Origin of the sequence: Polaribacter gangjinensis, assembly GCF_038024125.1 — a bacterium.
GTDB lineage: Bacteria > Bacteroidota > Bacteroidia > Flavobacteriales > Flavobacteriaceae > Polaribacter > Polaribacter gangjinensis.
Genome location: NZ_CP150662.1, coordinates 363,529 through 594,214, shown reverse-complemented (window position 1 = coordinate 594,214; position 230,686 = coordinate 363,529). Strand labels below are relative to the sequence as shown.

General features: G+C 31.7%; 218 protein-coding genes, 1 other RNA gene, 1 pseudogene and 1 riboswitch (1 of these 221 cut by a window edge). Of the genes and pseudogenes, 124 read left to right on the top strand and 96 right to left on the bottom strand.

Annotation, left to right across the window (positions count from 1 at the left end; translation table 11 throughout):
• The 6 genes from WHA43_RS02635 to WHA43_RS02610 all read left to right on the top strand — a co-directional run.
• Positions 1-699, top strand: the 3' portion of a protein-coding gene (locus WHA43_RS02635) for an arginine decarboxylase (RefSeq protein ID WP_105045607.1). The gene continues 693 nt to the left of window position 1, outside the view; only the last 699 of its 1,392 coding nucleotides appear in the window; the start codon falls outside the window, past its left edge; its stop codon occupies positions 697-699.
• Between the two features lie 48 nt (positions 700-747).
• Positions 748-1,683 carry an agmatinase gene (gene speB / locus WHA43_RS02630; RefSeq protein ID WP_105045606.1) on the top strand — a complete coding sequence of 312 codons (936 nt, stop codon included), beginning with the start codon at positions 748-750 and terminating at the stop codon, positions 1,681-1,683.
• 9 nt (positions 1,684-1,692) lie between these two features.
• Positions 1,693-3,219, top strand: a complete 1,527-nt coding sequence (locus WHA43_RS02625; protein WP_105045605.1) for a carbon-nitrogen hydrolase family protein — start codon at positions 1,693-1,695, stop codon at positions 3,217-3,219.
• A gap of 15 nt (positions 3,220-3,234) precedes the next feature.
• Complete coding sequence (locus tag WHA43_RS02620; protein ID WP_105045604.1) at positions 3,235-4,203, top strand: deoxyhypusine synthase family protein; 969 nt, start codon at positions 3,235-3,237, stop codon at positions 4,201-4,203.
• A 77-nt stretch (positions 4,204-4,280) separates the two neighbouring features.
• Positions 4,281-4,571, top strand: coding sequence for a hypothetical protein (locus WHA43_RS02615; RefSeq protein ID WP_105045603.1), 291 nt, complete (start codon positions 4,281-4,283; stop codon positions 4,569-4,571).
• Positions 4,572-4,752: 181 nt separating this feature from the next.
• Complete coding sequence (locus tag WHA43_RS02610) at positions 4,753-6,153, top strand: DUF4403 family protein (RefSeq protein WP_105045602.1); 1,401 nt, start codon at positions 4,753-4,755, stop codon at positions 6,151-6,153.
• A 137-nt stretch (positions 6,154-6,290) separates the two neighbouring features.
• On the opposite strand, the gene fahA is transcribed toward WHA43_RS02610, so the two are convergent.
• Positions 6,291-7,568, bottom strand: coding sequence for a fumarylacetoacetase (gene fahA / locus WHA43_RS02605; RefSeq protein ID WP_105047261.1), 1,278 nt, complete (start codon positions 7,566-7,568; stop codon positions 6,291-6,293).
• Positions 7,569-7,765: 197 nt separating this feature from the next.
• Between fahA and glyA the strand changes: the two genes are divergently transcribed.
• The gene (gene glyA, locus WHA43_RS02600) at positions 7,766-9,040 is read left to right on the top strand and encodes a serine hydroxymethyltransferase (RefSeq protein WP_105045601.1); all 1,275 of its coding nucleotides are present in this window, start codon (positions 7,766-7,768) and stop codon (positions 9,038-9,040) included.
• A gap of 104 nt (positions 9,041-9,144) precedes the next feature.
• Here the strand turns inward: glyA and rmuC are convergent, their stop codons facing one another.
• Complete coding sequence (gene rmuC / locus WHA43_RS02595) at positions 9,145-10,488, bottom strand: DNA recombination protein RmuC (protein WP_317197466.1); 1,344 nt, start codon at positions 10,486-10,488, stop codon at positions 9,145-9,147.
• 41 nt (positions 10,489-10,529) lie between these two features.
• Here rmuC and WHA43_RS02590 point away from each other — a divergent pair, with 41 nt between their 5' ends.
• Entirely contained in the window at positions 10,530-11,069 is a 540-nt protein-coding gene (locus WHA43_RS02590; protein WP_105045599.1) for a 1-acyl-sn-glycerol-3-phosphate acyltransferase, read from the top strand.
• A gap of 146 nt (positions 11,070-11,215) precedes the next feature.
• On the opposite strand, the gene pepT is transcribed toward WHA43_RS02590, so the two are convergent.
• Both pepT and WHA43_RS02580 read right to left on the bottom strand, forming a co-directional pair.
• Positions 11,216-12,457 (bottom strand): peptidase T, encoded by a 1,242-nt coding sequence (gene pepT, locus WHA43_RS02585; protein WP_105045598.1) that lies wholly within the window; start codon positions 12,455-12,457, stop codon positions 11,216-11,218.
• A gap of 22 nt (positions 12,458-12,479) precedes the next feature.
• Positions 12,480-13,523, bottom strand: a complete 1,044-nt coding sequence (locus WHA43_RS02580) for a WD40/YVTN/BNR-like repeat-containing protein (protein ID WP_105045597.1) — start codon at positions 13,521-13,523, stop codon at positions 12,480-12,482.
• A 47-nt stretch (positions 13,524-13,570) separates the two neighbouring features.
• Here WHA43_RS02580 and WHA43_RS02575 point away from each other — a divergent pair, with 47 nt between their 5' ends.
• The gene (locus WHA43_RS02575; RefSeq protein ID WP_105045596.1) at positions 13,571-14,512 is read left to right on the top strand and encodes a patatin-like phospholipase family protein; all 942 of its coding nucleotides are present in this window, start codon (positions 13,571-13,573) and stop codon (positions 14,510-14,512) included.
• A 104-nt stretch (positions 14,513-14,616) separates the two neighbouring features.
• Here WHA43_RS02575 and WHA43_RS02570 read toward each other — a convergent pair whose 3' ends face one another.
• On the bottom strand, positions 14,617-16,086 hold the full coding sequence (locus tag WHA43_RS02570) for a S41 family peptidase (protein WP_105045595.1): 1,470 nt from the start codon (positions 16,084-16,086) through the stop codon (positions 14,617-14,619).
• A gap of 183 nt (positions 16,087-16,269) precedes the next feature.
• Here WHA43_RS02570 and WHA43_RS02565 point away from each other — a divergent pair, with 183 nt between their 5' ends.
• Positions 16,270-17,028, top strand: a complete 759-nt coding sequence (locus tag WHA43_RS02565) for a DUF481 domain-containing protein (protein WP_105047260.1) — start codon at positions 16,270-16,272, stop codon at positions 17,026-17,028.
• Positions 17,029-17,034: 6 nt separating this feature from the next.
• On the opposite strand, the gene rlmD is transcribed toward WHA43_RS02565, so the two are convergent.
• Entirely contained in the window at positions 17,035-18,489 is a 1,455-nt protein-coding gene (gene rlmD / locus WHA43_RS02560; RefSeq protein WP_105045594.1) for a 23S rRNA (uracil(1939)-C(5))-methyltransferase RlmD, read from the bottom strand.
• 220 nt (positions 18,490-18,709) lie between these two features.
• Between rlmD and rocD the strand changes: the two genes are divergently transcribed.
• Both rocD and WHA43_RS02550 read left to right on the top strand, forming a co-directional pair.
• Entirely contained in the window at positions 18,710-19,990 is a 1,281-nt protein-coding gene (gene rocD / locus WHA43_RS02555) for an ornithine--oxo-acid transaminase (RefSeq protein ID WP_105045593.1), read from the top strand.
• Between the two features lie 36 nt (positions 19,991-20,026).
• Positions 20,027-20,467 (top strand): DUF5362 family protein, encoded by a 441-nt coding sequence (locus WHA43_RS02550; protein WP_105045592.1) that lies wholly within the window; start codon positions 20,027-20,029, stop codon positions 20,465-20,467.
• 82 nt (positions 20,468-20,549) lie between these two features.
• Here WHA43_RS02550 and WHA43_RS02545 read toward each other — a convergent pair whose 3' ends face one another.
• Both WHA43_RS02545 and WHA43_RS02540 read right to left on the bottom strand, forming a co-directional pair.
• On the bottom strand, positions 20,550-23,159 hold the full coding sequence (locus tag WHA43_RS02545) for an AsmA-like C-terminal region-containing protein (RefSeq protein WP_105045591.1): 2,610 nt from the start codon (positions 23,157-23,159) through the stop codon (positions 20,550-20,552).
• A gap of 136 nt (positions 23,160-23,295) precedes the next feature.
• Positions 23,296-23,613, bottom strand: a complete 318-nt coding sequence (locus WHA43_RS02540) for a YbaB/EbfC family nucleoid-associated protein (protein ID WP_105045590.1) — start codon at positions 23,611-23,613, stop codon at positions 23,296-23,298.
• A 69-nt stretch (positions 23,614-23,682) separates the two neighbouring features.
• On the opposite strand from WHA43_RS02540, the gene WHA43_RS02535 reads away from it, so the two are divergent.
• The 5 genes from WHA43_RS02535 (at position 23,683) to WHA43_RS02515 (ending at position 29,999) form a co-directional block, all read left to right on the top strand.
• Positions 23,683-25,872, top strand: a complete 2,190-nt coding sequence (locus tag WHA43_RS02535) for a S9 family peptidase (protein ID WP_394372825.1) — start codon at positions 23,683-23,685, stop codon at positions 25,870-25,872.
• Between the two features lie 163 nt (positions 25,873-26,035).
• A complete protein-coding gene (locus WHA43_RS02530; protein WP_105045589.1) occupies positions 26,036-27,034 on the top strand; it encodes a PLP-dependent cysteine synthase family protein in 999 nt (332 codons plus the stop codon).
• A gap of 77 nt (positions 27,035-27,111) precedes the next feature.
• Positions 27,112-28,353 carry an aminotransferase class I/II-fold pyridoxal phosphate-dependent enzyme gene (locus tag WHA43_RS02525; RefSeq protein WP_105045588.1) on the top strand — a complete coding sequence of 414 codons (1,242 nt, stop codon included), beginning with the start codon at positions 27,112-27,114 and terminating at the stop codon, positions 28,351-28,353.
• Positions 28,354-28,487: 134 nt separating this feature from the next.
• A complete protein-coding gene (locus WHA43_RS02520; RefSeq protein ID WP_105045587.1) occupies positions 28,488-28,805 on the top strand; it encodes a hypothetical protein in 318 nt (105 codons plus the stop codon).
• A gap of 120 nt (positions 28,806-28,925) precedes the next feature.
• A complete protein-coding gene (locus tag WHA43_RS02515) occupies positions 28,926-29,999 on the top strand; it encodes a serine hydrolase domain-containing protein (RefSeq protein WP_105045586.1) in 1,074 nt (357 codons plus the stop codon).
• 73 nt (positions 30,000-30,072) lie between these two features.
• Here the strand turns inward: WHA43_RS02515 and WHA43_RS02510 are convergent, their stop codons facing one another.
• The 9 genes and pseudogenes from WHA43_RS02510 to WHA43_RS02470 all read right to left on the bottom strand — a co-directional run bounded on the left by WHA43_RS02510 (position 30,073) and on the right by WHA43_RS02470 (position 37,126).
• Positions 30,073-30,555 (bottom strand): YciI family protein, encoded by a 483-nt coding sequence (locus WHA43_RS02510; protein WP_105045585.1) that lies wholly within the window; start codon positions 30,553-30,555, stop codon positions 30,073-30,075.
• A 955-nt stretch (positions 30,556-31,510) separates the two neighbouring features.
• Positions 31,511-31,843, bottom strand: coding sequence for an HNH endonuclease (locus WHA43_RS02505; protein WP_105045584.1), 333 nt, complete (start codon positions 31,841-31,843; stop codon positions 31,511-31,513).
• A 51-nt stretch (positions 31,844-31,894) separates the two neighbouring features.
• Complete coding sequence (locus tag WHA43_RS02500) at positions 31,895-32,404, bottom strand: hypothetical protein (RefSeq protein ID WP_146104888.1); 510 nt, start codon at positions 32,402-32,404, stop codon at positions 31,895-31,897.
• A 355-nt stretch (positions 32,405-32,759) separates the two neighbouring features.
• Entirely contained in the window at positions 32,760-33,380 is a 621-nt protein-coding gene (locus tag WHA43_RS02495; protein ID WP_105045582.1) for a tetratricopeptide repeat protein, read from the bottom strand.
• A gap of 42 nt (positions 33,381-33,422) precedes the next feature.
• Positions 33,423-34,253 (bottom strand): annotated as a pseudogene (locus WHA43_RS02490) (IS3 family transposase); the annotation flags it as partial.
• Between the two features lie 26 nt (positions 34,254-34,279).
• Positions 34,280-34,645, bottom strand: coding sequence for a transposase (locus tag WHA43_RS02485; protein WP_226742937.1), 366 nt, complete (start codon positions 34,643-34,645; stop codon positions 34,280-34,282).
• A gap of 186 nt (positions 34,646-34,831) precedes the next feature.
• Positions 34,832-35,515 (bottom strand): hypothetical protein, encoded by a 684-nt coding sequence (locus WHA43_RS02480; RefSeq protein WP_105045581.1) that lies wholly within the window; start codon positions 35,513-35,515, stop codon positions 34,832-34,834.
• Positions 35,469-36,545 (bottom strand): hypothetical protein, encoded by a 1,077-nt coding sequence (locus WHA43_RS02475; protein WP_105045580.1) that lies wholly within the window; start codon positions 36,543-36,545, stop codon positions 35,469-35,471. The genes WHA43_RS02480 and WHA43_RS02475 overlap by 47 nt, the downstream gene beginning before the upstream one ends.
• A gap of 329 nt (positions 36,546-36,874) precedes the next feature.
• Positions 36,875-37,126 (bottom strand): hypothetical protein, encoded by a 252-nt coding sequence (locus WHA43_RS02470; RefSeq protein ID WP_105045579.1) that lies wholly within the window; start codon positions 37,124-37,126, stop codon positions 36,875-36,877.
• Between the two features lie 473 nt (positions 37,127-37,599).
• Between WHA43_RS02470 and hisG the strand changes: the two genes are divergently transcribed.
• The 10 genes from hisG (at position 37,600) to hisIE (ending at position 45,779) form a co-directional block, all read left to right on the top strand.
• Positions 37,600-38,457, top strand: a complete 858-nt coding sequence (gene hisG, locus WHA43_RS02465; RefSeq protein WP_105045578.1) for an ATP phosphoribosyltransferase — start codon at positions 37,600-37,602, stop codon at positions 38,455-38,457.
• Between the two features lie 148 nt (positions 38,458-38,605).
• Positions 38,606-39,889, top strand: a complete 1,284-nt coding sequence (gene hisD / locus WHA43_RS02460) for a histidinol dehydrogenase (RefSeq protein WP_105045577.1) — start codon at positions 38,606-38,608, stop codon at positions 39,887-39,889.
• A complete protein-coding gene (gene hisC, locus WHA43_RS02455; RefSeq protein WP_105045576.1) occupies positions 39,886-40,935 on the top strand; it encodes a histidinol-phosphate transaminase in 1,050 nt (349 codons plus the stop codon). Before hisD ends, hisC begins: the two co-directional genes overlap by 4 nt.
• Before the next feature lie 34 nt (positions 40,936-40,969).
• Positions 40,970-41,185, top strand: a complete 216-nt coding sequence (locus WHA43_RS02450; protein WP_226742910.1) for a GIY-YIG nuclease family protein — start codon at positions 40,970-40,972, stop codon at positions 41,183-41,185.
• A 109-nt stretch (positions 41,186-41,294) separates the two neighbouring features.
• Entirely contained in the window at positions 41,295-42,431 is a 1,137-nt protein-coding gene (hisB, locus tag WHA43_RS02445) for a bifunctional histidinol-phosphatase/imidazoleglycerol-phosphate dehydratase HisB (protein ID WP_105045575.1), read from the top strand.
• Between the two features lie 51 nt (positions 42,432-42,482).
• Positions 42,483-43,136, top strand: a complete 654-nt coding sequence (hisH, locus tag WHA43_RS02440; RefSeq protein ID WP_105045574.1) for an imidazole glycerol phosphate synthase subunit HisH — start codon at positions 42,483-42,485, stop codon at positions 43,134-43,136.
• Positions 43,137-43,158: 22 nt separating this feature from the next.
• Positions 43,159-43,524 (top strand): four helix bundle protein, encoded by a 366-nt coding sequence (locus WHA43_RS02435; RefSeq protein WP_105045573.1) that lies wholly within the window; start codon positions 43,159-43,161, stop codon positions 43,522-43,524.
• Between the two features lie 81 nt (positions 43,525-43,605).
• The gene (gene hisA / locus WHA43_RS02430) at positions 43,606-44,343 is read left to right on the top strand and encodes a 1-(5-phosphoribosyl)-5-[(5-phosphoribosylamino)methylideneamino]imidazole-4-carboxamide isomerase (protein WP_105045572.1); all 738 of its coding nucleotides are present in this window, start codon (positions 43,606-43,608) and stop codon (positions 44,341-44,343) included.
• 77 nt (positions 44,344-44,420) lie between these two features.
• Positions 44,421-45,176, top strand: coding sequence for an imidazole glycerol phosphate synthase subunit HisF (gene hisF, locus WHA43_RS02425; protein ID WP_105045571.1), 756 nt, complete (start codon positions 44,421-44,423; stop codon positions 45,174-45,176).
• Between the two features lie 3 nt (positions 45,177-45,179).
• The gene (gene hisIE / locus WHA43_RS02420) at positions 45,180-45,779 is read left to right on the top strand and encodes a bifunctional phosphoribosyl-AMP cyclohydrolase/phosphoribosyl-ATP diphosphatase HisIE (RefSeq protein WP_105045570.1); all 600 of its coding nucleotides are present in this window, start codon (positions 45,180-45,182) and stop codon (positions 45,777-45,779) included.
• Between the two features lie 9 nt (positions 45,780-45,788).
• On the opposite strand, the gene WHA43_RS02415 is transcribed toward hisIE, so the two are convergent.
• Positions 45,789-46,292 carry a hypothetical protein gene (locus tag WHA43_RS02415; RefSeq protein ID WP_146104887.1) on the bottom strand — a complete coding sequence of 168 codons (504 nt, stop codon included), beginning with the start codon at positions 46,290-46,292 and terminating at the stop codon, positions 45,789-45,791.
• A gap of 251 nt (positions 46,293-46,543) precedes the next feature.
• On the opposite strand from WHA43_RS02415, the gene WHA43_RS02410 reads away from it, so the two are divergent.
• The 3 genes from WHA43_RS02410 to WHA43_RS02400 all read left to right on the top strand — a co-directional run bounded on the left by WHA43_RS02410 (position 46,544) and on the right by WHA43_RS02400 (position 48,105).
• Positions 46,544-47,431, top strand: coding sequence for an EamA family transporter (locus WHA43_RS02410; protein ID WP_105045568.1), 888 nt, complete (start codon positions 46,544-46,546; stop codon positions 47,429-47,431).
• Positions 47,432-47,526: 95 nt separating this feature from the next.
• Positions 47,527-47,730: a hypothetical protein gene (locus WHA43_RS02405; RefSeq protein ID WP_105045567.1), complete on the top strand. Its 204-nt coding sequence runs from the start codon at positions 47,527-47,529 to the stop codon at positions 47,728-47,730.
• A 171-nt stretch (positions 47,731-47,901) separates the two neighbouring features.
• Positions 47,902-48,105: a hypothetical protein gene (locus WHA43_RS02400; protein WP_105045566.1), complete on the top strand. Its 204-nt coding sequence runs from the start codon at positions 47,902-47,904 to the stop codon at positions 48,103-48,105.
• A 123-nt stretch (positions 48,106-48,228) separates the two neighbouring features.
• Here the strand turns inward: WHA43_RS02400 and WHA43_RS02395 are convergent, their stop codons facing one another.
• A complete protein-coding gene (locus tag WHA43_RS02395) occupies positions 48,229-48,765 on the bottom strand; it encodes a DUF4251 domain-containing protein (protein ID WP_105045565.1) in 537 nt (178 codons plus the stop codon).
• A gap of 97 nt (positions 48,766-48,862) precedes the next feature.
• Here WHA43_RS02395 and WHA43_RS02390 point away from each other — a divergent pair, with 97 nt between their 5' ends.
• A complete protein-coding gene (locus WHA43_RS02390) occupies positions 48,863-49,567 on the top strand; it encodes a pseudouridine synthase (RefSeq protein WP_105045564.1) in 705 nt (234 codons plus the stop codon).
• A gap of 14 nt (positions 49,568-49,581) precedes the next feature.
• Here WHA43_RS02390 and WHA43_RS02385 read toward each other — a convergent pair whose 3' ends face one another.
• From WHA43_RS02385 to WHA43_RS02370, 4 genes are all read right to left on the bottom strand, one after another.
• On the bottom strand, positions 49,582-49,761 hold the full coding sequence (locus tag WHA43_RS02385; protein WP_105045563.1) for a CPXCG motif-containing cysteine-rich protein: 180 nt from the start codon (positions 49,759-49,761) through the stop codon (positions 49,582-49,584).
• Between the two features lie 68 nt (positions 49,762-49,829).
• On the bottom strand, positions 49,830-51,821 hold the full coding sequence (locus tag WHA43_RS02380) for an alpha-ketoacid dehydrogenase subunit alpha/beta (RefSeq protein WP_105045562.1): 1,992 nt from the start codon (positions 51,819-51,821) through the stop codon (positions 49,830-49,832).
• A 110-nt stretch (positions 51,822-51,931) separates the two neighbouring features.
• A complete protein-coding gene (locus tag WHA43_RS02375; RefSeq protein WP_105045561.1) occupies positions 51,932-52,411 on the bottom strand; it encodes an Lrp/AsnC family transcriptional regulator in 480 nt (159 codons plus the stop codon).
• A gap of 75 nt (positions 52,412-52,486) precedes the next feature.
• Positions 52,487-53,539, bottom strand: coding sequence for a M14 family zinc carboxypeptidase (locus WHA43_RS02370; protein WP_105045560.1), 1,053 nt, complete (start codon positions 53,537-53,539; stop codon positions 52,487-52,489).
• Positions 53,540-53,883: 344 nt separating this feature from the next.
• Between WHA43_RS02370 and WHA43_RS02365 the strand changes: the two genes are divergently transcribed.
• Positions 53,884-54,237: a helix-turn-helix domain-containing protein gene (locus tag WHA43_RS02365; RefSeq protein WP_105045559.1), complete on the top strand. Its 354-nt coding sequence runs from the start codon at positions 53,884-53,886 to the stop codon at positions 54,235-54,237.
• A gap of 18 nt (positions 54,238-54,255) precedes the next feature.
• On the opposite strand, the gene WHA43_RS02360 is transcribed toward WHA43_RS02365, so the two are convergent.
• The 5 genes from WHA43_RS02360 to WHA43_RS02340 form a co-directional block, all read right to left on the bottom strand.
• Positions 54,256-55,272, bottom strand: coding sequence for a DUF481 domain-containing protein (locus tag WHA43_RS02360; protein WP_105045558.1), 1,017 nt, complete (start codon positions 55,270-55,272; stop codon positions 54,256-54,258).
• Between the two features lie 256 nt (positions 55,273-55,528).
• On the bottom strand, positions 55,529-56,644 hold the full coding sequence (locus tag WHA43_RS02355; RefSeq protein ID WP_105045557.1) for an efflux RND transporter periplasmic adaptor subunit: 1,116 nt from the start codon (positions 56,642-56,644) through the stop codon (positions 55,529-55,531).
• A gap of 14 nt (positions 56,645-56,658) precedes the next feature.
• The gene (locus WHA43_RS02350) at positions 56,659-57,903 is read right to left on the bottom strand and encodes an ABC transporter permease (protein ID WP_105045556.1); all 1,245 of its coding nucleotides are present in this window, start codon (positions 57,901-57,903) and stop codon (positions 56,659-56,661) included.
• Between the two features lie 4 nt (positions 57,904-57,907).
• On the bottom strand, positions 57,908-59,140 hold the full coding sequence (locus WHA43_RS02345; protein ID WP_105045555.1) for an ABC transporter permease: 1,233 nt from the start codon (positions 59,138-59,140) through the stop codon (positions 57,908-57,910).
• Entirely contained in the window at positions 59,133-59,834 is a 702-nt protein-coding gene (locus WHA43_RS02340) for an ABC transporter ATP-binding protein (protein WP_105045554.1), read from the bottom strand. Before WHA43_RS02340 ends, WHA43_RS02345 begins: the two co-directional genes overlap by 8 nt.
• A gap of 175 nt (positions 59,835-60,009) precedes the next feature.
• On the opposite strand from WHA43_RS02340, the gene WHA43_RS02335 reads away from it, so the two are divergent.
• From WHA43_RS02335 to WHA43_RS02325, 3 genes are read left to right on the top strand one after another with little or no spacing between them, the layout of a single operon-like run.
• Positions 60,010-60,426: a thiol-disulfide oxidoreductase DCC family protein gene (locus WHA43_RS02335; protein WP_105045553.1), complete on the top strand. Its 417-nt coding sequence runs from the start codon at positions 60,010-60,012 to the stop codon at positions 60,424-60,426.
• Entirely contained in the window at positions 60,427-61,083 is a 657-nt protein-coding gene (locus WHA43_RS02330; protein WP_105045552.1) for an HAD family hydrolase, read from the top strand.
• Positions 61,080-62,024 carry an aldo/keto reductase gene (locus WHA43_RS02325; RefSeq protein WP_226742909.1) on the top strand — a complete coding sequence of 315 codons (945 nt, stop codon included), beginning with the start codon at positions 61,080-61,082 and terminating at the stop codon, positions 62,022-62,024. Before WHA43_RS02330 ends, WHA43_RS02325 begins: the two co-directional genes overlap by 4 nt.
• Positions 62,025-62,052: 28 nt before the next feature.
• Here the strand turns inward: WHA43_RS02325 and WHA43_RS02320 are convergent, their stop codons facing one another.
• The 7 genes from WHA43_RS02320 to dnaB all read right to left on the bottom strand — a co-directional run bounded on the left by WHA43_RS02320 (position 62,053) and on the right by dnaB (position 69,834).
• On the bottom strand, positions 62,053-62,382 hold the full coding sequence (locus tag WHA43_RS02320; protein WP_105045551.1) for a hypothetical protein: 330 nt from the start codon (positions 62,380-62,382) through the stop codon (positions 62,053-62,055).
• 2 nt (positions 62,383-62,384) lie between these two features.
• A complete protein-coding gene (locus tag WHA43_RS02315) occupies positions 62,385-63,224 on the bottom strand; it encodes a sulfurtransferase (protein ID WP_105045550.1) in 840 nt (279 codons plus the stop codon).
• A 7-nt stretch (positions 63,225-63,231) separates the two neighbouring features.
• Complete coding sequence (locus WHA43_RS02310; RefSeq protein ID WP_105045549.1) at positions 63,232-64,557, bottom strand: dicarboxylate/amino acid:cation symporter; 1,326 nt, start codon at positions 64,555-64,557, stop codon at positions 63,232-63,234.
• A 181-nt stretch (positions 64,558-64,738) separates the two neighbouring features.
• Positions 64,739-65,872, bottom strand: coding sequence for an N-acetyl-alpha-D-glucosaminyl L-malate synthase BshA (bshA, locus tag WHA43_RS02305; protein WP_105045548.1), 1,134 nt, complete (start codon positions 65,870-65,872; stop codon positions 64,739-64,741).
• A 167-nt stretch (positions 65,873-66,039) separates the two neighbouring features.
• A complete protein-coding gene (locus WHA43_RS02300) occupies positions 66,040-66,885 on the bottom strand; it encodes a transketolase (protein WP_105045547.1) in 846 nt (281 codons plus the stop codon).
• 89 nt (positions 66,886-66,974) lie between these two features.
• Positions 66,975-68,159: an asparagine synthetase B gene (locus WHA43_RS02295; RefSeq protein WP_105047257.1), complete on the bottom strand. Its 1,185-nt coding sequence runs from the start codon at positions 68,157-68,159 to the stop codon at positions 66,975-66,977.
• 142 nt (positions 68,160-68,301) lie between these two features.
• Complete coding sequence (gene dnaB / locus WHA43_RS02290; protein WP_105045546.1) at positions 68,302-69,834, bottom strand: replicative DNA helicase; 1,533 nt, start codon at positions 69,832-69,834, stop codon at positions 68,302-68,304.
• A 134-nt stretch (positions 69,835-69,968) separates the two neighbouring features.
• On the opposite strand from dnaB, the gene WHA43_RS02285 reads away from it, so the two are divergent.
• The 5 genes from WHA43_RS02285 to WHA43_RS02265 all read left to right on the top strand — a co-directional run bounded on the left by WHA43_RS02285 (position 69,969) and on the right by WHA43_RS02265 (position 76,274).
• On the top strand, positions 69,969-71,042 hold the full coding sequence (locus WHA43_RS02285; RefSeq protein WP_105045545.1) for a DUF3810 domain-containing protein: 1,074 nt from the start codon (positions 69,969-69,971) through the stop codon (positions 71,040-71,042).
• 76 nt (positions 71,043-71,118) lie between these two features.
• Entirely contained in the window at positions 71,119-71,367 is a 249-nt protein-coding gene (locus WHA43_RS02280) for a DUF6364 family protein (protein WP_105045544.1), read from the top strand.
• Entirely contained in the window at positions 71,364-71,786 is a 423-nt protein-coding gene (locus WHA43_RS02275; protein WP_105045543.1) for a type II toxin-antitoxin system VapC family toxin, read from the top strand. The genes WHA43_RS02280 and WHA43_RS02275 overlap by 4 nt, the downstream gene beginning before the upstream one ends.
• A 229-nt stretch (positions 71,787-72,015) precedes the next feature.
• Positions 72,016-74,973, top strand: coding sequence for an amidohydrolase family protein (locus WHA43_RS02270; RefSeq protein ID WP_211290298.1), 2,958 nt, complete (start codon positions 72,016-72,018; stop codon positions 74,971-74,973).
• A gap of 5 nt (positions 74,974-74,978) precedes the next feature.
• Complete coding sequence (locus WHA43_RS02265; RefSeq protein WP_105045541.1) at positions 74,979-76,274, top strand: amidohydrolase family protein; 1,296 nt, start codon at positions 74,979-74,981, stop codon at positions 76,272-76,274.
• Between the two features lie 198 nt (positions 76,275-76,472).
• On the opposite strand, the gene WHA43_RS02260 is transcribed toward WHA43_RS02265, so the two are convergent.
• Positions 76,473-76,904, bottom strand: coding sequence for a hypothetical protein (locus WHA43_RS02260; protein ID WP_105045540.1), 432 nt, complete (start codon positions 76,902-76,904; stop codon positions 76,473-76,475).
• A 135-nt stretch (positions 76,905-77,039) separates the two neighbouring features.
• Between WHA43_RS02260 and WHA43_RS02255 the strand changes: the two genes are divergently transcribed.
• From WHA43_RS02255 to WHA43_RS02235, 5 genes are all read left to right on the top strand, one after another.
• Positions 77,040-77,825: a TrmH family RNA methyltransferase gene (locus WHA43_RS02255; protein WP_105045539.1), complete on the top strand. Its 786-nt coding sequence runs from the start codon at positions 77,040-77,042 to the stop codon at positions 77,823-77,825.
• Positions 77,826-77,829: 4 nt separating this feature from the next.
• Positions 77,830-79,062 (top strand): M48 family metallopeptidase, encoded by a 1,233-nt coding sequence (locus WHA43_RS02250; protein ID WP_105047256.1) that lies wholly within the window; start codon positions 77,830-77,832, stop codon positions 79,060-79,062.
• A 58-nt stretch (positions 79,063-79,120) separates the two neighbouring features.
• Positions 79,121-81,358 carry a RelA/SpoT family protein gene (locus WHA43_RS02245; protein ID WP_226742908.1) on the top strand — a complete coding sequence of 746 codons (2,238 nt, stop codon included), beginning with the start codon at positions 79,121-79,123 and terminating at the stop codon, positions 81,356-81,358.
• A 70-nt stretch (positions 81,359-81,428) separates the two neighbouring features.
• Positions 81,429-81,872, top strand: a complete 444-nt coding sequence (locus tag WHA43_RS02240) for a Fur family transcriptional regulator (RefSeq protein ID WP_105045538.1) — start codon at positions 81,429-81,431, stop codon at positions 81,870-81,872.
• Positions 81,873-81,933: 61 nt separating this feature from the next.
• On the top strand, positions 81,934-83,205 hold the full coding sequence (locus WHA43_RS02235) for an adenylosuccinate synthase (protein WP_105045537.1): 1,272 nt from the start codon (positions 81,934-81,936) through the stop codon (positions 83,203-83,205).
• Positions 83,206-83,253: 48 nt separating this feature from the next.
• Here the strand turns inward: WHA43_RS02235 and WHA43_RS02230 are convergent, their stop codons facing one another.
• From WHA43_RS02230 to nirK, 5 genes are all read right to left on the bottom strand, one after another.
• Positions 83,254-84,510 (bottom strand): alginate export family protein, encoded by a 1,257-nt coding sequence (locus WHA43_RS02230; protein WP_226742907.1) that lies wholly within the window; start codon positions 84,508-84,510, stop codon positions 83,254-83,256.
• Positions 84,511-84,517: 7 nt separating this feature from the next.
• Positions 84,518-85,243, bottom strand: a complete 726-nt coding sequence (ric, locus tag WHA43_RS02225) for an iron-sulfur cluster repair di-iron protein (protein ID WP_105045536.1) — start codon at positions 85,241-85,243, stop codon at positions 84,518-84,520.
• A 4-nt stretch (positions 85,244-85,247) separates the two neighbouring features.
• Positions 85,248-85,853, bottom strand: coding sequence for an SCO family protein (locus WHA43_RS02220; protein ID WP_105047253.1), 606 nt, complete (start codon positions 85,851-85,853; stop codon positions 85,248-85,250).
• A gap of 121 nt (positions 85,854-85,974) precedes the next feature.
• Positions 85,975-86,736 (bottom strand): formylglycine-generating enzyme family protein, encoded by a 762-nt coding sequence (locus tag WHA43_RS02215; protein WP_105045535.1) that lies wholly within the window; start codon positions 86,734-86,736, stop codon positions 85,975-85,977.
• A 6-nt stretch (positions 86,737-86,742) separates the two neighbouring features.
• Positions 86,743-88,197: a copper-containing nitrite reductase gene (gene nirK, locus WHA43_RS02210; RefSeq protein ID WP_105045534.1), complete on the bottom strand. Its 1,455-nt coding sequence runs from the start codon at positions 88,195-88,197 to the stop codon at positions 86,743-86,745.
• Between the two features lie 151 nt (positions 88,198-88,348).
• Between nirK and WHA43_RS02205 the strand changes: the two genes are divergently transcribed.
• Entirely contained in the window at positions 88,349-88,789 is a 441-nt protein-coding gene (locus WHA43_RS02205; RefSeq protein WP_170039499.1) for an RrF2 family transcriptional regulator, read from the top strand.
• On the opposite strand, the gene WHA43_RS02200 is transcribed toward WHA43_RS02205, so the two are convergent.
• Positions 88,784-90,217 carry a pyridoxal phosphate-dependent decarboxylase family protein gene (locus tag WHA43_RS02200; RefSeq protein WP_105045532.1) on the bottom strand — a complete coding sequence of 478 codons (1,434 nt, stop codon included), beginning with the start codon at positions 90,215-90,217 and terminating at the stop codon, positions 88,784-88,786. The genes WHA43_RS02205 and WHA43_RS02200 overlap by 6 nt on opposite strands.
• Positions 90,218-90,328: 111 nt before the next feature.
• On the opposite strand from WHA43_RS02200, the gene WHA43_RS02195 reads away from it, so the two are divergent.
• The 3 genes from WHA43_RS02195 to WHA43_RS02185 all read left to right on the top strand — a co-directional run bounded on the left by WHA43_RS02195 (position 90,329) and on the right by WHA43_RS02185 (position 93,936).
• Positions 90,329-91,057 carry a hemerythrin domain-containing protein gene (locus WHA43_RS02195; RefSeq protein ID WP_105045531.1) on the top strand — a complete coding sequence of 243 codons (729 nt, stop codon included), beginning with the start codon at positions 90,329-90,331 and terminating at the stop codon, positions 91,055-91,057.
• A 74-nt stretch (positions 91,058-91,131) separates the two neighbouring features.
• Positions 91,132-92,754: an OstA-like protein gene (locus WHA43_RS02190; RefSeq protein WP_105045530.1), complete on the top strand. Its 1,623-nt coding sequence runs from the start codon at positions 91,132-91,134 to the stop codon at positions 92,752-92,754.
• Positions 92,755-92,757: 3 nt separating this feature from the next.
• Positions 92,758-93,936: an aspartate aminotransferase family protein gene (locus WHA43_RS02185; protein ID WP_105045529.1), complete on the top strand. Its 1,179-nt coding sequence runs from the start codon at positions 92,758-92,760 to the stop codon at positions 93,934-93,936.
• Positions 93,937-94,012: 76 nt separating this feature from the next.
• Here WHA43_RS02185 and guaB read toward each other — a convergent pair whose 3' ends face one another.
• Positions 94,013-95,488, bottom strand: coding sequence for an IMP dehydrogenase (gene guaB, locus WHA43_RS02180; RefSeq protein WP_105045528.1), 1,476 nt, complete (start codon positions 95,486-95,488; stop codon positions 94,013-94,015).
• A 450-nt stretch (positions 95,489-95,938) separates the two neighbouring features.
• On the opposite strand from guaB, the gene WHA43_RS02175 reads away from it, so the two are divergent.
• The 11 genes from WHA43_RS02175 to WHA43_RS02125 all read left to right on the top strand — a co-directional run bounded on the left by WHA43_RS02175 (position 95,939) and on the right by WHA43_RS02125 (position 102,531).
• A complete protein-coding gene (locus WHA43_RS02175; protein ID WP_146104886.1) occupies positions 95,939-96,469 on the top strand; it encodes a hypothetical protein in 531 nt (176 codons plus the stop codon).
• Between the two features lie 28 nt (positions 96,470-96,497).
• Positions 96,498-96,755 carry an FUSC family protein gene (locus WHA43_RS02170; protein WP_105045526.1) on the top strand — a complete coding sequence of 86 codons (258 nt, stop codon included), beginning with the start codon at positions 96,498-96,500 and terminating at the stop codon, positions 96,753-96,755.
• A gap of 136 nt (positions 96,756-96,891) precedes the next feature.
• Positions 96,892-97,197 carry a 4a-hydroxytetrahydrobiopterin dehydratase gene (locus tag WHA43_RS02165; RefSeq protein ID WP_105045525.1) on the top strand — a complete coding sequence of 102 codons (306 nt, stop codon included), beginning with the start codon at positions 96,892-96,894 and terminating at the stop codon, positions 97,195-97,197.
• The gene (locus tag WHA43_RS02160; protein WP_105045524.1) at positions 97,184-97,648 is read left to right on the top strand and encodes a DUF6452 family protein; all 465 of its coding nucleotides are present in this window, start codon (positions 97,184-97,186) and stop codon (positions 97,646-97,648) included. The genes WHA43_RS02165 and WHA43_RS02160 overlap by 14 nt, the downstream gene beginning before the upstream one ends.
• Positions 97,629-98,330: a DUF6048 family protein gene (locus tag WHA43_RS02155; RefSeq protein WP_170039497.1), complete on the top strand. Its 702-nt coding sequence runs from the start codon at positions 97,629-97,631 to the stop codon at positions 98,328-98,330. Before WHA43_RS02160 ends, WHA43_RS02155 begins: the two co-directional genes overlap by 20 nt.
• Positions 98,331-98,381: 51 nt before the next feature.
• Entirely contained in the window at positions 98,382-99,329 is a 948-nt protein-coding gene (locus WHA43_RS02150) for an isopenicillin N synthase family dioxygenase (RefSeq protein WP_105045522.1), read from the top strand.
• Positions 99,329-99,652 (top strand): translation initiation factor, encoded by a 324-nt coding sequence (locus tag WHA43_RS02145; protein ID WP_105045521.1) that lies wholly within the window; start codon positions 99,329-99,331, stop codon positions 99,650-99,652. Before WHA43_RS02150 ends, WHA43_RS02145 begins: the two co-directional genes overlap by 1 nt.
• Positions 99,653-99,696: 44 nt before the next feature.
• Complete coding sequence (locus WHA43_RS02140) at positions 99,697-100,641, top strand: DUF1835 domain-containing protein (RefSeq protein ID WP_105045520.1); 945 nt, start codon at positions 99,697-99,699, stop codon at positions 100,639-100,641.
• Positions 100,642-101,511 carry a nucleoside phosphorylase gene (locus WHA43_RS02135; RefSeq protein WP_105045519.1) on the top strand — a complete coding sequence of 290 codons (870 nt, stop codon included), beginning with the start codon at positions 100,642-100,644 and terminating at the stop codon, positions 101,509-101,511.
• Positions 101,512-102,372, top strand: a complete 861-nt coding sequence (locus WHA43_RS02130; RefSeq protein WP_105045518.1) for a substrate-binding domain-containing protein — start codon at positions 101,512-101,514, stop codon at positions 102,370-102,372. It begins immediately after the preceding gene.
• 18 nt (positions 102,373-102,390) lie between these two features.
• The gene (locus WHA43_RS02125; RefSeq protein WP_170039494.1) at positions 102,391-102,531 is read left to right on the top strand and encodes a hypothetical protein; all 141 of its coding nucleotides are present in this window, start codon (positions 102,391-102,393) and stop codon (positions 102,529-102,531) included.
• A gap of 56 nt (positions 102,532-102,587) precedes the next feature.
• Here the strand turns inward: WHA43_RS02125 and WHA43_RS02120 are convergent, their stop codons facing one another.
• Positions 102,588-103,253 (bottom strand): uracil-DNA glycosylase, encoded by a 666-nt coding sequence (locus tag WHA43_RS02120; protein ID WP_105045517.1) that lies wholly within the window; start codon positions 103,251-103,253, stop codon positions 102,588-102,590.
• Positions 103,254-103,290: 37 nt separating this feature from the next.
• Between WHA43_RS02120 and WHA43_RS02115 the strand changes: the two genes are divergently transcribed.
• Positions 103,291-105,495, top strand: coding sequence for an endonuclease MutS2 (locus tag WHA43_RS02115; protein ID WP_105045516.1), 2,205 nt, complete (start codon positions 103,291-103,293; stop codon positions 105,493-105,495).
• 151 nt (positions 105,496-105,646) lie between these two features.
• Entirely contained in the window at positions 105,647-105,994 is a 348-nt protein-coding gene (locus tag WHA43_RS02110; RefSeq protein ID WP_105045515.1) for a hypothetical protein, read from the top strand.
• A 71-nt stretch (positions 105,995-106,065) separates the two neighbouring features.
• Here the strand turns inward: WHA43_RS02110 and WHA43_RS02105 are convergent, their stop codons facing one another.
• The 7 genes from WHA43_RS02105 to WHA43_RS02075 form a co-directional block, all read right to left on the bottom strand.
• A complete protein-coding gene (locus WHA43_RS02105; RefSeq protein WP_105045514.1) occupies positions 106,066-108,336 on the bottom strand; it encodes an aconitate hydratase in 2,271 nt (756 codons plus the stop codon).
• 176 nt (positions 108,337-108,512) lie between these two features.
• Positions 108,513-108,828: RNase P RNA component class A (rnpB, locus tag WHA43_RS02100), an RNA gene on the bottom strand.
• Positions 108,829-109,016: 188 nt separating this feature from the next.
• Entirely contained in the window at positions 109,017-110,132 is a 1,116-nt protein-coding gene (dnaJ, locus tag WHA43_RS02095) for a molecular chaperone DnaJ (RefSeq protein ID WP_105045513.1), read from the bottom strand.
• Positions 110,133-110,210: 78 nt separating this feature from the next.
• Positions 110,211-110,759, bottom strand: coding sequence for a nucleotide exchange factor GrpE (locus WHA43_RS02090; protein ID WP_105047252.1), 549 nt, complete (start codon positions 110,757-110,759; stop codon positions 110,211-110,213).
• Positions 110,760-110,860: 101 nt separating this feature from the next.
• Positions 110,861-112,171, bottom strand: a complete 1,311-nt coding sequence (gene murA / locus WHA43_RS02085) for a UDP-N-acetylglucosamine 1-carboxyvinyltransferase (protein ID WP_105045512.1) — start codon at positions 112,169-112,171, stop codon at positions 110,861-110,863.
• 3 nt (positions 112,172-112,174) lie between these two features.
• Entirely contained in the window at positions 112,175-112,816 is a 642-nt protein-coding gene (locus tag WHA43_RS02080; RefSeq protein ID WP_105045511.1) for a DUF4290 domain-containing protein, read from the bottom strand.
• 132 nt (positions 112,817-112,948) lie between these two features.
• Complete coding sequence (locus WHA43_RS02075) at positions 112,949-115,273, bottom strand: ATP-dependent helicase (RefSeq protein WP_105045510.1); 2,325 nt, start codon at positions 115,271-115,273, stop codon at positions 112,949-112,951.
• 235 nt (positions 115,274-115,508) lie between these two features.
• Here WHA43_RS02075 and WHA43_RS02070 point away from each other — a divergent pair, with 235 nt between their 5' ends.
• Genes WHA43_RS02070 through WHA43_RS02060 form a run of 3 tightly spaced genes read left to right on the top strand, consistent with a single transcriptional unit; the run spans position 115,509 to position 117,364 of the window.
• Positions 115,509-116,123, top strand: coding sequence for a SatD family protein (locus WHA43_RS02070; RefSeq protein ID WP_105045509.1), 615 nt, complete (start codon positions 115,509-115,511; stop codon positions 116,121-116,123).
• Between the two features lie 2 nt (positions 116,124-116,125).
• Positions 116,126-116,845, top strand: coding sequence for a DUF3307 domain-containing protein (locus tag WHA43_RS02065; protein ID WP_105045508.1), 720 nt, complete (start codon positions 116,126-116,128; stop codon positions 116,843-116,845).
• Between the two features lie 3 nt (positions 116,846-116,848).
• Positions 116,849-117,364, top strand: a complete 516-nt coding sequence (locus tag WHA43_RS02060) for a hypothetical protein (RefSeq protein WP_105045507.1) — start codon at positions 116,849-116,851, stop codon at positions 117,362-117,364.
• A 69-nt stretch (positions 117,365-117,433) separates the two neighbouring features.
• Here the strand turns inward: WHA43_RS02060 and WHA43_RS02055 are convergent, their stop codons facing one another.
• Positions 117,434-119,344, bottom strand: coding sequence for a TonB-dependent receptor plug domain-containing protein (locus tag WHA43_RS02055; RefSeq protein ID WP_105045506.1), 1,911 nt, complete (start codon positions 119,342-119,344; stop codon positions 117,434-117,436).
• Positions 119,345-119,431: 87 nt separating this feature from the next.
• A riboswitch (cobalamin riboswitch) is annotated at positions 119,432-119,647 on the bottom strand.
• Between the two features lie 74 nt (positions 119,648-119,721).
• Between WHA43_RS02055 and WHA43_RS02050 the strand changes: the two genes are divergently transcribed.
• A complete protein-coding gene (locus WHA43_RS02050; protein WP_226742905.1) occupies positions 119,722-120,864 on the top strand; it encodes an ABC transporter substrate-binding protein in 1,143 nt (380 codons plus the stop codon).
• On the opposite strand, the gene WHA43_RS02045 is transcribed toward WHA43_RS02050, so the two are convergent.
• The 5 genes from WHA43_RS02045 to WHA43_RS02025 all read right to left on the bottom strand — a co-directional run bounded on the left by WHA43_RS02045 (position 120,865) and on the right by WHA43_RS02025 (position 126,701).
• Entirely contained in the window at positions 120,865-121,200 is a 336-nt protein-coding gene (locus WHA43_RS02045; protein ID WP_105045505.1) for a DUF2834 domain-containing protein, read from the bottom strand.
• A 3-nt stretch (positions 121,201-121,203) separates the two neighbouring features.
• Positions 121,204-123,903 carry a DNA gyrase/topoisomerase IV subunit A gene (locus tag WHA43_RS02040; protein ID WP_105045504.1) on the bottom strand — a complete coding sequence of 900 codons (2,700 nt, stop codon included), beginning with the start codon at positions 123,901-123,903 and terminating at the stop codon, positions 121,204-121,206.
• Positions 123,904-123,923: 20 nt separating this feature from the next.
• On the bottom strand, positions 123,924-125,780 hold the full coding sequence (locus tag WHA43_RS02035; protein ID WP_105045503.1) for a DNA topoisomerase IV subunit B: 1,857 nt from the start codon (positions 125,778-125,780) through the stop codon (positions 123,924-123,926).
• Between the two features lie 171 nt (positions 125,781-125,951).
• Positions 125,952-126,161 (bottom strand): helix-turn-helix domain-containing protein, encoded by a 210-nt coding sequence (locus tag WHA43_RS02030; RefSeq protein WP_105045502.1) that lies wholly within the window; start codon positions 126,159-126,161, stop codon positions 125,952-125,954.
• Positions 126,162-126,164: 3 nt separating this feature from the next.
• Complete coding sequence (locus WHA43_RS02025; protein WP_105045501.1) at positions 126,165-126,701, bottom strand: DUF2975 domain-containing protein; 537 nt, start codon at positions 126,699-126,701, stop codon at positions 126,165-126,167.
• Positions 126,702-126,995: 294 nt separating this feature from the next.
• Here WHA43_RS02025 and lysA point away from each other — a divergent pair, with 294 nt between their 5' ends.
• The 4 genes from lysA to WHA43_RS02005 all read left to right on the top strand — a co-directional run bounded on the left by lysA (position 126,996) and on the right by WHA43_RS02005 (position 133,440).
• Positions 126,996-128,234, top strand: coding sequence for a diaminopimelate decarboxylase (lysA, locus tag WHA43_RS02020; RefSeq protein WP_105045500.1), 1,239 nt, complete (start codon positions 126,996-126,998; stop codon positions 128,232-128,234).
• A gap of 73 nt (positions 128,235-128,307) precedes the next feature.
• Positions 128,308-128,823 carry a GNAT family N-acetyltransferase gene (locus WHA43_RS02015; RefSeq protein ID WP_105045499.1) on the top strand — a complete coding sequence of 172 codons (516 nt, stop codon included), beginning with the start codon at positions 128,308-128,310 and terminating at the stop codon, positions 128,821-128,823.
• A 75-nt stretch (positions 128,824-128,898) separates the two neighbouring features.
• Positions 128,899-131,022 (top strand): Tex family protein, encoded by a 2,124-nt coding sequence (locus WHA43_RS02010; RefSeq protein ID WP_105045498.1) that lies wholly within the window; start codon positions 128,899-128,901, stop codon positions 131,020-131,022.
• Positions 131,023-131,055: 33 nt separating this feature from the next.
• Entirely contained in the window at positions 131,056-133,440 is a 2,385-nt protein-coding gene (locus tag WHA43_RS02005) for a type IA DNA topoisomerase (protein WP_105045497.1), read from the top strand.
• Here WHA43_RS02005 and WHA43_RS02000 read toward each other — a convergent pair.
• Genes WHA43_RS02000 through WHA43_RS01990 form a run of 3 tightly spaced genes read right to left on the bottom strand, consistent with a single transcriptional unit; the run spans position 133,427 to position 135,957 of the window.
• Entirely contained in the window at positions 133,427-133,666 is a 240-nt protein-coding gene (locus tag WHA43_RS02000) for a VF530 family DNA-binding protein (protein WP_105045496.1), read from the bottom strand. The genes WHA43_RS02005 and WHA43_RS02000 overlap by 14 nt on opposite strands.
• A 6-nt stretch (positions 133,667-133,672) precedes the next feature.
• On the bottom strand, positions 133,673-134,332 hold the full coding sequence (locus tag WHA43_RS01995; protein ID WP_105045495.1) for an NAD(P)H-binding protein: 660 nt from the start codon (positions 134,330-134,332) through the stop codon (positions 133,673-133,675).
• Entirely contained in the window at positions 134,332-135,957 is a 1,626-nt protein-coding gene (locus WHA43_RS01990; RefSeq protein ID WP_105045494.1) for an aminopeptidase P N-terminal domain-containing protein, read from the bottom strand. Before WHA43_RS01990 ends, WHA43_RS01995 begins: the two co-directional genes overlap by 1 nt.
• A 132-nt stretch (positions 135,958-136,089) precedes the next feature.
• Between WHA43_RS01990 and gcvT the strand changes: the two genes are divergently transcribed.
• From gcvT to WHA43_RS01975, 3 genes are all read left to right on the top strand, one after another.
• Positions 136,090-137,175 carry a glycine cleavage system aminomethyltransferase GcvT gene (gcvT, locus tag WHA43_RS01985; protein WP_105045493.1) on the top strand — a complete coding sequence of 362 codons (1,086 nt, stop codon included), beginning with the start codon at positions 136,090-136,092 and terminating at the stop codon, positions 137,173-137,175.
• 24 nt (positions 137,176-137,199) lie between these two features.
• On the top strand, positions 137,200-138,015 hold the full coding sequence (locus tag WHA43_RS01980; RefSeq protein ID WP_105045492.1) for an AraC family transcriptional regulator: 816 nt from the start codon (positions 137,200-137,202) through the stop codon (positions 138,013-138,015).
• 81 nt (positions 138,016-138,096) lie between these two features.
• Positions 138,097-140,568, top strand: a complete 2,472-nt coding sequence (locus tag WHA43_RS01975) for a TonB-dependent receptor domain-containing protein (RefSeq protein ID WP_105045491.1) — start codon at positions 138,097-138,099, stop codon at positions 140,566-140,568.
• An 89-nt stretch (positions 140,569-140,657) separates the two neighbouring features.
• Here the strand turns inward: WHA43_RS01975 and ychF are convergent, their stop codons facing one another.
• Both ychF and WHA43_RS01965 read right to left on the bottom strand, forming a co-directional pair.
• Entirely contained in the window at positions 140,658-141,749 is a 1,092-nt protein-coding gene (ychF, locus tag WHA43_RS01970; protein WP_105045490.1) for a redox-regulated ATPase YchF, read from the bottom strand.
• 103 nt (positions 141,750-141,852) lie between these two features.
• A complete protein-coding gene (locus WHA43_RS01965; RefSeq protein WP_105045489.1) occupies positions 141,853-142,203 on the bottom strand; it encodes a 4Fe-4S dicluster domain-containing protein in 351 nt (116 codons plus the stop codon).
• A 72-nt stretch (positions 142,204-142,275) separates the two neighbouring features.
• On the opposite strand from WHA43_RS01965, the gene WHA43_RS01960 reads away from it, so the two are divergent.
• From WHA43_RS01960 to WHA43_RS01915, 10 genes are all read left to right on the top strand, one after another.
• Positions 142,276-143,337: an acyl-CoA reductase gene (locus tag WHA43_RS01960; protein WP_105045488.1), complete on the top strand. Its 1,062-nt coding sequence runs from the start codon at positions 142,276-142,278 to the stop codon at positions 143,335-143,337.
• A gap of 71 nt (positions 143,338-143,408) precedes the next feature.
• Positions 143,409-144,473, top strand: a complete 1,065-nt coding sequence (gene serC / locus WHA43_RS01955) for a 3-phosphoserine/phosphohydroxythreonine transaminase (protein WP_105045487.1) — start codon at positions 143,409-143,411, stop codon at positions 144,471-144,473.
• A 23-nt stretch (positions 144,474-144,496) separates the two neighbouring features.
• Positions 144,497-145,450: a D-2-hydroxyacid dehydrogenase gene (locus WHA43_RS01950; RefSeq protein ID WP_105045486.1), complete on the top strand. Its 954-nt coding sequence runs from the start codon at positions 144,497-144,499 to the stop codon at positions 145,448-145,450.
• A 29-nt stretch (positions 145,451-145,479) separates the two neighbouring features.
• Positions 145,480-146,139 (top strand): YggS family pyridoxal phosphate-dependent enzyme, encoded by a 660-nt coding sequence (locus WHA43_RS01945; RefSeq protein WP_105045485.1) that lies wholly within the window; start codon positions 145,480-145,482, stop codon positions 146,137-146,139.
• Positions 146,140-146,164: 25 nt separating this feature from the next.
• Positions 146,165-147,244 (top strand): exonuclease domain-containing protein, encoded by a 1,080-nt coding sequence (locus tag WHA43_RS01940; protein ID WP_105047250.1) that lies wholly within the window; start codon positions 146,165-146,167, stop codon positions 147,242-147,244.
• Positions 147,245-149,200, top strand: a complete 1,956-nt coding sequence (locus WHA43_RS01935; protein ID WP_105045484.1) for a DUF3858 domain-containing protein — start codon at positions 147,245-147,247, stop codon at positions 149,198-149,200. It abuts the gene before it with no gap.
• A gap of 106 nt (positions 149,201-149,306) precedes the next feature.
• Entirely contained in the window at positions 149,307-150,779 is a 1,473-nt protein-coding gene (locus WHA43_RS01930; protein ID WP_170039491.1) for a C1 family peptidase, read from the top strand.
• Positions 150,780-150,790: 11 nt separating this feature from the next.
• Complete coding sequence (locus WHA43_RS01925; RefSeq protein ID WP_105045482.1) at positions 150,791-154,198, top strand: caspase family protein; 3,408 nt, start codon at positions 150,791-150,793, stop codon at positions 154,196-154,198.
• Positions 154,199-154,250: 52 nt separating this feature from the next.
• Positions 154,251-154,781 carry an RNA polymerase sigma factor gene (locus WHA43_RS01920; RefSeq protein WP_105045481.1) on the top strand — a complete coding sequence of 177 codons (531 nt, stop codon included), beginning with the start codon at positions 154,251-154,253 and terminating at the stop codon, positions 154,779-154,781.
• A 1-nt stretch (position 154,782) separates the two neighbouring features.
• Positions 154,783-155,562 carry an anti-sigma factor gene (locus tag WHA43_RS01915; protein WP_105045480.1) on the top strand — a complete coding sequence of 260 codons (780 nt, stop codon included), beginning with the start codon at positions 154,783-154,785 and terminating at the stop codon, positions 155,560-155,562.
• Between the two features lie 48 nt (positions 155,563-155,610).
• Here WHA43_RS01915 and WHA43_RS01910 read toward each other — a convergent pair whose 3' ends face one another.
• From WHA43_RS01910 to WHA43_RS01880, 7 genes are all read right to left on the bottom strand, one after another.
• Positions 155,611-155,979 carry a DMT family protein gene (locus tag WHA43_RS01910; protein ID WP_105045479.1) on the bottom strand — a complete coding sequence of 123 codons (369 nt, stop codon included), beginning with the start codon at positions 155,977-155,979 and terminating at the stop codon, positions 155,611-155,613.
• Complete coding sequence (locus WHA43_RS01905) at positions 155,980-157,938, bottom strand: monovalent cation:proton antiporter family protein (protein WP_226742904.1); 1,959 nt, start codon at positions 157,936-157,938, stop codon at positions 155,980-155,982.
• A gap of 189 nt (positions 157,939-158,127) precedes the next feature.
• On the bottom strand, positions 158,128-160,032 hold the full coding sequence (locus WHA43_RS01900) for a PQQ-binding-like beta-propeller repeat protein (RefSeq protein WP_105045477.1): 1,905 nt from the start codon (positions 160,030-160,032) through the stop codon (positions 158,128-158,130).
• Positions 160,033-160,143: 111 nt separating this feature from the next.
• Positions 160,144-160,521, bottom strand: coding sequence for a DoxX family protein (locus WHA43_RS01895; protein ID WP_105045476.1), 378 nt, complete (start codon positions 160,519-160,521; stop codon positions 160,144-160,146).
• A 208-nt stretch (positions 160,522-160,729) separates the two neighbouring features.
• The gene (gene typA, locus WHA43_RS01890; protein ID WP_105045475.1) at positions 160,730-162,499 is read right to left on the bottom strand and encodes a translational GTPase TypA; all 1,770 of its coding nucleotides are present in this window, start codon (positions 162,497-162,499) and stop codon (positions 160,730-160,732) included.
• A 145-nt stretch (positions 162,500-162,644) separates the two neighbouring features.
• On the bottom strand, positions 162,645-162,947 hold the full coding sequence (locus WHA43_RS01885; protein WP_105045474.1) for an LETM1 domain-containing protein: 303 nt from the start codon (positions 162,945-162,947) through the stop codon (positions 162,645-162,647).
• Positions 162,948-164,111 (bottom strand): proline dehydrogenase family protein, encoded by a 1,164-nt coding sequence (locus tag WHA43_RS01880; protein WP_105045473.1) that lies wholly within the window; start codon positions 164,109-164,111, stop codon positions 162,948-162,950.
• A gap of 95 nt (positions 164,112-164,206) precedes the next feature.
• Here WHA43_RS01880 and aroB point away from each other — a divergent pair, with 95 nt between their 5' ends.
• Positions 164,207-165,265, top strand: a complete 1,059-nt coding sequence (aroB, locus tag WHA43_RS01875) for a 3-dehydroquinate synthase (protein ID WP_105045472.1) — start codon at positions 164,207-164,209, stop codon at positions 165,263-165,265.
• Between the two features lie 53 nt (positions 165,266-165,318).
• Here the strand turns inward: aroB and WHA43_RS01870 are convergent, their stop codons facing one another.
• From WHA43_RS01870 to WHA43_RS01850, 5 genes are read right to left on the bottom strand one after another with little or no spacing between them, the layout of a single operon-like run.
• Positions 165,319-166,074 carry a LytR/AlgR family response regulator transcription factor gene (locus WHA43_RS01870; protein ID WP_105045471.1) on the bottom strand — a complete coding sequence of 252 codons (756 nt, stop codon included), beginning with the start codon at positions 166,072-166,074 and terminating at the stop codon, positions 165,319-165,321.
• 2 nt (positions 166,075-166,076) lie between these two features.
• Positions 166,077-166,415 carry a 2TM domain-containing protein gene (locus WHA43_RS01865; RefSeq protein ID WP_105045470.1) on the bottom strand — a complete coding sequence of 113 codons (339 nt, stop codon included), beginning with the start codon at positions 166,413-166,415 and terminating at the stop codon, positions 166,077-166,079.
• Between the two features lies 1 nt (position 166,416).
• Positions 166,417-166,707, bottom strand: a complete 291-nt coding sequence (locus tag WHA43_RS01860) for a 2TM domain-containing protein (protein WP_105045469.1) — start codon at positions 166,705-166,707, stop codon at positions 166,417-166,419.
• Between the two features lie 5 nt (positions 166,708-166,712).
• On the bottom strand, positions 166,713-168,056 hold the full coding sequence (locus WHA43_RS01855; protein ID WP_105045468.1) for a histidine kinase: 1,344 nt from the start codon (positions 168,054-168,056) through the stop codon (positions 166,713-166,715).
• Positions 168,057-168,086: 30 nt separating this feature from the next.
• Positions 168,087-168,503 (bottom strand): DUF2141 domain-containing protein, encoded by a 417-nt coding sequence (locus tag WHA43_RS01850; protein WP_105045467.1) that lies wholly within the window; start codon positions 168,501-168,503, stop codon positions 168,087-168,089.
• A 597-nt stretch (positions 168,504-169,100) separates the two neighbouring features.
• Between WHA43_RS01850 and WHA43_RS01845 the strand changes: the two genes are divergently transcribed.
• From WHA43_RS01845 to argH, 11 genes are all read left to right on the top strand, one after another.
• Complete coding sequence (locus WHA43_RS01845) at positions 169,101-169,718, top strand: GNAT family N-acetyltransferase (protein WP_105045466.1); 618 nt, start codon at positions 169,101-169,103, stop codon at positions 169,716-169,718.
• Positions 169,715-170,899, top strand: coding sequence for an argininosuccinate synthase (locus tag WHA43_RS01840; RefSeq protein WP_105045465.1), 1,185 nt, complete (start codon positions 169,715-169,717; stop codon positions 170,897-170,899). The genes WHA43_RS01845 and WHA43_RS01840 overlap by 4 nt, the downstream gene beginning before the upstream one ends.
• Complete coding sequence (gene argC, locus WHA43_RS01835; RefSeq protein WP_105045464.1) at positions 170,896-171,873, top strand: N-acetyl-gamma-glutamyl-phosphate reductase; 978 nt, start codon at positions 170,896-170,898, stop codon at positions 171,871-171,873. The genes WHA43_RS01840 and argC overlap by 4 nt, the downstream gene beginning before the upstream one ends.
• Positions 171,874-171,884: 11 nt before the next feature.
• The gene (gene proC, locus WHA43_RS01830; RefSeq protein ID WP_105045463.1) at positions 171,885-172,685 is read left to right on the top strand and encodes a pyrroline-5-carboxylate reductase; all 801 of its coding nucleotides are present in this window, start codon (positions 171,885-171,887) and stop codon (positions 172,683-172,685) included.
• A complete protein-coding gene (locus WHA43_RS01825) occupies positions 172,682-173,806 on the top strand; it encodes an aspartate aminotransferase family protein (protein ID WP_105045462.1) in 1,125 nt (374 codons plus the stop codon). Before proC ends, WHA43_RS01825 begins: the two co-directional genes overlap by 4 nt.
• On the top strand, positions 173,806-174,744 hold the full coding sequence (locus WHA43_RS01820) for an N-acetylornithine carbamoyltransferase (RefSeq protein ID WP_105045461.1): 939 nt from the start codon (positions 173,806-173,808) through the stop codon (positions 174,742-174,744). Before WHA43_RS01825 ends, WHA43_RS01820 begins: the two co-directional genes overlap by 1 nt.
• A gap of 72 nt (positions 174,745-174,816) precedes the next feature.
• Positions 174,817-175,593, top strand: a complete 777-nt coding sequence (argB, locus tag WHA43_RS01815; protein ID WP_211290296.1) for an acetylglutamate kinase — start codon at positions 174,817-174,819, stop codon at positions 175,591-175,593.
• The gene (locus WHA43_RS01810; RefSeq protein ID WP_211290295.1) at positions 175,594-176,676 is read left to right on the top strand and encodes a M20 family metallo-hydrolase; all 1,083 of its coding nucleotides are present in this window, start codon (positions 175,594-175,596) and stop codon (positions 176,674-176,676) included.
• Between the two features lie 113 nt (positions 176,677-176,789).
• Positions 176,790-177,032: a hypothetical protein gene (locus WHA43_RS01805; RefSeq protein ID WP_105045460.1), complete on the top strand. Its 243-nt coding sequence runs from the start codon at positions 176,790-176,792 to the stop codon at positions 177,030-177,032.
• Positions 177,016-177,303: a type II toxin-antitoxin system RelE/ParE family toxin gene (locus WHA43_RS01800; RefSeq protein WP_226742903.1), complete on the top strand. Its 288-nt coding sequence runs from the start codon at positions 177,016-177,018 to the stop codon at positions 177,301-177,303. The genes WHA43_RS01805 and WHA43_RS01800 overlap by 17 nt, the downstream gene beginning before the upstream one ends.
• A gap of 31 nt (positions 177,304-177,334) precedes the next feature.
• The gene (gene argH, locus WHA43_RS01795) at positions 177,335-178,612 is read left to right on the top strand and encodes an argininosuccinate lyase (RefSeq protein WP_105045458.1); all 1,278 of its coding nucleotides are present in this window, start codon (positions 177,335-177,337) and stop codon (positions 178,610-178,612) included.
• Here argH and WHA43_RS01790 read toward each other — a convergent pair.
• The 7 genes from WHA43_RS01790 to WHA43_RS01760 all read right to left on the bottom strand — a co-directional run bounded on the left by WHA43_RS01790 (position 178,609) and on the right by WHA43_RS01760 (position 184,273).
• A complete protein-coding gene (locus WHA43_RS01790) occupies positions 178,609-179,748 on the bottom strand; it encodes a lycopene cyclase family protein (RefSeq protein ID WP_105045457.1) in 1,140 nt (379 codons plus the stop codon). The genes argH and WHA43_RS01790 overlap by 4 nt on opposite strands.
• Before the next feature lie 103 nt (positions 179,749-179,851).
• Positions 179,852-180,187: a DUF86 domain-containing protein gene (locus tag WHA43_RS01785; RefSeq protein ID WP_105045456.1), complete on the bottom strand. Its 336-nt coding sequence runs from the start codon at positions 180,185-180,187 to the stop codon at positions 179,852-179,854.
• On the bottom strand, positions 180,177-180,479 hold the full coding sequence (locus tag WHA43_RS01780; protein WP_105045455.1) for a nucleotidyltransferase family protein: 303 nt from the start codon (positions 180,477-180,479) through the stop codon (positions 180,177-180,179). Before WHA43_RS01780 ends, WHA43_RS01785 begins: the two co-directional genes overlap by 11 nt.
• Before the next feature lie 34 nt (positions 180,480-180,513).
• On the bottom strand, positions 180,514-180,960 hold the full coding sequence (locus WHA43_RS01775) for a sterol desaturase family protein (RefSeq protein ID WP_105045454.1): 447 nt from the start codon (positions 180,958-180,960) through the stop codon (positions 180,514-180,516).
• Positions 180,960-181,802 carry a phytoene/squalene synthase family protein gene (locus tag WHA43_RS01770; protein WP_105045453.1) on the bottom strand — a complete coding sequence of 281 codons (843 nt, stop codon included), beginning with the start codon at positions 181,800-181,802 and terminating at the stop codon, positions 180,960-180,962. Before WHA43_RS01770 ends, WHA43_RS01775 begins: the two co-directional genes overlap by 1 nt.
• 52 nt (positions 181,803-181,854) lie before the next feature.
• Positions 181,855-183,318, bottom strand: a complete 1,464-nt coding sequence (locus tag WHA43_RS01765; RefSeq protein ID WP_226742902.1) for a phytoene desaturase family protein — start codon at positions 183,316-183,318, stop codon at positions 181,855-181,857.
• Positions 183,319-183,379: 61 nt separating this feature from the next.
• Positions 183,380-184,273 carry a MerR family transcriptional regulator gene (locus tag WHA43_RS01760; protein ID WP_105047249.1) on the bottom strand — a complete coding sequence of 298 codons (894 nt, stop codon included), beginning with the start codon at positions 184,271-184,273 and terminating at the stop codon, positions 183,380-183,382.
• Between the two features lie 118 nt (positions 184,274-184,391).
• Here WHA43_RS01760 and WHA43_RS01755 point away from each other — a divergent pair, with 118 nt between their 5' ends.
• The 4 genes from WHA43_RS01755 (at position 184,392) to WHA43_RS01740 (ending at position 186,384) form a co-directional block, all read left to right on the top strand.
• A complete protein-coding gene (locus WHA43_RS01755) occupies positions 184,392-184,886 on the top strand; it encodes an RNA polymerase sigma factor (RefSeq protein WP_105045451.1) in 495 nt (164 codons plus the stop codon).
• 1 nt (position 184,887) lies between these two features.
• Entirely contained in the window at positions 184,888-185,502 is a 615-nt protein-coding gene (locus tag WHA43_RS01750) for a hypothetical protein (RefSeq protein WP_105045450.1), read from the top strand.
• 206 nt (positions 185,503-185,708) lie between these two features.
• Positions 185,709-186,041, top strand: coding sequence for a type II toxin-antitoxin system RelE/ParE family toxin (locus tag WHA43_RS01745; protein ID WP_105045449.1), 333 nt, complete (start codon positions 185,709-185,711; stop codon positions 186,039-186,041).
• Positions 186,042-186,051: 10 nt separating this feature from the next.
• Positions 186,052-186,384, top strand: a complete 333-nt coding sequence (locus WHA43_RS01740; protein WP_105047248.1) for a helix-turn-helix domain-containing protein — start codon at positions 186,052-186,054, stop codon at positions 186,382-186,384.
• Between the two features lie 136 nt (positions 186,385-186,520).
• Here the strand turns inward: WHA43_RS01740 and WHA43_RS01735 are convergent, their stop codons facing one another.
• Together WHA43_RS01735 and WHA43_RS01730 are read right to left on the bottom strand one after the other, a co-directional pair.
• Positions 186,521-187,540, bottom strand: coding sequence for a threonine aldolase family protein (locus WHA43_RS01735; RefSeq protein WP_105045448.1), 1,020 nt, complete (start codon positions 187,538-187,540; stop codon positions 186,521-186,523).
• Positions 187,541-187,552: 12 nt separating this feature from the next.
• Entirely contained in the window at positions 187,553-189,973 is a 2,421-nt protein-coding gene (locus WHA43_RS01730) for a zinc-dependent metalloprotease (RefSeq protein WP_105045447.1), read from the bottom strand.
• Positions 189,974-190,058: 85 nt separating this feature from the next.
• On the opposite strand from WHA43_RS01730, the gene prfB reads away from it, so the two are divergent.
• From prfB to WHA43_RS01645, 17 genes are all read left to right on the top strand, one after another.
• On the top strand, positions 190,059-191,150 hold the full coding sequence (prfB, locus tag WHA43_RS01725; RefSeq protein ID WP_105045446.1) for a peptide chain release factor 2: 1,092 nt from the start codon (positions 190,059-190,061) through the stop codon (positions 191,148-191,150).
• 922 nt (positions 191,151-192,072) lie between these two features.
• A complete protein-coding gene (locus WHA43_RS01720) occupies positions 192,073-192,465 on the top strand; it encodes an HU family DNA-binding protein (RefSeq protein ID WP_105045445.1) in 393 nt (130 codons plus the stop codon).
• A 538-nt stretch (positions 192,466-193,003) separates the two neighbouring features.
• Positions 193,004-193,543 carry a DUF6252 family protein gene (locus tag WHA43_RS01715; RefSeq protein ID WP_146104885.1) on the top strand — a complete coding sequence of 180 codons (540 nt, stop codon included), beginning with the start codon at positions 193,004-193,006 and terminating at the stop codon, positions 193,541-193,543.
• Between the two features lie 329 nt (positions 193,544-193,872).
• On the top strand, positions 193,873-194,385 hold the full coding sequence (locus WHA43_RS01710) for a GNAT family N-acetyltransferase (RefSeq protein WP_105045443.1): 513 nt from the start codon (positions 193,873-193,875) through the stop codon (positions 194,383-194,385).
• Positions 194,386-194,542: 157 nt separating this feature from the next.
• Positions 194,543-195,235, top strand: a complete 693-nt coding sequence (locus WHA43_RS01705; protein WP_105045442.1) for a hypothetical protein — start codon at positions 194,543-194,545, stop codon at positions 195,233-195,235.
• 11 nt (positions 195,236-195,246) lie between these two features.
• Positions 195,247-195,630: a hypothetical protein gene (locus WHA43_RS01700; RefSeq protein WP_105045441.1), complete on the top strand. Its 384-nt coding sequence runs from the start codon at positions 195,247-195,249 to the stop codon at positions 195,628-195,630.
• A 17-nt stretch (positions 195,631-195,647) separates the two neighbouring features.
• Positions 195,648-196,121: an HAD domain-containing protein gene (locus WHA43_RS01695; RefSeq protein ID WP_105045440.1), complete on the top strand. Its 474-nt coding sequence runs from the start codon at positions 195,648-195,650 to the stop codon at positions 196,119-196,121.
• Between the two features lie 161 nt (positions 196,122-196,282).
• A complete protein-coding gene (locus WHA43_RS01690) occupies positions 196,283-196,915 on the top strand; it encodes a hypothetical protein (protein ID WP_146104884.1) in 633 nt (210 codons plus the stop codon).
• A 599-nt stretch (positions 196,916-197,514) separates the two neighbouring features.
• Positions 197,515-197,712 (top strand): helix-turn-helix domain-containing protein, encoded by a 198-nt coding sequence (locus WHA43_RS01685; RefSeq protein ID WP_105045438.1) that lies wholly within the window; start codon positions 197,515-197,517, stop codon positions 197,710-197,712.
• Complete coding sequence (locus WHA43_RS01680; protein ID WP_105045437.1) at positions 197,713-198,681, top strand: 5'-nucleotidase; 969 nt, start codon at positions 197,713-197,715, stop codon at positions 198,679-198,681.
• A gap of 1 nt (position 198,682) precedes the next feature.
• Positions 198,683-200,296 carry a site-specific DNA-methyltransferase gene (locus WHA43_RS01675; protein WP_105045436.1) on the top strand — a complete coding sequence of 538 codons (1,614 nt, stop codon included), beginning with the start codon at positions 198,683-198,685 and terminating at the stop codon, positions 200,294-200,296.
• Positions 200,297-200,319: 23 nt separating this feature from the next.
• Positions 200,320-200,685 (top strand): four helix bundle protein, encoded by a 366-nt coding sequence (locus WHA43_RS01670; protein WP_105045435.1) that lies wholly within the window; start codon positions 200,320-200,322, stop codon positions 200,683-200,685.
• On the top strand, positions 200,682-201,767 hold the full coding sequence (locus tag WHA43_RS01665; RefSeq protein ID WP_105045434.1) for a Fic family protein: 1,086 nt from the start codon (positions 200,682-200,684) through the stop codon (positions 201,765-201,767). The genes WHA43_RS01670 and WHA43_RS01665 overlap by 4 nt, the downstream gene beginning before the upstream one ends.
• 211 nt (positions 201,768-201,978) lie before the next feature.
• Positions 201,979-204,615, top strand: a complete 2,637-nt coding sequence (locus WHA43_RS01660; protein ID WP_105045433.1) for a DEAD/DEAH box helicase — start codon at positions 201,979-201,981, stop codon at positions 204,613-204,615.
• Between the two features lie 275 nt (positions 204,616-204,890).
• Positions 204,891-205,433 carry a hypothetical protein gene (locus tag WHA43_RS01655; protein WP_226742901.1) on the top strand — a complete coding sequence of 181 codons (543 nt, stop codon included), beginning with the start codon at positions 204,891-204,893 and terminating at the stop codon, positions 205,431-205,433.
• A gap of 28 nt (positions 205,434-205,461) precedes the next feature.
• Positions 205,462-206,540 (top strand): IS3 family transposase gene (locus tag WHA43_RS01650; protein ID WP_226742795.1). Its coding sequence is split into 2 segments (ribosomal slippage): positions 205,462-205,723 and positions 205,723-206,540, totalling 1,080 coding nucleotides; the frame shifts between segments, so codons are not numbered across the junction.
• A gap of 6 nt (positions 206,541-206,546) precedes the next feature.
• Positions 206,547-207,215 carry an SOS response-associated peptidase gene (locus WHA43_RS01645; RefSeq protein WP_340828664.1) on the top strand — a complete coding sequence of 223 codons (669 nt, stop codon included), beginning with the start codon at positions 206,547-206,549 and terminating at the stop codon, positions 207,213-207,215.
• Here WHA43_RS01645 and WHA43_RS01640 read toward each other — a convergent pair whose 3' ends face one another.
• From WHA43_RS01640 to WHA43_RS01620, 5 genes are all read right to left on the bottom strand, one after another.
• Positions 207,216-209,657 carry a M1 family metallopeptidase gene (locus WHA43_RS01640; protein WP_105045431.1) on the bottom strand — a complete coding sequence of 814 codons (2,442 nt, stop codon included), beginning with the start codon at positions 209,655-209,657 and terminating at the stop codon, positions 207,216-207,218.
• Between the two features lie 183 nt (positions 209,658-209,840).
• Positions 209,841-210,374: a DUF4252 domain-containing protein gene (locus WHA43_RS01635; RefSeq protein WP_105045430.1), complete on the bottom strand. Its 534-nt coding sequence runs from the start codon at positions 210,372-210,374 to the stop codon at positions 209,841-209,843.
• Between the two features lie 70 nt (positions 210,375-210,444).
• A complete protein-coding gene (locus tag WHA43_RS01630) occupies positions 210,445-210,960 on the bottom strand; it encodes a DUF4252 domain-containing protein (RefSeq protein WP_105045429.1) in 516 nt (171 codons plus the stop codon).
• A gap of 60 nt (positions 210,961-211,020) precedes the next feature.
• A complete protein-coding gene (locus WHA43_RS01625) occupies positions 211,021-211,455 on the bottom strand; it encodes a hypothetical protein (protein WP_105045428.1) in 435 nt (144 codons plus the stop codon).
• On the bottom strand, positions 211,442-211,951 hold the full coding sequence (locus WHA43_RS01620) for an RNA polymerase sigma factor (protein ID WP_105045427.1): 510 nt from the start codon (positions 211,949-211,951) through the stop codon (positions 211,442-211,444). The genes WHA43_RS01625 and WHA43_RS01620 overlap by 14 nt, the downstream gene beginning before the upstream one ends.
• 430 nt (positions 211,952-212,381) lie before the next feature.
• Here WHA43_RS01620 and WHA43_RS01615 point away from each other — a divergent pair, with 430 nt between their 5' ends.
• Positions 212,382-213,959, top strand: coding sequence for a DUF1036 domain-containing protein (locus WHA43_RS01615; protein ID WP_105045426.1), 1,578 nt, complete (start codon positions 212,382-212,384; stop codon positions 213,957-213,959).
• Positions 213,960-214,146: 187 nt separating this feature from the next.
• Here WHA43_RS01615 and WHA43_RS01610 read toward each other — a convergent pair whose 3' ends face one another.
• The 7 genes from WHA43_RS01610 to nadC all read right to left on the bottom strand — a co-directional run bounded on the left by WHA43_RS01610 (position 214,147) and on the right by nadC (position 223,682).
• A complete protein-coding gene (locus WHA43_RS01610; RefSeq protein ID WP_105045425.1) occupies positions 214,147-218,277 on the bottom strand; it encodes a glycosyl hydrolase in 4,131 nt (1,376 codons plus the stop codon).
• 154 nt (positions 218,278-218,431) lie between these two features.
• Positions 218,432-219,121, bottom strand: coding sequence for a GTP cyclohydrolase I FolE (gene folE, locus WHA43_RS01605; RefSeq protein ID WP_105045424.1), 690 nt, complete (start codon positions 219,119-219,121; stop codon positions 218,432-218,434).
• Positions 219,122-219,151: 30 nt separating this feature from the next.
• A complete protein-coding gene (gene hisS, locus WHA43_RS01600; protein WP_105045423.1) occupies positions 219,152-220,522 on the bottom strand; it encodes a histidine--tRNA ligase in 1,371 nt (456 codons plus the stop codon).
• A gap of 147 nt (positions 220,523-220,669) precedes the next feature.
• The gene (locus WHA43_RS01595; RefSeq protein ID WP_105045422.1) at positions 220,670-221,614 is read right to left on the bottom strand and encodes a YihY/virulence factor BrkB family protein; all 945 of its coding nucleotides are present in this window, start codon (positions 221,612-221,614) and stop codon (positions 220,670-220,672) included.
• 133 nt (positions 221,615-221,747) lie between these two features.
• A complete protein-coding gene (locus WHA43_RS01590; RefSeq protein ID WP_105047247.1) occupies positions 221,748-222,113 on the bottom strand; it encodes a four helix bundle protein in 366 nt (121 codons plus the stop codon).
• 46 nt (positions 222,114-222,159) lie between these two features.
• Positions 222,160-222,732, bottom strand: a complete 573-nt coding sequence (locus WHA43_RS01585) for a pentapeptide repeat-containing protein (RefSeq protein WP_105045421.1) — start codon at positions 222,730-222,732, stop codon at positions 222,160-222,162.
• Between the two features lie 92 nt (positions 222,733-222,824).
• Positions 222,825-223,682: a carboxylating nicotinate-nucleotide diphosphorylase gene (gene nadC, locus WHA43_RS01580; RefSeq protein ID WP_105045420.1), complete on the bottom strand. Its 858-nt coding sequence runs from the start codon at positions 223,680-223,682 to the stop codon at positions 222,825-222,827.
• A 61-nt stretch (positions 223,683-223,743) separates the two neighbouring features.
• Here nadC and rlmH point away from each other — a divergent pair, with 61 nt between their 5' ends.
• From rlmH to WHA43_RS01550, 6 genes are all read left to right on the top strand, one after another.
• Positions 223,744-224,217, top strand: a complete 474-nt coding sequence (gene rlmH / locus WHA43_RS01575) for a 23S rRNA (pseudouridine(1915)-N(3))-methyltransferase RlmH (RefSeq protein WP_105045419.1) — start codon at positions 223,744-223,746, stop codon at positions 224,215-224,217.
• Between the two features lie 134 nt (positions 224,218-224,351).
• Positions 224,352-224,933: a non-canonical purine NTP diphosphatase gene (locus tag WHA43_RS01570; RefSeq protein WP_105045418.1), complete on the top strand. Its 582-nt coding sequence runs from the start codon at positions 224,352-224,354 to the stop codon at positions 224,931-224,933.
• Between the two features lie 42 nt (positions 224,934-224,975).
• Positions 224,976-226,004 (top strand): FecCD family ABC transporter permease, encoded by a 1,029-nt coding sequence (locus tag WHA43_RS01565; RefSeq protein WP_105045417.1) that lies wholly within the window; start codon positions 224,976-224,978, stop codon positions 226,002-226,004.
• 1 nt (position 226,005) lies between these two features.
• Entirely contained in the window at positions 226,006-226,797 is a 792-nt protein-coding gene (locus WHA43_RS01560; RefSeq protein WP_105045416.1) for an ABC transporter ATP-binding protein, read from the top strand.
• A gap of 367 nt (positions 226,798-227,164) precedes the next feature.
• Positions 227,165-227,455: a hypothetical protein gene (locus tag WHA43_RS01555; RefSeq protein WP_105045415.1), complete on the top strand. Its 291-nt coding sequence runs from the start codon at positions 227,165-227,167 to the stop codon at positions 227,453-227,455.
• A gap of 194 nt (positions 227,456-227,649) precedes the next feature.
• Entirely contained in the window at positions 227,650-228,681 is a 1,032-nt protein-coding gene (locus WHA43_RS01550; protein ID WP_105045414.1) for a M28 family metallopeptidase, read from the top strand.
• Between the two features lie 93 nt (positions 228,682-228,774).
• Here WHA43_RS01550 and WHA43_RS01545 read toward each other — a convergent pair whose 3' ends face one another.
• Positions 228,775-229,875: a heparan-alpha-glucosaminide N-acetyltransferase domain-containing protein gene (locus tag WHA43_RS01545; RefSeq protein WP_105045413.1), complete on the bottom strand. Its 1,101-nt coding sequence runs from the start codon at positions 229,873-229,875 to the stop codon at positions 228,775-228,777.
• 178 nt (positions 229,876-230,053) lie between these two features.
• Between WHA43_RS01545 and WHA43_RS01540 the strand changes: the two genes are divergently transcribed.
• Entirely contained in the window at positions 230,054-230,671 is a 618-nt protein-coding gene (locus tag WHA43_RS01540; RefSeq protein WP_146104883.1) for a hypothetical protein, read from the top strand.
• Positions 230,672-230,686: the final 15 nt, after the last annotated feature.

The following is a 230,686-nucleotide window of genomic DNA, read 5'->3' as shown; positions in this document are numbered from 1 at the left end:
AATGCGTATTATTGGAACGAGTTGTTGAAATGTATTTCTGTCTATATCAGCTTAAAAAAAGTGTGCCCAACATTGGATAGTTTGAATATTGGAGGTGGCTTTCCAATCAAAAATTCGTTGGCATTTGAATTTGATTACCAATATATGATTGATGAAATTATATATCAAATCAACGAATCATGTAAAGATGCAGAAGTTGATGTGCCGCATATTTTTACAGAATTTGGTAGTTTTACTGTAGGTGAAGCTAGTGGCGCCATTTATGAAGTATTGTATCAGAAAAAACAAAACGATCGTGAACGTTGGAATATGATCAACTCATCATTCATCACTACATTACCAGATTCTTGGGCAATTAACAAACGTTTTATCATGTTGCCCATCAATAAATGGAATTACAAATACGAACGTGTTTTATTGGGTGGATTGACTTGTGATAGCGATGACTATTACAATTCAGAACAACATATCAATGCCATATATTTGCCCATTTATGAAAAAGACAGACCTTTATATATCGGATTTTTTAACACAGGTGCATACCAAGAAACCATAGGTGGATTTGGAGGTTTACAACACTGTTTGGTGCCACATCCAAAAATGATTTTGATAGATAAAGATGCAGAAGGTAATATTGTTACCAAAGTATTTAAAGAACAACAAAAAAGTAGTGAGCTTTTATCTATTTTGGGATATTAATTTTACTATTTTTGAAACATAAAAAAATTAAACTGATTAAAAAATAAAATGAAAACGTACGCAGGAATTCCAGAAAATCATGCAACATTAAGCAATTCAAAAATTGTATTGATTCCTGTTCCTTATGAAGGAACAAACAGATGGCAAAAAGGCGCAAGTAAAGGTCCTCAGGCTTTTTTAGAAGCCTCAGAAAACATGGAGTTGTATGATATTGAAACCGATTCTGAAGTATACAAAGAAGGCGTTTTTTTAGCTGATGCAATTACCGAGAATTCCTCACCTCAAGCCATGGTTAATGCGGTGCATCAAACCGTAAAAAAATTCATCAATAGAAACAAATTTGTAACCATTTTTGGTGGCGAACATTCCGTTTCTATTGGAACTGTAAAAGCGTTCAACGATTGTTTTCAAAGTTTAACTGTATTGCATCTTGATGCGCATGCCAATTTAAGAAAAGAATTTGAAGGCTCTCCATACCACCACAAGTGTGCGATGTATGAAGCAAACCAAAATACCAATTTAGTGCAAGTTGGTATCAGAAGTATGGATATTTCTGAAAAAAGAACCATGAATCCAGACAAAGTATTTTTTGCTCATGATATGGCTGTTAACGAATATTGGATGGATGATGTTATCGATCAATTAACCACTAATGTTTTTATCAGTTTTGATTTTTCTGCATTGGATGCATCTCTATTTTCAGCTACAGGAAATCCTGTTTCAGGAGGATTGTTTTATTACGAAACCTTAGAATTCTTAAAAAGAGTTTTTGCTGAGAAAAATGTAGTTGGATTTGATATGGCTGAATTTTGTCCAAATCCAAATCAAAAAACGTCTGATTCGTTGGCCGCAAAATTGTACTACAAAATGTTAAGTTATAAATTTTCATCAAAAGATGATACTTATGACACAGACGATTCAAACCCAAATAATAATCCTTTTAGTAAACTGTCTAAATTTAAAAACGACGAAGAGGAATTCTAAAACCATTGAATGATTAAAAGTATCGAGAATATCGAATTAAAGTATCTGACTATCAATGATTATCAGGAGTTAAAACAAGCCATGATTGAGGTGTATGCAAATATGCAAAACATCTATTGGGAAGAATCTCAAATACAATCATTGATTACTAAATTTCCTGAAGGTCAAATTGTTATCAAAATAAATAATCAAATTGCAGGTTGTGCGCTATCTATAATTTTAGATTATGACAAGTTTGATGGTCATCATACTTTTAAAGAAATTACGGGTAATTATACTTTTAAAACTCACAATAGCAAAGGAAATGTATTGTATGGTATTGAAATTTTTATCAAACCAGAATACAGAGGTTTACGATTAGGAAGACGTTTGTACGATTATCGAAAAGAATTGTGCGAACAACTGAATCTAAAAGGTATTGCTTTTGGAGGTAGAATTCCGAATTACCATAAATTCTCTGCTGAAATTTCACCAAAAGAGTATATTGAAAAAGTAAAGCGCAAAGAAATTCACGATCCTGTTTTAAATTTTCAGATTTCTAATGATTTTCATCCATCAAAAGTGATGAAAGGATATTTAGAAGGCGATAAAGAATCTAATGAATATGCAGTTTTATTAGAGTGGGATAACGTATATTATGAAAAAGAAAAAACACAAGCGGCTACTAAAAAAAGGGTAGTTCGTTTGGGATTGATTCAATGGCAAATGCGTTTGTATAAAGGTTTAGAAGGATTGATGGAGCAAGCAGAGTTTTTCATAGATTCCGTTTCTGCTTACAGATGTGATTTTGCCTTATTTCCTGAATTTTTCAATGCGCCTTTAATGGCAGAAAACAATCATTTACCAGAATCTCAAGCAATTAGAGAATTGGCAAAACATACACCAGGAATTGTAAAAAAGTTTTCAGAATTAGCGATTTCTTACAACATCAATATCATTACTGGGAGTATGCCCGAAGTAAAAAATGAATTATTGTACAATGTTGGCTATTTGTGTAAGCGTGATGGAAGTGTAGAACGTTATGAAAAATTACACGTAACACCAGATGAAGCAAAAGTTTGGGGTATGCAAGGTGGAAGTGAATTAAAAACCTTTGATACGGATTGTGGAAAAATAGGGATTTTAATTTGTTATGATTCAGAATTTCCTGAATTAAGTAGACTTTTAGCAGATGAAGGTATGGATATTTTATTCATTCCTTTTTTAACAGATACTCAAAATGGCTACTCAAGAGTGCGTCATTGTGCACAAGCAAGAGCCATTGAAAACGAGTGCTATGTTGCCATTGCAGGAAGTGTTGGTAATTTACCAAAAGTAAATAATATGGATATTCAGTACGCACAATCTATGGTATTTACGCCTTGTGATTTTTCATTTCCAGCAAACGGAATCAAAGCAGAATCAACTACCAATACCGAAATGATTTTAATTGCAGATGTTGATTTAGATTTACTGAAAGATTTGAATCAATTTGGAAGCGTACGAAATTTAAAAGATAGAAGAAAAGACATTTTTGAAGTGCGAAAACTTCAATAACAAACCAATAAAAAAATGAATAAACCAATCACCAATTTTATAGAAAAATACTTTTTACATTTCAATGCAGCTGCTTTAGTAGATGCTGCAAAAGGATATGAAAAACAATTGAATGATGGCTCTAAAATGCTAGTTTCATTAGCAGGAGCTATGAGTACTGCTGAATTAGGAAAAATATTCGCAGAGATAATCAGAAAAGATAAAGTGCAAATTATTTCTTGTACAGGAGCGAATTTAGAGGAAGATGTAATGAATTTAGTAGCACATTCTCACTACAAACGTGTACCAAATTACCGTGATTTAACACCACAAGACGAATGGGATTTGTTAGAAAAAGGCTTGAACAGAGTAACAGATACCTGTATACCTGAAGAAGAAGCTTTTAGACGTCTACAAAAACACATCGTAAAAATCTGGAAAGATGCTGAAGCCAAAGGCGAACGTTATTTTCCACATGAATTCATGTACAAATTATTACTTTCAGGAGTTTTAGAACAGTATTATGAAATAGATATTAAAAACTCTTGGATGTATGCTGCTGCTGAGAAAAACCTACCAATGGTAGTTCCAGGTTGGGAAGATTCAACGATGGGAAATATTTTTGCATCCTATGTTTTAAAAGGAGAAATCAAAGCTAGTACCATGAAATCAGGAATTGAATACATGACCTTTTTGGCAGACTGGTACACGCAAAATTCTGAAAACGGAATCGGATTTTTTCAAATAGGAGGTGGTATTGCAGGTGATTTTCCAATCTGTGTTGTGCCTATGCTTTACCAAGATATGGAAAGAACTGACACGCCATTTTGGAGTTATTTCTGTCAAATTTCCGATTCAACAACCAGTTATGGTTCGTATTCAGGAGCTGTTCCTAACGAAAAAATTACGTGGGGTAAATTGGATATTGATACGCCAAAATTCATCATTGAAAGTGATGCCACCATTGTTGCACCTTTGATTTTTGCGTATTTATTAGAGATGTAAAAATTTTAAAAAAAATACATCAAAAACACCTTTAAAAAGAAAAAAGATTTTAATTTCGTAATAGTAAAAACGAACGTATGAAAAGAGTAATTGTAGATTACGCTAAACTGACAAAAGATATATTAAATATGCTAATCGAAAAATATCCTGATGGATACGATTATAGCGATATCATTTCTTTTAAAAATGCAAAAGGAGAAACCATTAAAGCTGTAGAAGTAAGAACAGAGGACACTATTTATCTAGTGAAAATCAGTTCTAAATTAGAGCAAACTATGGAAGATTTTGCTGATGATGAAGATTCATTTGATGATAATGAAGACTTTGATGTAAACATTGATGAAGAAGATGTTGCTGAAGAAGATTAATTTCTTTTTTTATGCATCTTTACTGATATTTAAAACCTCACAATTTTGTGAGGTTTTTTTGTGAGTTTAACATTTAATTGTTTTACAAAATTTTGTAACAAAAGGCTTTAAAATATCATGTTAGTAACTGAAAATTTCATGTTATTTTTTGCTACTTTCGCCCAAAAATTTCGAGAGTTTTATGAAGATTGTAAAGAACCTTTTTTTATCATCAATTACCTTATTTTTGGTTTTGATGTTATACAATTGTGGTAGTACCAATAAAATTGAAGCTTTAAAGCCATATCCCTCAAATAACGATCCAATTGCTTATAAATCAACTACTTCAACGATAAGTATGCCCATGGAAATTACGTTGAAAGAAATTGAAAATCAACTCAATAAATCTTTAAATGGGTTGATTTATGAAGATACCAATGCAAAGGATGATCAGACCGAAATGAAAATCTGGAAAACAGGCGTCATTCAATTAACTGAAAAAAACGGTAAAATTCAGTCGGTAATCCCTTTAAAAATTTCTGTAAAATATACTTACGGAGCGGAATTTATGGGTTTGACAGATACTAGAGAAATATTGCTTAGTGGAAAAATCACGTTGAGTAGTTCCGTAAAATTATCAAATTGGATGATGAAAACGAATTCTAAAATCGAAGGAATCCAATGGAATGAGACTCCATCAGTACTTGTTGCAGGAAAAAAAGTTCCTATTACCTATATCATAAACCCAACATTGACTATTTTTAAAGGAACGATAGCTCAAAAAATTGATGAGGCAATTTCGCAATCTTGCAATTTTAAACCTTATGTTTTAGATGTTTTAGAAACCATGAGTTTGCCAATTAAAACCAGTCCTGAATATGAAACTTGGTTTAAAATTGTCCCTATTGAAGTATATGTAACGGATGCTGTTTTACAAAAAAACAAAGTCGTAATGGATCTAGGTTTAAAATGTAACATGGTAACGCATGTTGGTCAAGAACCTGAAAAATCCATTGACAAAGCAGCAATTTCTTTCAAACCTGTTGCCAAAATACCCACACAAACAAATGCATCCATTGCAGCAATTTCTACCTATGAAAATGCTTCAAGAATCATCACTAAAAATTTTCAGGGAAAAGAATTCTCTTCAGGAAGTAGAAAAATTACCGTCCAAAAAGTTGATTTATGGCTCAAAGACGGAAAAATGATTTTCGCTCTAAACATGGCAGGAAGTGTCAATGGAACTTTGTATTTATCAGGAATTCCGAATTACAACACGATTACAAAAGAAATTTATTTTGACCAATTAGATTATGTGCTCAACAGCAAAGGTATTCTTACAAAAACTGCAAATTGGTTGCTACAAGGGACTATTTTAAAGAAAATTCAAGAAAATTGTCGCTATTCTGTGCAAGATAATTTAGACGAAGCTAAGAAAAGCATGTTGCCTTATTTGAATAATTTTTCACCAATGAAAGGCGTTTTTATAAATGGCAGTTTAGACGATTTTTATTTTGAAAAAGTTGAACTTACAGACAAAGCCATCATTGCATTTATAAAAGGCAGTGGAAAAATGAAGATTTTTATTGATGGGATGGAATAGTTGAGGTTGATACTTTGAAAACATATTATAACCTACTTTAAGTCCTACAAAAAAAAATTCAGGATTTTAAAACCAAAAAACCTCACAATTGTGAGGTTTTTTTAAGAATATTAAATTTTAAACGTTGAACTAACAGCCTATTTCGCAGGCAATATTTTCCCAGAACATTCTCCAAAACCAATACGAACTTTGCTGTTTTTGCAATGTGCACGCATAATTACAGTATCATGATCATTGATGAATTTTCGGGTTGTTCCGTCTTTTAGCGTAATTGGATTTTGACCTTTCCAAGTCAATTCGAGCATAGAACCAAAACTATCTTTTGTAGGACCTGAAATTGTTCCTGAACCCATCATATCTCCAGATTCTACAGGACAACCATTTACAGTATGATGTGCCAATTGTTGTGCCATTGTCCAATACATATACTTGAAGTTTGAGTTGCTTACAACAGTTTCTTCACCATTTTCAGGTTTAATAGCTACTTGCAAATGAATATCAAAACTGCCTTTACCTTTTTGTTTTAAATAGGGAAGAGGCTCAATTTCTTGTTTTGGATTGTCCACTCTAAATGGCTCTAAAGCATCTAAAGTTACAATCCAAGGTGAAATGGTTGATGCAAAATTCTTTCCTAAAAATGGGCCTAAGGGCACATATTCCCAAGCCTGAATATCTCTGGCAGACCAATCATTAAACTGCACCAATCCAAAAATATATTCTTCTGCTTCGTCAATATCAATTCGTTCTCCTAAAACATTAGCATCAGTAGTGATAAACGCCATTTCCAATTCAAAATCCAACAATTTTGTAGGACCAAATCCAGGTGTGTTACTACCTTCTGCAGGTTTTGTTTGTCCGTAAGGTCTTCTGATGGGAGTTCCTGAAGGAACAATTGATGAACTTCTTCCATGATATCCAATAGGAATGTGCAACCAATTTGGCAACAATGCATTTTCAGGATCTCTAAACAGCGAACCTACATTGGTTGCGTGTTCTTTGCTAGCATAAAAATCGGTATAATCGCCAATGGCAACTGGCAATAACATTTCAATTTCATCCATCCTAAAGATGATTTTGTCTTTATGATCAGCATTGTCTCTTAAAATTCCGTTTTTTACATCAAAAACTTCGGCAATTCTATTCCTTACCAAACGCCAAGTTTTACGACCATCTGCTATAAAATCATTCAAATTATCTTGTAAAAACATATCGTCTGTTAACGGAATACCATCAAAATAGCCTAATTGATGAAAAGCCCCCAAATCAATTGCATAATCACCAATTCTACTTCCAATAGTGATGATATCATCTCTAGTGATAAAAACACCAAAAGGAATGTTTTGAATAGGGAAATCAGAATCTGGTTCAACTTTCAACCAAGATTTTCTATTGGGGTTATTTGCGGTTATAATCATTTTATTGAAATAATATTTTTTCAAACCTACATAATTTTTTGACATTTTAAAACAAAAAAATCATGAAAAATTTAAATTTAACAAGACTTTAGTTGGATTCAAATAATTATTGATAAAATGTTAAAAACATCCATAAAACATATTTCTCAACGAATTCCTTTTTCTTATTTTTGTAACTTCTTTTTAAAAACAAACAAATGCAATTAGATCATCAAATTTTCGACCTTATAGAGCAAGAAAATGAAAGACAACTACATGGATTAGAATTAATCGCTTCTGAAAATTTTGTAAGCGACCAAGTAATGAGAGCTCAAGGGTCTGTATTGACCAATAAATATGCTGAAGGATATCCTGAAAAAAGATATTATGGAGGTTGTGAAATTGTGGATATTGTAGAACAAATTGCTATTGACAGAGCCAAAGAATTATTTGGAGCTTCGTATGTAAATGTACAGCCACACTCTGGATCGCAAGCAAATACGGCTGTTTTTGCAGCTTGTTTAAATCCTGGTGATAAAATTTTAGGATTTGATTTGTCTCATGGAGGACATTTAACACACGGTTCGCCTGTAAACTTTTCTGGAAAATTATACAAACCATCTTTTTATGGTGTTGAGAGAGAAACAGGAGTTTTGAATTATGATAAAATTCAAGAAATCGCAGCAATCGAAAAACCAAAATTAATCATAGCTGGTGCCTCTGCATATTCAAGAGACATGGATTTTAAACGTTTTAGGGAAATTGCAGACAGTGTTGGTGCTATTTTGATGGCAGATATTTCACATCCTGCAGGATTGATTGCAAAGGGAATTTTGAATGATCCAATTCCGCATTGCCATATTGTTACAACAACAACGCACAAAACATTGAGAGGTCCAAGAGGAGGAATGATAATGGTTGGTGAAGATTTTGAAAATACCTTTGGTGATTTATTGAAAAACGGAACACCTAAAAAAATATCAACCTTGTTAAATTCGGCTGTTTTCCCAGGAAATCAAGGAGGACCTTTAGAGCATGTAATAGCTGCAAAAGCAGTGGCTTTTGGGGAGGCTTTGACAGATGAATTTTTAGAATATCAGATTCAAGTGAAGAAAAATGCGGCTAAAATGGCAGCAGAATTTGTTTCAAGAGGCTATCATTTAATTTCTGGAGGAACAGACAACCACTGTATGTTGATTGATTTGCACAACAAAAATATTTCAGGAAAAGATGCAGAAATTGCTCTTGGTAAGGCAGATATTACCGTAAATAAAAATATGGTTCCTTTTGATGATAAGAGTCCTTTTATTACTTCAGGAATTCGTGTTGGTACTCCTGCTGTTACCACTCGTGGGTTGAAAGAAGATGACATGGTAAAAATTGTTGATTTTATTGACGAATCAATTCAAAATGCTGATAATGAGGCTGCATTGCATGATATTGGAGAACGTGTTTCTGATATGATGAGTGCACGAAGATTATTTGTAATGTAATTTTTACAACATAAAATTAAAAAGGCATCAAATTTTTGATGCCTTTTTTTATACGAAAAGAATCCAAAAAGGTATTGAAAACCTAGCAGGATTTTAATTTTTTATTATTGATTTTCTAAAGCTCTGTCTAATAAATTTTGAGGCAAACTTTTTGAAGCAGTTGCGCCTAATTGTTTGATATTCTCCACTTTACTAATTAAGTTACCTCTTCCTGTAAGTTTTTTCATAGAAACATCGTAAGTTCCTTGAACTGTTTTTAATTGATTACCAACTTTAATCAAATCTTCGGTTAAGTTTACAAATTGATCATACAAAGCACCAGCTTGTCTGGCAATTTCAATGACATTTCGTTTTTGGTTTTCTTGTCTCCACATAGAAGAAATCGTACTCAAAGTAGCTAATAAAGTAGAAGTTGAAACCAAGACAATATTTTTATCTAATGCCTCTAAATACAAACTATCACTTTTACTTAAAGCCAATAAATAAGCAGGTTCAATCGGAACAAACATCAACACATAATCTGGTGAATTGATGTCATATAATTTTTCGTATTTCTTTTCGCTCAAATCTTTAAAATGTTTGCGAATACTTTCTACATGATTTTTTAAATATAGTGATTTATCCTCTTCGTTTTCAGCACTATAATACCTTTCGTAAGCTGTTAATGACACTTTAGAGTCTATAATTAAATGTCGTTCATTGGGCAAATTGATGATAAAATCGGGCTTTTTTAATTTCCCATCTTCATCTCTATATCCTCCTTGTGTGGTAAAGTGAATGTCTTTGGTAAGGTTTGCTTTTTCTAACAAAATTTCCAATTGAGTTTCACCCCAATCACCTTGAACTTTACTATCGCCTTTTAGGGCTTTTGTCAAATTCAATGTTTCTTTACTCATTTGCTGATTCAATTCTTTCAAACCTACGATTTGTTGACGCAAAGCTGCATGATAATCAATACTTTCTTTGTGTGTTTTTTCTACTTTATCTTCAAAGCCTTTGATTTTTTCTTGCAAAGGATGTAAAATAGTTTCTAAGTTTTCTTTATTTTGAAGTGTGAATTTGCTGGATTTTTCATCCAATATTTTGTTGGCTAAGTTTTCAAATTCTTTGGTGAATTTTTCCTGAAGCTTTTCTATTTCAACTTTTTGCTCATTGAGTTTAGTTTGTAAATTATCCAAATCTGATTCCTGACGAGTTTTTACAGTCAGTAAAAATTCCTTTTCTTCTTGTAATTTTTTATACGCATCTGCCAAAACGTTTTTCTCTTGCTCTTTTGCATTTGCATTTTTTTGTTCTGAAATGATGCGTTCTTCTAAAGAGGATTTCTCTTTTTCTAGTAACGTTTTAGAAGTTTCGAAATGAAGTTTTCCTATTAATTTTCCGATAAAAAAACCTATTACACCAAAAATCAGGGCTGTAAGAGTATAAGTAAAAAATGCGTTCATCATGTCAATTTAAGTTCATAAATTTATCACTTTTATCAGACATCATGAAACGATTTGCAGGTTTTATCTTTTTTAACATTTTAGGTTGGAAAATGGATACCAATTTTCCAACTCATTTAAAAAAATATGTTGTAATTGCTGCACCTCACACAAGCTGGGTTGACTTTCCTATTGCAATTTTAGCTAGGATGAGCTCGGGAATTATGATAAATTATATTGGTAAAGATTCTCTTTTTAAAGGACCTTTTGGATTTATTTTTAGAGCATTAGGAGGCACTCCTGTTGATCGCTCAAAAAATAATAAATTGGTTGATGCCATTGTTGATATTTTTAATTCAAAAGAAGAATTCAGATTGGGATTGTCTCCAGAAGGAACTAGAAAAAAAGTAACAGAATGGAAAACAGGTTTTTATTACATTGCAAAAGGAGCAAAAGTACCTATTGTTATGGCAACGTTAGATTTTGAAAATAAGCGTATAAAAATTTCTGAACCTTACTATACCACTGATAATATGGAAAAAGATTTTGAAGTTTTTAAGGGTTTTTACCGAGATGTAAAGGGGAAAAACCCTGAACTTTCATGACATATTTTTTTTTTAGATAAATATTCACTAAAATTGCAGAGTTTTACTTTTTAAAATAGAAATTAGGGGGTCTATTTTAGATATATAGTATAAACTTTAAGTAGTTACTACTTTTCCATCTCCAGAAGTTCTTTCTGGAGATTTTTTTATCCATATTTTTCAGCTACTTTTTGGGCAATTCCAATGATAACTTCTGTTGCTTTGATCATCGATTCTACAGGCACATATTCATAGCGACCATGAAAATTATGACCTCCTGCAAAAATATTGGGGCAAGGCAATCCTTTAAAAGACAATTGTGAACCATCTGTTCCTCCTCTAATTGGCTTGATAATTGGCTGAATTCCAAGGTCAATCATTACTTCTTCAGCAATATCAACAATGTGCATTACTGGAGTAATCATCTTTTTCATATTGAAATACTGATTTTTGATATCGACCAAAACCACCGTATTTTGAAATTGTTCATTCATATCAAAAGCAATTTTTTGCAACAAATATTTTCGTTCTTCAAATTGATCAAAATCGTGATCTCTAATGATAAATTCTAATTTCGTTTCTTCAACTGAACCAGTTACATCATGCAAATGAAAAAAACCTTCATAACCCTCTGTTTTTCCGGGAATTTCAAGTGTTGGTAATGCATTTATAAAATCGGTAGCTAACAATAAAGAATTGATCATTTTCCCTTTTGCATAGCCAGGATGCACCATTTTTCCTTTGATGGTTACAACTGCACTAGCTGCGTTGAAATTTTCATATTCCAATTCCCCAATTTGACTTCCATCCATAGTATACGCCCAATCTGCTCCGAATTTTTCAACATCAAATAAATGAGCTCCTTTACCAACTTCTTCATCAGGAGTAAAACAAATTCTGATTTTTCCGTGTTTGATTTCAGGATGTTGCATCAAATATTCCATGGCTGTTACAATCTCTGTAATACCTGCTTTATCATCTGCACCTAATAAGGTAGTACCATCAGTTGTGATGATTGTTTGTCCAATATATTCTTGTAAATCTTCGAAATAATTAGGAGATAAAATGATGTTTTCAGCTTCATTGATAATGATGTCATTTCCCTGATAATTCTCAATAATTTGTGGATTCACGTTTGTTCCAGAAAAATCAGGACTCGTATCTATATGAGAAATAAAACCAATTATTGGAACATTTTCTGAAATATTGCTAGGCAAAGTTGCCATGAGATAGCAGTTTTCATCCAATTCCACTTCTTGCATTCCGATTTTAATAAGTTCTTTTTCGAGCATTTTTGCCAAAACCCATTGCTTTTCAGTACTAGGAAATGCTGAATTTTCAGGATCTGAAGTGGTGTCTATGACCACATAAGATAAAAATCGGTTAATAAGATGTTGTTTATCAATCATTTTTTAAAAATCTAAGTAGAGATTAATGAATGCTCAATTTACCAATTTTTTGGGCTCCAGACAACCAAGCTGTGTTTTTATCTATAAATTGGATGCTATAATATTGTTCATCACTAATTTTTTTCCAAGAATTTCCTCCATCATTTGAAAAAGAAATTCCAGTAATTCCAACTGCTAACAATTCTTTTCCTTGAGTATCAGGAATGTATTGTACACAACTTTTATAGCCTGCATTTTTTCCATTAGCAACCACCTTCCACGTTTTTCCTCCATCAGATGTTGTGGCAATATTGGCATAATTCTCAGTTGGTTTTGCGTAATTTCCACCTATTGCAATCCCAGTTTTTTCATCAAAAAAGTCAATAGAATAAATTCCTTGAGGTCCATTTCCTTGTATAATTGGCGTGTTAAAAATCTGCCAAGTTTCACCATAATTATCGGAAAATAAAATCCGTGCTTTTTTTCCTCCAGAACCAATCCAAACTTTTTTTCCTAAAGTTTTGATATTGGTATTGCTTGCTGCAAAAAATGCTTCTTCCTTATCAAAAAATGGCAATTTATCACAAGAAATCTTTTGCCAAGTTTGTCCACCATCACTTGTAATAATAATAGAAGCGCAATTTTCTGTTGGATCACCAACAGCAATTCCGTGAATTCCGTCTTCAAAAAATTGCAAAGCATCATAAAAAACACGTTCGTGATTTTCTTGATATACCAATTTACTTTCATCATTTTTAATTTTATACAACAATGCAGGATTTGCAATTGAAAGTGCAAAAATCGAGTTTCCATTGGTAGCTAAACTTCTAAAATGTGGTTTAATAGAATCTTGAAATACTATTTTTTTTACAGTCCATGTTTTTCCGGCATCTTTCGTAAAACCAATATCACCATTTGATCCTGCATAATGCACTGTATTCGAATTAATTGCGATAATTGCTCTGATACTTGTGCTGTCTTGTTTAAATTCATCAATTTTTATAGTTATCGAATTTCTTGGAATATAATTTTGCTGACAAGCAGTTAGTAAAAGGAAAGTGAAAATAAATAGGAATATTGATTTCATTTTTGATAATTTTATAGGACTAAAATACTTAAAATCATTTGTTGTTCATGAAAAAAGCATTGGTAATTTCTGGTGGAGGAAGTAAAGGCGCATTTGCTGGTGGCGTTGCACAATATTTAATGACCAAAGAACATCGTCATTACGATCTTTTTTTAGGAACATCAACAGGTAGCTTGATGGTTTCGCATTTGGCTTTAGGGATGTTAGATGAATTGAAATTTTTATATACCAATGTGCGCCAAGAATCCATTTTTAGCAACAATCCTTTTGTGATTAAAAAAGTAGGAGGTGAAAATGTGGTTACCATCAATCATTTAAATACACTTTGGAATTTTTTAAACGGACGAAAAACATTTGGTGAAAGCAAAAATTTACGAAAACTGATTAAAGAGAATGTCACTAGAGAAATGTTTGAAAGTATAAAAAACAATCAAAAAGAAGTAATTGTAACCGTTTCTAACCTGACAGCCAATCAAATAGAATACAAATCGAGCAATGATTGTACGTACGAAGATTTTTGCGATTGGATTTGGGGCTCTTGCAATTATGTTCCTTTTATGAGTTTGTTAGAAAAAAACAGACAGCAATATGCTGATGGAGGTTTTGGCGCTTTAGTGCCAATAAGACAGGCAATTTTAAATGGAGCAACAGAAATAGATGCTATTATTTTAGAGACAGAAGTAAGTCAGATTAATAGAATTCCGTCAAAAAATCCGTTTTCATTGTTGTTTGATGTATTCGAATTTATGTTAGCTCATGTTGAAAAACACAATATCACTATTGGAAAATTAGCTGCAAATAGCAAAGACGTAAAACTCAATTTGTATTATACACCTACCATTTTAACTACAAATTCGTTGATTTTTGATCAAAAATTGATGAGTAAATGGTGGGAATCTGGATATGATTATGCAAAATCAAAACGCGAAGAATTGATGAGCGAATTTAGACCTGATGTTTTACCTAAGGAAGAATTGCAACAACGATAAGGCTTTAAGCGTTTGAAAGTTTCTATTGTTTTAGAATTTTTGATGTTTTAATTCTTAAAATATCCTTATTTGATACTGTCTACTATCTACTGTCTACTGACTAGCTACTTTAATTCAACATACATATTATTACTGGTAGGCGAAGCCAATTTCGAATTGAAAATTTCATCCTGAAAAGGTTGAATTTTTAAATCAAAAGAGGATTTTGCTCCTGTCAAAATATAGGTAATTGTTCTATCTAACAATGGATCAGAGCGTTCACCTAAAACACCTAAATTCCCGAAATTTTCAGCCAATTCAATTCCTGGTAAACTTGTACCTGGCGTAAATCCTTCTGGATGATTTTGATTGTCTTTATTACTGATTTCCAAAACAATAGGTTGAATTGCATATGCATGCTTATTGTTTAAGTTTTTGCCATTTCTTAGCAAATTTTCAGAATCATATAAAGTGATGGAGCCTACTTGTTTTCCTACAGTTTTTCTACCAACTAAATACACATCAATATAGGCACTTAATGAATTGATCACCAATTCTGATGCAGAAGCTGTACTGCTAGAAACTATAAAATATACTTTTGTCATTCCTAAACTATTGATGCTTTCATTGAGAGTAACATTCCCATTGCTATCCACATTTCTGATTTGATTGGTGAAATTATTTACAAAACGACTTGCAGGTAGCGCATTCATTACTCTGCTATTCCAAATTTCTTTTGAGTACAATTGCCCATTAAATTGGCCAGTTATCATACTACCTAAATAGGTAGCTGTTTGTACAGATCCACCACCATTATAGCGCAAATCAACAATCAATTCATCAATATTTTGTGTTTTAAAATTGGCAAAAGCAGCATTCAATTGTCCGTCAAAAGAACTTGAAAATTGATTGTATAATAAATACCCAATTTTTTTAGTTCCCTCAGTAATTATTTTTGAAATAGCCACAGGATTTTCTTGCAATTGTGCTTTATTTAATGAAATTGAAATACCATTTGAAGTTGGATTTCCGTTATTATAATTGGCAAAACCTATGGTATAATTGGGTGAATCATTGAACAATAAATTCCCAAAATTGGTGTCTGTAAGTTGAGTTCCATTAACAGTTGTAAAAATCATCCCTCTTTGAATGCCTTTGGTTGCAGCATCCGAATTTGGTAGCACATAACGCACATAACAAAAAATATTGGTGTTCGAATTGACATATCTTACCAATCCAAATTCCATTCCACTGTTCAATGTAATTCCTTGAAAAGAGTTTTCTAAAGCCACATAATCATCAACAATTACCGAAAAACGATCTGTCAATTCAGGTTGAAAACGCAAACTTTCAAAAACCGATTCAGGAGAAGAAAATCCTCTGAAATAAGCATACAATTCTCCTAAATTTCCAAAACGATTATCGGCTAAAACAGGAACATCTTCTTGCCACAAATAATAGGTATTCATGCCTTTCCATATAAAATGATTGATTTCATCTGCAGTAGTTGGGTCTAAACCAATTCCGTCATTTTTTTCACAAGAAACCAAAAAAATAACAACTGAGAATAGGAGAGAAGAAGTGAAATTTTTCATGATAATTTTATGGATTTTTGATGTTTATGAAAACAATCAAATATACTAAAAAAAATAGTTGATTAGTTTTCATTTTGATAGTCGCTTTTGATGAAAAAACTTTACGAAACTAATTAGAATATCTTTTTTAAAATTAAATATCTTTGAAAAGTAAAAGAAAATAGGATTTTTAAAACAATGTTTATGAAAAAGTGTTTGTTATGTTTCCTCTTATTTCCCATTTTTATTTTTGGGCAACTCAATGAAAGTGACACTCTTAAAATAAAAGGACAATTGTCTTTGACAGGATTTTGGCAAGGTGGTAATGTGCAAACCGTTATTTTTAGAGCCAAAGCAGAAGGAAGTGTGATTCCGTTTAAAAACAGCGTTTTTAAAACGACCAATTCGTATGTGTATCAAGAATTCGGAAAAGTAAAAGCGGATGAAGATATTTTGAGTTTGAACTTTTTATACTTTAATACGGATAAAAAAATATATCCATTGCTTTTGGGATTTGTAAGTACCAATTTTAGACGAGAAATTGATGTACGGTATCTTTTTGGGGCAGGACTCACTTTTCAGGTGTTTAACGATAAAACGAATTGGTTAAAAGTTTCTTTATCAAGCGAATACGAACAAACAAATTTTAATAAAACCAATTTTACTCGTCCTGAATATAATGGAAATTCGACCATAAACACTTGGCGTGGAACGATTTGGTTGAATGGAAAATACTATCTATTTAAAAAGAAATTGATTTTGAATCATGAAAGTTATTTTCAACCTTCATTTCAAGATTATAAAAATTATCGTTGGCAAGCAGATGTCAGTGCAGAATTGCCTATTTGGAAATACTTAAATTTCAAAATTAGCTATTTGCATACTTCCGAAAGCTTGGTAATTGAAAATCAAAAACAAGAAGATCAGTTTTTGTCTTTCGGTTTTACTTTAAAAAGCTTTTAAAAAGCACTACTTTTTTTCAAATAATGCTACCGTTTCAATATGTGCGGTGTGCGGAAATTGATCAACCAAACTAATCTTTTTTAGTGCATAACCAGCATCTCTCAACAAAGCAGTATCTCTTGCTTGTGTTGCGGGATTGCAAGAAACATAAACCATTCTGTCTGCATTTAAATCAATAATTTTTTGCAATGTTTTTGGCATAATTCCAGCCCTAGCAGGATCTAAAATGATGGTTTTGATTTTATTGGCATATTCAGGATGTGCAGTTAAAAATTTACCCACATCAGCCGCAAAAAATTGCAGACCTTCAATTTTATTTCTTTTTGCATTTTTTTTAGCATCTTCAATGGCAGATGCAATGATATCTACACCAATAATTTTGGCATTATTGCTTTTTGCTGCGACAATTTGACCAATAGTTCCTGTGCCACAAAACAAATCCATGACAACTGTATTGTCAACTTTGGTTTGATCTTCCAATACATAATCAACCACTTTGCTATATAACTTTTCAGCGGCTTTTGGATTGGTCTGAAAAAAGCTTTTCATGCTGATTTCAAATTGCAGTCCCAACAATTCTTCTACAATTTTTTCATTTCCGTAAACCAGTTTTTCACTTCCAGTAGTTGCAATAGTTCTATCACCAGTTTCATCATTGATGGTATGAATTAAACCTGCCATGCGTTCTCCAAAAATGCTCAACAAGAAATCAATGAATTTTGACATGGAAAATTGATCCAATCCACTAGAAGTTGTTACTAAATTGAATAATAACTGATTGGTTTTGAATGATTTTCTTACTACAAAATATCTGAAAAAACCTTCTCTTTTAGGCCCATGCCAAGGTGGTAATCCTGTTTTTTCGCAATAAATTCGGATGTTTTTAATGTTGTCTTCCAACTGTTTATCAAACAAACCTGAATCTTTTTCTAGGTTGTCTCCCATCCACCAAACACCACGTCTTTTAAAGCCAAGTGTAAAAATATCAACATCGGTTTTATTGATTCTGTCATAACCAATAGCCGAAAATCCATATTCCATTTTATTACGGTAATGAAAATCGTTTGGAGAACCTATAAATTCATCAAATAAATCTTCGATATTGGGCACATTTCCAATACGTTGAAACAACGAAAGTGTACTTTCTTTTTTGTATTTGTGTTGGATTTCGATAGGTAACTGAATGTAAGGAGCGCCAGGAATGTCTTGATACGGAACTTCAATTTCGTCTTCAGAAGGTTGTAAAACATTAATCAATGAAGCTTCTGCATATTTTTTACTTGTAGTTTTAATTTGTGCTTTTACCAATTGTCCTGGTAACGTATTGGGCACAAAAACCACAAAATCTCCTTTTTCATTTCTGATGCGCGCAATTCCTTTGCCACCAAAAGCATAATCTTCAATGGATAATTCTAATATTTGATTTCTTTTTACAAAGGGATTGCGTTCTCTACTTGGCATAATTTAAATTTACGGATTGCAAAATTAAACAATATATTAATGTAGCAATGAATTAATGAAGCAATGAAACAATAGAAACATTTAAACATTTTTCTTATTTTTGCTGAACTTCGAGGATGATTTCTTTCCCACGCTGAATTTCTGTTCCGATAACTGTCGGAATTTAGAAGGATAAAGGTAGAACAGGAATGGTTATTTTATAAATTTTAAAACAATAAAAATGACTGTTTTAGAACAACTGACTTCGCAACAAGCGATTGATTTAGAAAACAAATATGGTGCGCACAATTACCATCCTTTGCCAGTAGTATTGAGTAGAGGAGAAGGAGTGTATGTTTGGGATGTAGAAGGTAAAAAATATTTTGATTTTTTATCTGCATATTCTGCTGTAAATCAAGGACATTGCCATCCAAAAATTGTAAATGCTTTGGTGCAACAAGCACAAACTTTGGCTTTAACTTCTCGTGCTTTTCACAACGATGTTTTGGGAAAATACGAACAATTTGCTACCAATTTTTTTGGATTTGACAAGTTATTGCCCATGAATACAGGAGCAGAAGCTGTAGAAACTGCATTGAAAATTGCCAGAAAATGGGCGTATGAAGTAAAAGGAATTGACGAAAACGAAGCCGAAATTGTTGTCTGTGAAAATAATTTTCACGGACGAACAACCACCATCATTTCATTTTCAAACGACGAAAATGCACGTAAAAATTTTGGGCCTTTTACCAAAGGATTTATCAAAATTGAATATGATAATTTGCAAGCTTTAAAAAAAGCATTGCAATCTAACCCAAATATTGCCGCTTTTTTGGTAGAGCCCATTCAAGGTGAAGCTGGAGTATATGTACCTTCTGAAGGATATTTAGCTGCTGCAAAACGTTTGTGCGAACAACACAATGTGCTTTTTATTGCTGACGAAGTACAAACAGGAATTGCAAGAACAGGACGTTTGTTAGCAACTTGTGGAAATTGTACTTGTGCAGATAAAAATTGTTCAGGAACGCCTGAAGTTAAACCTGATATTTTGATTCTTGGAAAAGCCTTGAGTGGAGGCGCATATCCTGTTTCAGCAGTTTTGGCAGATGATCCTATTATGAATGTAATTAAACCAGGAAATCACGGATCGACTTTTGGTGGAAATCCGATTGCAGGAGCAGTTGCTATGGCTGCTTTAGAAGTTGTTCGCGATGAAAAATTGGCTGAAAATGCTGACAGATTGGGTAAAATATTCAGACAGGAATTGGCAAATTTTGCATCCAAAAATGATTTGATTTCATTGGTTAGAGGCAAAGGTTTGCTAAATGCTATTGTGATTAATGATACTGAAGATAGTGATACAGCTTGGAATATTTGTTTGCAATTGCGTGACAATGGCTTACTTGCAAAACCAACGCATGGAAATATTATTCGTTTTGCACCACCTTTGGTAATGACAGAAACTCAGTTGCATGAGTGCATAGAAATCATCAAAAAAACGATTTCAAATTTTAAGAAATAAGGTATATTTGAGCATCAAAAAATAAAAAAGAACACTATGTCAGAACCAATTATTCAATTAGCAGAATTAAAATTAACTAGCGAGGCTAAAAGTTATTTGAAAGAAACCGCAAAATGGGCTTTTTTCTTATCAATTGTTGGATTTATAGGAATTGCATTTTTAGTGATTTTTGCGTTGTTTGCAAATACCATTTTTGGTTCATTGCCTCAATACCAAAACCTTCCATTTAATATGGGAAAAATCATTGCGATTATTTATTTAGTAATGGCAGGTATTTATTTATTTCCTGTGTATTATTTGATGCAATTTGCCAATAAAATGAAAGCTGCTTTGTCTTTGAAAGAAGATGAAATTTTAACAGCATCTTTTGAAATGCTAAAATCGCACTATAAATTTTTAGGTGTTTTTACCATCATCATTTTGTCATTATATGCTTTGATTTTTGTAGTAGGAATGTTCGGTCTTTTAGCTAGTTAAAAACTAATAATCAATAAAAAAGGTCGTTTAAAAATTATTTTTAGACGACCTTTTTTTTAGTAAGACATTGTTTTTAATAGTTTTAATTGCCTTTTTTTGCAGTATCTTTTTTCTTTTTAAATAAGTTTTGTAAGGTATTTTTTACTTTTTTATTTACAGTCTCTTTTAAATCAGTGGTTTTTGTGGTGTCTTTTTTTGCATCACCACCATTTATCAAGTTGGTAAGTTTGTCTTTTCCTTGGTCTATAAGTTGTTGTTTTTGTTGCGCAACAAGCGTATTTATCAAATTGGTAGTTGCCTGTTTTAGATCACTTGTAAAAGAAGGATTAGAAAAACTACCTGCTAAATTTGCTTTTACAGGAATACTTTTAATTTGATTGGCATCTTTAGGTGATAATTTTGAGATTAAATTGGTAACCTCTGTGCCTAAATATTTTACAGGAACATCAAACACAATATTGTAATTCATAGTATTGTCAAAAGCATGTTTTCCTCCGATTTCAATGCCAACATCACTGTATTTTAATGGAATTGGTTTTACAGTTACTTGTCCGTTTTCAAAGGATAAAAACGCATTGATACCATCTAAATTTAGTTTGCTAACATCTAAAAATGAAACTTTATCACCCAATAAACTCAATGCTTTAGAGTTGCTCGCATTTAATTTAGGACTTAGTAATTTACCAAATAAATCACCTGAAATGGTTTTTAAATTCGGAGTCATATCCTCATTTAAATTTCCAGAAACTTTGATGGTTGAATTTATTTTTCCCTCAATCGTTTTGGCAATTGGCGCAATAGATTTTAACATGTCTAGTTTGCTAAATGATTCTGCAATATTTAATTGTTGTAAATTTAAATCCATGGCAAATTTTGAGGTCTTTTCTTTTGTAGAGACGTTTCCATTAAAGCCAATTTTACCTCCAAAAATATCTGATTTTATATTTTGAAGATTTACAGCTTCGTCTTTAATCACCACAATTCCTGAAACATTGGTTAATTTTAAATTGTCATACGTTACATTTTTTGCAGTAGCGTTTAAAGTACAATCTAAAAAAGCAGGAATTTTTAAAGGGGCTTCTTGCTTGTTTTCAGTGGTATTTTCTGTATCAGCTAAAAAATCAGCTACTACAAAATTATCAGAAATTAGGTTGAAATTTCCTTTCAATACTTGATCTTTAAAGATAAATCCGTAAAAATTATCCAACTTTCCATTGATAGCAATGTCGGATTTTCCTGTTTTTGCATTGAATTCATTCAACTGAATTGATTTTGTATTGAATGTTACGGATGTTTTGTCAATAAAAAATGGATTAGCAACTGCTGCACCTTCATATTTAAAATTGCTTACGGTAATTTTTCCTGCGTTGTTGATGCGTTCATAATTTCCTTTTTCTATGGCATCCATATCAAATTGTGTAACAATATCAGCTTTTAAAATTCCTTCTAGCTGTTTTTTAAATGGTGCAGGATATACTTTGCCAATATTTGCCAAGTTAATGGTTCCTTTTGCAGCCAAATTAACACTTGGATTGGTAGTAATGTTTGCAAAACTTCCATTGGCAGCAAAAACATCTTGATCAATTTTAAAAGTCAAATTATTCAGATGTACATAAGTATCTTTTACAAATCCTGTTTGGTTGATGATTTTAGCATCAATTGTTATTTTTTCTACGGATTTTGGCAACGCATCATATTTAAACATGGCATTTTTGGATGCAATTGTAATATCAAAACCAGGAATTGTTGTTTCTGACAAGGTTCCTTTTACAAAACCGTTCAAATCAAAATTTCCTGAGGTTTTAATGCCATTTAAATTCCCTGAATATTGTTTTGGCAACAATGCTAGGAAGTTTTTAAAATCGGATGTAGGCGTTTTAAACGTTATGTCATATAATTGTGTTTCATCAACTAATTGCACAAAACCATCAAATCCTAAGGCTAACTGATTGATGAATCCTTTGTTTTCTTTGAAAGTATATTTTGAGTTCTTTAAATCAATTTCTAAAACAGCATCTAAAGAAACATTTACGTCATTTACATAATTCACATCATTGATAAATAACGAAAGATTTGTTGTTGATTTGGTGTCTAAATTAAAAATATCTTCTGCAAAATTTCCTGAACCTGTGTGATAAATACTATCTAAAATTACTTTGTTTTTTGAGCTTTCATCAAAATAGGTAAATCGAGTATTGTTTACTGTATATTGATTGATATCCATAGAAAAACTGCTTTGTTCAGCATTGGTTTCTTCATTTTTCAAAGCGATATCATAATTTCCCAAATTTTCTTTATTAAAAAGGATGTTTATTTGTCCGTTTTCAGCAGCAATACTTTGAATTTCAATAGGTTTATTTTCATTTTGAAAAAGTGTTGTAATTTTAAAAGTACCCATTAATTTTTCAGCAGCAAAAAGTGTATCACCCAAAAAAGGTTCTTTTGTTGTGATGGCAAAATCCGAAATTTCTAAACTTACTTTTGGAAAGTTTTTAATCAAACTAATGTCAGTATCACTATAAGTAAGTGTTGCATTGATGTTTTTGTTGATGCCATCAACCACCATTTTTACGATTTTATCTTTAAAAATAAAAGGTGTTGATACCAAAAATATCAACAAAAAAAGAACCGTAAAAAATGAGTATTGCAGTATTTTTTTAAGTTTCGATTTTTTCTTTTTTTCAGTTGTCATGTATAGAGTATTTTTTATGAAGATGTACAAATTTACACTTTTACGTGTTGTAAAGCTTGACTTAGAGTTATAAAAACAACCCAAAGAAATCATAAATTTCAATGGCTTAGATGGTAAAATTAATGTTTACTATGAATTAAAAATTCAAACCAGGAATGTTTGGCATGCCGCTTTTAGCAACATTTGCCAATTCATTTTCATTGATTTTTTTGGCTTTTTCTAACGCTTTGTTGAGTGTTAAAATCAAATAATCTTCCAATTCATCAGCATCAGCAAGTAAAGAATTATCCATAGCAATTGATTTGATAGCGCTGTTTGCAGTAACAGTTACTTTTAGTTTTCCGTCATTTGAGGTTTCATCAATCAAAACAGTATCCAACCTTTTTTTGGTTTCTTCCACTTTTTGTTGGGTTTCTTTCAATTTTTGCATCATTCCAGACAAGTCTCCAAACATATTTTTTCGATTTTAAATTAGATTCACCACAAAATTACTAAATTTAACAGGTTTTATAAGACATTAAAAATGAGAAAAAAAATTATAAGCACATTCGTTTTAAGTGCTATTTTTGCAACCGCTTGTAAAAATGATACTCAAACAATGAATAGTAGTGATGCAAATGCACCTGTTGCACATAAACAGCCAACCAAATTAGAAAAACACGGAGACATTCGTATTGATAATTACTTTTGGATGCGACTTTCAGACGACCAAAAATTAGCGCCTGTTAAAGACAAACAAACACAAAAAGTAATTGATTATCTTGAGTCAGAAAATAGTTATTATGAAAAAGTAACTGCGTATACTAAAAATTTTCAAGAAAAACTTTTCGAGGAAATGAAAGGGCGAATCAAAGAAGATGATTCTTCTGTACCTTATAAAGACAATGGCTATTACTACATTACTCGTTATGAAACTGGCAAACAATATCCTATTTACAGCCGTAAAAAAGGAAGTTTAGATGCCAAAGAAGAAATTTTATTCAATGTGAATGAAATGGCTGAGGGTTTTGAATATTATCAATTGGGTGGTTTAAGCATTTCTGAGGATAATAAATATGCCATTTTTGCGACAGATACTGTTGGAAGAAGACAGTATTTTCTTCGCATCAAAAATTTAGAAACAGGCGAAATCTTAAAAGATATCATTGACAATACCACAGGTGGTGCAGTTTGGGCAAATGATCATAAGACCATTTTTTACACGAAGAAAAATCCAACTACTTTACGAAGTGAGAAAATTTACAAGCATATTTTAGGGACTTCTGAAAAAGAAGATGTGGAAGTATTTCACGAAAAAGATGAAACTTTTAATACGTATGTAAGCAAATCAAAATCTAGTCAATTTATCATTATTGGGTCTTACAGTACAGTCTCTTCTGAATCTCGATTTTTAGATGCCAATACACCATCAGGAAAGTTTCAAATTATTCAACCAAGAGAGCGTGATTTAGAGTATTCGGTTTCGCATTATAAAGATCACTTTTATATTTTAACAAATAAAGATAAAGCGTTGAATTTTAAATTGATGAAAACGCCAATTAAAGCAACACGTAAAGAAAATTGGGTTGATGTTATTCCGCATAGAAAAGAAACTTTATTAGAAGATTTTTCCATTTTCAAAGATTATTTGGTTTTAGAAGAGCGTACCAATGGTTTGAATAAAATTCGCATCAAACGTTGGGATAATTCAAAAGATTATTACTTGCCTTTTAACGAAGAAACCTACTCAGTTAGTGTTTATGACATGCCTGAGTTTGATACAGACATCATTCGTTATTCGTACAATTCTTTTACCACACCTAGCTCTGTGATTGATTTCAATATGAATGATCAGTCCAAACAAATCATGAAAGAGCAAGAAGTATTGGGAGGGAAGTTTAAAAAAGAAAACTATATCAGCAAACGAGTTTGGGCAACTGCAAGAGATGGAAAAAAAGTGCCTATTTCATTAGTTTATCATAAAAATACGGTGTTGAATGAAAATACACCTTTATTGCAATATGGATATGGCTCTTATGGAGCTACCATTCCTGATGGATTTTCAACAACACGTTTGAGTTTGTTGGATAGAGGTTTTGTGTTTGCATTAGCACACATTAGAGGAGGAGAATATTTAGGTCGTGAATGGTATGAAGATGGTAAAATGCTTCGCAAAAAGAATACGTTTACCGATTTTATTGATTGCTCTAAATATTTGATTGAAAACAACTTCACTTCAGCCAAACATTTATATGCCATGGGTGGCTCTGCAGGAGGATTGTTGATGGGGGCAATTGTAAATATGAATCCTGAATTGTATAACGGAATCATTGCTGCAGTGCCTTTTGTAGATGTAGTTTCTACCATGATTGATGAAAGTATTCCATTAACTACTGGCGAATATGACGAATGGGGAAATCCAAATGATAAAAAGTACTATGAGTACATTAAATCGTATTCTCCTTATGATCAGGTGAGTTCAAAAAAGTATCCGAATATGTTGGTTACTACTGGTTTTCATGATTCACAAGTTCAGTATTGGGAACCTGCAAAATGGGTAGCAAAACTAAGAGAATTGAAAACAGATAATAATCTGCTGTTTTTACATACCAATATGGATGCTGGTCATGGTGGTTCATCAGGGCGTTTTGAAGCTTTGAAAGAAACTGCTATGGAATATACCTTTTTATTGGCTCTTGAAAATAAAATTACCCCAGAAAAAGTTAAACCCTAGCAATTATTGTAATTGCTTTAAAAACAACTTTTTATTAATGAAAATCATTTTAAATGGAATGTTTTCATGATAATTATTGTTACAATTTAGCAAAGAAATGTATTTTTGCAGCGCAATTTCTACTACGACCATCTTGCAAATGGTTTTTTGAGAAACGAATCTAATGACAAGACACCAAGGCATCACTAACAACATACTACAATTAGTAGGTCAAACACCTTTGGTGAAATTGCATCAAATCACTAAAGATTTTCAAGGTGAATTTTATGCAAAGTTAGAGGCTTTCAATCCTGGACATTCTGCTAAAGACCGAATTGCCTTGCACATTATTGAAGATGCTGAGAAAAAAGGCATCATCAAAAAAGGCTCAACCATTGTAGAAACTACCTCTGGCAATACAGGCTTTAGTTTGGCAATGATTAGCATTGTTAAAGGCTATAAATGTATTTTGGCAGTCAGTGATAAATCGTCTGTAGATAAAATAGACATGCTAAAATCGATGGGTGCAGAAGTACATATTTGTCCTGCATACGTAGCTCCAGATGATCCAAGATCGTATTATTCTGTTGCAAAAGCCATTCATAAAAAAACAAAAAATTCCGTTTACATCAATCAGTATTTCAATGAATTGAATATTGAAGCGCATTACAGAACAACGGGTCCTGAAATTTGGGAACAAACCAATGGAAAAATAACCCATTTGATTGCTGCAAGTGGAACTGGAGGCACGATTTCTGGTTCAGGAAAATATTTGAAAGAACAAAATCCCGATATCAAAATAATGGGTGTAGATGCCATTGGCTCTGTGTTGAAAAAATACCACGAAACTGGGGTTTTTGACAAAAACGAAATCAGTCCGTATAAAATTGAAGGATTGGGAAAAAATTTAATTCCCTCAGCAACTGATTTTGATGTGATTGATATTTACGAAAAAGTATCAGACAAAGAAGCAGCACTCACAGCCAGAGAAATTGTAAAAGGCGAAGGCATTTTCGCAGGATATACTTCAGGTGCAGTAGTGCAAGCTGCCAAACAATTTGCCGCACAAAATTATTTTGATAAAGACAGTGTGGTTGTTTTAATTTTTCCTGACCACGGCTCACGTTATATGAACAAAATATACAGTGATGCTTGGATGAAAGCACAGGGTTTTTTTGAATAAAAATATCCTTCCTATACATTTGATTAACTGCAAAAAAAACGGTTAATTTGCACTATTAAAAATTTAATGTACACATCATGACGAAAGATTTATTTGAAAGAATAAAAGTAGATAAAGGACCTTTAGGAAAATGGGCAGAACAAGCTGAAGGCTATTATGTTTTTCCAAAATTGCAAGGGCCTATTTCTAACAGAATGTCTTTCAACGGAAAAAAAGTAATTACTTGGAGTATCAATGATTACTTAGGATTGGCAAACCATCCAGAAGTACTAAAAGCAGATGCTGCTGCTGCTGCCGAACACGGAATGGCATATCCTATGGGTGCTAGAATGATGTCTGGGCATACAGATTTTCACGAACAATTAGAGCGTGAATGTGCTGAATTTGTACACAAAGAAAAAGCCTATTTGCTCAATTTTGGATACCAAGGAATCATGTCAGCAATTGATGCGTTGGTTACAAAACACGATATCATAGTGTATGATGTTGATACACATGCTTGTATTATTGATGGTGTTCGTTTGCACCAAGGCAAGCGTTTTGTATATCGTCATAATGATATGGAAAGCTTCGAAAAAAACATCAAACGTGCTACTAAAATGGCCGAACAAACTGGTGGTGGAATTTTAGTAATTTCGGAAGGAGTTTTTGGAATGCGTGGTGAACAAGGAAAATTAAAAGAAATTGCAGCATTTAAAAAACAATACAATTTCCGTTTGATGGTTGATGATGCTCACGGATTTGGAACTCTAGGTGAAGGAGGAAGAGGCACAGGTTTTGAGCAAGGAGTACAAGACGAAATTGATGTTTATTTTGCAACTTTCGCAAAATCAATGGCAGGTATTGGCGCATTTTTAGCAGGTGACAAAGACGTAATTCAATATTTACAATACAATTTACGTTCGCAAATGTTTGCAAAATCATTGCCAATGGCAATGGTTAAAGGCGCTTTAAAGCGTTTGGATATGATGCGTACTATGCCAGAGTTGAAAGAAACCTTATGGAAAAATACCAACGCTTTGCAATCAGGATTGCGTGCAGCAGGTTTTGATTTAGGATCAACACAAACGTGTATCACACCTGTTTATTTGCAAGGTGATATTCCTGAAGCAATGGCAATGGTAAATGACTTGCGTGAAAATCACGGAATTTTCTGCTCAATTGTGGTGTATCCTGTAATTCCAAAAGGATTGATTATTTTACGATTGATTCCTACTGCAACTCATACCCAAGAAGATATTGATGAAACTATCAAAGCGTTTTCAGCAATTAGAGAAAAATTAGCAAACGGAAGTTATAAACAAGTAGCTGTAAGTTAAGCTACTTTATATGACTAGAATTTAAATATGAAACTGTGAATTACTTTAACAAGTATTTCACAGTTTTTTTTATACTAATTTTACAAAACAATAGTTTAGTTAAAAATCAATCATCAACCATAATCATATAGTACATGAAAAAATCAGCTAGCACACTTATCGTAAACACAGTATTCGGACTTTTATTTTTTTATATCGGTTTTGTAAATACTTTTTGGGGAAATGATCCTTTTTACGGATTGTTCATCATTTTATTATCATTCATTTTCTTTTTACCAATCATCAATTTAATTATCGAAAAAATTCCGCAAAAAACGTTATTGATACTTAAAATTCTATTGGGATTCTTTATCATTTGGTCGAGTTTAGGAGTGGGAGAGTTGTTTGATAAAATCGAATTGATGAAAATCAGTTTTCCTTTACCAAGTTATGAATCTGTAGGGAAGGATTGATTGCAACAATTTTTTGACAATATTTATCTCTAATTTCTTTATTTTTAAGGGTTTAATTTTTAACTTACAATTAAACCAATCTCAAAAATTAATGTCAAATGGATAAATAACTGCAAATCAATGACAAAATCAATAATTTTTCTATTCTTTCTTTTTTTAACACTAAGTAGTTGTAGTAAAAACACGGATGATGAGCAGCTTACGCCACCAACAACCATGTATTTCCCTCCAAATAACAGCACTACTTGGCAAACTCAATCTGCAGCTAGTTTGGGTTGGAATCAAAATGCCCTACAACCCTTAAAAGATTTTCTTGTTCAAAAAAATACCAAATCTTTTATGATTTTGGTAAATGGGCGCATTGTGATGGAAACGTATTTTACTGGGCATACTTCATCTACAACTTGGGAATGGAATAGTGCTGGAAAAACCTTGGTTGCAGCAACTACAGGAATTGCACAACAAGAAGAGTTTTTAAACATAAACAATCCTGTTTCTAGTTATTTAGGGACATCTTGGACAAACATGCCTCTAGAAAAAGAAAATCTGATTACTGTAAAAAATTTATTGAGTATGACATCAGGTATTGATGACAGCAAGCAATTGGTTGTAAAATCGAATTTGAATTATGTAGCTGATGCAGGCACAAGATGGGCTTATGGAAATGTTTTTCAAAGATTGATAAACATTACTTCTGCAGCTAGCAATCAAAATTTTGAAACCTATTTCAATGCCAAATTAAAAGACAAAATTGGTATGGATGGTTTTTGGAATTTTGGCGTCATTTTTTCTATTTATCACAGTACCACCAGAAGCATGGCTAGATTCGGACTTTTAGCCCTCAACAACGGAAAATGGAATGATGAGCAAATACTCAACGAATCATTTTTTAAAGAATGTGTTTCATCTTCGCAAAACATCAATCCATCTTATGGATATTTATGGTGGCTAAATGGAAAAACATCGTTTATGATTCCTAGTGAGCAAACCGTTTTTCAAGGATCATTAGTTCCTAATGCACCACAAGACATGTATGCTGCTATGGGTGCAAATGACCAACGTATTTATGTAATTCCAAGTAAAAAAATGGTGGTTATTAGAATGGGAAATGCATCAAATATTGCGAATCCAAATTTTGCAGTTTCAGGATTTGATGACGCACTTTGGGAAAAAATAAATGCAGTGATTGATTAGTTTTTTGGTTATTAACCAATTAAAAAAATCAAAATTTAAAAACTACATAAAATCGGATTCTTTAGTAACAAATTTAAGGATTCACTTTCCAAATTTTATCCGAAAAAGGCAGGTATTCAGGCAAAGCTGCTGAGCCATACCAATTGAAAATTTCAAAATCTAACAAGCCATTTTTAATAGCAAGATCAGTTTGTAACAATTCTTTGGCTTCCTCAATGGTTTTTACATTGCTGAGAATAAAAATTCCTCTATAACTCAAATCGTTTTTACCCATAGGACCAGCAACCACTAACTTTTTATCAGCAAGCATTTTGCTCATATTGTCCATATGACCTTTAAAACTTTTGGCAATCAATTCCTTATCAGTAGTGGTGTTTTTGCCAGTTTTTAAAATCACAAAAAAATAACTTTTCATACCATAATCATCAGCACCTAATTTTTCAGCCAATGCTTTGTCGTAATTAGGATTGGTGTTGACGCTGTCTTTTTGTGAGGTATTTTGACTAAAAATACTATTTAACGAAAGCAAAGTGATGCATAAAAAAAGCTGTTTCATAGAATTGTTTGATTAGTATTTATTGAACAAAGTTGATTTTAACTCCAAAAATAACAAAATATATGTATCGGTAATGTACATGAAATTTTTACAAGATATCATACTTTTTTTCGTATATTTACATTTAAGATAAACAGCTAGTTTTTAGTTGCTTTAAAAAAAGTAAGCATAGCATTTTAGTAAATAAAATCGGCACTCTTATTTTCATTTTATTTTATCTACATTTTTTTAAATTTTTATCTAGATTATTTGTTACAATTATCTAGATTATTTTTTCATTTTATCTAGATAAAATATACAATTGCACCGTACCTCTTTATAAAAACATACGCATGTAAAGTTATTTACGTACGCTTGAAAAGTTATTTACATGCGTATGTAATTTTATTTACATACGTTTCTTTTAAAAAAATGAAAAGTATGGATTTTTTAATGCGCAAGGAACTGACTTAATAATGACCTTAATTTCATACAAATCAATTTTTGAGTATGGTTATTTGTAAACGAGAAAGATTGATTTAATTAGTTTGATTTTTTTAATTTATTATTGCCTTTTTATAAAGATTGCATCTTTTTTAATTTTTGAAATGATAAAAGGCATTATTAAAAAAGCACACGTAAAAAAATTAAGAATTACATTACTTTCAAAGAAAGTAGTAGCAATGGCTGCTAATCCACAGATTATAAATAGGATTTTATAAGAAGTTTTAATTCTTAAAATAAAAGGTAAAATAAGTATACTTATTGACCCTATAATTACAATTTTATCAGTAAAAGTTGTCATAGCTAATTTATTTATAAATTAATTTTAATGCTAAAATATAATTTTTTAGGTTGTTAAATAGCATAAATAACTTGTTTGTAATGATAATTTAGTTCAAATCATTTTTTGAGTATTGTTTGATTGTTATTTGTAAAACTGTAATTTACATGTTTACTAAAATAATCCAATTCATTATTCTTTGAGAGTTAATTTTGGTGGGTTTTCAAGTGCATTTTTTATTACTTGACTGACTGTTTCTTTTGAGATGCTTTTGGAATTACAATATGCACTTTTTAACCAATCTTCTAATAATTTTGCTCCTTTACTGGCATTACAAGAAGTACAACATAAAGCAATGTTGTGAATTGAATTAATCCGTATATCATTTACAATATGTTCCCAAGTAGGTTTGGTTTTTCTTGACTTGTGTTCAATTGAAAAACTCACACCACAATAAACACAAGCTAAATCTCTTTTGATCACAGATTCTTCTGTTTCTTTGGGAATTCCCCATTTGTTTGCCATATGGATTTTTTAAAGTTGCCTAGCTTTTTATAAACGTTGTTACCAGCAGTTTTATTCATCGCTTCCAATGTAGCTTAATTCTTTATTTTCTTTGTCTAATTGAAATCTGAAATGAAAGGTACCGTTTTCCATTTTTTTACTTGTCCAATACTCTCTTTCAAAATGATTATCAGTCTCAAAGTCAATTGTGTCAGTCGTTTTGTAATCTGCTGTTGGAAGGTTAGAATAATTTGTAAAATGTCCTTTGTAGTTTTTAGAAGTTTTGATTTTTTCAGAAATTCTATTGAAATCATTATCTGATAATTTTAGCGTAAATGTTTCATAGTAGTCTCTAAATCCACCAGCTTCGTTCTTTAGTATTATGAAATCGTCATTCAATTCAAAATTATGCACACTAAGAATTTTTATTGCATCTTTCTTACTAAATGTCCAATCTGAAATCCAAGGTTCCATTATCAGTAAGAGAAATCCAATAGTCAGAATTCCTGCAATTATCTGTCCTGTCTTCTTTTTATTAAAAGCGTTAAAAATCCAATAGGAAATGAAAATTATTTGGAACATGATAATTATTGGCCAAATAAAAATTACAAGAAAATCTAGATTTCCAATTAGTGTCCAAGTAATGATTGTAACTAGAGTTATTCCAACAATGTATCCAGTCTGACGTTGTCCCTTTTTGAAAGGAATAAAGAAGCATAGTAATGTCAGTCCGTAAAGTAATAAATTTGCTATTGTTGTAAATGGGTTCATTTGTTATGTTCTCGTTCTTAATATTGCTGGTAACATTTTTGTGTATGAAAAGTTGCGGTTTTGACAACGAGGAATTTCCAACGGAAATTCTCAAGTTGGCAAACAAGCAACAAATTTTGACAAAGATAAAAGTAGTAATTTTTTTATACGGTGTTGTAACCCGTTATTATTTCTCTATTAGCTTTTCTACTCTTTTTCTTATTAGGTCAACTTGTTCTTTATAAAATTCTACTGACTTAATAGCATTAATTCTTTTTTCATAATATTTTATTGCATTTTCAACATCTCCTTTTAGCTCATAAGTCTCGGCAATATCAAGAGTGTATTTAGAATTTTGATTTTCAGCTTTTTTGAATTCAACTATTGCCTCGTCAAACATTTTTTGTTTTACCAAAGTCTTTCCAATATAACCTAGGGCTGTCGGAAATTCATAACCACTTTTATTCATTGATATTTTAAATTCTTTGATTGCTAAATTTAAAGAATCAATTTGGTAATAAGCTATTCCTTTTTGCATTTCCAAAAAGTAAATTTCAGGATATTCGTTAATTAACTTATCAATAGCTTTAATTGCTAATTGAGGGTTTGTATAAATAAGACTGTCAATTTTTGGAGCGATTTCATTATGATAAAATAAACTTCTTTTAACTTCTGTTCTTTCTTCCTTGGATTCGTTTGATTCATAAAGATTATATATTCCAAAACCAAGAAGTCCAACTGCAGCTATAACAGTTGTTATTGCTGAAATAGTTGCTAATATCGAAATGAAGTTTGAGAATTTTTTCATTAATGTCTAGTCCTAAAATATGGCTACAGGTTAAAAATGATTTTAAGCTGATAATTGGTATACCATATTTGGTGTTTTAAAGTTTAAAGATAAGTGTAATCTTATTTGGTTGTATAAATTAATTGCATTTTTTGCAGCTCTTTTTGCGTGAGTTGTGTTGATAAATGTTTGATCTAAATAAAATTCATCTTTTAAAATTCCATTAACTCTCTCAGCCATTGCGTTTTCGTAGCAATGATTTTCTTCAGTCATACTGATTTCTATGTTATTTCTTTTCAATATTTGCGTATATACATTACTACAATATTGTATTCCTCTGTCAGAATGATGTATGAGTCCATTTATGTTTTTTGTTTTGTACAAAGCCTTATTAAGAGCTCTTACACAACCTTTTAGTTCCAGGCTATTACTTAGGTCATAACCAACAATTTTACGAGAATACATATCTGTAATGAGCGCTAAATAACAAAACCCTTTTAAAGTTCTGATATAGGTAATATCAGAGACCCATACTTGATTAGGTTTGGTAACTTTGATTTCTTTTATAAGATTGTTATACTTATAAAATCGATGATAAGAGTTTGTAGTTCTGCAACTGTATTTCTTTCTAAGTGTAAGCATATTATGTTGTCTTAGTATCTTGAATAAAGCATCTCTACCAACTTTTAAATGCTGTTTATCAAAATCATCATGTAAAGATTTTAATAGCTTACGTACGCCTTCTCTAGGTAAGGATTTGCGTCTTTTCTTAACAATATGAATTATTTTTTGTTCTATCGAAATACGATTATCAGCTCTGTTTTTGTATTTATAATAGGCATCTCTTTTGAGATTAAAACATTCACAAATGGCAGAAATAGAAGCAAATCCTTTGTTATTATCTACAGCAAATGTTAAGGCTAAATATTTAGTTTTTTTTTAAGTTCCAAAACATTTTTATAGCCTAGTTTTTGCGCAGCAACTTCTAAATAAGATTGTTCAACCATTTGATCTAAATCTTTTTTTAGCAAAAGTTTTTTAAGTTGTTCAATTTCTTTTTGAAGCGCTTTAATTCGAGATATTTCATCATTAGTTTCTACCATAACTCTAGTGTTCATAAGGTCTTTACGTTCATATTTCCGAATCCATTCATTAATGGTTGTAGGAGCAATACCATAAAGTTTACCAAGTTGATATTTATTATATTTTCCGTTGGTAAGTTCGGATAAAATTTTTAATTTAAAAGGTTCACTGTAACGTCTGGTTACTCTGTCGTTTTTGTACATAATGTTTAAAATTATGTAGCCTTTTTTTAGGACGGGTCATAATGGGTTACAACGGTTGGGCATATAAGAAGTAGCAGCTAAACAAGTACTATATTTACCAACTTTAACCAAAGATAGCAGAAAAGCGCAAACTTTGAGGCTTGCACTTTCCTGCTATTTCTTATATGCATGGTTGTGGTTTGTATTTTACTCAGTTTGTTTTACTAATTTAATAATTCCGTTGGTATTTTTAAGTTTTATAAAATCATCTTTTTGTTCAACTATTTTATATTTCATTATTTGATTTTTTATACCTATTCCTAAGTTTTCAGTATTTAAAAAAACATCAATTTCATAATTACAATCTTTAAAAATTTTAAAATTATAACCAAATAAACTATCAGGAATATTTAATTCAATTTGTTTATTTTCCTTTTTCATGTTAATTTCTACTTTACCATACTTATTTGAAACATAATCAGTTTTATCTGAGAGAATTATTATTGGTTGGTTTGAAATTATTTTCCTATTATAATCATAAATATTTAATTTAATGGTAATTGAATCTTTATTATTTTTATAATATTTATAAACATGATAACTATTATTCATCAGTTTTGTTAAGTCATAATTCAACATTAATGAATCTTTATTGATAAAATAATGTCCGCTTCCAAATTGTTGAATGCCAAAATCTTGCGATTGTTCATATGCAAAAGTACCATTCTTAAAAAATGTAAAATTCGTACTTATGTCATGAAAATAATTTTCCTTGTGAATATTGTATTTACCCTCAATTTTTTTTTGGGAAAATAAAATTAGGGGTAATAATATTAAAATTATTTTAATTGCATTTTTTACCTTTTGCGTTTGAGTTTCCACTTTCTTCATTTTTTAAAATTTCAATTATTTTATTTCTATCAGTAGCATTTGGAACAAGCTCTTTAAATGAGTCAGTAAGTTCAATTTCAACTATATCTGGATCTGGATTTTTATCGTAAAAAAGCCCCCCAAATGACATTGAATAATAATAATCCCAACCAAGATTACCACCACTTCCATAATCACTATCCCATTCATAAAGAGAGACCGCAATTGCATTTACATATTGCCCCATAAATTCATGATGAAAACGATTTAAATCTTTATATCCATTTTCACTTGCATATATATGCATTTTAGTATACAAATCTTTATCTTTAAAACCAGTTCTATATTTATATACGTTATTTAGATAAGCATGTATTTGTTCATGAATCATTGTTCTTGTAATTGATAACATTGTGGCATTCTCAAGATAAGAATTATTTATTGTTGTAGTATTAGTAGTTGGATTAGTTTCTGCAGCTTTTCCTGGTGCTAAATCCGCATTAGTAATTGTGTATTGATTTTGATTACTTTCAGCAAATAAATGAAGAATTTGTTCTGAAAAATTAAGATTTCCAGTATTAAGTGCTAATATTTGAAGTTCAGGTTTTAGAGGGTGATCTTGATAAATTCCATTTTCAAGTTGAGTAAAAATGGTTTTAGCACATGGGTTTGTAAGTTCATTAATAATTTTAACCTCCTCCACACAAGTACCCAAAACTGGGTCGTATACATAACCATTTCCACATTCAATAGGGTTTACAGATATCACATATTTACAAGGATTGCTTTCTTCTACATATCTACCTTGATAATTTTTATTGCTATTTGACTGACAATCTTGATATGCGGGACTATTTCCTGGGTTTGTGTAATAACCACCAGAATTACCACCACCACTAATATTTAAATCTGGCAACCAATAAGAATCACAAATAGTTTCTGTACTTGTTCCATTAAATGTAGAACTAACATATATAAAAGGGCCATCACCCCATTTAATATAATTGTCTGTGTAATGATATATTGTAACAGTATAGCAATCTTGCATCATTCTACTTTGATAATTATCTTTAGTTTTTTTCTTTTTAAATTCTTTATTGAAGAGTATATTTTCGTCTTTTTTGCCATTTACAATTTTTTCAGCATAAACTATTTCTCCTTCACTGTCAAGAATATGGTTAAAACCATTAGAAATTTCTTCTTCAAATAAAATTTTATTCTCTTTTAGTTTTTTCTTATTTATATTTTCAGTATAAGATTTATAGATGTAAAAAGAGTGTTCTTGATTTTCGTTCTCAACTACAAAAACTTTATAAATAGTTGAATATTTACTTACATTTTTAGTTTTAAAATTGTTAGGATTGAAAGAATTAGTGAAATTTATAGGAAATTCATAATAATATTTTTATGATATATTTTGTTTTTATTATTCCAAATTACCTCAAATTCATAAGGTATTGCTTTTTTGAAACTTTCAGGGTTAAATTCGCTTTGAAGTTTGGATAATAAGTTGCTCTGATTAGGATGAGAAGTAAATTCATCTTTTTCACAATTCCATAGCAATAAAGAAACTCCAAAGAATAGAATTCCTATTTTTAAAAGATTAGTAATTTTGTTTTTTTTGTTTTTCATTCGGTTTAAATTTAAAAATTAATGTTTATTTTTCAATTTAACTAGTCGTTTTTTATAGAGTTCAATAGGACGGTTCTATTGGCTATATAAACCACAACTAGTTATACCAAAAATAAAGGCTGTTTTTTAAAACATTATTCTGGGATAATAGCAACTTTGTTTTTTTAAAATATTTCGGTTTAAAGTTACTAAAAATGTATCTATCAATCTTCTTAAAAATAGCTTTTACAAAGCCAAAGAAATAAATGTACTTTTTCTAAATTTCATTTGGTATTTCTAAAATAAAATTTCGATATTTGCATCACAATAAAAAGACATGACATTTATTCAAGCACATAATCATCATTTTTACAATTGCTCTCAAGCGATTTAGAAATGTTTTGAATAAATTCAACATATTTTATAAACCCGTTTGAGCAAATCAAACGGGTTTTTAGTTGAATCCATTTTGCTCAAACTTAACCAACAAAAAAATGAGTAACTTACGAATTGCAATTCAAAAAGCAGGAAGATTACATGAAGAATCCATGGAACTCCTAAAAGACATTGGTATTTCTATTGACAACGGAAAAGACCAACTCAAAGCCTCAGCAAGAGATTTTCCGGTAGAAGTTTTTTATTTACGCAATGGCGATATTCCACAGTATTTGCGAGATGGTGTAGTTGATGCAGCCATTATTGGCGAAAATATCATTATCGAAAAAGGCAATGATTTGCCATTTGTAGAGCGTTTGGGATTTTCGAAATGCAAGGTTTCTATTGCAGTACCAAAAGAATCTGACGCATCGTCATTAAAAGATTTGGCAGGCAAAGAAATTGCTACTTCGTATCCTGAAACTGTAAAACGTTTTTTAGAGGCACAAGGCATTTCAGCCAAATTGCACATCATCAATGGCTCTGTAGAAATTGCACCCAATATTGGTTTGGCAGATGGTATTTGCGATATTGTATCTAGTGGCAGTACCTTATTCAAAAACGGATTGAAAGAAATTGAAGTCTTGTTAAAATCGGAAGCTGTGTTGGCAATTTCACCTAAAATGGATGACGAACGCAAAGCCATTTTAGCGAAAATTCAATTCAGAATTCAATCAGTTTTAAAAGGAAGAAACTCCAAATACATTTTATTAAATGCGCCTAATGATAAATTGGATGATATCATTAAAATTTTACCAGGTATGAGAAGTCCTACAGTATTGCCTTTGGCAGAAAAAGGATGGAGTTCTGTACACACAGTGATTAGTAAAAATCAGTTTTGGGAAATCATTGATGAACTGAAAAGCAAAGGTGCAGAAGGTATTTTAGTATGTCCAATTGAGAAGATGGTATTATAGATTTTTTGATAAAAAATCTATAATACCATGCTGAACTCGTTTCAGCATCCATAGAAACAGCATTGGTAATAATACATAACTAGTACAGTAAATTAAAAAATGAATAATAGACTCTGAAATGAATTCAGAGTTGATTTACAAGTAAATCATGAAAACAATTCTAAATCCAGCAAAATCAGCTTGGAAAACCATCTTAGAAAGGCCCACTAAAACAGTGGATGATATTGAAAAAACAGTATTGCAAATTTTTGACGATGTTCAAAAAAACGGAGATACAGCAGTAGATAAATACACTTCATTATTTGATGGTGTGCAATTGAAAGATAAATTGGTAACTACTACTGAAATTGAAGAAGCAATTCAGGCAATTTCGCCCGAATTAAAAGAAGCTATCAGAGTTGCACATCAAAATATATGGCTTTTTCACAAATCACAAAAAACCGAAAAAGTTGCTGTAGAAACTTTTAGAGGCGTATTTTGTTGGCAAGAAAAAAGACCAATTCAAAAAGTAGGATTGTACATTCCTGGAGGAACAGCACCTTTATTTTCAACAGTATTGATGTTGGCAATTCCTGCACAAATAGCAGGATGCAAAGAAATTGTGTTATGTTCACCACCCAATAAAGAAGGCAAAATTCATCCTGCTATTTTATACACTGCCCATTTGTGTGGTGTTACAAAAATTGTAAAAGTAGGAGGCATTCAAGCCATTGCAGGATTGACTTTTGGTACGAATGATATTCCTCAGGTATATAAAATCTTTGGCCCTGGAAATCAGTTTGTAACGGTTGCCAAACAATTGGCTACCAAATACGGAGTTGCCATTGATATGCCTGCAGGTCCTAGTGAATTATTGGTGGTTGCAGACGATTCAGCCAATGCATCTTACGTAGCTGCTGATTTATTAAGTCAAGCAGAGCATGGTATTGATAGTCAAGTGGTTTTAGTGACCACATCTAAAGTATTGATTGAAGAAGTATCTAGCGAAATTTCGAAGCAAATAGCACAATTACCAAGAAAAGAAATTGCAGCAAAAGCGATGGAAAACTCTGTAGCAATTTTTGTTGAAAACGATGCAATTGCCTTGGATTTGATCAACGAATATGGTCCTGAGCATTTTATTGTTGCCACAAACAACAATGCCTTTTATGTGGATAATATTGCCAATGCAGGATCTGTTTTTATTGGAAATTACACGCCAGAAAGTGCAGGTGATTATGCGTCAGGTACCAATCATACCTTACCAACCAATGGATTTAGCAAAGCTTATTCAGGAGTAAATTTAGATAGTTTTTTAAAGAGCATTACCTTTCAAGAAATCACTAAAGTAGGCATACAAGGTCTTGGAAAGCAAATTGAAATTATGGCTGAAACAGAAGGATTGCAAGCGCACAAAAATGCAGTTACACTAAGATTAAACGACCTAAAATGAAGTCAATTTTAGATTTAGTTAGAGAAAATATAAAGTCTTTAAAACCGTATTCATCTGCTAGAGACGAATACAAAGACGTTGCCATTAACGACATGATTTTTTTGGATGCCAATGAAAATCCGTTCGAAAATGGTGTGAATCGTTATCCTGATCCACAGCAAATTACGGTCAAAAAAGCCTTGGCAAACATCAAAAATGTCAATGAAAAAAATATTTTGTTAGGCAATGGAAGTGATGAAGTGTTGGATTTGTTATTCCGTGCTTTTTGTGAACCCAATAAAGACAACATCATTACCTTACCACCAACTTACGGAATGTATTCCGTTTTAGCTTCACTCAATGCCATTGAAGATCGAAAAGTATTGTTATCAACTGATTTTCAGCCGCAAATTCCTCAGATTTTAGCAGCTGTAGATGATAATTCTAAAATCTTGTTTGTATGTTCACCAAACAATCCTTCAGGAAATAGTTTTTCAGAAGAAGCAATAGAAACTTTATTGAAAAAATTTCAAGGTTTGGTAGTGATTGACGAAGCATATATCGATTTTTCAAAGCAAGAAAGTTGGTTGAAAAAACTGAATGAATATCCGAATTTGGTCATCACACAAACCCTTTCAAAAGCTTATGGAATGGCAGGAATTCGTTTGGGAATTTGTTATGCATCCGAAGAAATTATTAGGATTTTAAATAACATCAAACCACCTTACAATATCAACGAATTGACGCAGCAAAAGGCGTTGGAACGTTTGCAAGATAGAGTAGGAGTTGCTCAAGAAATTGAAGCGATTTTATCAGAAAGAAATCAATTGGCAATTGCCTTGAAAGACATTTCATTCGTTGAAAAAATCTACGAATCAGATGCCAATTTTATTTTGATAAAAGTAGATGATGCCACTAAACGATACAATGAATTGATTGCAAAAGGCATTGTAATTCGAAACAGAACTACGCAACCTTTGTGTGAAAATACCTTGCGTTTGACTGTGGGTACAAAGGAAGAGAATGAGAAATTAATGAAAGTACTTTCATTAATTTCGAAATCCTGAACTTGTTTCAGGATATTTAAAATGAAAAAATAGTATGGATGATCAACAAAAATTCTACTGTTATATTTTGACAAATAATAAGAGGACATTATTGTATATAGGTCATTCAGAAAATTTAAAAAGAAGAATTGAGGAGCATAAAGCAGGAAGAAGAGCTTTATTTACAAAAAAATATAATGTCGTTGAATTGATTTATTTTGAAGAGTTTGTCACAAAAAAAAACAAGCTAAAAACAGAGAAAAACAATTAAAAAATTGGCATAAAGAATGGAAATGGAACCTTGTAAAAGAATCTAATCCATCTTTAAAAGCGTTATATAGTTATTGACCAAGATCCTGAAACAAGTTAACAAGTTAATCATGAAAAAAGTATTATTCATAGACAGAGATGGAACATTGGTGTTAGAACCACCTGTTGATTATCAGTTAGATAGTTTAGAAAAATTGGAATTTTATCCCTTAGTTTTTCAAAACATGGCAAAAATTGCCTCAGAATTAGATTTTGAATTGGTCATGGTGACCAATCAAGATGGATTGGGAACAGCCTCTTTTCCTGAAGATACTTTTTGGCCACCGCAAAATAAAATTATTGATGCATTTGCAAAAGAAGGTGTAGTTTTCTCAGAAATTGTGATTGATAAAACTTTTCCACACGAAAATGCACCAACTAGAAAACCAAGAACAGGTTTGTTAACAAAATACTTTTCTGAGGATTATGATTTAGAGAATTCCTTTGTTTTGGGTGACAGAATTACAGATATGGAATTGGCTAAAAACTTGGGTGCAAAAGGAATTTTTCTATCAGAAAACCCTGATTTAGGTGCTGATGAAATTGAAACTTCGAAACAAGAAATTTTTGATTGCATTGCTTTAACCACCACTGATTGGTCAGAAATTTATCAATTTTTAAAATTGAAAGACAGAGTTGCAGAAATCACTAGAAATACCAATGAAACCAAAATTTACATCAAACTTAATTTAGATGGTTCTGGGAAAAATGATATTTCTACAGGTTTACACTTTTTTGATCACATGTTAGATCAAATTGGACGTCATGGAAACATGGATTTAACCATAAAAGTAGATGGTGATTTAGAAGTTGATGAACATCATACCATAGAAGATACCATGATTGCTTTTGGGGAATTGTTTCACAAAGCTTTAGGTAATAAATTAGGCATTGAACGCTATGGTTTTTGCTTACCAATGGATGATTGTTTGGCGCAAGTTGCTGTGGATTTTGGTGGTAGAAATTGGTTGGAATGGGATGCTGAATTCAAGCGTGAAAAAATTGGAGACATGCCAACTGAAATGTTTTATCACTTGTTTAAATCTTTTACAGATGGTGCAAAATGCAATTTAAATATCAAAGCAGAGGGCACAAACGAACATCATAAAATTGAAGGAATTTTTAAAGCTTTTGCAAAAGCAATGAAAATGGCCGTAAAAAGAGATGCTAATAAAATGTTTTTGCCTAGTACAAAAGGGATGCTTTAGGCCCATCCCAACCTTCCCAAAGGGAAGGAGTGCCAATATTGAAAACAAATAATGAACAATAAAAAAGAAAATAATACCCACAACAATGAGAGTTCTTCCCCTTTGGGGAAGTTAGATGGGGCTCTCGTTATCATTGATTACGGCGCAGGAAACATCAAAAGCATTCAGTTTGCTTTTAAAAGATTGGGAGTTGAAGCTGTTTTGACTAACAATATTGATGAAATAAAAGCGGCTGATAAAGTAATTTTTCCTGGAGTAGGAGAAGCAAGTTCGGCCATGAAAATGCTGATAGCAAGTGGTTTGCATGAAGTGATTCCGACTTTGAAACAACCCGTTTTAGGCATTTGTTTGGGAATGCAATTGATGTGTACATCCTCTGAAGAAGGCAATACAAAAGGATTGGGAATTTTTGATGTTGCTGTAAAACGTTTTTCAAATGCAGTAAAAGTGCCTCAAATGGGCTGGAATGTAATCAAAGAATTGAAATCTCCTTTGTTTGAAGGTGTCAAAGAAAACGAATTTATGTATTTGGTACATAGTTATTATGCAGATTTGTGTGATGAAACCATTGCAAAAACTGATTACGAATTGGAATATTCCTCAGCATTACAAAAAGATAATTTTTATGGAGTTCAATTTCATCCTGAGAAAAGTGGAATTATAGGTTCAAAAATTTTAGAGAATTTTCTAAAGTTAAAAGTTTGATATTAAATATTAAAAGTAGGGGATGAAAAATCAAATTTTAGAAAGAACTAAAACTTTTGCTCTAGAATGTTGGAAATTTTGTTTTAAAGTTCCAAAATCTAGAGAATATAATGCATTTGTAAATCAATTAATTAGAAGCTCAAGTTCAGTTGGAGCCAATTATAGAGCCTCTCAAAGAGCAAAATCAACATCTGATTTTATTAATAAGTTAAAGATTGTTGAAGAAGAAGTTGATGAAAGTGTGTATTGGTTAGAAATTTTTGAAGAAGTTTTACCTGAGCATAAAGATGAAATTTTAAAGTTAAAAAAAGAAGGTTCTGAATTACTAGCAATAATTGTATCTTCAATAAATACAGCTAAAAGAAATCAGAAAAATAGTATAAGTTAAAAATACAATATTAGAAGTTAAATATATCAGAGGGTTTCAAACTTTGAATATTTAACTTTTAATATCTAATATTAAAATATTTTGAAAATTATCCCAGCCATAGACATCATAGAAGGAAAATGTGTTCGTTTAACCAAAGGCGATTACAGCACAAAGAAGATTTACAACGAAAATCCGTTGGAAGTTGCCAAAGCATTTGAAGCAGCAGGAATTCAGTATTTGCATGTGGTAGATTTGGATGGCGCAAAAGCGAGTCAGATTGTAAATCATAAAGTATTGGAGGAAATTGCTTCAAAAACTAGCTTGAAAATCGATTTTGGAGGTGGATTAAAATCGGATAAAGATTTAGAAATTGCCTTTAATTCAGGCGCAAATCAAGTAACTGGAGGCAGTATTGCTGTAAAAAATCCCACTGTTTTTGAAAGTTGGATTGCAAAATTTGGGGCTGATAAAATCATTTTAGGAGCCGATTTTTATCCAGATTCATCAGGAGGAAAAATCGCAACCAATGGTTGGCAAGAAGAAAGTTCGCTGCAATTAATTCCTTTTATCAAAAGTTATCAAAACAAAGGAATTCAGTATGTAATTTGCACAGATATTTCAAAAGACGGCATGTTGCAAGGACCTAGTTTTGAGGTGTATCAACAAATTTTATTCGAAGTTACTAATTTAAAACTCATTGCTTCAGGAGGAATTTCAACTTTTGATGAATTGCCAAAATTAGCAGAAATTGGTTGTGAGGGTGTGATTATTGGCAAAGCCATTTATGAAAATAATATCAGCTTACAACAGTTAGAAAATTATATAATCAAAAGTTAAATAGTAAATATTAGAAGTACAAAATTTTAAATAATCAAAACTTTTACTATTTACCATCTAACTTTTAACTTTGAAACATGTTAACAAAAAGAATTATTCCTTGTTTAGATATCAAAAACGGACGCACTGTAAAAGGCGTCAATTTTGTCAATTTGATTGATGCAGGAGATCCTGTAGTTTTGGCAAAACAGTATGCAGCATTAGGTGCTGATGAACTCGTTTTTTTAGATATTTCAGCTACCTTAGAAGGCAGAAAAACCATGATAGAATTGGTACATCAAGTGGCAGAACAAGTAAATATTCCGTTTACAGTAGGAGGTGGAATTTCATCCGTAGAAAATGTCAATGAATTGTTGAAATGGGGAGCAGATAAGGTTTCTATCAATTCATCTGCTGTAAAAAGACCTGAATTGATCAATGAATTAGCAGATAAATTTGGAAGTCAATGTGTGGTTGTTGCCATTGATGCCAAACAAATTGAAGGAGAATGGTTTGTACATTTGGCAGGAGGAACAATTCCCACAAAATTGAAATTATTTGATTGGGCGCAAGAAGTGGAAAAACGGGGTGCAGGCGAAATTTTGTTTACATCCATGAATCATGATGGCACTAAAAACGGATTTGCCAATGAAGCCTTAGCAACCTTATCAAATTTGGTAAATATTCCAATTATTGCTTCAGGGGGTGCTGGAACAATGCAACATTTTGTAGATACTTTCAAAGAAGGAAAAGCAGATGCAGCTTTGGCAGCAAGCGTTTTTCACTTTGGCGAAATTCCGATTTTAAATTTAAAACAAGAATTAAAAAGGAATGGAATTCCTGTAAGATTATAAAACATGGTAATAGATTTTAACAAAAATAACGACGGTTTAGTTCCAGCAATTATTCAAGATGCAACAACAAAAAATATATTAATGTTGGGTTTTATGAATGAAGAAGCTTATCAAAAAACCATTGATGCAAAGTTAGTTACCTTTTTTTCAAGAACTAAAAACAGACTTTGGACAAAAGGTGAAGAAAGTGGCAATGTATTGCATTTGGTGGATATCAAAATTGATTGTGATAACGACACGTTGTTGATTTCAGCAAACCCAAAAGGGCCAACTTGTCATAAAGGTACAGACACTTGTTGGGCTGAAAATAATGAGCAAAATTTTGGGTTTTTAACACACTTAGAAAATACGATTACCGATAGAATTCAGAACGCAGATGCTCAAAAAAGTTATGTAGCTTCGTTGTTTGCAAAAGGAATCAATAAAATTGCACAAAAAGTAGGAGAGGAGGCAGTAGAAGTGGTTATTGAAGCAAAAGACAACAATGACGAACTTTTTCTAAATGAAAGTGCTGATTTATTGTTTCATTATTTGATGCTGTTGCAAGCCAAAGGTTTTAAGCTGAATGATGTTGTTGAAGTTTTAAGGAATAGAGAAAAATAGCAAAATAAATTAATTACAATTTCTTAATTTTATTGAATTAATCGTTTCAGTAACGTTCATTTTGTAATAATCGGTATTATTAAATTTATTTACAATAGCATTCGAATAATTTCCTATTCTTTTCATCAATGTAGGGTAATACTCTTTTATTTCATTGATTGCCATTTTGTTATATCTTCTATTACCATCTTTGTACATTGCATAAAGTCTAGATTCTATGTAGCTAAAACCATCAAGAAGTTCGTAAATCCCATCAATTTCATAACTTAAACTAGATTTAAGTTGCAATAGTTTGTTTTTAAGATTGATTACTTCTTGTTTTCTGTAAGAGTCGTTTATACAATTAAAATTGAAATTATCGACAATTTCAATTTCTGATTTTATCTTTTCAAATTGATCTATTGCATTTTTAAATCTGTAACTTGCATCAGAAACATGGTCATAGTAAGATTTTAAAGTATAACTACCTTCCCAACCACCATCATTAGTTAATGAAGGAAATTCATATATCATTTCATATCCTTTTTTTATTTCATTTAATGAATTTCTAACAGAGTTCTGAGAATTAATAACTTGACTGAAGAAAAATAATAGGTAAACAAATCTAATATTCATGTTAAATAAATTAATAAAAAATCAAAAATACATTTTTTTAAAAAAAAATTGAAATAATTTTTATCGCCTATAAATTTCAAAAAATTAACTGACTAAGAAATATAATTATATTTTTTAAATAGTATTTTTACACCTTAATTATTCAACTTTTGAAAAACTCTAAATTACTCATCATCCTCGCATTTATTTCAATTTATGTAATTTGGGGATCAACGTATTTATTTAATAAAATTGCAGTAACAGAGTTATCTCCGTTTTTTTTAGCATCCATCCGTTTTTTTGTTGCAGGAATATTAATGATATCCCTTGCCAAAATTTTTAAGCAAGATTTACAGATTTCCAAAAAGCAATTGACCAATTCAATGATTGCGTCGTTTTTCTTTTTGATTTATGGAAATGGAGTTTTTGTATGGGCTTTGAAGTATGTGGATAGTGGATTTGGGGCTTTAATAGCATCTTCTCAACCTTTATTTGTGTTGTTATTATTGCGTTTGATTGATCGAAGACCAATGAAGAAAAAGTCGATGATTGGAATCGCATTGGGTATGTTTGGAATGTATCTATTAGTTAGTCAGCAAGAATTGACTACTTCAGAAAACAGTTTGTTAGGTATTTTTATGATTTTAACCTGTGTTTTAAGTTGGAGTTATGGAAGTGTTTTTGTATCAAAAGCACAATTACCAAAAAGCTTTATGGTAAGTACAGGCTATCAGATGCTATTTGCTGGAGGAATTTTATGTTTAGCAAGTTTGAGTTTTCAAGAGCCCTGGATATCACCTTTTGAATGGAGTTCAAAAGTTTTAGCATCCTTAATAATGCTCATCATTTTTGGAGGAATTATTGCATTTACCTCATTTAACTATTTGTTAAAAGTGGTTTCAACCGAAAAAGTTTCCACATCAGCTTATGTAAATCCGGTTATTGCGTTATTTATGGGATGGTTTTTTTTAGATGAAAAACTCTCTTTACAATCAATTATTGCTTCTATAATTTTACTTACAGGTGTGTATTTTATCACTACAGTTAAGAAGGTTTAAATTGCGAATACTGTAACAATTGTAATTTTTTTTTAGATTTTCTGTATTTATTTAATTTTTTTTGTACATTTGCTATAACTTAAATTTCACCCCTAATGAAAACAACAAACCTTTCGGCTGCTGAGCAGTCCGTACTCGACGTAGTACAAAAAGAACCTTTAACAAGCTTTGAAATCTTAAAACGTGTAGACAATGTTCCAATGATTTTGTCATTGTATAATGTTTTAGATGAGCTTACAAATAAAGGAATTATCAAAAGTTTTATAAAAGAAAATAAGAAATACCACTGCGCAAGTTAGTAGTTATTTTTAATTTCTTTTAAGTTATAAAAGCATTGTTTTAATTTAAAACAATGCTTTTTCATTTTATCTATATTTTTTTACCATTCATCGAAAAGAAACTGAAAATCAACTTATTTATAAAAATCAAAGTCTTTTTAAAAATACTTTTACATAAAAAAAATAAATAAAATGGAAACAATAAAATTAACAGAAACAGAATTAGCAGTTTTAAATGTAATAAAAGAAAAACCATTAACAAGTTTTCAAATATTAAAACAAATTGATTCAATCAACATGATTTTAGTTTTATATTCTATTATGGATGAGTTAAAAGGAAAAGGAATGGTAAAAAGTTTTGTGAGTGATAATGTAAAATATCATTGTGCTTGTTAATTCCTTATATGTATCATTTATTTTTTATTAATTGGTTTTGTAGAAAGATTTCAATATAAAATAACTTTACAAAATACGCACATAATTTATATTATGTTAAATAGAAAATATTAAGAAAGTAGTTTAGTTATCTAATTTCTTCCAGCTCCCATCATATGTAATACTTGTTCTATTGCTACTATTGATAGAAAAACTACACCTTTTGTTGGCAAATAATGTGATGAAAATTTTTAAGGTCTCGTTCTTTAACTGCACTACATAGTCAATTTCATAAGCTGATTTATTTTTATTGAATTCAAATTTTGATGTTGTTGGAAATCCTTCAAAATTAATTCCTGCATTGTCATTGTAAGCTGTTGCAATTTGTAATTCTCCATAATATGGCAGAGCAATTTGCAAACTGTCATTTTTAACTTTGATGTAATTTTGAATATTATTCAAATTGATATTTGCCAAGTTACTTCCTGGTGGCAATAAATTTTCCAGACCACGTGTGTTTGCAAAAGCAATTGGTGTTGCAGAATTAGCCGTAATTTCGAAATTCTTCTCATCAACAACTTTCTGTAAATTTTCAATTTCTGCAATAGTTGCTGTACTCTTACAATTATAAAAAAGCAAACCAATTGATAAAAAGAAAAATACTTTGAAATTTAGAAACATATTAGATTGATTTATAACGATTTAAAATTACAAAATATCACCTAGCTTTTTAATAAAAAAATCCTAATTTTTCTTCTTTTCATAGTACTTTTGAAAAATGGAATTAGACATTCTTTTTGAAGATGAGTTTTGTATTTGTGTCAACAAACCCAATGATATGTTGATTCATCATGCAAAATTATCACGAAGTGTTAAGCAAGAGCTTTCGTTATTACAATTGATTTTCAACAAAAAATCTTTAAAAGTGTATCCTGTGCATAGATTAGACAGGAGAACATCTGGAGTTGTTTTGTTGGCTAAAAACACGGCTTTTGTTTCTAAATTTCAGACACTTTTTACTGAAAATAGCATTCAAAAAACCTATTTTGGCGTGGTTCGTGGCTTTGCTCCTACTGAGAAAATTATTGATTCTCCTGTAAAAGGACGTGATTCAACTGTCTATAAAGAGGCGCTAACTGAAATGAAAACTTTACAAACAGTCACCTTACAAATTCCCGTAAAACCTTATGAAACATCACGTTATAGTTTGGTAGCATTGCATCCAAAGACCGGAAGAATGCACCAATTGCGTGTTCATATGACTAAAATTAGCCATCCTTTGATTGGTGATGGAAAATATGGAGATAAAAATCACGATGACATGTTTTTAGCAAACTTCGGATATAGTTATTTGTTTTTACATGCAGGAAAATTGGAATTTAAACACCCTTTCACTTCAGAAATAATTTCACTAAAAGGTTCATTTCCTGAGGATTGGATAGATTTGTTTAATAGATTTTCATGGGAAAATCCTTTGCAATAAATTAAATAGCTATTTTATTGCTCAATAGAAATTGCATCAAAATAGCTCAATTCTCCGTCTTCAAAATTTACTAAAACTTCTATAGGATTGCAACAAACTTCACAATCTTCAATATAGGTTTGATTGGGTACACTTTCATCTAAAATCATTGAAATTTCTTCCCAACAATATGGGCATTGAAAAAAATGTTCCATAAATTTATTTTTATTAGTTTCTTATTTAATTTCTTAATTACTTATATAAAATTTTAATAATCAGTATATTAGAATTGATATAGTGATTTTATAGCATCAATTACCTTTGATTTTCCTAAATATTGTTGTTCCAAATCTGATTGAAATGGAATGGGGGTTTCAATACTTCCTACTCTTTTAATAGGCGCATCTAAAAATTCAAAACAATTTTCATTAATTAATGCTGCAATATCACTTGCAATTCCTCCAAATAAGGTATCTTCTTGAACAACCAACACTTTACCAGTTTTTTTGACAGATGAAAAAATGGTTTCAATATCCAAAGGTTGTAATGTTCTTAAATCAATTACATCAGCACTGATTTCTGGTAAAGAATTCAACGCTTCTAAAACCCAATGAACAGCAGCTCCATAGCTAATAATACTCATATTTTTTCCTTCTTTTATAAGTGCCGCTTTTCCAATTTCAGTAGTAAAATATCCTTCAGAAACCTCTTGATATACAGAACGATACAACGCTTTATGTTCGAAAAATAACACCGGATTCGGATCATTAATAGCTGAAATTAATAAACCTTTTGCATCTTGAGGAAATGCAGGATACACCACTTTTAAACCAGGAGTTTTAGTAAACCATGCTTCATTGGTTTGACTGTGAAAAGGGCCTGCACTCACTCCTGCTCCACAAGGCATTCTAACAACTATATCAGCATTTTGCTGCCATCTGTAGTGCGATTTTGCTAATAAATTTACAATCGGATTGAAACCAGAACTCACAAAATCAGCAAATTGCATTTCAACAACCGATTTCATTCCGTTTATTGATAAACCATACCCTGCAGCTACAATGGCAGATTCACAAATGGGTGTATTTTTTACTCTTTCTTTACCAAATTCAGCAACAAAACCATCTGTAATTTTAAATGCACCTCCATATTCTGCGATGTCTTGACCCATGATGATTAGATTTTCATGATGTTGCATGGACAATCTCAATCCATCAGAAATGGCATCAATAAATCGAATTTGATGTTTTTTTTCTGATGGAATAACTTCTTTATATGTTGTGTTTTTATAAACATCATTTAATTCACTTTCTAGATTTGGAATGATTTTTTCTTCATCAAAAGCCATCTGTAAATGGTCATTAATTTCTTTTGAAATCGCCTCTTTATATGCAGTTTCGATAGCTTCAGATAAAATTTGTTCGCTTTTCAAAAATGCTTGATAATTTTCCACAGGATCTTTTGATGCCCAAAAATCCATCAATTGTTGTGGAACATATTTGGTGCCACTAGCTTCTTCATGACCACGCATTCTAAACGTTTTAAATTCTAATAAGATAGGTCTTGGATTTACACGCAAACTATCTGCCAATTCTTTGACTTTTGTGTATACTTCAATGATATTATTTCCATCGATAATATGACTTTCCATTCCATAACCAATGCCTTTATCAGCAATATGTTCGCAATTGAATTGTTCAGAAATTGGGGTTGATAAGCCATATCCATTATTTTCAACACAAAATAAAACCGGTAACTTCCAAACAGATGCAATATTTAGTGCTTCATGAAAATCACCTTCACTTGTACCCCCTTCCCCTGTAAAAACTGCGCAAACTTTGTTGTTATTTTTCAATTTATTGGCAAATGCAATTCCGTCTGCAACTCCCATTTGAGGACCTAAATGTGAAATCATACCAACAATATGGTATTCTTGCGTGCCAAAATGAAAACTTCTGTCTCGTCCTTTTGTAAAACCATTCATTTTTCCTTGCCATTGGGAAAAAAGTCGGAATAAAGGAATTTCTCTAGTAGTGAAAACGCCCAAATTACGATGCATGGGTAAAATATACTCGTCTTTTTCTAAAGCTGCAGTTACTCCAACTGCAATTGCTTCTTGTCCAATTCCAGAAAACCATTTTGAAATTTTTCCTTGGCGCAACAGAATTAGCATTTTTTCTTCAATCAAACGAGGTTTTAGTAGCAGTTTGTATAAATGCAATAAGGTTTCGTTGTTGAGATTAGAATTTACAGTATATTCAATTTTTACGTTCATAAATTATCAAATCATAAGATAACAAAGCTAATGATAAAGAATTTTATTGCATAAAAAAACCTTATCATTTTTTGATAAGGTTTGTATTTTATAAAATTGTAAGATGCCTGTTATAATTCTGCAAAAATTGCGTGCATCATACGTTTTTTATCATTCAAGCTTTCTTCTAAAGCAATCATGGTTTCTGTTCTATTTACACCAGGAATATCATCAATTTTGTATATAACGTCTTTGGCATCATTGGTTCCTTTAGCTCTAACTTTACAAAAAATATTGTATTTACCAGCAGTAACGTAGGCAACTGTTACGTTAGGAATTTTCTTTAAGTTTTCAATAACACTTTGAGTCATAGAAGTTTTCTCTAAAAAAACACCCACATGAGCAATAAAAGAATAACCCATTTTTTCGTAATTCAACGTGAGAGTTGAACCTTGAATAATCCCTTCATCTTCCATCTTTTTAACTCTAACGTGAATGGTTCCTGCAGATACTAATAATTGTTTAGCGATATCCGTAAAAGGAGTTCTTGCGTTTTCTATTAAGATATCTAAGATTTGATGATCTATTTCATCTAAAAGAAATTTTTTCATTTTTGTGTATTATTCAAATTATGATGCAAATTTATAAATTAAATTTAATACATAATAATAAAAAATGAGAAAAATTTAAATATTTTTGTTGAAGAAAACGATTTCGTTAAGACCTGTCTTGTTTTTCAAGTCTTCTCCTTCAATTTTTTCTAAATAAGAAACCAATTGGTTATCAATAATTTTATCAACATATTGATAAGCCAGATCTTTTTTTGTTGGATTTCTTTGAATTACATCAAAGAACATTTGTTTGTTATTCGGAATCTCAAAATAACTTTGATACGAATTGAATTCGGTGTTTGTAGCTATATGAAATAAACCTTGTAAAATAGCATAAAATGTAAATTCTCTAGAAAATTCTCGAGAATAGTCTTCAGGGAAATGTCCTGATTCGATTAAAATAGTATTATATCCAAGTTTTTGAAAATTATCACCAGTTGCAGTTGGATAAAATTCATCTGTATATCTTCCTATAAAATTCGGAATAATTTGTTGTAGCAATTCGTTCATAGCTACAATAACATTCATTGTTTGAATTCTGCCTTTTGTTATTGCTCTCGAAACTTCTTCTGAAGGCGCTAAAAAAGAAATAGTTGCCGTGTTTTTAGTGCCTTCAACTCCGAAAATAGTTCGTTGATCGTGTAAATTAAAACAGAAATGAGGGTTAAAATCCTCTAAGGTTTTTCGTAATAATTTGCTTTCAATAGCAACTCTATCTACGGCATCTCTATTTAAATCGATATTGTTTGCATTGACTCTGGTGTAAACTTCAGCGCCATCAGGGTTTAACATCGGAATGAATAATAACGTGCAATTTTCTAAAATTGTAGATAATTTTTTTGAATTACCCGAAAAACAATTAAACAAATCAAAAAGTGCTCTAGTTCCGGTACTTTCATTACCATGCATTTGAGACCATAGCAAAATTCGTTTTTCACCAGTTCCAATTTTCAATTGCATGATTGGTTTATGTAATTCGGATGCTCCTAATTGTTGAATTTCAAAAATTGATTCATGTTTTTTAAAAAGGGGTTCAATGTTTTGAAATCGAATCCATTTGCCAAAAAGTGACGTTTCTTTATGTTTTTCAAAAATGGATTTTACAAAAGTAGTTGTTAAAATTGGCACGAATTACAAAAATTAATTTTGGCAAAAATAAAGGATTACATTTCAGTAAACAATTAAAATATTACAAATGTAAATTGCAGTTAATTTACATTCGTAAATTACAATTATTTTACAATTGTAATTTTTAGAATAGTTGTTTTTTACAAATTAACTTAGAATTATCAATATCATAATCAATGCTTATATCAAGTTTTATTATTTATTTAAATAAATGTATATCAATAGAATATAATATTTACCTAAACTATCAATTCATTATTAATTATTTAAGATTATATTCTTAATGAAATTACTTTGTATTCAGTTGTAATTGATTTACTTTTGTGTAAAAATTACAATTTACAATGATAAACGGTGATGAGTTTACAAATCGACTCAAAAAAATCATGGATTATTACGCTATTTCAGCAGCACTTTTTGCTGATAAAATAGGTGTGCAACGTTCAAGTATTTCACATATTTTATCTGGAAGAAACAAACCTAGTTTAGATTTTATCTTAAAAATCACCTCCGTTTTTGAAGAAGTTGATTTGTATTGGTTGGTTGATGGTAAAGGACATTTTCCGAAGTTGGTTTCAAATAATACCTTCTCCTCTGCTCCATTATCAGTAGAATCTTCTAATGCAGATGAAAAAAAAATTCAACGCATTGTAGTATTTTATACTGATGGTACTTTTGATGAGTATATGAAATACTGATCGATTTTAAATTAAAAACTACAATTCCCAGCCAAAACCTGTTCTTAAAATATAATCAGAAGTACTGGCTCCTAAAGTTGGTTTGTTATCGTAATTGAAAGAAATTCCTGCTTTTACAAAAAGATTGAGTGGTAAATCATATTTGATATCAAAAGTTATATCTGCACGATATCTGCCTGAATCTGTAAAACTTGAATAATTCATTAAAACCAACGCAAGATTAAAATCTTCCATGTCATAAAGATTTAATTCAGAACCTAAATATCCTTCCCAACTATTTAATGTACTAAAATTGTTAGCAAATTTTTCGAGGTTATTGTTTACGCCCGATTTTACTCCCCAATAACCTTTTGAGTTGGCAAAAATATAATTACCGACACCAATTTGAGTATTAGCTCTAATATCAATTTTTTGAGTGGAATTTGATAATGTAACTACAGATCCAATTGCATACCATCTATTTATTAAAATGCGTCTGTAATTGATTAATCCATCAGTTCTTTTTGCGGGTTCTGATTCATTTTGATTAGTAGTTAATACGCTGTAAGAGACTTCAATATTTGCTTTATCTGTTTTGTAACCTAAAGATGAACGTAATGAAAATTGTTGTGTATTTTGAGATTTTGTCAAATTAAATCCCATTTCTAAACTTGCTGAAAATCGATTTTTTAAAACTTCATTTACTTCATTTATGAATAAAATATTTTTCAAATCACATACAATAAACTCTTCATTTTTATCAAATATTTTTACTTTTTCAGAGATTACTGTTGCAATTTTACCACGATATAATTTGGTATTTACGGTTACTAAAAATTTATTTGATGTGTAAATTTCCTTGATATCACTCCATTTTATTTTGAAATTTTCTTTTCCATAAGGAACATCAATTTCTAAAACACCTTTTTCCATTTTTTTAATTTCACCAATCATTTTATTTCCTGTGTTAAAAACTAAGGTATCTGATTGACTCACCATTGATTGAAATCCTAAAAAAAGAAATAGAATTGTATAGTATTTTTGGAATGTATTCATTGATTTTCTAATTCATTTTTTATTTTCTGATGAAATTATTGTAGTTATTTTATGTTTATAACATTGATAATCAATTATTTATTCTTTAAAATGATTGGTTTTTAGCAAATATACTAAAATAATTATCTTTTAAAATAAACAACTTTTCATGCGATTTTTGCATTTTAGTGCTGATGTTAATTTCTATGGAATAAAACAATTGAATTCAATAAAAAAGGAGCTGATATTCAGCTCCTTTTTTTATTTTGATGAAAAATTATTTTTGTGCTTCTTTTTCGTCGTCTTTGGTTGTTTTATTCCAAACTTTTATTTCATTATTTTCTTTAATACCCTCTAAAATCTGAACATTAACACCATCAGAAGTTCCTAATTTTAGCATTCTTTTTTCAAAAGAACCATCCGCTTTTTTAATTTCAACATAAGGCTCTTCAGTTTTAGGATCAAATCTTAGAAGTGCTTCTTTAATTGCTAGTACATTTTCTTTTTTCTCTAAAACAATATCAGCATTTGCACTGTAACCAGCTCTAATAAAATAACTTTCGTCTAGAGAAACATCAGCCTTAATTTTAAATTGTACTGCACCTGCTTCTTCAGTTCCTTTTGGAGCGATAAAGTTTAGTTTTGCAGGAAACTTCTTCCCTTCTATTGCGCCGATTGAAACTTCAATTTCTGATCCATTTATCAATTTACCAACTTCTGATTCATCAACTTTTCCCTCAAAAATCATTTTGTTCATGTCTGCTATAGAAGCAATTGTTGTTCCGGCATTGAAATTATTAGATTGAATAACTTGATCTCCTTCTTTTACCGGAATTTCTAAAATAGTTCCTGTCATTTGTGCATAAACATTAGTGTTTGCAGCACCTGCAGCTCCAGAAGAACCACTCTTAATGATTTGATAATCGTTTTGAGCATTTTTTAAATCTTGCAAAGTTTGATTGTAATTTAGCTCGATGTTTTCAAATTCTTGTTTAGAAATTACGCCTCTTTCAAATAAATTTTTATTTCTATCCAATACAATTTTAGCATTGTCTAAAATTATTTTGATGTTGTCAACACGTCCTTTTGCGCTTATTAATGATTGCTCATTCGGAACCACTCTTACTGTTGCAATCAAGTCTCCTTTTACAACTTTTGCACCTTCAAGCAAAAATATTTTATCAATAATACCAGTTATTTGAGGCTTTATCTCAATTTCTTCTAAAGGAGTCACTTTTCCTGTAGCTACTGTTTTCTTTAAAATTGTAGTCTTAAAAGGTTTTTCGGTTTCATATTGAATAATACTTTTACTGTTCTTTTTTCCGAACCAAATTAATGCGGCAATAAAAAATACCCCAATAATTATTAAAATGATTTTTGCTTTTTTACTCATGATTTGTGATTGATTTATTCTTCTCTTAATGCTTCTATTGGTTTTACTATAGTTGCCATGTGAGCAGGAATCAACCCTATTAAGGTTCCTAACACTACTAACGTGGCAAATGCGATGATGATAATTGGAATGTTTACTGTAGGATTTACTAGTGCAGCATCAGGTCCTTGACCAAAAGCAGTATCAATAATAAAAAGTATTGCACTACCAAAAATAATACCTAACATTCCAGCTATGGTGGTTAAAAAAACCGATTCTAATATAATTTGTTGACGGATGCTTCTTGGAGTTGCTCCAATGGCTCTTCTAATTCCAATTTCTTTGGTACGTTCTTTAACGGTTATCAATAAAATGTTTCCAATGGCAAAAACTCCTGCAATTAATGTAGCAATTCCCACAAACCAAGTTAAAAATTGCATACCTGTTAAAAAACCTGTCAATTTAGATATTTGAGTTCCTAAGTTGAAAGAACCAAAAGCTCTTTTGTCTTCTGGATGCACATTGTGTAAGTTTTTCAAAGTAAGAATTACATCTTTTTCCATTTGTTCAATATTGATGCCTTCTTCAGCAGTAATCACCATCCAATCAATATTATTTCCAGTATTATAAACTCTTTTAAAAGTTGAAAAAGGTATATAAGCAGCATCTCCATCAAGATCAATATTGTTAGATCGCTCATAAACGCCAACGACTTTATAATTGATACTGTTAATTTTGATGTAAGCTCCTATTGGATATACTCCCTTATCAAATAATTGAATGTACATATCTTCTGAAATGACCGTAACTTTTGCTGAAGTTAACATATCATTTTCATTGATAAAACGACCGTAAATCAATTTTTTCTTTTGAATTTGATCCAATACTGGATAATCTCCACAAACTTGAAAATTTCCTGATTTAAAATCGTGTGTGATTAAATTGTTTGTTTGATTTCTTGGTGCTAATAATTTGATTTCGCCTTCAAATTCTCTTTTTAATACTTCAATATCGGCCTCTTTTAATCGAAATCTTCTGCCTTCTTGAAAACCTTTAAAAGGAGTATCTGTTGATTGTGTCCAAACAAAAACACTATTTGTTGCAAAATCACCAAATAATTTTTTAAAGCCATTTTCCATCCCACGTGCAGCACCCAAAAGAACCACGAGCAGAAAAATCCCCCATAAAACACCTATAATAGTGATGCCTGTACGAACTTTATTTTTACGAATACTTCCGTAAATCTCTTGCCAAGAATCTGAATCGAATATAAATTTCATATTTTTAATCTGCTCTTAAAGCTTCAATAGGTTTGATGTTTGCGGCTCTTTTTGCAGGAATATAACCAGCAATTAAGCCTGATAAAATTAGTACTACTGTTGCTCCTACCACGATTCCAGTACTTACACTTGGGTCTTTTATAAAATAATCTTCCTCTAAACTATCGCCAATTAAACTTAATAAATAGGTGCCTAAAGACAATCCTAAATACCCTGCAATGGTGGTTATAAAAACGGATTCTTGAACAACCATCCAAACAATTGATAAAGGTTGTGCACCTAATGCTTTTCGAATTCCAAATTCTTTAGTTCGTTCTTTTATCACAAAGATCATGATATTACTAATTCCAATAATACCTGCAATCAATGTTCCTGAGCCAACTAAAATTACGATGGCATATAAAATGGCCATAAAACTTCCTACGTTTTTATTGGCTTCAGCCATGTTTCTAACAGAAAGTGCACTTTGATCATCAGGATGGATATTTAATTTAAAACGCAAATCTCTTTCTAATTGTTTTCCAAAAGAGATGGCTTCATCTAAATTCAAATCAGGATTGTATCCTAAGTTAATTTGACTGATGTAATCGTTATTACCATAAATCATTTGGGCTGTAGTAACAGGAATGTACGCCAATCTTTCTTCATTATCTCCTCCTTCATCAGAAAAAATTCCTATCACCAAATACGAACTTCCATTCACATTGATTCTTTTTCCTAAAGCTGGTTTTTCACCAAATAAATCTGCTTTTATCAATCGTCCAATAACAATAACTTTTGATTTTTCTTGCAAATCTTTTTCATTCAAATAACGTCCTTCATCAATCATTGTTTTTTCTAAAAATTGATGATCAGGATGCACTGCACGAACACTATAACTATTCGCTTCGTTTTTATATTTTAATGTAAAATTTTTGTAAATTCTGGCAGATTGATATTGAATTTTACTTTCGTATTCATCTTTAACGTAATTAAAATCATCATTTTTAAGTTGAATAGTTCTTCCTGTTTGTAAACCTTTGTAAGGTTTTGAGGTTTGCCAAACACGCACAAACATGGCATTTTGAGCATCGTCTGCAAATGCACTTTTAAAGGAATTGCTTAATCCACTTACAATTCCAAATAATAATGTAAATAACAAAATGGCAAAAGCAACTGTAAAACCAGATAATATTGATCGTAATCTGTTTTTATTGATACTTTGAAAAATTTCGCGCCAACGATCAATATCAAACATGTGAAGCTTGTTTTGCGTTTTTGGTTAATTCGTCACTCACAATAATTCCGTCTTTTAAACGCACAATACGTTTTGTTTGCGCAGCAACTTCTTCTTCGTGAGTAATTACAAAAACAGTCATTCCTTCGTTGTTAATGTCCTTTAATAAATCCATTACTGAATCAGTTGTAGTAGAATCTAAAGCTCCTGTAGGTTCATCAGCTAAAACAACTTTTGGTTTTGTAACCAAGGCTCTTGCAATGGCAACACGTTGTTTTTGTCCTCCAGAAAGTTCGTTTGGTAAATGGTTTGCCCATTCTTTTAAGCCTACTTTTTCTAAATATTCCATAGCAATCTCTAAACGATCTTTTCTGTTAACTCCCTTATAATAAAGAGGTAACGCTACGTTTTCTAAAGCAGTTTTGTAAGAAATTAAATTGAAAGATTGAAACACAAAACCCAAGAATTTGTTGCGTAAAATAGCTGCTTTCTTTTCGTTCATGTCTTTAATTAATTCTCCATTCAAGTAGTAATTTCCTTCGTCATGAATGTCTAATAAACCAACAATATTTAACAACGTTGATTTTCCAGAACCTGATGATCCCATAATGGAAACAAATTCTCCTTCTTTGATATGTAAATCAATACCTTTTAAAACGTGGATGGATTCTTTTCCTATAGGATAGGATTTATGGAGTTTTTCTATTCTAATCATTCTTTGGTTAATTTTTTACGAAAGTATTCAATAATTTATGGTATGAATACTAAGTAATTGTTAAAAGCTAAAAACACTTGGTAACAGAAATAAGACGTATCAATTTAAAAAATGTTACAAGCTTTTTAAAATTCTTGCCGTATTTTTGTGTGATTTTAAAAATAAAATTGGCTAAATGATTGATATCCCAAAAGATAAAAAAATTATTCTCACTGATGGTGTGTGTAATTTATGCAATGGAATTGTTTTAAAAATTATAAAATATGATAAAAAAAACACCTTTCTCTTTGCGAATTTACAATCAGAAACAGGTAAAGAATTGACAAAATATTTAGGTATTGATACCAAAAAAATTGATGCCATAATATTATATGAACCAGGGATTTCTTATGAAATTAAAAGCAGTGCTGCTCTAAAAATTATGGAGGATTTTGGAGGAATTTGGAGATTAAGTTTTATTATCAAAATTTTTCCTGTGGGTTTTAGAGATTTTATTTATGATATCATTGCTAAAAACCGCTATAAATGGTTTGGGAAAAAAGAAAGTTGTATGATGCCAACTCCCGAAATTAAAACAAAATTTTTACCATAAATGACTTTACCTACAAGCATTAAATGTATCATTTTTGATATGGATGGCGTCGTTATTGATTCAGAAGAAATTCATAAAAAAGCCTATTTTGAGACCTTTAATTTTATCAACGTAGATGTTACTGAAGAGCTATATAAAACTTTTACAGGATCATCAACATTGAATGCTTTTCAAAAATTAGTAGCTCATTTTCAGCTAGATATTGATCCTGAAGAATTGGTGTTAGAAAAGCGACAACGCTATGTAAATTATTTTGAAAACGATCCAGCATTGCATTTGGTTCATGGTGTGAAAGAGTTGATTGAAAAAGCATATCAACAAGGAATAACGTTGATTTTAGCATCATCCTCAGCTATGGAAAATATCAATCGTGTTTTTAATCGTTTTCAATTGAATGATTTTTTTAAGGCAAAAATTAGTGGTGCAGACTTAAAAGCGTCTAAACCACATCCTGAAATTTTTGAAAAAGCCGCTTCTTTATCAGGATTTTCAAAAGAAAATTGCGTCGTTATTGAAGATTCTGACAACGGAATTCAGGCTGCAAATGATGCTGGAATTTTTGTTTTTGGTTTTAGAAATCCTTTAGCAGCTGATCAAACTTTAGAGAAAGCGGATTTGATTATTGATGATTTCTCTCAAATTTATACCTATTTATGATGAATTATAGAAATTATACAACCACAATTCAAAAAGTATCAGAAATTGGTTTAGGAACTTGGCAATTGGGTGATGATTTTTGCTGGAAATCTGTCTCTGAAAAAGAAGCAACAACTATTGTTGAAAAAGCCATTGACCTCGGAATTAATTTTTTTGATACTGCTCCGAATTATGGTTTGGGAACAAGTGAAGAACGATTGGGACGTATTTTAAAAAATCACGAAAGAGATTCATTTGTCATCAATACAAAATTTGGTCATAATCACTTGGGTAAAACCGATTACAGTTCAAAAACTATCAGAAATTCTTTAGAAAGTAGTTTGAAAAGACTTCAAATGGAATGTGTTGATTCTCTCATAATTCACAATCCGCCTTTGCATTTTTTAGATGGAAACAAAAATGATCATTATGAAATTTTAGAAAGATTGATTGAGGAAGGTAAAATAAAAGCTTACGGAGCATCTTTAGATACTTTTGAAGAAATGAAATTATTGATGGAAACTACAAATGCTACAGTAATAGAAGCTTTTTTTAATATTTTACATCAAGATGCTAAACTTGCTTTTCAACTTGCTGAAAAAAAAGAAGTTGCAATCATTGCTAAAATTCCTCTTGACTCTGGATGGTTGACAGGAAAATATGATGCTAAAAGTGTTTTTACAGACATCAGAAATCGTTGGTCTAAGCACGATATTGAGACAAGAGCAAGATTGGTAAATCGTGTAAAAGAAATTTTACAGCAAGAAGATAATTTAGCTCAAAAAGCAATTTCATTTTGTTTGGCTTATAAAACAGTTTCTACTGTAATTCCTGGGGCTTTGAGTATTTCTCAATTAGAGAGTAATGTTAAAAGTACGTTATATCCTATTTATGAAACTGAGCTCATTAAATTAGAGGAATTTTATAATAATGAAGTTGCAAATCTTCAATTGCCTTGGTAAAAAAGAAATTCAAATTTTATTGAAAAGTTTATGAAAATATCTTTTTTAAAGTTGCAAACAATTCTTTTTCAATCAAATCTACAGTTCCATCAGCAAAAAAAACTTGTTTGATGTCTTTTAAAATCGTTTCTTTTTCTGTTTGCGAAAGTTTATTTTCAAATGTATACTGTTGTATTTTTTTGAGTTTTGTAACTTCTGAATCCATCACAACATCTGTGTGAATTTTATGAAAAGTGGCATCATCAATTTTAGATAAAATAAAATTCAACTCTTTAGAATCTTCAAAATAGTTGCAATGAGCAGCATATAATAGCACGTATGCTAAAAATTCTTTTTTTGACCAATCTCCATTTTCCATAACTACAAATTTATTGGCGCATCAGAAAGTCCCCATTCTGTCCAAGATCCATCATAAACTGAATGATTTTTGATGTCAGCAATTGTTGCTCCTAAAGCCAAAACAGAAGCTGTAATTCCTGAACCACAAGAAAAAATAAGTGGTTTATTTTCAGGGTTTTTGGCTTCAAAAATCATTTTTAACTCTTCAGCAGACTTCATTTTTGTTCCTGATAAAACGGCTGAATGTGGCAAACTTTTAGAGTTTGGTATATGGCCTCCTCTTACCTCTTTTCTCGGTTCAGGTTCAGTTCCAAAAAATCTACCTTCAGATCGAGCGTCTAAAATTAAATGGCTATTTGATGAGATATTTTCTAAAACATTCTTCATAAAAGCAATCTTTTCAGGTTGATAATTTGAAATGAAATTGCCTTTAGAAAGATTTTGTTTTGTTGGTTTTTCAGTAGGATAATTTTTTGTTTTCCATTCTGGAAAACCACCATCCAAAACTGCAATATTTTCAAATCCCATCAATTGAAACATCCACCAAACTCTGGGGCTTGAATAAATTCCTAAATCATCATACACTACAATACAATGATTGTTATTGATGCCAAATTCTTGTGCTTTTTGTTGAAATTTCTCAGCTGATAATATTGTATTTGGCAAAGGAGCATCTTTATCAGAAAAATCATTCAAATCAAAAAAATATGCATTTTTTATTTGGAGTTTTTCTTCTAAAATTTCAGTAGGTTTTGATCCTACTTTTGGAATGGTTGCATCTAAAATAAGAAGTGAATCATTTTCTAAATGTTCCAATAACCAATCAACAGAAACTAAAGGTGCAGGAATTTTTAAAGACATATCAATCTTATTTTATTTCATCAAGATTATCATCCCAATTTTTTGGTTTTGGATCGTGCAGTTTTCCAACAGATTTAGCAACCAAAACAGATACGGTTGCGTCTCCTGTTACGTTTACCACAGTTCTGCACATATCTAGAGGTCTGTCAACTGCAAAAATCAATGCTAGTCCAATGGCCAATTTATCAGCAGGAAAACCTATTGATTCCAAAACAATTACCAACATCACCATACCTGCACCAGGAACTGCAGCTGAACCAATGGAAGCCAACAAAGCTGTTAAAATAATAGTTAATTGATCAGCAAAAGTCAAATCGAAACTCAATGCTTGTGCAATAAAAACGGCTGCAACTGCTTGATATAAACTTGTTCCATCCATATTAATTGTAGCGCCAACAGGAAGTACAAAACTTGAAACTTCTTTGTCAACACCTATATGTTCTTCAACTCTCTCCATAGTTACAGGCAATGTTGCTGCACTTGAACTCGTAGAAAATGCTAACAATTGAGCAGGACTTAATTGTTTTAAAAACCAAAATGGATTCATTTTTGTAAAAATGCTAATCAATAAAATATAGCATGAAATCATTAAAATTAAACCAACAACCACTGTTCCTGCGTATTTTAACAATGCCACTAAGAGATCAGGATCGTCAGAAGAAACTACCACATTTGCCAACAATGCAAAAACGGCAAATGGTGCTGATAACATAATGATATCGACCATTTTAAGGACTACCTCGTTTAATGAGTCAAAAAAATCTTTTAAAGGTTTTGCTCTTTTTTCACCAATCAAAAGCATAGAAATTCCAAGAAAAATGGTAAAAAAGATTACTTGCAACATGGCTGAATTATCAACCATTGCTTTTAAAGCATTATCAGGTACAATATCAACTAAAAACTGCAAAGGGCCTGAACCTTTTTGTTTGGATGCTTCTGCTAATTTAGATTGAACATCACCACTATTTGCATAAGTTTCTGTCAATTTACTGATGGTTTCTTCAGAAATTCCATTTCCAGGTTTTACAATATTTACCATTAATAATCCAATGGAAATAGCAATTACAGTTGTGCCAATATAAATTGAGATGGTTTTTAAACCAATATTTTTAAATTTTGATATGTCTTTTAAATCAGAAATTCCTTTGACAAGCGAAGCTAAAATCAATGGAATCGCAATCAGTTTCAATAATTTTACGAAAATAGTTCCAAATGGATTGATCCAATTGGCAACAAATGTAGCTCCACCATCAATAGTTGTCATTCCCAATCCAAAAAGGATTCCTACAATCATTCCAATTAAAATCTTCCAATGTAATGCTAGTTTTTTCATGTTTTTGTTTAAAAATTATGAGCTTGAAAGGTAGAAAAATATTAGAAATTACAGAAATTTTCTGCAATTTATTATGAAATTGATAATATAAATCAATATAAGAAGAAATTATGTGCGAAATTTATGAAACTTTAATCATTTTTAAGAATCAAAAATTGCAAGTTTTAAACTGTGTAAAAATTTATACTCTTGATTTATAACAAGATTTGTAAATTTCTTCATACACAGGCAAAATGTTTTGAATGGAGAATTTTTTAGCGTGTTCGTAAGCATTTGATTTAAAGCGCGCTAAAGTTTGATCATCTTTCAAAATTGAAATGGCATTTTTTGCCATGTCTTCAACATCTTCTAAATTACTCAAAAAACCTGTTTTTCCATGGATATTTACTTCAGGTAGACCACCTGTATTTGTAGAAATTACGGGAGTTTTTGCTGCCATAGCTTCTAAAGCTGCCAATCCAAAACTTTCGGTTTGAGAAGGCAATAAAAACAAATCAGAATAACATAAAATTTTGGTAACTTCTGTGCTGTTTCCTAAAAAATAAACACTTTCTTTTATCTTAAGTTTTTTCGTGAGATTTTCAGCTTTTACACGCTCAGGACCTTCACCTACCAATAATAATTTTGAAGGAATTTCTTTTTGTACTTCATAGAAAACTTTAATGACATCTTCAATTCTTTTTACTTTTCTAAAATTACTAATGTGTGTTAAAATACGCTCTTCAGGTTTAGCTAAGGCAATTCTGTTACAATCATCATCCTCTGCTTTTTCGTATTTTTTGATATCAATAAAATTATAAATAACTCGAATTTCTTTGTTTACATGAAACAATTCATTGGTAGTTTCTTTCAAATTATTAGAAACCGCTGTTACTACATCAGAGTGATTGATACTAAATTCAACAGCGGTTTTGTAAGTTGGATGACTTCCTACCAACGTAATATCAGTTCCATGTAACGTCGTTACTACTTTTACATTAATGCCTTTTTCTAGCAACATTTGTTTTGCCATAAAAGCAGCATACGCATGTGGAATTGCATAATGTACATGCAACACTTCTAAGTGATATTTTTTAACAACTTCTACCATTTTACTGGACAAAGCCAACTCATAAGGTTGGTATTGAAACAAAGGATATTCCTCAATCAATACTTGATGAAAATGTAATTTGTGAGATAAAAAATCTAAACGAACAGGTTGATTGTAGGTAATAAAGTGTACTTCATGACCATTGTCTGCTAATGCCATCCCCAATTCTGTAGCCACTACTCCACTTCCACCAAAAGTGGGATAACATACAATTCCAATTCTCATTTTAAATTAATTTTTATTCTTAGTTGTAAAAGTAGGATTATTCTTACATTTTGAATCTTAATAAAAACAAAAAAAGAGCTTTTCATTTATTTTGAAAAGCTCTTTTAAAATTATTTTAAGTTAATTTTTTGACTTTAAACCTTTATTATCAAAAGGTTATCTCCAAACTAATAATCTCCTAAAGTTGCAGGATTTTGAGCTAATGCACTTTCTAATTGAGCATCATTTGGCGCTTTTCCATGCCAAGCATGCGTATGCATCATGAAATCAACTCCATTTCCCATTTCTGTATATAGTAAAATACACACAGGCTTTTGCTTTCCTGTCAATGATTTTGCTGTTTTTAATCCTGATAAAATAGCTTCAATATTATTACCTTCTTTGATTTCCAATACTTCCCAACCAAAAGCTTCGAATTTTGCCTTTAAGCTTCCCATTGGCAATACCTCATCAGTTGATCCATCAATTTGTTTTCCATTTACATCGATGGTAGCAATGATATTATCTACTTTTTTTGCAGAAGCATACATGATGGCTTCCCAATTTTGACCTTCTTGCAACTCCCCATCACCATGTAAAGAATACACTAATTTTGAATCATTATTCAGTTTTTTTGCTTGTGCAGCCCCCAAAGCAACTGACAAACCTTGACCTAATGAACCAGAAGCAATTCTGATTCCAGGCAAACCTTCGTGAGTTGTTGGATGTCCTTGTAAACGAGAATCAATATGTCTAAAAGTAGCCAATTCTGATACTGGAAAAAATCCACTATGAGCTAAAACACTGTAATAAACTGGAGAAATATGTCCGTTTGAAAGGAAAAAAACATCTTCATTAATACCGTCCATTGTAAAATCAGTAGAATAATCCATTACTTCTTGATATAGGCAAGTGAAAAATTCTGCACATCCTAATGAACCTCCAGGATGCCCAGAATTTACTGCATGAACCATACGTAAAATATCTCTTCTAACTTGTTGCGTAAAATCTTGTAATTGTTGAGTTGTTGGCATTGTAGTTTTTTAAGTGCCACAAAAATACAAAAGTGACCTAATTAAATCGTCAATTTCTAATAATTTATTAGCAATTTATGAACATAAAGCTAGGTTTTTTGTTTTTGTTTTTTGGCAGCAGGAAACAACACGTTATTTAAAATCAATCTGTAGCCAGGAGAATTAGGATGTAAATCTAATTCGGTTTTTGGATCTCCAACTCTATGCGTATAATCTTCAGGATCATGACCACCATAAAAAGTAAACAATCCTTTTCCTTTTGTTCCGTGAATATAACGTGCTTCTCTGTTTACACTATTTTCTCCTAAAACTAACACGTTTGTTTTTACAGTATTTCTATCAAAAGAGGTGGTTTGTCCCATGAAGCCTTTCACTAAAACTGTGTGATTTTGAGTTAACATGGTTGGAATTGGATCCCATTTTGCAGAAAATTCTATCAATGAAAAATAATCAGAAGTTTTTGGAATGGCACGTTTATTTGTCATGTCTATGGATGAAAACTCATACACATTTGGATTTCTTTCCAAAACAAAGTCTTTAAAGGCAAAAGTTTTTTCAAAATCAATTTTTGATTGGTAATTGATGTCAGTTGCATCACCATCAAACATGGCTTCTGCGATGTCAACACCTTCAGCAGCTAGTGCAATATCAAAACTATCAGTAGCAGAACACATAGCAAACATAAATCCACCCCCAATCACATAGTCTCTGATTTTTTTTGCAACCGCTAATTTTTCTTCAGAAACTTTTGAAAAACCCAATTCTTTCGCCAATTTTTCAGCATCTTGTTTTTGTTGTACATACCAAGGTGCAGTTCTAAATGACCCATAAAACTTGCCATATTGTCCTGTAAAATCCTCGTGATGTAAATGCAACCATTCATACAAAAGAAGTTTGTCTGCTAAAATTTCTTCATCATAAATTACATCAAAAGGAATTTCAGCATAAGTTAAAACCATGGTTACTGCATCATCCCAAGGCATTTTATCTTTTGGAGAATACACCGCAATTTTAGGAGCTTTTTCTAAAGTAACTGCTTCTCTGTTTGATGATGGTGCACCAATTTCTTCTAAAATTAATTGCGATTTTGCATCAGAAATTATTTCATAAGAAACACCCCTAATTTTACATTCATTTTCAATAGCTTTGTTATTTTCAATCAAAAAAGCACCTCCATCATGATTGAGTAACCATTTGGCTTTCAATCCGTTTTGAAGAGAGAAAAATACAATTCCGTAAGCTTTTAAATGATTTTTTTGATTGTCATGGTTCATAGGTACATAAATAAAGGATGCCAAAACCGAATTTGAAATCAAAAAGATAAAGCAAAAAGTAATTAGATTTTTCATTTGAAAATAAAAATACACAATTAGAGAAAACTAATTGTGTATTTGATATAGTTTTTTAAAAATTTAACTAAAAAGGAAAATTGTCATCATCATCAATACCAAATGCTTCTTTAGATTCTATTCTTCTATCTGGAAAACCAGTATCTAAAGGATTCGAATTCATGCTAGATTGAAACTTAGAACCTACTCCTTCCTCTAAATCAGAGAATTTTGCCAAATGTCCTGTAAATTTTAAACGGATATTATCCAAACCACCATTTCTATGTTTTGCAACAATAAACTCTCCTTGACCTTCACATGGAGAACGTTCGTCATCATCCCATTCTGTCATTCCATAATATTCTGGTCTGTATATAAAACTCACAATATCAGCATCTTGCTCAATTGCACCAGATTCACGTAAATCAGATAATAAAGGTCTTTTGCTTCCTGCACTTCTAGTTTCTACAGCACGTGATAACTGTGAAAGTGCAATTACAGGCACCTCTAATTCTTTAGCCAATGCTTTTAAATTTCGAGAAATTGTAGAGATTTCTTGCTCTCTATTTCCTGAACCTTTGTTATTATTTCCGCCTGCTGTCATCAATTGTAAATAATCAATTATGATAATTTTTACTCCATGTTGCGAAACCAATCTTCGGGCTTTAGCTCTTAAATCGAAAATGGATAAAGAAGGCGTATCGTCAATATAAATTGGAGCATCAGATAAACTTTTCACCTTATAATTTAACAATTCCCAGTCATGTAATTCTAAATTTCCCTTACGAAGTTTTTCTGAAGGAAGCCCTGTTTCCGAGGAAATCATTCTTGTTATCAGCTGTACTGATGACATTTCTAAGGAAAAAATTGCTACACCATGATTAAAATCAATAGCCATATTTTTCGCCATTGAAATTACAAATGCTGTTTTTCCCATACCTGGTCTAGCTGCAATGATAATTAAATCTGATGGTTGCCAACCTGAAGTCAATGCATCTAATTTGGTAAAACCTGAGGCCAAACCAGACATCCCCTCTTTATTGCCAATTTCTTGGATTTTTTTCAATGCTTGTTTTACTAAAGAGCCAGCGTCTTCTGAACTTTTCTTTAAATTTCCCTGTGTAACTTCAAACAGTTTTGCTTCTGCACTATCCAATAAATCAAAAACATCTGTAGTTTCATCGTACGAACTTTCGATAATTTCGGATGAAATTGAGATTAATTTTCGTTGAATGTATTTTTGAAGAATAATTCGTGCATGGAATTCAATATGTGCAGAAGATGCAACTTTTTGTGTTAAGCGAATTAAGTAAAAATCGCCTCCTGCCAAGTCTAATTTTCCTTTTCTTTTAAGTAAACTTGAAACAGTCAATAAATCAATTGGTTGCGAATTTTGAAACAATTCATAAATCGCAGCATAAATTTCTTGATGTTTAATTTCGTAAAATGCATCTGAATGCAAAATATCAATAACATCATCAATCCCTTTTTTATCAATCATCATTGCTCCCAAAACAGCTTCTTCTAAATCTATAGCTTGTGGTGGGATTTTACCTTTTTCAAGACTGATAACTCTACTTTTATCTGTTTTTTTCTCTATGAGCGCATTCGTATTTTCCATGAAACAAATGTAATTTTTTTAGTTTTCAAAGCCCAGATTTTTTTTGATTTATTTCTAAACAATTCTTTAAAAAAAATGTTATTAAGTTGTTAACAACTCTTTAACTTGCTATTCTATTTGCTACATTTACAACCATGAAATGGAATAAAAAACACCTTATTTTAGCAGTATTATTACCCATTCAGTTTTTGTTGGTGCAATTGGTTTCCAAGTTTCCAACATTTATTGAATCCTATTATTCCACTGGAATTTATCCAATTATTTCAAAATTTTTAAGATTGCTTTTTGGCTGGATTCCATTTTCGATTGGCGATGTTTTATTGTTTTTTTTACTATTCATTTTCTTGCGTTTTATTTATCGATTATTTAAAACTAGATTCCAATTTTTTTCACATAAAATAACTTATTTTGTTGCGATAATTTCCATTTTATATGGTTGTTTTTATCTTTTTTGGGGATTGAATTACTACAGAAAACCACTTTCTGAAAATTTGGGTTTTGAACAAAAAAAATACACAACTCAAACTTTATTCAATGTTACAAAAAATATCATTGAGCAATTGAATGCAGTTCAAATACAAATCACAAAAAACGATTCTATTAAAGTTGAGACTCCCTATAATCAGCAAGAAATGTATGAAATGGCGGTAGAAAGTTACCAGCAATTAGCGAAAAATTATCCGCAGTTTTCATATCAATTTCCATCTGTAAAAAGTTCTTTGATGAGTTTGTTACAATCTTATAATGGTACATCTGGTTATTTCAATCCTTTGACTGGTGAAGCTCAAGTAAATGCTAGAATTCCGAAAACGAGTTATCCAACAACAACCTGCCATGAAATGGCGCATCAATTGGGATTTGCTGCCGAAAACGAGGCGAATTTCATTGGGTTTTTAGCAGCAAATCACAGTAATGATAGTTACTTTACATATGCAAGTTATAGAATGGCTTTTGGATATTGTATATCTGAATTACGAAAAAGAGATCCTGAAAAACAAGCCTTATTAATGAAATCCGTAAACTCAGGAATTTTAAAGGATTTTAAAGAAAGTTTTGATTTTTGGGAACAATACCAAAACCCGTTTGAACCTTTGATTAAAAAAGGATATGACGCTTATTTAAAAGCAAATAACCAACAAAAAGGAGTTGATTCTTATAATTATGTTGTTGATTTATTGATTTCTTATTTTGAAGATGAGCTAAATTAGTACTATAAAAAATCATCATAAAATTAATTTAATACGGATTGTTTAATTATATTTGTACGTGCAAAATAATCAATTTATGGACACAAAATTAACTTTAAAGCTTAATCAAGCAATCATTGAAAAAGCCAAAGAATATGCAGCAAACAAAAATATGAGCGTATCCAGAATTGTTGAGGCTTATTTGCAATCTTTAATAACTGAAAATAACAATGCTGAATTTGAAATCTCGCCTTTCGTGAAAAGCATTGCAACAGGAACTCAAATACCAAGTAATTTGGACTACAAAAAAGAATATTCCCAATATTTATCAGAAAAATATAAATGATTAAAAGAATATTTATTGACAAAAATGTAATGTTGGATTTTTTAGGAGAACGAAAACCTTTTTATGATCCAATTGCAAAAATTGCAACATTGGCTGAAAAAGAAAAATTAATAATGGTTGTTTCTCCTATTTCATTTGCAACTGTTAACTATTTTCTTGCAAAATTTGAAAATCCTAAAATCGCAAGAGAAAAGCTTCGTAAATTTAAAATAATTAGTGAAGTATGCTCACTAAATGAACAAATAATTGAAAAAGGACTCAATTCTTCAATTCCCGATTTTGAAGATGCTTTGCAATATTTTAGCGCAACAGAATCTGAATGCAATGTTATAATAACAAGAAATGGTAAAGATTTTAAAAAATCTTTATTACCTGTAATGACTGCAGAAGAATTTTTATTGTCAATTTATAAAAAATAATTACAAAAAATGTTGCTTAAAACTTCTTATTTTATTGTCTAAAAAATCATTTAGGATTCCATATTTAATCCATAATTAATTATAGCTTAATGAGCTTATCAAATAATTAGTTGAGTTAAATAAAAGCACATATTGTTCTCTTAAAATTATGTTAAAGTGAATTTAAATTGGTTCAATACAAAATCAAGTCAATAAATTTAGAACCAATTCAAAAATAATTCAAACATTCATGAGAAAACTACTATTCGTACTCTTTTTCTTGTCGATTTCTTTGGCAAAAGCCCAAGATTATTTTCCGACAAATTCAGGAGTTAAAACATCCAAAAGCATTTTAGTTGCTTTTACAAATGCGACCATTTATGTAACGCCAGAAAACATCATTCAAAAAGGAACGTTGTTGGTGAAAGATGGAAAAGTTGCAGAAGTTGGAAAATCTGTAAAAATTCCTGAGGGAACAAAAATTATAGATTTAGATGGCAAAATGATGTATCCATCATTTATTGATATTTATTCCGATTTTGGAATTGCAAAACCCAAAAGAAATCCCTCTGACTCAAGATCTTCACAATACGAAGCTGAAAGAGAAGGGTATTATTGGAACGATCACATTCGTCCTGAAACCAATCCAATTGATAATTTTAAGTTCGATAATAAAAAAGCTAATGAACTTTTAAACGCTGGTTTTGGAGCTGTAAATACCCATTTACATGACGGAATTATTCGTGGAAATGGTTTGTTGGTAGCATTAAATCCGAATACTACCAATGCTTACCGAATTTTAGATACCAAATCTGCACAATTTTTATCATTTACTAAAAGTGTACAATCTAGACAATCTTATCCATCTTCAAAAATGGGTGTAATGGCTTTGTTGCGTCAAGTGTATTTGGATGCAGATTGGTATGCAAAAGGAAATATGAAAAACAAAGATTTGGCTTTAGAAGCGTTGAATAAAAATAAAAATTTGGTTCAAATTTTTGAAACTGATAATCATTTAGATGCTGTAAGAGCTGATAAAGTTGGTGATGAATTCGGAATTCAATATACTATTTTAGGTTCTGGAGATGAATTTGAAAGAATCAATGATATCAAAAAAACCAATGCAACTTTCATCATTCCCATTGATTTTACAAATACTTATGATGTTTCAAATCCGTTATTGGCTGAACAAATTTCTCTGAGAGATATGCGTAAATGGAATCAAGATCCATCAAATTTATCGGTTTTAGAAAAAAATGGAGTGCCTTTTGCGTTGACAACTTACAAATTAAAATCTGCTGAAACGTTCCATAAAAATTTACAAAAAGCCATTGAATATGGATTTGATAAAAAATCGGCATTGGCTTCATTGACAACGATTCCTGCGAAAATTATAGGAAATTCAACTATTGGAAATTTAAATAAAGGAAGTTTTGCAAATTTTATCATTACTTCTGGAGATGTTTTTGATGCTTCATCAACCATTTATGAAAATTGGGTTCAAGGTGAAAAAAATATCATTAATGATATGAATATCAAAGATATAACAGGTGATTATATGCTATCTGTAAACGGAAAAAATTACGATTTAACCATTTCAGGAAAAGGTGCAAAACAAACAGGATCAATCAAATTAGGAGATAAAAAAATCACATCAAAATTTTCTTTTCAAAATGATTGGGTTGAAATTACAATGGATGATGAAGGATTTACACGTTTGATGGGTAAAGTTATCAATGCTGCAAATGTGATGGAAGGAAGTGCTTTTGACACCAAAGGCATTAAAACATCTTGGTCTGCAAGTAAAAAAGTAGCCAAAGAAGCTGTTGAAAAGAAAGATGAAAAATCAACTGACAAAGAAATTTTGGTCATGCCTGTAAGTTTCCCTAATGTTGGATTTGGAAACTATACACAACCAAAATCAGAATCGATTTTAATTAAAAATGTAACTGTTTGGACAAGTGAAGATGCAGGAATTTTAGAGAATACAGATGTATTGTTAAAAGACGGAAAAATTGCCAAAATCGGCAAAAATCTCTCTGCTAAAGGTGTAGTTGAAATTGATGGAACAGGCAAACATTTAACTGCAGGAATCATTGATGAACACTCACATATTGCAACATCTGCTGTTAATGAAGGGGCACACAATTCTTCAGCAGAAGTTACCATTGAAGATGTTGTAGATCCAACAGACATTAATATTTATAGAAATATTTCAGGAGGAACAACAACTGCTCAAATTTTGCATGGTTCTGCAAATCCAATTGGAGGGCGTTCAGCCATTATCAAACTAAAATGGGGAGAAAATGCTGAAAATATGATTTATAAAAACTCTCCAAAATTCATCAAATTTGCTTTGGGTGAAAATGTAAAACAATCCAGAAGCACTAATGGAACTCGTTTTCCTCAATCAAGAATGGGAGTTGAACAAGTTTTTGTAGATTATTTCACAAGAGCTAAAGAATATGAAACCTTGAAAAAAAGTGGTCAACCTTTCAGAAAAGATATTGAAATGGAGACTTTATTGGAGATTTTAAACGGTGAGCGTTTTATTTCTTGTCATTCTTACGTACAATCAGAAATCAATATGTTGATAAAAGTTGCAGAAAAATTCAATTTTAAAATCAACACATTTACACACATTTTAGAAGGTTACAAAGTAGCTGATAAAATGGCAAAACATGGTGTTGGAGGTTCAACTTTTTCAGATTGGTGGGCTTATAAATATGAAGTTATTGATGCAATTCCTTACAATGCAGCTATTATGCACAATGCAGGAGTTACTGTAGCTATCAATTCTGATGACCGTGAAATGTCAAGAAGATTGAATCAAGAAGCTGCAAAAACTGTAAAATACGGAGGAATTTCTGAACTAGAAGCTTGGAAAATGGTAACTATAAACCCAGCAAAATTATTACATATTGACGATCGTGTTGGTAGTATCAAAGAAGGTAAAGAAGCTGATGTGGTATTATGGAATAATCATCCTATGTCTATTTATGCAAAAGTTGAAAAAACAATTATTGACGGAAAAGTATTTTTTGATGTTAATGATGATTTGCAAAAACGTCAAGCAATTAAAGAAGAAAAAAGCAAATTAATCAATATGATGTTGAAAGAAAAAATGGGTGGTGCAAAAACACAAGTTCCAATGAAAAGAGAAGATCGTAACTTTCACTGTGATACATTAGAAGAAACTAAAAGCTAAAAAATATGAAAAATATACTAAAAATCGTACTGTTTTTTGCTTTTGTAGGAAACATAATTGCACAACAAACACCTGCATCAAAACAAACAACAGCCATAAGTATTGAAGGTGCAACAGCACATTTAGGAAATGGACAAGTTATTGAAAACTCGTTGATTATGTTCGAAAATGGCAAAATTACTTTTGTTGGAAGTGCCATGATGAAAATTGCGAGAATGGGAACTATTATTAAAGCTGAAGGAAAACACATCTATCCTGGATTTATTGCTTTAGACGCTACTTTAGGTTTGGTAGAAATTGATGCTGTAAAAGCCAGTGATGATGAAAGTGAAATAGGAATCATGAATCCACATGTGCGCAGTTTAATTGCTTATAATGCTGAAAGTAAATTGGTAGAATCTATGAGACCAAATGGCGTTTTAATGGCTCAAATTGTTCCTAAAGGTGGCACTATTTCTGGAACTTCATCAATCGTTCAAATGGATGCTTGGAATTGGGAAGATGCTACTGTAAAAACGGATGATGCCATTCACTTGAATTGGCCAGGAAGTTTTACCAGTGGAAGATGGTGGTTAGGAGAAGATCCTGCTTTGAAACCAAATCCTGAATATCCAAAAAATGTAGCAAAAATCAATTCTTTTTTTACAGATGCAAAACAATATTTAGCGTCAAAATCAGATAAAAAACACTTGCCATTTGCAGCAACGAAAGGCTTGTTTGATGGTTCTCAAAAATTGTATATTCATGTAAATGGTGAAAAAGAAATTACGGATGCTATTACAATCAGTAAAGAATTAGGCATCAATAATTTGGTAATTGTTCGTGGTGAAGGGGCTGAAAAAGTAACAGATATGTTGGTTAAACACAACATTCCTGTAATTTTAAACAGACCACACAGAAATCCGAATAGTGAAGATGACGCGTATGATGACACCTACACAATTGCTAAAACCCTACAAGACAAAGGAGTTTTAGTTGGTTTGGGAATGGAAGGTCAAATGGACAGAATGAACACCAGAAATTTACCATTTTACGCAGGAACTTTTGCCGCTTTTGGATTAGAAAAAGAAAAAGCAGTGCAATTAATTACAGGTGATGCAGCAAAAATTTTAGGCATTGATGCATTTGCAGGAACCTTAGAAGTTGGAAAAGATGCAACCTTATTCATTTCTGAAGGTGATGCGTTGGATATGAGAACAAATATCATTTCTGAAGCATTTATTCAAGGTCGAAAAATTAGTTTGGAAAGCCATCAAACTACACTTTGGAAACGCTATTCAGGGAAATATAAATCAAAATAATTAAATGAAAAAGGCTCGCATTTGCGAGCCTTTTTTTAATGAAGACAACTCTGTCTTTATCTGTTTTTGATTCTTTTTCTTAGCAAAATTCCCCTTAAACATGAGTTTCTTCTTTCAATCACAATTGTAAAGACTTTACAAATATTGTTTGAATTTCAATTCAAAACAATACCTATAATTAGGTATTTTGTTTGAGATTTAGAATGTTCCTTTTTTAGAGATGGTATACCCATTACTTTTTTTCCAACTCCAATCATACTGGCTCAAATTACTCACAGCTCTCTCTTCAGCTTCAGTATATGAACTTGAACTTGCTCCCAAACCAAAAGAAGTTTTTAAAGTTCCGTCGTAAATTTTATGAGTAGCTTCAACAACTACCCAATATCCACTCTGCAATTTATGACCTCGTTTTTCGCCACCTGTTAAAGAGAATACTTTTTTATAACCTTTATCTCTTAAATTTTGAATTGCAATAGACTCAGTTTGATATCCTTTGTTCCAAACAACATTCCATTCAAGAGAAGAACCTTTTTCATCTTTGGCAACTGCAATACCAATTTGTGCATTCACTTCTAATACTCCAAAAAATCCTAAGATTAGATAAAATAAGCATAAATTTTTTTTGTTCATGAGAATAAAATTTTAAAGATTAAAATGATAACTAACTGTTTATTAAATAATTATATTGATTTATTTTGCAAAGTAAAAAATAATAAAATCTAAAACAATACCTAAAAATAGGTATTTTTGTTTTTTTTAAAACTGATGAAAGAAATTACAAGTATTCAAAATCCTCTGATAAAAAATATTTTCAAGTTACAAGAAAAAGTAAGAGAACGTAAAAAGCAAGGTCTTTTTTTGATTGAAGGAAAAAGAGAAATTGAATTGGCGAAAAAAGGAGGTTATGAAATTACTTCTCTCCTATTTTTATCTACAGTAAAAAATGATAATTTACTTTCTGAATTTCAAGATGTTGAAAAAATTTTGATATCACAAGAAATCTACGATAAATTGGCTTATAGAAATACTACTGAGGGATTTTTGGCAATAGCAAAAACAAAATCATTATCACTTTCTGATATCAAACTTTCTAAAAATCCTTTGATCTTAGTAGCAGAAAGTATTGAAAAACCTGGAAATATAGGTGCCATTTTACGCACTGCAGATGCTGCAAATATTGATGCTGTGTTGATTGCTGATGCTAAAAGCGATTTGTACAATTCTAATATTATTCGTTCAAGTGTGGGTTGTGTTTTTACGAATCAAATTGCAATAGGAACTTCTGAAGAAATTATTGCTTTTTTGAAAGAAAAAAATATTCAAATTTTTGCTGCTACTTTACAAAATTCAAATGCCTATCATTTGGAAAATTATACAAAACCAACAGCAATTGTTGTTGGTACAGAAGATACAGGTTTAACCAAAATTTGGCGTAAAAATGCCACACAAAACATCAACATTCCCATGCAAGGAATGATTGATTCTATGAATGTTTCTGTAGCTGCAGCCATTCTTTTATTTGAAGCAAAAAGACAACGAAATTTCAATTAAAATCATGAATTCAAGCATTTTATTCTACATTTTCATCAGTATTTTACTTATTGATTTTTTATTTGATATGTATCTTACTTTTTTAAATAACAAACGTTTTGATGATAAAATTCCCGAAAAATTGGCAGATGTTTATGATGAAGAGGCTTACAAAAAATCACAAGCATACAAAAAAGAAAATGCGAATTTTTCAACAATAACTTCTTTGTTTTCAATAAGTATTACTTTGCTATTTTTCTTTTTAGAAGGTTTTAAATTGGTGGATGATTTTGCAAGAAGTTTTTCAAATAACCCCATTTTAATAGCATTGATTTTTTTCGGAATTATGATGTTAGGATCTGATATTTTATCAACTCCTTTTTCTTATTATAAAACCTTTGTGATTGAAGAAAAATTCGGATTTAACAAATCAACCAAAAAAATATTTTGGACAGACAAACTGAAAGGTTGGTTAATGAGTATTGTTTTAGGTGGTGGAATTTTATCAATAGTCATTTTATTTTATCAATTTACTGCTGATTATTTTTGGATTTACACTTGGATTTTGATTGCAGTTTTTACAGTTTTTATGAATCTTTTTTATGCTAAATTGATTGTTCCTATATTTAACAAACAAATTCCTTTAGAAGATGGTGAATTGAAAACTGCCATCGAAAATTATGCTCAAAAAGTAGGTTTTACATTGCAAAATATCTTTGTGATTGATGGTTCAAAAAGATCTACAAAAGCAAATGCTTATTTTTCAGGATTTGGTTCACAAAAAAGAATTACTTTATATGATACATTACTCAATGATTTAGAAACAGATGAAATTGTCGCAGTTTTAGCGCATGAAGTTGGTCATTATAAACGCAAACACATCATTTTTAATTTGATTATTTCGCTCATATTAACTGGATTTATGCTTTATTTACTGTCATTTTTTATCAGTTCTCCCCTATTATCAAATGCGTTAAGTATTTCAATACCAAGCTTTCATATTGGATTGATCGCTTTCGGAATTTTATACTCACCCATTTCAGAAATTACTGGTTTATTAATGAATATTGTGTCTAGAAAATTTGAATACCAAGCAGATGATTTTGCAAAAAATACGTTTGATGGAAAATTCTTAGTTTCATCACTCAAAAAATTATCAAAAAATAGTTTGAGTAATTTAACGCCACATCCAGCCTATGTTTTTGTACATTATTCGCATCCAACTTTATTGCAACGAATTGAAAATTTAGAATCCTAATGTTGTGTATTACAATTCTAATTAGTAACTTCACTATCGATTCAAATAAAATCAATTTATGCAAGCATTGCAATATACAGCAACCTTAGAAGAGGAAAACAAAGAGATTGCAAATCGATATAAAGATTTGTTGAAAGGTACTTATGAGGTCTTGTCAAAAGAAGATAAAGAACTGATAAGAAAAGCTTTTGATATTGCTGTTGATGCGCATTCAAAACAACGCAGAAAAACTGGCGAACCTTATATTTTTCATCCCATTGCAGTTGCAAAAATTGTTGCTAAAGAAATTGGTTTAGGCGCAGTTTCTATTGCTGCTGCATTGCTGCATGATGTTGTTGAAGACACCCATTATACATTAGATGATATTGAGCAACAATTTGGCGAAACCATTGCCAAAATTGTAAATGGATTGACCAAAATTTCAAGATTAAATAAAGAACAAGACGCTTCAATTCAGGCAGAAAATTTTAGAAAAATGCTCTTGACATTGAATGATGATGTTCGTGTAATTTTGATAAAAATTGCTGACAGATTGCATAATATGCAAACTATGAACGCAATGCCCGAAGATAAACAACTAAAAATTGCTTCTGAAACTTTATATATTTATGCACCATTAGCACATAGATTAGGGCTTTATAATATTAAAACCGAATTAGAAGATTTGGGTTTAAAATACACTGAACCAGATGTTTATCATGATATTGTTTCTAAAATCAAAGAGAGTAAAGAAGAACAACAAAATTATCTAGAACGATTTTCAAACACCCTTAAAAAAGGATTGGATAAGGAGAATTTTACATACGAAATTAAAGGTCGTTTTAAATCCATTTTCTCTATCAGAAGAAAAATGGTGAAGCAAAATGTAACATTTGAAGAAGTGTATGACAAATTTGCCATCAGAATTATTTTTAAACCCGCAACTGAAGATGAAAAATTTGAGGCCTGGAAAATATATTCAATCGTAACAGATTATTTTAAACCCAATCCATCTCGTTTAAGAGATTGGATTTCTCAACCAAAAACCACAGGTTATGAAGCATTACACATTACAGTTATTGGTCCTGATGCTCAATGGGTTGAAGTTCAAATTCGTTCCGAAAGAATGAATGAAATTGCTGAAAAAGGCTATGCAGCACATTTTAAATACAAACAAGGTTCAGATCATGAAAGTGGTCTAGAAAATTGGCTGAATAAGCTAAAAGAATCTCTAGAAAATCAGAATTTGAATGCAGTTGATTTTGTAGAAGAATTCAAACTGAATTTGTATTCAAAAGAAATTTATGTTTTTACTCCTAAAGGAGAGTTAAAATCTTTACCAAAAGACGCTACAGCACTCGATTTTGCATTTTCTATACATACTGATATTGGTTTAAAATGTAGAGGCGCTAAAGTAAATGGAAAGTTGGTTCCATTGAGTCATACCTTAAATAGTGGTGATCAAATTGAAGTAATTACCACAAACATTAATAAACCAAATGCACGTTGGTTAGATTTTGTAATTACAGCAAGAGCTAAAACAAAAATTCGTGTTGCTTTAAAAGAAGAAGAAAAGAAAATTGCTGAAGAAGGAAAAGCAACACTTTCAAGAAAATTACGCCACTTAAAAATTCCTTTTAACGAAAAGACAATCAATGAGTTAGTAAACTATTTTAAACTTCGTACAAGTTTTGATTTGTTTTACAGATTTGGAAATGGCGCTATTGATAATACTCAGTTAAAGGCTTTTATTGGACAAAGAAACAGTACTTTCTTAAACTTTTTCAAATCTAAATTAAGAAGAAATTCACCAACCACACATAAAGAAATCATTGAAGATTCTGATGAAGTAACTGAAAAATATGATGCACTTGTTTTTGGTAAAGAAGAAGAAAAATTAGACTACAAACTTTCTAAATGTTGCAACCCAATTCCTGGAGAAAAAGTTTTTGGATTTTTAACCATTAATGATGGTATTAAAGTGCACAAAATCAATTGCCCTAATGCAATTTCATTACAATCAAATTATGCTTATCGAATTATTGCAGCAAAATGGATTGACTCTACCAAACAAGATTTTAATGTTATTTTACAAATCAACGGAATTGATAAAGCAGGAATTGTAAACAATGTTACTAGAGTAATATCTAATAACTTAGGTGTTTTCATCAATAGCATCAATATAGCTGGAAAAGAAGGTGTTTTTAACGGAAAAATATCACTTAGTGTAAAAAATAGCACACAGCTTAACAAACTTATCAAAAGTTTGCAAAAAGTTGAAGGTGTTAAAAATGTAGAACGTGTTAATAGAATGTAGATATCATTCCTATAAAAATTGATTTTTATTAAGAAATTACTGTAAATTTGTCGTTTAAATTTTGAAACTCATGAGTAATTCTTTTGAAAATCAAGAAGTCGTTAAGAAAGTTTTTACCTCATACTTAGAAGAAAAAAAACATCGAAAAACGCCTGAACGTTACGCTATACTTCAAGAAATTTATAATGCTGATGAGCATTTTGATATCGAATCTTTGTATATCAAAATGAAAAATAAAAATTACAGGGTAAGTAGAGCAACTCTTTACAATACCATTGATTTATTATTGGATTGTAATTTGGTACGTAAACATCAATTTGATGGTCAGTCAATGGCGCGTTATGAGAAAAGTTATTTTGATAAGAATCATGATCACGTAATTTTTACAGACACTGGTGAAGTGAAAGAATTTTGCGATCCAAGAATTCAGGTTATTAAAAAAACGATTGAAGAAATTTTTGATATTGATATCCAAAATCACTCACTTTATTTTTATGGCACCAAAAAAAAGTAGCCTTTACTATTTAAAACTTAAAAGAATATTTTAATACATACAAACAACAAATTAACAACTAATGGCAGTAGATTTATTACTAGGATTGCAATGGGGAGATGAAGGAAAAGGTAAAATCGTAGATGTTTTAACTCAAAACTATGATATTATCGCACGTTTTCAAGGAGGACCTAATGCAGGACATACCTTAATTTTTGATGGATTTAAACATGTTTTACATACAATTCCGTCTGGAATTTTTCATAAAACAGCCATGAATGTTGTAGGAAATGGTGTTGTAATTGATCCAGTAATTTTTAAAAGAGAACTAGAGAATCTAGACAAACATAATATTGATTACACATCAAAATTATTAATTTCAAGAAAAGCACATTTAATTTTACCTACTCATAGATTGTTGGATGCAGCTTCAGAAACTGCAAAAGGGAAAGCCAAAATTGGTTCAACTTTAAAAGGAATTGGCCCAACTTATATGGATAAAACTGGCAGAAATGGAATGCGTGTTGGAGATTTGGAACTAGAAAATTGGAAAGAAAAATACGATGCTTTGACTGCAAAACATATCAGTATGTTGAATTATTTTGATGTACAAGTTGAGTATAATTTAAAAGAATTGGAAGCTGAATTTTGCAAAGGAATTGACAAATTACGCACACTTCAATTCATTGATAGTGAAGAGTATTTTAACAATGCCATGAAACAAGGAAAAACAATTTTAGCTGAAGGTGCACAAGGTTCTTTGTTAGATATTGATTTTGGAACGTATCCTTTTGTAACTTCTTCAAATACAACAGCAGCAGGTGCTTGTACAGGTTTAGGAGTTGCGCCAAACAGAATTGGAGAAGTGTATGGAATTTTTAAAGCTTATACAACACGTGTTGGTTCAGGTCCTTTTCCAACAGAATTATTTGATGAAGATGGCGCAACAATGGGTAGAGTTGGTAACGAATTTGGAGCAACAACTGGAAGACCAAGACGTTGTGGTTGGTTAGATTTAGTAGCTTTAAAATATGCAGTAGATATTAACGGAGTTACGCAATTAATGATGATGAAAGGCGACGTTTTATCAGGATTTGAAACCTTAAAAGTTGCCACTTCATACAATTATAAAGGAAAAGAAATTACGCATTTGCCTTACAATATTGAACCTGAAAATGTATCAGTAAATTATACAGAATTCAAAGGTTGGAATGCTGATTTAACAGGAATGACAACTGCTGAGCAATTACCAAAAAACTTGTTAGATTATATTGCCTTTATTGAAAAAGAAACAGGAGTTCCTGTAAAAATTGTATCAGTAGGTCCTGACAGAAAACAAACAGTTTTAATGTAAAAATTACATTTTTATGAATCGAAAAGCATCCTATTTCTGGATGCTTTTTTATTTTGTTGAATATAACTTTGGATGAAAAGTCAGCATCATCCAACTCCAATAATTTGATTCATTTTGGTTTCCTCCTTTCAAAAATCTCATAGAATTTGTAGCAAACATTTTTGAAAATCCACCTTCAAGTTTGATATTTTGTTGAATTTTATATGAAAAAACCATGTCGATTTCGGTTCCTAAATAATCATTTATTTTTGAATTTCCATCATACATAGTTGCTGCTGAAGAGAATAAATGAGGAATTAATTTAATAGAAAAATTGTCCTTTGAAAATGCTAAAGTCGAATATAAATCTAATAAACCTACTGAATTGATATGATTTCCAACATAAAAATAATCCATCAATCCATTAAATTTGTGATTCGTTCCAAATAAAGGATTGAAAGACTTAATGATATTATCTGATGCATTAGAATCAGTTCCTGATAAATATTCTGCACCAAATGAAAATTGAAATCGGTTGTTAATTTGATAAGAAATATCACCTACAAAATAATTAGCATCTAATGTTTTCTCTAATGTTTTTCCGGTTTGAAAATACGTTGCAAATGCCATTTGCCAAGAATTATTTTTATAAGTGGCTCTTCCTCCAAAAGTTTGAGAATAACTGATGTCTTCAATAGAGTTTGTATTTAAAAACTCAACTCCATTGTTTAATAATAACACACTAACATTCCATTTATGGAATGTTTCATGAGCCCACAAATATTGTAGATTTTTATATCCAGCAACATTTGAATAAATAGTGTTTTTAACATCCTCTTTGTCATTATTCAAAGAAAATCCAACATGTAAAATTCCACTTTTTAAAATGTTAATTTTTGCAACAATTGCATCAAAACTTCTTGCTTGCTGTGCCCAATCTACGTTTCCAAAAATTCGACTGTCATCATATAAAATTTCTTGTCGACCAAATTTTAGTGTAATATTCTCTGTAAATTGATATGATGCCCAAGCCTGATGAAATGAACTTCCATTATCACTAACGTTCATTGTACTTACATCTCCCCAAACTCTAATATTCTGTAAATCTATTCCTAAAGTGAGTTTTTCTTGTGTAAATCCAAATCGTAAACGAGAACGTTGTGAAATAAAATTAGCTGCTTTTTCATTTGAATTTATCAAGGTTTTGAAACCATGTCTGTTTTCAAATCTAGGTCTGATTTCTGCCTTTAAATCAAAATTTTGAGCTGTAAGTGTATTAATTACAAATAAAAAAAACATTACTAAAAAAACTTTATTTTTCATCATAATTGGATTAATGAATTCCAAATTTTTGTTCTAAAACAATTGCTTTTGGAAACAAAATATTATTTTCTAAATGAATGTGTTGATGCAAATCATTTTCAAACTCTTCAAGTTTTGCATACAATGCTCTAAAAGTGTTGCAAGCCTCTTTTGGTGGATTGTAATTGTTCGATAATTCTTTAATTTGTTTTAAAATTTCTCCAGCGTTTTCGTGTTCTTCTTCCATCATTTTAATTGGATTATTAACCGTTCCAAAATACGGAATGCGAATTTTCTCATTATTTTTTGATGCAATAGCCAATTTTTTGATAAAAGGAAAAAGAATCAATTCTTCTTTTTTCATGTGAGCTGCTAATTCTTTTGCAACTTCGTTAAAAAGGTCATTAATTTTGATAACTTCTTGATAATGATGTCCATGTACTTTTGCTACTTTGGCTGCATATTGTTGAATAATAGGCGTGTTTGTGGCAACATATTTATGATGAACATGTTCGATATGAGCAGCTAAATAATCCAATTCCCAAGTATCATATTGATGTGAATAGTGATTTCCTTCTTCGGCTTGCAACAATTCATGTTGTAATTGCAGATAATCAATTTGATGTTTTTCACAGGCTTTTTTGATAGTAATGCCTCCTCCACAACAAAAATCAATGCCATATTTTTTAAAAATATCTGCTGTTTTAATGTTTTTTGTTACCACTTCTCCAATCGTATTTTCTGATGTAATTGTCATAATTTTATTTTTTTACGGTTTCTATAATTTTTTCTATAGTTATTTTGTTATCAACTCCTAATCCTTCTTGTTGATGTACTAAATCTCCTTGAGGATTAAAAACACTAATGATATTTGAGTGAGAAAAATCTAAGGGCGAAATTTTTTTGTATTTTACAGCTAAAACATTGGCAAATTCTCTTACTCCATCTTCAGTGCCTTGTAAAAAAGTCCATTTTTCATCATCCATTAAATTCTCAATCGCAAATTCTTTGAGTCTTTTAGGTGTATCATTTTTAGGATCAATACTTACCATGATGTATTGAACTTCATTTTTAAATTCTGCCGGAATTTTCACTTCAATATTTCTCATATCTGCTACTAATCTTGGGCAAGCAGCTTTGCAAGTTGTATAAATCATAACCATTACTAAAGTTTTGCCTTTTAACTTTTTAAGCGTAATTTCTTCACCCTCTTCAGTATTCCATTTCGATGTTAAATTAAAAATAGAAGTTTCAGTAATTTCCTCTAACGAGAAATTTTTAACTTCCTCTTCAATAGGTTGTAAATCCATTTTACATATTGGACAAGATCCTTCATCTGCGTAAATTTTTTCACCTTCACATTTCATGGGACATTGATAGGATGTTTCCGTTTTTTGTTTGGAGATATCCTTTTTGCAAGCACCTAAAAATGAAGTTATTGCAATAAAAAATAATATGTATTTAAGTGTTTTCATAATAATTCATTTTTTAGTCCTTAACACATCTAAAACCTAAGTTTTTCATGGTATATTTTGCTTTTAAACTTCCTCTAATTGCATAGCGCATAAAAGCGGCGTAATTCATTAAATCAGTGGCATTTACTGCTGCACTTCCACAAAACAAATCGTTGTCTTTATCCACATCTTTTCTAGATTCACCTGAAATTAAAACTGCATTAAAATCGGAAGTCCATTCCCAAACCAAACCATGCATATCATACACTTTCCAATAGTTTTGAAAAGTTGAACCAATAGTTTGAATGTTTGTTTTTGGTTTTTCATACCAACTTAAAATAAACTCATTATAGTTTTTTAAAGTTCTAGCATCTGGCATATTTTCATTTGACATTGCTACATATTCCCATTCGTCAACAGTTGGTAATCGTTTATTTTGAGCTTCACAATAATTTTTTGCTGCAAACCAAGAAATACTGGTGATGGGAGATTGTAAATTTTGATTTGTATTCAAAATAGTATCTGATTTCCAATCATTTAAATAATTATCATCAACAAATAATTTCAATGCTTTAGAGCGTTTCCATTCAGGATGCTTCTTAACAAATTCTAAAAACTCTTGATTTGTTACAGGATATACATCTATATAAAAGTTATCAATGGTTACTTTTTGATTATTGGTACCATACAAAGGAATATATGTACCTCCTTTTATTTTTACCATTTTAGGTTGACAGTTTGCTATTATTGAATTTAAAAACAACATAGTCACTGCCAATCTTACTATTGTTTTCATTTTGTTTTAATTTTTATTTTTAACTTGTTTTACCAAATCAACTGTTACATTGGTTTTATTATTTCCCCAAGAATTGTAGATATAAGTCATCACATCAGCCACTTCAACTTCTGTAAGGGTTTGTTTGGTCATTACACTATTGTATTTTTTTCCGTTTACAGTAATCTCACCCGTTTTTCCATTCAATACAATTCCGATAGATCTTTTTACATCAGCATTTAAGTAATCAGATTTAGCGAGTGGAGGAAATGCACCTTCAATACCTTGACCTTCAGATTGATGACATGCAAAGCAAGTATTCATATATACCTGTTTTCCATCTTTCATTTTTTGTGTTAATGATTTCTCAACCACTTTAACTTCAGCAGTCTTTTTTCCATTTTCATCAGGCATAGTTTGAATTGTACTGCCTTCAGGATGATAAATTCCCTCTTGTTTTACTCCACTATACAAGGTTTTGTTTTCTTTTCCAGAAACTTTTAGCATTCCCAAAGCTCCTTTATTGAAAGCTCTGAAGATGGCGTGATCTACGAGAATAAAAGTTCCAGGCACGTCAACTTTAAAATCAACGATTGCTGCACCACCAGCAGGAATTGATGTAGTTTGAATATTTTTACTTATTGTAGATCCTCCCTCAATATGAACGTTATCGAAAATTTCACCAATTACATGAAATGAAGAAGTTAAGTTGGGTCCTCCATTTCCAACAAATAATCTTACAGTTTCACCAACATTTGCAGTAATAGCATTATCACCAGTCAAAGCACCAACTTTTCCGTTAAAAACTACGTAGTCAGCATCTTCTTTTATGGCTTTATTCATATCAAAAGCTTGTAAACCACGTTCACCATTGGCTCCTTTTGTGTAAAAATCACCTTGCATAATGTAGTATTCTTTATCAACTGGAGGTAAACCACCTTCTGGTTCAACTAAAATTAATCCATACATTCCGTTTGCAATGTGCATACCAACTGGAGCAGTTGCACAATGATATACATACAAACCAGGGTTTAATGTTTTGAAAGAAAAGGTTTTTTGTTGTCCTGGAGCAACAAAAGATGATTCTGCACCACCACCAGGCCCTGTAACTGCATGTAAATCAATATTATGAGGCAGTTTATTATCAGGATGATTTGATAAGGTAAATTCAACAACATCACCAATTCTCGTTCTAATAAAGCTGCCAGGCACTGAGCCACCAAATGTCCAATATACATAAGTAACACCATCAGACATAGTCCCCTCCTTTTCAATTATTTCCATATTTACTAATAATTTTTTAGCAACTCTGTTACCTACAGGAGCAGGAACAAAAGGAGGAGAAGTTAACTCTGCATCTATTGTACCTTTGATATAGATTTCTGCAGGATCTACGATTGCTATTTCGTTCTTTTCATTTTTATTACAGCTTATCAACAATAAACTTGTAATAATAATTCCTAGTGTTTTTAAAATATTCATTTTTAATTTTTTTTAAGTTAGTTTTATTAATACCAATAAAAGACAATATTATCTTTTATTAAGACAAATTTATAACAGATAACAAAAAAAAAATATGATAAATATCATAAAAAAAAGATATTTTTGTCTTTTAAATTTTATTTTTATAAAAATGTTATCAAAAGCAAGTAAATATGTAATATCGGCAGTTTTGTATATGACAAAAAATGCCACTTTAGAAAATAAATTAGGGTCTCTTGAAATTGCAAAAAGATTAAATATACCTGCTCCATTTTTAGCAAAAAGTCTTCAAAAACTCTCAAAAAAAGGAATTATTTCTTCAGTAAAGGGTCCTAATGGAGGTTTTTATTTGTCAAATGAAAATAAAGATAAAACTTTATTTGATGTTATTGACTGTGTAGATTCTGTTGAAAAATTCAATCAATGTTATCTTGGACACGAATATTGTAATGAGGAAAATCCATGTGTTGTACACTTTTTATATGCCCCATTTAAATCAACTTTGATAACAAAATTAAAAACAAAAACAATTTTACAAATGGCGGAAGAATATCAAAACAATACTAATTTTACATTGAAAAAGAGATTATAAATATTTTTTAGAAAATAAATCTCCAAAAACCTCACATTGTTCTAAGGTTTCTTTTACATGTTCAAAAGTAGTATTTGGATTTATCAAACACATTCTAATCACAATTTGATTTTGTAAAATGGTAGTTACCAGCAAAGCCTCTTTCGATTCCATCATTTTTGCTGATATTTTTTGATTCAGTTCATCCAACTGTTTTTCATCGAATTGATACTTTAAAGGATGAAATCGAAAATTAATGATCGCCAAATTTGCAGATGAAATTACCTCCCATTTTTTGCTATTTCTTAAGTAGTTTTCAGTTTGCTCTGCTAAGTCAATATTGTAAGAAATTGCTTTTCTAAATGCTTTTAAACCAAATGTTTTGATAGACATATAAAATTTCAATGCTCTAAATCTTCTTGTTAATTGAATGCCATAATCATAAAAATTAATTTCGGATTCATTACCTTCAATGTCTTTTAAATATTCTGGTTTTTCACTAAAAGTATAACTCAACCAAGACTTATCTTTCACCAACAAACAGCCAATTTCATAGGGTTGAAAAAACCATTTGTGAGGATCAACTGTTAAAGAATCTGCTTTTTCTATTCCTTTTAAAGCAATTTTTCCTTTTTCAGATAAAATGGCTGCACCTCCATAAGCAGCATCAATATGAAACCATAGATTTTCTTGTTCACAAATTTGGGCAATCGCATCTAAAGGGTCTACTGAACCAGTATTTGTGGTTCCTGCAGTAGCAATAATACAAAATGGTTTTTTGCCTTGTAATTTGTCTTTGGCAATTTCATTTTTTAATTTATTAATACTGATTTTGAACTCATTATCAGTAGGAATAATTCGGATTTGCTCTTTTTGAAAGCCTAAAATTCTAATAGCTTTAATGTTTGATGAATGTGCCTGATCAGATAAATAAATAATTGCATCCGAAAAATTAGTATCACATTTTATTCTTCTGGCAGTTGCTAAAGCCGTTAAATTGGCCATTGATCCACCACTTGTAAAAATCCCTCCCCCCTGTTTTACAGGAAAATCAAAAATTTTTAACAACCAATTCATGGTCACAATTTCTAATTCTGCAGCAGCTGGCGCTAACATCCATCCTCCAGAAAAAATATTAAAACCTGTTGCCAAAGTATCAGCCATTGTGCTGATAAAATTACTTGGACTTGGCACAAATGAAAATGATTTTGGATGCGTAGAAATGTTTGAATTCGGAATAACATTTTTCATAACAAATTGCAAAACATCCTCAGCAGGCATACTTTCTTCAGGAGCTTCCTGTAAAAAAACAGCATCCATCTCTGTTCTTGACGCTTTACTTACAGGTTTTTTTTGATTTACAGAGGCGTAATGTGCTACAACTTCATCTACAATTTTATATCCAAAAGAAGTCATTGCTTCTGGAGTCATTTCAAAAGGTGATTTCATATTGTTTTGATTTGAGTACAAAGAAAAAAATATGAAAAATTTTGACAACTGATAATTATCATTTTTTTAATTGAAATTTTGAAACACATTTGCATTGTAAACTATGATCTTATGAATAATTTAAACTCGAAAACCGTTATTGACTTTATGGTTGAAAATATTGCAGCTGCTGAAGTCTTTCAAAAATATGGAATTAATTATTCAAACAATAGTAATTCTAATATTTCTTTGCAGAATCTTTGTCAAAGACATCATTTACAGTATGATGAAATTATAAAAGAATTAAATTCTCTCAATAGCAAAGTACCCTATTTGAAGAATTATAATGTGTGGGATTTAGATTTACTGATAAATTTTTTAGTAGAAATAGATCATCCATTTAAAAATGATAACATTCTTTTTATTGAAAAATTAGCCAATAAAATTCTTGAAATTCATGGCAAACAACTCTCTGAATTTGAAGAACTTTTTTTACTCATCCAAAAAATTGCATCCGAAATTCAACATCATATTCATATTGAAGAGAAAACACTATTTCCCTATATTTTATTTTTGAATTCACCTAGTAAATACCCTGAAAAAGCTATTGATAAAAAACCTTTTTTAATTGATATTTTGCATAATTTAGATAAACAACATAAAATATTTTGCAATTTGTGGAATCAAATAAAAGAGCATACAAATCATTATCAATTGTATGCTGATATTGATAATAATTTTAAATTGTTATTGTATAAATTAAAACAATTTGAGTTAAAATTACACAATCATATTCATATAGAAAATAATATTCTTTTTCCAAAAGCACTTGAATTAGAGAAAAAATATTTGCAGGACTAAGCATTTTTAAAAAATAACTTTTCATTATCAACTAGCGAACTTCTTTTCATTATTTTTGCATCAAAATTATCATTTTGAAAAGACTTTTTGTTTCATTTTTATGCTTCTTCTCCCTTATTTCTTTTTCCCAAGAAAAGAAAAAACTCACTTACAAGGCTGAAATTCAGGAAGTAAATGATGAAAAATTTCCTGGAGCCAACATTTTGATTGGAAATGTAAAAATGATTCACGATGGTGTTGAACTTACATGTCAACAAGCCTTATATTACCAAAAACAAAATTTTTTCAAAGCTTTCGGAAATGTTTTTATCAAACAAGGTGATACAATTACTCAAACAAGTGATTATGCAGATTATGATGCAAACTCAAAACAAGCACTTTCTTGGGGAAAAGTTGTGTTGAAAGATCCAACAATGACTTTAACAACAGATACTTTACAGTTTGATAGAATCAATCAAAAGTTATATTACAAAACAAACGGAACTATTAAAGATGCCACAAATACGTTAAAAAGTAGAGTTGGCAATTATTATTTAGAAACCAAAAAATTCATTGCAACTACTAGAGTAACTGTTGTAAATCCTGAACATCATCTAGAAACCAATCATTTAGATTATTATACAGATACTGGTTTGGCTTATTTGTATGGTCCTTCAACGATTACCAATCAACAAAATAAAAACAAAATATACTGCGAAAGAGGGTTTTACAATACCAAAACTGATATTTCTCATTTCTTAAAAAATGCCAAAATCTTTTTAAAAGAAAGAACTATTGAAGGTGACAGTTTATATTATGATAAAAAGCGTGGTTTTGCCTCTGCTACAAACAATATTCGTGTGATTGATACTGTCGAAAACTTTGTTTCAAAAGGAAATTATGCAGAGTTTTTTGAGAAAAAAGACTCTTTATTCATCATCAAAAAAGCTGTTGCAATTTCAATTATCGAAAAAGATTCGATGTTTGTACATGGTGACACACTTTTGGTAACTGGAAAACCTGATAAACGCATCATAAGAACTTATCACAACGTAAAAATTTTCAAATCTGATTTGCAAGGAAAATGCGATTCCATTTATACAAATCAAGAAAAAGGAATTACTAAAATGTACAGAAATCCTGTGATTTGGTCTGAACAAAATCAAATTACGGGCGATTCAATTTTCTTATTATCAAACAAAGAAACTAAGAAATTAGACTCATTAAAGGTTTTTGACAATTCCTTTATTATTTCCAAAGACTCTCTTTCTATTAATGATTTTAATCAAATAAAAGGTAGGAATATGTTGGGTAAATTTGAGAAAAACAAACTGCGGATGTTACATGTTTTAGGAAATGCAGAATCCGTCTATTATAATAGAAACGAACAAACTCAAATTTTGGAAACCATTACTGTTGAAATTTCTAGTAATATTGAATTTGTGCTTGATAATGGAGAAATTGAGACAATAAAATACATAACCAAATCTGATGGAAAAACCTATCCTCCCTCAAAATTTCCTGATGATTTACGGAAATTAAAAGGATTTATTTGGCGCGAAGAAGAACAACCCAAATCAAAAGAGGACATTTTTATCAACAATGGGCAAAGAGATACAACTCCTGTTAGAAAAGGAAATCCTCCCAAAAAAGAGGATAGACTTAATCAAAAAAATGCCGAAAAGAAAGATAAAAAGACCGATTTAAAAATCAATTAATCATTGAAATCAGATTTTTTTACATACCAAGCTCAAACATCTCCTCATCCTTTGGCTATTGAAATTTCGCATGCAAAAGGAAGTTATATTTATGGAACTGATGGAAAAAAATACCTAGATTTTGTTGCGGGAGTTTCTGCGAATAGTTTAGGACATAATCATCCAAAAGTTACAGAAGCTATTAAAAATCAGTTAGATGCATATACGCATGTAATGGTTTATGGTGAATTTATTCAACAACCACAAGTAGATTTATGCAAGCAATTGGCTTCAACTTTTCCAATTGAAAATGCTGCTGTTTACATTACCAATTCAGGGACAGAAGCCACTGAAGGAGCTATTAAATTAGCCAAGAGAGTTACAAAAAGAGCTGAAATTATTGCCGCAAAACAATCATATCATGGAAATACGCAAGGCTCTATGAGTGTTTCTGGTGTTGAAAAACAAAACCAAGTGTTTAGACCTTTAATCCCTGGAATTCGATTTATTACTTTCAATGAAGAAGCTGAAATTCCGAATATAACTGAACAAACTGCTGCCGTAATTTTAGAAACAATTCAAGGTGGTGCTGGTTTTATAGCACCTACAAATGGATATTTTACGAAAGTAAAAAAGCGTTGTGAAGAAGTTGGCGCTTTATTAATTTTAGATGAAATTCAAACTGGAATTGGCAGAACAGGTACTTTTTGGGGATTTGAAAATTACGATGTAATTCCGGATATTATTATTACAGGAAAAGGTTTAGGAGGAGGCATGCCCATAGGCGCTTTTATAGCGTCTTTTGAGTACATGAGTTTGTTGAAAAATAATCCTAAATTAGGACATATTTCTACCTTTGCAGGACATCCAGTTATTGCTGCAGCTGCAAATGCCACTATGAATGAAATTCTGCACAGCAATTTAATGACTGATTGTTTGCGAAAAGAACAATTATTCCGAACTTATTTACAACATCCAGCAATTAAAGAAATCCGTGGAAAAGGATTGATGTTGATTGCGTTGTTAGAATCACCTGAATTAGCTGCAAACGTTATTTATAATTGCCTAGACAAAGGATTGATTTTATTCTTTTTGTTATTTGAAGGACGCGCTTTACGCATCACTCCTCCCCTTACAATTTCTGATGAAGAAATTAAGCTGGGCTGTGAAATCATTCTTGAAACTCTGAATGAAATAGCTTGAAATAAAAAACCTAATCTACTATTTAATAAGTGATTAGGTTTTTTTATATAAAGTATTTTTTCAAATAATTTTATTGCTATCTTCTGCTGTAATTTGGTGCTTCTTTGGTAATCGCAACATCATGTGGATGACTTTCTACAATTCCACTTGCAGTAATTCTTACGAATTTTCCAGTCTCTTTTAAAGTCTCAATGTCTTTTGCACCACAATAACCCATTCCTGCACGCAAGCCACCAATAAATTGATGAATACTTTCAAACAAATCACCTTTGTAAGGAACACGTCCAACAATTCCTTCAGGAACTAATTTCTTGATATCATCTTCTACATCCTGAAAATAACGATCTTTTGAACCTTGTCTCATGGCTTCAACAGAACCCATTCCTCTATATGATTTAAATTTACGACCTTCATAAATGATGGTTTCTCCTGGCGATTCTTTGGTTCCTGCTAATAGTGAACCTAACATTACTGAATCTGCACCTGCTGCAATTGCTTTTGGGATATCACCAGTATAACGAATTCCACCATCTGCAATCACAGGCACACCACTTCCTTTGATAGCAGCTGCAACCTCTAAAATTGCTGAAAACTGAGGAAATCCAACACCTGCAACCACTCTTGTAGTACAAATAGAACCTGGGCCAATTCCTACTTTTACAGCATCAGCACCTGCTGCAACCAAAAATTGTGCAGCTTCTGCAGTAGCAATATTACCAACCACAACATCTAAATTTGGGAAATGTTTTTTTACTTCCATCAATACTTTGGCAACTCCTGCTGAATGTCCGTGAGCAGTATCAATTACAATGGCATCAACACCAGCATTTACAAGCGCTTCTGTTCTATCTAAAGTATCTGCAGTAACTCCAACTGCAGCTGCAACCATCAATCTTCCAAATGAATCTTTATTCGCAATTGGTTTTTGAGTTACTTTAGTAATATCTCTAAAAGTAATCAATCCTTTTAAATGATAGTCTTTATCAACAATTAGTAATTTTTCGATTTTATTTTTTTGTAGAATGATTTCGGCATCTTTTAATGAGGTTCCAACGTCTGCAGTAATCAAGTTTTCTTTCGTCATCACTTTTACAATCGGACGTTTATCATCATGTTCAAAACGTAAATCTCTGTTGGTTACAATTCCTTTTAAAATTCCTGTTTCATTAACAATCGGAATTCCTCCAATGCTATGCTCACGCATATTGGCTTTTGCATCAAAAACAGTTGCTGTTAAAGGGAGTGTTACTGGATCTAGAATCATTCCACTTTCTGCACGTTTTACTTTTCTAACTTCTAAAGCTTGTTGTTCAATAGACATGTTTTTGTGCAAAACTCCTATACCTCCTTCTCTAGCCATAGCAATAGCTAAAGCTGCTTCTGTAACTGTATCCATAGCTGCCGAAACAATAGGAACGTTGATGGTAATATTTCTGGAAAATTTTGTTTGAATGCTTACTTCTCTTGGTAATACGCTTGAAAAAGCAGGGACTAAAAGTACGTCATCGTATGTTAAACCTTCCCCAAGAATTTTATTTTCGTGTGTCATGATGCAATTAAGATATAATTGCGTGCAAATTTACGATTTATAATTTGTTTTGAAAGGATTGTAAGGCTTTAATTTAAAAAGGGTAAATAATTTCATCAGAAAAACTTTACTATTCTTTTGATTTTATAATTTTTTGAATCAATAAGTTGAATTAATTACTTGTATTTACCATGATTATTATAAATATGTAAAGTGAATGTGTAATCAGCAGAAAGCATAAAAATTAAATTTTGACTTTTATATATTGATTATTTAAAAGTAGTTCTAAAACCTTTAATAGATTTATCTTTATTTGTTTTATCTTTTAATTTTAAAAACTTTAACACCATTTTAATTCAAGTAACTTATTTACTATCAAAAACTTCCGTTTTTTATTACTACATTAGTTTTTTAAAATAATCCTAATTTTTAGGGTTTAAAGAATACTTTATAAACAAACTAAAAAAGCATATTATGAAAAACGCCTTATTAATAGTACTTGGATTTTTAACAATGAGCACATTCTCTCAAAGCTATTTACTTTCGGATAAAAGTGCGGATAAAAATAAAATTGCAGATTTCATTAAAAAATCAATTAAAGAGCAAAAAATATCGGAAAATCCAGTAATTGTTGTTGACGAAAAAGTGTTGACTTCCAATGAATTGGATACTTTTAGCTTTTCTGATGAAGAAATTGTAAGTATCAGTATTGTATCAAAAGAGCAACCAATTCTTGATGTTCTGTATGGTGAACAAAGTAAAAATGGTGTTATTATGATTGTTACCAAAAAATATCAAAAAACCATTGATGATATTGCATCTAGAGAAATAGAAAAAGATAATGTACTTTATATTTTAGACGGAAAAAAAATCACAAAAAAAGAACTTTCTAAAATTGAAACTCATAAAATAAAATCGGTAAATGTTATCAAAAAACCTTCAGAAATTGCGAAATACACTTCTGATTCTTTTGAAGGAGTAATTATTATTGATTTGAAAAAATAGTTATTCCTGAGATAATTTTTCATCACAAATGAAACCTGAAGAAATAGCAAATCTTACAGACGAAGAACTGTTAGATGAATTTAACAAAATAAAGCCTTCTCCTATTTTTGATGCTTTTTTTATTGGCTTTATGATAGGCATAATCATATTTAGTGTTTCCAAAAATTCATGGGGTTTAGTTACATTGATTCCCGTGTTTTTGATTTATATATTTTTAAAAAAATCTAAAACTCATAAAGCATTATCAGAAGAATTGAAAAAAAGAAATTTATCTTCTAACAGCTAAAAAATTAAATTTCATCTGTCATCAAAAGATAATTTTGTCAAATGAATTTTTGATATTGGTAATTTTACTAAAAATCTTCACATAAATTCAAACTGTAAATATCGTTTATCAATCAAGATTTTACTACTTTTGAATCATGGAAAAATTGAACATTTTAGAAATCGAAGAACGATTGACGCATTTGGTTGATTGGGAATATTATGATGATGCTTTGCACACAGATTTTGAATTTGATAACTTCAAAGACTGTATGTCAGCCATGAACAGAATTGCTTTTGAGTGTGAAGCTTTGAATCATCATCCAGAATGGACAAATATTTACAATACACTTCAAATTACCTTAACAACTCATGATGCAGGTGGTGTAACTGATTTGGATTTTCAATTAGCGACTATTATCAATAAAATTGTAGAAGTTGAAGAAATTGATGAAGAAGAATAGCATATTACAAATCTGTTTTGGTTTTGTTTTATTTTTCATAATCTCAGGTTGTGAAAAAGATGATTTTTGTACTCAAAATCCGGTAACACCTAGATTGGTACTACGTTTTTATGACATAAATAATAAAACTCAACCTAAAGCTGTTGAATCATTATATGTTTGGGCTTCTGGTAAAGACAGTATTATAGTAAATCAATCTTTAGATTCTATTGCTATTCCATTAAATAGCATTGCCAATGAAACAATTTACAATTTCTCTAAAGGAAATATTGTAAATCAATTCACAATTTCATACTCTCCTTCTGAAATTTATGTTTCTCGTTCTTGCGGATTTAAAGTAAATTTTAACGATGTTATTTTCAACTCCAACAATACTTGGATTTTAGATTTCAATGCAACTACCACCACTATTAACAACCAAAATGCAGCACATGTTCAAATATTTCATTAGCGTTTTTGTGTTGTTTATGACTGTTGAAAGTTTTTCACAAACACAAAAAACAGACACTTTAAATACAAAGAAAGATTCCATTGTTTACAAATCACCTTTTGGTATTCGTATAGGAGTTGACATCAGTAAACCTATTAAAACAGCTGTGGATGGCAGTTATAACGGATTGGAATTTGTAGCAGATTACCGAATTTCAAAACGCATGTTTATCGCTACTGAAATTGGTTTTGAAGAAGAAAATACCCAAGAAGATTATACCAATTCTACCGCAAAAGGAACTTATATAAGAGCAGGATTCAATTTCAATGCGTATGAAAATTGGTTGGATATGAATAACGAAATTTTTCTTGGGATGCGTTATGGATTAAGCTTTTTTGAGCAAACCTTAAACAGTTATACTCCAAACGTAAATACCACTTATTTCCCTGCAAATCCAATACTTACCAATGAAACATCCAATGTAAATGCACATTGGACAGAATTTATGGTAGGTTTTAAAGTAGAAACATTGAAAAACTTTTTTATAAGCGCAAGTGTCTCTTACAAAGTTTTGATAAGTGTAAAAGAACCTAATAATTTCAAAACGCTTTATTCTCCGGGTTTCAATAGAATTTTTGATAGCGGAACAGGTTTTGGTTTCAACTATACGTTGAGTTATTTAATACCATTCACCAAAAAATAAGATTAGGTTTAATTTTTTTATTAAATTTATTGCCCAAATTATAAACACCTCATGAATACGATACCTAGTGTACACTTAGCTGATTTTTTGTCAGATGATCCAATAAAAAAACAAAAATTTATCAAAGAAATAGGAAATGCTTACGAAAACATAGGATTTGTAGCTTTAAAAGGTCATTTTTTAGATGATAAATTAGTCGAAGATTTATATCAAGAAGTTAAAAACTTTTTTGATTTACCTCTAGAAATCAAAGAAAAATATGAGATTCCAGGAATTGGAGGTCAAAGAGGTTATGTTTCTTTTGGTAAAGAAGCTGCCAAAGGTAAAAAAGAAGGAGATTTGAAAGAATTTTGGCATTTTGGTCAATATGTTGAAGACAATCCTGCTTTAGAAGCTGAATATCCTGCCAATGTTATTGTAGAAGAATTACCGAAATTCAATGAAATTGGTAAAGAAGCATACAAAATGCTAGAAAAAACTGCCAAATACGTGTTGCGAGCTTTGGCATTGCACTTAGGCTTAGAAGAAACTTATTTTGACAATTACATCAAAAATGGCAATAGCATATTGCGCCCTATTCACTACCCTCCTATTCAAGATGAGCCAAAAGGAGCTGAAAGAGCTGCTGCTCATGGAGATATCAATTTAATAACTTTATTGATGGGTGCTCAAGGCAAAGGATTGCAAGTGCAAAATCACAATGGTGATTGGATTGATGCCATGGCTGAGCCAGATGAATTGATGATTAATGTGGGTGATATGTTATCACGTCACAGTAATAATAAACTGAAATCAACCATTCATAGAGTGATTAATCCGCCAAGAGAATTGTGGGGCACATCAAGATATTCTATTCCGTTTTTTATGCATCCAATTTCTGATATGAAATTGAATGTTTTAGAAAATTGTATTGATGAAAACAATCCAAAACAATTTGAAGACATCACTGCAGGTGAATTTTTAGACGAGCGTTTACGTGATTTAGGATTGAAAAAATAATGGATTTAAAAGATCAATTGAAAAATTTATTTCCTGAACATATTGTTGAGGAAGAATCAGCCAATAAAAAAAATGATTTTTGGTGGCAAACTGAACCTTTAATTTGCAAGTATGAAAAACGAAAAGGAAAACCTATAACGATTATTGAGGGTTTTAATGGTTCATCAAACGATTTTAAAATTTTAGCTAAAGAAATCAAAACTTTACTTTCTGTAGGAGGAAGTTTTAAAGACGATGCAATCATTATACAAGGAGATTATCGTGATAAAATTATGAAACTACTTCAAGAAAAAGGATTTAAAGTGAAACGTGTTGGCGGATAAATTCTTCTAAAGTAATTAGAAATTCAAAAAAGTTAAAAAAGATTATGAAGGCATCAATTTTACACATTACTAATGGAGATAGTACTACTACTCATCTTAAAAAAATAGGCTTTTCTGGAGAATTTATAACTTGGCGTGAAATGCTTTGTGAAGGAAAAACAACTACGGATGTAGGAAGTGAAACTTTTTGGAAACATCGTTTCGATTTTTTAAAGACAGCCTATAAAGTTAACAAACAGACCTTTATTGAATTTACCTTAAAAGAATATAGAAATCTTTGTAAAAAGAAAGAACAAGACGAAATCGTTTTGTGGTTTGAATCAGATTTATTTTGTCAAATCAATATGTTGGCTGTGTTAAGTTGGATTAAAAGATACAGACAAGGTTATCAAATTTCATTGATTGGTGTTGGAATTGATGCAAAAAATCATAAAAACACTGGGTTTTCATTACTTTCAGAAGAGCAAATCAATTCATTCTATAAAAACAGAGTAACACTTTCGCAAGATGATATTGAATATGCAGATTATATTTGGCAATTGTATTGTTCTGATAGTCCTTTGCGATTAGAAACAGTTTATAAATTCAACCCAATGTCGCCATTTCAGCATTTAGCTACTGCAATTGAGGCGCATTTAAAACGTTTTCCATCCATAGAAAATGGATTAAACTTTGTTGAAAATAACATTTTAAAAACAGCGAATTCACATCAGTTTAAATCAAAAAGTGAGTTGATAACCAATCTTCTAAATGAAGATGAAGTTTATGGTTTTGGAGATTTACAATATGAAAATCACCTTAAAAATTTACACAAGCTTTTTTCATCTCTCAATCCTGTAAAAATTTCAAAAAAAGGAAAAGAGGTTTTAGAAAAGCAACTCAATTTTTACGGTCAAATTAGAAATGAAGATACTTATTTAGGTGGTTCAAAAAAATACAGTTTTTTATACCAATCTAGTTCACATAAGCTCTTACAAATTACTACATAAATGAGTTTAGAATCCTCAGAATTAATTTTAAATCCAGATGGTAGTGTTTATCATCTGAATTTAAAACCCAAAAATATTGCCACAAATATCATTTTGGTTGGTGATCAAGATCGTGTTGATAAAGTTACCAAACACTTTGATAATATTGAGTTTACAACCCAAAAACGTGAATTTAAAACCACTACAGGTAGCTATAAAAACAAACGATTTTCTGTAATTTCAACGGGTATTGGACCTGATAATATAGACATTGTATTGAATGAATTAGATGCTTTAGTAAATATTGATTTATCTACTAGAAAAATCAAAGAAAAATTAACACAACTCTCCTTTGTTCGTATTGGAACTTCTGGTTCGTTACAAGCTGATATTCCTGTTGATTCGTTTGTGTTGAGTACGCATGGTTTAGACATGACAGGTTTGTTGCATTCGTATCAAATCGAGTCTATTTCAAATCCAGAAATTGAAAATGCTTTTGTAAAACACACCAATTGGAGTGCTAAAAAAGCTGCTCCAATCATTGTTTCCAATTCACAAGAATTGGCAAACTCTCTAGCATCAAACATTGTTTTTCAAGGAATAACTGCCACAGCTGGTGGGTTTTACGGGCCACAAGGACGTGTATTGCGTTTGGCATTAGAAGATGCTACACTGAATCATAAAATTGATAGTTTTTCATTTGAAGGCAATAGAATTACCAATTTAGAAATGGAAACTTCTGCAATTTATGGATTATCAAAATTGCAAGGACACAGAGCTGTTTCCATGAATGCCATTATTGCCAACAGAGCCAATGGCACCTTTAGTAAAAATCCTTCAAAAGTGGTCGCAGATTTAATTTTGTACACTCTTGAAAAATTAACCGCATAAATGATTGATTTAAAAGTAGGTGGCGTTCCAGAGCATTTCAATTATCCCTGGTACATCACTTTAAAAAATAAAGAATATACCAAACAAAATATCAATCTTCGTTGGAAAGATTTTCCTGGTGGAACTGGAGATATGTGTGCTGCTTTGAGAGATGGAACTTTGGATATTGCCATTGTTTTAACTGAAGGAATTATCAAAGATATTGCTGCTGGAAATCCGTCAAAAATTGTACAAACCTATGTGAAATCTCCTCTAATTTGGGGAATTCATGTTGAAAAATCATCCAAATTTAAAAAAATGGAAGATTTAAAACATGCCAAAATTGCTATTAGCAGATTTGGTTCGGGTTCACATTTGATGGCAATTGTAAATGCTTACAATCAAAATTGGGATGTTTCTAAACTACAATTTGTAGAAATTGGCAATTTACAAGGAGGAATTGACGCTTTAAAAAACGGAACTGCAGATTATTTTATGTGGGAACACTTCACTACAAAACCCTTGGTTGATGAAGGTATTTTTAGAAGAATTGCAGACTGCCCCACTCCATGGACATGTTTTGTGATTGCAGTTCGTGATGAAGTTTTAGATAATAATTTAGAAGATGTAAAAAAAGTATTGAACATCATTAATGCAGAAATACTAATTTTTAAGCAAAGAGATGAAATTGCAACAACTTTAGCTTTAAGATATCAGCAAAAAACAACAGATATTGAAGAGTGGTTAAAAATAACTGAATGGAATGCAGGTAAACCAATAACCAAAAATTTAATTGCAAGGATTCAAAATAAAATGATTTCATTGAACGTTTTACAAGAGAAGAAAAACGCAAACGAATTCATAAAAAATATATATCTTTAAATCGTAAAAAAAGTATCCATGAAAAAAATTGTACTCATTGCCATTAGTGTTTTAGGAATCGTATGTTTTTCATCTTGTAGAAGTACTTCTTCTTCATGTGGTTTAGCAAATAATGTAGTGATTAACCAAACAACAATTCAACAAGTGAATGTATCATAACATCATTTGTTTCTTAACTTCAAATTCGATGAATCCGCTTTAAGCGGATTTTTTTATTACCACTTAATAGCAGATTTACCCATATTTTCGAGCATTTTATTTGTTTTCGAAAAATGTTTATTTCCAAACCAATATCCTCTATTGGCACTCAAAGGCGAAGGATGACCTGTGGTTAAAACACAATGTTTTTTTACATCGATCAACTTCATTTTTTGTTTGGCAAATCCGCCCCAAAGTAAAAAAACAACATGCATTTTTTCTTTTGAAATTTGTTGAATCACAGCATCTGTAAACGTTTCCCAGCCTCTTTTTTGATGACTTCCTGCTTCATTGGCTCTCACAGTTAGTGTTGCATTTAGCAGCAAAACTCCTTGCTTTGCCCATTTTTCTAGATTACCACTTTGTGGATATGGAACATTTAAATCAGCAGACAGTTCTTTAAAAATATTGATTAATGATGGTGGATGAGGAATGCCATCATGCACAGAAAAACACAAACCATTTGCTTGATTAGGTCCGTGATAAGGATCTTGACCAATAAGAACCACTTTTAAATCATCAAAACTACAATTATCAAACGCAGCAAAAATTTCACTTCCTTTTGGATAACAAGTATATTGCTTATACTCTGATTTTACGAACTCTGAAAGTGATTCAAAATACGGTTTTTCAAATTCTGATTGTAAAATATTTTTCCAACTATCCGCTATTTTTACTTGCATTGTTTCTTATTTTTGCAGGGATTTCAAAGATAACATTTTGGGTAAAAACATATCAGAAAAAACATTACAAGATTTAGAATTTTTAACGGTTTTAAAACATGTTTCCGCACATTGTATTTCTGGTTTAGGAAAAGAAAAAGTTCTTGAAATTAAACCTTTTTACTCCAGAAAAGCCCTTTTTAAAGAATTGCATTTGGTAAATGAGTATGTATCTTCTTTTCAGAATGACAACAGAGTCCCAAATCATGGTTTTGATGATATCACAGATAGTGTTAAAAGATTGGCTATTGAAAACAGTTTTATTGAAACAGATGCTTTTTTAAAAGTTGCCAAAACATCACTGACAGTAAATGAATTGATTTTATTTTTCAAAAAATTTCAATTACTATTTCCAACTTTTTTTGAATTGACTCAAAAAATAGAATTCTCTACTTATATCAATGATGAAATCAAACAAATAATTGAGATTTCTGGCGAAGTAAAAAACAATGCCTCTCCTGAATTGAAGCAAATTAGAAAAGATATCAATTCAATTCGCGGAAAAATTGGAGCAAGTTTTTCAAGCGCCTTATCCAAAGCAAATTCGGCAGGATATTTAGACGATATTAAAGAAACTGTAATTGACAATCAACGTGTTTTGGCTGTGATGGCAATGTACAGAAGAAAAGTGGAAGGTAGTTTGCTAGGAGCTTCAAAATCTGGCAGTATTGTTTACATTGCGCCACAAGCAACCTTATCATATTCGCGCGAATATCAAAATTTATTGTACGAAGAAAAGCAAGAAATCATTAAAATTTTACGTGATTTAGCAACAACAATTCGCCCATTTGTTTCACTTTTACAAGAATATATCGCATTTTTAACCCATTTAGATGTTGTTGGAGCAAAGGCAAAATATGCTCATCAACATCAAAGTGTATTGCCTAAAATTACTAAGACTAAAAAGATTTTCTTTAAAAATGCGTATCATCCTATTTTGTGGAAAAAGAATAAAGAAAATGGAATTGATACTGTTTCACAAACAATAACTTTACAAGAAAATCAACAAATTATTGTAATTTCAGGACCCAATGCAGGAGGAAAAAGTATCACTTTAAAAACAATTGGATTGCTGCAAGTTATGTTGCAAAGTGGGTTGTTAATTCCTGTGGATGAGCGTAGTGAATCATATATTTTTGATACTATCTTAACAGATATTGGAGATAATCAATCTATTGAAAATCAATTAAGTACTTATAGTTATCGATTGAAAAACATGCGTCACTTTTTAAAAAAATGTGATGAAAATACCTTGTTTTTAATTGATGAATTTGGCACAGGAACTGATCCTGAATTGGGTGGTGCTTTGGCTGAAATTTTCTTAGAAGAATTTTATCAGAAAAAAGCTTTCGGAATTATTACCACTCATTATTCTAATTTAAAAGTGTTGGCAAACGAATTGGAAAACGTAACCAATGCCAATATGCAATTTGATGAACGAACTTTAGAACCTTTGTATAAATTGTTTGTTGGTCAAGCAGGTAGTTCATTCACATTTGAAGTTGCACAAAAAAATGGCATTCCATTTAGTTTGATAAACAAAGCCAAAAAAAGAGTTGAAAATGAAAAAATACGTTTAGATAAAACCATTTCTAAACTACAACAAGAGCGAAATAGACTCCAAAAAAACTCAGAAAATCTTGAGAAACAAAAAGTACAGGAGCTTGAGTATTTAGAAAATTTACAACAAAAAGAACAAAAAATTCAAGAAAAATTAGAAGGTTTTCAAGAATTGTATGACAACAACCAAAAAATGTTGTCTTTTGGAAGAAAAATTAATGAATATTTAAACAAGTATTTTCAGACCAATAATAAAAAAGAATTGTTGGCAAATTTCAACAAATGGGTTGCAGATGAACGTGTAAAACATTTGAAAAAAAATCCTGAAAAGCCAAAAACAGTTTCTCAAAAACAGCAAGCCATCATTCATAAAAAAAGACAAGAAGAAATCATTCAACAAGTTGAAAATGAAGTCTTAAAAAAAGTGGTAAAAGTAAGAGAGGAAAAGAAAATTGAAGCTGAAAAAGTTGCCAAAGAAAAACAAAATTACCACTTCAAAATTAATGACAGAGTGCGAATTATCGATTCAAATTCTGTTGGAACGATCGATAAAATTGATAAAAAAACGGTCATTATCAATTATGGCATTTTTACTACAAAAACTAGTTTAGATAAATTGGAATTGGTAGAAAAAGCAAAGTAATTTCTTTTGGTAAATCAATAATTTTTATCAAAGTACAATTTCTTAAAATCAGTTTAAGTCTGTTAATAATCTATTAAAGTCTACTTTTTACTGAAACGTTTTTTAAATATAAGTGTCTATTAAGAAAACATAAAAACTTAATACACACATTATGAGAAATTTAAAATCAATCATTGCCATCTTACTTTTTAGTTTGACAATTTCCTTTTCAGCAAATGCTGCAGAAAAAGATCCATCAAAAGTTACTTCAGAATTGCGTTCTGAAATTATGAAATTTCTAGGAGATAAAATTCCTTTAGATTTAAAATCAACTTCATCAGCCGAAGTTTCATTTATGATTAACAATCAAAATGAGTTGGTTGTTATTGATGTTGATTCTAATTTGAAAGACTTCAATTCATTTGTAAAATCAAAATTGAATTACAAAAAAATCATAACAAAAGGAATTCAAAAAGGAGAGATATACAAAATGCCTGTGAAAATTAATAAAGGAGCGTAATTTAAAGTCTATCACAAAAAAAAAGAGAAATCAATTATTGATTTCTCTTTTTTTTTGAATACTAATATGAATTATTTAGCATTTTGAACTTTAATTAAATTCAATGCAGAACCTTCATTAAACCATTCAATTTGAGCTTGATTATACGTGTGATTCAACTTGATAACATCCTTGCTACCATCAGCGTGAACAAATTCAACTGTTAATTGCTTGTCTGGTGCAAATTCATTCAAGTCTAAGAAATTGATAGTATCATCCTCTTGAATTAAATCATAATCAGCTTCGTTGGCAAACGTTAAACCTAACATTCCTTGTTTTTTAAGGTTTGTTTCATGGATTCTTGCAAAAGATTTTACAATTACAGCAGCAACACCTAAGAATCTAGGTTGCATTGCAGCATGCTCTCTAGATGAACCTTCACCATAATTATGATCACCAACAACAACCGTTTTGATTCCAGCAGCTTTATAAGCTCTTTGAACTGCAGGCACAGCATCATATTCGCCTGTCAATTGGTTTTTTACAAAATTAGTTTTTTGATTGAATGCATTCACAGCACCAATCAACGTGTTGTTTGCAATATTGTCTAAATGACCTCTAAAACGCAACCAAGGACCAGCCATAGAAATGTGATCAGTAGTACATTTACCAAATGCTTTGATTAAAAGTTTTGCATTTTTAATTGAATTTCCAATTGGTTCAAATGGCGCTAATAGTTGTAATCTCTCTGAGTTTTCATCAACTGAAACAATCACATCACTTCCATCCTCTTTAGGAGCTAAATATCCATTGTCTTTTACTTCAAAACCTTTTGGAGGTAATTCCCATCCTGTTGGTTCATCCAACATTACTTCTTCACCATTTTCATTGATTAAAGTATCAGTCATTGGATTAAAATCTAAACGACCTGCAATTGCAATGGCAGCTGTGATTTCTGGAGAAGCCACAAACGCGTGTGTATTTGGATTTCCATCAGCTCTTTTTGCAAAGTTTCTGTTGAAAGAGTGAACAATACTGTTTTTAGGAGCATTTTTTGGATCAGAATATCTTGCCCATTGACCAATACAAGGACCACAAGCATTAGTGAATATTTTGGCATCTAATTTTTCAAAAACAGCTAAAATTCCATCTCTTTCTGCAGTATATCTTACTTGTTCAGACCCAGGATTGATTCCAAATTCTGCTTTTGTTTTTAAACCTTTATCCAAAGCTTGCTGAGCAATTGAAGCTGCTCTTGACAAATCTTCGTAAGATGAATTTGTACAAGAACCTATTAATCCCCATTCAACTTGCATTGGCCAATCATGTGCTGCTGCTTTCTCAGCCATTTCTTTTCCAACTGGAGTTGATAAATCTGGTGTAAAAGGTCCGTTTAATAAAGGCCCCAATTCTGATAGATTGATTTCAATTACTTGATCAAAATACAACTCAGGATTTGCATATACTTCAGGGTCTGCAGTTAAATATTCTTTAATTTTATTAGCTTCGTTAGCAACATCTTCTCTATCTGTAGCTCGTAAATAACGCTCCATAGACTCATCATAACCAAATGTTGATGTTGTTGCACCAATTTCAGCACCCATATTACAAATAGTACCTTTTCCAGTACAAGACATAGCTGTAGCACCAGGACCAAAATATTCAACAATTGCTCCTGTTCCACCTTTTACAGTTAGGATTTCTGCCACTTTTAAAATTACGTCTTTTGGAGCTGTCCAACCAGATAATTTACCAGTTAATTTTACACCAATTAATTTTGGAAATTTCAACTCCCAAGCCATTCCTGCCATAACATCAACAGCATCAGCACCACCAACTCCAATTGCAACCATTCCTAAACCACCTGCATTTACAGTATGTGAATCTGTTCCGATCATCATTCCTCCTGGAAATGCATAATTTTCTAAAACTACTTGATGAATAATACCTGCACCTGGTTTCCAAAAACCAATTCCGTATTTGTTTGAAACGGATTCTAAAAAATTAAAAACCTCACTACTTGTGCTATTAGCATGTTTTAAATCTTCGAAAGCACCACTTTTAGCCTGAATTAAATGATCACAATGAACTGTAGTTGGAACAGCAACTTTGGCTTTTCCAGCTTGCATAAATTGAAGCAATGCCATTTGAGCTGTTGCGTCTTGACAAGCAATTCTATCTGGAGCAAAATCAACGTAATCTTTTCCTCTAGAAAATGCTTTGGTTGGTGTTCCATCCCAAAGATGTGAATATAAAATTTTCTCTGCTAGTGTTAAGGGTTTTCCAGTAATTTTTCGAGCTGCATCAACACGTTCTGACATAGAAGCATAGACCTGCTTAATCATTTCAATATCAAAAGCCATATATAAAGTTTTTAAGGTTTTTTGTCGATAACAAATTTACATCAATTAAACCAATTTTAAAAAATAAATAATAGATAGCTGTAATTTATTGATAAATAAAAGCTATTTTTTAGAAAATCAAAATTTAATTGATGTTTTTAAATCAATATTTGATTTTTATTGAAGAATTCATAAAATAAAAAAGCAGACTTGTAAGCCGAATTCTGTATCCTAAAAACCAGTTTAGGATTCTTATCATTTATCTAGTTCTAAAATTACTCTTAGAATCTATCTGCCTACCCTTTAGAATCGAGCGAGTAGCCCTCAAGCTCTAATATACATGGCATTGCACCTCATAGAGTTTACCTGGTTTCACTACAGCCGAACTGTACTTGCTTTCTGTTGCACTTGTCCTCAGTTTACACTGGACGGATGTTATCCGCTATGATTACTCTTTGGTGTTCGGACTTTCCTCCTTGAAATGAATTCACGGTGATAAGATAAGTCTGCTTTCAGTTGGTAAAAGTAACGATTAAATTCATAAAAAAACCCACTCAAATTAAAAACTTGAGTGGGAAAAATTGCTATGAAAAAGAAAAAGTGTTATCGATTACTCAATAACACTACAAATATATTTATTAAATTTTTAATGTGAAAATATTTTAATAAAAAAATTATCAAATTAAAAAAATAGCATTTAGTTAAGAAAACATATCCTTTACTTTTTCAAAAAAAGATTTATCTGATTTATTCGGATTAGGAATAAAGTTTTCGTGTTCTAACATCGATTCAAAGAACTTACGTTGCTCTTTGTTTAATTCTTGAGGTGTCCAAACATTAATGTGTATAAGGAAATCACCTGTTCCATAACGTTCGATACTTGGCAATCCTTTTCCTTTTAAGCGCAAAATTTTACCAGATTGTGTTCCAGCATCAATTTTGATTTTTACCTTTCCTGAAACTGTTTCAACTTCTTTATTTGTTCCTAAAACTGCTTCTGGATAACTAATGTATAAATCATAATGAATATTAATACCCTCTCTTTTTAAATTTTCATGTTCAACTTCTTCAATCACTACTAATAAATCTCCAGGAATTGAGTTTTTGCCTGGAGCTTCATTTCCTTTTCCACCTACTTTTAGTTGAACACCTTCTGTTACTCCCGCAGGAATATTTATTGAAACGGTTTCTTCTTTAAAAACCAATCCTTGTGCATCTGCTCCATCAGGTCTGTTGCTCAAAGTTTCTCCTGCTCCACCACAACTTCCACAAGTGGTAGCTGTTTGCATTCTTCCTAAAATAGTATTGGTTACTCGCATTTGTTGGCCTGTACCATTACATGTTGAGCAAGTTGAATATCTTACACCATCTGCTTGAACTTTTCTACGAACTTTTACTTTCTTTTCAACACCTTTTGCAATTTCATCCAATGTAAGTTTTACTCGAATTCGCATATTGCTTCCTTTCACACGTGCTTGTTGTCTTTGGCCTCCACCAAAACCACCAAATCCACCGCCAAAAATATCACCAAACTGACTGAAAATATCATCCATATTCATGCCGCCTCCAAAGCCTCCTCCACCTTGTGCACCTTCAAAAGCTGCATGACCATATTGATCGTAACGAGCTTTTTTATTTTCATCACTCAAAATTTCGTAAGCTTCTGCTGCTTTTTTAAAATTTTCTTCAGCAGTTTTATCATTCGGATTTTTATCAGGGTGATATTTTATTGCCATTTTTCTATAGGCTTTTTTAATATCGGCCTGACTTGCAGATCTTGAAATACCTAATACTTCGTAATAATCTTGTTTTGCCATATTGTTATGTTTTCAGTTTTCAGTTGCAGTTGGCAGTAACTTTGTTTACTGAAAACTGAGACTGAAATTTATATCAATTTATTGTCCTATAACCACCTTTGGGTATCGAATAATTTTATCTCCTAATTTATATCCTTTTTCTAAACAATCAATTACTTTTCCTTTTAAATCTTCTGTTGGGGCAGGAATTTGAGTAATTGCTTCATGCACTTCTGCATCAAAAGCATCTCCACCACTTACCTCAATTTTAGTTAATCCTTTTTGCTCTAGGGTATTGAAAAATTTTTGATAAATCAAAGAGACACCTTTTCTTAATTCTTCGGTTTCTGGAGATTCTTCTATATGATTTAAAGCACGTTCAAAATCATCAACAATTGGCAGTAAAGATGTCATTAATTCTTGACCAGCCGTTTTAAAAAGTTCTATCCTTTCTTTTGATGTTCTTTTCTTATAGTTTTCGAATTCAGCAAAAAGACGTAAAAACTTATCTTTTTCTGCTTGAATTAAATCTTCTGCAGTAGGTTCTTCTTTCTTTATTTCTTCTGCAACTTCTTCATTTTGAACATCTTGGATATTATCTTGTTCGCTAATTAGCGCTTCACCTTGTATCTTATCTTTTTTACTCATCTTTAAAAAATCTTTTAAACTTTTCATTTTATTTCAAAAATATTGCCAATAAAAAAATAGTGTCAAAATGACACTATTTTATAGGATTAGATTAGTGAAAATTAATCTTCAATTCTTTCAATTTTTGCTCCAATAGATTTTAATCTTGCTTCTATATTTTCATAACCTCTATCAATTTGTTCGATATTATTTATGATACTAGTTCCTTTGGCAGAAAGTGCAGCAATAAGCAAAGAAATTCCTGCTCTGATATCAGGAGAAGTCATTTTGGTTGCTTTTAATTGTGATTGATGATTTAAACCAATAACAGTAGCTCTATGTGGATCACATAAAATTACTTTTGCGCCCATGTCAATCAATTTATCTACGAAAAACAAGCGACTTTCAAACATTTTTTGATGAATCAAAACAGTTCCATTTGCTTGAGTCGCAATAACTAAAATAATACTCAATAAATCTGGCGTAAAACCTGGCCAAGGTGCATCAGCAACAGTTAAAACAGAACCATCGATATAATTTTGTATTTCGTAACTTTCTTGTGCAGGAATGTAAATATCATCTTTTCTTTTTTCGAACTGAATTCCGAGTTTTCTAAACACATTAGGAATTTGTCCTAAATTTTCCCAGCTAACATTTTTGATTGTTAATTCAGATTTTGTCATCACTGCAACTCCAATCCAAGAACCGATTTCAATCATATCTGGCAAGACTCTGTGCTCACATCCTCCTAAATTTGTAACGCCTTCAATTGTTAAAAGATTAGAACCTACTCCTGTAATTTTTGCGCCCATTGAATTCAACATTTTGCATAATTGTTGAATATAAGGTTCGCAAGCTGCGTTGTAAATAGTTGTTTTTCCTTTTGCCAAAACTGCAGCCATTAAAATATTGGCAGTTCCTGTTACAGAGGCTTCGTCTAAAAGCATATCAGTACCTTTTAATTCTGATGCTTCAACTCCGTAAAAATGTTCTTCTTTGTTATATCTAAAAGTAGCGCCTAAATTTATAAATCCTTCAAAATGAGTATCTAAACGTCTTCTTCCGATTTTATCACCTCCAGGTTTTGGAATAAATCCTTTTCCAAAACGTGCTAATAATGGTCCTACAATCATAATAGAACCTCTTAAAGAACTGCCATCTCGTCTAAAATCGGCTGATTCTAAATAAGGCAGGTTAATTTCATCTGCTTGAAAGGAAAATGAATTTTTCCCTAATTTTTCAATTTTAACTCCTAATTCTCCTAAGATAAAAATCAATTTATTAACATCGATAATATCAGGAACGTTGTGAACAACTACTTTTTCTGGAGTTAATAAAACTGCGCAAAGAATTTGCAAAACTTCATTTTTTGCGCCTTGTGGAGTTATTGTACCACCTAATTTATGTCCGCCTTCAATTTTAAAAGATGCCATATTTTATCTTTTTCGGTTTTTGGTAAATGATTGTTTTTTAGAGTTTTTTGAAGTGTTTTGCCCTTGCGTATTTCTTTTTTTCATCAATTCTTTAGTATCTGATAATTCTTCTTTAGAATCGCGTAAATCTATTTTTCCACCAGACAAATCATATAAATGATTGAAAATAATTGCATCATCAACTGTATCTTTATTCCAATTCAAATAACATTTTTTCATATGATTTGCAATTGTAAAAATCAAAGCTTCTTTTAAATCTCCTTCTTCCCAGCTTAAAGCAACATCAATCATGGTTTGCATATTTGTGCCATAATAGCGGTATTTAGAAGCCGATTTTGGATATGCTAATGGTTCAGGTTTTTCTTGTAATTCCTCTTTTGATGGTGTTGGATAAGGAGAATCTGCATCCAACATAAAATCGGACATGATAAATAATTGATCCCACAATTTGTGTTTAAAATCAGGAACATCACGTAAATGAGGTTGTAAGTTTCCCATCACATCCACAATAGCTCTTGCCATGATATTTCTCTCTTCTTTTGTTTCAAGTGTCATGCAATGATCAATCAATTTTTGAACATGTCTTCCATATTCAGGAATTATCATGATGGGTCTTTCTGAGTTGTATTCTAAATCAAATGTCATGTATCAATATTTTTGTGAAGTTTACTTGAAAATATTCAAGTTTTTACTCTTATTTTTTGAAGTTTTTAAAGGTCGCAAATTAGGTAATAATTCTCATTTATTCAGTTGCATTTTAAAAATATTTTAAAGAGGCTAACCAATTACTTTTAACTTGGCAAATTGTAATAATAATTTCTTTTTTCCAACGGTACCAAACTGAATTTCAGCTTTTTTGTTAGCGCCATTTCCTTCTAATGAAAGTACTTCTCCTTTTCCAAAACGATTGTGCTCCACAATATTCCCGACAATAACTTCAGTATCAAATAAATTGGTATTTGAAGTATTTTCTAAAACTTTTTTAAAATTTTTTGTAAAATTTACTTCCTTATTTTCTACAATATTTCGTTCTATTTTTTTTCGAATTAATGGTTTTTGAAAACGGATTCCTTTTGGCGCATCATCAAATAAATTAGCATCAATAAATTTATTCGTGGATGGTTCAGGTGTTTTTGGAGTCATATAATGAAGATACTTTTCATCTATTTCTTCCAAAAAACGGCTAGGTTCCGCATCAACTAATTTTCCCCATCTGTAACGCGTTTGTGCGTAACTTAAATACGCCACTTTTTCAGCTCTTGTAAGTGCTACATAAAATAATCTTCGTTCTTCTTCCAATTCAATTCGAGTATTCATACTCATGGCAGATGGGAATAAATTTTCTTCTAAACCTACAATATAAACATATTCAAATTCCAATCCTTTAGATTGATGAATACTCATTAAAGCTACTTTTGGATCGTCATTTTCTTTGTCAGCATCAAAATCTGTAGCCAAGGCAACATCTTCTAAAAATGTGGTTAGTGAAGCATTTTCTCCTTGCTCAATTTTATCGGTTATAAAATCTTTGATTCCGTTTAACAATTCCTGAATATTTTCAACTCTGCTCACTGCTTCAGGAGTGCCTTCTTTTTCGAGTTCAGGAATCAATCTGGTTTGTTTTACTACCAACTCAGCAACTTCAAAAGCATTTTTTGATTGTGCTTCTATCTGAAAACGCTGAATCATATTCGAAAAATCTTGCAATTTGTTTTTAGTTGGTGCATTTAATTGAATATCAATTTTATGAATATTTAAAATGATGTCAAAAATTGATTTTTTGTATAAGTTTGCAGCAATTGTTAATTTATCAATTGTTGTGGCTCCAATTCCACGAATAGGATAATTGATAACTCTCACTAAAGCTTCTTCATCATTTGGATTGATTAATAATCGCAAATAAGACAATACATCTTTGATTTCTTTTCGCTGATAAAAAGACGTTCCACCATAAATTTTATAATCGATATTTTTCTTACGCAACGCATCTTCTATGGCTCTTGATTGCGAATTTGTTCGATACAACACACAAAAAACATCAGGTTTTAATTGATGATTCATCATGTTTTCCCAAATAGATTGAGCCACAAAACGACCTTCTTCTCCATCAGAAATGGAACGCATCACATAAATAGATTCGCCACTATCATTAGATGTCCAAACATCTTTGTCTAATTTTGTTTTATTTTGAGCGATTACCGAATTTGCTGCGTTCACAATATTTTTTGTGGAACGATAATTTTGCTCCAATTTAAAGGTTTTTACCTCTGGATAATCTTTTTGAAAGTTTAAAATATTTTGAATATTGGCTCCTCTAAAACTATAAATACTTTGCGAATCATCACCCACAACGCAAATATTTTGAAAACGATCAGCCAAAGCTCTGATAATAATGTATTGTGAATGATTGGTATCTTGATACTCATCAACCATGATGTATCGAAAACGATCTTGATATTTTGCCAAAACATCAGGAAAACGTGCCAATAATTCATTGGTTCTGAGCAATAAATCGTCAAAATCCATAGCTCCAGATTTAAAACATCTATTTACATATTCTCGATAAATTTCTCCAATTTTTGGCCTGCTTGCCATTAAGTCAGCCTCTTGCAATTCAGGATTATTGAAATACGCTCTTACAGTTATTAAATTATTTTTGAAAGATGAAATTCTGCTATAGACTTGTTTTGGTTTGTACTGTTCTTTGTCCAAATCCATTTCTTTGATAATAGCTGTCAATAATCTTACAGAATCTTGAGTGTCGTAAATGGTAAAATTGGTTGGAAATCCTAATTTATCAGCTTCAGTACGTAAAATTCTTGCAAAAACAGCGTGAAAAGTTCCCATCCATAAATTTTTTGCTTCACTTACACCAACCACTTTTGCAATTCTTTCTTTCATTTCTTTTGCAGCTTTATTGGTAAAAGTTAGCGAAAGTATATTGAAAGCATCTACACCCTGTTGCATTAAATGCGCAATTCTGTAGGTTAATACTCTAGTTTTTCCTGAGCCAGCACCTGCAATGATAATCATAGGACCATCTTTTTGCAACACTGCTCTTTTTTGAGCTTCGTTTAAAGAATCTAAATAGGAATTTGACATTATTTTTTTGAGAAATTAAAATTGTGAAATTACTGAAAGTATTTGTTTTTATAAAGCAACTTTGTGACAACTTATTCACATAGTTTTTAAGTTCGGGAATTTAAAATATCTGCTTAAGAACAGATAAATTAAAATATCTGCTTTTAGGCAGATAAATTAAAATATCTGCTTATTAGCAGATAAAATTAGATTTTTATGAAAAATTTTACTAATTTAGCTTTGAAATTTAAAAAATATGACAAGCATATTAACAGGTGATCTAATTAATTCTAGAAAAAATAAAGAAAGTTCTTGGTTAAAAACTTTAAAAATGACTTTGGAAACTTTTGGCACAACTCCAAAAAATTGGCAAATTTACAGAGGTGATAGCTTTCAATTGGAGATTTCAAATCCTGAAGACGCTTTTTTATCAGCACTTAAAATCAAAGCTACTCTAAAAAATATTGAAAATATTAATGTAAGAATTGGTATTGGAATTGGGGAAAAAGAATTTAACACCAATAAAATTACGGAAGCAAATGGAGAAGCATTTATAAATTCGGGAATTGCATTTGATAATTATTTAAAAAAACAAACGTTGGCAGTTAAAACTCCTTGGCAAGAAATTGACGATGAATTCAATCTTTTTTTTGAACTCGCACTAATGACAATAGACAATTGGACAATAAATTCTGCCGAGATTTTTAAAATTGCATCAGAAAATAAAGAAGCTACTCAAAAAGATATTGCAACATTATTGGGAATTTCTCAAGGGAGTGTGAGTGAGCGTCAAAAACGCGCAGGAATTGAGCCATTAATGAAATTGGAAACACACTTTAGAAAACAAATTTCAAAAAAAATATCCCAATAAGTATGGAAATATTTTTAAAATTATTTTTAGTTCATATTTTGGGAGACTTTGTTTTTCAACCAACAAAATGGGTTAAAGACAAGGAAAAAAAGAAAATAAAATCAATAAAATTATATATTCATATTCTTATTCATGCAGCTCTTCTAATTGGAACTTTTATGTTCGATGTAAAAAATTATTGGAAGATTTTTTTATTGATTATAACCTCGCACTTTTTAATTGATATTGTAAAACTGTATTTTCAAAAAGAAAAAACAAAAAGAAACTGGTTTTTTATTGACCAATTATTTCATCTCATTTTTATATTGATAGCAAGTTCATTTTTTGTTGATTTTTCAATTTTAAAGGCATCATTAAACTTTGAAAAAATAATTCTTTTCATAATCTCAATTTTAATAATTACTCATGTTTCATCAATTGTTGTAAAATTATTGATATCAAAATGGAATCCAGATGAAAGTAATTCAGGTAAAAGTTCTATTGAAAATGCAGGAAAATATATAGGAATATTAGAAAGATTGTTTGTTTTTATATTTATCATTACAAATCATTGGGAAGCAATCGGATTTTTATTGGCAGCAAAATCTGTTTTTAGATTTGGAGATTTAACATCAGGGAAAGACCGGAAATTAACAGAATACATCTTAATTGGAACACTTTTAAGTTTTGGAATTGCTATTTTAATCGGATTATTATATCTGGAAATTTTGAAAATACTATAATTTATGGAAGACCAATTATTAGCGAGTATTGCCTACGTTTTGCCAGCTGCCGTAACAGGATATATTACTTATTATATGTTTAAAAGTTATTTATTTCAGCAAAATTCTGATAAAAAATTACAACTTTTAAGCGAAAAAAAGAAAGATTCTTTACCCATAAAATTGCAAGCCTATGAACGCATGTTGTTATTTTGTGAACGCATGCATCCATCAAAAATGGTGATGAGAATTCAACCTATTTCACAAATAAGTAGTGACTATGTTTCGCTATTAATCTTAACAATTGAACAGGAGTTTGAGCACAATTTGGTGCAACAATTATATATTTCTGATGAAGCTTGGAATGGTGTTTTAAAAGCAAAAAATATCGTTGAAAATAAATTGCAACAAGTTGCAAAAAATGCAGATTCATCTTCTCATTTTCAAGAGTTGATTTTGAAAGAATTTAGCAATAACTCCTCACCTACAGAAATTGTCATTGCTATTTTGAAAAATGAAGTTGCAAAACTAATTTCTTAATTTTTAAAACAAAAAATTCACGAATGTATACTTAGTATAAATTCGTGAATTCTTAAAATAATCAGTTAGTTATAAATTTATTTTCAATCCTACATTGTAGTTTCTTCCTCTTGTTGTAAAACCAGCAATTTCTTGAAAATTTTCATTGAAAATATTGGTGATGTTTCCAAAAAAGGTCACTTTTCCATTCAGTAATTGATGATTGATGAAAAAATCAACTAAGTTATAAGAAGCTAAATTTATGTTTCCAAAATCTTTGGTTTCATCTACAAAACGATAACTAATTGCTGTAAAAGTTTCAGGAAAAAGTTGGTAGTCAACTTTCATGAAAAAGGTATTTTTTGGAATTTTCAACAACAAATTTTCAGCTCTATTGATATGTGTAAAATTTGCTAATACACTTACTTTTTTCAAAGGTTTATACGAAATTTCTGATTCAATTCCTCTTGCAAAAAAAGTTCCAACATCGTTAATTGTTTGAAAAGTTGCAGGATCATAACCGATTTTATTGGTTTCTTCTCTGTAAAAAAATGTCGAGTTTACTGAGAATTTAGGAGAAAGAATCAATTCAAAACCTGTTTCAATAGTGATGTCTTCTTCAGGTAATAATTCATCAATTGACGGCAATTTTGTGAAAATCTCTGATAAAGTTGGTGTTACAAAAGCAGTGCTGTAAGACGCAAAAACTTTGGCTTTTGATTCAGTGTTTATGTTAAAATTATATGCAGGATTTACATTAAAAACTATGTTTTCACCATATTCACTGTGCACGTTTAAACGAGTTCCTGCATTGAAAGTAAATCCGAAATCAGAAAAATAATTTACAGAAAAATAAGGGTCGAAAAAATGTTGTTTTCCTGCACCTTTTTCAATTTGACTGAAAGAAGTATGCTGTTTCATGTCTTGAAATTGAGAGGTAATTCCGGCTAAAACTGAAAACTCATTGTTGAATTTATAATGGTTAAATACATCAAAACCAAGGACTTCTCCATTGAAAAAATCATTTGAAGGAGTATCACATCTGTTGATATTAGTTACAAATGTTCTGAGTTTTAAACTTCCTTTTTCATAAGTATAATCCAAATTAAAGCCTCCTCTTTTTTGTGTACTTGACAAATTGTTATTTTTATCAGCAGGTGTACTTGCAAAAGTTACAGGGTCAAAATCAAAACCATCAAAATCAGTTGAAAATTCATCAATACTTGCAAAAAATCCTAGAGATAATTTCGAATTCAAGGCATAATTTATTTTTAACAATAAGTTTTGTCTTGCAAAAATATCCTCTTCAAAAGGTCTTGTAGAATCTGTATTTTCAGCGGCAGAAAGCCCTCTTGAGCCATTTGCATTTAACGCTAATAAATAATCAACTTTGTTTAAAGTTCCATTAAAATTGAAGTTTGTAGAAAATTCTTCAGCAGATAAACTGTTATTTTCGCTAGAAGAATTACTTCCTATATTTGTTGAAAAAACACCATTGAATTGTTTTTTGGAAGCTTTTTTCAAAATGATATTTATCACTCCAGTTGCAGCTCCAGAACCATATAAGGTAGATGCAGCTCCTTTTAAAACTTCAATACTTTCAATTTGCTGAATGTCAATTTGTCGTAAATCAAAATCGCCTCCAAAAGACGATGGATCATTTACGTTTACACCATCAATTAAAATGGCAACTTGACGATTTCTTCCACCTCTAATATAATAGCCTAAATTTTGACCTTTGGTGCTAAAATTTCCATTAATTTCAACTCCAGGAACATCATTTAATAAATCAAGAACTGTTTTTCCTGCACTATTTTGAATCGTTTCTTGGTTTATTTTGTAAACAATTTTACCAATATTTTTTTTATTGGTTTCAAATTTTGTTGCTGTAATAATGATTTCATCCAGCGATTCTACTTTTTCGTTTTTCTCTTGTGATAACGAATTTTTACTTGCAAATAGGCATGCAAGTGCACTAACAATTAGAAATTGTTTTTTCATTTTTGATGATTTAATTGAACACTAAATCAGGAAACTATTCTGTACAATAAAATTAAGTACGGTACACAAACTTTTATCCCGAAAGTTTTTAACTCTTGAAAAATGGCAGGTCTCCTGACTTGCGTCTTGTAACGTACCTTCCCATTTTTTTCTGATTTTCATCAGCATTAAAACAGTGGTTAAAGAATTCGTTACAAGCTTTTTAGCTTACAGTTGCGGGAACAGTTCTGGATTTAAACCAGATTCCCTTTTAATTTGATGCGAAACGAATTTTACATCAAAACCAAAATTCGTGGCAAATATAGTAGTAATATTGAAACAAAAGCATCCTTTTTAAATAAGTTTTAATACTTTCGAAAACTCTAAGAAGAGCTAAAATGATGTATAAGAAAAACATTAAAAACAGAAATAAATATTTTTTTATAATTTTTTTTATTTGTTTTCTGATCAATATATCTTGTAAAAAAGAAAAAAAATCGGATATTTTAATTGAAAAAAATACAAAAATAACCTATGTAAAAGGATTTCAAATAATTGAAAATAAAGCATCTAGTAAATTGATTATTTCAAATCCATATCAAAATTCAGCTGAAATCTTTGAATATACTTTATCAAAAAATCCAACATCCAAAAATGAAATTCAATTACCCATTTCAAGAATTGTAGTTACTTCAACCACGCACATTCCTATGATTGAGTTGCTAAATGAAGAAAATAGTATTGTTGGTTTTCCAAGCACTTACTATATCTCTTCTGAAAAAACACGTCAAAGAGTTGATGGTGGATTTATCAAAGAAATTGGAAAAGAAAATTTATTAAATACCGAAGTTATACTGAATTTAGAACCTGATTTGGTTGTTGGTTATAGTGTTTCAACGGCTGATAAATCGTTAGAAATTATTAAAAAATCAGGAATTCCTGTAATTTATAACGGAGATTGGTTAGAAGAAACTCCCCTTGGAAGAGCAGAATGGATTCAGTTTTTTGGATTGTTATTTGACAAACAACAAAAAGCAGATAGCATTTTTAAAAGTATTGAAAATGCTTATTTAGAAGCGAAAAAACTTGCAATGAAAAATCCTAAAAAACCAACCATTCTTTCTGGCGCTGTAATGAGTAAAGATATTTGGAATTTGCCTGCAGGAGAGAGTTTTGTAGCAAAGTTTTTAGCAGATGCAAATTTGGATTATTTATGGAAAGACTCTCAAGGAAAAGGCAGTTTGTCTTTAAGTTTTGAAAGTGTTTTTGAGCGCGCAAAAGAAGCTGATTTTTGGATTGCTCCAGGCTATTTTTCATCTAAAAAAGAAATGTTACAACACAATAAATTGTATGCAGAATTTGCAGCCTTTAAAAATGACAACATCTACACTCCTACTCTAAAAAAAGGAAAAACAGGAGGCGTAATTTACTATGAATTAGCACCTACAAGACCAGATTTGGTATTAAAAGATTTGATAAAAATTACGAATCCTGATTTGTTGCCAAATTATAAACTGACTTTTTTTGAGAAAATGAATTAATTAATTTTTCATTGATAAAACATCCAATTTTTGTTGTCTGAAATACAAGAAAAGCGGAAACGTAAATGCGACAGCAATTAAAAACGTTAGCGGAATTAAAAGCCACCAATACTTGATTTTTAAACGCAAAGATTCCGTTGTTAAAAACACGAAAAAAGTTAGCACAACCACAGTTAAATCAGCGCCAAAAGACTTGGCTGCAAAATTGTTTTGTGCATCTTGCATAAAGCCAATAAAACTAGCATTTTCAACAGTTTGAAAATATAAAATATTGTAATACCAGGTAAATAAAACGCCCAAAATTGCTAAAAACAAATACACATATTTTAGTTTCATCTTTTAGAATAGTTTTATTTGACTGTCGTCATCATTTTTTTTCTTTTCGATTTTTTTCTTGATAATTTGCTTTTCTTCTTCATCAAATGGAGTAGATTTTTCAATAATTGGAATTTCTAAAGGCAATGTTTCTTCAATAATTTCTTCTTCGTCTACAACATCTACGTCTTCAATAATTTCTTCTTCAGGTTCTTCAAAAGGCAAAGGCTCTAATAAATTTATTTGTTTTATTTTTTCTGTAGTTAATTGATTTCCAAGTGCTTTAATTCCTTTTATTGAAATAAATTCTTCAAGATTTACTATTAAATTATCTAAATTTCTTTTAGAGAAAATCACTTCAGTAATGGGTCTGTAATCTGTTGCTACAATTTCTAATTGCGATTTTGGATGATCAGAAATAAACAATTCTTCTTTTTCAGTTGTTTCTATCAAAAAGCGTTTTACAAAATAGCGTTCTTTTTCACCATCGTAATAAATAGCTGATATTGGTTTATTAGGTTTCCATTTTTCTAAGACTATCATATCATCTTCAAAATGCATTGCCAAATCAGGTTTTACAGCTTTAATTTTTCCTTGTTGAGTTATAATTAATAGCTTGTCTTCAGCTTTAAACTCTCCTAACAAATCCCCTCTTTCATCAACATTTAAACGTTGTACAGTATCATCAAACCAAATTTTACGAGGTTTTAGAGTTGAAACTCCTTCTGATTTAAAATCGATGCTTTTAATGGCATATTTAGTGAGCGTATTTCCACGAACATCACGTCCTTTTATGGCTAAATCTGCAAAATCAATATCCCACTTTAATTTTTTGATACTACCTACAGAGCGCAAATTGATGGTAACAACTTCAGCCTCACCATTCGGATTTGCAGAAAAATAATGCACTTCAGAACCTTTGTTACCATTTGTTAAATCATACTCTTTATCACGGGTAATTCCAGTAACAGTAAAGCGTTTCATGTAACTAGGCCCTTTTGCTCCATCTCTATAAATATAGTTATATACTGTTCTTTTGTCTTTCTTTTTAAAAACGGCAACGTGAATAATGTCTTTACCAACAAAGGTCTTAGCATCAACTTTAGTAACCATCATTTTGCCATCTTTTCTAAAAATAATAACATCATCTATATCAGAACAGTCTGTAACAAATTCGTCTTTTTTAAGAGAGGTTCCTACAAAGCCTTCTGCCCTATTTACATATAGTTTGGCATTATTCATAGCTACTTTTGTAGCTTCAATATCATCAAAAATTCGAATCTCTGTTTTTCGCTCTCTTCCTTTTCCGTATTTTTCTTTTAGATTTTTAAAATAATCAACTGCAAAATCAATTAAATGATTTAAATGATGTTTTACTCCCGCAATTTTTTCCTCTAAGCTTTCAATGAATTGTTTGGCTTTATCAATATCAAATTTGGATATTTTCTTGATTTTAATTTCGGTCAAACGTTCAATATCTTCAATTGTGATAGTTCTTTTTAAATGCGCAATATGTGGTTTTAATCCTTCGTCAATTGCTTTGATAACTCCTTCCCAAGTTTCTTCTTCTTCAATATCTCTATAAATTCTATTTTCGATAAAAATACGCTCTAAAGATGCAAAATGCCAATGTTCTTCCAGCTCATTTAACTGAATCTCTAACTCTAATTTTAGCAATTGAACTGTATTATCTGTAGAATGTTTAAGCATTTGAGTTACACCACCAAATAAAGGTTTGTTATCATCAATGATACAACACAAAGGTGAAATTGAGTTTTCGCAGCTTGTAAAAGCAAATAATGCATCAATTGTTTTATCAGGCGAAACATTTGGTGGTAAATGCAACAAAATTTCTACTTCAGCAGCAGTATTATCTTCAATTTTTTTGATTTTGATAGTGCCTTTTTCATTGGCTTTGATAATACTTTCTATCAAAGTTGTGGTGGTTGTACCAAAAGGAATTTCGGTAATTACCAATGTTTTTTTATCTAATTGAGAAATTTTTGCACGAACACGAACTCTTCCTCCACGTTTTCCATCATTATAATGCGTAAAATCTGCGATTCCACCAGTTAAAAAATCGGGTAGAATAGTAAACGGTTTTCCTTTTAAGTATTTGATGGAAGCATCAATCAATTCATTAAAATTGTGAGGTAAAATTTTGGTTGACAAACCAACAGCAATTCCTTCAGCACCCTGAGCAAGCAATAAAGGGAATTTGACAGGTAAATTAACGGGTTCTTTTTTTCGACCATCATAAGATGCTTGCCATTTGGTAGTTTTTGGATTGAAAACTACTTCTAATGCAAATTTTGATAAACGTGCTTCTATATATCTTGATGCTGCAGCTCTGTCTCCAGTAAGAATATTTCCCCAATTTCCTTGCATGTCAATGAGCAATTCTTTTTGCCCAATTTGTACCATTGCATCTGCAATTGATGCATCTCCATGAGGATGATATTGCATGGTATGTCCAACAATATTGGCAACTTTATTGTAACGTCCATCATCCAAATCTTTCATAGAATGCATGATTCTTCTTTGAACAGGTTTTAAACCATCCATTAAAGCAGGTACCGCTCTTTCTAAAATTACATACGAAGCATAATCTAAAAACCATTCTTTGTACATTCCTGTAACTTTGGTAATGGTTTCTTCTTGAACAGTTTCTGCTGCGTTTGGAAGTAATTCTTCGTGTTCGTTTTCGTTTATTTCTTCACTCATCTAAAAATAATTTGTGGAGTTTATAATTCCTCTACAATATCCAATTCAACTTTTAAATTTTCAATGATAAATTTCTGTCTATCAGGTGTATTTTTTCCCATATAAAACTCTAACATTTGTTCTATAGACATTTCTTTATCTAACATTACAGGGTCTAAACGAATGTCATCACCAATAAAATGTACAAATTCGTTGGGCGAAATTTCTCCCAAACCTTTAAATCGTGTAATTTCAGCTTTGCCTTTCAGTTTTTGAATAGCTGCTTGTTTTTCTTCCTCAGAATAACAGTAAATAGTTTCTTTTTTATCACGAACTCTAAATAGTGGTGTTTCTAGAATATACAAATGTCCTTCTTTGATCAATTCCGGGAAAAATTGTAGGAAAAAAGTAATCAATAACAAGCGAATATGCATGCCATCTACATCTGCATCTGTTGCAATAACAATATTATTGTATCGCAAATCTTCCATACTTTCTTCGATATTTAAAGCAGCTTGTAACAAATTGAATTCCTCGTTTTCATAGACAATTTTTTTGCTCAAACCATAAGAGTTTAGCGGTTTTCCTTTCAAACTAAAAACGGCTTGTGTATTGACATTTCGTGATTTTGTAATGGAACCAGAAGCTGAATCTCCTTCAGTAATAAAAAGAGTAGTTTCTAGATAATTTTCATGACGAGTATCACTCAAATGCACTCTACAATCTCTCAGTTTTTTATTATGCAAACTTGATTTTTTAGCCCGATCTTTTGCTAATTTTCTAATTCCTGCAAGCTCTTTTCGTTCTCTTTCTGCTTGCATTATTTTTCGTAATAACTTATCAGCAACTTCAGGATTTTTGTGCAAATAATTATCTAACTGTGTTTTTAAAAAATCATTGATATAGGTTCTAACAGTGGGCAAATCTCCTCCCATATCTGTTGAGCCTAGTTTTGTTTTTGTTTGACTTTCAAAAACAGGTTCCATAACTTTAATGGCAATTGCAGCAATAACAGATTTTCGAACATCTGAAGCTTCAAAATTTTTTCCATAAAATTCGCGAATTGTTTTTACAAGTGCTTCTCTAAAAGCTGCCAAATGTGTACCACCTTGAGTCGTGTTTTGTCCATTTACAAATGAGTGATATTCTTCTGAATATTGAGTTTTGCTATGAGTTAAAGCAACTTCTATGTCAGTACCTTTTAAATGAATTATTGGATACAACATATCGTCTTTGCTGTTGTAATCTTCCAATAAATCTTTTAAGCCGTTTTCTGAAAAATACTTTTCACCGTTGAAAATGATGGTCAAACCTGGATTTAAATACACATAATTCTTCAACATTTTAGATACATATTCATTTCTGAATTTGTATTTTTTGAAAATTAGTTCGTCAGGTACAAATGAAACTTTGGTTCCTTTTCTGCGAGATGTTTCATTTAGTAACTCTTGATTTTCTAAATTTCCTTTTGAAAATTCTGCTGAAGCTGATTTTCCATCACGCGTAGATTCTACTCTAAAATAAGAAGAAAGTGCATTTACAGCTTTTGTTCCAACTCCATTTAAACCTACTGATTTTTTAAACGCTTTCGAATCATATTTTCCTCCAGTATTCATTTTAGAAACTACGTCAACAACTTTTCCTAAAGGAATTCCACGTCCAAAATCACGTACAGTTACTTTTTCACCTTGAATGGAAACTTCAATGGATTTTCCTGAACCCATCACAAATTCATCAATAGAATTATCAATAACTTCTTTTAGTAAAATATAAATTCCGTCATCAGCAGAAGAACCATCACCTAGTTTTCCAATATACATTCCCGGACGCATTCTAATGTGCTCTTTCCAGTCTAATGATCTAATATTATCTTCTGTATATTTTGTTTCTTGACTCATGAAATCACGTTCGTTTTATCGGTTTGAAGTATTTGCTAAAATAGCATTAAACCCTTTAAAATTAAAAGGTCAAAGCAATTAGTTATTAACAGGATTTCAACGTTTAAAATTTGAGAAAAAAAAGGTTTTCATCTAAAAAATATTTTGATGAAAACCAAAAAAGAATAATTTTTATTCGTCATTCTTGAATTCTAAAATATCTCCAGGTTGACATTCTAACACTTTACAAATGGCTTCTAAAGTACTAAAACGTATGGCTTTTGCTTTTCCGGTTTTTAAAATTGACAGATTAGAAAGTGTTAAATCTACTTTTTCAGAAAGTTCGTTCAATGACATTTTTCGCTTTGCCATCATTACATCTAGGTTTACAATTATGGCCATAGTTTATACTGTTAAATCATTTTCATTTTGTAATTCAATTCCTTTTTTAAAGATGATAGCAATGATATAAATTACAGCTGCCATCAAAATAAAAGCTTGACTATCTTCCCAAAACTGATTTAAAACTTGAGTGTCAATTCCTTTATTTGTGATGTTTTTTCCTGTTTGTCTTGCAATGTAACTTACCAATCCAATTGAAAAAGTGTAGTAACTAATTTGTAAAATCTTTTCAGAAACAAACTCATTGAAAGGTTTTAATAAATCGATTTTAGTAACAAGTAAAACAACTAAATAGAATAAATAAGCTTTTAAGATTGACACAGCTAAAGCAAAACTATACATGCCATAAAATATAGCTTCGCTTTTTTGATAGATTTCTTGCAAATCTAATTTTTGATATAATTTTCCGACAAATTCTGGCTTGAAAATGCTAAATAAGAAATTTACAATCAATCCTCCTGATTCAATACACAAACCAACAAAGATTATCCAAGCAACAATTTTTACGGTAATAAAAACGAAATTATCTGATTTTTTCATAATTCTTAATTTTAAAAATGATGTAGCAAATATATAAATAATTATTGATAAACAATAAATATTTATTATTTAAAATTAATTATTTAAACTTAATCAATTATTTAATTGCTTTAAATTAATTTACATAAAACTTACTATTTTGATTTTATATTATTTCTTTTTCAACAATTGATAAGCCTTCAATTGAAATAACTTCAAATAAAAATCACAACAAAATTCAATTTGTTTTATTTTTATACAAATCGTGCAAACTTTTACATTTTGGTTACTTTTGCACTTTAAAAATCAAAAAAAGTGGAAAACACACAACTTTTAGAATTGGCAAAAAAATACGGAAGTCCTTTGTATGTTTATGATACAGACAAAATTTCTTCTCAATATAATAGATTAACAACTGCTTTTAGCGGCGTTAAAAACTTGAAATTGAATTATGCTGTAAAAGCACTTTCTAACATCAATATTTTACGTTTTTTCAAAGATTTAGGTGCAGGTTTAGATACAGTTTCAATCCAAGAAGTACTTTTATCTTTAAAAACTGGTATTGACCCCAAAAGAATTATTTACACTCCAAATGGGGTTTCTTTACAAGAAATTGAAGAAGTTGCCAAATTGGGTGTGCAAATCAATATTGATAATTTATCCATTTTAGAAATATTTGGTCAAAAACATCCTGAAATTCCTGTTTGTGTGCGAATCAATCCACACATTATGGCTGGTGGAAATTCAAAAATTTCAGTTGGTCATATTGATTCTAAATTCGGAATTTCAATTCATCAAGTTCCTCATATCAAGCGTGTTGTAGAAAATACAAAGATGAATATCAACGGAATCCACATGCACACAGGTTCTGATATTTTAGATATTGATACCTTTTTGCGTGCTACAGATATTTTGTTTGATGTTGCAAAACAGTTTGATAATATCGATTTTATCGATTTTGGAAGTGGTTTTAAAGTACCTTACAAACCCAATGATATTTCAACGGATATTGAACAATTAGGCATTCAATTAACAGAACGTTTCAATGAATTTTGCACGGAATATGGCAAAGAAATTACATTGATGTTTGAACCTGGAAAGTTTTTAGTGTCTGAAGCTGGTTCGTTTTTAGCCAAAGTAAATGTGGTAAAACAAACAACTTCAACCGTTTTTGCTCATGTAGATTCTGGATTCAATCATTTGGTTCGTCCAATGATGTATGATGCGTATCATCACATCACAAATATTTCAAATCCTCAAGGCAGAGATCGTTATTACTCTGTGGTTGGTTACATTTGCGAAACTGATACTTTTGCATCAAACAGACGAATTGCAGAAATTTCTGAAGAAGATATTTTGTGTTTTCACAATGCTGGAGCCTATTGTTTTTCAATGGCATCCAACTACAATTCACGTTATTTACCTGCAGAAGTAATGATTGTAAATGGAAAAGATTATTTAATCAGAAAAAGACAAACAATTGATGATATTTTACAAAATCAAGAAATTGTTGAGTTGCCAAAAAAAGCTGCAAAACAAGTCATATCAGCTTAATTTAAAATAGTATATTTAACCACAATTTTTAAGAGTGTTCTTAAATTTTGTGGTTTTTTTTATGTAATTATTTATGAAAATTCAACTTGCAACTACTGCTGATATTCCAAGGATTTTAGAAATTATTGATGATGCAAAAGCATTGCTAAAATCTTTGCAGATTGATCAATGGCAAAATGGCTATCCAAACCAAACTCAAATTGAAAATGACATCGCTAATAATGAAAGTTTTATAGTTTTAAATTCTGATAATCAAATAATTGCAACTACAATGTTTTCTATAAAAGAAGAACCTACCTATAAAGTAATTGAAGGAAATTGGATAATTGCTGAGTCTGAAAAATACGGTGTAATTCATAGAATGGCAACTGCAAAAGAATCCAGAAAAAGCGGAATTGCGCAATATATTTTTGAATATTTTCATGATTTTTTAAAACAACAAAACATCCAAAGTTTAAAGATTGATACACATCAAGAAAACCTTGGAATGCAATCCTTAGTGAAAAAATTGGGTTACCAATATTGTGGCATTATTTACACCAATTATGGTGACAAAAGGCTAGCTTTTGAAAAAATAATAGCACTCTAAAAAGACGAAAAAAAGTATCTTAGCAGCCTCAAAAAAACGTTTTTTGAGGCTTTTTTTTATAAACATTTAAAATTCATGGAGTTAATTTCATACATCATTCAACAAACCAAACTTTCGCATCAAGCAATTGAAAATACCATTTCTTTGTTAAATGAAGATTGTACTATTCCTTTTATAGCAAGGTATAGAAAAGAAATTACAGGAAATTTGGATGAAGTTGAAATTGGTGAAATTCTAAAATACAAAGAACTTTTTGAGGCTTTAGAAAAACGTAAAAAAGCAATTTTAAAAGCCTTAGAAGAACAAAATTTGTTGACACCTGAATTGTCTGAAAAAATTCAAAATTCTGAAGATATCATTGCTTTAGAAGATGTGTATTTGCCTTTTAAGAAAAAACGAAAAACAAAAGCAGAAACTGCTCGTTTGCAAGGTTTAGAGCCTTTGGCAAAAATGATCATGAGTCAGAGAATTAATGATTTGCAATTTACTGCTAAAAAATTCGTAACTAAAGAAGTTGAAAATATCGAAAATGCGTTAGAAGGTGCACGTTTTATCATTGCAGAATGGATTAATGAACGAACAGATATTCGAAATAACATAAGACAACAAATTGCGCGTTTTGGATTTATTTCATCAAAAGTAATCAATGCAAAAACTGAGGATGAAAAAGCTCAAAAATTCAAAGATTATTTTGATTGGGAAGAATCACTGAACAGGATTCCATCTCATCGATTTTTAGCTATTGTAAGAGCTGAAAGTGAAGGATTTATTCGAGTAAAAATTTCGATTGATGATGAAATAGCAATCCAAAAAATTGAGCGTAGTATTTTTCGTTCTCAAAATGATTGTACTTCTCAAATTCAATTGGCAATTCAGGATGCTTATAAGCGATTATTATTTCCTTCTTTGTCAAACGAAGCTTTACAATTAGCTAAAGAAAAAGCAGATGATGAAGCAATTGCTGTTTTTTCTAAAAACCTGAAACAGTTACTTTTAGGAGCACCTTTGGGTGAGAAAAAAGTATTAGCTATTGATCCTGGTTTTCGTTCTGGATGTAAAATTGTGTGCATAAACGCTCAAGGAGATTTAGAACACAATGAAACCATTTATCCGCACGAACCTCAAAAGAAATTGTTAGAAGCTATAAAAAAAATAAGTTTTTTAGTAGATGGTCATAAAATTGATGCTATTGCTATTGGAAATGGGACAGCATCAAGAGAAACTGAACAATTCATTCAAAAAATTCAATTTAAAAATCCAGTAGCTATTTTTGTGGTTAGTGAAGCTGGAGCTTCAATTTATTCAGCTTCAAAAATTGCTAGAGATGAGTTTCCAAATTATGATGTTACAGTTCGTGGAGCAATTTCTATTGGCAGGCGATTGCAAGATCCTTTGGCTGAATTGGTAAAAATCGACGCAAAATCCATTGGAGTTGGACAATATCAGCATGATGTAGATCAATCTAAATTGAAAAAATCCTTGGATCTTGTCGTTGAAAGTTGCGTAAATATAGTGGGCATTAATATCAACACTGCAAGTGAATCATTATTGAGTTATGTTTCAGGAATTGGGCCAAAACTGGCTCAAAATATCATACAATTCCGTAATGAAAATGGTTCTTTTAGCTCTAGAAACGACATTAAAAAAGTTTCAGGTTTGGGCGCAAAAGCCTTTGAACAAGCTGCAGGTTTTTTAAGAATTAAAAATGCAAAAAATCCTTTGGATGATTCTGCTGTACATCCTGAAAATTACGCGTTGATTGACAAAATGGCGAAAGATTTGAACATAAAAGTTGCTGATTTTATTGGAAATAAAGCATTGATTCAAAAAATTCCATTACAAAATTATATTTCTTCATCCATTGGTTTGCCAACGTTGCAAGATATCATGAATGAATTGGAAAAACCGGGTGTAGATCCCAGAGAAAAAGCAACAGTATTTTCATTTGATGCAACTATAAAAACGATTGATGACCTGAGAATTGGACAAATTTTACCAGGAATTGTCAATAATATTACCAATTTTGGATGTTTTGTTGATATCGGAATCAAAGAAAGTGGTTTGATTCACGTTTCAAATTTGTCAGATACTTTTGTAAAAGATGTCAATGCAATCGTTTCTTTGCAACAGCAAATTACTACAAAAGTGTTGGAAGTTGACAAACAAAGAAAACGCATACAATTGGCATTGATAAAATAGATTTTCCTTAATTTCGACATCCAAAATAAATCAATGAAAGTCTGTATTGCCGAAAAACCAAGCGTAGCAAGAGAAATTGCTAACATTTTAGGAGCCAACACAAAACGTGATGGTTTTTACGAAGGAAATGGCTATGCAGTTACCTATACTTTCGGACATTTATGTACACTTTTAGAACCCAAAGATTACAAACCTCATTGGAAAAATTGGGATTTGAATAATTTACCTATGTTGCCTGAACGTTTTGATACCAAAGTTACTGGCGATAATGGCATCAAAAAGCAATTCAATATTGTAAAATCATTGTTTGAAAAAGCCGATTTGGTCATCAATTGTGGTGATGCTGGACAAGAAGGTGAACTCATTCAACGTTGGGTGATGAATCAATGCAACTACAAAGGCGAAGTAAAACGTTTATGGATTTCTTCCTTAACAGAAGAAGCCATCAAAGAAGGATTTGAAAAATTAGAATCCTCCAAAAAATACGACAATTTATATTATGCTGGCTATTCTAGAGCCATTGGTGATTGGTTATTAGGCCTAAATGCCACACGTTTATACACCTTAAAATACGGTGGTTACAAACAAGTTTTGTCTATTGGGCGAGTACAAACTCCTACGCTAGCAATGTTGGTAAATCGTTATAAAGAGATTCAAAATTTTAAACCTGAACCCTATTGGGAGTTGCAAACTACGTACAGAAATACGCTGTTCAATTACGAAGATGGACGATTTCAAAACAAAGAAGAAGGTGAAATTTTAGCAGCAAAAGTCAAAGAAAGTGATTTTGAAATTGTATCTGTCAGCAAAAAGAAAGGAACTGATTATGCTCCGAAATTGTTTGATTTAACAGGTTTGCAAGTACATTGTAATAATAAATTCGGATTTTCTGCGGATGAAACTTTACAACTCATTCAAAAATTGTATGAAATGAAAGTGGTTACGTATCCAAGAGTTGATACCACTTTTTTACCCAATGATTTGTATCCGAAAGTACCTGGAATACTATCAAAATTAACGAATTACAGTGAACTAATTCAACCGCTTTTAGGGAAAAAAATCAAAAAAACAACCCGCGTTTTTGACGATAAAAAAGTTACTGATCATCATGCAATAATTCCAACTGGAGTTCAAACCAATTTGCAATATAATCAGCAACAAGTGTATGATAGCATCGTAAGACGATTTATTGCCGTTTTTTATCCTGACTCTGAAGTCGCAAATACGGCAGTTTTAGGAAAAGCTGCTGATGTACCCTTTAAAACCTCAGGAAAAGAAATCATTACACAAGGTTGGAGAGTGGTTTTTGAAACCAAAGAGAGTGCTATTAAAAAAGAAATTTCCGAACAAGCCATTTTACCCACATTTACAGAAGGTGAAAAAGGACCTCACGAACCTTCGTTTTTAGAAAAGGAAACAAAACCACCCAAAAACTTCACTGAAGCAAGTTTATTGCGAGCCATGGAAACAGCTGGAAAACAAGTGGATGATGATGAAATGCGCGAATTGATGAAAGAGAATGGTATTGGAAGACCTTCCACAAGAGCAAGTATTATTGAAACGTTGTTCAAACGTAAATACATAGAGCGTCAAAAAAAATTGGTAATTCCGACACAAACTGGCATTGATTTGATTGATTTGATTGATAATGAATTATTGAAATCAGCAGAATTGACAGGTCTTTGGGAAAAACGTTTGAAAGAAATTGAAAGAGGCGAATTCAATGCAGGCACATTTATCAACAACATGAAAAAAATGGTGGATGAATTGGTGTATGAAGTTCGTTCAAATACAGCTGTGAAAAGAATTTCATCAAACTCACCTGTCATTGCGAATGCAATGAAGCAATCTGAAAATAATAAAAAGATTACTTCGTCCTCACGTCCTCGTAATGACAATAAAAACAAACAACTTGTTGGAAAAAGCTGTCCAAAATGCCAAAAAGGAACTCTTTTAAAAGGATCCTCAGCTTATGGTTGTTCGGAATATAAAAATAGTTGTGATTTTAAAATTTCTTTTGAAATTTTTGGTAAGAAAGTTTCTGAAAATCAATTGATTCGTTTGATTGAAAAAGGTTCAACAACTAATTTGACAGGATTTATTCAGGAAACTGAAAAAGTAGAAGGTTTGATTCGCTTTGATGAAAATTTCAAATTGAAATTTGAACAAAAAATAATTGTTAATGAAATAAAGCAATCTATTAATAAAGAGATTGCTTCGTCTAAAACTCGCAATGACAAAGAAAAAATTCCTTGTCCAAAATGTCAAAATGGAACTATTCTAAAAGGAAAAACTGCTTACGGTTGTTCAGAATACAAAAATGGTTGTGATTTTAGATTTACGTTTGAAAACATCAAACAACTTTCCAATGGAAAACCTTTGACGAAAGAGTTGGTTTTGGAAATTATTTCTTCGTAATTCGTTTGTTTACAATGTTTTTCAAATAAAATTGTTCCACTTTTTCTCTTGCCCAAGGTGTGGTTCTCAAAAATTTTAAACTTGATTTATAATTCGGATTGTTTAAAAAGCATTTTAAATTCAATGTATTTCCCAATGTTTCCCAACCATATTCCAAATACAATTGTTCTAACATAGTGGCTAATTTGATGCCATGCAATGGATTATTAGGTTGTTCAATATTCATTTTAATTTAAGAATTTGCAATGCGTTGTATTTCATCTGAACTAAAAATCTGCTGATTATTTGAGCTATTTGCCAAAATAATCATACAATCTGCAATCTTTTCAGGAGAAATCATTTTATATTTTTCGATATTTCCAACTAATAGCGGATTTAAAAAACCCATGGCAATTTTCCCGATTTTTTCTCCGAATCGAAATTCATTTCTGTTACCTCCAATTAATGAAGGTCTAAGAATATGTGTTTTTTCTATTTGTTCTTTCAACACAGCATTTTCCATTTCTCCTTTTGTTTTGCTATAAAAAACAGCACTTGAAGAATTTGCGCCCATTGAAGAAATTACAATAAATGTTGAAATTCCATTTTGTTTTGACAATTTTGCAGCTGCCACTGGAATTCCAAAATCAATGGCATGATATGTTTCTTTATCTTTGGTTTTTGCTGCTGTTGTTCCAATACAGCAAAATACTTCATCAGCTGTAAAATCATCAGAAAATGAAGGAAAATTTTGTAAATCTACTTGATATTCAGTTACTTTTTTAGATTTAAAAAAGACTTTTTTTCTTGAAAAAAGTTTGATGGATGTGTATCTATCATCCTTTATAAGTTTTTCTAATAAAATACTTCCAGTTAATCCTGTTGCACCTAAAATGATGGCAGTTTTATTCATTATTTATCCAAATCAGGTAATACAAACGCATCTAAAACTGATTTTTTAGCCATCATTTTTTCGATTTCTTCAGTAGTTCTTGGAGCTTCTGCTGATAAATTTACAGGACCGTTTTTAGTTACCAAAATATCATCTTCAATTCGAATTCCTATTCCCCAATATTTTTTATCACATGGACTTCCTATGGGAATATAAATTCCAGGTTCCATAGTAACAATCATATTTTCTTCGAAATTTTCATAATTTCCAGGATCATGAACGTCTAAACCAATGTGATGCGAAGTTCCATGAGGAAAATAATTGTGCTTTTCATCAATAGATTTAATGATTCCTAACTTAAATAAACCTTCGTTAATTATTTTTCTAGCAGCCTGATTTGGTGCTTGCATACTTGTGCCAATAGTGTACAAAGCAATGCCAGCTTCTTGCGCATTATACACCAAATCATAGATTTCTTTTTGTTCTTTTGTGAATTTTCCGTTTGCAGGAATTGTTCTGGTAACATCTGCAGTAAAACCTCTATATTCAGCTCCTAAATCCATCAAAACCAACTCATTACCAACTTGCGTTTGATTATTTTCAACATAATGCAAAATACAACCATTGTTTCCTGCACCCACAATTGAAGGATATCCTTCATACTCTGCACCATACTTTTTATACACAAATTCATGAATTCCTTGCAATTCCATTTCTGACATATGAGGTTTCATAGCTTTCATCACTTCAATTTGACCAATTGCCGAAATTCTGACAGCTTTTGTGATCAATTTTATTTCAGCTTCCGTTTTTATTTCACGCATTGTAGCCAAGTTTGAAGGTAAAAAAGTCAAATCAATATTTGTCTTTGGTTGTAAAGCCAATGTGATTTTTTGTTTGATATCTTTTCTAATAGCATCCGTTTTTGCAGACTTAAATTGTTTGATGAGTTCATCATCCTTAATATCCTCAAATTGAGAAGATAACCTATCAATAATATTGATTACATTAGCACTACTTTCAATTGGAGTTTCAGCAATATTTGTGTACAAATATTCTTTAGGTCTAGACAAAAATATGTCAGGATTATAGCCCGCTTTTTGCTTGAAACTTTTCACCAAATCAAACACATCAGCAGCATCACTTAAATTGCGATAATCATCATTAAATTTTTCAATGAATAATTTATCAAACTTTTTAAAGTCAATGGCATCTTTTATGAAATCTTCTCCATTTTTTGCAAAAGCAAAACCTAATTCTTGCTTTGCACCTTCAATTCCCAAACGTTTTCCATTCCATTGTTCTGCTCTTGCATCACGCTTTTGAACGTATAAAATTTCATTGTATGAATTTCCTTTTTCATCAGTTTGATTTTCTGAAAACAACACCAATACCGCATTTGGTTCTTTGTAACCAGTTAAGTAATAGAAGTTTGGATCTTGATGAAAGATAAAATCCACATCATTTGCTCTATTTCTAACAGGATTTGCAAAAACTACGGCAACTGAGTTTTTTGGCATTTTTGATCGTAAAATATCACGTCTTTCTTTGTGAAATTCTTTGGATAAATAATCTGTGGGAGTTTGTGAAAAACTACAGAAAGTAATGGAAATCAATACGATTGAAAGAAAGTTACGCATATTCATAAAAGTGATTTTTTTGATTGGTTTTCAAATGTACTATTATTTCTATTTTGATAATAAAAATTAACAAAATATTATTGACAACACTTTGTATAATTTTCAATAATTTAGCCAAAAATTTAAGAATTCTATACAATGAAAAATATTGCATTACACGAAGTTCATGAAGGTTTAGGCGCAAAAATGGTTCCTTTTGCAGGTTTTAACATGCCTGTTCAATATGAGGGCGTAACAATAGAACATCATACAGTGCGTGAATCTGTGGGTGTTTTTGACGTGAGTCATATGGGTGAATTTTTGGTTGAAGGTGAAAATGCGTTAGCTTTGATTCAGAAAGTGACTTCTAATGATGCATCAAAATTAGCTATTGGTGATGCTCAATACAGCTGTTTTCCTAACGAAACTGGTGGAATTGTAGATGATTTGATTTGCTATAGAATTAAAGAAAACACGTATTTATTAGTTGTAAATGCTTCCAATATTGACAAAGATTGGGATTGGATTTCTACATACAATAAAGATTTTGGAGCATCTTTACGCAATCTATCTGATGAGTATTCTTTATTAGCCATTCAAGGACCAAAAGCGGTTGAAGCAATGCAATCTTTATCATCTTTAGATTTGGCTGCTATTCCTTTTTACAAATTTAAAGTGGGCGATTTTGCAGGAATTGAACATGTAATCATCTCAGCAACAGGTTATACAGGTTCAGGAGGATTTGAGATTTATTGTAAAAACAGCGAAGTAAAACACATTTGGGATGCTGTTTTTGAAGCAGGAAAATCTTTTGGAATCAAACCAATTGGATTGGCAGCAAGAGATACTTTACGATTAGAGATGGGCTATTGTTTGTATGGAAATGATATAGATGATACCACTTCACCTATTGAAGCTGGTTTGGGTTGGATTACCAAATTCACCAAAGATTTTGTAAATCACGAAGCTTTAGCCAAACAAAAAGCTGACAAACCAACTCGAAAATTGGTGGCTTTTGAAATGGTTGAAAAAAGCATTCCAAGACACGATTATGAAATTGTTGATGCCAATGGAAATATCATTGGTAAAGTAACTTCAGGAACTATGAGTCCAAGTTTGGGAAAAGGAATTGGAATGGGTTATGTTTCCTCGGAATTTTCGAATTTAGATACTGAAATTTTTGTGCAAATCCGTAAAAAAGCCATGCCTGCAAAAGTGGTGAAATTGCCATTTTATAAAGGATAATTTAAGTGAAATTTACTGAAAAGTATGCACAAAGAAATCGAAATAAAGAATAAAATTTCTTTTGAAAATACTATAAAAATAGCACCTTTTGATGTTGCGAAACGTTACACAAAACCTCATGTTCACAATAAATATTTAGAAATTGTTTTTTTTAGTAAAGGAAGTGGATTTCATTATTTAGATTCAAAACCTTTTGAAATCACTACTCCAATTTTGTTTTTTATTCATAAAAATCAAGTACATCATTGGGAAATTGATTCCATTCCAGAAGGTTTTGTCTTCATTATCAAAGAGAGTTTTTTAGAGAATCTAGTTGATAATACAATCCTTTTTCAACTGCAAAAAATCAAAACTCTTAATGAAGTTCATATTGATGAAAATGATGAAATTATACCTTCACTTTTTAAAATGTTGACTTCAGAAATGAAACAACATCCAGTAAACTTTGAGGTAATTGAAAGTGGCATCAAGGCAATTTTATCAAAAATTATTCAATATTCACAAACAGTTTTAACGGTTTCACAACCTTCAATTGAACAACAATTTTTGCAATTGCTATCAGAAAACTTGGTCAATAATGTAGCTTTTTATGCAGAGAAATTGCATACAAGTTCACAAAACCTGAATGCAATTTGTCAAAAATCTTTTCAAAAATCTGCCTCAGAAGTAGTTGCAGATTGGATTGTAAAAGAAATCAAAAGAAAACTATTATATACATCTAAAAACATCAGTGATATTGCTTTTGATTTGAACTTTAAAGATACCTCTAATTTTACAAAATTCTTTAAAAGACATACCAAAACAACTCCGCTTCAATTTAAAAAAACAGCCGTTTTATAAATACCATTTATTTTTCAAATAAACCAAAATAACACTATTTCAGTGGTTAACTTGCGCTTTATTTTTAAACTTAATTTTATTATGTTTTCAAGAAAAACAATTTTAATTGGATTCCTTTTTTTTCAATTTTCTTCCCTTATTTCACAAGTAAAAGGAATTGTTGTTGATGAAGACAATACTCCTTTAGAATATGCCACAGTTGCTATTTACAATCAAACTAATAATGCATTGATTGCAGGAATAGTTACAGACAGTTTAGGCGCATTTTCGTTTACAAATCTTGCCAAAGGCAACTATTTTTTGAAAGTTTCATTTATTGGTTATAATGAAAAAACCATCAATAATATTACGATCAACAACTCTAAAAATATCGTAAATACTGGTACCATTTCTTTGACCTTAGGAACTTCTTTAAACGAAGTTATCATCAAAAGTGAAAGAGCCACAGTTGTTAATAAAATTGATCGTCAAGTATTTGATGCTGAGAAATTTAAAAACGCGCAAGGAGGTTCAGGAATTGATGTCATCAGAAATTTACCATCAGTAACTGTTGATGGTCAAGGTGAAATTAGTGTTCGTGGAAGTTCGGGTTTTGTGCTGTTATTAAATGGAAAACCTATTCAAGGAAATGCTGCAAGTTTATTGGGGCAAATTCCTGCAAATTCTATTGAACGTGTTGAAGTAATCACAGCTCCATCAGCCAAATATGATCCAGAAGGAAAAGCAGGAATCTTAAATATCATCACCAAAAAAGGTGCTTTAGATGGTTCTTTTGCACAAATCAACATCAAAGGTGGTTTTCCTTCAATTGAGACCTATGACAACGCAAATGCACATCAACGTTATGGAATTGATGCAACTTACAATTTGCAAAACAAAGCTTGGAATTATTCATTTGGTGTAAATTATCAACGAAATGATATTGGAGGAAGACGTGAAGGCGATGTTTTTACGATTATCAATAACAAACAAACGCGTTTTCCATCAACTGGAGAGAGAAGTACCAATGAAATTAATTATAGTGGCCGTTTTACAGTTGATTTTACTCCGAATGAAAATAACGAATTTTCTGTGGGATTTTTCGCTGGAAAACGTGATAAAGACAGATTGGCAGACATTGTATATTTTGATAATCATGCTGTAAATCCGCCAAATAGTAACAATCGTTTGTACACTTTTCAATATTTCAATCACAATTTATTGAATCGAAAAAGTGATTTTGCTTTGGGAAGTTTTGATTACAAACATACTTTTGAAAACAAAGCCACCATTTCAACGTCATTGTTATATGAATACACGCTTTTAGGAGGTCCAACCATCAACCAGAATTTAGGTTTTCCTGATGAAACGATTTTGTATCAAGATGAATTCAACACCAATAACAATCCTTTGCATGGAACTCGTTTTCAAGTGGATTATAGTTTTGCCCCTTTTGAAAATGGATTGTTAGAAACTGGATATCAATTCAGAAGTTTGGATCATACAGGAGATTTTGTGTATGAAAGACGCACCAATTTCAATGATCCTTTTCAATTAGTACCAGAGTTTTCGAGTGAAGTAAATTTGAAAAGAATCATTCATTCTGTGTATGGACAATTCACAGGAAAATCAGCAAAATGGGATTATGCTTTCGGAACTCGTTTGGAAATTATGGACAGAACATTGGATTTGAAAGACAAAGCAAATACACTTGATGAGCGATATGAATATGATTTTGCAAAGTTATTTCCTTCAGCTTCAATTCAATATGCCTTGAATGAGAAAACAAATATCAAAGCTGCTTATAGCAAACGTGTAGAAAGAACCACTACTTTTAAGATGAATCCATTTCCAGAACGTGAACATTCAGAAACGTTGGAACAAGGAGACCCTAATTTATTGCCAGAATTTATTGATTTGGTAGAAGTAGGTTTCAATAAAAAACTAAAAGGCGGAAATTCTATCAATGCAACTGCCTATTACAGACATATTAAAAATTTGGTAAACAGAGTAAATACAGTGTATAATGACAGTATTTTAAACCGAATTTACTCGAATGTTGGGAATGCAAATGTAGTTGGATTGGAACTTTCTACGCAATTAAAACCTACTGATAATTGGTCGAATTTCATTGGAGTAAATGTGTACAATTATGCCATTTCAGGCGAGTTTGATAACAGACCTGTGAATTCTGAAACAACAGTGTATGGCATCAATTTAAACAATACGTATTCTTTTTGGAAGAATGCTTCTTTACAATTTACCTTCAATTATTTATCTGAAAGAGTTACTGCACAAGGAGAAGATTCTCGTTTTTATTCACCAAATGTAACCTTTCAAAAATCATTTTTTGAAGGTTCGTTAGTGGCCACTTTACAATGGCAAAATATTGATATGGGTTTATTAAATTCAAACGAACAACGCATTACCACTTTTAGACCTGGTGAATTTTACACAACCACCAATTATATTTACGAAGTTGATGTAGTGATGTTAAACTTAACTTATACCTTTAAAAAAGGGAAAAACAAATCGAAATTTATTGATAGTGAATTTGGAAAACAGGAGTTTTAAAATTTTTTATTGATAATTATAAAATCAAATTCAAAAAAAAAATCCAACTTCAACGTTGGATTTTTTATTTTTATAAAGTATTTTGAAATTTACACATTAAATCTAAAGTGCATGATATCTCCATCTTTTACGATGTATTCTTTGCCTTCTACCCTCATTTTCCCTGCTTCTTTTACTTTAGATTCACTTCCGAATTTTACATAATCATCATAGGCAATGGTTTCTGCACGAATGAATCCTTTTTCAAAATCGGAATGAATAACGCCTGCTGCTTGCGGTGCAGTAGCACCAATAGGAATTGTCCAAGCTCTTACTTCTTTTACACCTGCTGTAAAATAGGTTTGTAAATTTAATAATTTGTAGGCTGCACGAATTAATCTGGCAACACCTGCTTCTTCCAAACCGATATCTTCTAAGAATAATTGACGCTCTTCATAGCTTTCTAATTCAGTGATATCAGCTTCAGTGGCAACTGCCAAAACAATGACTTCTGCATTTTCTTGCGCCACATTTTCTTTTACTAAATCCACATATTTATTTCCTGAAACAGCCGATTTTTCATCCACATTACACACATACAAGACAGGTTTTGCAGTAATGAATTGCAATGGAGTTACAAATTCTAATTCAGCTTCTGTAAATTGAATACTTCTGATAGATTTTCCTTGCAACAAGGTATTTTCGATGTTTAATAAAACATCTAATTCTGTTTGCGCTTCTTTATTGCCTGTTTTAGCAGTACGTTTTACACGCTCTAAACGTTTTTGAACCGTTTCTAAATCTTTCAATTGCAACTCAATATCAATCGTTTCTTTATCTCTGATTGGATTTACAGAGCCATCAACGTGAATGATATTTTCGTTATCAAAACAACGTAAAACATGCAAAATAGCATCTGTTTCACGAATATTTGCTAAAAACTGATTTCCTAAACCTTCTCCTTTACTAGCGCCTTTTACCAAACCAGCAATGTCTACAATTTCTACATTGGCAGGCACCACTCTTTCTGGAACGACTAACTCTTCTAATTTTTCTAAACGTTTGTCTGGCACATTCACCACACCAATATTAGGCTCAATAGTACAAAAAGGAAAGTTGGCACTTTGCGCTTTTGCATTTGATAAACAATTGAATAAGGTCGATTTTCCTACGTTTGGTAATCCTACAATTCCGGCTTTCATGGTTTCGTTTTTTAGCGGTGCAAATATAGTTGAATATTTAAGAATTTGGTGCAAAAAAAATCCCGATTAAAAATCGGGATTGTATTTTCATTAAAAGAAATGATTAGTCTTTGTGCATGAAATTTTGTTTTGCCAACAATTCTTCTTCTGTTTCTACATTGTTTTCATCAGGTACGCAACAATCTACAGGACAAACAGCAGCACATTGTGGTTCATCATGAAAGCCTTTACACTCTGTACATTTGTCTGCAACAATAAAATATATTTCGTCAGAAACAGGTTCTTGAGACTCGTCAGCGTTTACTTTTTTTCCATTCGGAAGAATTACATTTCCAGTAAGACTTGTTCCTTCTTTATATTTCCAATCTTGAGCACCTTCGTAAATGGCGGTATTTGGACATTCTGGTTCGCATGCACCACAATTGATACATTCATCAGTTATTATAATTGCCATGGTTTATTTCTTATAGTTTGTGTAACTTTGCAGCTGCAAAAATAAACCCAAAAATTTTTAGAAACAAATTTAATGGACGTAATAAAAAGCAGATTGGAAGCTTTTAACAAATTAGGACTTTTCTTGGGACAATTTTCAAGATTTGAAATTGTTAAGAACGAATCAGTGCCATATAATGAATTATTTTTTGATGGATTTTTGCATCAATTGAAATTAGCGCAAGAAAAAAACAACTGGTTTACAGAAGATAATCTCTTATTTGCTGTCGAAAATTGGGCAACTGCTCTTCAAAAATCAAATTTAGAAACTTGGATTTCGAAAGAAAATTTGAAAGAAATTTCGCCTAAAAAAGTCGCCATCATTATGGCAGGTAATATTCCTTTGGTGGGTTTTCATGATTTTTTATCGGTTTTGATTTCTGGACATTCAGTGTTGGTAAAACAATCTTCTAATGACAAACATTTGTTGCCTTTTTTGGCAAAATATTTAGAATATGTTGAACCTTCATTAAAAGGAAACATCACATTTACTGATGAAAAATTGACTGATTTTGATGCCATCATAGCCACAGGAAGTAACAATACTGCGCGTTATTTTGAATATTATTTTGGCAATAAACCCAATATTATTCGCAAAAGTCGCAATTCAGTTGCTGTGATTACAGGCAATGAAACTGAAGCAGATTTTGAAAAATTGGCTGATGATATTTTTACCTATTTTGGATTGGGTTGCAGAAGTGTTTCCAAATTATATGTTCCAAGAAATTTTGATTTCAATCTTTTTTTCAATGGAATGTATGGCAAAAAGGACATCATTTACAACGCCAAATATGCCAATAATTACGATTACAACAAAGCAGTGTATTTGATGAGTGAGTTTGATTTGCTAGAAAATGGTTTTTTAATGATCAAAGAAGACGAAAGTTACTCCTCACCTATTGCCACGGTTTTTTATGAATATTATGATAATCTTGTCGATTTAAAAATTAAATTATATCAAGATAGAGAATCCATTCAATGTATTGTTTCTAAAGGCTTTTTGCCTGATGAAATTCCGTTTGGTGAAACCCAAAATCCAAAATTATGGGATTATGCAGATGGTATTAATACGTTACATTTTTTATCCAAAATATGAAAAAAAGTCACAAAGAAACAACGTTAAAACTTTGAAGCTTTGAAACTCTGAAACTCTGAAACTCAAAAACAATGAAAAAACACAATTTTAGTGCAGGCCCTTGCATTTTACCAACATCCGTTATTGAAAAAGCTGCAGCAGCTGTTTTAAATTTTAACGATGATCATTTATCGTTAATTGAAATTTCGCACAGAAGTAAACCTTTTGTAGACGTAATGGAAAAAGCGCGAAAATTGGCCTTAGAATTGTTAGGATTGGAAAACAAAGGCTATCAAGCATTGTATTTACAAGGTGGTGCAAGTTTGCAATTTTTGATGGTTGCTTACAATCTTTTAGAGAAAAAAGCAGCCTATTTAAACACAGGAACTTGGGCAAACAACGCCTTAAAAGAAGCAAAAATATTTGGAGAAACTGTAGAAGTGGCTTCTTCTAAAGATTTAAATTACAGCTATATACCAAAAAATTACACCATTCCAACTGATGTAGATTATTTTCACGTAACTAGCAACAATACCATTTTTGGGACTCAAATGAAAGAATTTCCAGCAACGAATGTTCCCTTGATTTGCGACATGAGTTCTGACATATTTTCTCGTCAATTAGATTTTTCTAAATTCGATTTGATTTATGCAGGCGCACAAAAAAATATGGGTCCTGCAGGTGCAACTTTGGTAGTTGTAAAAGAAGAATTGTTAGGCAAAGTTTCTAGAGCAATTCCATCAATTTTAGATTATAAAGTGCACATTAGCAAAGAAAGCATGTTCAATACACCTCCAGTTTTTTCTGTGTATGTATCTTTATTGACGTTAGAGTGGTTGAGAGATTTAGGTGGCATTTCATTTATCGAAAATGTAAATAATCAGAAAGCGAAATTGTTGTACGACGAAATTGATAGAAATCCGTTATTTGTTGGTTTTGCAGCCAAAGAAGATCGAAGCAATATGAATGTTACGTTCAATTTAGTTGATGAAAAATTCAAAACAACTTTCGATACTTTATGGAAAGAAGCCAATATTAGTGGCATCAATGGTCACAGAAGTGTGGGTGGTTACAGAGCAAGTATGTACAATGCTTTGCCATTATACAGCGTTCAAGCGTTGGTTGATGTAATGCAGGAATTGGAGAGAAGAAGTTAGATATTAGAAGTTAGATATTAAGAATGAAAATATTAGCAAATGACGGCATTTCGAAAAGTGGAGTTGCCTTATTAGAAGAAAACGGATTTACAATTATTACAACAAAAGTGGCTCAAAATCAATTAGCAAACTTTATCAATGAAGAAAAAATTGAGGGACTTTTAGTAAGAAGTGCTACGCAAGTTTCACAAGAATTGATTGAAGCTTGCCCGAGTTTACAATTGATAGGAAGAGGTGGTGTTGGTATGGATAATATTGATGTAGCTTTTGCAATTGACAAAGGTTTGCATGTAATTAATACGCCTGAAGCATCCTCAAATTCTGTTGCAGAATTGGTTTTTGCACATTTATTTGGGATGGTTCGTTTTTTACATATTTCTAACAGAGATATGCCTTTAGAGGGTGATACACGCTTTAATGAATTGAAAAAAGCATTTTCTCAAGGAACGGAATTACGTGGAAAAACGATCGGAATTATTGGTTTTGGAAGTATTGGAAAAGAAGTTGCCAAAATTGCGATTGGATTGGGTATGAAGGTGATTGCCGCTGATACTGAAATTGAAGAAGCGACTATTGAATTGTCTTTTTTCAATCAACAAAAAATGCAGTTTTCTTTAAAAACACAACCTTTAGAGTTATTGTTAAAAGAGGCTGATTTTATCACTTTACACATTCCTGCACAAGAATCATATACCCTAACAGCGACAGAATTTTCTCAGATGAAAAAAGGTGTTGGTATCATAAATACTGCACGAGGTGGTGTTTTAAATGAGGTTGATTTGATCAATGCTATCGAAAGTGGTAAAGTGCAGTTTGCAGGTTTGGATGTTTTTGAAAGCGAGCCAACTCCAGAAATTCAATTATTGATGAATCCTGAGGTTTCTTTAAGTCCGCATATTGGGGCTGCAACCAAAGAAGCACAAGACAGAATTGGTATTGAATTGGCAACACAAATTATTCGTTTATTTAAAAAATAGTTGACTTTTTTAACTTTTAACTCAACAGAATGATTCAAGAAAACATACATAATTTCAAGAAAAAGATTCCTGAAAACGTAACACTTGTTGCCGTTTCTAAAACAAAACCAATTGCTGATTTGCAAGAGGCTTTTGATGCAGGTCAGCGCATTTTTGGCGAAAACAAAGTGCAAGAAATGGTTGAAAAATACGATGTTTTGCCTAAAGATATTCAATGGCATATGATTGGTCATTTACAACGAAACAAAGTCAAATACATGGCGCATTTTGTAGATTTGATTCATGGTGTTGATAGTGTAAAAACCCTTGAAGAAATCAATAAACAAGCTGCAAAACACGATAGAGTTATAAAATGTTTATTGCAAGCTAGTATTGCTGATGAAGAAACTAAATTTGGGTTGACTTTTGATGAAATTAGGGCTATTTTAAAATCAAATGAAGTTGCTTCCATGCAACATATTGCCATTGTTGGTTTGATGGGAATGGCAACTTTTACAGAAGATGAAACTCAAATAAATTCAGAATTTTCATCCTTAAAATCTCTATTTGATGATTTGAAAACTTCCCATCCTACCCTCGAAATTTTATCTATGGGAATGAGTGGAGATTATGAAATTGCCATCAAAAATGGCAGTACAATGATCCGAGTTGGAAGCTCAATATTTGGTCATCGAAATTATATTGTTTAAATTTGATTATCCAAAGAAAGAGAAATTGTACGCAATCGTTGATATTGAAACTACTGGAGGCAAATATAATGAAGAAGGCATTACTGAAGTTGCCATTTATAAATTTGACGGTCATGAAATTGTTGACCAATTTATTTCGCTTGTAAATCCAGAAAAAGACATTCAAGAATTTGTTGTTCGCTTAACAGGTATCAACAATGCTATGTTGCGAAATGCACCAAAATTCTATGAAATTGCCAAACGCATCATTGAAATTACCGAAAATTGTACCATAGTTGCTCACAATGCAAGTTTTGATTACCGAATTTTAAAAATGGAATTTGATAGATTAGGATATGATTTTCAACGAAATACACTTTGTACAGTTGAATTGAGTCAAGAATTGATCAAAGACGAAAATTCGTACAGTTTAGGAAAACTCACAAAATCACTTGGAATTCCGATGTCAAATAGGCATAGAGCATCAGGAGACGCATTGGCAACAGTACATTTATTCAAAATTTTATTAGAAAAAGACACCCAAAAAAGCATCATCAACAAAGCTATTAAATACTTTGATAAAAAGTATGAAAAAGAAAAGTTGAAAAAAATGATTGAAGAAATGCCAGAAGCTTTAGGCGTTTTTTACATTCATGATGCCAATGGTACTGTTATTTTTATGGGGAAACATAAAAATATGAAATCAGAATTGAATCGGGTTTTGATGAAAACAAGCAAACGTGCCCTAAAAATTCAAACTAAAGCACAAACCATCTCTTTTGATACTTTTGGCACAGAAATTTTAGTTCGACTAAAATATTATTTGGAGTTAGACAAACTATCGCCTAAATACAATTTTAAAAAGAAATTCAAATTACTATATGACGATTTCAATCATCCTGATTTTCTGATAATTGACAAAGGAAGAATCGTTGAAGAACATGGAATCATTTTGGTTGAAAACAATGAAATTGTTGGATTTGGTCATACAAATTTGGCGTTTCAAGAACAACATTTACCTATTTTAAGAAAATTAGTAACTCCGATTGAAAACAACGTTTTAGCAAAGCATTTGGTAAAGAGTTATCTGACTAAAAATCGCGTTTCTAAAATTATACGTTTTTAAATGAGAATATTACTAGTTTATTTGGTGCTTTTAGTAAGCACGTTTTCTTACTCCCAAAAAAATAAATCCTCAAAAATAGGGCAAACTTCAGTAAAAGAGTTACAAATGCCTTTTTATGAAAAAGATTCTTCTGCAAGTGCTGTCATTTTATATGAACATGCAAATTTATATACAGATCCAGATAACGATTATAAAACCAGAACTGATTATTATTTTAGGGTAAAAATATTTCATAAAAATGCTTTTGAATTAGCAACTATCAATATTCCATTGTACAAAAAAGAAAAAATTATTGATATACAAGCTATTACATACTCTTTTACTGAAGTTGGAAGTGTCAAAAAAGATTATTTATCACAAAGTGCTATTTTTTCAATAAAAGAAAATGATGATATTCATACTGAAAAATTCACACTCCCTAATGTTACTGAGGGAAGTGTTATTGAATACTCATACAGCATCATTTCTCCTTACACCAAAATTGATGATTGGAATTTTCAGTCTTCGTATTCAAAAATAAAAAGTGAATTTGATGCTGCAATTTTAGGCAACTTTATATATAACGTAAAATTAGTTGGTTTTAAAAAATTAGATAAAAACGAATCTTCAATCAAAAAAAATTGTATTTATATTGACGGACTTGGAGAAGGTGGTTGTATCATTTATTCTTTTGGTATGAATGATGTCCCTGCATTTGTTGAAGAAAAGTATATGTTGAGTAAAAAAAATTACCTTTCCAAAATAACTTTTGATTTAAAAACTGTTACAAATACAAGTGGAATTACAGAAAAATATACCACAACCTGGAAAGAAGCAGATAGCAAATTAAAATCGCAATTTTTTAATAATCAAACCTCTAAAGACAATTATTTTAAAAAAAGACTTCCAGAAAACATTTTTACTATTTCAGATGAATTGCAAAAAGCTACAGAAATTTATCGATTTATTCAAAAACATTATACTTGGAATGGAAAAAATTGGACTAATGAAGAAGCGAAGTTAAAAGATTCATTTGATGAAAAAGTGGGAAATGTTGCTGAAATCAATCTATCATTATACAATAGTTTAAAAGCAGCAGATTTAAATGCCAATTTGGTTGTTTTAGCGACCCGAAATCACGGTATTCCTACAAAGTTATTTCCTGTAATCTATGATTTCAACTATGTAATTGTAAGAATTCAGATTGATGATGAAACCTATTATTTAGATGCAACTGATCCGTTTTTAGCATTTGGGCAAGTCCCAATAAACACATTAAATGGTGATGTTAGAGTGATGGATTTTAAAAATGATGGGTATTGGCAAATGTTACAACCTAGAGACATTTCAGAAAAAATAATAAGCGCTTCGTTAGTTCTTGATGAAAAAGGTGAATTTTCAGGAAATTTAGATTTTAAAACTTCTGGATATTTTGCGCTAGAAAAGCGAAAAAAAATAGCCAATTTAACAAAAGAAGCTTACGTCGATGATTTTGAAAAACAAAATCCAGAGGTAACTATTAGCAATTTTAAAACCGAAAATACAACAGATCTTGAACAAAAGTTAGAAGAGTTCTTTGAAATATCAATTTCTATGGACGAAGATTTAACAGATAAAATTAGACTAAATCCATTTTTATTTGAAAGACTTGATGAGAATCCTTTTAAATTAAAAGAACGATTATATCCTGTTGATTTTGCGTTCCCTTTTAAAGAAACCTATAAATTGACATTAAAAATTCCTGAGAATTATTCCATTACTTCTTTGCCAAAAAATAAATCAATTGCGTTGCCAAATAATAGCGGGATTTTGATGTTTAAGATTGCAGAAAATGAAGGAACATTACAAGTGTATTTGAATATTAACATTCGAAAAAAAATATTCAGAAGTGAAGAATACACCGCTTTAAAAGATTTTTTTAATCAAATAATCACAATTCAAAGACAATATATTGTTCTTGAAAAAAGAAACAACTAAATGATAGTCTTTCTTTTGCAATTTTATGAATACGTCATTTGGCGTATTTTTTTTTTATATATTTAACCTGATTTTTGTTATATATCAATTTTTAAGAGTATCAACCATGAAAAAAATATCGTTAGTAATTGCTAGTTTGTTCCTTTCAGTGGGCATTTTTGCACAAGAAGATTTTGGAACAGGATTAAAGTTTGATCAAAGATTGTACGAAGAAACGCCACAATCTGTTCCGTTAATTACCCGAAGTTTTGAGGCTTTGCCAAAATCTTTCAGTTTAAAAGGTTATGCTCCCACTCCACAAAGTCAAGGAAGACAAGGTTCTTGTGTTGGCTGGGCAAGTGCTTTTGGTGCGAGAACCATTGCAAATGCTATCAAAAATAATTGGCAATACAATACGTCAATGATCAATCAAAATACATTTTCACCCGCTTTTGTATACAATCAAATCCGTGTAAACAATAATTGTGAAGGCGCTTATATTGAAAATGCCATGAAATTATTAAACACTTATGGTGCTGCAAAATTAAATGAATTTCCTTACACCGATCAAAACTGTACTTCTACACCTTCATCTTATGTTTATTCATCTGCAAGTCAGCATAAAATTATTACTTATGAACGTTTAGCAAGATGGGATAACCCTGTAAATTTGGTTGGCAAAGTTAAAAAAGCCATTTCAACTAAAAATCCTGTAGTAATTGGTCTGTTTCAATACAATAGTTTGATTTTAGATGCCAATAAAGTATGGATTCCGAATACAGGCTCTAATGGTCATGCCATGGTTGTAGTAGGTTATGATGATAATATGGCTGGTGGTGCTTTTGAAATTATGAACTCTTGGGGTACTTCTTTCGGTAATAATGGATTTTTCTGGATGCGATATGCCGATTTTGAGCGTCAAGTAAAAACTGCTTATGTCTTGATTGATAAAAGTGATGAAAACAACAACAACAACAACAACAATAACAACAATAATAACATTAACATCAATAATAACATCACTGTAGTTTCTAATAAATTAGGAGGTGAATTAACCTTAAAATTAAGTACTGGTGAAAATATGCCCATCAAATTATCTGAAGGTGCTACCAGAAACTTTAATATTGTAAAAGCTACAAACAGTACCTATAAAGTAACTACTTCATACACATCAGGAACACAATTTAGAATCTATTTGAAAAGCAAACAACGTGGTTATGTATATTTAATTGGATATGGCTCATCAGACAAATCAGTAAATAAATTGTATCCATTTGATAATTTTTCTGACTACTTTAATTATGTAGATAGCGAAATTGCATTGCCAAATGAAGATTATTTCATTGAATTTGACAACAAACCTGGAAGAGATATTTTGTGTGTTTTGTATAGCAAAGAAAAATTAAATATTGATGATATCGTAAACAAAGCACGATCAAGTTCTAGCGATTTTGTATCGAATGTAAAAGGTGCTTTATCATCAAGCATGTTTAAAGGAACAGATGTAACTTTTAGTAGCTCTAAAATTTCTTTTGATGCCTCATCTAAAAGTACGTCAGAAAAAGTTGTTCCAATTTTTATAGAAATGAACCATCAATAAAAATCAAAAAAATGAAAATCCTAAAAAACAATCTACTCCTCTTTTTTTCAGTAATATCGTTTCTTGGATTCGGCCAAACGTATGTTTATCAAGAAGAATTTGACAGTACCAATGGTTGGCCAACAGGTAATAATGAAACTCGAGAACTGAGCGTTTATAACGGACGCTATTATTTTGAACACAAAAGAACTACAGATTCTTGGCGAGTTACCACTTCAGATTTTGCACTTTCTAACAGTGATGATTTTGAAATTCAAACTTCAATTCAAAAAATTTCAGGCGTACAAGATTATGGAATTTCATTTTTATACGATTTTAAAGATGAAAAAAATTATAAAGAATTCGGGATTACTGCCAATGGTTATTATAGAGTGGCAGAAAATGTAGATGATAAATATTCAACTTTACAAGCTTGGACAACTTCTTCTAATTTAAAAACAGGAAATTACGGTACTAATGATTTAAAAATAACCAAAAAAGGTTCAACAGTAACATTTTACATCAACAACAATTATGTGTATAGTACCACGCATAAATCAATTGTTGGTAAAAAGTTGGGGATTCAGTTGTATAGAAATCAAAAAATATCCATTGACTATTTAAGAGTTACCAAAACTAGTGCTACTATTAATAACAACACATCTGGAGAAACAATTCTTTTTGATGGCTTTAATGACAATAACAACAATTGGGCTACTCAAAATAACAGTGACGTTACTCTTGAAATAAAAAATGGTGGCTATGATTTTGATCACAAAAGAGACAATGGTGGTTGGAATACCACTTATGAGAAAATAATCGATACCAATAGAGATTTTTATATAGAAGGTTCATTTTTAAAAATGACAGGAGTCCAAGATAGAGGCTTTGGACTTATTTTTGGTAGAAAAGATAATGACAATCAAAATGAGTTTTTTATCTCTGGAAATGGAATGTACTATATTCAACAAACCTCAAACGGAACTTCTACTGCAGTAAAAGGTTGGACAAGTGCAAGCCAAATTAAAACAGGAAATAATCAATACAATTACCTTAAAATAGAAAAGAAAGGAAATGCCTTGAATTATTACATCAATAGTACATTAGTTCATACGCAATACTCTCCTACTTTTTATGGTGATAGAACTGGATTTATTGTCTATGGTCGTCAAAAAATATCAATTACTTATTTAAGTATGAGATACATAGGTACCAATAATAATTACAACAATAACAACAATAACAATTTTAATAATAATATTGGTGAAAGTATCTTATTTGACGATTTTACCTCTAATGGTAATAATTGGAGTAGTGTTTATCAAAATGATTATGATTTATACATTACCAATGGTAAATATTATTTAGATCATAAATTGAATGAAAAAGGTAGAATAACCTATATCACAAGAGAGTTCGATAACTCTAAAGATTTTGAAATTGAGACTAAATTACAACATGTTTCAGGTGATACAAACTCACCCTATGGAGTTTTGTGGGGTAAAAAAGACAGTAATTATTTTCAATTTTTAATCACAGCAACTGGATATTATAAAGTTAACAGAGTCATCAATAATCAAAGTGAAGATATCATAAAATGGACAAAAACTTCTACGATAAATGAAGGTGATGGCCGTGAAAATTCTGTAAAAATTACTAGAGAAGGTGATTATTATAAATTTTATATCAACAATACCTATGTTACTCGTATTGATTTTGAAAACTTCTTTGGAAATGAAATTGGTTATTCTGTTTATTACAGACAAAAAATTGCCATTGATTACCTGAGTATCAAAGGAATGAAGGAGAACACTAATAACATAATTGTTACTAATGATGCCCTTAAAATTCCTTTATACGACGATTTTTCATCTAATAAAAACAACTGGAATTTAGAAAATGCAGATGATTATTCGCTAGATCTTACTGGAGGAAAGCTCATCATGCATCGTAAAAAAGAAGGTGGAATTTTTATCAGTAGAGATGTAGATATTGATGATACTAAAGATTTTATCATAGAAACCTCTATCGGAGAAATCAACACTTCTACAGGTTGGTATGGGGTTACTTTTGGAAGAAAAAACTCATCCAATGAATTTAGTTTTTTACTTTCAGGAAATGGAAATTACAAGTTTAGAAAGTTTGACAATGATGTCTACAAAGAAATCATTCCCTTAACTTTTGCCTCCTCCATAAAAACCGGAAGCAATGCAGAAAATGTTGTAAAAATTGTAAAGTCAGGTTCGTTGATTCGTTTTTATATCAATAATACTTATGTAAATGAAGCCCCTTTTCAACGCTTTTTTGGAAATAAATTTGGATATACCATTTATCACGATCGAAAAATTGATGCTGATTATTTAGACATTAAATACCAATCAGAAAGCTTTAACAATCCTCCTGTAATTGTAATTACAGACCCTGTTGTTGAAGAAGTTAGAGGATTTAAAATTGTAGAGGCAAATACAATTACTGTTCGTGGAAAAGCGTCTGATATTGACGGAATTTTTTCAATAACTGTAAATGGTAAAGAAGCCACCGTTTCTGAAAACGGAACTTTTGTTGCGAATGTGCCTTTAGGTTATGGTAAAAACGATTTGATTGTAAAAGCAACTGATTTAAAACAAGCCTCATCAACAAAAAGTTTTGTCATCAAACGCAATTCGCCAGAAGTAATTAATAATAACGTAACAATTAACGATACTAAAGAAACTTTAGATATTGGTTTTGGAAAATATTATGCATTGATTATTGGAGTAAGTGATTACGAAGATGAAAGTATTCAAGATTTAAATGGGGAGCCAACTAAAGATGCACAAGCTTTAGCAGATGTACTCATAAGCAATTATAGTTTTGATAAACAAAATGTTACGATCTTAAAAAATCCAAAAGCCAATGACATCATCAAACAATTTTCTATCCTGAAAAATAAAATTACTAAAAACGACAACTTGGTTATTTTTTACGCAGGTCATGGAAATTATGATCAAGTAAGTGAAAAAGGTTATTGGATGCCTTCTGATGCTCAAATGGAATTTGAATTGAATGTAATTTTAAATACAAGTATCGTTACTCTCATTAAAGCCATCAATTCAAGACACACTTTATTGATAGCAGATGCATGTTTTAGTGGAAGTATTTTGGTTAAAAATAGAGATTTTAAAACAGCCTCAAAAGCCGTTCAGAAAAAATACGAATTGCCAAGTAGAAAAGCCATCACAAGTGGAACTTTAACAACAGTTCCTAACCAAAGTGTATTTATGAAATATCTTTTGAATAGATTGAGAGACAACACAGACAAATATATTTCTGCAGGACAATTATTTAATAAGATTGAGGATGCTGTAATCAACAACACAACAGGAGACAATCAACCACAATATGCACCTATTGGAAATACAGGTGATGAAGGAGGAGATTTTATTTTTATTAAAAAATAATTAAGTAAGTAAACTTTCAATTTTTTTATTACTTTAGCTCTTGATACAACATATGAATCAAGAGCTTTTAATTTTACAGTTTCAGCAACAAGATGTGCAAGCTTATGAAAAACTTTACAATGCTTATTGTAAAAGTATTTCAGGAGTTATCAATACTATCGTAAAAGATGTTGAGGTAACTGAAGAAATTACGCAAGATGTGTTTTTAAAAGCTTGGAATAATGCGGCATCCTATTCCCCAAGCAAAGGTCGTTTTTTCACGTGGTTATTGAACATAGCACGAAATGCTGCTATCGATTATACCCGCTCAAAAAAATATAAACAGTCTCAACAAAACCAAACTTCTGATTTTTTCGTAGATATACTTGAAACACACGATGATTTAAATAGTAGCACCAATGCTATTGGTTTAAAAGAAATGGTGGAAAAATTGGGAGATACTTGTAAATCTTTGATTGAGCTATTGTATTTTAAAGGATATACTCAAGTAGAAGCTTCAGAAGAATTGAACATGCCTTTGGGTACTATAAAAACAAAAAACAAATCATGTATTGGGCAATTACGCTCAGTATTGGGAGTATAAAATGAATATAGAAGAATACATAGCATCTGGAATTTTAGAACTGTACGTTGCAGGTTCGCTTTCTGAAAAAGAAAACGAAGAAGTACATGCTGCAATTCAAAAATACCCTGAGTTGTTAGCAGAAGTAGAGTCCATAGAAAAAGCGATTCTACAATTAACTGCTGCAACTTATCAAGGCGAAGTTTCTTCATTTGATTCTATAAAAAATCAATTGATTTCAAAAGAACCAAAAGTAATTCCGATTCAAAAATCATCCAACTGGAAATCTTTTAGTGGTTGGGCTGCAGCAGTACTCCTTGGAAGTATGTTGATTTATACTATTTCTCAAAATAAACAATCAACTTCAGAAATTGTATCGGAAAAAGAGGCTTTAGAAGCGCAAATTGAAAAAGCAAAAAACAGTTTGGCAGAAAAAGAGAAACTGTTAAATATTTTAAGAGATAAAGATATTATTTCAGTGCCTTTAGCTGGACAAGTTGCCTCTCCAAATTCGTATGCAAAAGTATATTGGAACAAGAAAACCAATAATATCTATTTAGATGCTAAAGGATTGCCTCCACCTCCAAAAGGAAAAGTGTACCAGGTTTGGTCACTAAAAATAACCCCATTAACACCCACAAGTTTAGGTACTTTAGACACTTTTACAGCAAATAATACCAAAATTTTTGCAATTGAAAATCCGAATAACTCTGAAGCCTTCGGAATTACTCTAGAACCCGAAGGTGGTAGTGAATCGCCATCTTTAGATCAATTGTATGCTCTAGGCGCTGTGAATTCGTAAGAAAATTTCTTTTAAAATTGAGAGTTTGTATTTTATACTTTAAAAAATTTACTTCTTAAACATAAAATATACCGCTAAAATCAAAAAAACAAAAGAAATTAAATGATTGGTTTTAAAGGTTTCTGTTTTAAAAAATATCAAAGTGAAAACTGCAAAAACGACCAAAGTTATTACCTCTTGAATCACTTTTAATTGCAATAAACTAAAAGGTCCTCCATTTTCTGAATATCCAAGTCTGTTGGCTGGTACTTGAAAAACATATTCAAATAACGCAATTCCCCAACTGATAAAAATAATGGCAACCAAACCTAGTTTTTGAAACCACTTCCATTCTGTAAATTTCAAATGTCCATACCAAGCCAATGTCATAAACGAGTTGCTAATAATTAATAAAACAATGGTTAAAAATCCTTTCATTTATTTTACTAACTTATAAAATTGTTCAATATTCGATTGTTTTCCTTGAATATAAACTCTGTCTCCTTGCAATAAAACATCATCAGGCTGAATGTTTTGCATCAACATTTCTTTGCGTTTGATTCCTAAAATATTAATTCCGAATTCTACTCTCAAGTTCAATTCTTTTAGTGGTTTTCCTAAAAACTGATTACTATCTGCAGACATACTTACACAAGTAATATTAAAATCGACCAAATTATTGGGTTTAAAAGTGGTAGGTTTTTTCAATTCACCCTTAAATAGTTGATAATTATCAGCCCTAACCTTCTCTACAATTTGATCAATATCATCTTCAGGTACTAAAAAATTATGCAATACATGGGTAAAAATTTGAACAGAAGTTTCAAACTCTTCAGGAATAACTTCATCTGCACCTAAGGCAAACAACTCCGAAATTTCTTTTACAAATCGTGTTCTAACTACCAAATACAAAGAATCTGAATGTTTTCTAATATTTTTTACCACTTGTTTAGTAGCCTGATTGTCTGAAATTGCAATTACAGCAGCTCTTGCATTTTGAATGTGCACTGTTTCTAAAATATGATCGTGAGTAGCATCTCCAAAAATTATAGGCAATCCTTTTGCTCTTTCTCTCTTTACAATCTCTGCATCAAATTCAATTACAATAAAAGGTATATTACTGGTGGTTGCTGCTTTTGCTAAATTACTTCCATTTACCCCATATCCGATAATAATTAGGTGATTCTCAAAATTTTCATGAATGGTAATTTCATCATTATTTACGTTTAGTAAGTTGGATTGTATTCCTAATTTTTCAGAAACCCCCACTAATTTATTAGCAATTGCATCAGAATATATGATTACAAAAGGAGTCAATAACATCGAAACAATTGAAATTGATAAGAAATATTGATTTGTTTCTACATCTAATAACTGATTGTCAATACCAACTTTTGACAAAATAAATGCAAATTCCCCTACTTGAAACAAGGATAAACCTGTAAGTATAATTGTTCTTGGAGGATATTTAAGAATTGCTACTGCCAGAGATGCAATGATTGATTTTACGATAAAAACCACAAATACTAAAGATAAAATAACCCAAATGTGTTTGATGAAAAAACTCAAATCAAGTAACATTCCTACAGAAACGAAAAAGAAACTTGTAAATAACTCTCTAAAAGGTAAAATAATGCTAGTTGCTTGATGACTGTATTCTGATTCAGAAACAATTAGTCCCGCAATAAATGCTCCTAAAGCCAATGATAGTCCTGCCTCAGAAGTTAGAAATGCTACTGCAAAACAAAGTGTAATTGTTACTAATAAAAACAATTCTTTGCTATTGGTTTTTGCAACGGCATGCATCAATTTTGGTACTATATAGCGTGCACTGACAAAAGTAATTATTAAAACTACTAATGTTTTGATCACTAATGACGAAATACTTAACCAAATATTAGAAGATTCACCTGCCATTAAAGGTGTAATCAACATCATTGGTACTACAATAATATCTTGAAAAATTAAAATTGCAAGTGCATTTCTAGCATGTGCTGATGAAATTTCTTGGCGGTCTTGCAAGGTTTTTAATACAATGGCCGTACTCGATAAAGAAAACAAAAATCCTACAAAAACAGCTTCATTCCAAGAATTTCCTAAATAATAATAAACAAAAGCTGCCACTAAAACAGTTATTCCTACTTGAAAAAATCCTCCAATAAAAACAGTCTTTTTTATGGAAATTAACTGCTTGATTGACAGCTCCATACCAATAACAAAAAGCAATAAAATAACTCCGATTTCTGAGAGGATTTCTACTTCTTCAACGGCTTTTACCAAACTAAATCCATAAGGACCAATTAGCACCCCTGTAATTAAAAAACCAATGATTGATGGCAATTTTAAACGTTGCAATACAAAAACAATCATTACTGAAAAACTCAGTAATACTAGCATATCATTTAGTAAGGGTAAATGCATAGAAATTTATAGATGTTAATTTGGTAAAATATACAATCGTAAAGTTACTTAAATTCCCTCATTTTTGACTTATCAAAGGTCAATTGAATGTAATTTTTTAATAGCAAAAATAAAAAAGCCCAAGAAATCTTGAGCTTTTGAGTTGGTTACTGAATCTTGAATCAGTTATTTATTCAAATTAAAAGTATAAATTGTTTTATCATTTGCTTTGTAAAATAAATATCCTGCTGTTTCATCTACTTCATATTCAGGTTTTTTATCATTTAAAATGATTTCTTTAACCACTTTTCCTGTGTCTTTATTAACTTTTACCAAACCAACACCATCACTTAATTTTGTGAGCATAAATTGTGCATTCTCTGAGGCTGCTGTTGCTTTGAAACGTTTGGATAAATAGTCAAAAGATGCACCTGCAATTCCTGCAAACATATCTGCTGCACGTTTAGCCTCTTTACCATAATCATTATAGGAATCTAAATCATTAATGCTACCAAATGCTGAGCGATTTGCCCCAGCTCTAGCACTCATAGAAACCGCAAGTGCTGTACTGGTAACAGATACAATTCCGCCCATAATTTTACCAAACGTACTTCTTCCTGGAGATTTATGATACACTTTGTATTTTTCTTTTCCGTTAAAATCATACATTGCCATGTTTTGATTTGCTGATAAGAAAATACCTCCCTCTCTTATTTGCATCGTATTTGGGTCTTCTTTTTCATCAAATTCACAGTTTGCAAAGTCAGCTACATTTCCGGTAGTTGCATCAATTACTTTTATCTTTCCATCTGCTACTATCAAATATCGATTGTTTTTACTGTCAAAAGTTGATGCTACTGAGGTTGCTTTTTTATATTTCAGGGGTTTATTCCAAACAGTTTCACCAGAAGAAAGATTTACAATGTTGGCGTCTTCACTGGTTATATAGATTAATCCTTGTTTACTTTCAGCCATGACTAAAATATTTTCTCCGGTTTTTAGTGGTTTTTTGAATAATGGCGTTCCATCAAAAGAAATTTTATTGATTCCGCCTTCATAAATTCCGAATAAAATTCCATCTTTAGTTATGTAAAAATGCTGCACATATCCATTTGTTTTTGGCGCTTTATCCCACAAATCTTCTCCAGATGTTGCGCTTAAAAAAGCAATATGGCTTTGTGCTTTTGCGGCAAACATTTTATTTCCTGAGGGTTGTACGTTGCTAACAATCGCAATTCCTTGAGGTAAAATTTCAAAATTAGAAACAGTACCTTTTACTTTGCGATCATCTTTCCATAAAGCTTCACCATTTGTGTCGCCAATTTTATGAATTCTAGTATTATTACCATTGTTAACACTTTCAAAAGCATAAATTTCATTTTCAGCATCATTAGCAACCATCCAACCCACATTTTTAATCTTACTCGTCCATAATTCTTTTCCATCATGGCTCATGGCTAAAATTCCTTGTGCAGTAGGAATCAACATTGATTTTTTAAGCAGTAATGGAGTGCCAGTTACGCTAAAATCTTTGGCTACACCTACTCTACCAGGCTTGTCTAAGAAAAACGAATACTCATTTTTTCCGGTTTCTAAATCATACACTGCTATTTTTGGAACTTGACTTTCGAACTTTGCATCACTTTTTTGCAAACCACTGACCACTAATTTGTTTTGAGGTAACATGACATCGCAAGTGTAAATTTGTTTCCATTCTAACTCTTCAGAATTGAATAATACTTTTCCTTTTACATAATCTATCACAGCTCGTTTTGTTTTACCAAAAGCGCCAAATCCTGTTGATTTTCCTTGAGAAACGATAATATAAGGAGTTAACGGAACGAATTCAGTTTCTTCGGGTTTTAGTTGACCGAAGTTGGTAAAACTAAAAATTGGTGTTGACTCTGAGGGTTTAATTCCTACCAAACCATCATTGGTTGCTACTACCAAAACGCCCCCAACTGTCAATGTCATTTCGTTGATTTTAGCACCTAAATCATAGCTATTTTCAGGAGTTTCCGATTTTTGTGCATTGCTCGAAAAAGCCACTAAAAGCAAAAAAATGAATGTAGTTTTTATCAATAGTTTCATAATATTTAGTTTTAAATAAATTTTTTCGTAAAACTATTGATTGAATATGCTAAGCAAAATAAGGCAAATGCCCTAAATTCTAAAAATTAAAGTTTTAAAATATCAAATGATTTATTTCAAAATGTGCGCATACTTTTCTTTATTCTCAAAAAGTACCCAAAGGTTTATGAACATTAAAACGATTGCCATTGGCATACCATCAGGAATATTTACAATATGAGTTAAGACTATACCTACCATAATTGGCAAGATTATAATTGCACCTAAAGCTCTAGTTTTTGGAATTATAAAAAGCAAACCTGCTATAATTTCTACCATTCCCACTAATGGCATTAACCAGCCTATAGTTGTAAATGCTTCCATTACTTTTATAGTATTTTCGGGCATTTCTGCAGGCATTGGCATGTAATTGAAAAATTTATTCAACCCAGAATTGATAAAAAGTAAGCCGAATAAAAGACTGATAACGAAAAGAATTTTGTTTTTCATGATTTGTAAGTTTTAAAGAGTATTGGTTGGAGTTACAATTAATAAAAGTAATATTTATGAAAACTGATATAAATATATGATAAAAATAAATACCTTTATTTTATAAATATATTTTGAAAAAAATCTAACGATGGAATTTTATAATTTATTAAATAAAAAACCCAAGAAGTAAATTCTTGGGCTTTTATCTTAAAATTTATTGTTACAATTATTTAAAGTTGATTTTACGCATACGTAAACTAGCTGGAGTAACCTCTAAATACTCATCATCTCTAATATATTCCATACATTCTTCTAATGAAAAATCTACTTTTGGAGCAATTTTTACACCTTCATCAGTACCAGAAGCTCTTACGTTGGTTAGTTTTTTTCCTTTAATCAAATTTACAGCCATATCATCTTGCTTGTTGTTTTCACCAACCACTTGGCCTGCGTAAATTTCTTGATTCGGATCTATAAAAAAACGACCTCTGTCTTGCAATCTGTCAATAGCATAAGCAGTTGCTTTACCAGTTTCTGATGAAACAATCGCTCCTTTTAATTCGTCAGCAAACTCACCTTTATAAGGCCCGTATTCAGAAAAACGGTGATTGATGATTGCTTTACCAGCTGTAGCTGTTAATATTTTGTTTCGCAAACCAATCAATCCTCTTGATGGAATGGTAAATTCTAAGTGTTGCAAATCTCCTTTAGGCTCCATAATTAGTAAATCACCTTTACGCAATGAAACCAAATTGATAGCTCTAGATGCCACATCTTCAGGTACATCAATAGAAAGTGTTTCGTAAGGTTCTGATTTTACACCATCAATATCTTTCATGATTACTTTAGGTCTTCCAACCTGTAGCTCATAACCTTCTCTACGCATTGTTTCGATTAAAACGGATAAATGCAATACTCCACGTCCAAAAACATTGAATTTATCTTCGGTATCTGTATCATCAACACGAAGAGCTAAGTTTTTTTCTGTTTCTTTTTTCAAACGATCACGTAAATGACGAGAAGTTACAAACTTTCCTTCTTTTCCAAAAAAAGGAGAATTGTTAATGGTAAACAACATACTCATAGTAGGTTGATCAACTTCAATTCTTGGCAAAGCCTCTGGATTATCAGCATCAGCAATAGTATCACCAATATCAAAACCTTCAATTCCTGTGATGGCACAGATATCACCACTTCTTACTTTTGAGACTTTGACTTTTCCCATTCCTTCAAAAACATGCAATTCTTTGATGCGCACTTTTTTGAAAGAGCCATCAGCTTTACACAACATATAATCTTTATTTTCTTCTAAATCGCCTCTGTACACACGACCAATAGCGATTCTTCCGGTAAATGCTGAAAAATCTAATGAAGTAATTTGCATTTGAGGAGTTCCTACTCTATAAGGCGCTTCAGGAATAGATTCAATTACTGCATCTAATAAATCAACAATATTATCTTTAGGCTCTCTCCAATCTGTTGACATCCATCCATTTTTTGCAGAGCCATAAATGGTTGTAAAATCTAATTGCTCTTCGGTTGCCTCTAAAGCAAACATCAAATCAAACACTTTTTCATGCACCAAATCTGGCGTACAGTTTTCTTTGTCTACTTTATTTACAACCACAATTGGAGTTAAACCTAATTCAATAGCTTTACCCAATACAAAACGAGTTTGAGGCATTGGGCCTTCAAAAGCATCAACCAATAGTAAAACACCATCAGCCATTTTTAGTACACGTTCTACTTCTCCACCAAAATCAGCGTGACCAGGAGTATCAATTACATTGATTTTTACATCTTTATAAACTACAGAAACGTTTTTTGAAAGAATGGTAATTCCTCTTTCACGTTCTAAATCGTTGTTATCTAATAACAAATCTGTACGTTCTTTACGATCGTCTAAGATTTTTGCTTGGTCAATAATTTTATCTACTAATGTTGTTTTTCCGTGGTCAACGTGGGCAATGATTGCGATGTTTCTAATTGATTGCATAAGTGCGTTCTAAAATTTCGTGCAAAAGTAGTGCTTTATAAACAATTACACGAATTATAAATGATTAATTTAATTGGTTACTAAGAAAGGTAATTTTGAAATAAAAATAAATATAACTATTTATATATAAGGCACTTAAAAAACACTACAAAGATGTTTTGTCTTTTGTAGGATCATCTCTAAAAGCCGATGGTAAAATATCGGGAATCAATTTTACCAGTAAAGGCAACAACAAAGTGCCTCCTGGTAATAAAAAAACAGCCAATGCAGGTACAGATTTGCAGATGTCAATCAAATGGATTTTGACTTTTTCTTTTTCCTCTTCGTTCAGTTTTGTTTTGGTAGATTTTTTTATCAAATACATTGCCTCTTTGCTTTGCGACAGTTCTTGATATAAACGCAACTTGTTTCTTTGCAAAAGGGCTTTAATTTCTTCTTTACTTAGCATTTATAATTTTCTTCTTTTGCGCTCTGTAGTAAGTAGGTTTAATTCCCTACTTGTTTGTCCTGCTACAGAGGTGTTTTCTTCTGCTCTTCTTATCAAATAAGGCATTACATCACGTACAGGGCCAAAAGGTAAATATTTAGCAACGTTATACCCTTCTTTTGCTAGATTGAAACTGATGTGATCGCTCATTCCAAATAACTGACCAAACCACATGCGTTTGTCATTTTTTTCTATTTGATATTTGTTGGCGAGTTCCATCAATAAATACGAACTGTTTTCATTGTGAGTACCTGCAAACAAAGCCATTTTTGGATGTTCCATGATAAAATTGATGGCTGCATCGTAATTTTCATCAGTATCTTTTTTGGTGTCGCAAATGGGTGAACGATACCCTTTTTCTTCAGCTCTTTCACGCTCTTTTTCCATATATGCACCTCTCACCACTTTCATTCCTATGTGATATCCTTTTTCTTGTGCTTTGGCATATACTTTTTTCAAATAGTCCATTCTGTCATGTCTGTACATTTGTAAAGTATTGAAAACTATTGCTTTATCTTTATTATAAGTTTCCATTAAATTCTCAATCAATGCATCAGCAGCATCTTGCATCCAACTTTCTTCGGCATCAATTAAAATAGGAACATTTTTTTCTTGGGCTTTTTTACAAGCTTTGTGAAAGCGAGCTACTACTCTATTCCATTCTTCTTGTTCTTTGTCTGTCAAAGATTTTTTTTCTGTAATTTTTTGATACAACGCAAAACGTCCAAATCCTGTTGGTTTGAATACAGCAAAAGGAATAGATTTCTTTTCTTCGCAAAAATCAAGAATTTTTAAAATCTTTTGTAAAGCATCATCAAAGCTTGCTTCTTCGTCTTTACCTTCAACAGAGTAGTCTAATACACTGTGAACATTCCCTTCAGCATACATTTTTTCGATGACAGGTAAACAATCTTCTTCTGTAACTCCGCCACAAAAGTGATCAAAAACAGTTGAACGAATCAAACCCTCAATTGGTAAATGTGCTTTTAAAGCAAAATTTGTTACTGCAGATCCAATGCGAACCATGGGTTCATTTTGAATCATTTTAAACAAAAAATAGGCACGTTCGAGTTGAGAGTCTGATTTTAAAGAAAAAGCAACTTCGGTATTATCAAAAAGTTTCATAAATTAAGATACAAATAATTTGATTACAAAGATAGTTCAAGACTACAAATAATTAAATTATTTCTTTTTAATTTGCGCATCCAAAATAATCATTCATGCAAACGATTGAAGCAGCCACATATCCTGTTCATTTTCATCAAAAAGGATACAAAGCACTTAGAAAATTAGTAACCGATAAAAAGTATTCAAGTATTTTTATTTTGGTAGATGAAAATACATTAACTCATTGTTATCCAGTATTTTTAGAAAAACTGCAGCCCACTTTTGATGTTCAGTTGATTGAAATTCCATCTGGTGAAATTCATAAAAATTTAGAAACTTGTGTGGCTGTTTGGAACAAAATTACTGCTCTTGGTGCAGATAGAAAAAGTCTATTCATCACCCTTGGTGGTGGTGTTATTACTGATTTAGGTGGTTTTGTAGCTTCGTGTTTTAAACGTGGAATTGATTTTGTAAACATTCCAACCACATTATTATCTATGGTTGATGCATCAGTTGGAGGAAAAACTGGAGTTGATTTAGGCGTTTTGAAAAATCAAATTGGTTTGTTTGCCAATCCGCAAATGGTCATTGTTGATGATGAGTATTTGACAACTTTATCGCCTCGAGAAGTGACTTCAGGAATGGCAGAAATCATCAAATATGGTTTGACTTATGACATGAAACTATTTAATCAAGTAAAAGAGTCTAAAGAACAACAAATCAATGAATTAATACATCGTTCTATAGAAATAAAAAACGAAGTTGTTTTGCAAGACCCTAAAGAAAAACACTTGCGAAAAATTTTAAATTTCGGTCATACTTTAGGGCATGCTATTGAATCATTTTATTTAGAATCTGCCTCTAAAGAAACATTAACTCACGGTGAAGCAATTGCGATTGGTATGATTTGCGAAAGTTATCTTTCGTCTAAATTACTAAACTTTTCAGCTGCAAAAGTCGCAGAGATTAAAGAAACTATTTTATCTATTTATCCAAAAATCACCCTTGAAAAAGAGGACTTTTCTGAAATTATGGAGTTGCTAAAACATGATAAGAAAAATGTAAGTGGCAATGTAAATTTCGTATTGCTGTTTGATTTTGAAGATTATAAAATTGATTGTAAAGTTTCTGATGCTCTTATTATCGAGAGTTTAGAATACTATAATAGGTAATTCGGAATTTAATAATCACCTTTGATTATTCATTTCTGAAGCTAAGATTCGTTTTATTCAATCCAACTTTTAAAATCTTTTACGCGTTCTCTGCTTACAATAATTTCGGCTTCTGAATAAGATTCTAGTATCAATTTCAATCTTGAATTAGAGTACGCAATGATATCTTTGATGGCATTGATATTCACAATAAAAGTTCTGTTTACTCTGAAAAATTGTTCAGGATCTAATTGTTCTTGCCAAATTTCGAGTGAATTGTCTAACAAAAAACTTCTTTTTTCATTAGTAAAGCAATAAGTTGCTTTGTTTTCACTGTAAAAACATTCAATGTTATCGGTTGAAATTATTTTGATATGAGCCCCAACTTTTATAGACAACCGTCTTTTAAATTTTCTGTCTAAAGGATTGATTAATAGTTTTTTAATCTCATCTAAGTTTACCATTACTTCTTGCTTTTTGGGATGTAATTTAGTAAACTGTTGCACTGCTGCTGCCAATTCTTCTTCATCAATAGGCTTTAGTAAATAATCAATAGAGTTCAATTTAAAGGCTCTTAACGCGTACTCATCATAAGCAGTTGTAAAAATAATGGCACTTTTCACTTCTATCTCCTCAAAAATTTCAAAAGACAATCCGTCTGACAATTGAATGTCTAAAAAAATCAATTCAGGATGCTCGTTATTTTGCAACCAATTCAAGGATTCTTCAACAGAATGCAACATTTCTTGAACCTCAATATCCAACGCTTGTAACATTCTGCTGAGTCTTCTTGCAGCTGGCTTTTCGTCTTCGATAATGACAACTTTCATTATTACTTAAGGTTTTTGTATTGGTTGTTTTCTTTCTCTAAAAACTCTTTGATTTTTCGTTCTTCCCAATCTTTTCCAAAACCTAAAAATTTAGTTCCAAAAACCCCAAACCAGTGAAAAAACAACCCTATTCCCCAGAATAATGGTGTTGAATACACTCCGAAATTGCTCAATGCTTCTGTAAAACTTTCTCCACTTCTCATCAATCCGAAGATTATGATACCGCTGATAAAAATATTTACCGAAATAAATACGACCAAATGCACATAAAATCCTTTGATGTCTTTGACTCTTTTTTTGGCTCTATTATAACTCTGTTCTTTTAAAAATTGCTGTTCCATGTTAGTTGTTATTTTGATTCATAAATTCTCTTATTTTGCGCTCTTCCCAGTCTTTTCCTAGGCCTAATAATTGAAAACCAAAAATTCCTAACCAATGAAAAAACAATCCTAATCCCCATCCTAAGGTAGAAAACCAAAACCAATGAAAACCAGGGGTAAATCTTAAATTTACAAATATAATTACCGGGATTACAAGGCAATACGATGCTAAATGTGCATAAAAACCTTTGATTTCTTTGACTCTTTTTTGAGCTCTTTCGTAAGCTTGCTGATTGTTAAATGTTGAATTCATAGTGCTTATTTTTTATTTTCTTGATTCATTAATTCTTTTATTTTGCGCTCTTCCCAGTTTTTTCCTAAAAATATATTGAAATTTTGTACTTCTAAATATTTAAATATCAAACTAATACCCCAAAATATCAATGGAAACCAAAACCATTTAAAATCCGGTGAAAATTCCAAATTGATATAAATTAAAAGTGGAATTACAATGCAATAAGAGACTAAACTTTGATAAAATTCTTTCAATCTTTCCACTTTTTCTATAGCTCTTGCGTACTTACTATTTTCTATATTTTCTTGATACATGATGTCGTTCATTTTAATTAAGAGAGGAATCCTCACCTTAAATGTTTTGTTATTATTTTCTACTTGCACACTTTTATGAGTGATTAATCCATACCTGTCAGCAATATTTTGCAACCCAACTTTGGTACTTTTTCCTACAGCCTCTTTAGGGTTTACATTGTTTTCTATCACCAAATAATCATTTTCTTCATAAATACTGATTATCAATGGTTTTGATGATGAAACTACATTGTGTTTCACAGCATTTTCGAGTAATAATTGCAACGAAAGTGGTACAATTTTCAACTCTTGATTGCTTACAGATGCTGGAATATTGAATTGTACAGCATCTTCAAAACGCATTCCTAAAAGCTCCATATAGGTTTTAGCAAAGGTCAATTCTTCAGTTAAGGGAATTAAATCTTTATTTCTTTGCTCTAAAACATACCTGTATACTTTAGACAATTTGGTAGTGAATTTTTCTGCTTGACTTGGATTTTCACTGATTAAACTTGTCAATACATTCAAACTATTGAATAAAAAATGAGGATCAATCTGACTTTTTAAAGATTCGAATTTGGCGGTTTCTGTTTTTGCAACAATTTCTTGTTGTGTACTTTCTTGTTTTACTGATTTTTTCCAAGCAATCATAAAACTTCTTGCATGTAAAAAAGCTGAAATTCCGAAAGAAAGAATGATGAAAAATAAATGTGTCCAAAGATATTTACCATGTAAAAAAGCATCAGCACTTACACCTGGAATGATCACAAATTGCAAGTAATTGATCAATAAAACTACAGGAACAGTGTAGCCAATTGTGGCTATAACACCAGACCAAACACGTTTTTTTGTATGCTCAATCCAAGACCATTTATTACTCAAATAATCATTCAACAAACCCTGACCAAAACCCAATCCAAAAGAATAGATGCCTGATACTACAAAAGAAAAAACTATCGATTTTACATCAAAATTTTGATTGACAATCGTAAAAAAGACTCCAAAAATAAGGGTGATTTTTAAGGTGATGATTACCCCTTCCCTTACATTTTCTTTTGTGATACCAGCTATCATTTTATTCAATTTTTATAGTTGCAAAGAATCTTAAAATTTAATTTTTAAAGATACATTTTTCTCTGAAACTGCAAACTTTGCGCCTTCAAATGTTGGAGGTCCAAAAGTCATTACATTGTTAGATGCACCATAATCTTCAGTTGGCATTCCGTTAGAAGAAAAATCCATTTTATCATTGTCATTTTTGTCATGATAACAAATAATGGCATACTCTCCAAAAGGCACATTTTCAAAAGTTACCAAACTCTTTCCTTCTACAATTTTGGCATTGCTTGCCTGAATAGGTTTTAGCATAAAAGATGCTTTATCATACAAGGCAAAACCTACTTTTCCACTATCAGAAGTAACATTGATAACTTCTGCTGTGATACTTGCTTTTTCTTGGGCAATTACTGAATTCGTGATGAATAAAACTGCCATGACTACGATTGATGTTACTAATTTCATAATTTTTATTTTTTAAGATTAATGATGCCACAAAAGTGCGACAGGATATTCTCTAAAAAAATTGATTGTAACCGAACTGTCATTTTTATAGGATGAATTGTTAATAATGAAAACTCACTATTTTTAATAAAATCAGATCCTAAAAAAAATTGCCAAAAATGTATTTATTTGGTTAAATGATACCAAATTCATAAATCAACCCTTATTTTAGTTACGATTCCATAAAACTTGTAAAAAAATAACTCATTTTTAATAATAAGTTTTAAAAAATATATACTTTTACTCCATGATTCAAGTAATTAGAAATAAAAATTATACTTCAATAGTTCCCAGTAAGCGTTTGCATTGCAGACGCTGTTAATCTTTTTTAAAGAGATCGAATTTATTTAAGTATAACCCATTTTTATTTTCATGAAACAATCAACCAAAGCTCATCAACATTTTCAAGTTATTTTACACAATAACAATGTTACAATTTCTCGTCATTTTACCACGCGCCCTTAGGCGTTTGTGCATCATTACAGAATTAGGTGAGTCCAATTCTACTCAAGAAAAATCGACAAAAAACATTTTTAAACTTACTAAATTTCAATTTCAATGAAAATTGTCATTGCTGATAAATCCCATATTGGATACGCAGAAATAATATGTAAAACCATCGAAGATGCTGCCAAAGTTAGAGGCACAGGAATTGCTAAGCGTAAACCTGAATATATTGCCACCAAAATGGAAAATGGCAATGCTGTTATTGCACTAGATGGCGATAAATTTGCTGGATTTTGTTATATCGAAAAATGGGGACATGGAAAATTTGTCGCCAACTCAGGATTGATAGTTCATCCTGATTACAGAGGCTTAGGACTGTCAAAAAAAATCAAACAAGTTATTTTTGAACATTCTAGAAAAAAGTTTCCAGATGCTAAAATATTCAGTATTACTACTGGTTTAGCGGTTATGAAACTCAACACAAGCTTAGGGTACAAACCAGTTACTTTCTCTGAATTGACAGACGATCCTACTTTTTGGGATGGTTGTCAAACTTGTGTAAACTATGATGTTTTAACACGAACAAATCGTAAAATGTGTTTGTGTACTGGCATGCTGTATGATCCAAACAATCAATCAAAAGAAGAACCTAAAAAAATCAAAGAGAAGGTCTTTTATAGACTTAAAAACATGAAACAAAACTTGTTCTTAAAAAAAGAAAAGAAATGAAAAAACTAGTTATTGCTTATAGTGGAGGTTTAGATACTTCGTATTGTGCTGTAAAATTATCAAAAAAATACAAAGTACATGCAGTTACTGTAAATACAGGTGGTTTTACTGCTGATGATATCAAAAACATTGAAAGTAATGCCTATAAAATGGGAGTTACTACTTATAAATGTATAGATGCTGTATCGTCTTTTTATGAAAAAGTAGTAAAATATTTGGTGTACGGAAATGTATTGAAAAACAATACGTATCCTTTATCTGTAAGTGCTGAGCGTATTATTCAGGCTATTGAAATCATTGAATATGCCAAAAGTATCAACGCCGAATTTATTGCTCACGGAAGTACAGGAGCAGGAAATGATCAAGTGCGGTTTGACATGATTTTTCAAACTTTAGCTCCTCATATTGGCATCATCACTCCTATCAGAGATGAAAAATTAACAAGACAAGAAGAAATTGATTATTTAAAATCTGAAGGCATCAACATGCCTTGGGAAAAAGCCAAATATTCTGTAAACAAAGGTTTGTGGGGAACAAGTGTTGGTGGTGAAGAAACCTTAACATCAACCATGCCTTTGCCAGAAAGTGCCTATCCATCTCAATTGGTAAAAGAAGGGTATCAAAAAGTAGTGTTGACATTTAACAAAGGAAATTTAGTGGCTGTAAATGGCAAAATTGATGATCCTGAAAAATGCATTGAATTGCTCAACAGTTTTGCTACAAAATACGCCATTGGTAGAGATATTCATGTGGGTGATACTATTGTTGGTATTAAAGGAAGAGTTGGTTTTGAGGCTGCTGCTGCATTGATTACCATTAAAGCGCATCATTTGTTAGAAAAACATACACTTACCAAATGGCAATTGCAACACAAAGAATATTTGGCGAGTTTTTACGGAATGCATTTGCACGAAGGCCAATATTTAGATCCTGTAATGAGAAACATCGAAGCATTTTTAGAAAGTAGCCAAAAGAACGTTTCTGGAAGTGTGTTTGTTACTTTAAGACCTTACCATTTTACATTGGATGGCGTTTCATCACCTCATGATTTGATGAATGCAAAATTCGGAAGTTATGGTGAAGAAAATAAAGTTTGGACAGCTGATGATGCCAAAGGATTCATCAAAATTTTAGGCAATCAAAATAAAATATATCAGCAAGTAAATAACGACGAATTATGATTCAAGTGGGAATTATTGGTGGTGCAGGATATACCGCTGGCGAATTGATCAGATTGTTATTGCATCATCCAAAAACCGAAATCAACTTTGTGTACAGCACTTCCAATGCAGGAAATAAAATTTACGACGTACATCAAGATTTAGTTGGTGATACTGAGTTGAAGTTTATAGATACTGTCAATCCTGATGTTGATGTCTTATTTTTATGCTTAGGACATGGAAATTCGACACAGTTTTTAAAAGAAAACACCTTTTCTAAAAACACTAAAATTATTGATTTAAGCAATGATTTTAGATTGGAATCTTCGAGTATTATTGATGGTAAAGCATTTGTGTATGGTTTGCCTGAATTGCAAAAAGAAGCGATCAAAAAAGCGAATTATATTGCGAATCCAGGTTGTTTTGCAACGGCTTTGCAATTGGCAATTTTACCGTTAGCAGCCCATAAATTGTTGTTTGATGATATTCACATTCACGCTGTAACTGGCGCAACTGGTGCAGGAACTGCTGTTTCAGCAACTTCGCATTTTCCTTGGCGAGACAATAATTTTTCGCATTACAAGGCTTTTTCACATCAACATTTGGATGAAATCAATCAAACTGTACAAAACTTACAACCTAATTTTTCATCAGAAATCAATTTTATTCCCAATAGAGGAAACTTTTCAAGAGGAATTTTCGCAACTATTTATACAAAGTTTAAAGGTTCAGTTTCAGATGCCAAAGAATTGTATCAAGACTTTTACAAAGAAGCTGCTTTTACGTTTATTACCGAAAATGATTTGCATTTAAAACAAGTAGTGAACACGAATAAATGTTTGTTGCATTTGTCAAAACAGAATGATAAATTATTGATTACAAGTGTTATAGATAATTTATTAAAAGGAGCTTCTGGTCAAGCCATTCAAAATATGAATTTGATGTTTGGTTTTGAAGAAACTTTAGGATTGCACAGCAAAGCCAATTATTTTTAAATAAACTACGGATGAAAATAGCAATTATAGGCACAGGAAATTTAGGGAAATCAATCGCAAAAGGATTGATTATCAACAACGCCATTACCTCTTTATATCTTACCAAAAGAAATTTAGAAAGCATTTCAGAATTTGAAGGTTATAAAAATGTCTTTTTAACGACCCAAAATACAGAGGCAATTCAGCAATCAGACATTCTCATTTTTGCAGTGCAACCTGCGCATTTCGAAAATATTCTCAAAGAAATAAAACCTCATTTAACCAACAAACATGTATTAATTTCAACAATTACGGGCTTTAGTATTCGCAGAATTGAGGATGTTATTGGGATGGATACATTTATCATAAGAGCCATGCCAAATACAGCCATTGCTGTTGGAAAATCCATGACCTGTTTGTGTAGCAATGAACTTGGAAAAGAGCGCATTAAAATTGCAGAGGCTATTTTCAATAGATTGGGGCATTCTATGACAATTCCGGAAGCACAAATGCAAGCTGCTACAGTGGTTTGTGCTAGTGGCATTGCTTTTTGGATGCGATTAATCAGAGCCACTACTCAAGCAGCTATTCAACTAGGTTTTGATGCCAAAGAAGCGCAAGAATTGGCCATGTTTACCTGTGATGGTGCTGCCAATTTATTAATTGCAAATGGCAATCATCCTGAAGAAGAAATTGACAAAGTAACCACGCCAAAAGGCTGTACTATAGAAGGTTTGAACGAAATGGAACACAAAGGATTGAGTTCGTCTTTGATACATGGAATGGTAGCTTCATTCAATAAAATTAACGTCATAAAAAAAGAACAACTATGAGTTTGTTTAATGTATATCCTTTGTTCGACATCACGCCTGTAAAGGCAAAAGATGTGTATGTATATGATGACAAAGGCATTGAATATTTAGATTTATATGGTGGTCATGCTGTGATTTCTATTGGGCATTCACATCCGAAATATGTGGAAGCTATCAGTAACCAAGTAGCGAATTTGGGTTTTTACAGCAACTCTATTCAAAATCCGTTACAAGTTGCTTTATCAGAAAAATTAGCGCAACTTTCTTGTTGTATTGAGTATGATTTGTTTATGTGCAATTCTGGTGCTGAAGCCAATGAAAATGCCCTAAAACTAGCGTCATTTCATACCAATAAGAAAAAAATTATTGCTTTTAAAAATAGTTTTCATGGACGAACTTCAGCAGCTGTTGTAGCTACTGATGATGCTAAAATCATAGCCCCTTTAAACGCACAACAAGAAGTTGAAATTTTGCCTTTGGGCGATTTAGTTGCGTTGGAAAATGCCTTGCAAAAAAACGATGTGTGTGCAGTAATTATTGAATGTATTCAAGGAGTTGGAGGTTTGGACGAAAGTACCACTGAATTTTATGTGGGAATTGACACTCTTTGTAAAAAATACGGCGCTTGTTTTATTGCAGATGAAGTGCAGTCTGGTTATGGAAGAACAGGCAATTTTTTCGCCTATCAAAAATACAATGTTACTCCTGATATCATTTCCATTGCTAAAGGAATGGGAAATGGCTTTCCTGTTGGTGGCATTTTAATTCATCATTCCATCAAAGCTTCTTTTGGATTATTAGGAACAACTTTTGGTGGAAATCACTTGGCTTGTGCAGCAGCATTAACCGTTTTAAATGTGATTGAAGAGGAAAAATTGATAGAAAATGCGAAAAATATGTCGCAATATTTCATTGAAAAAGCGCAAGAAATTCCGCAAGTAAAAAGAATCAAAGGTCGTGGTTTGATGTTGGGATTGGAATTTGATTTTCCGATTGCTGAACTTAGAAAAAAGCTTATCAACAATCATAAAATTTTTACTGGAAATGCTAAAAATCAATATGTTATTCGAATTCTTCCTCCGTTAACAATTCAAAAAAAACACATTGATTCGTTTATGAACGCTTTAAAAAGTGAATTATAATGAAACACTACACCTCTATTCAAGATATTCCTGATATCTATGCTTGGATTGATGAAGCTAAAAAAATTAAAGAAAATCCATTAAAGAATAAAAAATTAGGTAAACACAAAACCTTGGGTTTGTTGTTTTTCAATTCGAGTTTGCGAACGCGTTTAAGCACGCAAAAAGCAGCTTTGAATTTAGGCATGCATACGATTGTGATGAATGTTTCTGAAGATGCTTGGGGCATTGAATTTGAAGATGGAAGCATCATGAATGGCACAACTGCTGAACACATCAAAGAGGCAGCAGCTGTAGTTTCTCAATATTGTGATATCATTGCAGTGCGCGCTTTTCCAACCTTAAAAGACAAGGAAAAAGACGAACGCGAACAAGTATTGAATGCCTTTATAAAGCACGCTTCTGTGCCCATTGTAAATATGGAAAGTGCTACAAGTCATCCTTTACAAGGTTTAACAGATGCCATTACAATTGCAGAAAACAGTACTAAAAAAAGACCAAAAGTAGTGTTAACATGGGCTCCTCACGTAAAAGCATTGCCACATGCAGTTGCCAATAGTTTTGTAGAAGCCATGCAAAAAATGGATGTAGACTTTGTAATTACCAATCCTGAAGGATACAATTTAAATCCAAATATCACCAAAGACACTCCTATCATTCACAATCAAAAAGAAGCTTTTAAAAATGCTGATTTTGTGTATGCCAAAAATTGGAGTTCCTACGATTCGTATGGACAAATCTTAAAAAAAGATGCTGATTGGATGGTAACCAAAGCCAACATTGGCAATGCAAAATTCATGCATTGTTTGCCAGTTCGTAGAAATGTTGTTGTGGAAGATGCTGTGTTGGATTCTGAAAATTCGTTGGTAATTCAACAAGCCAATAACCGAACATTTGCGGCACAATTGGTATTGAAAAAAATATTAGAAGACTTGTAAAGTCTTGTGATTTCTGAACTTGATTCAGAATCGAACATAAAACAAAAAGATACTGAAACAAGTTCAGCATTTATGGAAAAACTATCAATCATAAAAATCGGCGGAAATATCATTGAAGATGAAACTTCGTTGCACGAATTTTTAAAGCTTTTTGCAAACCTTGATGGAATGAAAATTTTGGTTCATGGTGGAGGCAAAAAAGCCACTCAAATGGCGCATAAATTAGGCATTGAATCTACCTTAATCAATGGAAGACGCATTACTGACAAAGCTACTTTAGAAGTGATTACCATGGTATATGGTGGTTTGGTCAACAAAAATATTGTCGCAAAACTACAAGCTTTGCAAACAAACGCTATTGGTTTGTCGGGTGCAGATGGCAATAGCATTCTTTCTAATAAACGCCCTGTAAAAGACATTGATTATGGTTTTGTAGGAGATGTAAAAAAGGTCGATAATCAAGCTATTGATGTATTGATAAGTGCCAACTTTACCCCTGTTTTTTGTGCCATAACCCATGATGGAAATGGGCAATTACTCAATACAAATGCGGATACCATCACCAGTCAAATTGCGGTGGCAATGAGTAAAAGTTACGAAACTTCTATTTATTATTGCTTTGAATTGAATGGTGTTTTAAAGGACATCAATGATAAAAATTCTGTCATCAAACATATTAATAGTGAGAGTTATCCAGCTTTATTATCAAACGGAATTATTGCTGATGGCATGTTGCCAAAGCTCGAAAATTGTTTTGATGCTTTAAAAAATGGAGTTCATGCGGTTTTTATGGGAAATACTACTATCTTGACAAAAGAAAACGAAAATTACACTAAAATAACACTATAAATGGAACTCAAAAAACTTACAATCGAAGCAATTGCGCTTTTAAAAAAGTTGATTGAAACTCCGTCTTTTTCATCCGAAGAAGACAAAACTGCTCTTTTGATTGAAAATTGGTTCAAAGACCATCAAATTCCGTTTCAAAGAACCAACAATAATGTTTGGGCTATCAATAAATATTTTGATGAGAACAAACCTACATTATTACTAAACTCTCATCATGATACTGTAAAACCGAATTCAGCCTACACCAAAAATCCGTTTGAAGCCATTGTTGAAGACGGAAAATTATATGGTTTGGGAAGCAATGACGCTGGAGGTTGCTTGGTATCTTTAATTGCCACATTCACGCATTTTTATCATCATGAAAATTTAACCTACAATTTGGTTATTGTGGCTTCTGCAGAAGAAGAAAGTAGTGGTGAATTTGGTTTGAACAGCATGTTATCCATCATCCCAAAAATTGATGTTGCCATTGTGGGCGAACCTACTTTGATGGATTTGGCAATCGCTGAAAAAGGATTGGTCGTTTTTGATGCAGTCGTAGAAGGTACTGCAAGTCATGCTGCGCATCCAAATAATGACAATCCGATTTACAAATTGATTGATGTGTTGCAATGGTTTCAAGATTTTACATTTGATAAAACCTCTGAAACTTTGGGTGATGTAAAAATGACCGTTACTCAAATCAATGCGGGTAAACAGCACAATGTTGTTCCTGCACATGTGGATTTGGTCATTGATGTTCGCGTAAATGATGTGTATACCAATCAGGAAATTGCAAAAATTTTACAAGAAAATGCCCCTTGTACTAAAATAACTCCAAGAAGTTTGCGATTGAACTCCTCCTCTATTTCCAAAGAGCATGCTTTGGTTCAAGCAGGAATTGCCATCGGAAGAAAAACATATGGCTCACCAACTCTGTCTGATCAATCTGTTTTGAGTTGCCAATCGTTAAAACTAGGCCCTGGAGATAGCACACGTTCGCACTCTGCTGATGAATTTATTTACATTTCAGAAATTGAAGAAGGCATTGAGATTTATGTAAAATTGTTGGAGAAAGTAATTGTTTTAGATAGAAGATATTAAATATTAGAAGTTAAAAGTTAGAGACAGAAAATTGAAACAATCTAAAATTAGCGTAGTTTAATAAAATTAATTGTAAGATTAAAAATTTAGTATCTTTGATAAAAAGCATAAAAATGGATTTACAAACTAGAAAATTGGAGATTATACGCGAATTTTTAAAAGTTCAAAGTGAAGACGTTGTTTCTAGAATCGAAAAAATTTTGATAAAAGAAAACCAAACTTCTGAAAAAGAAGTATTAAAACCAATGACAATTGAGGAATTTAATTCACGAATAAACAAATCATTAGAAGATTCAAAAAATGGTCGTTTAATTGAAGCCACTGAATTTAAATCCAAAATTGATACATGGAGTTAAAAATATTTATGATTATTATCTAGAAAAAGCTGGCCACCAAATAGCAAAGAAAATTGTTGACGGAATTTATAACGAGACTTTAAAGCTAAAAAAACACCCAGAAATTGGTCAAAATGAAGAACTTTTAAAGGGTTTAAATCAAGAATTTAAATATCTTATCCACGAAAATTATAAAGTAATATATTGGATAAATATTCAGAAAAAATGTGTAGAAATAATTGATGTCTTTGATACAAGACAAAACCCTGTAAAGATAAAACGGACAAAATAAAAACCGATTTTTTACGAGTAAAAAAAGAAACATGAAACTTTGGGATAAAGGATTTTCAATCGATAAAAAAATAGAACTTTTCACTGTTGGTAATGACAGAGAAGTTGATATGCACATTGCAAAATACGATGTAATTGCTTCTTTGGCACATGCTAAAATGTTGACTTCCATTGGATTGATTTCTGAGGAAGAAATGAAATTAGTAGCAATTGGCCTGAAAGATTTAGCAATCGAAATTGAAAAGGGAACGTTTGTCATTGAAGATTCTTTTGAAGACGTGCACTCTAAAATTGAGTGGGAATTGACTCAAAAATGTGGTGAAGTTGGTAAAAAAATTCACACAGCTCGTTCTAGAAACGACCAAGTTTTAGTTGCCTTACAATTGTATTACAAAGAGAATTTAAGCATTATAAATCAGCAAGTTAAAACACTTTTTGATACGCTTTTGCAATTGGCAGCAACGCATCAATCTAAATTAATTCCAGGTTATACACATTTGCAAGTAGCCATGCCATCGTCTTTCGGATTGTGGTTTTCGGCCTATGCTGAATTGCTAATTGACGATGTGTATTTACTGAATGCTGTTTCAAAAATTGTTGATCAAAATCCTTTAGGATCTGCTGCAGGTTATGGAAGTTCGTTTCCAATTGACAGAGCAATGACTACCAAAGAAATGGATTTTAGTACGTTGAAATTCAATGTCGTAGCTGCACAAATGAGCAGAGGAAAAAGCGAACGTTCTTTGGCTGCTGCCTTAGGAAGTTTGTGCAATACGTTAGCACGTTTTTCAATGGATATTTGTTTGTATATGAGTCAGAATTTTGGATTTGTAACTTTTCCAGATGAATTGACTACAGGAAGTAGCATCATGCCTCATAAAAAAAATCCAGATGTGTTTGAATTGATTCGTGGAAAATGCAATAAAATTCAGGCTTTACAAACAGAAATGATTCTGATTACCAATAATTTACCTTCAGGTTATCATAGAGATTTTCAGTTGTTAAAGGAAAATAGCATCAATGCAATTGAGGATGTAAAGACGATTTTAGACATTTTTAATTTTGCCATTCAGCAAATCATCGTAAAAGATATTGATTTGACTGATGAGAAATATCAGTATTTATTTACTGTGGATAGCATCAATAATTTAGTTACAGAAGGAATGCCTTTTAGAGAAGCCTATCAAAAAATTGGAAGTCAAGTACAAGCAGGCACATACAAAGCCGATTTAGGAAAAAAGCATTCGCATATGGGCAGTATTCACAATTTAGGATTGGAAGAAATTCGAAATAAGTTTCCTAAAAGCTAAAATACTCTCTTAAAAATAGCCCGAATAAAATTAGCTGGAGGCATTTTCATCAAAATTTGTAAATCTTCTATCAAAGAAGTTTCTTCATCCAAAAATTTAAGAATTTGCTCCATAGTTGTTTTTTTGAATAATTGCCCAAACAACGTAGATCCTAAGTAGTTTTTTTCGTGTAAGATATCCAACAATAACAGGTCATAAAACCAAAATTTATTGATTTTATGAAAAGATTCCAAAGGTTTGTTTGCCTTTAGATATGCTACCAATTGGATGGTTTTTTTGGTTGTATTTTTAAAGGTAAAACCAGTACTTGCTTTAGACCATCCTCCAGCTGTACCAATATGAATGATATTTGGGGAATTATTTTTCCAAAAATGATAGCAGGTCATGGGTATTGACCCTTGCTCTTTTTCTGTAATGATATAATTTGTAATGTTCTTTTCTTTTAAATAATGCTCAATTGCTGTTTCATATTCAGATACAGGTAAAAGATGTTCTGAAAACAAGGTATATTCAAAAAGCGCTTCGTTTTTACTGAATGGCAACACATACATAAAACGCGTATTTCCTTTTTGAGCAATGGTAAAATCCATAAAAGTCGCCATTTCATCATGGAAACAGTCCTCTTCAGTTTTGATAAAAAATCCTACAAAATGTTGTTGCAAAACAGGATATTTCGTTTGCGTTTTATACTCGTCTGAAAAAAGAATGCTATTGATGACGGTTTCTGAATAAAACGAATTGGTAGCAGTAACAACCTTTGCCCCATTTTCTTCTTGATGTATGCTTACAACTGCGTCTTCAAAAAAAGTAATATTGGTTTTGGTCGCTAAGTGATTCCAGATTTTTTCATAATATTCCTTACTGCGTATCATTTTGTATTGATACGGAAAAATGGGTTCTTCTAACGAATGAATAAACGATTTGAATTGGATTTTTTTCCAAGAAGTCACTAAAATATCATCCCATTCTCCTGTGCCTTTTTCCCAAAAACACCAAGTACGATCGTTGCTTAATTTTTGCTCTTTATCAATAATCAGGATTTGTTTATTGTCAAAAAAAGAGTCTTTTGACATTCTGTACGCCATCAATAACCCTGAGGCTCCTGCACCAACTATGATATAATCGTAATTTTTCATCTTGTAAGTTGTTTATTACGATTCATACTAGTTAATATTTCTTGTTTTTGAATATTTTATTTCAAGAATATTCTCTTTCAGTTACGGAGAGCATTTCTTGAAATTATTTTTTCAAAAGTATAATTTCTTCCTTAAGTTTAGGTAATTCTCTGATGATAATTGTCCAAATTACCTCATCTGAAATGGTATCATATTCATGTACAATTCGATTTCTTGTTCCAATAATCTGCTTTGCATTTTGAATAATTATTTCATTGTTTTTATGATTTGATATTCTATTGACAGCTTCTCCAATAATTTCAAGATTTCGCTCAACCGCTTTTTTCGTTTTTAAATCTTTTTGAAATTCTGAAAAATCTCTTTTCTCGGGAAGAAAATCAAAGATTTCATCAATAGATCTAGAAATATCTTCAAGCCAAGCATTTAATTTATTGTCCATAAATCAACACTTTTGACTCCTCTACTTCCTTTTTAAAAAACGAGTTTTTAATACCTCTTTCTTCAATCAAATCAATTGGTCGTTTCAAGATTCTCTCTAGATTTTCTTTCAAGGCAAAATATAAATCTGTATATTTTATTGGATCATTTTCATTAAAGTCAACCACAAAATCAATATCAGAATTCTCGTTAAAATCATTTCTTAAAACCGAACCAAAAACAAAAAATCTTTTCACACGATAGGTATCGCAAAGATTTTTAATAGCATCAAGGTTCTTTTTAGAAATTTGCATAATTGTTACTTTAACAAAAATAAAGTATATAAAACTATAAATACTCTTTAAAATATTTAATCGGCACAAACAACATTCCAAAACACTGACTGTCTTCTTTTCCCATGTTTTTATGGTGTACTTTGTGGCCTTTTCTCAACGCTTTCAAATACCAATTATTGGTATTTTTAAACCATTTGAATCGTTGATGAATCAATACATCATGAATTAAAAAATACGCCAATCCGTATAATAAAATTCCTAAACCTATAAATATCAAGAATGTATATTGTGTATTTGACCCAAAAATAAATAGCAACATACTCGGAATTGCAAAAATCACAAAGAATAAATCGTTCTTTTCAAAAACGGTTGGATATCCTGGCTGATGATGATCTTCATGTAAAAACCATCCAAAACCGTGCATTACATATTTGTGCGTACACCAAGTAACGCCTTCCATTGTTATAAAAACACCAAGGGTAATGAGTGCGTACAACATTAGATAATATTTAATTTGTATTTAACGTAACTTCTTGCTAACAGATTGATTTTCATTGGATTTGAAATTCGTATTCTGGTATCCATGATTTTTTCTGATGGTAAGTTTTTTAGTTTTTTCAACAATCTTCTATAGTACCTGTACGCCATGTACACCCCAAATTTTGCTTCAACTGGCAATTTTAAGATTCCGTTTGTATAGGCATAGTCAAAATCTTCTTCTATTTCGTCAATGATCAATTGTTTTGATACTGCATCCAATTTTCCCAAATCGATATTCGGAAAATACGAACGATTCAACAGCTCGAAATCGTCTTTTAAATCTCGTAAAAAGTTTACTTTTTGAAACGCAGAGCCCAAACGCATGGCTGCATCTTTCAACTCTGTGTATAATTTTTCATCGCCATTTACAAATACTTTCAAACACATTAACCCTACCACATCTGCAGAGCCATAAATGTATTCGTCATATTCTTCTTTGGTATTGTATTCGGTTTTGTGCAAGTCTGCTTTCATACTTTTCAAAAAAGCTTGCACCATTTCATCAGGGATATTGTATTTGTGAACCGTTTGTTGAAAAGAGTGTAAAATAGGGTTCAAACTTATTTTTTGTTCTTTGGCAAAATAATAATCTTGCTCAAAATGACGCATCAATTCGGCTTTGTTATAGTCATGAAACGTATCTACAATTTCATCTGCAAAGCGCACAAAACCATAAATATTGTAAATATCAGCTCTTATTTTCGGCGACAACATATTTACTGCCAACGAAAATGAGGTACTGTATTTTTTAGTAACCATTTTACTGCATCCGTAAGAAACATCGTCAAACAATTCTTTCATAAGTGTTTTTTTATATTTTCTGAGGTTATTTTTAACTATAACTTACCTATAATTATTGATTTTTCGTTATTAAATCTGAAGCAATTTTTCCTGATATCAAGGCTGGAGGTACTCCAGGACCTGGCACCGTTAATTGGCCTGTAAAATATAAATTCGCTACTTTGTTACTTTTTATTTTTGGTCTTAAAAATGCTGTTTGAAATAAGGTATTCGCCAATCCATAAGCATTTCCTTTGTATGAGTTGTATTCTTCTACAAAATCATTCACACAAAAAGATTTTTTAAATATAATATTTTTTTGCACATCTTGATTGGTTAATTTCTCTAAACGTACAATTATTTTTTGAAAATATTGTTCACGCAAACCTTCTGTGTCTTCCAAACCAGGAGCAAGAGGAATCAAAAAAGTGGCAGCTTCACAACCTTCAGGCGCAAAAGAATCGTCTGTCATGCTCGGAAAACTCGCATAAAATAAGGGATTGTCTGGCCATCTTGGCGTATCGTAAATGTCTTTGGCATGCACATCAAAATCGCTGTCAAAAAATAAGGTGTGATGACAAACGTTGCTCAATTTTTTATCAAAAGCGACATAAAAAAGCAATGATGATGGCGCAAAAGTCTTTTTAGACCAGTAATTTTCTGAATATTGACGCACATTTTCGTTCAATAAAGTCTCTGTATGATGATAATCTGCACCACTCAATACCAAATCTGCTTCAATTTCTTCTCCATTCACCACCAAACCTGTTACTTTATTGGCAGCATCAGTTTGTATTTTTTCAACATTGGTGTTGGTTCTAAATTCTACTCCCAAACTCTCTGCCAAAGCAACCATACCTTCTACTACTTTATACATTCCTCCCATTGGATGCCAAGTACCGAGTCCAAAATCAGCATAGTTCATAAAGTTGTAAAACGCAGGCGTATTGCTGGGTTTTGCACCTAAAAACAATACTGGGAACTCTAAAATCTGAATGAGTTTGTTGCTTTTAATGTTTCTACGGACTTCTTTTCTGATGGTAGAAACAAATTGATTGAGCTTTGTTACTGTTTTTGGTGTTACCAACTCTAATGGAGAAATGCCGGGTTTGTAAACCAAATCTTTGATGGCAATGTCATAATTTGATTTTGAAGAAGCCATAAATGAGCGCAAATGGGCAGCACTTCCTTGCTCCTCTTTTTCAAAAGTTTTGTAAATCGTATCTAAATTTCCATCAATAGTTATGGAATCTTCTACACCAAAATATACTTGATATGCAGGATCTAACTTTTCTAATTGATAAAAGTCGCTTGGTTTTTTGCCGAAATCAGCAAAAAAACGTTCAAAAACATCGGGCATCCAATACCAAGTTGGACCGATATCAAAGGTAAAACCGTCCTTTTTATACTGTCTTGCTCTTCCTCCTAAAGTGGCATTTTTTTCTAAAACCACCACTTCAAATCCTTCTTTTGATAAGTAACAAGATGCTGCCAATGCAGAAAAACCTGAACCTATAATGTATATTCTTTTCTTCATGTGTATATTTGTTTAACAAATGTAGCCATTAATTAAACGATTTAGTAACGATTGTAGAAATTTATAAGACTTTTAACAAATCACCTATAGAGTCATGCAACTGTATATTGGGACTCAATGCAAGGTGTCTTATTTTTTGAACTTTGCGTCCAGTAGCAATGAACTTATTACTGGTACCTGCCATTACATCATTAATTTCTTTAAAGTATTCCTCTATTTTATCATCATAAGGTTGAATGGTTAATGAGGTGATAAAACAAATTTCTCTACCACTTTCTATAAAGTAATTCAAGTTGTTTAAGGGCAAACTTTGCCCTAAATAAATGGTATGAAAGCCTCTCAATACCAACTCATAATTCAAATACAACAAGCCCAATTCGTGTATTTCGTTTTCTGGCAAAAACAACACATAGGTCTTGTTGGTGTTGGTAATGTTGTATTGTAATTTCTCTGTGTTCGAAAGAATTTTTTGAGCAATTAAATTAGATATAAAATGCTCATGAGCAGGCAATAAAGTGTCTGTATGCCACAACATGCCTATTTGCTCTAAAAACGGAATGAATACGTCTTTAAAAATTTCTCTGAATGTTTTTTTGTGCAATAAGGTATTGTAGGTATTGTTAAACAATATCTTATCAAATTGATACATAGAAAGTTTAAACGAATTGATTGCCTCATCATTGATGGCGTTGCTAAATGCCAATTCTCTTGATTTCAACAAAATCTCATCATCAGTCATGGCTGCAATTTTCGAAATTTTGTAATCATTATTGTTTAACAAAACAATGTTTAAGAGTTTTGTTAAGTTCTCAGGCGAATAGTATCTTATATTGGTATCTGTTCTGTTGGGTTGTAACAAATTATACCTTTTTTCCCATATACGTATGGTGTGTGCTTTGATTCCTGAAATATTTTCTAAATCCTTGATCGTGAAATCTTGCTTAATACTGTTCAATGTATTTGATTTTAAAGTGAACAAAGTTAGACATTTTTTTTATTTAAAAAATAGTTAAAAAATAATCTGTAACATTTTATACGTTTGTGCTACTAATACTCAAAACTAACTGATTAGCGTGCAAAACGATTTAGAGGCTGAATTTTTATCAGATTTTGAACAAAATCAAAATATTGCGCATAAAATTTGTAGGATGTACACTACAGATCAAGAGTCGCATAATGATTTGTTTCAAGAAATCACCATTCAACTTTGGAAAAACTATTCCAAATTCCGTGGTGAGGCTAAATTTAGCACTTGGATGTATCGAGTTGCCCTAAATACGGCAATTTCTTTGTACAGAAAATCAACAAGAACGCTGAAAACTGATGATTTTAGTGAGGTGGCTTTTAAAATTTCTTCTGTTGAATACGATGATACCGAAGAAAAACAATTAGAAGCTTTATACAAAGCCATCCATCAGTTAAATGATATTGACAAAGCATTGATTTTCTTGTATTTAGAAGACAAACCTTTCCATGAAATTGCAGAAACATTAGGGATATCAAATGTAAATGCGCGTGTGAAAATGAATAGAGCAAAAGAAAAGTTAAAAGCAATTTTAAACCCATAAAATGGATTTATTAGATAAATATAAAGAAACTTGGAGCAAACAGGTGGAGATGCCCTGTAAATTCTCTACGCAAGAGATTTACAAAATGGCGCATGCCAAATCTTCTTCGATTGTAAAATGGATTTTTATGATCGGTATTTTAGAGTTTATTTTTATGAACTCTCTGTATTTTTTTATGGATATGGAAGAAGCCTACAAACAATATGAAGCTTTGGGCTTAGAGAGTTTTGTTTTGTATTCACAAATTGTAGCGTATGCAATTTTATTCTATTTTTTAGCACAGTTTTACTTAAACTATATCAAAATTACGACCATTTCTTCTACCAAATTATTGATGAAAAAAATCTTACAAACTCGTAAAACAGTGCGTAATTATGTGTTTTTCAATTTAAGTTATTTAGCTCTTTGTATGATTGTAGTAACAATTGCTACTATCAACATCAATATAGACGGATTGAATAACAAACAAATTTTGTTAGTGGTTTTCTTAATGCTGATTGCTACCGTTATTTTCCTTGGGCTATTCTGGCTATTTTACCAACTATTGTATGGCATCTTGTTGAAAAAACTCAACAGAAACTACAAAGAATTGGCAAAATTAGAATCGGAAATGTAAGCTTAGTATATGACTCCTTCTTGGTTTCAATTCCGAAATTTAATACCTGCAAGGTTTTCAAAACCCTTTTGATATCAGCAATTGTTTCAAAGTCGATATTTTACAGATATAACATAGTTGCCAGAAATGAAGGGAAGCAACAAAATGTTTCCATATAATTCAACTTTTTTGTTATCTTTGCCATAGTTAAGCGACAATAAAACTGAATGAAACCAAAATTCGAAATAGTTTTTCTTGAACAAGCTATTGAGTTTATGTCAAAACTAGATGCAAAAGCTAAAATAAAAATCTACTATAATTTAGATAAAGCTAAATTAGAAAATGACCCAAAGCTTTTTAAGAAACTAACTGACGATATTTGGGAATTTAGAACTCTATATCAGGGAATTCAATACAGACTATTTGCCTTTTGGGACAAAACGGATAAAACAGAAACACTTGTGCTTTCGACACACGGAATGGTTAAAAAAGTGAGTAAAGTTCCGAAATCTGAAATTGAGAAAGCATTGAAAATTAAAGCTGAATATTTTAATGAATAAACTTAAAATGATGGCAACAAAGTATAAAAACTTGAAAATGATGACACTTGACCAGATGAAGGACAAGGACATTGGAAAAATTGGAACACCAGAACGTGACAAATACGAATTTGAATTGCGAATGGAAGTACTTGGAGATATCATAAAATCTGTTCGAAAAGAACGGAATTTAACTCAAGAACAACTTGGAGAATTAATTGGAGTTCAAAAATCACAAATCTCTAAATTGGAGAGAAACACCAAGAATGTAACAATAGAAACGATTTTAAAAGTATTCCAAGCATTAAAAGCAAATGTTCGCTTTAGTGTGGAAATGAACGAGTCGGAATTTAATGTCGTATAAAAAACTATTGACCAAAACGTTTAAAGTGTAATCATATATTTTAGATTTTCTTAGTGAAACTTTGTGCTTCTTTATGAATTTTGTGTCATAGTTTTTACACAAAATTTATATTAAAGACAAAAAATCTTCAATCTTACTAAAATTTCTGCAACGCATTCAATAAAACAGCATGCATTTCATCAGTGTAATCTAAGTGCGTTACAATGCGTATTTTTCCATCTCCCATGGGGGTTAGCAAGATGTTTTGATCTTTCATTTGTTGGATAAAATTAGCATCACCCATACTTTTATCCACATAAAAAATCACGATATTAGTTTCAATGGGTTCTACCTTGGTTACGCACGAAACCGTTTCTAAAACGGCCCCAATTTCTTTGGCTTTTTGATGATCTGCTGCCAATCTTTCCACATGATGGTCTAACGCATAATCACAGGCTGCTGCTAAAAACCCTACTTGTCTCATACCTCCTCCATACAATTTTCGGATGCGCAAAGCTTTGTGAATGTGTTCTTTTGATCCCAACAACATCGAGCCTATAGGTGCTCCCAATCCTTTAGAAAAGCAAATAGAAATGGTATCAAACAGTTGCCCATATTGTTGCGGGGTTTCGTTTTTAGCAACCAAAGCATTGAACAATCGTGCACCATCCAAATGAAACGACAAGTTGCGGTCTTTGGTGATTTGCTGAATTTTTTCAAGTTCCCTAAAATCCCAACAAGCACCTCCTCCTTTGTTGGTGGTGTTTTCAATGCATACCAATTTGGCAAAGGGCAAGTATATTTCTGGGTTGCCCGAAGTTACTTCTGCCAATTGGGCTGCAGTAAACATGCCTCTTGAACCGTCTATCAATTTACAAGTTACGCCCGAGTGAAAAGCAGCTCCTCCACTTTCGTAATTGTACACATGGGCATACTTATCGCAAAACAATAAATCTCCAGGTTGGGTATGTATTTTTATGGCAGCCTGATTAGCCATCGTTCCTGAGGGGAAAAATAAAGCATCTTCCATGCCGAATAGTGCTGCTACTTTTTCTTGCAGGGCATTGACAGTTGGGTCCATTCTAAAAACATCATCTCCAACTTGTGCGTGCATCATGGCTTGCAACATGCCTGGTGTGGGTTTGGTTACCGTATCTGAAATTAAATCAATGATCATTTGTTGTCTTTTTTAATGAGTGGTGCCTATTGGTGAACCATCTGGAATTTTTGGCGCTTCTGATTTTTTAAACCCAGTAGGGTTTTTCTCAAAATCGTTCATCATTTTTACAAAGGAAGTTTCCACCATTTTTTGTGCTCCTTTGGCTGAGGAATTTAGTAACAATTGTTTGATTTCTTCCAATTTGGCAGCTACAATGGCATTGACTTGCGGATATTGATTTTTATTGGCCGACAAATATAGCATTTGCTCTAACAATTCAAGGTTGATGATATTTTGCAATTCTTGGTAATAAGTGTCTTTGTGCGTCTTTTTAAAGGTGTTTGCCATCAATGCATCCAACAGTTCTTCCAAGCCTAATTGGGATGCATCCAAACTTTTATGGGCAATCAATCTCGAAAGTCTTTGTGGATGCAACAGCATTTCTAAGGTCATTTCTGCAGAAGTTTCTACTGCCGAAAACGGATCAAAAGCCACGCCCAATTTGCTATTGAACGATTCTCTGCTACGGTCATATCCGTAAGCTCTTGGTGGAAAAAGCGCCAATTTTTCTTTCGGAATGGCAATTTCCTCTACCAATAAGGTTTTTAAAATGGCTTGCAATGCCTTGCGCTCTTCTTTGCCTGCAATGAGTTGTACAATGGTTTCCTTCCCTCCTTTTACGGCATAGGTATAGTCTAAACCACCAATAATTTTGGTAGTTGCTTCGGTTTGGTAGCGGTGTAAAAAGTACAAAGGCACAAAAACATCTTCTAAGACCGAGTATGGTTCGCCAGTTTTGATATTGTCCGTAGAAAAAGCCGCAATGGCATTTTTTCGGATGTCAAGCAAGTTGTGCAATTCGTCATAAACGGTAGTCCCATTGTCCCATAAATGTGCATAAGCACTGGCACTTCCTGAAGGTCGTGCATCTTGATCGGATAAATAGCGCAATCCACTCGCAAAGGCTTTGTCTAAAATGGCATTCAATGCGGCATCTTCATCAACTTCTTCAGGAAAATCTTGATAGGAATACGCCACTGTTACCTTATCCCAATTCCCAATTTTATCATCATAAGCTTGTGAAAAATCAATCTTGCCGTCTTTCAGTACCAACTTTGGATGCGGATAATCCATCACAGAAGTTCTGCCTACGGTACTTGCCGCAAAATTGTGCGCAAATCCCAAGGTATGTCCAATTTCATGTGCCGACAATTGTCGAATTCTAGCAATGGCCAGTTGCATTGCAAAATCATCATCCACGGAATTATTTTTATACGGCGCTTGCAAAGCTTGAGCAATTAAATAATCTTGACGAATGCGCAAACTTCCCAAACTTACATGTCCTTTAATGATTTCGCCTGTTCTTGGGTCTGAAATATTAGCGCCATAGCTCCAACCTCTGGTAGATCTGTGTACCCACTGCACCACATTGTAACGCACATCCAACATGTCTGCACCTTCGGGCAACATTTTTATCTGAAAGGCATCTTTGTAGCCTGCTGCTTCAAAGGCTTGATTCCACCATTTACCGCCTTCTAACAAGGCTGTTCTTACAGGTTCTGGAGTACCTCTATCTAAATAATACACAATCGGTTCCACCGCTTCTGAAAGGGCTGCTTTCGGATCTTTCTTCTCCAATCGATGTCTGTAAATAAAGCGTTTGGTGATGTTTTCATTTACGGGCGTAGCATAATCCATATAGGTCATTTGCCACGAACCCGAACGTGGGTCGTATTTTCTGGGTGTGTAGTTATTATCAGGCAATTCCACAAACGAATGGTGTTGGTGTACGGTTACTGCACTGGCATCCGGAGTTACACTGCGGATGTTGTAGCCTTTGGGTGTGCCGCTAAAGGTGAGCATCACATCAAACTCCACATTTTTAGGAAAAGCTTTGGTTCTGTCTAAATAAAAAGCACTTTTGCTTTTATCCAAACTGTAATTGCCTTGGTTGTTGTTGGCCAACGTTGCTGCTACTCCATGCGCATCACGCATTAAAAAATCGGTGGCATCTACCAAATACACTCCTTTTTTTTCTTCTTTAATCACAAATCCGTGCAACACCGATTTGGCAAAAGCTTCTTTTACAGATTCTTTTTCTTCTACATTATCGGTAATGGCTCTGAAATTTTGATTGGGTTGTACCAACAAAATTTTATTGCCTGCTTTTTTAAAAAATACCACTACACCATCACCCAATTGTCCTCTATCCAAACCAATATCATTCGAGCCAATGCCTTGCGAAAGTGCGTTGACATACAACAACTCTTGGTCGAGTTTGGCAATCTCCAAATAGACTTTATCTGTTTGTTCATCATAATAAAAGTTGACAAATCCCTCGTATTTGCTAATGCCTTTTTGCAACTTATCTCCTGTTTTCTCTGTAAAAAACTGAGCAAAAGCAGGCATACTCATCCATAGTAGGGCTAAAAAAACGGTTATTTTTTGCATCGGAATTAAATTTTGATAAAACTACAAATAACTCCTCTTGTTTTCAAGTTGAAATTTTAAAAAATCAGTTATTTTTGCAGCACTTATGATTACACTAGAACATTTAAAGGATATTACTGTCAGAATCGAGAAGCTGCATTCGTATTTAGAAATCGATAAAAAGCTGATTCAGATAGCCAATGAAGAAGAAAAAACAGCGAATCCCGACTTTTGGAATCACCCAAAAGAGGCCGAAGTTTTGTTGCGAGAACTCCGTTTTAAAAAGAAATGGGTGGCTGATTATCAAGAAGTAAAATCATTGAACGATGATTTGAATGTGTTGTACGAATTTTACAAAGAAGGCGAAGTGGATGAGGCTGAATTGGAAGATCAGTTTCAAAAAACACGCTCGTTTTTAGAGGATATTGAGTTTAAAAACATGTTATCGGAAGAAGGCGATTCGCTCTCAGCAGTAGTTCAAATCACGGCAGGTGCAGGTGGTACAGAAAGTTGCGATTGGACAGAAATGCTTTTCCGAATGTACACCATGTGGGCAGAAAAACAGGGCTATAAATTAAAAACACTCAACTATCAAGAGGGTGATGCAGCCGGAATCAAAACTGTAACTATCGAAATTGAAGGCGATTATGCATTTGGATGGCTTAAGGGCGAAAATGGAGTGCATCGATTGGTGCGCATTTCTCCGTTTGATAGCAATGCCAAGCGTCATACAAGTTTTTCATCGGTATATGTATATCCGGTGGCCGATGATTCTATTGAAATTGAGATCAATCCGGCAGATATCGAAATTACCACAGCGCGCTCTAGTGGTGCTGGCGGACAAAACGTCAACAAAGTAGAAACCAAAGTGCAGTTGTTTCACAAACCTACGGGCATTCAAATTCAGTGCTCCAATTCACGTTCACAACACGACAACAGGGCTACTGCCTTGCAAATGCTAAAGTCGCAATTGTATGAAATTGAGCTCAAAAAGCAACAAGCAGCTCGTGATGATATCGAAGCCAACAAAATGAAAAACGAATGGGGAAGCCAAATTCGAAACTATGTAATGCATCCCTACAAATTGGTAAAAGACGTTCGTACAGGTCACGAAACAGGCAATGTAGATGCGGTAATGGATGGCAATATAGGCGAATTCTTAAAGGCTTTTTTAATGCTGAATGGGCAGAAGGAATAAGGGTTTTGAGTTTTTAGTTTTGAGTTTTTAGTTTTTAGTTTTTAGTTTTTAGTTTTTAGTTTTGAGGGTTAAGGGTTTCTATTGTTTCTATTGTTTCATAAATTCATTACCTCATTAAATCATTGATTCATTACTTCATTAAATCATTATCTCATTAATACAACATCTCATTTCTCCAAGTCCCTTACTTATTTTTATACAACAAATTTTACAATATTTTACCATTAGTAAAAAAAATTATTAATCCCCTTAAAATAAAGGGTTTACATTTTACTTTATTTTTTAATCACTGTATATCAGTAAGTTATAAAATTTAACTTTGTGGCATTAATACTCAAAAATGGCAAAATTGTTAAAAGGTTTCAGCAAATTGTGAATAAGTATCACTTGCTTATCTTAATATTAAGTTAGAATTTTACCACGAGCAAATTAGTAACTCAAACGTTCATTTTGTATTCGTAGAAAAGACCAATAATTCATCAGAAAAGAAACCTGTTGATAACTTTAAAAGAAAATAATTGTCTTTTTTAATTCGATTTCTAAAACAACGTTTAGATTTGCTCAGACATAAAAAAAAGTCTTAAAATTGGACCTTTAAGACTTTTTAGGTAACACTTGAGAAGTGTCTTGTTTTCACACAACAATATTACAACACTTCTCAAACTTACCAAAATTTATTTTCAATTGTTAATAAAAAAGCAGCTATCCAAGCTGTGACGGTAATTTGCTTATAAGGAGTTTTTAAAAAATTGAATCCTGCAAACAGTAAACATAGTGCTGTTTGTTCAGTGTATCACGAAAAATCGTTCGTTGTACTGCATACCAATGTAGCATTCAAGCAAAAAACGTAGAGAACAACGTTGCAAATCCTCTTTGTTCAAGTTGCAACATATTTTTTAATCTCATAAAAAAATATATACAAATGAGAGTAAAACCAGTACAAAAATTCAACCCGCAAGACGCGGGTGCAGATAATAAGTTTTACGCGCAAGCAGTAGCGACCGGTAAAATAGATTTAAAAAGATTGGCATACCTGGTATCCAATCAAAGTTCAGTAAGAGAAGGTGATTGTTATGCAGTCATCTTGTCGATGGTGCACAACATCATGGACGAACTCAAACAAGGCAAAATTGTCAAGTTGGATAGATTGGGTTCTTTTCAGCTGAGTGTAAGTTCAGATGGAGTGGCTACCAAAGAACAGGTAACAGGAAATATCGTAAAAGATATTCGTATCAACTTCCGTCCAGATGCAGACATGAAGGGTACCCTGAATACCAAAACAGTGAAATTCACCATTAGTGATTCGCTGATTTAGTTTACAAAAAAGTAGGATTGTAAAAAAACCTCAATAGCGAAAGCTATTGGGGTTTTTTGTTGTTTATACCCAAAATAGCCCTACTGCAATGGCATTAGCCTAGTACTGCTTTTAGTTGAGAGCAGTACTGCTTTTACTTTAGAGTAGTACTGCTTCGTTAAAGGAGGAGTACTGCAACCAAAACGAAGCTGTACTGTAATTTTTATGGGCATGTTTTATGAATATTGGCACTCTTTTACCAAATTGTACTGTTTTATACACCAAAAACATCACATAAAACCAGCTTTGCAAACCCCACAAAACAAAAAGTTATTCACAAAATGGAGATTTTATAAAACGTTTTGGGTGTATTTATACCGTGTTTTTCTTGAACAACTTACAGGAAAAACACGGTATTTTGTTTTGGGGTGTTTTTGCTTTTAAAAAAAGTGTATTTTAGGGGCTATTATATGAGCTATGTATTTGTAAATGTTATATAAAGTTGCTCCTATTATTCAGTTGTGGTTAAGTAAAAAACAAGTAGATAATCAAAAAAAATATGAAAAATAAAATTTTATTAGTTTTAAGTATATTCTTTTTGATGAATTGCTCTTTATTTGATTTTGAACCTAGAACAGAAATCGGAAAATTACCTCCAATAACAAATACTGGAAGATTTAATTTCGGTTTTTTACTTAATGGAAATGCAGTGAGAGTAACAAATTCGCAGTTAATGAGAGCTGAAACTCGACAAGATTTTTTTTTATTAAGCTTTTCAAAAACAATTGATGGCAGATTATATTCGGAAGAATCAAAAAGACTTGAATTTATTTTACCAAAAAATGATTTAGAAGTCGGAGTTAATTACGACTTGTCCAACTCTAATATTCATAAGGTTATATATACCGAATTTGAAAATTATACTATTAAGTGTAAATATGAATCGAAAGACATCATAAAAGGAAACTTAATTCTTTCTAATATTGATAGAAAAAATTATATAATTTCAGGAACTTTTGAATTTGAAGCATTGAATGCTAATTGTGAAAGTATAATAGTTACAAACGGAAGGTTTGACATGTATTATTTCCCTTATTAAATAAAAATATTTGAATTACTTAAACTAAATAATTCATGTATAAAAAATTGCAATTTTAGCTTTACAAAAAGTTGGTGCTTCTTTGCTAAATATCAATACACAAAAAAGTTGTGCAAAACTTTGAAAATTTTAATATCCTGAAATAGGTTCACTCCGTGTTTTTCTTGAACAACTTACAGGAAAAACACGGTATTTTGTTTTGGGGTGATTTTGCTTTTAAAAAAATGCCTATTTTAGGGGTCGGTATATGTGCTATGAATTTGTTAATGTTACATAAAGTTGCGCATACAAGCCAGTTAGCTGCAAGCTGAAAAAACGAACGATAAAAAATGAAAATCAGAAAAGTAAATATTCAAGATATTGAAAAACTAAAAGAAATCGGAAAACTGACTTTTGCCGAAACTTTTTCCTCGGAAAACAGCGAGGAGAATATGAAAGAATATTTGGAAAACGGATTTTCAACGGAAAAACTGACTACGGAACTCACTGACCAAAACGCTGAATTTTACTTTGCGGAACTTGACGGAAAAACAATCGGATATTTAAAAGTAAACGTTGGAGAATCTCAAACCGAAATTAAAGACAAAAACGCACTCGAAATTGAACGGATTTACGTGCTAAAAGAATTTCACGGAAAAAAAGTCGGACAAATACTATATGACAAAGCCATTGAATTGGCGAAAGAAAAAAATGTGGAGTATGTTTGGTTGGGAGTTTGGGAGCAAAACCCAAGAGCAATCCGATTTTATGAAAAAAATGGATTTAAAGTTTTTGACAAACACATTTTCAAACTTGGAAACGATGAACAAACCGACATTATGATGAAACTAAAAATAGAATAAAGCCAGCAGCTAACAATGGCTATAAACAATTGGGGCTAAAGTGATAAAACGAAACTATAATCATAAAACAAAGGTCGGTGCCAAACCGAAAAGTTAGGGCATAAAATCCCCAACTGTTCATAGCCGAGACCGTTGTGTACAATTTAACAAAAACCAGATGATAGATTTTAAAGTACCAAGATTTTGGGTTAAAAATAAAGGTGGAGGAAGTCACTATCCGAAAGAAATCGAAAACTGGTTTTCTGAAGATTTTGACAATTATTTTATTTATCATCATCCAATTCTGATTGATTTAGACATCCAAAACGGATTGAAACCATCTCGAGACGAATTTGGAAGACCGAAAAACAAACGTGTTCTGACCTTTGACCAATTCAAAGCCGAATTTTTTAAAGATGGGGAAAATTTCAAAAACTATTCTGAATACGTTATGCACCAAGTCCGAAATAAAGACACAAGACCGAATTATTTGTGGGGAAGTGAAGAAGGCTCTGGAATGTATTATAAAGATATCATTCCTATATTAAAGGTTTTTGACCCTAATCTTCAAGCAGAAGTCTATTCTCATTATGATATTTTAAGAAAAATAAGAGGAAATCTTGAGAACGATAATTTACCTTCTTATTATATGACAAAAATGGAGACAATTGAAATTGTTGCTTCAAGTTTTTCAAATCTGTCACCTGAATTTATACTTGATAAAAATAAAAAATGGTGTTTTACGACACTTTATGACGATTGTAAAACTGCAATTGCTTGCGACAATGAAACAGCTGAAAAATTAATTGAACACAAAGATTTAGGAATTGAAAAAATAAAAACTTTACACAAAACCGTTAGAAAACTTTAAAAATTGAATGTATGAAAGAAATTAAAAGGGATACGATTTTAGCAGAAATCGAAAAGACAGATTACATTTTAATTACAACTCACAACAAACTTTCCCTTCCAATTATCAGAAGAATTTATAAAAAAATAATAAATGGAATAAAATTTGATGATATTAAGGTATGTGACAATTGTATTATTGATGGGCATCATAGATTTGTAAGTTCAATTTTAGCAGGATTAAAATTAGATGAAGCTAAATCTTCAAAAACTAGTGCCACCATAGAATATAAATGGAAAAGTGTTGCATTTGTAGAGGAAGAATGGGATACACCTGAAAAAATTCAAAGACTCAATGAGTTAGATGCTGAATTCAACAACATACCACTAGAAAAAATAATTGAATTTACAAGTTAAATTCATAAATTTGCAAAATGTTATTATACTTAGATATAGATGGAGTAATGGTTCCTGCTAACTCTTGGAGAAGACCTGAAATTTTAGAAGACGGCTTTCCTGAGTTTAGTCCAAAGGCAACAAGGTCACTTAATAGAATTATTTCTACTTCAAGTGCTGATATTGTATTGACCACCTCCCACAAGTATAAGTATACAATAAATGAGTGGAAACATATCTTTAGGAGAAGAAATATTACTGTTAATAAAATTACTAGACTTCCTAGGAATACGAAACATTTAAATAGAAAAGAAGAACTAATTCATTGGTTTACTACTAAACAACCAAAGGATCATTTCATTATAATAGATGACGATAAGTCTTTAAACTCATTACCAGCGTTTTTAAAAGATAAATTGATTCAAACAAGTGGTTCTGTGGGATTAACAGATTGTTTAGCTGATGAAGCTATCGATAAGATTAAAAAATTGGAATATCAAGTAGAGACATAAAAAAGCATTGCACAACAATGTATAAAAACAATAGCGGTTTGGGTTGTAACTCAAATCGCTATTTTACTTTAATTATGTATATTACCAACCGAAAAGTAGTGTCTATTAATCCGCTACTGCTCATACATGCAAACCCTAGCAAACATGTTGAACCAAAAAATATGAGAATTAAAATTACAATAGTATTATGCCTTTTGACAGTTTCAGTAACCTATGGTCAATATGCTTGGACTAAAGGTAAATTGGTGTTACTTACTGGAGATACTTTGATAGGATATATTAAACTTCCCATGATTTCCAAAGATTTAATAACCATCAATGGAAAAGAAAAAGTTAAATACCGAAAAAATAAAAATTATAAAAATGTCAAATACGACGAAACTCAAGTGAAAAAAGTAATTTTTATAAACGCTGATTCCGAAATTGCTTTGTATGAATATGTACAAACATCCAAAAACACAAAAGGCCTTTTTAAAGTTATAAGCGCAGGTAAAGCCACGTTGTATGCAAGAAGTGTAAGTTTAACAACTACAACACCAACATATATGGGAGGTGCATATGGAGGAACTTGGAATTACAATTATTCTTTCAAAGATTTTAGTGAGTTTTATGTTAAAAGAGAAAATGAAGAAATTGCAAGTCCAATGATTACTGCAAGAATATCAAGTTCCTTTAAAAAAAGAGCGATGGAATATTTTGCAGATTGTCCTTATTTAGTTGCTAAACTTGATGAAAAAAGATATACAAAAGAAGATATTAAAGACGTTGTAGATAAATATAATGAATGCCAATAAAAACTCTTTACAACAATGACTATGAGCCATTGCTTGCTCTTGCCTACTTTGGCACATCAAAAACTGATTGACATATAAGAATTACATTTTGGGGTTTACCCATCAAGCCATTATAAAAATTGGCACAATGACCCACTGACCCAACCAATTACTAAAACCGAAAACTTTGTGTTTATGTAACTGTAAAGCTTTCTTGAAAAAGTTTTACACCGTGTTTTTCCTTAACAACTTATAGGAAAAACACTGTTTTTTGTTTTGGGGTGTTTTTGCTTTTAAAAAAAGTGTATTTTAGGGGTTAGTATATAAGCTGTTAATTTATTAATGTTATATGAAGTTGCGCATGTAAACCATTTGTGCGTCAGTGTAAAAAGCCAACGCTCGGTCAAGCACATTTGGTTTTTACCGACACACAAAGCCAACGCTGAAAAACCAAAAGAGCTTGCCCTTTTCCACCGCACCTTAACAAAATATTTACATTATATACACAGTTTTTTAAGATATTTAAAATAAACTGACTAAATTAGCGGCTGACATAATAACGTCTGAAATAAGCGAAGCGATTCAATTAGACCTTTGAAAATAGACAAGACCGAATTACAATGAACAGAATTAAAGAAGTGTTGGAACAGAAAGGAATTAAGCAGACTTGGTTGGCTGAAAAACTTGGGAAAAGCTACAATATGGTAAATGCTTATGCTCAAAACCGACAACAACCACGCTTGGAAACCTTAATGGAAATAGCTGAAATTTTGGACATTGACGTGAAAGAATTGATAATATCAAACAAAGAAAAATAGATGCCAGTAGACTTTTCAAAAATATTAGTGGTTGGTGTTTCTTCGAGAGCACTTTTCAATCTCGAAGAAGAAGAACAGATTTTTAGAGAAAAAAATATTCGTGGATTTCGGGAATACCAATTGGCTAATGAAGACAAACTACTTGAAAAAGGAACTGCATTTCCATTGGTTGAAGCTTTGCTAAAACTAAATACACACGTTGACAAGAAAAACCCAATCGTTGAAGTTGTAGTAATGTCAAGAAACAGCCCCGAAACAGGAGTAAGAGTTTTAAAAGCAATTGAACACTATAAACTTCCAATAACAAGATGGGCATTTTCAGGTGGCGAACCACTTGCCCCTTTCATTGATGCTTTTGATATTGACTTATTTCTTTCTCGTGACGAAAGTGACGTTCAAAAAATTGCTGACACAGCAAATTGTGCAACTGCATTAATATACGACCCACCACAAAATTTTGAGCCTGAAACGGACAGAGTAAAATTTGCTTTTGATGCAGATGCAGTTGTGTTTTCAGAAGAATCTGAAATCATTTACAAGACCAAAGATATTGACGCATTTCATAAACACGAGAAGGAAAATGAAGATGTGCCTTTGAATGATGGCCCTTTTGCAGTACTACTAAGAAAACTATCCGATATTCAAGACTTCCTGCCCGTTGAAAAGGAACTTTCACCTTTACGTATTGCAATAGTTACAGCTCGAAATGCACCAAGCCATATGCGAGTAATCAAAACGCTAAGACATTGGAATGTTTACGTTGATGAAGCTTACTTTATGGGCGGACTGCCAAAAGAAAAAGTTTTAGAAGCATTTGGTGCTCATATCTTTTTTGACGACCAACATACTCATTTAAGTGATTCAAGTAAAAAGATTCCTTGCGGACGAGTATTGTATAAAACCAATTCCATTCTCAAAAATTATGAGAAGGAAATTATTGTAGAACCGAAGAAAATAAAAGAAAACTAATATGCCAACACTCAATTGGATAGGAAAAGAAAAAGTGGTGAGCCACCACCAAGATGTACCATACAGGGTTTTGGAACACAAATATGGTTTTACAGCAGATAATGGCGAACAAACCGAACCAACCAACAGCGGAAACAAAATCATAAACGGTGACAACCTTGAAGCCTTAAAAAGTTTGTTGCCCGAATACGAAGGAAAAGTAAAGTGCATCTATATTGACCCACCGTACAATACAGGCAATGAAAATTGGGTGTATAACGACAATGTAAACCACCCGAAAATAAAAAAATGGTTAGGCGAAGTGGTAGGCAAAGATGGCGAAGACCTTACACGCCATGATAAATGGTTGTGTATGATGTACCCACGATTGAAATTACTTCATAAACTTTTGGCAGATGATGGGGCTATTTTTATAAGTATTGATGATAATGAACAAGCTAATTTAAAATTGATTTGTGATGAGATTTTTGGGGTTAGGAATTTTCTTTCAAATATTGTTTGGGAAAGATCTGATAGCCCAAGAATGGATGCTCAATTTTACTCAACTAAGCACGAGTATATACTAAATTATTCCAAAAATATTGCAGTTTTTAATATTTCTAGACTTAAATTAGATAATGAGAATTTACCTAAACATTATAATAAAAGAAGTTCTGATGGTAAGGCTTACTATTTAAAATCTTTAAGAGCAATGGGGAGTGGAGATGATACAAGAGAAGCTCGTCCAACAATGTTTTACTCAATAAAAGCCCCTAATGGAGAAGATGTTTATCCTCTAAAACAGGATGGTTCCGAAGGTAGATGGAGATGGAAAAAAGATACTTATGAAAAACAAAAAGATAGAATTGAATTTATTAAAAGCAATAATGGGTGGTCTGTTTATACAAGAATTTTTGCTGAAAACTCTGAACGACCAGCAGAAACGTTGTGGAATCATACAGACGTAGGTAGTAATAGAACTTCAAAAAAAACAATTAAAGAAATATTTTCTAACTCTTCGACTTTTGACTTTCCGAAGCCATTCCAATTAATCAAAAGAATGCTTGAATTATCAACCGAAAAAGATTCAATTATCCTAGACTCATTCGCAGGTTCAGGAACAACTGCCCACGCAGTATTGAACTTGAATGAACAAGACAATGGCAATCGAAAATTCATTTTAGTTGAAATGGAAGATTACGCCAATGATATTACAGCAGAAAGAGTAAAGCGAGTAACCAAAGGATATGGTACAGGAGCAAAAGCAGTAGCAGGAACAGGCGGAGCATTTGACTTTTACGAACTCGGCTTACCATTATTTGATGAAAACCTAAACCTAAACGAGAAAGTTGGCTTGGCAAAAATCAGAGAATACATTTGGTTTTCGGAAACTCGAACTTCATTTAAAGAGCCAAACAAAGAACCTTATTTTTTAGGCAAAAAAGATGAATCGGCATATTATTTCATTTACGAAAAAGACAGACTAACCACATTAGATTTTGATGCTTTGGAACTCATCAAAACCAAAGGCGAGCAATATGTAATCTATGCCGACAATTGTTTGTTGCCAAAGGATTTTATGGCAAAGAAGAACATCATTTTCAAAAAAATACCAAGAGACATCACACGGTTTTAGTTATGAATGTTGAACGATGAATTATGAAAAAAAGAGAAAACATATTACTCGACAAGTCTTTTGCTTTTGCAATAAGGATTGTTAATCTCTACAAGTTTCTATTAGCAGAGAAAAAAGAGTTTGTAATGAGTAAGCAACTATTACGAAGTGGAACAGCCGTTGGAGCATTAGTTCGTGAAGCTCAAAATGCAGAGAGCAAAGCAGACTTTATCCATAAACTTGGAATTGCTCAAAAAGAATGTGATGAATCCATTTATTGGCTTGAACTTTTAAAAGAAACTGAGTTTATCAATCAAAGTGAATTTGAAAGTATTTGCGGAAATGCAAATGAACTTTTGAAAATCCTAAAAAGCTCAATTCTAACTGTAAAACAAAATTTGAAAAAATGAACGAATCCAACATTCATCATTCATCATTCATCATTGAGAATCTACCACCTAAAATAGATTCTGAGTCTGTAACTATATTAAAACAATTGAATAGGGCTTCACGAGCACTAGGTCAACTTAAAGGAGAGGTTTCTAAAATTCCAAATTCTCAAATATTGCTTGATACGCTTACGCTTCAAGAAGCAAAAGACAGTAACGAAATTGAGAATATTGTAACTACAGATGATGAAATGTACCAAGCCAGCATTGATGAAACGGTGGCTTCGGTTACGGCAAAAGAGGCGCTTAACTATTCCAAGGCTATAAAATTAGGATTGGAGATTGTTAGAAATAAAGGATTGCTAACAGTCAATGATATAAAACGTATTCAAGAATTAATTTCACCTAATCATCCAATTCGGAAAATACCGGGAACTGTTTTAAAAAATCCTAAAACGCAAGAAGTTGTTTACACACCTCCGCAACATTATTATGAAATTCAAAGTTTACTCGATAATTTGGAGCGTTACATTAACGTGCCAGATTTTCACGATATAGATGCTTTGATAAAAATGCCTATCATCCATTTTCAGTTTGAGAGTATTCATCCTTTTTTAGACGGCAATGGCAGAACGGGGCGTTTGTTAAATATTCTATACTTGGTGCAACAAGGCTTGTTAGATATTCCTGTTCTGTATCTAAGTAGTTACATCATTAAAAATAAAAGCGATTATTACCGCTTATTACAAGAAGTTCGTACAAAAGGAAGTTGGGAAGAATGGATTGTGTGGATGTTGAAAGGCGTTGAACTTACTGCTAAAGAAACCATTGTAGTGGTAAATAAAATAAAACTGCTAATGGACGACTACAAAAAAGAAATCCGAAGCAATTATAGTTTCTATAGCCACGATTTAATCAATATCCTTTTTAAGCACCCTTATTCTAAAATCAGTTTTTTAGAAAAAGAATTAAGGGTGCACAGGCATACAGCAACCTTGTATTTAAATGAATTGGCAAAAGCAAAAATGCTCACAAAAGTTAAAATTGGGCGGAGTAATTATTATATCAATGAACCGCTCTTGAAAATATTGAAAGAAAGATAATATGTATAGAAAAAGTGGTTTTCTTATACATATAAGGATAACGTGTACAAAAAATAGCTTTTCTTATACATTAAATAATAATATGGATAAGAAAGTAAAGATTTTTAAACACGTTAAATTTTTATACACAAGAAATAGCGCTTTGTTATGCAAAGAAATAGGGAATGCACAAGAAGATGACAGGTGTTGTGCACGATAAATTAGTAGAAATATGGAATTAAAAAGTTATCAGCGAAAAGTAATTGAGAATTTGGAAGAATACTTGGGTTATGTTCAAGAGCATAAAAGTTTAGCCAAAGCATTTAACCAATATTGGGAAGACAAAATTGGACCTTACAATCCATTGGATGGCACAGGAATGGAATCCTATAAAAATAACATTCCAAATGCAGCCCACGTCTGCGTGAAAGTGCCAACGGCAGGCGGCAAAACTTTTATTGCCGTTAATGCATTGCATAGCATTTTTTCAGCTTACGATTCCGCAAAACCCAAAGCTGTAATTTGGTTAGTACCTTGGAGTAATTTATTACAACAAACGGTAAATACGCTTTCCAATCCAGAACATCCTTATCGTCAAAAACTGAATTCCCTTTTTAATAACCGAGTTGAAATTTATCAAAAAGCAGATTTATTACAGGGTTCAAACTTCAATCCAACAGTTGTCAGAGACCAGTTGAGTATTTTTGTAATGAGTTTTGCCAGTTTAAGAGCAAACAACAAAGAAGATAGAAAGGTATTTCAAGAAAATGGACAGTTGGAAGCCTTTGTGTCCCAATACAAAAACAGCGAGCATATTCTGAGTGGTGTAGATGATACAGCGTTAATTAATGTGTTGCGTTACCTCAATCCTGTCTTGGTAGTGGATGAAAGCCACAACGCAGAAAGTGATTTGAGTGTAGATATGCTCAAAAACTTGAATCCGTCATTCATTTTAGACTTAACAGCTACACCAAAAGCCAATAGCAATATAGTAAGTCTTGTTCCTGCCATTGAACTAAAAAAGGAACATATGGTAAAACTTCCTGTAATCGTGTATAACAACCACGATAAAACGGAAGTAATAAACAATGCTTTGCATTTACAACGAAAATTAGAGAATCTTGCTAAAAAGCAAGAATCCGAAGGCGGTAAATACATTCGTCCGATTGTACTTTTTCAAGCACAACCCAAAACCAAAGACGATAACACAACTTTTGAAAAACTGAAAGAACAATTGTTAGGTTTAGGTATTCCAGAAAGTCATATCAAAATCAAAACTGCCAATATTGACGAGTTGAAAGGTATAGATTTAATGAGCAAGGAATGTGAAGTTCGTTACATCATTACCATCAACGCATTAAAAGAAGGTTGGGATTGTCCGTTTGCATACATTTTGGCATCATTAGCAGACAAATCAAGTTCGGTTGATGTAGAACAAATTTTAGGTCGTGTTTTACGACAGCCTTATGTTCAAAAGCATAAATCATTTCAATTAAACCTTTCTTATGTTCTCACGGCTTCTGCCAAGTTCAACGAAACCTTACAAAGTATTGTAAAAGGGTTACAAGAATCAGGTTTCAGCGAAAAAGATTATCGCAAAGTCGATAAAATGACCGAAGAAGAAAAGAAAACAGTTACAACAGACCCAGTTGAATCTTTTCTTTTCCCAGAACAACAAGTTGAAGAACAAGATGAAACGATAGACAAAAATAGAGTAACGTTTGACCCAAATGTAGACGAAGAAGAAACGGTAACAACTTCGGTAATTACAGAAATTGAAACCATTGCAGAAGAACAAAACCGAAAATTAGAGGAACAAATAAAAGAACAGGAAAAACAACCTGTTTACTCAACTATATTTCAAGAAATGGGTACAAAAGTAAAACGTTATAAAGTTAAGGATTCCAATAAGGATTTCATTGACAAAATTGAGTTTCCGCAATTCTTCATTAAAGTAACAGCAAGCGACATTTTCGGCACAGAAGAAGAATTTCTTAATCGTGAATCCTTGCTAAAAGATTTTAAACTTTCAGACGAAGACATCAAAATTGACTTTGACCAGATTTCGTCTGACTTATACAAAATAGACTTAGAAGAATCTAAAAAGAACGAATACAGACCATCTTTTACCAAAATTGAAGATAGTATGGTAAAAGACCCAATCGCAGAATACATTTTAGCTAAACCTAAAGACAATCAAATAACAGACATCACACATCAAATGATGCAGATTATAGGAAATATGTACCCAATTCCCGACCAAGAAATTAAGGTTTATATTGGACGTATTTTGAAAAGTATGAACACCGAACAACTTCGAGATATACTGGTAAGGAAATGGAGCTATACGGATAAAATAAAAGGTAAAATCCGCCAATTGTCTGACTCGTATGCAGAAGGTCGTTTTATGGACTTACTAAAATCTAAAAAAATAAACACCAAAGCAAATTGGAAATTAGGCAACGAAATTGTGCCAGGTAATACAGGTTCATCCATTGGAAATTCACTTTACGAAAGAGAAGGCTCAATGAATGGATTTGAAGAACGAGTTGCAATGGAAATCGGAACTTCCTCTAATGTTGCATTTTGGCATAGAAACCTAGAACGTGGTAAAGGATTTTACATCAACGGATTTAAAGCCAACCACTACCCTGATTTTATAATGCAGACAAAATCGGGAAAGACGATTTTAATAGAAACCAAAGGAGACCATTTAGACGGTTCAGACAGTGAGGCAAAATGCAGATTAGGTAACGAATGGGAACGACAAGCAGGACAAGAATTTGCCTATTTTATGGTATTTGACAAGAAAGAAATTAAAGGAGCATACACGTTGGACAAAGCAAAGGAATTGATAAGTAAAATGTAAAACTTAAACTTTTATAAGTCTCTATTTCTTTTGCTAACTTAAAACCTAGCTAGTGAGGGCGTCAAGTTCGTACCCAACTAGCGCAAACACCCCACTCCTACTCAAAAAAAATATCTTTTAAAATATAAAAATAACGACATTACTATTTCAGCAATTGATTAAATTTACCTTCACGAGCAAGGCGCTTGCGCTCCCCTTGGATAATCCAAGAGGTGCTGCGAAAAGTGTCATCACATATAAATAAAAATAGGAATCAACATATTTTTTTAGTCTAAATGAAATCATTTTATTATTGCATTGCACTCACTTTTATTTTTTCATTCCATACCCTAAGCCATGGTCAAGACAGTTTATATACCAAAACTATTCCCTTAAACCAACTAAACAGTTTGCAGCGCAAACAAGGTCATTGGCAATTGCACAACCCACAAGTGGGTACAACCTTGCATTGCGAATTTGCCAATGATACGGTTGTAGGGAACATCAGCATTCGCAAAAATGATAAGCTCATCCTTACCCTTACCAAACCCAATGGACCTGTACGCTCATTTATTGCGTATTATGAAAAGGATACCTTACAAGGGCAGTTTACCATTATGGATAGCAAACTTACGGTGACCAACCAAAAGGAAGAAGTCTTTAGCGACCCTATTGCTACTTGGCTGCATATACACAGTAGTTTTCCGCCACAATACCCAACAGGTGAAGTGGGAATTCAACAACACATTACCAATTTTGCGAATAATTATGTAAGCTTCCCCAAAATTCGGCCATTTAAAAATAGAATTCGACAAGCGACGAAGGAGCGCGTTCAGTAAAAATTATTAAATTTAAAGCCGAAAACTTATGAAGACAACCCAATTTACCGAAAACCAGATTGTTGCCATGTTAAAACAACAAGAGCAAGGAGTTAAAGTTACCGATATTGCCAGAGCCAATGGTATATCCGACAAAACGTTTTATCGTTGGAAAAGCAAATATGGAGGTATGGATGCCACAGAACTAAAACGCATAAAAGAACTAGAAGCAGAGAATTCAAAGCTCAAAAGAATGTATGCCGATTTAGCACTGATGAATCAAGCATTAAAAGATGTGATTGAAAAAAAGCTTTAACGCTTTGCGAGAAAAAAGAACTAGTCACTTACATCACAAGTAATTATGCTATAAGTGAACGTAAAGCGTGTAAAATAGTCACAGTTCCTAGAAGTAGCTTCAGTTACAAGGCGGTTGTTAAGCAAGATGATGTATTTATAAAACAACTTGATTTGCTGGTACAAAAACATGTAACCATTGGTTTTTGGCAAAGTTATCATCGCATACGAAAGTCAGGAACTCTTGTTAATCACAAAAAATTATATCGCATTTATACATCCATGAAATTAAATATAAGAAGACGTTCCAAGAAAAGATTACCTGCAAGAGTCAAACAACAACTATTTCAGCCAACGCAAATGAACGAAGTTTGGAGTATTGATTTTATGAGTGATTCTCTGTGGAATGGTAGAAGAATCCGATTATTAAACGTTATAGATGATTATAATAGAGAAGTATTGATGATTGAAACAGATACCTCATTACCAACACTAAGAGTTATTAGATGCTTAGCCCAAATAGGCGAACGTAGAGGATTACCAAAAATGATTAGGGTTGATAATGGTCCCGAATTTATAAGTGCAAAACTCGATAGTTGGTGCAAAGAAAATGAGATTAAACTCATATTTATCCAACCAGGAGAACCAACACAAAATGCTTTTATTGAAAGATTAAACGGGACTTTTAGAAGAGATATACTCAATGCTTACGTGTTTAAATCTATCCAAGAAGTAAAAGATATAAGCCAAGAGTGGATAAACGATTATAATTACAATAGACCACATAAATCACTTAAAAATAAATCACCAATTGAATACAGATTAAATGAATAAAATTCTATTTTTGAATGGATCGAATTTAAGGGAAGCTTACACCACCACGTAAAACAAACCTCAACCCCCAAAGCCATGTCACAGCGCTTTGATGCCGAAATAGCATCGGGTTCGTTGTTTGTTCCTCAAGAACAACTCAATGGGTTTAGCTTTCCGTTGTTGCCTGTGATTACCCAACAAGACCCTTCGTTGATTCAGTCTTTTGCTTGGGGCTTGATCCCTGGATGGGCAAAAAACGAGGATATCAAAAAAATGACCTTGAATGCCAAAATAGAAACCTTGCACGAAAAACCTGCTTTTAAAGACGTGCTTACCCAACGTTGTTTGGTCATCGCCAATGGTTTTTACGAATGGCAATGGCTAGATAGCAAAGGGAAAAACAAGGTGAAATATGAAATTGGCCTAGAAAACGAAGCCCTATTTGCCTTTGCGGGTTTGTACTCGCATTGGGTTGATGCGCACACAGGTACGCTCAAAAGCACGTGTACCATAATTACCACAGCTGCCAACGAATTGATGGCGAGCATACACAACATCAAAAAAAGAATGCCTGTTATTTTGCAGCCAAAAGACGAGCAGGCATGGCTACACCAAGCTTCTATTACTGGCTTTGCGTATCCGTATCAAGTGCCGCTGGTTGCCAAAGCTATGAACGAACATTACCGATTGTTTTGATTATAGGAGTTTTGCCATAGCAGCTTTGATGATGGTGACATTTTTTTCGCTGTTCGACTTGTTCAATCGTTGTTGCTCTTGAATCATCGTACGCATTAAGTTGATGACTACTTTATCAAAACTAAATTGTTGGTACTGCTTGCCTTTCACCACCATATCATCTACCACGTTCTGAATGGCTTCGGTATTGTTGCTTTCGGTGATTTGTTTAAAGGCTTTTTGAAACAAGTTTTTTGTAGCATCATCGCCCGTTAAAAACATGCCCGATAAGACGTTTTTGGCCACAAAAGGCAATTCAGATTCGTCATTTTCTTCGATAAAAATACGTGTTAAGGGTGTAGCTAAAATCTGACGCACTTCGTCTGGCAATTGTTTCGATTTGGCAATTGCTGCGGGTTTGTCCACATAATACATAGACACCAAAGCTTTGCCCAACACCGAATACGACTGGCTTTCTAAGGCTTTTAAAAAGATGGGTTTCAACTCAGGGTCTGTCAATTTGCCTAAGGTGTGAATGGCTTCTGCTTGTACCAAAGTTTTAGGGTCGTTATTTGCCATTTTCATGATTTTTTGAATGGCATCCTTTTTCGCAAATTTGTTGATCAAATCGATTTGTTGCAATGCTAAAATTCTGATTTTATAGGCATCATCATCCAAAGCATTGACGATGGCATCAAACGCATTTTTGTCTTCTTGTCTTTTGGCAACTTGTAACAAAGCTTCTCTTCTGTGTTCAAAATTATCGGCTTTGCGCAGTTGAAATATATAATCATTCAACACTTTATTTTCGGTGATGTCGCATAGCAACACGCCATCCGCATTTACCTGAATCAAGTTGGGTTGAGTTTGATACGGAAAAGTAAAAGACGCATCTTTTCCACTTACAAACACCTGATGTCTTTTACGCGCATTGCCCTCAAAAATATCAATAGCTAATGGAAACTGAAACGTATCTGCTTGCAATTGCAACACATTTACAGTGACTGTTTTGCGCAAGGTATTGTAATCGTACGAAATCTCTAAACTAGGATGCGCTGCCCCATAATACCATTGATTGAAAAACCAATTGAGGTCTTTGCCGGTAATTTTCTCGAAAATCAATCGCAATTGATGTACCTCTGTAGCTTGGTATTGATACTCGGTTAAATAGGTTTGCAAGCCTAAGAAAAAAGCCTCATCCCCCACATATTTTCGCAACATGTGTAAAATAGCACCCCCTTTGTTATAGCTGATTTCATCGAACATGTCTTCTTTATCAGCATAGTCAAAACGCACCAATTTTTTATCGATATTTTGTCCGTCTTTATACGCACTCACTTGCTCGTAAAGATGCATTTCAGCATCGGTTTTGCCGTATTTGTATTCGCGCCACAAATATTCGCTGTAATTCGCAAACGATTCGTTGAGGGTAAGGTTGCTCCAACTTTCTGAAGTTACCAAATTGCCAAACCAATGATGAAATAGTTCGTGAGCAATGGTATTTTCATGAATGTTTTCATCAATCAATTGTCCCGGTTTTTGGTAGGCTTGGTCACCATGCACTACAGCAGTGGTGTTTTCCATAGCTCCCGAAACGTAATCTCTCACCACCATTTGGCTGTATTTTGCCCACGGATACTTTACCCCTAATTTGCTCTCGAAAAAGCCTATCATTTCGGGTGTCAATCCAAAAATCGCTTTGGCATAAGGCGCATATTCTTTTTCAACATAATAATCTACGGAGATATTTTTATAAGCATCTTTAATGATTTCGAACTCACCAATTCCCATAAAAAACAGGTAGGGCGCGTGCTTTTGATCCATTTTCCAATAATCCGTACGAAGATTGCCTTTTTTGGTTTGATTTACTAAAATTCCGTTTGATAGCGTAACATATTCATTGGGCACTGTAATGTAGATTTCTTGGGTAGTTTTTTGGTTGGGTGCATCAATCGTTGGAAACCAACAGCTACTCGCTTCAGTTTCACCCTGTGTCCAGATTTGTTTGGGTTTGTTTTTGTTCAATCCGTCAGGATTTATAAAATACAACCCTTTGGCATCTGTAATGGCACTACTGCCCTTTTGATACACTTTTTCAGGTTGTGCTGTGTATTTGATGTACAGGGTAAATTCTTCGTCTTTTTGATAAGTTTTAGGAAGTTGAATCGTTAGTTTTAGATTGTCATCATAGGAAAAAGGCAATGGTTTTTGGTTCATTTTTACTTCGTGAATCAGCATGGCTTTGGCATCTAAGGTGATGCTTTTGCTGCTGTAAAAATGAGGTTTTGCGGTAATCCAAGCTTCGCCATTCATGGTTTTAGCCGCAAAATTGAAATCGACATTTAGTTTGGTATGCACCAAATTGTAGATTTTTTCTCTTTCAGGTTGATAAGTAGGATTTTGAGCACTTAAAAATTGTTGCACACAAAGCAGCGCTGCAAAAAAGAGGTTAGAAAACTTCATAAGTCATTTTAATATTCTACGGGTCAAAAATAACAAAATACATGCCAGTTGCTGTTAATGCGTCGTTAAATATCCTTGAATTTGTACGTGAGAAAAAGTTTTACAAACGTTCTAGAAGAAAAAAGCCAAGCATCTCAACAGACACTTGGCTTTTGCATAGGTGAACAACTAAATTTTGGTTGCTTAATTTTTAAACATACCGCCAATGCTTTTTACGCTGTTTTCATCCATAGTGATGTTTTGCAGCATATCTAACATTTTTGCAGGATTCATATTTTCGCCCAACAATCTGGCTACCCCAACACCAACCTCATTGCTGTATCCAAAGGCAATTACTTCGTCTAAAGAGTCTGTTTCGCCCGTATAATACACACTGATATTCATGCCTTGCGCTTTCATTTTTCCTAAACTTTTATAGTCTTTGTTGGTGAAAATACGTTTCAAAGTACTTTTCTCTGTTTCATACAAAGCCTGATTTTCGTCGGTTTTAGCCAAGAAGACTACGTTTATTTTTTGCACGCTTTTGATGGTTTCTTTGATTTCGTCTGAAACATCTGCTTTTGCAGAAATCAAAGAACTTACAGGAATATCGCCTGTCATAAAACCTTCTTTTCCGCTAGTTTCTACCAAATATTTTTGAAGCGATTTGTCGTTGTTGCAAGAAGTTGCTAAAAAAACAACTAGCAATAACGAGAGGATGGTGCTTGATTTGATCATGAGATTGTTGTTTTATTAATTAAAACAAGTAGTTGAATTGATAACACTCAACTACCTGTATTCTAAATTATTATTTCTTTTTTTCGTTTAAAAAAGTATCTGCTAAATTAGACATTTTATTGATATCGATGTTACCCGTTAACGAAACCACCATAGACTCTGAAGCCTTATTGGTTTGTTTGCTAATGCCTTTGATAAACATCAATACTTCGCTTACAAAATCTTTATTGTTAGATGCTTTTACATAAATTTTGATTCGAGAATCATCTTCTTTGATGCGCATCAACTGGGTTAAGTTTTGCTTTTTGATGGCGGTTTCAACCATGGTTTCCATTTTGTTTGCCACCGCTGTTTGATTGGTTGAGAACATTTTAAATTCTTTCAAATCTCTGATCATTTGAAATACTTTCATGCCTTCGTTGTCATCAATTTTTACATTTTTAAACTTCGAAATCAATTCGAAAGCATCTTTGGTAACAACAACCATATCTACCCCTTCCATGTCTTCTAAAGAATCAAAAAACGACTGAGCATTACTAACGATTGGTGCAAATGCTAATGCAATGAATAAGAATATTTTTTTCATAATTACGATATTTACTTGGTTTTACTTTTTACTTGGTTTAACGTTTACTTGGTTTATTTTTTATTCGGTTACTTTTTGAACGGCTTTTTCGTAGGTGTATAAAGTAGCAACTGCTTGCTCTCCTTTTTGTAGATTGGTTGACAACAATCGCAATCCTTTAGACAACTCTGCAAATAAGCGTTCGGCTTCTTGCCTTTGTTGGTATTCATCGTATTGTTGTTTGCCAACAAATACACTCACTAATAAGGCAATTGAGGCAGCTATAGACATCCAATAGCGATTTTTACGTTGCGATTGCTTGGGTGTTAGCTGAATGGATTTGGTATAACTTTCCTCTTGTGCAGTAGCAAAATAGCTGAAAAGCGGCTGGTATTCTTGCAAGTGAGGAGCAACATTTCCTTGTGCAAAATAGTTTTTAAGGATGGCTTCTTCTTGTAAGGTGGTAGTGCCTTCAAAATATTTCTCTACGATTTTTTCTATGTTAACTGATTCCATAGTTGTGTTTTTTAATGAGTTCTTCACGAATTGTTTTTCTTGCTCTAGACAATGCTACTCTTACTGCGGTGGGTTTCATATCCACCATTTTACCTATTTCTTCCAAATCATATTGTTCTATATCTCGCAATTGAATGATGATTTTTTGTTGATCGGGCAATTGTTCAATGAGTTTATACACTTGGTTTACACTGTCTTCATATTCTAATTTTTTGTCTAACGACGTTTCTTTTGCTTCGTAATTGCTGTGAACTAAGGTAAGGTTACTAGCCTGCTTTGACTTTAATCTGTCGAAACAATAATTTTTAGTCATTGTCATGGCAAAGGCCTCAACATTGTTATAATCAGCGATTTTGTCTTTACTTTTCCACAGTTTAAAAAAAAGTTCTTGCGTTGCATCTTCAGCTTCTTCTGTAGAAACAAGCAATCGTTTTGCCAAACGAAATACTTTGTCTTTAAACGGTAACACTACTTTTAAAAAGTCTGATTGGTTCATTGTTTTGTTTGTTTACTGCTATTTTTTCATCTCGTATAACAGTCGTACATTATCATGACGAGAGAGGAATTGTTTTGTTACAAAGAAAATAAAAATTTAATGCGTTCTTTTAACTTTATATGATGAAAGTTCCTTAATACTTTGATTGAAAAAGTAGCAATACAGCCAAAAGAATAAGAAATATTTTTTTTTAACATCTATTTTTTTTGCTAGATTTGATTTAATCAAATTTAAATTTCTTTTAAACTACTGATAAAGTAGTGAACTTAAATTTTAAAAGTATCATGATAAATCTAGGCACAACATTTACAACTTATATTGGCACTTGAAAAAGGCACTAAAGCATGAAAATGGAAAATACCTGTTTACAGGTAGAAAATATTCAGAAAAAAACTGTAGCTATGAAATATACTTATAAATACCTAATACTATGAAAAAACAACACATAACCATTCTTTTCTTTTTATTGGTTTGTATTGCAAATGCACAAAACAGTAAAAACGATACCATCATTAAAGATGGAAAAGTCTCAATCGGTAAATTCATCAACGGAAAAAAAGAGGGCGCTTGGAAAATTTATTTTGGAAATTCTAAAAAGAATCTAATTCTTCAAGAAGAAGGTACCTATAAAAATGATAAAAAAGACGGCAAGTGGAGTATTTATGAGTCAGGAAAAGTAAGAAAAGTTGAAAATTATAAAGATGACAACTTATATGGAGAAGAAATAACCTATTTTAAAAATGGTAAAATCAGTTCTAAGGGAAGTTATGTGAATGATGAACCCGATGGTCAACACATCACCTATTATGAAAATGGCTTTATACGTACTATTGAAAACTACAAAGTAGGTGTTGAACATGGAAAGTTTATCAATTATTTTGAAAATGGCAAAGTAGAAGTTAGCACAACTTTTGTAAACGGAGTTGAAGATGGTGAATTTATAGAGTATGATGAAGACGGAAAAATCATCAATAAAGGAATTTTTAAAAGTGGAGAAAAGATAGGTAATTGGTTTGAAACAATATTTCAAGAAGCCTATTTTGGAAGTGAAGCTAAAATCATAGAAGCTACAACTGATTATACGAAAATGATTCAGAATTTAAAAATTTATGATACCAATAAAAAATTATTAAAAACAGAAACTCATCAAAACGAAAAAAAAGTTGGTGAATGGTTAGAATATCATAATGGAAACATCATTGCAAGAAGTAATTATCAAAACGGACTTTTACAAGGCAAGTGGGAAAAATACGATTGGAGTACCCTAAAAATAAAAGAAACTGGCTACTACTCGAATGATCAAAAATCGGGATTATGGAAAGTATATGATGATTTTTTCAACCTAAAAGAAACAGGCTCATATTTGAATGGGAAAAAAAATGGAGAATGGACAAATTATTACACAAATATTTATTCGAAAAAACATTTTATAAGTACCAAAGAGAATTATTTAGAAGGGAAATTACATGGCAAAAAATATCATTACAATGACAACCAAACTTATAAATACGAAGAATTTAATAACGGCAATTTAGTACTAACCTATTACAATGGTATTGAACCAATGTATGAGAATGGGAAAAATATCGGTGAACGCCATTGGAAAAATAATATACTTGAAAAGACTTTAAAATATGTAATTAAGGATAATACCATTGTTGATTATGAGATTTGGAAAGATGGTAAATACCTTGGTCTTCAAAGTAACCAACATTATAAAGTTCATTTTAGAAATAAATGTACAAGTACAGTATCAATATTGGTTAGGTATAGAGATGATTCAAATAATTGGATAACTGAAGCATGGTATAATATAAAACCAAATGAAGAAGGGTATCTTTTTGATACTAAAAACACCATTTATTATTATTTTGCAGAAAGTAAAACAGGCATATGGAAAGGTACTGACAATTCAACTATTCATGAAGGAAAAGTATACAATTTGAAACAAAAAGAAATCAAAGACCCTTTAGGAAAAACCTATGTTAATTTAACTTGTAATAATTAATCGTTTTCAAGGAATTTAAATTTTTACCCATGTGTATAACTCACCATTAAATTTAGGTAACAATAATATTCACGAAACCAAAAAGAAGTATTAAAACAAAAAGGTGTGTTTCAAACAATTCTCTGGGTATCTTTTATGGATTACAGAGCGTTGTAAAACACACCTTTTATGCTTTTAAAATGGATGCTTAATTTTTTATCAAGCGTTTCATTACCACACCTTTATCAGTAGTTATTTTTGTCAAATACACTCCTTTAGCCAAAGATTCGATGTTTATTGCAGCACTTTTATAGGTTGTTTTTACCAAAGAACCCAATGTATTGTAAACGGCTACTTTTAAAATTTCGGTAGTGTTGGATTGAATATGTACCAGATTCGTAGCAGGATTTGGATACAACGTGATTTCTTTTTGCAACACTTGATCATCAATACCTAAGGTACTGCAACTTGTGCCTACTTTATAAGAAATGTATTTGGTCACTGCCAAACCACCTGCAAACGCAAATTTACAAGCATAACTAATGGTTTCTCCGTCTGCAACCCCACTAATGGTTTTGGTAAATATCAACCCAGAAACATTGTCCATTTGCACTTCACCAAAAGGCGATTGTTTCCACAAATAAGCGACTACTCCTGCTCTATTGGTATCTAACAACTGAAAGGTAATTTTTACGGTATTCCCTACAGTTTCAAAAGTAGCTTTATAGCCTGTTGAAAAACTACCTTGTTGTGCCACATTCGAAGTTTCTTCGCATTTTTTTACCTCCTGAACTGAAACGGCAATAATTTGCGATTCAGCGGTAGCCCCTTCATTATCAGTGGCTACTGCTTTTAACGAATGATTTCCCACACTAGCATTATTCCAAACATAACTAAAAGGCGAACTGGTATCTTCTCCTAATTTGGTTGCCCCATCAAAAAATTCCACTTTTGCAATGCTTCCATCCAAATCATTGGCAGAAGCTGTAATGGTAATCGCAGTTCCTTGAGAAAAAGAACTGTTATTACTTGGAGAAGTAATGTTTACGGTAGGCACAGCATTGGATGTTTCTTGAACAATTACCAAAACTTCGCTAAAGGATTCGTACGTACCATCACTCACTGTTACTTTACATTTGTAAATCCCTTTTTCTAAATTCCCAATCGCAGTTGCTGCTGCTGCTGCATCTGTAAAACTGATTACTGAAGGACCATAAATTTGTTCCCAAGCATAGGTAAGTGATTTATTCTCAGGATGTGAACTTGCAGACGCATCTAAAGTAGCCGTGGTAGCTGGTAAAATTACCACCACAGTATTACCCGCATTTGCAACGGGAGTTGAATACCCTAAAGGAGCTGCATAGCTAAAGGTTAGTTTTCCTAGATTGAATTCACCACTCGTAATTACCAAACGAAGGATGTGTTTTCCTTGCGTAAATTCGATATTATTTACCACTTTAGTTGCCCAAGTACTCCAATTTCCTGTAGAGGCAACAGAGAAATCAGCACTGATTTTCTTTCCATCGATTTCAAAATAAAATGGCCCTCCTCCATTAGAATTTCCTGAAGTATATCTAAAACTCAAGTCATATTTTCCTGCAGTTGCAACATCAATCGTATATTCTAGCCACTCACCTGCTGAAAGCCAACCAATGGTTTTGCCTTCTGCACCACTATTAACAGCATCTACATATTCATTGGTTCTGTAATCACCTTCGTTGTTTTGAGAACCATCAACATAAGCAATGTTTTGACCTATACCACCCTCAAATTTATCATAATTACCAGGTTCAATAATTCCGGGAATCGCGAAAGCAACATCCAAATAAGGCAATTGTTCTCCAACTTGAATTTTAACAATATTGGTTACCGAAAAATTAGCATCTACATATACTTTGGCATACATGCCATGAATGCCTAAGGTTAAATTTTCGGCTTTGAATTGATAAGGCGCTGTTGTCGTTGAACCTAATAAAGTAGTACCGTCAAAAAACTCGACTTTTGTAATTCCTGTTCCTGTGGTATTTACAGTCAAATCAACACTACCATTGGCAAAAGCCTGTGTAAAACTCGCTGAAATTTCGCCTGTTGCAGCTGCATCTCTATTGGTTGCCATTTGACGTGCAGGCACTAAAAGTTGAAATCCGTCAGAAAAAGTTACTGTTTTTGGCGCATTTGAATAGTTATGAGCCACATAGGTTTTTACCCCATTTTTTACAAATACAGCAGCAATAGGTTCGTTGGCAGTAATACTGGCATCAACAGTACCCATGGCATTCATACTGTGCAACCAATGATAGGTTTGCGCATCTGAAATTCCGAATTTTAAATTTCTGTCAGGATATGCGTCATACATATCAATAGCAGCTTGTGGATTGATAAATGATAAATATTTCCAATAGGTATCATGCCATAAATTCGGATTCACTTGATTGCCAATAATGCCTGTATTTTGCGTGATTTCATTCCATAATTTGGTGGCATAAGCTACATTATGTCCTAAATACAAAGAACCACCGTGAATTGGGTACATTTCAATTCCGTATGAAGCAGCAATATCTGCTGTCCAAAAAGTACCATTGTCATACGAATTTCCCCAAACTCTAGAAACCAAACTATAATTTTGTTCTTGTCTAAAATTACGTTCGTACATGTCAAACCAATATTCTTCAATCGCGGTTTGTTCGGTGGTATAAATATAAATTCCTAAATCTGTGATTTCTTGATTGTTGGTAATGCGTCCCCAATGAATCAAAGAAGAAGCAAATTGCATACTTTCGGAAGTAGATTCTTGGTCATTTCCTTGAGGAAACGTTGCAAATCCATTTGCCCAACTGTGCCCTGCATAGGGACTAAAATTTCGTAAAAACGGAAACTTATCATCATTTCTATCAGATGAAGCTGCATCACGAACCAATAAATTGATCATATCTCCCCATTGCGCAGCCCAACCAGGTTCAAATTGCTCCATAAAAGCAGCCGCATGAATAAAATATCCCCAATGAAAATGGTGGTCATTGATGTTGGTATCTTGTCCATGACCTGAAGGATACCCTAATAAGGCAGACCACGTATTATTGTAATAAAACAAAAACGCTTTTTCACCAGATTGATACGACAACCAATTTTCTAAACGCTGTTTTACAGTAGCAATCATTTTGTTACGTGCTGTAACATTGCCCATTTGATCTGCAATTCGCGCGGTTTGAATCAAACGATTCATCACTTGCCCTTCGTTGTAAGAATCTGTCCAATCAGACAAACCATCATTTTCGATACTTGCAATTTTGGCATCCAAATCAGCAGGATTGAAACCTTGACTGTAATTTGATAAATAGGGTAAAGTTGGTAAAATTCCTTTAAAAGTATTTTCTACAGAAAAGGCATTACCTTTCATTGTTTTTAAAGCACCTCTTACAGAACTATAGGTGTATTTTGTAGGCACAGGAGAACTTGGTGCTAAATTATTCCAATGATGAGGTAATAATCCTAAAAGCATTTCTGTTTCTGAACCTTCTTTTACATCAGTTGTGATGGTAAAATTCGTGGTAACTTTTGATGTTGACGGATTAAAATTCCAAGTTGTAACCGTATTTGTTGGGAACACATAGGCATATTGTTTGTATTCTTGCGCTACTGAACTCACATTAGAGATTGACTGTGGCAACATGGCCATAGACCAATAGGTTTTTCCGTTTAAGGTTGATGTATATACATTTCCTGATTTGATCCAAGTACTTCCAACAGGCGCATAAAACACAAAATCAGCACCAGCAGCTGCGTTTTCAATGATCAATAATTCGTTATTGATAGTTGCTGTTCCTGAATTCACTTTAATTTCAGCAATATCATCAGCATCTTTTTCGAAATATACAAAAGGCATTCCAATTCCTGATGTTGCTTTTAATTCGTGCGTAGCATCTTTCCAATTCATGGTTACTGTCCAATCAGAATAATCAGAAACCGTTGTTTGTGTTGTTGCCAAACCAGTAACTTTTACTTCAATGGGAGCAGAATCACCTATAGGACCCCAAGGAATATAGGTTACAATCAACCCGTTATTAGTGGTTTTCATGGTCATAGGATAATTGAATAAATTATCTGCATGATTTTCTTTTACCAATTTAGACCACCAATCGTTGGTTGGTACAGGTTTGCCAATTGCATTGCCACTTAGTTGCGGAGTACCAGAAGGAAATCCGTTTCTGCCTGCAGCATCTGTGCCCGGAAAAGCATTGGTATAACTACCATTACCAACTGTTGTGGTTTGAGAATAAAGTTGGATTGAAAATCCTAAAAGTAAAATTTGAAAGACTGTGTAGATTTTTGTTAAGCGCATGTATGATTATTTTTGGCTAAACTAATCCTTTAGATGGTATGATTTAGGAAAATCACCAATACAAAACCAATACACTTAAAAGATAAAACCAATACACATAAAAAAACTGCTACAAAATGCAGCAGTTTAAAAATAATTTCTGATGATGTTGCTACTACTCAAACTTAGTATCGAATTTTATATAGTCTAAAAACTCTCTTTTGGTTTCTTTCTCTTTGAATTTTCCTCCAAATTCAGCAGTCACAGTACTACTTTCTATGTCTTTTATGCCTCTTGAATTGACACATAAATGTTTGGCATCAATGACACAAGCTACATCTTGTGTACCCAAAGCTTCTTGCATGGCTTGTACCACTTGCATCGTTAAACGCTCTTGTACTTGAGGTCTTTTGGCAAAATATTCTACGATTCGATTCATTTTTGACAAACCAATTACTTTTCCATTAGAAATGTAGGCTACATGAGCACGTCCAATAATCGGCAGTAAATGATGTTCGCAAGTTGAATACACTACAATGTTTTTTTCAACTAACATTTCACCATAATTGTAATTGTTTTGGAATGTAGAAGGTTTCGGTTTGTTTTTAGGATTCAATCCCATAAACAACTCATTTACAAAGGCTTTTGCTACTCTTTTTGGAGTTCCTTGCAAGCTATCATCTGTCAAATCCATGCCTAAAGTGAGTAAAATATCTTTTACACTTTCTTGAATTCGATCTATTTTTTCTTGGTCAGAAAGTACAAAGGCATCCGCTCTTAGTGGAGTTGTTGCTGAAGTACCAATGTGATTTTCTCCTATTTCGTTGATGGTTTCGTCGTTCATGTTGGTTTGTAATTCAAACATTGTTGCTAATTGATTTGCAAATTTACTGCTTTATTTGTTTTCTACAGCATTAAATAATTCAGACAAATTGAGCATTTTTTGTTCTCCAGAAACCATATTCTTTACAGTATAGGTTTGTTGTTGTACTTCTTCTGAACCCACAATGACTACAAATGGGATTTCGCGTTTGTCAGCATAATTGAATTGTTTCTTCATTTTGGCTGCTTCTGGATACAACTCAGCTTTGATATTTTTTGCTCTCAACAAACTAATGGCTTTTAAAGAATACAAGGCTTCTGTTGCTCCTAAATTCACAAACAAAACGGTTGGTTTTGGCAAGGCAACTTTCTGGAACAAATTCAATTCTTCCAACACCAAATAAATACGATCCAATCCAAAGGAAATTCCGACTCCAGAAACATCTTTCAAACCAAAAATGCCAGTTAAATCATCATACCTTCCTCCACCACCAATAGAACCCATGCTCACGGTTTTTGGAGCAGCCACTTCAAAAATTGCGCCTGTGTAATAATTTAGACCTCTTGCCAAGGTTACATCAATCTCTAAATTGGCTGTTTGCAATCCTAACTCTTGGGTATTTTCAATGATAAAGCGCAATTCGTCAACGCCTTTTTTACCTTCAACTGAAGATTCTAATAAACCTTGTAATGCATTTAATTTCTGTGAATTATCTCCCGAAAAATAAAACAAAGGCTGTGCTTTTTCAATAGCCTCTTTGGTAATGCCTTTGGATAGCATTTCTGTTTCAACACCTTCTTTGCCAATTTTATCTAGTTTGTCTAAAGCAACCGTAAAATCAATCAATTTGTCTGATGCACCAATCACCTCTGCAATTCCAGAAAGTATTTTTCGATTGTTGATTTTAATGGTAGTTCCTTGCAATCCTAATTTGGTAAAAACGGTATCATACAACTGGATAAATTCCACTTCTTGCCACAATGAATCGCTACCCACCACATCAGCATCACATTGATAAAACTCTCTAAAGCGCCCTTTTTGAGGACGATCTGCTCTCCAAACAGGTTGAATTTGATAGCGTTTGAAAGGAAATGTAATATCATTTTGATGCTGCACCACATATCTTGCAAAAGGTACTGTAAGGTCGTAACGTAATGCTTTTTCGGAGATTTGTGAGGTTAATAAATTGCTATTTCTAGTCGTTAATAACTGCTCATCTGCTTTTTCTAAATAATCCCCAGAATTCAAAATTTTAAAAATCAATCTATCTCCTTCTTCTCCGTATTTTCCCATCAATGTTGACGAGTTTTCAAAACTGGGTGTTTCAATGGGTTGAAATCCGAAGTTTTCAAATACTGTTTTAATCGTATTGATGATATAGGTTCTGTTGGCTACTTCTGTAGGTGAAAAATCTCTGGTTCCTTTTGGAATGCTTGGTTTCATTGAAGAGTTTTTAGTCTTTAGTTTTAAGTTTTTAGTTGTTAGTAACTAAAATAACCTCAAAAATTAATACATATTTATTATTTACATTAATTCATTACTGCATTAAATCATTGCTTCATTAATCTCGGCAAATATCGCTAAAACATCCTATTTTTCGGATGTTTTTACGGAATTATTTCTTCTTTTTAAAGAATATAAAGACGCATTCAACTCAAAACCTAACAACAAAATGATGGCATTTAGCCACACAAATAACATCAATATTAAAAGCGTTCCAATAGAACCGTATAATTGATTGTATTGTGCGAATTTTTCTACATAAATTCCGAATAAATAAAAGGTAAATAACGAAACTACCGTTGTTAAAATAGCGCCTGCTGAAAAGAATTTCACCTCTTTTCCTTGCTTGGTTCCGTAGCGAAAAAGTAGGGAAACAATCGTGAAAATCATGATTAGAAAAAGGATGTTTTTACCAATATAAAACAGGTTTAAATCAGAGGTATTCAACCAACCTTTCTCATGAATTTTAGCCAAAGCAACTTGGTAAAAAATAGTAAGCGTTACAGTAATAATTAAAAAAAGTGAGAGAAGTAACGATACTCCTAAAGACACAAAATACGACCTAAAAACATTTCGGAATTCTTTAACGTGATACGAATATTCAAATCCCCCAAAAATAGCATTGATGCCATTGGTCATTAAAAAAATGGACAATACAAATCCGAAAGACAACAATCCTCCATACTGATTGTTGAGAATGTCTACCAAGACCATATTTACAGAATCGAAGGTTTTTGGGGGTAAAACATCTTTGATGAAATCAAATAACCCTTCTTGAAAACCATCAATTGGAATGTAAGAAATGAGTGTTAAAATGAACAATAAAAACGGAAAAATAGCCATAAAAAAGCTAAAGGCAATTCCGCCAGCTCTTGAAGTTAACGCACCTTTGATGATGCCAATTCCATACATTTCCATCACATCATACAAAGACATGCCTTCCAATCCAGGAATTTTTATTTTTTGTAGAAAAAGTACCAATTGTTTGATGATTGGTATTTTGCGTAAATTATCTTCAATTTCTTTGCTCATTTTTTTAATAAGTTACAAAGTGGCAAAGTGACAAAGTGGCAAAGATACAGAGTGGCAAAGCTGCATAGAAATACTTTGCATTTTAGTTGTTTTTAAATAATTCATCTGTAAAGTTTTGTAATTTGATTCAAACTTAAGCATCTTTTTTTGTTTTTAACCTCTTTATTAAACTAGAAAGCATTCGTTCAATTTCTCTGGTTGATTTGTATAAATCTTCAAATACAACAATATTGATATAATTTAAATTATATGATATTTCAATTTGAGTTTGCAATTCAAAAAGTGATGACATGGAAATATTTAAAAAACGAATAAAATCATTTAAACCATCTCTGCCAAAACCCTCAGCAATATTACTAGGTATAGAAATTGCACTTCTTCTTATTTGTGAACTTAAACCAAACAATTCTTCTTTAGGATAATCTTTAGAAACCTTATAAATTTCAGTAACTAACAGCATTGATTTTTGCCAAACCAATAATTCTTTAAACGTTTTCATAGCATATTTTAGTAAAGTTTTATTCTTGCAAACTTTGCAACTTTGCTCAATAAACAACAATCCCAAACCCATCCAAAAGCCCCACAACATTTTCTTTGCTAAAAATAGCTCCTTTTAGTACATTTTTATCTGGGCTGATGCTAAAATTATATGACGAACTAAAATCTGCTTTTTGAAGATTTGAACTTTCAAAAATAGCGCTTTTCAAATCACATTGTTCAAAAGTAGCATTTGTGAGTTGGGTTTCAACAAAATCAACAGAAGTTAAATTGCATTTGATAAACTTTGTATGCGACATTTTCAATCGAAAAAATGAAGCAAAAGACATCGTGCACTCTTTAAAATACACTTTGAGTAAAAAAGGATTGCAATCACTGAATTTTACACCTAGCATTTTGCAATTCTCAAATCGGACATCTTTAAAAGCAGTATCTTTTACGATGGCATTGCTAAAATTACAATCGGTAAATTCACACTCAACAAACTCGATATTGGAAGCATGTACATTTTCAAAATTACAATTCACAAATCTACATTGATCATAAATTCCCTTTTTCAAAGGTGTCTTTAAAAAATCAATTTTTAAAAATTCTTGACTTTCTATAAAGTTATTTGACATGTTTCTTTTTTGGTTTCTATTGTTTCTGTTATTAATTTAGTTGATTGCCACTTTGACTCTTTGCCACTTTGAAACTCTGCACCTTTGCCACTCTAAAAAGCTTTCAAACTCAAATCCATATTATACACAGAGTGCGTTAAAGCTCCAGATGAAATATAATCAACGCCACAATCTGCATATTTTCTGATGGTGTTTTCATTGATGCCACCAGAAGATTCTGTCAAACATTTTCCGTTAATCAAATCCACCGCTTTTTTGGTATCTTCAAATGAAAAATTATCAATTAAAATTCGATAAATGCCTTCGTTTTCGAGAATCTCTGAAATTTCATCCAAATTTCTGGCTTCTACAATGATTTTTAAATCGAGATTTTTTTCTTGCAAATAGGTTTTTGTTTTGTTGATTGCTGCTGTAATTCCACCAGCAAAATCAATGTGATTGTCTTTGATCATAATCATATCGTATAAAGCAAACCTGTGATTTTCTCCTCCTCCAATTTTTACAGCCCATTTTTCTAGCGCACGAATTCCTGGAGTGGTTTTTCTGGTATCTAAAATTTTGGTTTTAGTGCCTTTTAATAAATCAACAAAAAAAGCTGTTTTTGTAGCAATGGCACTCATTCGCTGCATGGCATTCAATACCAAACGTTCTGCTTTTAAGATTGCTTGTGAACTTCCTGAAACATAAAAAACAACATCGCCAAAAGCCACTTTTTCTCCATCATTGATAAAAGTGGTCATTTTTAAATCAGCATCCACATAATTAAAAACTTGTTTTGCAAAATCAACTCCAGCAATAATTCCTGAGTCTTTTACCAATAATTTTGCGGTTCCTGTTGCTTCTTTCGGAATGCAAGAAAGTGAACTATGATCGCCTTCACCCACATCTTCTCTAATGGCATTTTCGATAATTAATTGAATTTCTTTTTCAAATTGTGCTTTTGAAATCATGAATTTTTATTTATTGAGGTAAAAATACAAATTCAAACTTCATAATTTGTAATTTTGAGATATGAAAATCAAACTTCTTGCCATTGGAAAAACAGACAACAAAGCGCTACAATCTTTGATGGATGAATACCAACAACGTTTAAAACATTATATCAAATTTGAATTTGAAATTATTCAAGATATCAAAAATGTTAAAAATTTAAGCGAATATCAGCAAAAAGAAAAAGAAGGCGAACTCATTTTAAGTAAAATACAACCTACTGATGATTTGTTATTGTTGGATGAAAATGGATTGGAATTCACCTCAGTAGCTTTTTCAAATTATCTTCAAAAAAAAATGAATGCAGGAACCAAACAACTTGTTTTGGTAATTGGAGGTCCTTACGGTTTTTCTGATGCTGTGTATGCAAAATCTTTAGGGAAAATTTCATTGTCAAAAATGACATTTTCGCATCAAATGATTCGCGTTTTTGTGATAGAGCAATTGTACAGAGCTTTTACCATTTTAAAAAATGAACCTTATCATCATCAGTGAGATAATGATTTAATGAGTTAATGAGTTAATGAGTTAATGAGATAATGTTGTAATGTATTATTTGAAACATTTCAAACAACAGAAAATAAGAAACCCTTAAAATTTTGTTTAGTTTTGCTTTTTAAAATTCGCCCATGAAACTGGTTTTTTCCACCAACAACAATCACAAGTTAAAAGAAGTACAAGAAATGCTTCCGAAATCCATACAATTGGTAAGTTTAAAAGATATTAATTGTACAGAAGATGTTGCTGAAACTGAAACTACTTTACAAGGAAATGCAGCTTTAAAAGCCAATTTTATTACCCAAAATTTTCAACTCGATTGTTTTGCGGATGATACTGGTTTGGAAGTTACTTGTTTAGGTGGGAAACCAGGAGTTTATTCAGCGCGTTTTGCAGGAGAACCATCCAATGCTGAAAAAAACATGGAAAAATTATTGCACGAAATGGCTGGTTTTACGGATAGATCAGCACAATTTAGAACAGTAATTTGCTTGAATTTAGAAGGAAATCAATACTATTTTGAAGGCATTTGCAAAGGCACTATTTTAACCACAAAACAAGGCACAGCAGGCTTTGGATACGATCCTATTTTTCAACCTGAAGGTTTTCAACAATCCTTTGCCGAAATGACTTCTGAAGAAAAAAATAAAATTTCACACAGAGCTTTGGCGATTGAAAAATTGGTGGCCTTTTTAACGAATTATGTGAGTTAAAAAATAATGAACTAAATTTAACTTATTGATTTATAACATTTAATGAACCAACCAAACTACAAAAAACACTTTTTACTATTATCAGTTTTACTGATATTGTTGTTTTTTGCAAACATCAGTTTGGGATCAGTAGCCATTCCTTTTCAAGATATTTTTAGGGTTTTAATAGGAGAAAATAGTTCGAAAGAAAGTTGGGAAATCATCATTTTGAATTTTCGAATTCCGAAAGCAATTACAGCTATTTTGGTTGGCTCAGGATTGTCAGTAAGTGGTTTATTGATGCAAACCTTGTTTCGAAATCCATTAGCAGGGCCCTTTGTGTTGGGCATTTCTTCAGGTGCAAGTTTGGGAGTTGCTTTGTTGTTATTAGGCTCAAGTCTATTTGGAGGATTCTTACTTTCAGAAACATTTACACATTGGTCTTTGCCAATTGCTGCAAGTTTGGGCGCATTTTTAGTATTATCGGCTGTAATTATTACTGCAAATAGCGTAAGAAACACCATGTCAATTTTAATCATAGGATTGATGTTTGGCAGTTTTGCTTCTGCAATTATTAGTGTTTTATCCTATTTTAGTGAGGCAACAAAATTGCAACAATTTCTATTTTGGAGTTTTGGAAGTTTAGGAAATTTAAGTTGGAACGAACTGCTTGTTTTTGGTGTTTTTTATGTAATTGCCATGTGCGGGATTTTTCCAATTTTAAAATCATTAAATAGCTTACTTTTAGGCGAAAACTATGCAAAAAGTTTAGGAATTCCGATTCAAAAAAGCAGAAATATCATTTTAATAATCACCAGTTTACTGACAGGTGTTATCACTGCGTTTTCAGGTCCAATTGCCTTTGTAGGCTTGGCTGTACCTCATTTAGCACGTATGTTTTTTACTACCTCTAATCACAAAATATTAGTGCCAGCAACTGCAGTTATAGGCGCAATTGTTTTGCTAATTTGCGATAGCATTGCGCAATTGCCAACAAGTGAATACACGCTTCCAATCAATGCCATCACCTCACTTTTTGGAGCTCCTATTGTGATTTGGTTACTCATCAGAAAAAAGAAACTTTTTGTGTAAGATGCAACAACAAGACAACAAACATATCTTAGTAACTGAAGATGTATCAATAGGATATACTTCTAAAAAAGCTGTGAAAATTATTGCTAAAAACATTCAATTGCAGTTGAAAAAAGGAACGTTTGTATCTTTATTAGGAAAAAATGGTATTGGAAAATCGACCTTACTAAGAACTTTATCAAACGTACAAAAACCCTTAGAAGGCAATATCTTCATTGATCAAAAAAACGTAACCCAATTTGACAATAATCAATTGGCAACTTGCATCAGTTTGGTACTTACAGAACGATTGCCAGAAAGTCAATTAACTGTTTTTGAATTGGTTGCACTTGGCAGACAACCACATACTAATTGGGTTGATCATTTAACTACTTTTGATATAGAAAAGATAGAAACTGCCATGAAACTCACAGAAATTACTCATTTAGCATCACAACGTTATTATGAATTGAGTGATGGACAATTGCAACGTGTTTTAATTGCAAGAGCACTTGCACAAGATACTCCTTTGATTATTTTAGATGAACCCACAGCACATTTAGACTTGCATCATACCCTACAAATTTTTAGAGTTTTAAAGAAATTGGTTACAGAAACTTCAAAAACCATTTTAATTTCTACACACGAAGTCAATTTAGCTATTAAATTTTCTGATGAAATAGCTTTGATGAATGAAAATTCATTTTACAAAGACACGCCAGAAAAACTGATTGAAAATCATCTTTTTGATGCACTTTTTTCGGATGAAATGATTCATTTTGATCAAAATTTACAGCAATTCGTAATAAAATAAAATTGGGTCACTTTTTGGAAAAATTACTTTTATAACTAACTTTTACAAACTCTTTTTTTAACTAAAAATAACGGATTCATCTCCCCTATTTTTTACTTTTCTGAAAATCAGTATACTTAGATAAAATCTCAAATAATTGAAATATTAAGGGATTAGTAATAATTTAAAAGTATCAAAAATTATTCATATTGAATTTTCACTTTTATTAAAAATAATTTAATTAAAACATATTTTAACTTTCTTAAATTATATTATTCGTAATTTGTAGTAATATATTAAACTATATTAGTAATATTTTAACAGATTAAAACAAGTGTTTTTTTTATCTTTGATGGAGAAAATTTAGCTAACGTAAAGCACTATAATTATGAGAAAATTAGGAATTATTTGTTTGATGTTTTTCGCAGGAAGCGCCTTTGCTCAGCAACGTGTAACTGGGCCTGAGGCTAAAAACACAAACGTGTGGGAATTGAAAAGAACTGCTACAGTTCTAAACATAAAAGGTGTTACAACCCCTCAATTAAAATCTCCAGAGCTTAAAAATTTAAGTATTTGGCAGAGAGCAACAACATCCGATTTAATAGTTACTATCGGAAACCGTAAAATGCATGATTTGCAAGGCCCAAAAAGAAAAAACTTTAATCCTTGGCAAAAATAAAAACCAAAAAGAGTTGCGAAAGCAGCTCTTTTTTATTTTAATGAATTACTAAAAAAAATAGTAATGATTTAATAATAAAATTCAGTTGTTAATAATTTGCGAAATTGAAAAATTCAAACAACAGAAAGCTATAAACAATAGAAACTTTTTTCCTACATTTGAAAACTAATACATAATTTATAAAGATTTCATTTATGAAAAAAATACTCTTTCTTGCTGGCGCTTTAGCAATTTATGCTTGCGGAGCCAACAAAGACACTGCTAAAGACAGCAACGTTGATCAAGCTGCCAAGTATGCATCAACCATTACAGCAAAAGAATTAGGAACCCATCTTTTTACCTACGCTTCAGACGAATTTGAAGGAAGAAATACTGGAGAGCCTGGTCAAAAAAAGGCAGTTGAATACCTAAAAAACTTTTACGTAAGTCAAGGCATTCCCTCACCTATTTCAAGTGATGATTATTTTCAAGAAGTTCCTGCAGATTTTTTAAACAAACGCAAAAGACAAGTTCCTTTAAAAGACTCTGAAAATGTAGTTGCTTTTATCAAAGGTTCAGAAAAACCAGATGAAATTATAGTTATCTCAGCTCATTTAGATCACGAGGGCATCAAAGATGGCGAAATTTACAATGGTGCAGATGATGATGGTTCAGGAACTGTGGCATTGTTAGAAATTGCTCAAGCTTTTCAAATGGCTGTAAAAGCAGGTAAAGGTCCTAAGCGTTCTATTTTGTTTTTACACGTAACTGGTGAAGAAAAAGGTTTATTAGGTTCTCAATATTATACTGATAATCCAATTTTTCCACTAGCAAATACAGTGTGTAATTTGAATATTGATATGGTAGGACGTATTGACGATCGTCATAAAGCAGACCCAAATTATGTTTATTTGATTGGTTCAGACAAATTAAGTACTGAATTGCATACGCTTTCTGAAGAAATCAACAATAAATACACTAAAATAAATTTGGATTATAAATACAATGATGAAAACGATCCAAACCGTTTTTACTATCGTTCTGACCATTATAACTTTGCAAAGCACAATATTCCGATTATTTTCTATTTTAACGGTACACATGCAGATTACCACAGACCAACAGATACTCCTGACAAAATCAACTATGAATTGTTAGAAAACAGAGCGCGTTTGGTATTTCATACTGCTTGGGAAGTTGCCAATAAAGAAACCAGAATTATTGCAGATAAAGCAGTTAAAAAATAAAAGAAAACTTGAATAAGTTTACTTTAACACATTAAAAAAACCGAGTTTTCACTCGGTTTTTTTTTATTTTCATATTCAACTAAAAAAAGGTATTTAGTCTTCTTTTGATTCCTTAATCTTACCAAAAAGACGGTTAATTTTTCCGTAGATAAATTGATTGGTTTTTACATAATTCAATGCTATGAGACAAACTACTAACCAAAATAATAATGCCCCAACAACAGCTTCCCAAGGTTGTAGTGTTTTACCAATCAATCTATTCAATCCAAAGCCTGTAAAACTTCCGTAAATTATTATGAAATGAATTACATAAATAGACAATGTTTTTTGTCCGATTTTTAAAATTAAAGAATGTTTTAAATAGTCTTCTAACAAATAAAAAAGTGCAAATAACATAAAAACATCCCCCAATCTTTTAAACAAGTAATTGAAGCCAGCACTCAATTTAATAATCTCTAAATCAGTAACTCTGTACAAATAATACAAAAACGAAGTAGAATGATTGATTAGAAAAAATCCGATGATAAACAAACTCGTAATAACAGTTTTCTTGAAAGTTTGGCGCTCTAAATATCTGTAAAAGATGGTTGCTAAAAATCCTCCATAAGCTACATATCCAAACCATGGCAAAATAGTAAAAACAGATTTGTTTGTTTTGGTCATATAATTGGCAATGGCAATGGGTAAATTATTGATTTCTAAATTTCGATACCAAGGCTCCGTAATAAAAATAACCGTTCCAAGAATAAATAATAGTATTGAAAATATCAATGTTTTTTTTAAAGTAAACACATACAGCAAAACAATCAAAATCAGAGATAAACCAATACATTGCAATACATCAACTGCCAACCAAGCTGTACCTAAATCGCCGTAAAATAATTGAAATAAGGGAATTCTTAATAAATACCCAATACCAATCAACATAAATCCTCTGATAATTCCCTTTTTAATTCGGAAGTTTAATTCCCCCTTTTGTTTGGCTTTAAGCATTAAATAGGTAAAAATTAAACCTGAAATGGTAAAAAAAGTGGGAGCTGTGATTCCTCTAAAATATGACCAGATTCTAAAAGCAATATATTCATCACTCCTAAATTGAGGATCTAATAATGTATCTACAAAATGACCTTGCAGCATCATTAAAATAGCAATAGCGCGAACGATATCAATAAAATAAAGGCGAGTTTGTTTCAAAGTGTACTTAAAGTTTATTGCGAAAGTAAGAGATATTTTTCAAAAATTAGTAATAACAAGTCATGTTTTCAATCAAAATCAAATCAGACTAATTATTAGCAACTTTGATTTGTGAGTGTTGTATGGTATTTTTTGATTATTTTTATTGAAAAATTTAACCATGGTTACGTTTCTAAAAATGCTTAAAAAATTCATTTTTCCGATAACGCTCTTAAGCATTTTAAGTATTTTATCTGTTGTGATTTTAACAGAGGCCCTGTATTTGAATTTTACATCACCCAATTTATTTAGCGGTTTTTATATATCTATTGTTACTCCTATTGCAATTGGCATTTGGATTTTGTTCATTTTAGAGAGAGTTTTACTTCGAAAAATTGCTTATAAAATTATTATACTTTCGGAAATTGGAATCGCATTCCTATTATTTATAATTTTTTCATATCAAAATTCAAAAACTAGCATCCGTATTGAAACAAATAAACCTTTTGTGTTAGTACTTTTTGATGCTCCGAAATCATCCTCAATTTCCTTTGAAAAAAAGGGACTTTTTAGCAAAGAGTTGGTTATAAAAGACACCAATCTTATTCATTTGAATCCTTCTTTCGAATTTAAAAATGATTTAAAAATAGAAACACCTGAGCATTGGAAACAAACTAGCACAGACAAAAGTAGTACTACAATACAAGGCAAAAAAGTAGGATATCTATTTATTATAAACAGTGAATTGCCCAAAAGTTATCTTATCAATAGCGAAAAATACATTGACAGTTTACTTCATATAAACACTGCAAAATAAACATTTTCAGTAGTT

Excerpts from the sequence above, each read along its gene's own strand:
- hisG (WP_105045578.1), top strand. The coding sequence starts at position 37,600 with ATGAGTAACTTACGAATTGCAATTCAAAAAGCAGGAAGATTACATGAA.
- rmuC (WP_317197466.1), bottom strand. The coding sequence starts at position 10,488 with ATGATGAACGCATTTTTTACTTATACTCTTACAGCCCTGATTTTTGGT.
- argH (WP_105045458.1), top strand. The coding sequence starts at position 177,335 with ATGAAACTTTGGGATAAAGGATTTTCAATCGATAAAAAAATAGAACTT.
- WHA43_RS02135 (WP_105045519.1), top strand. The coding sequence starts at position 100,642 with ATGAGTTTAGAATCCTCAGAATTAATTTTAAATCCAGATGGTAGTGTT.
- hisD (WP_105045577.1), top strand. The coding sequence starts at position 38,606 with ATGAAAACAATTCTAAATCCAGCAAAATCAGCTTGGAAAACCATCTTA.
- WHA43_RS01640 (WP_105045431.1), bottom strand. The coding sequence starts at position 209,657 with ATGAAGTTTTCTAACCTCTTTTTTGCAGCGCTGCTTTGTGTGCAACAA.
- WHA43_RS02525 (WP_105045588.1), top strand. The coding sequence starts at position 27,112 with ATGACGAAAGATTTATTTGAAAGAATAAAAGTAGATAAAGGACCTTTA.
- WHA43_RS01590 (WP_105047247.1), bottom strand. The coding sequence starts at position 222,113 with ATGAAAACGTTTAAAGAATTATTGGTTTGGCAAAAATCAATGCTGTTA.
- dnaB (WP_105045546.1), bottom strand. The coding sequence starts at position 69,834 with ATGGAAAATACGAATGCGCTCATAGAGAAAAAAACAGATAAAAGTAGA.
- WHA43_RS02260 (WP_105045540.1), bottom strand. The coding sequence starts at position 76,904 with ATGAACAAAAAAAATTTATGCTTATTTTATCTAATCTTAGGATTTTTT.
- WHA43_RS02270 (WP_211290298.1), top strand. The coding sequence starts at position 72,016 with ATGAGAAAACTACTATTCGTACTCTTTTTCTTGTCGATTTCTTTGGCA.
- WHA43_RS01655 (WP_226742901.1), top strand. The coding sequence starts at position 204,891 with ATGAAATCATTTTATTATTGCATTGCACTCACTTTTATTTTTTCATTC.
- WHA43_RS02160 (WP_105045524.1), top strand. The coding sequence starts at position 97,184 with ATGAAGAAGAATAGCATATTACAAATCTGTTTTGGTTTTGTTTTATTT.
- WHA43_RS01670 (WP_105045435.1), top strand. The coding sequence starts at position 200,320 with ATGAAAAAAAGAGAAAACATATTACTCGACAAGTCTTTTGCTTTTGCA.
- WHA43_RS01805 (WP_105045460.1), top strand. The coding sequence starts at position 176,790 with ATGGATTTACAAACTAGAAAATTGGAGATTATACGCGAATTTTTAAAA.
- murA (WP_105045512.1), bottom strand. The coding sequence starts at position 112,171 with ATGGCATCTTTTAAAATTGAAGGCGGACATAAATTAGGTGGTACAATA.
- WHA43_RS01965 (WP_105045489.1), bottom strand. The coding sequence starts at position 142,203 with ATGGCAATTATAATAACTGATGAATGTATCAATTGTGGTGCATGCGAA.
- WHA43_RS02000 (WP_105045496.1), bottom strand. The coding sequence starts at position 133,666 with ATGAATATTGAACAACCTAATAATCCATTGCATGGCATCAAATTAGCC.
- WHA43_RS02565 (WP_105047260.1), top strand. The coding sequence starts at position 16,270 with ATGAAAAAGTGTTTGTTATGTTTCCTCTTATTTCCCATTTTTATTTTT.
- WHA43_RS02175 (WP_146104886.1), top strand. The coding sequence starts at position 95,939 with ATGAAAAACGCCTTATTAATAGTACTTGGATTTTTAACAATGAGCACA.
- WHA43_RS02495 (WP_105045582.1), bottom strand. The coding sequence starts at position 33,380 with ATGAAAAAATTCTCAAACTTCATTTCGATATTAGCAACTATTTCAGCA.
- WHA43_RS02230 (WP_226742907.1), bottom strand. The coding sequence starts at position 84,510 with ATGATGAAAAATAAAGTTTTTTTAGTAATGTTTTTTTTATTTGTAATT.
- WHA43_RS01975 (WP_105045491.1), top strand. The coding sequence starts at position 138,097 with ATGTTTTCAAGAAAAACAATTTTAATTGGATTCCTTTTTTTTCAATTT.
- WHA43_RS01540 (WP_146104883.1), top strand. The coding sequence starts at position 230,054 with ATGCTTAAAAAATTCATTTTTCCGATAACGCTCTTAAGCATTTTAAGT.
- WHA43_RS02590 (WP_105045599.1), top strand. The coding sequence starts at position 10,530 with ATGAAACGATTTGCAGGTTTTATCTTTTTTAACATTTTAGGTTGGAAA.
- WHA43_RS01690 (WP_146104884.1), top strand. The coding sequence starts at position 196,283 with ATGAGAATTAAAATTACAATAGTATTATGCCTTTTGACAGTTTCAGTA.
- bshA (WP_105045548.1), bottom strand. The coding sequence starts at position 65,872 with ATGAGAATTGGAATTGTATGTTATCCCACTTTTGGTGGAAGTGGAGTA.
- WHA43_RS02315 (WP_105045550.1), bottom strand. The coding sequence starts at position 63,224 with ATGTCTTTAAAAATTCCTGCACCTTTAGTTTCTGTTGATTGGTTATTG.
- rocD (WP_105045593.1), top strand. The coding sequence starts at position 18,710 with ATGACTGTTTTAGAACAACTGACTTCGCAACAAGCGATTGATTTAGAA.
- gcvT (WP_105045493.1), top strand. The coding sequence starts at position 136,090 with ATGAAAAATATTGCATTACACGAAGTTCATGAAGGTTTAGGCGCAAAA.
- WHA43_RS02325 (WP_226742909.1), top strand. The coding sequence starts at position 61,080 with ATGATGAATTATAGAAATTATACAACCACAATTCAAAAAGTATCAGAA.
- folE (WP_105045424.1), bottom strand. The coding sequence starts at position 219,121 with ATGTTTGAATTACAAACCAACATGAACGACGAAACCATCAACGAAATA.
- serC (WP_105045487.1), top strand. The coding sequence starts at position 143,409 with ATGAAAAAACACAATTTTAGTGCAGGCCCTTGCATTTTACCAACATCC.
- WHA43_RS02365 (WP_105045559.1), top strand. The coding sequence starts at position 53,884 with ATGATAAACGGTGATGAGTTTACAAATCGACTCAAAAAAATCATGGAT.
- WHA43_RS02550 (WP_105045592.1), top strand. The coding sequence starts at position 20,027 with ATGTCAGAACCAATTATTCAATTAGCAGAATTAAAATTAACTAGCGAG.
- WHA43_RS02125 (WP_170039494.1), top strand. The coding sequence starts at position 102,391 with ATGAAAAAAATTGTACTCATTGCCATTAGTGTTTTAGGAATCGTATGT.
- WHA43_RS01745 (WP_105045449.1), top strand. The coding sequence starts at position 185,709 with ATGAAACCAAAATTCGAAATAGTTTTTCTTGAACAAGCTATTGAGTTT.
- WHA43_RS02335 (WP_105045553.1), top strand. The coding sequence starts at position 60,010 with ATGATTGATATCCCAAAAGATAAAAAAATTATTCTCACTGATGGTGTG.
- WHA43_RS02385 (WP_105045563.1), bottom strand. The coding sequence starts at position 49,761 with ATGGAACATTTTTTTCAATGCCCATATTGTTGGGAAGAAATTTCAATG.
- WHA43_RS01735 (WP_105045448.1), bottom strand. The coding sequence starts at position 187,540 with ATGATCATTGATTTAATTTCAGATACGGTAACCAAACCCACACCAGGC.
- WHA43_RS02320 (WP_105045551.1), bottom strand. The coding sequence starts at position 62,382 with ATGGAAAATGGAGATTGGTCAAAAAAAGAATTTTTAGCATACGTGCTA.
- WHA43_RS02075 (WP_105045510.1), bottom strand. The coding sequence starts at position 115,273 with ATGTCAAATTCCTATTTAGATTCTTTAAACGAAGCTCAAAAAAGAGCA.
- WHA43_RS01865 (WP_105045470.1), bottom strand. The coding sequence starts at position 166,415 with ATGGAACAGCAATTTTTAAAAGAACAGAGTTATAATAGAGCCAAAAAA.
- WHA43_RS02375 (WP_105045561.1), bottom strand. The coding sequence starts at position 52,411 with ATGAAAAAATTTCTTTTAGATGAAATAGATCATCAAATCTTAGATATC.
- WHA43_RS02055 (WP_105045506.1), bottom strand. The coding sequence starts at position 119,344 with ATGAAAAAACAATTTCTAATTGTTAGTGCACTTGCATGCCTATTTGCA.
- WHA43_RS01665 (WP_105045434.1), top strand. The coding sequence starts at position 200,682 with ATGAACGAATCCAACATTCATCATTCATCATTCATCATTGAGAATCTA.
- WHA43_RS02080 (WP_105045511.1), bottom strand. The coding sequence starts at position 112,816 with ATGACATTTGATTTAGAATACAACTCAGAAAGACCCATCATGATAATT.
- WHA43_RS02400 (WP_105045566.1), top strand. The coding sequence starts at position 47,902 with ATGGAAACAATAAAATTAACAGAAACAGAATTAGCAGTTTTAAATGTA.
- WHA43_RS01895 (WP_105045476.1), bottom strand. The coding sequence starts at position 160,521 with ATGAAAAACAAAATTCTTTTCGTTATCAGTCTTTTATTCGGCTTACTT.
- WHA43_RS02395 (WP_105045565.1), bottom strand. The coding sequence starts at position 48,765 with ATGTTTCTAAATTTCAAAGTATTTTTCTTTTTATCAATTGGTTTGCTT.
- WHA43_RS02500 (WP_146104888.1), bottom strand. The coding sequence starts at position 32,404 with ATGTTCCAAATAATTTTCATTTCCTATTGGATTTTTAACGCTTTTAAT.
- WHA43_RS02090 (WP_105047252.1), bottom strand. The coding sequence starts at position 110,759 with ATGAGTAAAAAAGATAAGATACAAGGTGAAGCGCTAATTAGCGAACAA.
- WHA43_RS01995 (WP_105045495.1), bottom strand. The coding sequence starts at position 134,332 with ATGAATAAAACTGCCATCATTTTAGGTGCAACAGGATTAACTGGAAGT.
- WHA43_RS02110 (WP_105045515.1), top strand. The coding sequence starts at position 105,647 with ATGAGAAATTTAAAATCAATCATTGCCATCTTACTTTTTAGTTTGACA.
- WHA43_RS02240 (WP_105045538.1), top strand. The coding sequence starts at position 81,429 with ATGAGTAATTCTTTTGAAAATCAAGAAGTCGTTAAGAAAGTTTTTACC.
- WHA43_RS01710 (WP_105045443.1), top strand. The coding sequence starts at position 193,873 with ATGAAAATCAGAAAAGTAAATATTCAAGATATTGAAAAACTAAAAGAA.
- WHA43_RS02545 (WP_105045591.1), bottom strand. The coding sequence starts at position 23,159 with ATGACAACTGAAAAAAAGAAAAAATCGAAACTTAAAAAAATACTGCAA.
- speB (WP_105045606.1), top strand. The coding sequence starts at position 748 with ATGAAAACGTACGCAGGAATTCCAGAAAATCATGCAACATTAAGCAAT.
- WHA43_RS02130 (WP_105045518.1), top strand. The coding sequence starts at position 101,512 with ATGATTGATTTAAAAGTAGGTGGCGTTCCAGAGCATTTCAATTATCCC.
- nirK (WP_105045534.1), bottom strand. The coding sequence starts at position 88,197 with ATGAATATTTTAAAAACACTAGGAATTATTATTACAAGTTTATTGTTG.
- hisB (WP_105045575.1), top strand. The coding sequence starts at position 41,295 with ATGAAAAAAGTATTATTCATAGACAGAGATGGAACATTGGTGTTAGAA.
- WHA43_RS01570 (WP_105045418.1), top strand. The coding sequence starts at position 224,352 with ATGAAACTGGTTTTTTCCACCAACAACAATCACAAGTTAAAAGAAGTA.
- WHA43_RS02155 (WP_170039497.1), top strand. The coding sequence starts at position 97,629 with ATGTTCAAATATTTCATTAGCGTTTTTGTGTTGTTTATGACTGTTGAA.
- WHA43_RS02360 (WP_105045558.1), bottom strand. The coding sequence starts at position 55,272 with ATGAATACATTCCAAAAATACTATACAATTCTATTTCTTTTTTTAGGA.
- hisIE (WP_105045570.1), top strand. The coding sequence starts at position 45,180 with ATGGTAATAGATTTTAACAAAAATAACGACGGTTTAGTTCCAGCAATT.
- WHA43_RS01790 (WP_105045457.1), bottom strand. The coding sequence starts at position 179,748 with ATGAAAAATTACGATTATATCATAGTTGGTGCAGGAGCCTCAGGGTTA.
- hisH (WP_105045574.1), top strand. The coding sequence starts at position 42,483 with ATGAACAATAAAAAAGAAAATAATACCCACAACAATGAGAGTTCTTCC.
- WHA43_RS01885 (WP_105045474.1), bottom strand. The coding sequence starts at position 162,947 with ATGCTAAGTAAAGAAGAAATTAAAGCCCTTTTGCAAAGAAACAAGTTG.
- hisF (WP_105045571.1), top strand. The coding sequence starts at position 44,421 with ATGTTAACAAAAAGAATTATTCCTTGTTTAGATATCAAAAACGGACGC.
- WHA43_RS01840 (WP_105045465.1), top strand. The coding sequence starts at position 169,715 with ATGAAAAAACTAGTTATTGCTTATAGTGGAGGTTTAGATACTTCGTAT.
- glyA (WP_105045601.1), top strand. The coding sequence starts at position 7,766 with ATGCAATTAGATCATCAAATTTTCGACCTTATAGAGCAAGAAAATGAA.
- WHA43_RS02025 (WP_105045501.1), bottom strand. The coding sequence starts at position 126,701 with ATGAAAAAATCAGATAATTTCGTTTTTATTACCGTAAAAATTGTTGCT.
- WHA43_RS01770 (WP_105045453.1), bottom strand. The coding sequence starts at position 181,802 with ATGAAAGAATTGTTTGACGATGTTTCTTACGGATGCAGTAAAATGGTT.
- WHA43_RS02610 (WP_105045602.1), top strand. The coding sequence starts at position 4,753 with ATGAAGATTGTAAAGAACCTTTTTTTATCATCAATTACCTTATTTTTG.
- WHA43_RS01740 (WP_105047248.1), top strand. The coding sequence starts at position 186,052 with ATGGCAACAAAGTATAAAAACTTGAAAATGATGACACTTGACCAGATG.
- WHA43_RS01765 (WP_226742902.1), bottom strand. The coding sequence starts at position 183,318 with ATGAAGAAAAGAATATACATTATAGGTTCAGGTTTTTCTGCATTGGCA.
- WHA43_RS02060 (WP_105045507.1), top strand. The coding sequence starts at position 116,849 with ATGGAAGACCAATTATTAGCGAGTATTGCCTACGTTTTGCCAGCTGCC.
- WHA43_RS01585 (WP_105045421.1), bottom strand. The coding sequence starts at position 222,732 with ATGTCAAATAACTTTATAGAAAGTCAAGAATTTTTAAAAATTGATTTT.
- WHA43_RS01780 (WP_105045455.1), bottom strand. The coding sequence starts at position 180,479 with ATGCAAATTTCTAAAAAGAACCTTGATGCTATTAAAAATCTTTGCGAT.
- WHA43_RS02625 (WP_105045605.1), top strand. The coding sequence starts at position 1,693 with ATGATTAAAAGTATCGAGAATATCGAATTAAAGTATCTGACTATCAAT.
- WHA43_RS02530 (WP_105045589.1), top strand. The coding sequence starts at position 26,036 with ATGACAAGACACCAAGGCATCACTAACAACATACTACAATTAGTAGGT.
- WHA43_RS02065 (WP_105045508.1), top strand. The coding sequence starts at position 116,126 with ATGGAAATATTTTTAAAATTATTTTTAGTTCATATTTTGGGAGACTTT.
- WHA43_RS01560 (WP_105045416.1), top strand. The coding sequence starts at position 226,006 with ATGCAACAACAAGACAACAAACATATCTTAGTAACTGAAGATGTATCA.
- WHA43_RS01595 (WP_105045422.1), bottom strand. The coding sequence starts at position 221,614 with ATGAGCAAAGAAATTGAAGATAATTTACGCAAAATACCAATCATCAAA.
- WHA43_RS01610 (WP_105045425.1), bottom strand. The coding sequence starts at position 218,277 with ATGCGCTTAACAAAAATCTACACAGTCTTTCAAATTTTACTTTTAGGA.
- WHA43_RS02355 (WP_105045557.1), bottom strand. The coding sequence starts at position 56,644 with ATGAGTAAAAAAGCAAAAATCATTTTAATAATTATTGGGGTATTTTTT.
- WHA43_RS01960 (WP_105045488.1), top strand. The coding sequence starts at position 142,276 with ATGGACGTAATAAAAAGCAGATTGGAAGCTTTTAACAAATTAGGACTT.
- WHA43_RS01845 (WP_105045466.1), top strand. The coding sequence starts at position 169,101 with ATGAAAATTGTCATTGCTGATAAATCCCATATTGGATACGCAGAAATA.
- WHA43_RS02535 (WP_394372825.1), top strand. The coding sequence starts at position 23,683 with ATGAGAAAAAAAATTATAAGCACATTCGTTTTAAGTGCTATTTTTGCA.
- WHA43_RS02250 (WP_105047256.1), top strand. The coding sequence starts at position 77,830 with ATGAATTCAAGCATTTTATTCTACATTTTCATCAGTATTTTACTTATT.
- WHA43_RS02350 (WP_105045556.1), bottom strand. The coding sequence starts at position 57,903 with ATGAAATTTATATTCGATTCAGATTCTTGGCAAGAGATTTACGGAAGT.
- nadC (WP_105045420.1), bottom strand. The coding sequence starts at position 223,682 with ATGATTTCAAAAGCACAATTTGAAAAAGAAATTCAATTAATTATCGAA.
- WHA43_RS01990 (WP_105045494.1), bottom strand. The coding sequence starts at position 135,957 with ATGAATATGCGTAACTTTCTTTCAATCGTATTGATTTCCATTACTTTC.
- WHA43_RS01825 (WP_105045462.1), top strand. The coding sequence starts at position 172,682 with ATGAGTTTGTTTAATGTATATCCTTTGTTCGACATCACGCCTGTAAAG.
- WHA43_RS01855 (WP_105045468.1), bottom strand. The coding sequence starts at position 168,056 with ATGATAGCTGGTATCACAAAAGAAAATGTAAGGGAAGGGGTAATCATC.
- WHA43_RS01685 (WP_105045438.1), top strand. The coding sequence starts at position 197,515 with ATGAACAGAATTAAAGAAGTGTTGGAACAGAAAGGAATTAAGCAGACT.
- WHA43_RS01905 (WP_226742904.1), bottom strand. The coding sequence starts at position 157,938 with ATGCTAGTATTACTGAGTTTTTCAGTAATGATTGTTTTTGTATTGCAA.
- WHA43_RS02485 (WP_226742937.1), bottom strand. The coding sequence starts at position 34,645 with ATGTACAAAAACGACAGAGTAACCAGACGTTACAGTGAACCTTTTAAA.
- WHA43_RS01625 (WP_105045428.1), bottom strand. The coding sequence starts at position 211,455 with ATGGAATCAGTTAACATAGAAAAAATCGTAGAGAAATATTTTGAAGGC.
- WHA43_RS02450 (WP_226742910.1), top strand. The coding sequence starts at position 40,970 with ATGGATGATCAACAAAAATTCTACTGTTATATTTTGACAAATAATAAG.
- WHA43_RS02520 (WP_105045587.1), top strand. The coding sequence starts at position 28,488 with ATGAAAAAATCAGCTAGCACACTTATCGTAAACACAGTATTCGGACTT.
- WHA43_RS02105 (WP_105045514.1), bottom strand. The coding sequence starts at position 108,336 with ATGGCTTTTGATATTGAAATGATTAAGCAGGTCTATGCTTCTATGTCA.
- WHA43_RS02515 (WP_105045586.1), top strand. The coding sequence starts at position 28,926 with ATGACAAAATCAATAATTTTTCTATTCTTTCTTTTTTTAACACTAAGT.
- WHA43_RS01925 (WP_105045482.1), top strand. The coding sequence starts at position 150,791 with ATGAAAATCCTAAAAAACAATCTACTCCTCTTTTTTTCAGTAATATCG.
- WHA43_RS02215 (WP_105045535.1), bottom strand. The coding sequence starts at position 86,736 with ATGAAAACAATAGTAAGATTGGCAGTGACTATGTTGTTTTTAAATTCA.
- WHA43_RS02310 (WP_105045549.1), bottom strand. The coding sequence starts at position 64,557 with ATGAAAAAACTAGCATTACATTGGAAGATTTTAATTGGAATGATTGTA.
- WHA43_RS02620 (WP_105045604.1), top strand. The coding sequence starts at position 3,235 with ATGAATAAACCAATCACCAATTTTATAGAAAAATACTTTTTACATTTC.
- WHA43_RS02470 (WP_105045579.1), bottom strand. The coding sequence starts at position 37,126 with ATGAAAAACAAAAAAAACAAAATTACTAATCTTTTAAAAATAGGAATT.
- WHA43_RS02145 (WP_105045521.1), top strand. The coding sequence starts at position 99,329 with ATGGATTTAAAAGATCAATTGAAAAATTTATTTCCTGAACATATTGTT.
- WHA43_RS02580 (WP_105045597.1), bottom strand. The coding sequence starts at position 13,523 with ATGAAATCAATATTCCTATTTATTTTCACTTTCCTTTTACTAACTGCT.
- WHA43_RS01900 (WP_105045477.1), bottom strand. The coding sequence starts at position 160,032 with ATGAAACTATTGATAAAAACTACATTCATTTTTTTGCTTTTAGTGGCT.
- WHA43_RS01785 (WP_105045456.1), bottom strand. The coding sequence starts at position 180,187 with ATGGACAATAAATTAAATGCTTGGCTTGAAGATATTTCTAGATCTATT.
- argB (WP_211290296.1), top strand. The coding sequence starts at position 174,817 with ATGGAAAAACTATCAATCATAAAAATCGGCGGAAATATCATTGAAGAT.
- WHA43_RS02295 (WP_105047257.1), bottom strand. The coding sequence starts at position 68,159 with ATGAACCATGACAATCAAAAAAATCATTTAAAAGCTTACGGAATTGTA.
- dnaJ (WP_105045513.1), bottom strand. The coding sequence starts at position 110,132 with ATGGCAAAACAAGATTATTACGAAGTATTAGGTATTTCAAGATCTGCA.
- WHA43_RS02165 (WP_105045525.1), top strand. The coding sequence starts at position 96,892 with ATGGAAAAATTGAACATTTTAGAAATCGAAGAACGATTGACGCATTTG.
- WHA43_RS02405 (WP_105045567.1), top strand. The coding sequence starts at position 47,527 with ATGAAAACAACAAACCTTTCGGCTGCTGAGCAGTCCGTACTCGACGTA.
- WHA43_RS02150 (WP_105045522.1), top strand. The coding sequence starts at position 98,382 with ATGAATACGATACCTAGTGTACACTTAGCTGATTTTTTGTCAGATGAT.
- WHA43_RS02415 (WP_146104887.1), bottom strand. The coding sequence starts at position 46,292 with ATGATATATGAATTTCCTTCATTAACTAATGATGGTGGTTGGGAAGGT.
- argC (WP_105045464.1), top strand. The coding sequence starts at position 170,896 with ATGATTCAAGTGGGAATTATTGGTGGTGCAGGATATACCGCTGGCGAA.
- WHA43_RS01620 (WP_105045427.1), bottom strand. The coding sequence starts at position 211,951 with ATGAACCAATCAGACTTTTTAAAAGTAGTGTTACCGTTTAAAGACAAA.
- WHA43_RS01980 (WP_105045492.1), top strand. The coding sequence starts at position 137,200 with ATGCACAAAGAAATCGAAATAAAGAATAAAATTTCTTTTGAAAATACT.
- WHA43_RS02280 (WP_105045544.1), top strand. The coding sequence starts at position 71,119 with ATGGACACAAAATTAACTTTAAAGCTTAATCAAGCAATCATTGAAAAA.
- WHA43_RS01945 (WP_105045485.1), top strand. The coding sequence starts at position 145,480 with ATGATTCAAGAAAACATACATAATTTCAAGAAAAAGATTCCTGAAAAC.
- WHA43_RS01550 (WP_105045414.1), top strand. The coding sequence starts at position 227,650 with ATGAAAAAAATACTCTTTCTTGCTGGCGCTTTAGCAATTTATGCTTGC.
- rlmH (WP_105045419.1), top strand. The coding sequence starts at position 223,744 with ATGAAAATCAAACTTCTTGCCATTGGAAAAACAGACAACAAAGCGCTA.
- WHA43_RS01930 (WP_170039491.1), top strand. The coding sequence starts at position 149,307 with ATGAAAAAAATATCGTTAGTAATTGCTAGTTTGTTCCTTTCAGTGGGC.
- ric (WP_105045536.1), bottom strand. The coding sequence starts at position 85,243 with ATGACAATTACATCAGAAAATACGATTGGAGAAGTGGTAACAAAAAAC.
- WHA43_RS02035 (WP_105045503.1), bottom strand. The coding sequence starts at position 125,780 with ATGAGTCAAGAAACAAAATATACAGAAGATAATATTAGATCATTAGAC.
- fahA (WP_105047261.1), bottom strand. The coding sequence starts at position 7,568 with ATGATTATAACCGCAAATAACCCCAATAGAAAATCTTGGTTGAAAGTT.
- WHA43_RS01775 (WP_105045454.1), bottom strand. The coding sequence starts at position 180,960 with ATGTTGTACGCACTCATTACCCTTGGTGTTTTTATAACAATGGAAGGC.
- WHA43_RS02330 (WP_105045552.1), top strand. The coding sequence starts at position 60,427 with ATGACTTTACCTACAAGCATTAAATGTATCATTTTTGATATGGATGGC.
- WHA43_RS02510 (WP_105045585.1), bottom strand. The coding sequence starts at position 30,555 with ATGAAACAGCTTTTTTTATGCATCACTTTGCTTTCGTTAAATAGTATT.
- WHA43_RS02205 (WP_170039499.1), top strand. The coding sequence starts at position 88,349 with ATGTTATCAAAAGCAAGTAAATATGTAATATCGGCAGTTTTGTATATG.
- WHA43_RS01700 (WP_105045441.1), top strand. The coding sequence starts at position 195,247 with ATGAAAGAAATTAAAAGGGATACGATTTTAGCAGAAATCGAAAAGACA.
- WHA43_RS02140 (WP_105045520.1), top strand. The coding sequence starts at position 99,697 with ATGAAGGCATCAATTTTACACATTACTAATGGAGATAGTACTACTACT.
- WHA43_RS01750 (WP_105045450.1), top strand. The coding sequence starts at position 184,888 with ATGGATTTATTAGATAAATATAAAGAAACTTGGAGCAAACAGGTGGAG.
- WHA43_RS01820 (WP_105045461.1), top strand. The coding sequence starts at position 173,806 with ATGAAACACTACACCTCTATTCAAGATATTCCTGATATCTATGCTTGG.
- WHA43_RS02120 (WP_105045517.1), bottom strand. The coding sequence starts at position 103,253 with ATGCAAGTAAAAATAGCGGATAGTTGGAAAAATATTTTACAATCAGAA.
- WHA43_RS01910 (WP_105045479.1), bottom strand. The coding sequence starts at position 155,979 with ATGAAAGGATTTTTAACCATTGTTTTATTAATTATTAGCAACTCGTTT.
- WHA43_RS01720 (WP_105045445.1), top strand. The coding sequence starts at position 192,073 with ATGAGAGTAAAACCAGTACAAAAATTCAACCCGCAAGACGCGGGTGCA.
- WHA43_RS01680 (WP_105045437.1), top strand. The coding sequence starts at position 197,713 with ATGCCAGTAGACTTTTCAAAAATATTAGTGGTTGGTGTTTCTTCGAGA.
- WHA43_RS02435 (WP_105045573.1), top strand. The coding sequence starts at position 43,159 with ATGAAAAATCAAATTTTAGAAAGAACTAAAACTTTTGCTCTAGAATGT.
- WHA43_RS02475 (WP_105045580.1), bottom strand. The coding sequence starts at position 36,545 with ATGATGCAAGATTGCTATACTGTTACAATATATCATTACACAGACAAT.
- WHA43_RS01880 (WP_105045473.1), bottom strand. The coding sequence starts at position 164,111 with ATGAAACTTTTTGATAATACCGAAGTTGCTTTTTCTTTAAAATCAGAC.
- WHA43_RS02615 (WP_105045603.1), top strand. The coding sequence starts at position 4,281 with ATGAAAAGAGTAATTGTAGATTACGCTAAACTGACAAAAGATATATTA.
- WHA43_RS02030 (WP_105045502.1), bottom strand. The coding sequence starts at position 126,161 with ATGGCCATAATTGTAAACCTAGATGTAATGATGGCAAAGCGAAAAATG.
- WHA43_RS01555 (WP_105045415.1), top strand. The coding sequence starts at position 227,165 with ATGAGAAAATTAGGAATTATTTGTTTGATGTTTTTCGCAGGAAGCGCC.
- hisS (WP_105045423.1), bottom strand. The coding sequence starts at position 220,522 with ATGAAACCAAGCATTCCAAAAGGAACCAGAGATTTTTCACCTACAGAA.
- WHA43_RS01860 (WP_105045469.1), bottom strand. The coding sequence starts at position 166,707 with ATGAATTCAACATTTAACAATCAGCAAGCTTACGAAAGAGCTCAAAAA.
- WHA43_RS02575 (WP_105045596.1), top strand. The coding sequence starts at position 13,571 with ATGAAAAAAGCATTGGTAATTTCTGGTGGAGGAAGTAAAGGCGCATTT.
- WHA43_RS02265 (WP_105045541.1), top strand. The coding sequence starts at position 74,979 with ATGAAAAATATACTAAAAATCGTACTGTTTTTTGCTTTTGTAGGAAAC.
- WHA43_RS02220 (WP_105047253.1), bottom strand. The coding sequence starts at position 85,853 with ATGAAATGTGAAGGTGAAAAAATTTACGCAGATGAAGGATCTTGTCCA.
- WHA43_RS01850 (WP_105045467.1), bottom strand. The coding sequence starts at position 168,503 with ATGAAATTAGTAACATCAATCGTAGTCATGGCAGTTTTATTCATCACG.
- WHA43_RS01935 (WP_105045484.1), top strand. The coding sequence starts at position 147,245 with ATGAGAATATTACTAGTTTATTTGGTGCTTTTAGTAAGCACGTTTTCT.
- WHA43_RS02275 (WP_105045543.1), top strand. The coding sequence starts at position 71,364 with ATGATTAAAAGAATATTTATTGACAAAAATGTAATGTTGGATTTTTTA.
- WHA43_RS02505 (WP_105045584.1), bottom strand. The coding sequence starts at position 31,843 with ATGGCAAACAAATGGGGAATTCCCAAAGAAACAGAAGAATCTGTGATC.
- WHA43_RS01675 (WP_105045436.1), top strand. The coding sequence starts at position 198,683 with ATGCCAACACTCAATTGGATAGGAAAAGAAAAAGTGGTGAGCCACCAC.
- WHA43_RS01695 (WP_105045440.1), top strand. The coding sequence starts at position 195,648 with ATGTTATTATACTTAGATATAGATGGAGTAATGGTTCCTGCTAACTCT.
- WHA43_RS01915 (WP_105045480.1), top strand. The coding sequence starts at position 154,783 with ATGAATATAGAAGAATACATAGCATCTGGAATTTTAGAACTGTACGTT.
- WHA43_RS01920 (WP_105045481.1), top strand. The coding sequence starts at position 154,251 with ATGAATCAAGAGCTTTTAATTTTACAGTTTCAGCAACAAGATGTGCAA.
- WHA43_RS01635 (WP_105045430.1), bottom strand. The coding sequence starts at position 210,374 with ATGATCAAATCAAGCACCATCCTCTCGTTATTGCTAGTTGTTTTTTTA.
- WHA43_RS01615 (WP_105045426.1), top strand. The coding sequence starts at position 212,382 with ATGAAAAAACAACACATAACCATTCTTTTCTTTTTATTGGTTTGTATT.
- WHA43_RS02005 (WP_105045497.1), top strand. The coding sequence starts at position 131,056 with ATGAAAGTCTGTATTGCCGAAAAACCAAGCGTAGCAAGAGAAATTGCT.
- WHA43_RS02170 (WP_105045526.1), top strand. The coding sequence starts at position 96,498 with ATGAAACCTGAAGAAATAGCAAATCTTACAGACGAAGAACTGTTAGAT.
- hisC (WP_105045576.1), top strand. The coding sequence starts at position 39,886 with ATGAAGTCAATTTTAGATTTAGTTAGAGAAAATATAAAGTCTTTAAAA.
- WHA43_RS01810 (WP_211290295.1), top strand. The coding sequence starts at position 175,594 with ATGGAACTCAAAAAACTTACAATCGAAGCAATTGCGCTTTTAAAAAAG.
- WHA43_RS02480 (WP_105045581.1), bottom strand. The coding sequence starts at position 35,515 with ATGAAGAAAGTGGAAACTCAAACGCAAAAGGTAAAAAATGCAATTAAA.
- aroB (WP_105045472.1), top strand. The coding sequence starts at position 164,207 with ATGCAAACGATTGAAGCAGCCACATATCCTGTTCATTTTCATCAAAAA.
- WHA43_RS02040 (WP_105045504.1), bottom strand. The coding sequence starts at position 123,903 with ATGAGTGAAGAAATAAACGAAAACGAACACGAAGAATTACTTCCAAAC.
- WHA43_RS02050 (WP_226742905.1), top strand. The coding sequence starts at position 119,722 with ATGATGTATAAGAAAAACATTAAAAACAGAAATAAATATTTTTTTATA.
- WHA43_RS02015 (WP_105045499.1), top strand. The coding sequence starts at position 128,308 with ATGAAAATTCAACTTGCAACTACTGCTGATATTCCAAGGATTTTAGAA.
- WHA43_RS02300 (WP_105045547.1), bottom strand. The coding sequence starts at position 66,885 with ATGCCAACAACTCAACAATTACAAGATTTTACGCAACAAGTTAGAAGA.
- WHA43_RS02380 (WP_105045562.1), bottom strand. The coding sequence starts at position 51,821 with ATGAACGTAAAAATTGAATATACTGTAAATTCTAATCTCAACAACGAA.
- rlmD (WP_105045594.1), bottom strand. The coding sequence starts at position 18,489 with ATGCCAAGTAGAGAACGCAATCCCTTTGTAAAAAGAAATCAAATATTA.
- WHA43_RS02200 (WP_105045532.1), bottom strand. The coding sequence starts at position 90,217 with ATGAAATCACCTTTTGAAATGACTCCAGAAGCAATGACTTCTTTTGGA.
- WHA43_RS02390 (WP_105045564.1), top strand. The coding sequence starts at position 48,863 with ATGGAATTAGACATTCTTTTTGAAGATGAGTTTTGTATTTGTGTCAAC.
- WHA43_RS02540 (WP_105045590.1), bottom strand. The coding sequence starts at position 23,613 with ATGTTTGGAGACTTGTCTGGAATGATGCAAAAATTGAAAGAAACCCAA.
- pepT (WP_105045598.1), bottom strand. The coding sequence starts at position 12,457 with ATGATTGATAAACAACATCTTATTAACCGATTTTTATCTTATGTGGTC.
- WHA43_RS02235 (WP_105045537.1), top strand. The coding sequence starts at position 81,934 with ATGGCAGTAGATTTATTACTAGGATTGCAATGGGGAGATGAAGGAAAA.
- WHA43_RS02285 (WP_105045545.1), top strand. The coding sequence starts at position 69,969 with ATGAAATGGAATAAAAAACACCTTATTTTAGCAGTATTATTACCCATT.
- typA (WP_105045475.1), bottom strand. The coding sequence starts at position 162,499 with ATGCAATCAATTAGAAACATCGCAATCATTGCCCACGTTGACCACGGA.
- WHA43_RS01705 (WP_105045442.1), top strand. The coding sequence starts at position 194,543 with ATGATAGATTTTAAAGTACCAAGATTTTGGGTTAAAAATAAAGGTGGA.
- WHA43_RS02045 (WP_105045505.1), bottom strand. The coding sequence starts at position 121,200 with ATGAAACTAAAATATGTGTATTTGTTTTTAGCAATTTTGGGCGTTTTA.
- WHA43_RS02010 (WP_105045498.1), top strand. The coding sequence starts at position 128,899 with ATGGAGTTAATTTCATACATCATTCAACAAACCAAACTTTCGCATCAA.
- WHA43_RS02195 (WP_105045531.1), top strand. The coding sequence starts at position 90,329 with ATGAATAATTTAAACTCGAAAACCGTTATTGACTTTATGGTTGAAAAT.
- WHA43_RS01730 (WP_105045447.1), bottom strand. The coding sequence starts at position 189,973 with ATGCAAAAAATAACCGTTTTTTTAGCCCTACTATGGATGAGTATGCCT.
- proC (WP_105045463.1), top strand. The coding sequence starts at position 171,885 with ATGAAAATAGCAATTATAGGCACAGGAAATTTAGGGAAATCAATCGCA.
- WHA43_RS01950 (WP_105045486.1), top strand. The coding sequence starts at position 144,497 with ATGAAAATATTAGCAAATGACGGCATTTCGAAAAGTGGAGTTGCCTTA.
- WHA43_RS02570 (WP_105045595.1), bottom strand. The coding sequence starts at position 16,086 with ATGAAAAATTTCACTTCTTCTCTCCTATTCTCAGTTGTTATTTTTTTG.
- WHA43_RS01660 (WP_105045433.1), top strand. The coding sequence starts at position 201,979 with ATGGAATTAAAAAGTTATCAGCGAAAAGTAATTGAGAATTTGGAAGAA.
- WHA43_RS02340 (WP_105045554.1), bottom strand. The coding sequence starts at position 59,834 with ATGATTAGAATAGAAAAACTCCATAAATCCTATCCTATAGGAAAAGAA.
- WHA43_RS02245 (WP_226742908.1), top strand. The coding sequence starts at position 79,121 with ATGCAAGCATTGCAATATACAGCAACCTTAGAAGAGGAAAACAAAGAG.
- WHA43_RS02345 (WP_105045555.1), bottom strand. The coding sequence starts at position 59,140 with ATGTTTGATATTGATCGTTGGCGCGAAATTTTTCAAAGTATCAATAAA.
- WHA43_RS01715 (WP_146104885.1), top strand. The coding sequence starts at position 193,004 with ATGAAAAATAAAATTTTATTAGTTTTAAGTATATTCTTTTTGATGAAT.
- WHA43_RS01870 (WP_105045471.1), bottom strand. The coding sequence starts at position 166,074 with ATGAAAGTTGTCATTATCGAAGACGAAAAGCCAGCTGCAAGAAGACTC.
- ychF (WP_105045490.1), bottom strand. The coding sequence starts at position 141,749 with ATGAAAGCCGGAATTGTAGGATTACCAAACGTAGGAAAATCGACCTTA.
- WHA43_RS01565 (WP_105045417.1), top strand. The coding sequence starts at position 224,976 with ATGAACCAACCAAACTACAAAAAACACTTTTTACTATTATCAGTTTTA.
- WHA43_RS02070 (WP_105045509.1), top strand. The coding sequence starts at position 115,509 with ATGACAAGCATATTAACAGGTGATCTAATTAATTCTAGAAAAAATAAA.
- WHA43_RS02255 (WP_105045539.1), top strand. The coding sequence starts at position 77,040 with ATGAAAGAAATTACAAGTATTCAAAATCCTCTGATAAAAAATATTTTC.
- WHA43_RS01630 (WP_105045429.1), bottom strand. The coding sequence starts at position 210,960 with ATGAAAAAAATATTCTTATTCATTGCATTAGCATTTGCACCAATCGTT.
- prfB (WP_105045446.1), top strand. The coding sequence starts at position 190,059 with ATGATTACACTAGAACATTTAAAGGATATTACTGTCAGAATCGAGAAG.